We start from the raw sequence: 230,686 nt of genomic DNA on the forward strand, positions 1-230,686 counted from the left end.
TTCTCAATTTCTTCATAAATTGGATAAATGTGTACAGGCACACTTAGTGTTTTATTGTCGTTGTCTGCATTAGGAAAATCTTCATAAAGATGATCTACAACTTTTTTGTTAGTAGGATCAATCTTAATTGTATGAGTTCCGTGTTTACTTTTGACTTTCACGATACGTAATATTTTATCTTTGTCTATAACGTCTTTCCATTTTACATCACGTATTTGTTTATCATCAGGATGATTTAAAACTTCGTTGCGTACTAAATCCATTGTCGCATCTGAGGATAGAAGAGTATCAACGCTTTCATCACCCAAAGTGCTTTTTAGTTTAGAATATTTTGGAGAAGATTTATCGCTCACTTGTGCTTCAACTTGAAAAAGTTGCCCTTGGTTATTTGTCCAAATTCGTAATGTGTTACCTTCTATTGGCAACCCATTTTGCATTTGCGTGAGCATAAGATAATTATATTTTGCCAGTTTACGACTTTCTAGCATTGTAAAATCTGATACAGAAAGAGCAAAACCAGTTTTCTGATTAATTACATCAATAATATGCACAAAGTCACTATTGTTATCTTCTTTAAACGTCCAACGCACACTTTTTGGAGCGTCAGCCAATGCAAATAAACTATAAGCTAAACTAAAATAAGTTGTGGAGAACGCTAAAATCAGTTTGATTTTCATTGGTACCTGCCCTCAATAGTTGTAAAAAAAAGTTTACCGCAATGATAATTTTTTATTCTTTTTTCCACAACAAAAAAATTAATTTTTTTTTGCTTTCAAATACGAATTTGATGCAAAATTACTTTGATTTAAAAATAGGATCTTAAAATTAAGATTTAATCTTCTATTTCATCATGAAATTATTATTTATTAGAAAATTTTCAGAATAATTAGAGTGTATTTTAATAAAAATAAAACTAAATTATGTTATTTTGTTAATTTATAGTGAAAAATTTAGGACATAAAAATTAAATTTTAAAGTTTCATGAAAACATAAATGAATAAATTTTTTTTATTTTTTTAGAACTTCCTAGGAAAATTTTGTCGGTGGGAAATAATTTTCTAATTAGAAATTGCATTAGTTGAGTAGGGTTAGAGGAGTGAAGAAAGAGGGGTGGGGAATGGGAAAGAGGGTTTGGGAAGAATCAAAGTTTGTTAAAGGTAGATCAAGTGGTGAAAAATTTAAATCAGTATTTAATAAAAAAGATGACAGAAAATTTGCTAAAATAGAATCTTTCAACATCGTAGAAAATGATATTTTTTATGCAAATATTAAATGGAATGCGACTGGCGATCTGAGAATAATTGGTATATTAGGTTTATATTTATCAAGTCTTAGAAAAATAAAGAAAACAACAAGATATGTATTCATTTATTTGGCTTCTGGAACACCAGACTGGATCATAAAATTTCTGAATTCATGTAAAGTCAATACAATTGTGAATGATTATAAAGTAAAAATACATACTGTAAGATATAGTGAATTTAAAAAAAAATTTGAAAATGAAATTGAAATGGATAATATATCACCCATTTATGATAAATTTTCAGACAATTATATGAAAAGAAAAATTGAATTTATCAAAGAAAATCCGTTAGATATTTTTCATTTTCAAAGACATATGATGTTGAAAGAAGAAGGAGATATTCACATAACTAGTTTAACAAATCTTGATGAATTAGTACCTATAATACGAAATGAAATTTTTGAAGAAAGTACATTTAATAATTTAATAAAAGGTAAAACAAAAATTCTAATTATTCATACAAAAGTTAAAGCTTACTTAGGAAAGAATAATATTTGTGATGTAGAACCTGGGGAAAACTATCATGAAGAACATAAACTAAGTTTTACACTTGATTTAGCTATTGGTTTTTTTGCAAAAGAAATTTTTGGTTGGGATGTTATTTTCAATGATGATGGAAATAGGATGAAAGATAAAAAAAATGAAATAATATGTAATAAAAAAATATATGAAAAAATTAAAGGGATATATCTTAAAAATAATGTTTCAATACATGATTTTATTGAAACAAATAAAAAATATCATTCTAAATATTCTCCGAAAGATATTTATGATCAAAAAAATTTTAAAGAATTTATTTTAGATGCAAAACATACTATAAAAGGAGGTATCAGTTTATTTGAACAATATGCTTTGATTGCTGAACTTGGTACAACTAATGTTATTCATTTAGGTGGAAGAAGTGGGCATTTAGAATTCATGATCTATTTAGGACAAAAAGTTCTTTATGTTGAAGATAAGAATGCAGATGGATCAGAAAGAATAAAAGAAACTTTATGCACACTTACTTACAAAGAATTCGATGAAAAACCATTAATGTACCAGTTGGAGATAGATCCAACAACAAAAGGAGGTCGAATTGAAAGAAAAATAAATCAAGTTCTTTCTAAAAATAAAATAAATTCTGATAATTTAAAGCTCTTAAGAAAATTTAATAGTGATGATGATCGAGAAATTTATTTAAATTCATTAGAGAAATTTGTTGATAGTAATCCGAATAAATTTAAAAAATTCAAAGAAAAAAAAATTAATTATGATATTGACCAAAATAAAGTATTTGCATTTGGTAAAATAATTGAAAAATTATGTGAATTACATTTCGAATGAAATTGGAATAGTAAAAAATATTTATTAAGTTTAAATGTAAATTATATTTATAAAATCTATTTGTAATGCATTAAAAAGATATTTGTTAATTAGATATTTAGAATAATGATCCTGACACCTATTTGAACTTTTCTCTTTTAACAAAAAAAGATGACATCATCAAATGTGGGGCAGGATCAATTCAGAGAACTTTTGAATCGAAACAAATTTTAGACCTGACAGCAAAACAATATCAAATTTCAACGATTGCAATAGCATTAATTGCTTTACTTAGTGGATATTTAATTCATTATATACCCTACTATGTAGTAATATTTTCCCCTTACATTATTATATTTTTTATTCTTATTTTTCCTGAAAAAAATATTAAAAATAAAGTCATAAAAAGTAACAAAATATTTTTTTGTAAATTAAGTATATTCTCATCTATTTTTAAAACTCATGAAAATATTCATCAGACCGAGAAGAAATAAATAAAATGCAATAAAAAACGCACTAGTAAAAAGCTAGTGCGGCATTAAAAAATTAAAATAATTATTTTTTAAACAATCTAACAGATTCTTTCACTCCACCATTTTCATCAACTTTTAACAAACGGATAAATCCACTTTTTGTAATATCATGTACTATTCTATATTCAGTATTTTCTAAACTATAAACTAGAGTCGATCTTGGAGCTGGTATTGCTAGTGATGTTAATACTCCTCTTGTTGGGAAAAAAAACATTCTAGTACAAAAAGAAACATCACCTAGATCATTAAATCCACAAAGATTTCCATCAGCGGTTAATTCAATTTCATCACTTGAAACTACATTTACAGAATAAGTTCCTTTTCCAGGAGTGTAGTCACTGCTCCACTTTGAATTTTGTGGTAAATTGTGTGCGAAAACAGAAGTTGAAGCTAACATTAAAGAAGCAAGAAGTATTTTTTTCATACTATTCCCTTTATTATATTGTTTATTTATTATTGAACTTCTTTTTGTTAACTTATAATATTTAACTTGTCAATATGTGAATTTATAATTTACTTTATTTTTGAATTAGTAATAATTAATCATTCTTGTATTCAATATTTGCTTAAATATAAATATAGTACTACTTTTAAGTTTATTTATTAATTTTTGTTTATAATAAGAAATTTATTTAGTGAAATTTTATTTTGTGTTTGTAATCTTAAAGATTTATTTAAATGAAAATTTTTTGAGGAAATTACTACTTAATTATTGGGATATATAATTTGAATATTTTTTATTTTTTATAAAAATATTCAATATTACAATCTAGCTGTTTTTAATTATTTTTTAGTCATAATGAATTACTTCTTGTATAGTTTATTCTTTAATTTTTTATTCATGAGATAGTAAAATAGTATTGATTGTAATCAAAGGAATAGAAAGTATTTTGAAATTCATATTCGTGTTGATGATAAGATGCTTGTATTTTTAATTTTAAAATATAGGTAATATTTATCTTAAAAAATTTTTCAAATATATATTAAAAAGACTTAATTAAAATAAATTTAAAAATTACTCATATTACTATTAAAGTAATTAAAAAAGAGAGTTTTAACTACTCTCTTTTTATTTTCACTAGTATTTTTTTATTGAAAAGAAACTTAAACTTGTGAACTAGGAAGGAGAACGTGCGAACAGTTAGGACAAAATTCAACCGATTTACCTCTGGCAATATTGTTTAAAATTTGCGGAGATAAACCTATATGGCAATTGCCACATGCTCTTTCAATTACTCGACAAATAGGACCATTAGGATTACGGGTAATTTTGGCAACACGTATATAGTGTTGAGCAATTCTATCGTCTAAACGAGATAAATACGTGTCGCGCACTTTATTAATTTCAGTCAAGCGACCTGCAGATTTTGTTTCAGCTTCTTGTGCTTTTCTGCGTTCACCTTCTGATGCACTTGTTGATGCAGAAAGTTCAGCTTCAGCTTTTTGAAACAAAGATTTCGACATTTCTATTCTGTTTTCTGTTTCATCAGCTTTTTTCTGAGTATCACGAATTTCTCTTTCAACATGATCGAGTTCACGTTTTAAGCTTCTGTGATCATCATCATTTTTTGCTGCAAAGAGCCTAGCAGAACGTTCAGCTTTTCGTTCCTCAAGATCATCAAGCTTTTTGTACAAACGACGAAGCTCAGCTTCATTGAAAGACATATCAGTTCTGGTTTTTGAAATAATTTCTTCACTGATTTTTGATTTTTTCGCAAGCTCAGAAAGTTCTTTTTGAGCAACGCGTTGATCTTGGGTTACAAGCCCAGAATCAATGTCAAGTCTATATAATTGTTCAATAATTTCATAACTTGGATTCAAAGGTTTCTCCTTTTGAGACAAAATATGGCAACTTCTCTTTTTATCACAGTAATATATGATTTTCAATAACTTATAAGCTTCCTAGAGCCCACTGACCAAACGTGCTGAAATTAAATTTGGCAGTTTTCGCAAACCATTGATAGTAGCAGATTGTAATTCGCCATCTACACGAATCAAACTCATTGCCATACCACCTCTGCGATTTCGGGATAACTCAAATTGTGCAATATTGACATTGTTTTTTGCTAAGTAGGAACCAACATCCCCAATCACACCCGGTCTATCATGATTTTGCATGATGATAAGATCACCATCGGGTTCAATTTCAAATAAAAAGTCATTGATTGAACACAGTCTTGCAATTTTTCCATCATATAAAACAGAGCCTACAGAAATTTTCTCATTTGCTCCACTCCCAAAAACTTCTATGAGCAATTCATTTTTTAGTGAATTATTTTTCAAAGCTAGCTCAATTTTGATGCCTCTTTTTGCCAGTAAACGTTCAGCATTGACATAGGAAACAAACTCATCAGACGCATGAGCTAAAAAGCCTTTTAATGTAGAAAGTTTTAGAATTTGTAGATCTTCTTGTTTTAAAGCTCCAGTAACGGTTAAGCGCAATGTAGCAGGATGAAAATCAAAAATTTGGGCAGCAACATGTGCTGATTTTTCAGCTAAAACAGAGATTGCACGAAGATCGCCTGAGCCAAGTAAGGAAACATGTGGTAAATTTACAGGGTAATCAACAATTTCTCCACGCAAAGCTTTTAAAACTTGCACAGCTATGGTTTCACCAATGCGGAATTGAGCTTCTAAGGTGCTAGCTCCGATATGGGGCGTTACAATTATATTTGGATGTTTGATGAGATCGGCCATTGGTTTTGGTTCATTATCAAAGGTGTCTATTCCTGCACCAGCAATATAGCCCTCATTTAAGGCATTTAATAAACCTTTTTCAGTAATTATGCCTCCACGTGCAGCATTTAGAACAAAAGCGCCCTTGTGCATTTTCTTTAATTCAACCTCAGTGATCATGCCTTTGGTTTCTTTATTTAAGGGAACATGAACTGAAAGAATGTCACATTCAGCAAGAAGTTCTTCTAAAGTATTTTTACGTTCTGCCCCATTGCGGCGAAATACCTCATCTGAAATATAAGGGTCATAAGCAATAACGCGCATATCAAAACCTAAAGCAAACTTAGCAACTCTATGTCCAACATTGCCTAAGCCGACAATACCAATAGTTTTTCCGCCTAATTCAGTTCCTGTAAAATGGTGACGATTCCAACCACCTTGACTAGTACTAATATGGGCTGTTGGAATTTTGCGAATAAGTGCAAGTAGTAAACCAAATGTGAGTTCTGCTGCCGAATTGGTATTTTTTCCTGGGGTATTAACAACTAAAATTCCTAGGTCTGTTGCTAAATCACAGTTTATGTTACCATAACCGACAGCAGCGCGAGCCACTATTCTTAATTCTTTTCCGGCAGATAACAATGTTTCGTCAACATCTGTTTCTGAACGACTGATTAATACGTTTGTATCTACAATTTCTTTTAGAATGACATCCCTAGGGGCATCTGGGAGGTACACAATTTGTAATGGAGAAGAGACGGAAAGTTCAGGTGGCTGATTTTTTAGAAGATCTAAAGCAACCTCATGTAATTTTCCAGTTATTAAAATTTTAACTGCCTTTTCCATTTTAGCGTTCCTATTGAAATATTTAAGTTAAGTGCGTCTCAAGTTCATTACCTAATTTGGTAAGAATTTGTTCAGGCCTACCATAATCTAGGAGTCTGCCGTTGCCAAGCAGAACAACGTAATCCGCTGATTTCAAGGTATCTAAGCGATGTGCAATCACTATAGTTGTTTTATTTGCAAAGGCTTTTTTAATTGCTGTTTGAATTAACTTTTCTGTTTCTAAATCAACACTAGCTGTGGCTTCATCCATTAAAATAATTTTTGCTTTACTCAATATAGCTCTTGCCATACAGATTAATTGTCTTTGCCCCACAGAAAAATTTGTGCCTTTTTCCGCAACGGTATAATTTAATTTTCCAGGTAAATTAGAAATATAATCTGCGAGCTGGACATCTTTTAAGGCTTCCCAAATTTCATTTTCAGTAAATTTTTGTGTTCTATCAAGATTATATCTTAAACTTCCTGAAAATAAATGGGGTTCTTGCGGAACAATAGCAAATATTTCTCTCGATTTTTCTAATGGTAATTGTAAAATATCAATATTATCTACTAATATTTCACCACTATGGAAAAATACCATTCGATAAAAAGCTTGAAATAATGTGCTTTTTCCTGCGCCCGTTTTGCCAATAATCCCAATTTTTTTTCCTGCTGGAAAGGATACAGTTAAATTATTTAAAATAATTGGTAAATCATCTCTATAGCTTGATTTTAAATTTAATATATTCACTTCACCATGTTCTGGCCATTGCGGGGGGATAGGAATAAATTCTAAATCTGCATTTTTATGTTCTGAAGGTAAACTTTTATATTCAATGATTCTTTCTACGCTAACCATTTTGGCTTCTATCATAGATAAACTCCTAGTTAACCATTGCATGATGGAGTCTAAACCAATTGTTAAACTCATTAAAAAACCCGCTTGTCCAATTCCAATTTTTCCTTGTGTAACAAAATAAATAGCTATTAACGTTATAGTAAAAGAAAAAAACTCGGATGTTACTTTTAGTCTTATATTTAACCAACGTAAAATTCTGCTTTGTAGTAAAGATGCTTTTGCAAAATCTTGGGCTATTGCTTTTAAACGATTGATAAATTCTTCTGTTTTTCCATAGGCACGTATCGTTTGGAAACCAACAACTGATTCAGTAAATAAACTCCAAATTGGTGTTTCAAGAACCTTTGCAAGCCTTTGGATTTCTCTTGAAGCTGATTTAAATATTTTTTGAATCCGAAAATAAAATAAAGCACAAGGTAAAATTGAAAAAATAGCAAAAGGTGTTTGATATAAGACAATTATAGTAATAATTATCAACTCAACAAAAGTTCCTAAGATATCTGCAAATATATTTGGAATCTCGTCTTTAGCTTGAATATAATCGCCACTAAAACGGCGTATTAGTCGGCCAGATGGATGTTCATCCATAAATGTAACACGAACATTGGAAAAACTTTCTACCATTTGATCATGCAGAACTCTTGCTCCATTTGATAAAAAACCAATTAAAACAAGCCAATCTAAAGCTTTAATTATTATAACTATTCCGCAAAATGAAAAGAAAAATGTTGTTATTTGTTCTGCATTTGCATGTTGTAACCAATTTTTTAATTCATTAAAAAATTTAATTTCATGGTTGCATTGATTATTCGAACATTTATCAACCCAGAGAGAGACAATATAGCGAAATAAACTTTCACCTATACTGGCTGAAATAATTAAAATAAATATAACTGGTGTAAAATATTTAACCCCCTGCATTGCCATAAAGTAACGTTTAAAAAAAGCAAATCCAATACTGCCTTGTTGAACACTTTCTTTTGCAATAAATTTTTTAGTTTCTTCCATAATTTTCTATGCCTGCTAAGAATTGTGTTAATCTTGATTTTTTGTTTTTTATAAGATCTTTATATATACCTTGTTCACAAATTTCACCGTTTTCTAAAAAAATAATTAAATCAGAATATTTTAAAAATTCTAGGCGATGCGTAGCCCATAATATAGTCTTCTCTTTTCCCCATTCGCCTAAAAAAATATTTGTTACTAGTTCTTTTTCTGTTTTAACATCAACTGCACTAAGAGGATCGTCAAGAATAATTAAGCTAGAATTTTTAAATGCACTGCGGGATAAACTAATGCGTTGTTTTTGTCCACCTGATAAATTTACACCTTTTTCTCCAATTTCAGTTTCTAATCCTTGGCTAAAATTTGTTAAGTCACTTTTAAAACTAGCGGCGTATAAAGAATTTATGATGTCTTTTTCACTCGAATATAATTCATTTTCTGTTTTGTATTTTAAAGGAATATTTTCTCTAATTGTACTGTTCATAATAAAAGCTTCTTGAGGCACATAACTTTGAATAGCTCTTAATATATTAATTCCTGTAGAAGTGTGAACGAAACAATTTAGTTCAGTAATTTTGTTATTCTCATTTACAAGTAATTTAAAACGGACAGTACCTTCTGTTGGAACTAAATCACCCATTAATAATTGAAGTAAAATAGATTTTCCTGCAGCAACAGGTCCAATGATTGCAATAGTTTTATTAGCAGGTATTTCTAAATTTATATTATTTAAAACATAAGGTTCTGATTCAGAAAATTTTAAAGATACATTTTCTAAAGAAAATGATATAGAAAAAGACATTTTTTCTTTTTTTTCAATAATTTTGTTAATTAAGTTTTTTTCTTCAAGGGAAAATTTTTCTTCTAAATTTTTAGGAAATTCTTCATATTGAATTCGGGCAAGATACATTTTTTTTAGTCTTTTTGAGGCTACAAGAGCTTGCGACCAAGCATTTACAAACCAAGGTAATGGGGTAATTTGATGGCCTAAAATGCCAGAAAACCAAATTGCAGCAAAAATTGTTGAAGCATTTTTTTGTCCATCCAAGTATACAACTCCTGCAAATATAGCACTACTCACAACCATCCACCAATTATGCGTAATAGCAAAAGCGGTGCAATATTTTGCAGCAATTTTTAAATCTTGTTTATATTCAGATAAAGTTGCTTCGTTAATTTCTTGTTTAAAATGCTTTCCCCAACCAAAGTAACGAATCAGGCGCATGCCTTGAATCCATTCTGTAACAAGTTGCAATCTCTTGTCACCTCGCCGCATCATTTCATGGTGCAATCTGTTTCCTAACCAAGTAAAAAAGATTGAAATTGGGATTTGTAAACTTATTATAATAAAACCTAACCAAGCAATTTTTCCAATGGTTGAGATCATAATTATCATCACTAAAATGCAAGACACTAATAGAACGGGAAAGTCGACCATTGCGTGGGAAAGATAATCTCCTAAAAATCTTGTATCATTTTGTGCCATATTGGTGATATCGCCTGATTGAAACCTATTTCTGTCTTTTTTACTGATGGAAAGCAATTGTGTGTAAATATAAAACATCAGTTTATATGGGATTCTCCAAGCTAGGAGCATTTCCTTTTCAATTTTTTGGGCATGCAAGCTGGTTGCTAAAATATTAAGCAAAAATATAATAACAGCCAAAGACATACTAAAAAATAACTTTTCGTTTGTGGTTGGATTCTGATACAATAAATCTATTAAACGAAAATGTTCCGATGTTTGCTCTAAACTTCTTAAAACTTGGACAGCTGTTAAAGCTGCAAGTAAAGAAGCTGTTACGTCTGTGATATGAATTAAAAACATTTTTGTGAATTGGTTTTTTTCAAATACTATTAATGATTTAAATGGAGATTTTCTTAACAATGGGAGTGCTTGCAGAAATGAAGGATATGGGTCTTTTTTTTGCAAAGTTTCATTAATAAATGGAATTGAGTTTAAATCTTTTTTAGTTGCAGATCGTTTATTTAACTTTAGCATAATACTTGTTACGTCGGAAAAAGATAACTTTTCCCATAATGTAGTTTTATTTTGAGACAAGGTGGTACCTCAAATTTTAGTTAGGAGTTATAAGTGAATTTTTGCTTTAATTTGGATGAAATATCAAGTTTCATTACCAAAGCTGAACTCGGTTTTCTTACTCCAAATGAACATACTTATTTGCAAAAAATGATTGCTGCACAATCAGTAATAAATCAATTTTCAAAAAATTTCAACGAACAGGCTCTGCAATATAATAAATTAGTATCTAAATATTATAAGTGGATTTGTTATTCTTTTGAAAAGAAAAATATTAGTAAAAAAGATTTAACTGAATTACTTCTCTTAAAAAATTCTCTGGAAAAAATAAATTCGTACGAAAAAAATAAAACAAACAATACTGATAAGCCATTATCTTTTTTTTGTAAATTAAATGAATTGGCTAAAATATGGAATTTTAATTTAGAGAAAAATGAAAAATCAATAATTAATTTTCTTAAAATTTTTATGAAAGAAATGTACTATATTCCAGAGTATTTAATTGAAAGTGTTATGCAACTTGTAGTTGAAAGTTGGCGTCCAGTTTTCTTTCCTATAGGGTCAATCTTTACAAAAAAATTTTCTTTAAAAGAAATAGAGGAATACTTTTTTGGAGAAAATTCAAAACCAGACTATCAAACTCATATCATTGATAGAATTGATAGGTTTTTTTCGTTAGTAGGGGTAGGGCATACAAACCATCTATTTCTTTCAAAAAAGAATGATTTTGAATTGTATGAAGCTTCTTTAATTGTCCATGAATTACAGCATATAGTAGATGCAAAACAGCAAAAAATATTACCTGAAGGAATGCATTTAGTTGATCATTTATTTTTAGCAGAAAAAAATGCTTTAAATGCTGAAAGAATATTTTTAAATGGAAATGGAGTGTCCAAAAAAGGGAAATATAATTGGCTTGAAGCTAATTTATTTTATCCTCTTCTTTTATTGAAATGCGAGTTACATTCGTATTTAAATAATGAAATTGATATCATAAATTTTAAATCAATATGTCTATCACATGGAATGGATCCTGTTACATTATCAACTTTATTTGATTGGGGAGCACCTTTTCAAATGGGTATTTATTGTGCCGCTGTGTTAGAGTTAGAACAAAACTGGAAAAAATATATTCAATGAATATTCTAATGAGGGAAATATGGAAAATAATTCTACTAAAGATATTAAGTTACCTTCCATTCCCGATGCCGTTCGGGAATGTCTAGCCCAAATGTATAGTACGGAAGCTGATATCGGCAAATTAGCTAACCATGCTCAAAAAGATGCTGGTATTACATCAAGTATATTAAAGCTTGCAAATTCTTCTGTTTATTCAATGGGGCAATCAACAAGTGATCTAAAAGTAGGAATGACTCGAATTGGTCTTAGTTCGTTAATGCAAATTCTTATTAAATATTCTATTGAAAAGTTATTTGAGTTTGAAGCAATAGATTTTTTTAATGTAAAATCATTTACTAAACATTCTTCTTGGGTATCACAGGTTGCATTTGAAATTGCAAAATTCTTAAAAATCGATGCTTTATCTGATTTATTAGTTGCAGGTTTGCTCCATGATGTTGGTTTACTAGTTAGAGCTATTTCTGACAAAACCTTAATGAAACAAGTGACAGAAAAATGCATAAAAGAGAAAATTGATTTTAATATTGCTGAAAAATTATTAAAACTAGAAGCGCATGAACAGCTAGCTGAAGTTCTGCTGCAAAAATGGCAATTACCTCAAAGTGTAATTACCTTAATAAAGTATCATCATACAGATGAAAAGTTTCGACCTAAGACATTGTCGTCAGAGCAAAATAAATTAATTAATATAATGTGTATAGCAGATATAATTGCCCATCGTTTTGGTAACGCCTTTCAAAACTATCATCGAGATACAAGGGTAAATCAAATTGAACTAGAAAAATTAGGTTTAACTAGTCAAGATATTGGTAATATTGTGAAACATGTAACTCAACAATTACAGTTTTTTTAAAATTATGAAAAAATTTTTAATATTTTTAATTCTTTTTTTTACTCCAAGTATAATTGCAGGTTTTTTATTGTTTAAGTTTTTTCCACAAGATTCCAAGCAATTACTTGATCTTGGGAAAATTAAGTTGGCTGAAAAGGCTCCTTTTGTAAAAAATTATATTGCTCTACCTGCCAAAAAAATAGAAAAAAAACCTGAAAAAAACGATAAACCTGAGAAGAAGGAAATTGTTTTAGTCAATAATTTACAACATTTTACAAATGCGGAAGTGTTTTCTCCCATATGTGGTGAAGAAATTAAAGAAAAATTTAATGAATTTTTCACACAGTGTAATAGTTGCCCAAAATATATTAGTAATAACAATAATAACAATAATAACAATAATAACAATAATTTTATTTATTTTTATGAAACAAGAGGAAAAATATTAAACAAAAATGATGAAGAAGCTTTTGTGATTATGAAAGGATGTAATGAAAATAAAAATTTAGCAACAATTGTTTTATTAAGAAACGGTTATGGAGGTTGGCAAAGAGTTAAACACTATTCTGATATTCAAATTGATAAAGAACCACTTGAATTTTTTGATAGTCATGGCATGCTTATTTTTGTCACGAAAAAAACGATTGTAAATGAAAAAGAACTTAAACAGGAAATATATTCATTTAAAATACAATCCGATAAAATTGAACAAAAGGATTTATTTGCAATTGGGATGGAAAGAACTATGGAATGCCATAATACCTTACAAGGTAGTATTGAAGATCCTATTAAAATTAATGGAAAAACCTTTCAAACAAATCTTGAACTTATAGGTTGTAAAAAAAATGTTTTAAATGGTCCACATAAAGTTACCTTTTCTTTATCTGAAGATAATATCTTTTTTCCTAATAAAGAAACAAATTCTTTAATGACTAAAATAGAAAAATATGGAGAAAATGATGTTCCGTAAATTTTTTTTAGTATTGTTTTTTTGGTTAACAATTATTTTTCAATTAAATTCATTTGCATATGAAGAAAAAGAATCATCTTCAGTTCCTCCTAATGTTGGTTTATCTTTAAATATCTTAGGCCCCTTATTTGGATTATATTCGGCAGGAGTTTCCACTTATGTTTCACCATATGTGCAAATTGGATTATATGGCACTTATTTTGATACCCGTAATATTGATCCTCAAGTCACAGGTTGGCAAAGTCAAATTCGTCTTAATTTATATTTTACTGCTCCTAATGTAAGTGGAATATATTTAGGAATTTTTGGTGGATATGAATCTGTTACTATTAAGAAAAATGATAATAAATCTGATTCATATAATGATTTAATTGGAGGTTTTGTTCCGGGATATAAATGGGCTATGACAAAAAAATTAAATTTATTACTCGGAATAATAATTGGTTACATGTATGGAGACATTCAAGTGAGTCCAGAAATTTCATTTGTTTATTCGTTATAAAAAATATTACTAATTTACTTACTTTTTAATTACTAGGGAATAAAGGAATGAAAAAAATTTTCACAATATTTTATTTATTTTTTTCTTTCACAAGTGAGGCATTGACGCTTAAATTATTCTATCCCGATAAAGATTCTCCCCCCAATCAAATGGGAAACGATGATAAAGTAGCAAAACCTCCAGGTTTGTCCCTTGATATTATTTCTAAAGCGGCAAGTGATCTCAAAATAAATATTGAATATTTTCGAGTACCTACAAATAGGGTTTTTATTTCTTTAAAAAAAGAAGAAGCAGATGGCATTTTTGTTTTTTCTTATTTACCTGAAAGAACTGAATTTGGAGTCTTTCCTTTTAGTAATGGTAAAGCTGATAGTACAAGACGAGTGTTTTCTTTGAAGTATCATTTTTACAGGTATAAAAACTCAACGGTATCTTGGGATGGGAGTAAGCTCTTAAATTATCATTCTAATATAGGAGCATCTAGAGGGAGCTCAGTCTTAGAAACTTTAAAAAAATTAAATATTCCTTTTGAGGAAAGTAAAGGTTCTGAAGTTTTATTTAAAAAAGTGAGTACCGGTAGGCTAGATGCATTGGTGGAACACGATTTAACAATTGATATATTTAACTCAAAACTACCAGATCATCATAAAATTATTAAATTAAATCCAGCTGTCCTTGAAAAAGATTATTTCTTAGTTTTTGGAAAAAGTTTTTATGAAAAAAACAAGGATCTATGTGAAAAATTTTGGAATCAAATTGGAAAAGTAAGGGAAAACACTATAAAACAAAATATTCATAAATATAAATAATATGTGCTTGGATTTGACATACACTTTTTGGAAGAATTAAAGATTGTTATACTTCATAAAATATGATATAAAATAAAAACAAATTTAAAAATTTATTTTTGGTAGATATATGAAAAAAATAATTCTAATTTTTCTGCTTATCTTTGTAAATTCTGCTTTTGCAGAAGAGGTCGATATTGTTATATTAACACATGAATTTTCAAATCAAACAGTGGCTTTAAATGAAAATAAAATAACAGGAATAGCTGGAGATATTCTTACCAATGCTTTAAGTCAAAGTAATATCTCTTACAAAATTATTTATCTTCCTTGGAAAAGAGCTCAATTAGATACTTTATTAAACTCAAATAAAAAAACTTTTATCTTACCTCTAACTAGAAATGAAGAAAGAGAAAACAATTATATTTGGGTTTCAAAACTGTATGAATTAGAATCCATTTTTTTAACTTTGAAAAGTGAAAAAAATATCGATAACTTTAATGATGCCAAAAATAAAATAATAGGAGTACTTTTTGGGTCTTCCATGGAACAAACTTTAAAAGATACTAAGAATGGATTGTATCTAGAAAATATAGAAACATCTTTTAATCAAACAGCTATTTTAAAAAAACTTCTCGATAAAAGAATTGATACTTGGTATGATGTAAAGATTGATATTGTTGCTGAACTTAAGAATCAAAATCAGGATATTTCAAGTTTTAATTTTGGAAAAAAAATAGATATAGAAGAAAATTTTCTTGCTACTTCAAAAAATGTTCCAAAAGAATTAATTCAAAAAATTGAAAATTCCTTTGAAAAATTTAAAAAAACTCCCGAATATATTAAAATATTAAAGAATTATTTAGGGAAAATTTAAGATAAATTAAGTTTTATTAAACAAATATTTAATAAAACTTAATTGAAATAAAAATTAATTTCCGCCTTTTTTAGCAAGCAATGCTTCGGTATTTTTTTCAGATTCTGCGGCAGGCAAACAATATTTAGTTGATAGATAAAAGATAAATAAACTAAATACACCTAATACTAAAAAGTCCCAACCTAAAGGAATAACTTTTTGTCCACCATCAAAGGAGCCAAAATAAGATAGTACACAGAAAATGAGCATATAAGGAATAAGCCATACTGCTGATTTGTAGTCTAATTTATTAGCAATATGCTCTTTATCAATCGAGTTTTTTCCTAGGTGATTTGAAATAACAAATACAACTAAACCGGCAATAACGGTTACTGCTAATTTCCAGACTACATTCCAACCTGACCAGTAGATCATTAAGTTACAAACATAAAAGGCAATAAATGATAGTAATGGATAAAAAGGAAGGCTAAATGGACGTGGTCTGTTTGGTTGTTGTTTTCTTAATGCAATTAAACAGATAGGTCCAACTGCAAAGGAAAAAATAAGAGCTGAAGAAAGAAAGGAAACAATTGCTTTCCAGCCACTAAATGGAAGAAACGCTAGCATTGAAACCACTAAATTTAGAAAAATGGCGCGCATAGGAATGCCGGATTTGGCAATTTTTGCGAAAATTTTCGGAGCATTTCCAGATTGGCTCATGGTTTGGACAATACGGGCACTTGATGCAACATAAAGTACCCCTGTTCCTAATGGAGAAACTATAGCATCAATATAAAGAACAGTAACAAGCCAAAAAATTCCAATTTTTGCAGCTAGTCCAGCGAGTGGACCTGCATCACCAGCAAAAGAAAGATTTTTAAAACCATTTGCTAATGCGCTGTCAGGCATTGCTGTTATAAAAGAATATTGGAGTCCACAGTAGAGGACGATACAGATAGAAATAGATAAAATTAGAGCTAAGGGAATATCACGTTGTGGACGTTTTGATTCGCCCGCAAGAAGAGCTGCATGTTGAAATCCGCAAAATGAATATACAACACCAGCTAGTGCTACGGCAGAAAATATTCCGTTAATTCCATAAGGAGCAAATTCGTGTGGAGAAGTTGATGTTAAACCTAAATTATCCACATTATGTGATGTCATTAGGAACATAATAACAACAAGGAAGGGAACAAGAAGTTTCCAAGTACTTATGAAGTTATTTGCATTGGCCAAAAACTTTGCACCAAAGCTATTTAACAATATCAGTACAAGCATGGTTAAAAAACAGATAATATAACCAGTAGATGTAAAAACATTAATCCCATCTACTTTTTGAATTAAGGAAGGATAGCGATTTCCCATATAGAGAATGGTAGATTGAACCTCTTGAGAAATAGAAACTACATAAGTAATCCAAGTGATCCAGGTAAGAATAAAACCCACAAGTTTACCGTGAGTAAAAATTGGAAAAGCAGCAACTCCCCCAGAGATAGGAAACATTGTACTCAACTCAGCAAATGTGAGGGCAAGAAACATGATACTTACACCACCGATGAGCCAAGATATCAATGAGGCCGGTCCTGCCATTTGCGCCGCATACAAGGAACCGAAGAGCCAGCCAGATCCTACAATTCCGCCAAGGCTGGCACAAATAATGCCAAATAAACCAATACTTCGTTTAAGTTTCATGGTGTATCACCTTTCGAAGTTAAAAAAATTTTATGAATATGGAATCTTTCAGGCGCTATAAAGCTTCCCATTGAGAAATCCGAACATTTATTTACACAACTCATTTAGTTCTTTATTTCTGGTTAGTCAAATTAATTGATTCCCTTCAAGCATAATCTGTAAATGCGAAAAGTGCATTTATTGGGTTTTCTTTTTGAAATTATTTGACAAAAAAATTTTGTTGCAGTGAAAAAAAAATAAAGAGTTGAATTCTATAAAAAACTCAACTTGCTATAATTTTAAAAAAATATAGGAATATTTATTGGCATTAAGGAATATTTTCTAAAACCCTAATCATTAGAGACAAAAAAATTACCTTTTATAAAATCAGTCTGAAAATAAAAAAGGTAACTGAGAAAAGAAATAAAATTGATGACAGTTGTCATAGATGAAATATAAAAAATTTTATTTTCCATCTAGATAAAATTTATAACTATTTCCTCAGCTTTGGATAGGGCATCAGGTAATTTATCTAGATGAGTTCCACCTCCACGCGCAAAATCTGGGCGACCTCCGCCTTTACCATCTACAAGTTCAGAAAGTTGTTTGACAATTTGACCTGCTGAAAGCTTCTTATGCTCTTTTAGTAATTGAGAATTAACACCAACCATAAAGTGAATTCTTGAGTCTGCTTTTGTTGCAAGAATTGCTATTATGTTTGGCTTTTCTTTTAAACGATCACAAAGTAATTCAAGTTCTTTAAGATCAATTTCAGCAAAGGATTTGACGACAAGTTTTGCTTTGCCTTGAATATCACTTGCACTCTCTAAAATTTCAGAAATTTCGGCATTTACTAATCTGCTCTGTAAAACTTGAATTTGTTTTTCCAAATCTTTTTGCTGATCTTTTAACGAAACAATTTTTTGAGAAATATCATGCTCTGAGCATTTTAATAAATCTGTTACTGTATGAATTGCTTCTTTGGTTTTATTTAGATACTCATAAGAGTTATGCCCCGTAAGAGCTTCTATTCTTCTGACACCGCTCGTAACGCTTCCCTCTGAGATAATTTTAAACATTCCAATTTGCCCAGTAGCAGTCACATGTGTTCCGCCACATAATTCTAAAGAAAAATTTGGAACGTTAAGCATTCGCACAAATTCATCATATTTTTCATCAAACATTGCCATCGCACCCATTTCTTTTGCTTTGGCTAAAGGAACAGATTCATAAGTTTCCACAACAATATTTTTTAAAATTTGTTCATTAACTAATTTTTCTACTTGCAATATTTCTGAGTTACTCATAGCTTTGTTGTGCGAAAAATCAAAGCGAAGAATAGAGGAATTTACTAAAGATCCAGCTTGTCGAACGTTTTCACCAAGCACGATTTGCAATGCTTTATGTAACAGGTGTGTAGCTGTATGGTTACGCATAGTACTTTGTCTTAAAGAAAAATCTATCAAAGCTGTAACCTTAGATTGTTCGCCAAATAACTGTATCAACTCTGAATTAGTTAAAGATTTAGCATTTTCTGAGCTAAATTCTTCATGCTTTAAAAGATGGACAATTGCATTTACAGTTTTCCTAACATCAACGACTTCAAATTCATTTTTTCCATAAGAGTTATTTGTTATAAACCAGCCAGAATCAGAAACTTGTCCGCCTCCTTCAGGATAAAAAGGAGTGTTTGAAATAATAAGTTCAAACATTTTATTTTTAAGCTGCCGGATTTTTTTGATTTGCGGGAAAGGGATAGTTATTTCAATAATTTCTTGTTTATTTTTAACTGCGCCTTGATAAACAATATGATAGCCCGCAAATGATTTGTCTAGGAGTGGATTACTTGGATGGAACTCTATCCAAGGTGAATCATCTTGATCAAATTTGTAAAACTTTGCATCGGAGCGACTTCTTTCTTTTTGCTCCAACATATGTTTGTTAAATCCTTCAATATCAGCAGTAAAACCTTGTTCTTCGCAAAGAATTTGAGTTAAATCATATGGAAATCCAAAGCTGTCATGTAAAATGAATACATGCTCACCAGAAAGTACTTTTTTATTTTTTAATTTAGTTTCTTCAATAAATCCTTGAAACTTTGTTAAACCACTTTCAAGAGTAGTATTAAAACGTAATTCTTCAGTTTGAATTGCTTGTTCTATTTGTATTTTATTCTTTTTAATTTCAGGATAAAATTCTGACATTTCTTCAACAACAACAGAAACAATTTGTTCTAAAAATGATTTATTTTTTGGCCAATTCGGAGCTAGTTTACTAACATGTCTAACCGCTCTTCTGAGAACTCGTCTTAATACATATCCTCTTCCTTCATTAGAAAAATGTGCACCATCGCCTAAAGTAAATGTTAGAAGGCGAATATGATCTGCAATCACATTACAACTTATTTCTTGCTGTTTAGTTAGCTTTTCTAAACCAGTAATACCTGCAGTTAAAGATATTTTTTGTTTTATATTCTTAAATATGTCGATATCAAAATTAGAAGTTTTACCTTGAATTAAAGCAGTAAGGCGTTCAAGTCCACAGCCTGTATCAACGCTTTTCATTGGTAAATCTTTTAAAGTACCATCTTCCTGTCTATTATATTGCATAAAAACAAGATTCCAATATTCAAGGTAACGATCACAATCACAACCAGGACCTTTGCATTGCAAACCTTTTGCATAGCAGTCACCTACTTGTTCTCCTTGATCTAAATACAATTCGGAACATGGTCCACAAGGTCCAGTAGGCCCCATTGCCCAAAAATTATCTTTATCGCCTAAGCGAACAATTCTGTTTTCTGGGACACCAATTGATTTCCAAATGTCAAAAGCTTCTTGATCGCTATGATGCACAGTAGCCCAAAAACGGCTCATATCTAATTTTAGTTCATCCTTAGAAAATTCATACGCCCACTGGATAGCTTCTTTTTTATAGTAGTCTCCAAAGCTCCATGATCCTAACATTTCAAACATTGTACAATGGCGTCCATCCTTACCGACATCATCAAGATCGCCAATACGAATACATTTTTGTGCATTTGTTGCTCTTTTGTAAGGTCGAACTTCTTCTCCAGTTAAACAAGATTTAAATTGTGTCATTCCTGCTATTGTAAAAAGGATTGTTTGATCTCCTATGGGAATAGTGGAGGCACTTGGGACATAAGTATGTTTTTTTGTTTCAAAAAATTGAATGAATTTTCTGCGAATGTCATTAGTTTTCATATTTTCTCCAAATGCCTACCACGTTCTAATAAATTTGAATACAGATAAGGTAATATCAAAGCGTACGGAAATCCGAGCTATGATGACATATAGAATGCCATTGCGATGATGGCAACAAACAAGTTTAAGGAAAAAAGACTAAATGCAAAATGGAATTCATGAAGAAAGCAATTTGCAGAAAGATACAAAGCAATTAGGAAGAGCAAGTTTTGGTGCAATGTTAGGTGTTTTGCTTTCGAGAGCTTCTGGGGTGTTAAGAACAGCGGTTGTAAATGCAACTTTTGGATTATCACATTCACTTGATGCATTTAATACGGCTTTTAGGTTTCCGAACAGTTTAAGAGATTTATTAGCAGATGGAGCTCTATCAGCTGCTTTTGTTAAAGTTTTAGTTGATGAAAGAGCTAAAGGAAAAGAAGCTGAAAAAGAACTTATTCAAGTTATCATAGGTTTCTTTTTATTTTTAACCCTTCTCATAGCATTTTTAACCATGCTATTTTCAACACCATTCATGCGGCTAATTGGAGGAGAGCAATTTAAAAATTCAGGAAATTTAGAACTGGCTTCTCAGTTATTTAAAATTTTAGGATTTTATTTACCTCTCACCATGTTAAATGCTGTTGCAATGGGAGTTTTATCTGTTCTTGGGCAAACATTTCGTGCAATGAATAGTTCTGCTTTTCTCAATGTTGGGATCATTGGTTGCGCTTTTTGCTCTCCTTTTTTAAGCCATTTCTCAATCAATCCAATCTATGCAATTGCAGTAGGCGCCATGTTGGGTGCATTTTTTCAAATGATTTATCAATATATTCCGCTTTATCATTTAGGTTTATTAAAATTTCCCAGTTTTAATTTCTTCCATTGGTTTAGATATAAACCTTTACATACTGTACTAATTTTAATGGTTCCTAGAGGCATTGCACAAGGAGCACTTGTTATTGCTTTAATGATCAATACTTATTATGCAATTAGTATAGGTTCTGGAGTGTTAAGTTATATTATAACCGCCATTACAATTATCCAAGTACCAATAGGATTATTTGGAGTAGCGACAGGTTTTGCTGCGCACCCTATTTTAACTAAAGCAGTTAATGAAGGATTAAATAAAAAATTTTCCAGTTTACTTACTGAAAGTTTAGAAACAGTATTATGGCTTTCTAGTATTACAACTCTAAGTTTTTCTATACTCATTGTTCCATTTTACTCAGTCTTATTTGAACATGGAAAAGTAACAAATTATGATACAATTCAAAATTCTTTAGCAGTTTGCTCTTATTCAATTGGAATTACTTTTGCTGCAGGTTCAAAGGTACTTCTCAATGCATATTATGCTATCAATTCTACCAAACAAATTATATATAATGCTTTTATTTATTTACTATTAAATGCTACTTTAAGTTCAATTCTAGCACCAAAGTATGGAATTATTGGCTTAGGTATTTCATACAGTACCTCTACAGCCTTTGACTTTTTTCTAAATTATTATTTCTTAAAAAGAAATTTTCAAAAAAAATACTTCGGCGATAATCCCTACATTGCAGGCGGAAAATTCTTTAATTTCAAAATTATTATATTCGCTATACTTTCTTACTTTTTTGGAGTTCTTGGAATTTATTTGACGAATAAATTTTGGGCAAAATTAGAAACCTTAATTTTCTTGAAGAAGGGGTTTTTGCTAAATTTAAGTTCTCTTAGTATAGGTGGACTCTTTATTCTGATATTAAGTTATTTTTTAATCATAACAATGGGTCCACACAATTTAAAAAATTTAATAACCAAATTCAAAAAAAGACTGATTGGTTAATTGTCTATATCAACATAAACAGTTTTTAATTGAGTATAACTTTCAATAGCAGCTATACCGTTTTCTTTTCCAAACCCAGAAGCTTTAAATCCGCCAAAAGGAATTTCAACTGGGCATAAATTATAACTATTAATCCAACACATTCCGGCTTGAATTTGGTTTATAACTCTGTGTGCTCGATTTAAATCATTTGTTAATATCCCACATGCTAGTCCATAAGGTGTATTATTCGCTCTTTCAATAACTTCATTTTCATTTTGAAAGGAAAGAATTGACATCACAGGACCAAATATTTCATCTTTAACAATCGTCATATCATCATGGCAATCTGTAAAAATAGTAGGTAACAAAAAGTTTCCGTTTGCAAATTGGCTTTCACTTGGACTCCATTCTAGAGTTTTGCCTCCATAAATTAATCTCGCTCCTTCTGATTTTCCTTTTTCAATATAGCCCATTACTTTATTGAAATGTTCTTTTGAAATAAGGGCACCTAATTTAGTATTTTGATCAAAAGGATCACCAACTTTGAGTTTGGAGACTTTATTTAGCAAATAATCAGTGAATTTATCTTTAATTTTTTGGTGAACAAAAACTCTAGTTCCATTGGAACAAATTTCACCTTGATTATAAAAGTTTGCGTTTATTGCAATTTGTGCAGCTTTATCCATATCAAAATCATCATAAATAATAAGTGGAGACTTACCACCTAATTCAAGGCTGACTTGTTTTAAATTACTTGCAGCATTTTGCATAACTCTTTTTCCAGTTGAGTAAGAACCAGTCAAAGATATTTTTTGAATATCATGATGTAAACTTAAATATTCTCCAACTTCTCTTCCACCTTGCACAACTTGGAATACACCCTCGGGTATACCAGCTTCTAAAAATATTTCATAAAGTTTATTTGCACTCAGAGGGGTGAGTTCTGATGGTTTAAAAATCATAACATTTCCACTAGCGAGAGCTGGTGCTGCTTTCCAACAAGCAATTTGAAATGGATAATTCCAAGCACCAATTCCTGCGCAGATACCAATTGGCTCTTTTTTAGTATAAGCGAAAGATTTTCCGAGTTGAACATGCTCACCATGAATACTGGGAGCTAAGCCCGCAAAATATTCTAAAGACTCAGCTGCACTAGGGAAATCCACTTCAATTGCTTCAGTTATAGGTTTGCCTGTATCAAGGACTTCGATTTGCGCAAGTTCATGTGAGCGAGATCTGATAATACTTGCAGCTTTATTCAAAATTTTTGCCCGTTGCAGTCCTGTGAATGTTGACCAGGTTTTAAAACCTATTTTTGCTTTTTGAATAGCACTTTCTATTTCATAATTTTGAGTGATTTCTATTTCACAAATTTTCTTACCAGTGGAGGGAGAGTAGTTAGAAAAAGTCTTTTGCATTTTACTTCCTTTCATGTTAAGTGGAAGTTCTAAGTAACATATTTTAAAAGTATTGAAAAGTAAGAAATTTTAATTAAATATTTTGGTTACTTTAGTTTTTTAAAAAAATTACTTATATCATTATAATAATCTTTTATAAAAAAATTATTTTTTTCAAGCCAATTGAAATTATAATAAGTATTTGCGTATCTCTCACCTGAATCACAAAGCAAAGTTACAATAGAACCTTCTTCTTTTTTCTTTTGCATTTGCTTGATGATTTCAATGACTCCACAAAAATTTGTACCCGTTGAAGGGCCTCTTTTATAATCTAAAAAATCAGCCAAATAATGCATTGCAGCAATTGAAGCAGAATCTGGTATTTTTAGCATTTGATCAACAATTTCTTTGATGAATGATTTTTCAACTCGTGGCCTGCCAATGCCTTCAATTTTTGATGAAAAATTTGCCTCAAAATCTTCAGTAATTTTTTTATTGTAGTAATCGTAAAATACAGATTGTTCAGGATCAACAACACATACTTGTGTATCAAGAGATTTATAACGAATGTATCTTCCTATTGTTGCACTAGTGCCGCCAGTGCCTGCACCTATTACGATCCATTTTGGAATGGGAAAACGTTCTTTATTCATTTGCAAAAAAATGGCTTCTGCAATATTATTGTTACCACGCCAATCAGTTGCTTTTTCTGCATATAAAAATTGATTCATAAAATAAGAATTTTTATTTTTACCTAATTTTAATGCTTCATTAGAAACTTCTGTTGGATTTTTCACCAAGTGGCAGTAACCGCCGTAAAATTCTATTTTTGCAATTTTTTCTTTAGAAGTATTTTCTGGCATTACTGCAATAAATTTTAATCCGAGCATTTTAGCAAAATAGGCTTCAGAAACAGCAGTTGATCCAGATGAAGATTCTATAACAGTTGATTTTTCATTTAAGAAACCATTACAGAGGGCATATAAAAATAGTGATCTTGCTAAACGGTGTTTCAAGCTTCCTGTAGGGTGAGCGGATTCATCTTTAAAATAAAGATCAATATTTTTTAATTGAGGAACAGAAACCTTAAATAAATGTGTATCAGAAGATCTGTTAAAATCAGCTTCTATTTTTTTCATTGCTTCCTTCAGCCAAGATTTATTCATAGTGATACCTTTCTTGTCTAAATCTAAAAAAAATTTAACTGAAAAATAAATTTTTACAAGAAAAATTCTTTAAAAATTAATATTTAATGAATTAAAAATATTTGTAAACTCATAATTTTTTTGATTTTTTAATCCGGAACATATTTTTAAGTTGAGATTTTTACGACATCTTTTGTCTCTTTCAAGCGACCACATTCTTATTTCAGATAATTTCAACTTTTTGCTTTCTATAAGCAAATTTTTTGCATCATGAAGTGTAAAAATTTCGTTTTTTAAATCATTTCTTCCAATCATAGGAGTTACAGAAATTGTATTAAATAAAAATTCATTTTTTACTTTTTTATGTATTTTTTTTAAAAATAGAAAAGAATTTATAAGAGCCGATTGTGTATATTTAAACATATTTCCACTTAGATCTTCTGCATAATTCATGGTTAATAAATTTACTGTAAATTTAATATTCTTGTTTACTAATTCAGATAGCAATTCTTTTGTAACAGAATTAAGGCCAGAAGGCATAACAGGTATTGTTATCGAAATTTTCAAATTTTGGTAGATATTTTGTAAATCTTTAATAGCATTCATAATTTTTTTTAAGGCAACTTTATTGTCAAGAATTTTTCCTTCGAGGTCAAAATCTAATCCTACTGGCTGATATATTTTTATGATTTTTTCATAATTTTTAAGCAATTCAGCCGAATTTTTGCAATAAATTGCTAAATTATTTCCATCTTGCCCACCAAGGGATATGAAGTAAGAAACATCAGTTGATTTAATTTCATTTAAAAGTTTGATAATTTCAATTTTATCAATTTTATTGTTTTTTAAACCATCCCATGCAGGAAGACATTTATCAGCATCTTGAATAAAAGAAAGAGTAATATATTTTAGATTATTTTTCTTTATTACTTCTTTTAAAGACAAATCCCCTTTTTTTTCAAGATATTCGGTAAATTCACTATAAGGGTTAAAAATAGTCTTTGACATAGTTTGTGATAAAGCAATATCAAATAAGAAAAAGTAATTAAAAGCTAAAGTAAAAATTATTCTTAAAGCTAATCCTCCTTTGTTGTTAGTCAATAATTTTAATTTCACTTTAGTAGTTACCAACTAGAATTTTTGCCATCGTATTTATTGTTGCAGAAATTTTATTATCTTTGCTTGTTTTTGTATAGTAAAAAACATTTTTAAAGGCAGTATTAAATGAGTTTCTTATCAAAAACATAGAAGAATAAATTTGATTTCCTTCATTTGTACTAAATAAAACATCTGGGTCATCAAAAAAAAGAATATAGCTATTTAAATCAAAAGTTAGCATTCTTTTCATGTCAAAAATGACAGAAGATAATTCTTCTAAATAAGGCAATCGTGAAATTAGTGAGGGTTTTATTTGCAAAAAAACAATTTTTCCTTCCGCAAAAACTTCAACAGGAATTTCTATGTTCTTAAAAAAATGTTTGCCATCTAATAACGAAAGAATTAAAATGTTCTCTCCTTTTTTATAGTAATCTAAAATTTCTCTTTTTATTTCCATATCTTTTTCAGATGTGTTAAATCCAATGAAAACTTGACATTTCCCGTCATTGCTATTGATTCTATTATTTAAAATATTAAGTAAATTTTTCACATCATTTGAAACTTGAAGAATATCAATTGGCTTTGGCATGTACTTAGTTGCGCCAAGTTCATTTGCTCTTCTTCTGGTACTTTCTTCTTTGTCACCACTGACACAAATTATAGGAATTGAGGATAAAATTGGATGCGCGCGAAAAAAACTTAGAATTTCAAATCCATCTATATTGGGCATATTGAGATCAAGTAAAATTAAATTTGGTTCTTCTTTTTCAGCAATGACCATTGCATTTGTGCCAGAAAGTTCACTGATAACTTTAAAATGTTTTGAAAGTGCTTTGGAAATAATTTTTTGCGAAACTTCATCATCATCTATGTACAAAATTTTTTTCTTCTCAATATTTTCTTCAGGTTTTTTTTCAATTGTAAAATCAGGTTGCTGGCTATCTGTCATCAGTAAATCCTTTAATTACTGTATATTTTACTAAATTTTTAATATTTAATATCCGTGTCAAATTTATTTTACTAAGAATTATGTGCCTATTCCTATTATTTTCTATAACTCGATAAGAGTATGCGGGAATGTTTAATCAATAGGTATATAATATGGTAAGAAAAAACATTTTAAAAATGAAAGATAAAGAGCTATTTTTCATTGTTGTTATTGTCTTACTAATTTGTACATTTTGCATATTTGTTTTATTTAAAAGTTATGATTTTTCTAAATTAACAGGTGTAGAACTTGGTTTCTTTTATGCAATGCGGGTTTATTTACTTTTTCTATTTGTAAGATTACTAGGTCATTTATTTTTTAGTTTTGCCAATCATTTTTTTGCAAAAACTATTGAAAAACTAGATTACTATCCTCTAGTTACAGTGATTATTCCCTGCTTTAATGAAGAAAAAGTAATTAATAATGCTGCTAAATCAATTTTGAGTATGAATTATCCCAATATAGAAATATTAATTGTTGACGATGGTTCGTCAGATTCCACAATTGAAGTCATTTCTTTACTTGAAAAAAAAGGGCGGATTCGGGCTATTCATCAAGAAAACGCAGGGAAGGCTACAGCTCTTAATAGAGCTGTGAGTGAAGCGCATGGCGATTATGTTCTTTGTATGGATGCTGATAGTGTATTAAATACCGAAGCTATCGAGGTTGGAATTAAATATTTTGAACAAGATCCTAAAGTCGCAGCCGTAGCAGGTAGTGTTGAAATTGGCAACGTCAATAATGCGATTACCTCTTTCCAAAAACTAGAATACATTTCAGGTCTAAATTTATTCAAAGTTGCACAGTCCTTTTTGGGAAGTGTTATTGTTATTCCAGGTCCTGTAGGCCTTTTTCGAAAAGATATTTTGCTTGAAGTCGGAGGATATCATTCAAATACTTTTGCTGAAGATTGTGAATTAACTATCAGACTTTTAATGGCTGGTTACAAAACTGTTTATGATGCAAAAATGGTTGCAGTGACGGAAGCACCTGATGACTTTAATTCACTAATTTCTCAAAGATATCGTTGGAACAGAGGGATTGTACAAGCAATTAGAGAAAATATTATTTGGTTATTTTTACCACATAAAAGTTTAAAAAACTTTTTTATTATTATTTATATGATTTTAGAATCAATATTTATACCAGTGGCTAATTTTGGTTTTGGAATGTTTTCTATAGCCTATACTTTGATACATAGTTCTGAAAATTTTGTTGGTTATTTCTTTTTTCAACTTGTTATACTTGATATAATTGTTACCTTATTTTGCATTGTGACAGAAAAAAGATCATATTCTTTACTTTTCTACTCTGCCATTAATCGCATTACATATTCATTTTCCTTGGAAGTAGTGAGATTTTTTTCAATTCTAGACGAGTTTTTGCGACTTCCTATGAATTGGTCAAAATTAGAACGCAAAGGTATGGACTCATGATTATACAAAATATATTAAGTATATTTGTTCTATCATTGTGTCTTGCGACGCTCTTTATTACTTTAGTTACATATTTTTTATATCGCTTCAAGCAATTGCTGAAATTAGGTAAAGTTGATGCAACTCAAATTATTGAAGGTGTTTTTTTTAAGAAATATGCTCCATATATTAAAGCAAAAGAAAAAAAAGAAAAAAATGAGTTTGATAGTAAGTTAAGTGATAGAAAAACATTGATGAATTTTTTTGCTGTTATAGCTATTATTATTTTTATTTCTCTTATTGCAGGGTACCTTTATAGTTATTTTAGACTGGGTGAAAAAACAATAGATACTAAAAAATATGAAGGTCTATTAGCAAAAGGACTTATGAAAGAATTTCCATTAAACTCTTTACAAGAAGATCCAGCATTTATTGAGTTTATTTCAGAAGAAAAAAAGAAAATTATGCAGTCTAATTTTTCTAAAATGAATCAATATAAAATTGCAATTTATAAACCAGATAAATATAAAGAGTTTGAGAAAAATCAAGGCATAATTTTTGAGGGTTGGAAACTATTTTTTGATAAGTACAAGTTTAATTATACTATATTTTCAGACTTTAGTGAATTAGATTACGGAAAAATAAATTTGTTATTGCTACCAAATTCAATTTCGTTAAACAAGAAAGCGAAAATTGAAATTGAGAAAATACTCAATCAAAAAATTCCAGTGTTTGCCACTGGTGCAGTAGGTTATTTTGATGGGCTTGGAGATATCAATCGTGATCAATTTGCTGAAAAAATATTTGGTGTAAAACTAGAAAAAAGTAAACTAAAAAGACCATATTATCCCACACTTTTTAAAGCAAATAGCATTCCTTGGATTGATGTTCCTCCTGGATTATTACTCAATTATTTTCCCTATGATAATCAATTTCATGCGCATTTTATCGCAGGATTTCCATCTATTTTTGAAGGAAACACCCAATCAGAAATTCGTTCAGATAAATATGATTCAGAATTTGTTGTACGAGGAGTATTTAAAGAAAGTAATGCTAGAACAGTTTGGTTAGCCTTAGATCCTCCAGTAAAAGATCAAAAGGTTTTAGAATCTGAACAATATTACTTAGAACTTCTGTTTCTTAATTCTTTTCAATGGGCTTTGAATCTGCCACAAGTATTGAAACCAGCTTGGAAAGATTTAGCAAAAACTGTGTTTGTCCCTTCCTTAGAAATATATGCGCATAATAATTTCATAAAAAATTATATTGAAATTTTTAAGGATTATCGCTTTCCAATGACCATATTTCTAACTTCAGAAGTTATCCAAGAAAATCCGCAATTCATTGAGGAAGAAGGAAATCCAAGTATAGAATTTGCTTCACTTGGAGAAGATGAGAAAATTTTACAAGGAAATAGTTTGCAGTTCCAGTTCCAAGAAATTCAAAATTCAAGATTACTAGTTGAAGAAGCCTGGCAAAATAAAGTTTTTGGATTCAAAGCATCTGATGCAAAATTTGATGTTGTAACTTTAAATGCTTCTATGCAAAATGGATTGCATTATTTTTTAGGTAAACATAACTTATTTAGATTATCCCCTGTTCCCTTAGATGAAACTAATTTTGTTTATATCCCAAAAAATTATGCAAAAGAACTAAAAATGTTTAAGGCTTCAAAATTTCACAACTCATCGCTGCTTTATAATGATTTATTAAATCAATTTTTAGAAGTTGAAAAATTAAATGGAGCTGCATTTTATAATTTTCCAGCTAAATATTTTGGCTCTAAAAATTTGGAAAAAGCTTTAGATAATTTTTTAAAAGATATTTCTAAAAAAAATGTATGGAAAACTAACTATATTAACTTAGCACTTTGGTGGCTAGAAAGAGAGAATATTTCTGTTAATTTGATTACTGAAAATGGAAAAAATAAAATTTTAATTAAAAATAATAATAATTTTAAAATTGATTCTTATTCATTAATATTAGCTAATATTAAAGATAAAAAATACAATATTTTTATCAATAATAAGAGTTTAAAAATAGATTCTACGGATTCATATGACTATATTAAAATTGATGATATAAATCCAAATAGCACTGTTATTATAAATTTACAGGAAAATATATGAGAATTATAATTTTCATTATCGTGCTACTTTTTCCAATATATTGCTGGGCTGAAATGAGTCAGTTGTCAGGTATTTATTCCTATCATCAATCATCAGATGAAATGTTTATGCATTCTTCAAGCATTGCATTTCGCAGCAATCGGCGAGATTTATCTTTTCCTTATGCAAATGAAAATGAAGTTGGTTGGGATTTTGGTGGGTCTTTACTTACTACTCAAGGGTTTAATTCTGTAAATAATTATAATGGACAAAGGGGTTATTTTTTATTAGCAAGAAAGTTCAGCTCCAATTTCCAAATAGATATTACTTCCGGTGCGCACAGGGCTTATGATACAAATAATAATAATGATAAAACCATATATAGTGGTGAAATAAAATTGTTTCTTCATTCAGATGATTTATTTGATTTAATTTTATCTGCTAATCGAGATTATGCTTATATCTATACAATTCAACCAGGCGGTACCAATGATCGCTTAACTACAGATGTATTAAATTTTTCATTTACTTACAACTTTTTTCCATTTTTAATGACAAGAATGAATGAAAATTATTTTTACATTTCCGATCAAAATACAAAATCAGTTTCTAATGTTTCACTTTTATATGGCATTGCTACTGATGAACCATGGATTTGGGTAGGTATCGGTTATGAAAATACTTCTTATAAATACAATACAACGAATTATTGGTCGCCTTCTGCATTTATGGGGTTTGGCTTTCGTTCCGAAGCAAGTGTTCCAATTTATGTAATTGATAATATTTATTTAAATTTGGAGTTTAATTACAACCGTTTATGGGATAAAGATAATTGTAGTAGAGGAAATGGAGTCGCAGTTGTCTCAAAATTGCAAATTGGAAAAAGAGATGATCATAACATTTCATTTTTTTATAATCGAATTAATTCAATACAAGATGGAAATTTATGGTTTTCTAATGAAGCAGGTATGATGTTCAATTTAATGTTCTAAATTATTTACAAATTGAATTTAACCATGATTCTTCTAAATATGGAAACGGAAATTCTTTGAAAGTTAATTTTCTTGAACGGCGCATTTGTTCAAAAAATGGGATACCTAATTTCATAGGTAGTGGGAAATCTTCTTTATAGATTGGGTCTAGTATGGCAGTTTTTGCAGGAACTAATTTAACATTATTTCGTTTAAATTTTTCTAATATTTGAGGTAATGCAGCTGCATTCAGTGGGTTATAATGTAACAATAAAATATGGGGAAATTTTCTATTCTGTCCATAAATATAATGACCTAATTTATCGCTATAGGTTAATACATGAAATATATGAGTAATATATCGATCTATTAATTCATTTATTTCTTTTTCTAAATAGCCACTTTTGCAACGAATAAATGCATCATTATATGACCAATCTTCTGAATCAACAGTTACTTGTGCTATAACATAATTTCTTTTTGAAAAATAACTGCGAATATCATAACGTTTCTCAGTAGTATTTCCTTCCATTAAATATGGAAAACGAAAAATTTTTAATTCAGGAATAGTTTGGACATAATCTAATAAAATAGATTCATTTCTTTCAATATCTTGAATAAATTCTTCCGAAGTAACTTTTTTCAGATCTGAATGCGAAAAAGTATGATTGCCTAGTAAAAATCCGTTACTTTTCCATTCTTTTAATATTTTTGCCTGTAATTCATTTTGGTAAAGTAAAATACCATTCATAAATCCGTAGACTTCAGGAACTTTATTATCAGTTAATGCTTTGATTATTTTTGCGGAAACTTCTTCACGCGACATGAATTTTGCTTCAGGACCTGCGGCAGGTAAATCATCAATTGTGATTGCTAATTGTATTGGTACTGAAAAGGGTTTTATTACATATTTAAAGTTTTTATCTAGAATAATTTCTTCAGGTTTTTCTGAAGAATCATCTAGAGCAAAAATAGGATGCATGAAGGAAAAAAACATAAATATTAGAAAACATTTAAATTTCATTTCAATGAACCTTTAATTTGTAAAAGTTCATTTGCAACATTTTCATACTCTTTTTTAATTTCATTAAATATATTTTTTGCTTTTTCAACTTCATTTGTAGCTTTTAAATCTTCTAATGATTGACATTTTCCGCCTAAAATATCAGCTCCCAATGCTCGTACGCTTGATTTAATTGAGTGTGATTCTTTTGCAGCTGCTTGAAGATCATTTGCGCTTAAAAAATTTTCAATATTAACTAATTTTTGCGGAGTTGTTTTTAGCAATGTTTCAATTAAGTCGAGCAAGAAGTCAGGTTCACCGTCTTCTTGCAGCATTTTTAAACCTTCAATTGTTTGATAATTTATATGTTTTAAGCTGTCATTCATTTATTTATTCCTATAAAAATTATTAATTCTAAGGAATATTATGACACACCTGAGTCATTTTTTGAAAGAAGTAATGAAGATTATTTCGTTTGTTTTATTTTCTAAGAATAGAAGGTTCAGGCCAATTGATTTTATCGCCAAGCAATTGAGCTATTTTTTCTAAGCCTTTCTGATCAATTTCTGTAAATCTAGCAAAGACTGGGCTATCTATATCAAGAACTCCTATCAAATGTTCTAATTCCTGTTTTTTATTGGGATAAAAAATTGGGATTACAAGTTCTGAAAATGTTTCTTTATGACAAGAAATGTAGTTTTCAATTTTTCCAACATTATCAATATTCATTGTTTTTAATTCTGTAGCTGATTTTCCACAAACTCCTTTTTCCAAAGGAATTCTATTACAAGCCATTTTTCCCTGAAATGGCCCTAAAACAAGATCTTTGTCTTTTAACAGATAAACTCCTATCCAATTAACTTGGGGAAGCATTTCATTCAGAAGCGCCAATGAATTTGTAAGTTGAGCTAACCAATCTGGTTCTGAAATAATATAAGAATCAACAAGTTTAAATAAGTTTGTATAAAACTCTTCATTCTTTGAAATATCAATTGCTGGAGTGAAATTCATGCAAAACCTCATTTAATTTAATATATCTATGCATTGATTATTTTCTTTAATTCTTCAAGAGTTTCCTTTTGTTGTTCAATAGGAAACATATGTGTTCCATTATTTATTTTAATCCATTTTAATTTTGGAAAAAACAATTTTACCCAATATTTAGCATTTAAATTACAAGTATCACTATTTTCTCCGATTAAAAAATAGGGTTGTATTTTATCTCTAATTTCTTTAGGAATAATTATAAATCCACGCCAAGCTCCCATAGGATATTCTTCAAAAATTTTTCCTTCCCAATTTGGATCATGGCGCAAATGGATTTCACTATCCTGATCTTTTACATGAAAACTTCCATTAATATAATTTTCAACACTTTCAACAGGCCAGTTTTGCATTAATTTGCTTTTTTTCAGATCTTGAGCTGCTGTAGTAAAAGAAGGAAACAATTTTTTTCTTTTTTTTACTTTTTTACTAATTGGGGATAAATGTGTTTTTTTTATTAAATGTAAAAAAAACCAAGGAAAAATAACTTTTGCCGGTAGGATAGGTGGATCCATCAAAATAATTTTTGCTACATTTAATTTGCGCATAGAAAGAATGGAAAGCCATGCGCCTAAACTATGACCACATAAGATCCATTCTTTTATTTGCGGAAACTTTTTTTGAATGGCAAAAAATAATTCTTCATGATCTTGGGCTAATATATCCCAGAACCAACCTTTATTTTCATTTTTTTCCAAAGATTGTTTTTCGGTTTTTCCAAAACCTCGAATATCATAAGTTATAACATGGACATTTAATTCTTTGGCCATTTTTTCAAGTAAAGATTTATAAGTTAAAGCAGGAATTCCATTTGCATGGCCAAAAAAAACAGCTTTATTGGAGCTACTAGGAGCATCAATTTCATAAACAGCAAAATTATTTAAATTGTATTCAATCATTCTTTACCTTTCTAAGAAGGTTTGCCAAAATACTGTTTATTTAGCATACTCCAATTCGCTTTGCTAGAAGCTTTCTTTGCTTATTTTTTAAATATATTCATAGAGGACTTTATGACTTTTCAAACTTCTTTAGTTTGGCTCCGGAGAGATATTCGTTTGGAAGATAACAAAGCATTGCATGATGCATGTCAATCATCCCAAAATGTTATTCTTGTATTTGTTTTTGATACAAATATATTAAATAAAATTTCAAATAAAAAAGATAAAAGGGTTTATTTTATATATCAATCTCTGCTTGAGTTAAATGAATTTTTAGAAAAACAGGGAAAATCTTTATATGTTGTTTATGGGAATCCTATAGAAGAAATTCCTAAAATTGGAAAAACTTTTAAAATTCAATGTGTCTATGCTAATAAAGATTATGAACCTAGTGCCATTGAACGAGATGAAAAAGTAAAACTTCAATTGCAACAAATAGGTATTGAGTTTAAATTATGTAAAGATCAGGTAATATTTGAAGAAAATGAAGTATTAAAAAAAGATAATAAACCTTACACAGTATTTACGCCATATAAAAACCAATGGGTAAAGCAGTTTTCGCAAAATAATCTTATTAAATATACTTATAATATTCAAAAAATTGTAAATAAAGAGGAATTAAAAAATAATGTTTTTCCTTGGAATATTGCAGCTATTCATTTTAAACCAACTGATATCTATGTTCAGCCTGGTAGAAAAAATGCTTTAAATTACTTAGAAAAATTTGCCAAAAAAATAAATGATTATGATACAAATAGGGACTTTTTCCATCTTTCAGGAACTTCATTCCTTTCTATGCATTTAAGATTTGGTACGTTATCTATTCGTGAAGCTTTTGCATTTTCTGACAAATTTCTATCTAAAGGAGCAGAAGTCTGGCGGAACGAACTTATTTGGCGAGAATTTTATAAAATGATTCTTTACCATTTTCCGTATGCTGCACGTAGTACATTTAAAAAAGAGTACTCTAAATTACATTGGGATAGTAATGAAGAATATTTTGACCGTTGGAAAAATGGGATGACTGGTTTTCCTGTAATAGATGCAGCTATGCGCTGTTTTAAAGAAACTGGTTGGATGCATAATCGGTTAAGAATGATTGTTGCATCTTTTCTAACAAAAGATTTACTTCTTGATTATAAAAAAGGTGAACAATATTTTGCAGAAAATCTATTAGATTTTGATTTATCATCTAATAATGGGGGATGGCAGTGGAGTGCTTCCACTGGCTGTGATGCGCAACCGTATTTTCGTGTTTTTAATCCCGAATCACAATCAATAAAATTTGATCCCAGTGGGAAGTTTATTCGACAATATTGTCCAGAATTAATCAATTGTGATGATAAACAAATTCATGCTCCATTTAAGTATAGTAATAGTTTATTTGCCCTTAATTTGAAATATCCAAAACCTATTGTAGAACATGATGCCCAGCGCTTAAAAGTAATAAAGTTATTTAAATTAAATAAACATTAAAAAATATAAAATATATTTACAGCACTTTGCATACTTAATAAATCGGTCGTATTCGAAGCTCATTTATTTCAGTTTGAAATTTTTTACCTTTAAAAGGCAAATATAGAAACAAAACTTTTGTACTAGATAAAAAGAATATTCTTTTAAATCATGTTACATAAGCCAAAGTAATCGAATTTTTTTTATGGTACGTCAGCAGAAATAATTGAATTTTTTTCTGTTTTTTTCTCTTTTGTGCCAAATTCAAAAGGATTTTTATTGCTAAATTGGAAAATATATTCATCTTGTTCTATATACCCAAAATTTTCTTTAAGGTAACGAGCCTGTTTTTCTGGAGAAGTTTTTAAATTTGCAATTTTTTCTTCTAAATTTTGATTCTGAATTTGGAGTTCCATGATTGTTTGTACTAAAATTTCTTTTTCATTCAGTAATTCCATAAAATTTGAAATACCAGCCTTACCAATTGCGATTGAGGCAATGATCAACCAAAGAACAACAACCACAACCCAACGCGCTAAAGTTTGGAATCTTTTTGAAAAAACTGAGGGGTAAGTATTATTTGTATTCATTCGCATCCATCTTAAAAACAGAGTACTTCAAGAAATATAGCATAACACATTTCAGAATATTAAGACTGCTTTTTGATTGGAGAACAAAATTTGGCACTATATTATTCCCAAGCAACGGTATCAGGGGGAAACTGACTTAAAAAAGGAATGGGATACAGAGAAGAAATATTGTCCAAATCTAGTAAAATGGCAATAACTCTGTCTATACCAAGGGCATTTCCAGCGCAATTTGGTAAACCAAATAACATTGCATTTTTAAAACCAAAATCCATCAAAACATCTGGCCGCAACTTTTGGGTTGTTGCAAAACGTTCTTGAAAAATGTTTGAATCATTTAATTCAAAGTATCCATTGCAAATTTCGGTTCCAAATAAATAAGCTTCCATTCTTTCAACATATGGTTTTTTTAATATTTTACCGTCAGCCGCTTTTATTTTTTCTTGACTGGCGAGTGCGCACATTTGAATAGGATAATGACTAACGAAACAAGCTTTTTGGGTAAACAAAAAAGGTTCTATTTTTTCCATAAACAGCTTATAAAATATTGTATCCCAATCATCTTTTATAGTTATTGAGTGACTTAGATTTTTTGCTTGCTCGTAAAATTGATCTCTATCTTGTAAATGATCTAAATTTAAATTTAACTGCTTTTTGAATAAATCATCTACTCTAAAAACAGGCCATTGTTTTGGGAGATCTTTTGTTGATCCTAACAATTCAGCTAAAACATTAACAAGATTTTGCGTATCTTCCATTATGTCACTTAAATTTGCATTAGCTCGATACCATTCAAGCATAATAAATTCAGGTTCATGAAATTTGGCAACTTCCCCGTTATTTCTATAGGCTCTTGACAATTGGAATATTTTTTCTACTCCTTCTGTTAAAATTTTTTTAAGCGCAAATTCAGGGCTAGTCGGCAATTGGATTGGCCAAGGTTTGTTCCGATGATCAATATAAGACGTATTAAATGAATTTAAATAAACTTCTACACCACCACTTGGTACTAAGGTTGGTGTTTCAATATTAAAAAAACCCCTATTTTTAAAAAAAGAATAAGTTCTTTCCAAAGCTCTGTTTCTTTTATTAAGAAGTTGGAATCTTTTCTTTGTTTTGTTAGGTAAAAAATTTGAAATAAAAGGATGGGTTGAAATAACTAGTTTTTGTAATTCTTTTTCATTTGGAAGAGGAGAATCTAATTTAGAATTAATCCATTCGCTTTTGTTCTCTACAACATCAATTATTTCATTAATTTGGAAAAAATAATTTTCATCTCCAATATTAGAAAGTTCTTCAATCTTATTTATTTTGCATTTAAAAGAAATCCAATCACCAGAATTTAAAGTATAGGTTAGCAAATAATCATGTTTTCCAATCGGCCAAAGAATTCCTGTTTCATCAGTAAGTCCAAGAATATTTTCTTTATAAAAGACTCTTCCTGAAGAAACTCTTTCTTGAATAGAAGAAATTCTTTTCAACTCAAATAAATTTTGTAATGTTAGATGTCTTTTACTCTTTAAATTCATAATTATTTCTTACGTGTTACTTTCTTTTTTGGAGGAGATTTCTTTGCAGTTGTTCTTTTACTTGGAGTTTTTTTAACTTTTTCATGTAAAATTTTATATATAGTATGAAATGCTGTACCATCTTCAAATTGTGATTTCTTTTCTTCCCATTTTCCAGCGGTAAAACCAGTAAGTAATTCAAAAGCTTCTTCAACCTTTGCTACAGGCCAGATATGAAATTGTTCTTTTTCGATTGCTTCGCGTACATCTCGATTAAGCATGAGATGTTTAATATTTTGCACAGGAATAATACAACCCTGTCTTCCAGTTAATCCTTGTAATTTACAAGTTTTGAAAAATCCTTCGATTTTTTCATTAACTCCACCAATAGGTTGGATTTCCCCAAATTGATTTACTGATCCAGTTACGCCGATACCCTGATCTATTGGGATATTAGCTATCGAAGAAAGTACAAGGCACAATTCTGCTAAAGTAGCAGAATCTCCATCAACACCATTATAGTTTTGCTCAAAACAAATAGTAGCTGCAATATGTGCTGCTTGTTTTTTTGCAAAGGTTGCATTGATCCAACTTGTTAAAATACTAACACCTTTATTGTGTAATTTTCCTGATAAAGAAGCCTCTCGCTCAATATTAAGTATTCCTGGTTTACCTTTGTAAGTTCTGCAAGTAATTCTTGTGGGTACGCCAAATGATAAATCACCTAAAGAATAAACAGCTAGTCCATTTATTTCACCTACCCGTCTAGAGTTAGTAGAAATTATAATGTCTTTTCGTTCTAACATTTCAATGATGTGATCTTCAATTGCTGATGAACGTGAATAGCGTTCCTCGATAGCTTTTTCAACATCTTTTCTTGTTACTTTTTTACTTTTTTGCTCTTTTGCAATATAATCTGCTTCAATTGTAATATCTTTTATTAAACTAAATCTTGTTGTTAATTTATCTTGGTCATCAACAATTCTGCTACCGAATTCTATAATTGCTGCAATACCACTTTCATCAAAAGGTAATAAATTCTCAACTTTTGTACGGGTAGAAATAAATTCTACATAATCATGGATAGTTTTTTGTGAGCGATCCATTTGAGCATCAAAATCAGCTTTAATTTTAAAAATTTTATTAAAATCTTCATCATGTTGATAAAGCATTCTATAAATCCAATCAGATCCAATCAGAATAATTTTTACATTTAGGGGAATTGGCTCAGGTCTTAAGCCACTAGTCGCAAGAATACTATATTGTTCGCCTAAGTCTTCAATAAATAATTTTTGATTTTTCATGACTCTTTTTAAAGTGTCCCAAACATGAGGTGCACGTAAAACATCTAAGGCATTTAAAACCAAATAACCACCATTTGCTCTTGCAAGGGATCCGGCTTTAATCATTTTAAAGTCGGTGGTGTAAACTCCATACTCAATATTTTTCTCAATTTTTCCAAATAAATTATAAAAAGTTGGATTATTTTCTATAATAATTGGTGCACCTTTTATTTCTGTATTATCAACAAAAACATTGATGCGATAAGGCAAATGTGGATCGCCTTTTTTTAGGTGATAAGAAGAAGGAGCTACAGTGTCTTCTCCTTCTCCCTCACCGTCTTCATCGTCAGGTAAAAAATCATTTAAATTTTCTAGCAAATGATTTTTAACTTCATCGAGATATTCTAAAACATTTTTTTCGTGTTCATATTCTTTTAAAAATGGAATTAATGCTTGGCTAACAACATAATCTCCAAGTTCAGATTGCAATTCTTCTAATTTATTTTTGGTTTCATTTTCAATTGCTCTTACTTTTCTTGCAAAATCTAATACTTCAGGTTCTAATAAATTTCTTTCTGATTCTATTTTTTCTTTTTGTTCTTCATTTAGATCAGAATAATCTTTTTCGCTTAAAGGTTTGCCCTCAACTATTGGAACGGTAACAATTCCCATTCGAGTTGATTTCACACCAAAGTTTTTGGCTTTAGCTGCTTTTTCTAATTCACTAAATAATTTTGCTTTTTTTTCATTGCTAACATTCACTGTAGAATTCACGTTTGTTTCGTACTCTTCTGATTGAAAAGCATCAACAAGCTCAACAGTTAATTGCTCCATTAACTCATCCATTTGCTTTTTAAAGCGTTTAGCTATTCCTGTTTTGAGTTCCATAGCATGCGGTGATTCTGGATTTTTAAAGTTGTAAACATAAATCCAGTCTCCTGGAGTCGAGCATTTTTCAGCTGTTTTTTTCAAGAAAGTTCTTATAACACTTGTTTTTCCAGTTCCTTGAACCCCTGCAACATAAATATTGTATCCAGGTTTTTGTATACCTAGTCCTAAATTAATGGCTCTTACTGCCCTCACTTGTGAGATGATGTCGTAATTTGGTTCCATTTTTTTAAGTTTTTCAGTTTCAACAAGCTTTTCTTCACAAGAACGATAAACTTCATCAGTTGTGAGACGACGAAATAACAATGATGTCTTTTGGATCTTAAAATTTGCTGGGAATTCTTTTTCTCTTATTGCTAATAAATTTTGCGTAAGAGAAGTTCTTGTATCCGTGGATTTTATTTTTTTCATTCCGTCCTCTTTCTGATACATATATCGCATTGCATACAACGCCAAAGACCTTTTGAAGCTCCTTGAATTTTTCGTGAAGCAAAGAATTCAAAACTATCTGCAAGTCTACATGATGTAGCTGTGGATAGGTGTTCAAGTTCACGCAAGCTTGCATGAAAATGGCTACGTGCTGAAATATATCTAGGTATTTCTTTTTGTAAATGTACATAGCCATTTTTTAAGATTACACCATTCCTTGCATCATCCTGACTTATTTTAACAAATGTTAACATTTTTTGTTCTTGATAGTATAAAAAAACTTGTTCACAAGTTTCTTCTGAATACTCGCAAGCATCTTGAAGCATTTTATAGGATAGAACAATTTGTGCTCCTTTTATTAACATCCAGTTTGATTCTACTAAAGTTGTTACCCCATCTAAAACTTTTTTTCTTTTTGTAACTCCTTCTGGTAGGATTGTTAATATGTCTGCAAAAGTTTTTGACTGATTTAGTTTAAGAGAAAAATAATTTTCTCCTATTCTTGTATCCTCCAAAACTTGACATATGCGCATTCCCGCAAAAATACTTTCCAAGGTTTTTTCTTTATTTTCTACTTTTTTAGTTTTTACTTTGAGCAATAATTCCGATTTTGTGACAAAGAGACTTTCACCAAATTGAGAAGGCATATATTTAAGAAACTGAGAACATTGCTCTAAAAATATTGAAGGTTCTGGAAAAGAAGCTTTAAATTGATAGGATCTGCGAATGGGATCAGCACCTGTCCAGAGTAAAACGCCATGCGAAATTTCTCCACTTCTACCAGCGCGACCTAGCATTTGAAAAAACTCTTCTATGTTACTTGGGAATCCAAACACTACGACGAGTTGAATTCCGGCAATATCCACTCCCATCCCAAAAGCCGTCGTTGCACATATAACTACTTTTTTATCAGTTTCTTGAATATACTGTTCTGCATATTTTCTTTCCTGTTTTCCAAGACCAGCATGATAGGTTATCGCATTCATTTTTAATTTTTTAAATTTTCGGGTAGCCTCTTCACAGAGCTTTCTACTTTGAAAATAAACCAAAGTTTTTTTTGAAGAGCTATCGTCAATAATGCTTTCTAGACTATCCCATTGTTCATCCGTAGAAAAAACTCTTTTACTTTCTACTATAATATTTTGTCCAATGGGATTTGACGTGTATTCAAATACTTCAGTGACGCTAGGAAAAACTTTTTTAATAATGTCTTGCCTGCTATTTCTACTTGCAGTTGCAGTAAGAGCAAGGATTCTTGGAGGATTTATTTTAGTTAAAATTTTTCCAATTTCGGCATATTCTGGTCTAAATTGATGTCCCCATGAAACAACGCAATGTGCTTCATCTACAACAACCATACTTAAATTTAGTTTTACCACTGAATTTAAAAAAGAAGGCAATACAAATCTCTCAGGAGATGCGAAAATAATTTTTGCTTCTCCTGCTTTTACTTTCTTCCAAGCAAGTTTTCTTTCTTCTTCAGTTTGTTCAGAAGTAAAAATTGCTGAACAAATTTGCGCAGATTCCATTCGTCTTTCTTGGTCACGCATTAATGAAATTAAGGGACTTATAACAAGTACCGGTTGTTCTTCAAAAAATAATGCAGGAAGGGAGTATAGTAATGTTTTTCCTGCTCCAGTTGGTAAAGTTGCTAAGACAAATTTTTTATTGTGAATTAATGAAAGAACTTCTTTTTGTGCTGGTCTTAAATTAGATAACAAAAAGTTTTTCTTAGCAAATTCTTCACATTTTTTTACAAATTCAGTTTCCATAAGCCTCACTCTTCAATCCTCTTGCTATTTACGATGGTTTTTAATTTGAGTACAGTAAATGGGGACGAAGACTTGAATTTTTTTGCGAGGGTGAAATGAAGTTGATTTATAAAATAGTCATAATTTCCGTCGCAGGGATTTCTATAGGTTTTGCTTTAGTTGCTTTTTTTACAAAAGAGACTGCTAAAACTATTAATGCAGAAATAAGCATGAATAAAGTAACGAATATCGATTGGAAAGATCTCCAATCCCTAGATTTGAAATCTGGAGATATTCCTCAAGAACTAAAAAAAATAAATGGAACTACAATAAAAATTCCTGGTTTTATTATTCCACTCGAAGATAATCAAGATTTTGTTCAAGAATTTCTTTTTGTACCGACACCTATGGCTTGTATTCATGTTCCACCACCCCCACCAAATCAAATTATTCATGTAAAAATGGCAAGTGGAAAAAAAGCAAAAATGTCGTTTGGTCCTGTCTGGCTTATTGGTAAATTTATTATATCTGAAAGCGCCAACAAATTTACAAAAACTTATTTTGAAATGATTGGTTCTGCAACAGAAACCTATATGCAGCAATAAAAGCGTAACTTTTGCTTCTTTTTGTATAGTTCACTATAATTTAGCAATACTAACATTATTTGCGAGTGGATTATGTTTAAGAAAAAAGGGATTAAATATAAGATATTGCTTAATAGTTTTATTTCTATTTTAATTTTCTCAATATTTCTAGTTTGGTTGACTATTACTTACTGGAATTTACTCCTAAGTAGTAAGAAAGAAAAATTACAAAGTATAGTTGAAGTTGCATCAACAGTTGTTAAGTATTATACAGAAGAAGAAAAAAAAGGAGCATTAAGTAAACAAGAAGCCCAAAAAAGAGCAAAGGCTGATATTAATGCCATAAGATATTCAGGAAATGAATATGTTTTTATTACAAATTCTAAAGCGTATCAAGTATTAAATCCCGTGAAACCTGAACTTACCGGAAAAGATATGTCCGAGTTCAAAGATCCTACTGGTTTGAAATTATATGTAGAAATTGCAAAAGTAGCAATGGCTTCAGGTACTGGATATATTGAATATATGTTTCCAAAAGCGGGTTCTACTACTCCGACTAAAAAAATATCATATATAAATTATTTTCCAGATTGGGATTGGATTGTAGGAACTGGTTTATATATTGATGATGCTTATGCAGCTCTTTATTATTTTATTAAAGTTTTATTAATCGATTGTTTTATCTGTATTGTTTCTTTAATTATTATTGGAATATTTTTTGCTTCTTCAGTTCAAAAACCTTTAAAAGAAGTTTGTCATTCATTGCTAAAATCATCGATTGAATTACAAGAAAAAAGCATTGTATTACAGGAGTCTAGTAGTAGAGTAAAAAACTATTCAAAAGAACAAGAATCATCTATTCAAATGACTGCCGCAGCAATTTCACAAATCACAAGCATGATTGGAAAAACAACTGAGCTCACAACGCATTCAGCAAAACTTGCGAATGATATATCCCAAAAAGCAGGAGAAGGAGAAATATCAATGAAAAATATGATTTCTTCTATGCAAGCAATATATGAAGCAAGTTCCAAATTAAAAGAAATAGAAAGCATTATTAATCAAATAGAAAGTAAAGCCCAAGTAATTACTGAAATTGTGGCCAAAACTGAGCTTTTATCTTTGAATGCCTCAATTGAAGCGGCGCGTGCAGGCGAACATGGAAAAGGATTTTCAGTCGTAGCGGAAGAAGTTGGAAATTTAGCGCACACAAGTGGAAAATCTTCAGATGAAATAAGAACATTATTGCAACAAAGTCGTGAACATGTGCAAAAGATATTAAAAGAAACTTTGTCAAGAATTTCTGATGGACAAAATCGAACAGCAAAAGTATCTGAATCATTTATAAATATTGTGGAAGGAATTAAAAATATTAATCAACAAATGGGACAAATTTCTGATGCGACGAAAGAACAAGAAATTGGTGTAAAGCAAATTGCGAATGCTATGGGGCAACTAGATCAATTAGCGCTAAAAAATACCACTGAATCTGAAAAATCATTAGAAGTAACAAATGTGATTCAAAATGAAAGTAGCAATTTAAAAGTAGTTGTGGAAAAGACTGAAAATGTAGTTTTTGGTTTTAGAAAAAAAACAGCATAAATATATGATTTAAAAGAATTATATAAAATTTCTTATCTTTCTAATAAAAAAACCCGATTGTGAAATATGCCTATTTTTGAAGGGTATTTTATGCTGGGTAAAAAAGGGATTAAATTTAAAATTATCTTAAACAGTTTGCTTTCTATCATGATTTTTACTCTTTTCTTAGTTTGGATTTCCAATATCTATTGGGAATCACTCATGCATAATAAAAAAGATATCTTACAAGATATTGTTCAGGTTGGGAAAACTGTTACAGCCCACTTTATTGAACTAGAAAAAAAAGGAACAATGTCGAAAGAAGAGGCTCAAAATAGAGCAAAAGAAGTTATTAATACAATTAGATATGGCGGAAATGAATATATTTTTATTACTAATACCAAGGCATACCAAGTTTTAAATCCTGTTAAACCAGAACTTTCTGGTAAAAATATGTCTGAATTTAAAGATCCTACTGGATTTAAATTATATGTAGAGATAGCTAATTTAGCCGTGAAGTCGGGTACTGGATTTATTGAATATATGTTCCCTAAAGCAGGATCCACAGTACCAACTAAAAAGCTTTCTTACATTCATTATTTTCCTGAATGGGACTGGATAGTAGGAACAGGTTTATACATGGATGATGTTTCAACCTCGATGACAAAATTTTTAGAAGTTCTACTTTTTGCATGCGTATTTTGTATTATTACCTTTATATCAATTGGTATTTACTTTGCAAATTCAGTAGTAAAACCGCTTTCTGAAGTCTGTCTTTCATTAATAAATGCTTCAAAAGGACTCATGCAAAAAAGTGATGAATTAAAAGTCTCAAGTAGTAGTGTAAAAAAATATTCCAAAGAACAAGAAACTTCTATTCAAACAACAGCGGCAGCAATTTCAGAGATAACAAGTATGATTGGAAAGACAACTCAATTGACTGGAAATTCTGCTGATTTAGCTAATTCTATTTCAGGGAAAGCAGAACAAGGTGAAGTTTCAATGAAAGATCTTATTTCATCAATGAAGGGGATTCAAGAAGCTAGTTCTAAGTTAAAAGAAATAGAAATTATCATTAATGAAATTGAATCTAAAACAAAAGTTATCAATGAAATTGTTTCAAAAACAGAATTGCTTTCATTAAATGCTTCAATTGAAGCTGCAAGGGCAGGTGAACACGGGAAAGGATTTGCAGTTGTTGCAGAAGAAGTTGGTAACTTAGCGCATATGAGCGGAAAATCCTCAGGTGAAATTCAAACTTTACTGCAAAAAAGTAGAGAAGAAGTTCAAAGGATATTAGTTCAAACTATACAAAAAGTGGAAGAAGGACAAAAAAGGACAGCAAAGGTTGCAGAAGCTTTTTCAGATATTGTGAATGGTGTTAAAGATATAAATTTGCAAATGGGGCAAATTTCAGATGCAACTAAAGAACAGGAAATTGGTGTGAAACAAATAGCTAATGCAATGGGGCAACTTGACCAGTTAGCTTTTAAAAATACAGGTGAATCAGAAAATTCTTTAAAAGCTACAGAAGAAATTTCTAATGCAAGTCAGCATTTAACAGATATAGTTGATAAAACAGAAAATGTCATTTACGGCGAGAAAAAGAAAAAGACTGCATAAGTTTCTCAGCTGATTAATACAGCATAAAAGAATATTGCTGAAACTATATCTAAATGATTAATTATTCCAAGAAAAAAACTTCTTTCTGATAGTTCAAACATTGTTCTAAACATTACTAAACGTACTAAAGGATTTACAGCTTCTCCTTTTTGTGCACCTATATCTCTCCAAATACGAGCATTTTCAAATTTAAACATGTGTTCTCTATGATAGCTTGCTGGGTAATATTCTTTTTGTAAATTCTGTTTCGTTAGGAGAGCTTCATTCCAAATTCTTAAAAATTTATTTAAAAAAATTGAGAAAAAAATTAACGCAGCAATATGGTATCTATTAAAATTTAATTTTGGATTTATAGAGAAAAAATATAAAGCGAATATTAAAAAAACAAAAAATAAAGTTCTTTGATAAAATATTCCCAAAAATAATTTTAATGATTCTTGATATTTTTCGGTGTAAGCATCTGCTTTATGGTGTAATTTTAAATTCCATTTAAGAGCATCTAAGCAACACCACATTATTAAAACTAGAGCAATTATTTCTAATTTTGGATAAGCCCCTCCGTGCGGGAAAAAATGCAAACTAAAAAAAAGTAATGCTAGCGCAACGTAACAACGAAAATCTGTTTTAGATATATCAAACTTATTGAAGTGATTAGGTTTTGCTAAATGTGAAAGCAAAGATAATCTAAAATTTTTATCCCCAAATTCCATTTCCTTTGTTAGCGGATCATAATTAATACCTAATTCAAAACGCCAACGTTTTATTTTAGGGAGAATATTTCGCCAATCATATGTAGAAGCTAATCTTAAAACTCCAGCAATTATGGTGAATAAACCAGCCCAAAATAAAGATAAATCAAGTTTTTCAGCTAAAACAATAGAAAGAGTAATAAAAGGAATTTTATCAGCAGCTACTCTTAATACGTGAAAAAATTTATTAAAAATAAATATTGGGAAAGGAAAAAGAATGCTTTTCCAATGCAAAATATTAAAGAAAAATGCTGTAAAATAAGTTATTTTACCCGAGAAAAAAATTGCCGTAACAGAAAGTATGGCAAGAATAAAAGTGTTTTCAATTAAATAACTATCTATCAAACTTGCAGTCATAAATTATGGTTTCAGTTCCGTCAGGACTTTTCACAAGATTTTCGTCGCGAGCGATCATTACAGTGGGATGATCTTTTTCATGAAATAAGACAACCCCGCAATGAGGGCACTTAGCTGTAACCTCAGGATTTTTCGGGCTTCCTTTTTCAAATACGAGATGAAAACGCCTTTTGCAGGTAGCATTATCGATTAATCTTTTTTCGTATTTCATGTTTGATATGTTGTTATCCATAAATTCCTCCCATTAAAAAGGCTATCAGCGGCTTGTTTGTAACGCAAGATGCAAGTAGGCTCAAGGCTCGGCGAATTTGTTTTTTCGCATCATTTGACATTGGAGGAAGGAAATGATTCAAGCAAACATTCTTGCTGGAAAGCGTGGAGTAGTGTTTGGAGTAGCAAATAACAAGTCTATAGCTTGGGCTTGTGCTCAATTATGCGCTGAACAGGGCGCTCAATTAGCTTTTAATTACTTGGGAGATGCTCAAGAAAAACGGGTAAGAGAATTGGTTAAAGATCTGCCAAATGCTCTCGTAATGCCTTGCGACGTAACAAAAGACGAGCAAATATCCGATTTTTATCAACACATTCAAAAAGAATGGGATGGAATTGATTTTATCATTCATTCCGTAGCTTTTACTGAAAAAGAAAATTTAAAAGATAAATTTATGGTTGTAACTAGAGAATCTTTTGCTTCTACTCTAGATATTTCAGCTTATTCTTTGCTTGCTGTTACCCGTGCTGCTTTACCTTTGATGAAGAAAGGCGGAAGCGTTATCACTATGTCATATTACGGAGCAGAAAAAGTTGTTCCGAGATATAATGTTATGGGAGTAGCTAAAGCTGCACTAGAATCTTGTGCAAAGTATTTAGCTTATGATCTTGGTGAAGTAGGTATTAGGGTAAACGCTATTAGCGCGGGGCCTATACGCACCTTATCATCAAGTGCAATTCCAGGAATTAAGGAAATGCTTGATAACTCTCAAAAGCATTCGCCTCTTAAAAGAAATGTTACCACCGAAGATGTAGCGCGTTCAGCTTTATACTTACTGTCTGACTTTTCTTCTGGTGTTACAGGCGAAGTCCTCCATGTAGATTGTGGATATAATACTCTTGGTATGTTTTCAGCAGTAGAGTAGTAAATGATCGGATATCATAAATTAGACAGGTTGCTCGCTAATGAAATAGTGTCTCTGACGTTTGTAATTACGGCAAGCCTCAGTTCTATCATGATGATGGCTAAAATTCCGCGCTATGCTCAGGTGCTGTTTTCTGCACCTGATACTGCAACTACATTTTTAATGTTATTGCTCTATTCTTTTCCCTCTATCATTAAATTTACTGTACCAATTTCATTATTGCTCGCTTGCTCAATAGTAACTACCAGAATGGCAGCTGATAGGGAGTTAGAAGCTTGGATGGCGAGCGGTGTTAGTGTCTTAAGATTAGCTAGAATGCCTACTATTTTGGGTTTTTTAGTAATGTTAATTTCTTTATTTAGTGCTCTTTTTTTTGAACCTTATTCAAACAGACAGTTTGAAAAGTTTAAATGGGTACAATCTAGAGAACTTGTTGAAGCGATGATTAAAAATTCTATTCGAGAAAAAAGTTTTATCAACGACGCTTTTGCAAATTCAGATAATGTTAATTTAGTTATGTTTTTAAATAAAGTTAGTGATGATAAAACAGATTTTCAGGATGTTTTTATTGGACTTAAAACAAATTCTTATAATTACTACTCTATTGTGCAATCAAAAGAGGGAGAATTAAAAAAGAAATCTAACGAAGGATTTCCTGATTATATATTTTCTTTAAAAACTGGGACAGGTTATTCAGGTAAATTAGCTGAACATAATTTAGCATATTATTTAACTAAAAAAGATGAACACTTTAAATTTCCACAAAAAGAATTCAACAAGAATGATCTCATTCATTTTCCTAAAGTTACTGATTGGACTATCACGCATTTTTCTGATATGCACATTTCATTAATTAATACTTTTAAAGATAAGTTTAAAATTGAAATGAATCAAATAGAAAACTCAAATCAATTATATCCTAGGGATTATTTCAATAAATTAAGCCAAGAAATGGACTCAAATTTAGACTGGGATAAAGATATCAAAATAATAGAAAAGCTAATTTTCATATTTAAACAAATTTCAGTTCCTATTTCAACTATATTTCTTCCAATCATTGGGATTTGTTTAGGTATTCAAGATCCCAGAAGAAAACAGTTTGGTGTTTATTTAGGAGTTGGATTGGTAATATTTGCTTTATATGCTACAATTTCTGTTTGCCAACAACTATCTTTAAATTTTATTTTACCTCCTTATTTAATGCTAGTTGCTACGCCTTTTATTTTGATACTTATTATTATTTTATTGTTACGATGGCGTTTAAAGCATCCTCCATCAACAGGTTTTATTGCCTTTCTTCAAGAAGATTTCAGATTTAAAAGAAAGAGACTATAATGCGAATTTGGTGGTACATCGCTACACAATACTTAAAAAGTATTCTAAGTATATTAATCTTTTCATTATCAATTTATTTTATCTTGACTTATATGGAAGAAAGTCAGCATTATTTTGATGGACGTACTATTTCAGCAAAAGTAAAGTTTTATTATTACTTATGGCAGGTACCTACTATTACTATTCAATTGATGCCATTTGCTGTATTGATTGGGGGAATAGTTACAAATTGGTTACTAGCAAAACATGGAGAAATATCCGCACTAAGAGCTGCAGGTATGTCTATGTTAAGAATTTCTATTCCTTTAGTTTCAGTAGGTTTGTTATTTACAGCAGGCCAGTTTTTTTTAAATGAGTTTGTCCAACCAGTAAGTTCAACAAATTTTTTGCGCGTTAGAAATGTTGAAATTGAAGGCAATAAAAAAAATGACTATGTTTTTACCGAAAGTAAATGGTTGAAGTCTAAAGGAACAATTCTTTATTTTCAGCGCTATGATGAAAGCAAACAAGAATTATATGAAGTTCAATTCTTTAAGACAGATAACACAAATTTGCGGCAAATTGTTCATGCAAAGTCTGCTTATTTTGATGAAAATATTGGGAATTGGGTATTAAGATCTGTTATTATAAATAATTTTGATTCTCATTATCAATTAGCTAAAATTGAAGTCAAATCATATTACGTAACAAACATTGATTTTGCGCCACCTAAGGTATTGAAAGACACGAGTGATTCAAATCAATTAAGTTACTGGCAATTAAAGAAAGTAATTGAAGATGCGCAAGAAGCGGGCGCAAATGTTTCTGATAGAATAGTCGATTTGTATTTAAAAATAAGTTTGCCATTTGCAAATATTTTATTTGTTTTTTTGACTATTCCTTTTGCTTTAAAAAAAGAAAGGCAAGAAGAAAAATATATCGGAATTGTTATTTGTATTATTACTGCATTAGTATATTGGTTTGGTAACTTGGTTTTAAAAAGTTTTGCAATAAAGGGAAGTTTAAATCCTCTTTTAGCTGCTTGGATGATGAATATTTTAGTTTTATCTTTGAGTTTTTTACTCATTAGAAAATTAGACAAAGGACAATAAAGTATGTTTGAACTTGATTCCATCCTTAAAGCTGTGGCTAAAGGAAAAATGGATGTTGAAAAAGCTAGGCTATTGATAGAAAAAAATTATGTATTAAAGAAAACAAATAGAAATAAAGGTGATAGTGATAGTTATTCAAATAATTTTGATATTCAAAAAGAGGAATCTCAAGAGGGATTAAAAACTGCGTTTGAAAAACTTAAAAAAACTGTTAATTTAGAAGAATTACTTAAAATTTCAAGCAATTTAGTTCAACAAATATCGGAAAATATGCCGCAAATTGAAAAAATTCAAGAAAATATTTCTAGTAATTTTCAACCAATAGGATTTTCTCCGAATATTGTTGGTCTTGATGCTAAACTCTCAGTCTTTCGTGCACTTCATGTCAGTTCTGATAGCCAAGTAAAAGAAAATCAAGTTGTTGGTTCGCAGTGGTTTGGTGTTGATTTTTCGGATCATTCCGAAGTTCGGAATAATAAATTCACAGCAGTTCAATTTTCTGAGTTGGCTGTGATAAAAACGGATTTTTGTTTATCAACGTATAGTTTAGCTCGCCTAAGTAATGTTACTCTTCAAGAAGCAAGATTAGAAAACAATAAATTTTCCAGAACTACTTTTTCGGATGTAAGTATTTTTGAGTCAGATTTTACTGAAAATCAATTAATAAAATCTGATTTTTCTGAGTTAACAATTAAAACGAGTCGGCTTACTAGAATAAATTTCAATAGTGTGGATTTTTCTGATTGTGAATTTGAAGATTGTGACATTCAGGGGATAGAATTTGAAAATTGTAAGTTTAAAGAATGCTTATTTACTAAATTACACTTAGTATTATCACAACCTATTAAAATATCAGGCTGCAATTGTGTTGGTAAAAATTTTCAGGGTTGTCAAACGGCAGAAGAATTTTTAGAATTAATAAACTCCCCCCATATCGATTCTCGTCATTAATTCTTGCAGAAACTTTATTTTTTTTGGATAACAAAAAAGTCCATTTTCTTACTTCTATCTGAAAATAAGGTAAGTGGGTTTGTGGCTTTCATGAAGCCAAACATTTTAACTTGGAGGTAACTCATGACTATTAAAATAGGGATCAATGGTTTTGGTCGCATTGGCCGTTGTGTACTAAGAGCATTAAAAAATGAAAAAGATATTGAAGTCTGTTTGATTAATGATTTAACAAATGCTAAAACTCTTGCACACTTATATAAATATGATTCTGTGCATGGAAAAGCGGAACAAACTGTAGATTGTCAAGAAAATGCTTTAATAATAGATGGTAAAAATATACCAATTACTGCAATTCGTAATCCAGCAGAAATTCCATGGGGCAATCATGGTGTAGATATTGTGTTAGAGTGTACTGGACTTTTTACTGAAGGCGATAAAGCATCTGCACACTTAAAAGGTGGAGCAAAAAAAGTTATTTTAAGTGCTCCTGGAAAATCTATTGATAAAACTATTGTGATTGGTGTTAACGATTCTGAGTACGATATACAAAAACATCATATTATAAGCAATGGTTCTTGTACTACAAATTGTTTAGCGCCATTTACAAAAGTAATTCATGAAAAGTTTGGAATTAAAAAAGGTTTAATGACAACTATCCATTCCTATACAAATGATCAAAACATCTTAGATTTACCACACAAAGACTTAAGAAGAGCGCGTGCAGCTGCTGTTAGTATGATTCCAACATCAACTGGAGCAGCTAAAGCTATTTCAGAAGTAATACCATCTTTGGCTGGTAAATTAAATGGATTTGCTGTTCGTGTACCAACTCCTAATGTTTCATTGGTTGATGTTACTTTTGAATTAGAAAAATCTGTTACTGCATCTGAAATTAATACAGCTTTAAAAGCAGCTTCTGAATCATATTTAAAAGGTATTTTAGGTTATTCTGAAGAACCTTTAGTAAGTTGTGACTATAATGGGTGTCCAAACAGTTCTACAATTGATGCTGAATATACAACTGTTATTGGTGAAAATATGGTAAAAGTTCTTTCTTGGTATGATAATGAGTGGGGCTTTAGTAATCGTATGGTTCAATTGACTCGTTTAGTAGCGACTGGAAAATATTAATATTTTTCATTTATTACAATATTAACCTTTAAGTGATAAGATCATTTAAAGGTTTTTTTTATTCTTGTTTTTCCATACCATAAATTTCTACTTAATCCTCTACTTAATGCTGATTCTGCCAATATTGCTAAAAAGTCTTTGTATTGGATTCCTATTTCTTTAGCCATTAAGGGAAGGACACTATAATAATAAGAGATGCCAGGTAATGTATTTGCTTCTAAAAAGTAAGGATTTCCTTTATCATCACATCGCCAATCAAATCGAACAAGATCTTTCAAATTTAAGTATTGAAATAAAATTTCAGAACTATTTTTAATTATATTCTCATTTTTTTTGGATAATTTAGGAAAAGTAACTTTTTCACCCATATGCTCTTTAGATTTATTTGCTAAGCCATAAATTTTATCTTCAACTTCAATTTCAGCAATTGGTAAAACTTTTCCAGGTGTTCCAATTATTCCTGAAGTAAATTCCCTTCCAGAAAGAAATTTTTCTAATAAAACCCCATCTGGATATTTTTCCAAGAGTACTTTCACTTTCTCATAAGTTTCTAATTTTGAATTGGACATAGAATAGCTAGCATCAATTCCCATGCCAGAACCTTCTCCGTCTGGTTTAATAAAATGTGTTTCTTTAAAAAATTTTGTTGGAATTTTACGGAAGTCTTTAATATTTTTAATTATATAAAATGGTGAAGTTGGAATTTTTAATAAATTACATAATAATTTAAGTTGGGTTTTACTCATACAAACAGATTGAGCATAAGGATCAGATCCAATAAATGGAATTCCTGATAATTCACACAATGAAGGTATCCAACCTTCACGTGCAAGTGATCCCCAACCTTCCACTAAACTATGTATTAAAGTACATTGGGAACTAAAATCAGACCATTTTGGAAGAAAACTGGAATCTAAAGGAAAAAGAATTACAGAAAAACCTAGTTCTTTCCAAGTTTCACAAATTTTATCGATTGTATTTTTTGTCTCCCACTCAGCAGATGCGTCATCAGGAAAAATTATATTTTGTGTATTTTCTAGTTTCCTAGGTAAATCATATATAAGACCTAGTATTTGATTTTTATTTTCAGAAGTAAAAATAGAACTCATAATTTTCTTCCCCTTAAAAAAATTATTTCATGATCTTTAAAATTTTCCAAAAAAATTTCTAGAACAAAGATATCCTTGTCTATCATGATAAAATAATTTCTTAATAAAAATAAATAAAAAATGGTATTGCCTCTACCAATTTTTTTTGGCATGAGTTAAATTAAGACTGGACCGTGGTATTGTGTACGGTTAAAAATAAAAATTGAAAGGAGTCTGTTTTATGGCTGAAACAAAGCGTAAGAAAGCTGGAGCAAAAAAATCGTCTGCAAAGAAGAGTGCAAAGAAGGTTGCAAAAAAAACTTCTGTAAAGAAAAAGAAAGTTGCAAAAAAACCAGTTAAAAAAACAGCTGCAAAAAAGAAAGTAGCTAAAAAGTCAGCAAAAAAAGCTGTAAGAAAAAAAACAGCAAAAAAAGTAAGTTCTAAGAAAAAAACTTTAAAACGTGGTCGTCCAACAAAATCATCAGCAAAGAAACGTGGTCGTCCAACAAAATCATCAGCAAAGAAACGTGGTCGTCCAAAGAAGGCTGTTGTTAAAACTCCAAAGAAACGTGGTCGTCCAAGTAAATTAGATAAATTAAAACAATCCATGAGACGCGGTCGTCCAAGAAAATCTTCTGGAGATAAAGCACATTCATCTAATGAAGTGATGAATGAACAAGGAAATATATAATAAACACAAAATAACAACTGTTGATTTGTGTTTGTTTTTCAATATGAAGAATTTTTCAAAAGATTTATTAGATTGGTACAATGTTAATAAAAGACCATTTCCTTGGCGTGAAAATATTAATGTATATCACACTTGGATTTGTGAGATTATGAGTCAACAAACAATTCTTTCTGTTGTCTTGCCTCGTTATAAAGAATTTATTAAGGAACTACCAAATTTAAAATCGTTAGCCTTTTGTGAAGATGAAAGACTCAGAAAATTATGGGCTGGTTTAGGCTACTATGCTAGAGCCCGTAATTTAAGAAAAGGCGCTCAATTTATTATAGATGAATTTCAAGGTACTTTTCCGACAAATTATTCTTCATGGATTAAGGTTCCAGGCTGTGGACCTTATACTGCTTCCGTTATTGCAAGCATATGTTTTAACGAACCAGTTGCCTGTGTTGATGGAAATGTTGTCAGAGTCGTAAGCCGTTTACTAAATTTACAAGCCAATGTTTGGGATAAACAGGGACAAGATTATATTCATCGTTACGTTAATCAATTGATACCAATAGAAAGTCCTGGTGATTTCAACCAAGCAATGATGGACTTAGGTGCGACTGTTTGTAAAAAACAAAATCCTACCTGTGAAATATGTCCTGTTAAACATTATTGCCAAGCTTTTAATAAAGAAACAGTTTCATTATGTCCACCTGTAAAACCTAGGAAAAATAGTCAAGAAGAAAATATTGTTGCAGTTATTTTTAAAAAAATCTCATCTGATGAGGTTCTCCTTATAATGAGAGAGCAAGGTTTTTTAGCGAAAACTATAGGATTTCCTTTAATAAGTTCCAATGAAAACTTAAAAATACAAATTTCATTGGATGCAATTAAAAAAATGGGTTTTTCTTTTACTAAATTAACTGGAGAATTCAAACATAGTATAACCCACCATAAAATTGTTGGAACAGCTATACTTGTAAATGATTTTAATTTTAATAGTAAAACAGAAAAAATTTTCCAAAAACAGTTTAAATTTTCTGAACTGCAGTGGATACCTTTTTCACAATTAAAGCATAATTTGTCATCTTCTCTTGACCTTAAGGTATTAAAAATCTTATCCTCCATTTAAGTGCTCAACTCACTTAATGAGGATATTCAAATGGCTATACAATTAAATCTGATTCCTCCCTATATTAATGGAAATTTTCATTCAACAACTAAAACAGAACATATTTTTTCTGTAAATAATCCAGCAAATCCTTCAGACATTTTGGCAACAGCAAGTTGGAGCAAAGAACTTGTCGATCCAGTTTTGCAAGGAATGAAAACTGCGCAAAAAAAATTCCGCTTAACTTCACTTGATGAAAGACTTTCCTATTTAAAAAAAGTAATTGGCTTTTTAAAAGAAAATGCGGATGAAATTAAAAGTAACATGATGCTCGAGCTGGCACGTTCAAAGGTTGCGGTTGAAGAAGAGTGGTCCTTGTGTGAAAAATTATTTGCTGCGTTACCTGAATTTTGTAAGCAAGCTTTATCTGTAAAGAGAGATGAAGAAGGTTGGGAGTGGCAATACGCTCCTTTGGGTTTAGTTCTTGTTTCTTCTAATATAGCTTTGCCCGTTTATACGTTACTAAGCAGTGTATTACCAGCTTTAGCTGCAGGGAATGCTGTTTGTATGCGTCCTTCATCACATTGTTTGTTATCGGGTTCTTTGCTTGCAAGTGGGTTTCATCAGGCATCATTTCCCCCTGGAGTTGTGCAAATTGTATATGGTGATTTTGAAGTTTTTCGTCGACTTGTTCTTACACATCAATTTGACACTATTTTATACACTGGCGGGGAAGAAAGTTTGGAACAAATTCGAAGAGATACTTCGACTCAACAAAATGCGCGCTTGGTTTTGTGTGGAGGTGGAAAAAATGCTGCTTACGTAACAGAAACAGCAAACATTTCTGCTGCGATATCTAAAATTGTGTATGGAGCCTTTCTGGATGCGGGGCAAAGATTAGAATCGACAAATTTAGTCTTTGTCGACCAAAAGATATTTTCTGAATTTCAGGACAAATTAGTGAGTGCTGTGAAATCTATGCCAATAGGTGCGCGCGAAGATTTAACCCGTTCAGATATTCATGTAATGGAACCTTTATGTAGTTCAAACTCATGGGAAAGATTTTTAAGGTTCCAGGGCATAGCAGCTAGAGAATCAGATGATACCTTAAGGTGGGGTAAACCAATTGATAATAATGGGAATGGTTATTTTGTCTCACCAGGTGTTCATTTTATGCGTTCGGATAAAGTATTAAAAAGTATTTATGCATCGAACGCTTTTTTTGGCCCTGATATTTGTCTGATTGCAATTCAGGACAGACAAGAGATGATCAATATTTTAGATGATTTAGGGGCTACCCGTTGCTTGGGTGTACATTCTCAATTTGTAGAAGAAGTTTATGAAATTCGTCAACGTTCAAGCGTTCCTTCAATACTTTGGAACACTTCAACTATTGAATTAAATCCTTTGTTACCAAGCATTGGCCGAGGAAAAGCGGGAAATAGTTACATTACTGGAGTACGTTTTTTATTGTCCACTGTTTATCCGCAGGTACTGAATTTATCGGCACCTTTTGCCGCAGTTGAAAGTGACATTCGGAGCAGCAAGAAAAAACAAAATAACGTTTAGTTTATTTAACATTATTGATTGATTTAATTCTTCGTCGATAACTCCAGCAATATTAAAATTTGGAGTATCGTTTGCCGTTTTTAATTTTACCCCCAACAATCATGATTTCAGAGAACCCTGAGATACCAATTGCTATTAAAAAAAAGGCGATCGATTATCAAGATTCTTTATTACAACAATTAGGAATTGTTAAAACTCAAGAAAAATTTAATTTACAAAAAGGTGCTTATCGCGGTTTAAGAGTTTTTGATTGGAATCAGGAATACGATGCTTACTTGGCAACGTATTTTCTATTCAATGTTGGGAAGCAACAAAAACAAGAATATTTGCAAGGCGCTTCAGTGGTAAGGTATAAGGATTGTTTGCAGATTGGGGCAATTTGGAAATTCAGTGAAAAAATTGCTCCCATTTCATTTCCTGATTCTCTTGTTCCTTTAAGTACTGTTGTAAAACGTAGTTTTTCAAATATTGCACCAGTAAAAATAAATTCATTTTATGATTTTCGTTCAGAAGACAGAATGGAAAACTTATTAGATTTGTATTTAGGGGAAAAATTATCAGCTAAAGGTATATTAAATATAACTAATCTTTCTCGAATTGTTTGCAAAGGAAACTATCAAGAACAATTAAAAAGTCCAGAAAATGTCGATTTTCCAGGAAAAGCATTGAATTTAGTAAAAATAACTTTTAAATCTGAATATAATGAGAAAAAAAAAGATTGGCCAAAGGTAACAATCCTTTCTCAGCTAAATTCAGGTGTGTTTGCACAAAAAAACAAAGATTTGTTTAATGATGATAAGCCACAATTGTTTAATCCTGAAACAATATCTGATAATCTTGTAAATAAATTGCTTCCTGAATTGCATGATTTATCTAAAGAAGAATTTAAAGTTATTCGCCGCTATAGAGGATGGATCTATCTTGATAAAGGTAGAGGATTTGGATTACAAATTGGGATGCGATTGATAGGTCCTGAAAATGCAAAAATTCATATCATTCGCTACTTGCCGCAAGTAAACGGTGAAATTGATTCTTGTATTGCTTTTATTCGTTATGAAGATGATAAACGACCTGTTAAAGTTGGAGATATGTTAAAAATAGATCCTACAATTTTTCCAAAAAAAATGAATTCGAAGTAAGTTCAAAAGTTTGCATATCAACTATTTTGATGTTTTAATCCATATCGTATTCTAAACAAGCTATGGGAGGGAAAAATGGCTAAAGAAATTCGTAGTTTTAAACATTTATTAGGGAAATTAGAAGGTATTAGCGATCCTCAACTAGAAGCTCATTTTGGTTTGTATGAAGGTTACGTTAAGAAACTAAATGAAATTGATGAAAAATTAGAAAAAACAGACAAATCTTTAACAAATTACAGTTTTGGTGAATATGCTGAATTAAAACGCAGACATTGTGTTCCTTACAATGGTACTTACTTGCATGAAATGTATTTTGATAATTTATTATCAAATGAAAGCCCTTCACCGCAATTTGAAAATTTAGCAAAAGCTTCTTTTGGTAGTCTTGACAATTGGAAAGCTGATGTGAAAGCTACTGGTTTAGCGGTGCCAGGATGGGTTGTGACTTGTGTAGAAACAGCTACTGGGAAATTAAAAAATGTCCAAATTATGGAACATCATATAGGATTTCCATTAAATCATGTGCCGGTTCTTGTTATGGATACTTGGGAACATGCTTTTTTTCTTGATTATAAAGCAAACAGAGGCGCATACATAGACACATTCTTTAAAAATATTAATTGGTCTATAGTCAATCAAAGAGTGGCTCAAGCAATTAAATAATCTTAATTGCTTTTTAAATTTTTGCTGTATGTACGTTGAAATGCAAAGATAAGAAAACAAGATAATCCGCAGAGCCAAAGAATTGGGGTTATTGAAAAAGCATTTTGTTCTAAATAAGTAAACGATATTTTTGCCCATTGATATGTAGGTACAAGTTCTCTTAAGTACTTAAAAACTCCTTCGTTGGGTAAAGAAAATGAACCAAATAATAAAAGTAAATTTAATAAAGTAAAAATGCTTCTTGATGAATCTGGGTTGGCAATATAACCAATTGTCATGCCTAATAACGCCATTGGTATGCCACCTAATAAAGCAACAAAAGCTAATATGCCAAAGTTAGAAAAATTCAAAGGTAACCCTAAAATAAAAATAGCAACAGTAGCTAAGGTAACTAAATTGATGCTAGAAAGAGCTAATGTATGTAGTAATCGACCAAATATCATAGGTTTTAATCCAACTGGTAAACTTCGCAAATATTTCGCCCAATCTGAATTTTTTTCTTGTGATACCCCCATTCCTAACAACATGAGTGCAACAGTTTGTACAGAATAGTTAAAAAATATAACAACCGCACCTAGTGGGTTGCTATTTTCCCAATGATTTGCAAATAATAAAAGCATTAACGGAGGAAAAATAAGGGTGAAAAACAATGCAGGAACATTTCTTGTTGTGCTTGAAAATAATAATTTGAAATATAAAATAGAGAGTTTCACTATTTAATTTCCTTTGGACAGATGAATAAAGGCGGATTCTAAATTTTCTTTTTGAATTTGTAAATTTTTAAAAGGCACTTTTTGCGTGACTAAATCAGAAATGAAATTGTCTGAATTTGTTGTTTTTATAGAATAAAAATTATTATCAACTTCAAAGGAAGATATATAAGGAAATGTATCTAAATTTAATACAGAATCACAGTAAAAAGTAACAAAAGAAAGATTAAAATTAGCTCTTTTTTTTATATCTTCTATACTACCATCTGCAATTATTTTCCCATTTGCCAATAAAAGTATTCTTGTCGCTATTTGTTCTATTTCTTCAAGGTAATGGGTAGTCAAAAAAATAGATTTGCCATTGTTGGCAAAATTTTTGATTGTTTTTAACAATATTTTTCTAGACTCCACATCTAAACCTGTCGTTGGTTCGTCCAAAAAGACTAAGTTAGGATTCCCAATAAAAGCTAGAGCTAATGCAAGCCTTCTTTTTTGACCTCCTGAAAGTTTTGTTGCCTTTATTTTCAAAAAAGATTGCAATTGGAAAAGATCTATCATTTGTTCAATGGAACAAGGGGATTCATAGTGAGCTTGGACAAATTTTAAAAGTTCAACAGTGTATATGCCTTCCGGAAAGTCAACATTTTGGGGAGTTAAACCTACATGTGCTCTTGCCTGAGGATCTATAGGATTTTTTCCATACAAAAGTATTGAACCCGCGTCAGGTATCACTTGGCCTAGCATCATTTTAATGGTGGTTGTTTTTCCTGCTCCATTGACACCTAGTAAAGCTATAATTTCATTTTCATGAATTGAAAAATTAAGATTTTCAATGACATTTTTATTTTTGTACTGTTTGTATACTTGATTGATAGATAAAATAGAATTCAACGTCATAGTTCCGCATCTCCAATAAGTCACATGTATTGCTTTTTATGTAGAGACGCAAGAAGAGAAGGGTATGCATGTTTTATTAAATCTTATTTATACACTTTGGTTTTTCATTTTTTTGTCACATTTTTTCTAATTCATTTTTGCTGATAAAATCATTTCATTTTATCCTATAAAATATCAAATCTTTAGTTATAGCAAGTTTGTTATTTGGGGAAAAAATGCGTAATTTATTTATCATAATATCAAGTTCTTTACTACTGCTAAATATGATAGCATATTTCATATATCCTCCATTTTTATTTTCATTAATTATCATTATTCCAGTAATCGTAGTTGGAATTAAAGATATGGTACAAACTTCGCATACATTAAAACGTAATTTTCCAGTATTAGCTCATTTTCGCTATATGTTTGAAATGATAAGACCAGAAATTCAACAATATTTTGTTGAATCAGATACGGATGGAGTTCCCTTTAACAGAGAGCAAAGAACAGTAGTATATCAGCGAGCGAAAGCTGTTCGAGATTCAGTCCCTTTTGGGACACGAAAAAATGTGTATCAAATTGGGTATGAATGGGTAAATCATTCTTTACAGCCTACTTCTATGAGTCCTGAAAATCTTAGGATAATGATTGGAGGAAAGGACTGTTTACAGCCATATAGTGCAAATTTATTAAATATTTCTGCAATGAGCTATGGTTCTCTAAGTAAAAATGCAATTTTAGCTTTAAATGCAGGGGCGAAAGATGGTGGTTTTGCCCAAAATACAGGCGAAGGTGGAGTTACACCATATCATTTAGAAAATGGTGGAGATATCATTTGGCAAATAGGAACGGGCTATTTTGGTTGTAGAAATAAAGACGGAAGTTTTAATGAACTTGAATTTGTAAAAAAAGCTGCGCATATACCACAAATAAAAATGATAGAAATTAAACTCTCCCAAGGTGCAAAGCCGGGACATGGAGGCATTCTTCCTGCAAAAAAAGTAACCCCAGAAATTGCAGAAATTCGTGGTGTTCCTTTAGGTAGAGATGTTTTATCTCCTCCTGCCCACTCAGCTTTTACTTCACCAACTGAAATGATGTATTTCATCGGGAAGTTGCGCAAACTTTCTGGCGGAAAACCCGTTGGAATTAAATTGTGTCTAGGAAATAAATGGGAATTTGTTGCGTTGTGCAAAGCAATGTTACTGACAAACATGATGCCTGACTACATTTCAATTGATGGTGGAGAGGGAGGGACAGGAGCAGCTCCATTAGAATTTACAAATTCGGTTGGAACACCTGGAATAGATGCTCTCATTTTTGTGCATAATTGTTTAGTTGGATTTGGCTTACGCAAAAAAATAAGAATTATGTCATCTGGTAAAGTAACGACTGGATTTGAAATGATTAAATTGATTGCTTTAGGAGCAGATCTTGTTTATTCAGCTAGGGGAATGTTACTTGCGCTTGGTTGTATTCAAGCATTAAAATGTAATTCAAATGATTGTCCTACTGGCATTACTACGCAAGATCCTCAGCTTATTCAAGGACTAGTTGTAAAAGATAAACGGAAAAGAGTGGCTCACTTTCACCATGAAACTATAAAAAGTATGGTAGAAATTATAGATGCTATGGGATTAGAGGGAACACACGAGCTTCGACCCTGGCATGTGATGCGGCGGGTGAGTGAAACAGAATCAAAAAGCTATGCGGAAATTTTTGAATATATTCCTGAAGGATCTTTGCTATCCAATAATATTCCAACCTCCTTTGAAACAGCGGTGAAATTAGCCAGTCCTGAAACATTTAAACCGCTTTTTGTTTAAGATTGATAATCAAAATTTAAAAGTAGTTGAAGAGACGATAGCTGTTCCATCCACAATTATAACATCTTATTTTTTTTCTGTTTTTCAAAATAAGGCATAAAAATTAAAAGTTTAGTTTTCAATGTAGGAATTTATTATGTATATTTCGATTTCAACGACTTTTGCAAGAGGTTTTTAAATGGAATTAAAACGTGGAATTTCAACTTCAGGCATATTATTTGCTTCTGTTAGTGCGACGATTGGTTCTGGATGGCTGTTTGGATCTTTATATGCCTCGAAAATGGCAGGTCCTGCAGCAATATTATCGTGGTTAATTGGTGCGATAGCAATTATTATAATAGCTCTTTGTTTTTCAGAGCTCTCAACTATGTTTCCGGTTTCAGGTGGAATGAGTATTTTTCCTCAATTGACCCATGGTAATTTAGTTTCTTTCATGTTGGGTTGGATCTCTTGGTTAGCTTTTATTGTTATTGTTCCTATCGAAGTTTTAGCTGTTATCCAATATGCAGCAAATTTTTTTCCAGATTTAATGCTGAAAGATAAATTAACAGCTTCAGGTTATGTTTTAGCCTTTTTTTTAACCGCATTTTTATTATTAATTAATGTAACAAGTGCAAGATTTATGTCTAAAACAAGTTTTTATATCACTATTTGGAAAATTTTTATTCCTTGCTTACTAATAGTTTTATTTTTTTATAAATCTTCACATATTGAAAATTTAACAAGTCATGGTTTTGCTCCAAATGGGATGCATGGAATTTTTGCTTCCCTCTCAATTGGCGGAATTATCTTAGCATATAATGGTTTTCAACCTGGCGTAGCGCTAGCTGGAGAAACGAAAAATCCCCAAAAAAGTATTCCTATTGCAATAATTGGTTCCATGTTAATTTGTATGGTTATTTATTGTCTATTACAGCTAGCATTTATCTTGGCAATTCCGCCAGAATTATTAGGGCAAGGATGGGATAAATTAACATTTCCGGGTGAAGCTGGTCCTTTTGCTGGATTAGCTACAGTAATAGGTATTGCTTGGTTCGGAATGATTTTATATTCCGATGCCCTAATTTCCCCATTTGGAAGTGGTATTGTTTTTATGGCTTCTTCCGCCAGAGCTTCATATAGTATGAGTAAAAGTGGGCAAATGCCAAAGATGTTTCAAAAATTATCTAAAAATGGAGTCCCAGTTTCTGGACTAATAGTAAGTTTTATTGTTTCTTTACTTATATTTGCCTTTTTAGATAATTGGCAAGAAATGGCAGCTTTTTATGCCGCAGCTATTTGTTTGTGTAATGCTGTTATTCCTGTGACGTTATATGTATTGCGAAAAGATTTTCCTAATTTACCAAGACCTTTTAAAGTTTTTAACTATCGCATTGTTTCATTTCTCGCATTTTACATTAGCAGTATGCTTTTATTTTGGAGTGGCTGGAACATCATGTTAAAATTAAGTGTTATTATAGTAATTGGTTTTTTCTCTTTAATACTTATTAGAAAATTTAGCAATCAAAATTTTTCATTTGATCTGCATGGTTTTTCTTGGTTATTATTTTATATGCTATCTTTAGGAATTGTAACGTATCATGGAACATATGATGGTGGTTCTGGGATTATTAAAAACGGAGTAGATTTTATTTTAATTGCTGTAATTTGTTTTATTTCTTTAGTTCTTGCAACAAAATTTAAATTAACGAAAGAAAAATCAAATGCCGCAATAAATAAAACTATGCAAGAATTGCAAAATGAAAGAAAAAAATATAATAATCAGCAGGTTGCTTAACTACTTTGAATAATTTTGGCTGACTACTCATTCCTATAGGGGTGAGTAATTTACACTATTATTTTTTTGGCAATATTAACTAGGAAAAAGATTCATTCTTTGTCGGGAATATTAATTTCAGCAATTTAAAATCTACATAAAATAATATTAATAAGAATATTTTTTTGTAGGTAAAGTATGTTTCCATATTTAATTATTCTTCTGTTTGTCTTTACTGGTTGCAATTATTTTCAAGAAGGCACTTTATCTGTCAAAGTCGAGAGCCAAGGGCAACTTCTTGCAAATAGTTCAGTTACTTTATATCAAGTTAATGAAGTTGATAAAAAAAGAAAGAAAATTATTGAAGGAAATACTAATAGTCAAGGATTTCTTAAGTGGAAAGTAGATTTCTCTAAATTACAACAAATGAAAATATTCGTTCAAAGTAACAATCTTGATAAAATATATTTCCCTGAAATTGTATCAGTAAATGCTCCAAAATGGTGGCAAGATAGAGATCTTAATTTGTCCATTTCTTTAAAAGAAATTCCTTTAAATATCAAAGAAAAAAATGATAAAATTGATATTAAAAATTTATCAGAGAATGAAACAATCTTAGATTTTCCGCTTGAACCCTTAAATCAAACCGTAACTATAGCCCAAATAGAAGAAAACTTACCTGCAGAAACATTCCAAGACAATTTAACAATCACAACTCTATCAGAAAATGACAAACAATTTTCCAATTCTTGGACTGAAAAAACGATATTCAAAAATTCCCCTATTTTGAATACCATAACCGAAAAAAAATCTGTATTATTTGAAGATACAATAACAATAACAGTATATTCCCAGAATCGTCCCATTGAAGATGCTTATGTGTTTTTTGCTCGAAATGGGACTCAATCTGTACGTTTGATTGGCAGTACTGATTCTTCAGGTGTGATAACGACATCTGTGCTGCATTCTTTTAGACCCGATTCTATAGTAGTCAAAAAAGACAATTTTATAACAAATATTAGACCATTAGCTTCAGGAAGTGGTAAACAAGAATTAAGAATAGAGGTAACTGAAGGAAAAAGTTCTGATTTTTTAATTCAAAATTATGCTTATTTCGTTGGAAGAGGAATAGATAAAACAGAATTAAAGCTTAATTCTTTAAAATTAGACGTTTCTGGAATGCTTGGTTTCGTTTCTACTCCAAAACAGTTAGATGAAAAATCTTTTCTTTCCATTACACAAAAGAATGCAATTCCAAATAATATTGACTATAAAACCCTGAAAAAAACCTTTGAAGTTAGTAATTTAAGTAATCAATTACCAATTTTGTATGTTTCTGCCTTGCAGCCATATAGGCCTGCAGTAGGTTTAGTTGAACCTTCTATTCTTGGTGTGTTACAAAATAATTCTATTTGGAGAAGAGCAAGGAGAGAGTTTTTTTCAAGATTTATGAATGAAATGTCTCAAAGAAGTATCATTTCTGATGAAGTGAATAAAATAGCAAACTCGTTAAATCTTTCTGCAATAGAATTTGCGCAAAGAGGCTGGAAAGACACAGTATTTGCTGGAGATATAGATATTTTAATGCAAATTGCATTTGAAGAAAATGAGAATGGAAAAGATTATACTTTAATTGGAAAAGTTTTTGACAAAACTGGAAAGGTAATTTTTGAAAAAGATCAAGTTTTTTCAAGTGAGGAAGCAGAAAAAACAGCTGCAAATTTGTATTCTCTGATGCTTTTTAATCTTCCATTAGAAGGAAACATTATTAAAAAAAATAAGAAAGAAGTAACAATAAATTTAGGAAAAATTAATTACCTTTCGGGAACAGATTTATTTGCAATATTAGCACAGAAAAATCCAATGAGTCCTCCTGAAAGAGTTATAGGTTATGGGAAAGTTAAAGAAATTCTTGAAAAAGAAAGTGTTTTAGAAATACAAGTAGGGCAAGAATTAGTTGACAAAAATGAAGTATTAAGAGTGATTCGATATCCAGAAAGTGTTATCCAAAATGAAATTCAAAAACGTATCGCTGGTTATTGATCTTTTTTTTGAGTGATTTGATATTGAGGTTTAAGTTGAAAAAAAAGTTAATATTTTTAAGTGTATTTTTCTTTACTGGCTGTTATTCCTTTGAACAAGGTTATGGACAATTTTCTTTACTGCTAAAACAACAAAAAATAGAAGATGTTCTAAATGAAAATAAAGAACCCAAAGAACGAATAGAAAAATTGAAATTAGTTAGACCTATTTTAACATTTGCTGAACAAGAAATTGGTTTGACACCAGGAAATAGCTACAAAAAATATGTTGCATTAGAATCTTCTGCAGTTTCTTGGGTGGTGCAAGCCGCAGATAAAAGAAAATTAAAACTAAAAACTTGGTGGTTCCCTATCGTTGGAAGTCAGCCATACTTAGGTTTTTTTGAGAAAGAAAAAGCTTTTAAACAAAGAGATACTTTAAAAAACGAAGGATATGATACTGTCATGGGTGGTGTTTCTGCATTTTCTTTGTTGGGTTATTATCCAGATCCTATTTATTCATCTATGCTTGATCAGTCTAGTTTATCAGAATTTATAGAAGTATTAATTCATGAATCTGTCCATAGAACATTATATATTCCTGATTATTATTCTTTTAATGAAAATTTAGCAGATTTCATTGCAAAAAGAGCTACTGTGCATTTTTTAGATTTGCATCCTGAATTAAAAATAAGTTCCCAAGAATATTTTTCACAATATAAAAGAAATTTATTAGCGCAAAAGAAATTTCAAGAATATTTAGGGAAAATAAAAAATGATATTACTGAATTTTATGAATATGCAGATAAAAATTTAGAATTTAAAGATGAAACTATATTTTTAGCGGAAAGAGAAATTAAATTTAATCAAATTGCTAGTGAGTATAAAAAATTTATGAATGGATTAGAAATAGGAACAAACTATGAATTTTCTTTTCAAAAAGGAAAAATAAATAATGCTGTAATTCTTAGTTACTCCATCTATGAAGCTAAACAAGAACCATTAGAAAAAGCATATCAAAACGCAAAGCAAAATCTTAAATTAATGCTTAAAAATCTTAAGAGTTGTTTATCTGGTTCTTTGCAAGATGAGAAGGACCTTTGGAGTAAGGTTGAAAACTGCCGTTCTGAAAATGAGTTAAAACCATAAATAATGGGGTACTTGCAAGTAATACAAAGCCAATTACCAAGTATGATATTTGATTAGAAAAATAATCAGAGATGAAAAAATTTAAACTAGGACTAAGTAACATTCCAATAGAATAAATAAGATTAATGAAACCATATCCTATATGATATAAGCCTTTTAAATCAGTCATATCAATTTCATCAGCAAAAGCGGATAATACAGGACTAATTGTAAATGCACAGGCTATACCTAAACATGCCATTAAAATAAAATACATTGTTAAATTTGTAGTGCTTGAAGTCATAAAAATAAAAATAAGTCCACTTGCTAACATTCCAAAGGGAATTACTTGTAATTTTCCAAACTTTTCAGCAATTTTTGCTGCAATTGGTGAGACTAAGGCTAAAGTTAAAACTTGAGTTCCAAATAATAAGCCAATCGTTTCACTGGTTGCGTTAAAATTTCTAGATGCTAGTAATGCAATGCTAGGTTCAAGATATGATAGCATAAATGATTCTAATAAAACTATCCCTGATAGTGCAAGAAGAGTTTTGTTATGAGCTGTAAGTTTTAAAAAATTAACTAAATTATATGTTCTTTTTTCAGTAAATACTTCACTATTTTTTGAAATACATATTATGACTAGCATACTAAGAAGAGTGATTAATCCAACAGTATAAAATGGCAAAAATATTCCGCCAAATTCATACATAAAACCGGCAAATGGGGCACCGATTAAGTGACCAATGGAAACTCCAATCATTGCAGTTGCAAGGGCAGATGATCTATGTTGTGGGTGGACACTTTGGGCAACTAAACTTAAACCACAAGTCCACGTAATAGCTGCTGCAGAACCTTGAAGAAATCTTGCAAATAATAATAAAGAATAATTATTACTAAAAGGAAATATTAGACAAGAGAGAAGAAGAAGTAAGCCACCTATTAAGAGAGCGTTTTTATTACCAATGCTTTTAGCTATAAAATAAACAAAAGGAACAAATACAAAAAGCCCAATTGCATACATAGCTAAAAACAAACTAATGTGTGTATCATTTAAGTTTAGCATTTTATCAGTATATATAGGAATTAAAGGAACAATTATTCCATAACTCATAGCATCAACAAACATGGCAAAAGCTACAGCAATAACTGTTATAATTTTATTATTTAATCTATTCATAAACATCGGCATGACACAGCACCTATTTGTTGATTTATAATTCAAAAAGTTCATACATGATTTACTTTTTAATTATCAATGTTATTCAATTTATATGTGTTGAATAATTACTTTAAGCCGAAGAATATGCGCTATCCTATCCAGCATAAAGATAAAGGTAAGTGATCACGCCGGTCCAGGGCTCGTTGGTAATAAACTTGTTCCATTAAAAATAAATTTCATAAAACTCCAAAAAATTTCCTAATTAATTATAGCATAAAATTTAATAAAATACTATGCCAAAATTTTTTTCTCAAAGAATTCTAGTAAACTATTTTAATAGTAATAAGTTAATTACAAGAACTAACAATGAAAAAATTCACTTCCAATATTTTAATCGGCAGGCTACTTGTAAAACTTTTCACTTTTGGTAAGTATAAGGTATTAATTTGAAGTCATGGCAACATTTAAATAGTGTTATTTTTACATTTATAATTTTTTAAAGAAATTATCTTAAAATATTAAGGGGTTACTATGAAGCTATTTACTCAAGTAGAAACTATGGGGCATGAGCAGGTTGTCTTTTGTCATGATCCTTCCTCAAACTTAAAGGCAATTATTGCTATTCACGACACAACGTTAGGACCTGCATTAGGGGGGACTAGGCTTCTACCTTATGATAATGAAGAAGATGCGCTGATGGATGTTCTTCGATTGAGTAGGGGAATGACTTATAAGGCTGCATGTGCGGGGTTGTCACTAGGTGGTGGAAAAGCTGTTATTATCGCAGATCCAAAACAAAAAACGGAACAGATGTTTCGCTCATTTGGACGCTATGTTCAATCACTTGGGGGACGTTACATTACTGCAGAAGATATGAATACTAATGTAACAAACATGGATCACATTAGGTTAGAAACAAAATATGTGACTGGAGTATCAGCGGGCTTAGGGGGAAGTGGAGATCCCAGTTTTATGACAGCAAAGGGTACATTTTTTGGAATCCAAGCTGCAATGAAACATAGATTTGGGAAAATCGATTTTAATGGAATGAAAATTTCTATCCAAGGAGTTGGTGCTGTTGGAAAACATCTCTGTAAATTCTTACATGAAAAAGGTGCTAAATTATTTGTAACAGATATTGATGATAAAAAACTTGCTGAAATGCATGCACTTTATAATGCAACCATTATTAGTGAAAAAGAGTTATTTAATTTAGAAGCTGATATCTATGCTCCTTGTGCTCGAGGCGCTACTCTCAATTCTGTTTCAATTCCAGCTTTAAAAGTTAAAATAATAGCAGGATGCGCAAACAATCAGCTCGAGGAAGAAGATAAGCATTCAAAAATGTTAAAAGATTTAAAAATTCTCTATACACCAGATTATGTTATCAATGCAGGCGGCTTGATCAATGTTGCAAATGAAATTACTGGTTATAATTTAGAGAAAGTTGAATCTGAAGTTGCCCGAATTGCGTTAACATTAGAAACTATTTTTACTGATGCTGACAAACATGGCATTTCTACTCATGAAGCAGCTAAGCGATTCGCTGAAAAAAGAATTAAAAGTGTTTCAAATCTGAAAGTCATGTCTCAGTTTGAAAACTCAGCAATAGGAAAATTAAAAAAATAAATGTCCTTAAAAAATATTAATGAGTATCTCCCAACTAGATTTTGGTTGATGAAAACTGAGCCTAATGTTTTTTCTTTTGCAGATTTACAGCAAAAAAAAGATCAAAAAGAATTTTGGGATGGAGTGAGAAATTATTTAGCAAGAAATTTTATGCAGAAAGAAATGCACGTTGGTGATAAAGTATTATTCTATCATTCAAATGCAGAGCCAACAGGAATAGCAGGAATTGTTGAAATTGTAGAATCAGCTCGCCCAGATTTATCAGCTCTTGATCCAAAGTCAAAATATTTTGATCCTAAGTCTACAAAAGAAAATCCAAGGTGGTTTGCTGTTACTGTAGGTAAACCACAAAAATTTTCTCAATTTGTTTCTTTAATGCAATTAAAAGAATATAAAGAATTACAGAGTATGCTTTTGTTACGAAAAGGTCAGAGACTTTCAATATTACCTGTTTCTGAAGAAGAATTTCATTTTATAGTAGAATTGGGCAGTCAAAAAAAATAAAGGACTGAAGCTTATGAAAAATATATATGTGGTAGCTGCAAAGCGAACTCCTATTGGGCGTTTTCAAGGAGTGTTCAAACAAACATCAGCTCCAAAATTAGGAGCTATTGCTGTAAAAGCAGCTATTGAAGCGAGTGGTTTAAGTAACACACATGTTGAAGAAATAATAATGGGTCAAGTATTAACTAGTGGAGTTGGACAAGCACCTGCTCGCCAAGCCGCTATCTATGCAGGACTTCCTGATTCCGTGCAAGCTTTAACCGTTGGAAAAGTATGTGGTAGCGGACTGAAAGCCGTTGCATTAGGAGCTCAATCTATCATAACCCAAGATTCAAATGTTGTTGTAGTTGGGGGGCAGGAAAGCATGTCTTGTGCTCCCTATATTCTTCCGCAAGCGCGTGATGGAATGCGCATGGGGCATAAAGAAATCATCGATTCTATGATTCAAGACGGGCTTTGGGATCCATATAACAATTTACATATGGGAAATTGTGCTGAATTTTGTGCAAAAGAATATCAGTTTACAAGAGAAGCTCAGGATCAATTTGCCAAAGAAAGTTACTTAAGAGCTAGAAAAGCAATTGAAGAAGGGTTATTTAAAAATGAGTTGACTGCAGTTACAGTAACAGCAGGAAAAACAACGCAAAATATTGAGACCGATGAAGAGCCTCTTGCATCTGATTTGAATAAAATGGAACAATTAAAACCTGCATTTGAAAAAGACGGAACAATTACTGCTGCAAATGCTTCAAAAATAAATGATGGAGCAGCGGCTTTGGTATTAGTTTCAGAGGAAGCGTTAAAAAAATATAATTTAAAACCGTTGGCTAAAATAGTGAGTTGGGCAGGACACGCTCAAGAACCGAAATGGTTTACCACTGCACCTGTGACGGCTATGCAGCGTGCACTGCAAAAAGCAAATCTTACTGCAAATGAAATTGATCTTTATGAAATAAATGAAGCTTTTGCTCTAGTTACTATGGCCGCCATGAAAAAATTAGAAATACCTCACAGTAAAGTTAATATTCATGGAGGAGCTTGCGCTTTAGGACATCCAATAGGTGCTAGTGGGGCACGAATTCTCACAACATTAATTCATTCTCTTCAACACTATAAGAAAAGATATGGCTTAGCTACTCTTTGTATAGGTGGGGGGGAAGGTTTTGCAATGATTATAGAACGGGTTTAATTTTAGGAAACTTTATACTTTCAAATATTGAATAAAAGTGCTTTTACCAAACTGAAAAAGCGGGGTTAATTGTAAAAAAACAATTAAACTTGCTTTTTTTTACTACACAACCACATGAAATCACTTGCTATTTATAATTCAATAAAATTAAATAGTTAGTTAATTTATATTTTTTATGTAATAGTTATTAGTATTTATCTGAAAATTTTATTTTTAATCAAACGGTAAGATACCCAAAAATTGGTAGTTATTTGTCATTCTCCCAAATATTGATTAATTCATAGCATCCTACATTTTTGGTAGGCTATTTTTTAAAAATAAGGAGAATTTATGAAACGTAATGCGTTAATTTCTTTAGCAGGTTCTTTAGTAGTTGCTAATTTTGCATTTGCTCAAGAAAATTCTAAAATTGGTCTCGATGTTTTAGCTGGTGCGGGTTATTCTCATTATAATGGGTTTAAATCCGGAGATAAATCAGATGACATTAAATTTAATGGATTTAATGTTAATGCAACTGCTTTGTATTCTATTATGAAAACAGAAATGGGTTCACCAGTAGTAGGTCTTGGACTAAATTACAATCAAATGAAATCTTCTACAACTTCTGATGATGTACTAGATTTTTCTGGTAATGATCTAAACGTTAGCAATTATTTTAATGCTAAAACGTTAGCAATTATGACTAATTTAGGATATAAATTTACACCCACTTCTAAGTTAGCAATATTTGCTTTAGCCAACTTAGGTTACGGATTTTATAACAAATTAGATGCTAATGTTACAATTAAAGATGTTAATGGAAAAAATGTAACTGATAATTATCCTAAAACTGAATTTGAATTGAAAGATCATTTTATCTATGGTGTTAGCGTTGTTGGAACTTATGAAATTGTTGATAATTTCAGTTTAGGTTTAGGCGCTACATATAACAGACACCAAGCTAAAATTGAAACAAAACGAAATGGTGCAACTGCATCTAATAACGGTAGCTTCAACGAGTTCTCAACGAACCTAATAGCTTCTTACAGCTTCTAATTCAAAAGGGTTATGCAAATAACCCTTTTTTTTTGCGAAAGATAAAAGAATTATCTTTTTTTTGAAAAGGATGTCCCTTGCTCAAAGTATTCATCGTATTTTCATGCGCAATGATCTGTCCTGTATTCGCTAGTTCACAACTTATTCAAGATGAACAAGATACTACAAATCATCATTTTTCAATTCAACCTGGATTTTCTTATTTCAGCCCTTTTTTAAAAGATTTAGATAATTTTCCATTAAAAAATCCTTTTCTTGGGTTTCATCTTCGGGCAAATTATTTTTATTCTCTTTTATCAAATAACATGTTTTCCCCAGTTATTGGTTTGGGAGCTGAATATCAAAATTTGGCTAGTAGAAGTATAGCTAGTAATAATCAATTTAAATATAAATTAAAGGCATCTTATGAAGCCTTTTTATTTTATCCAACGATAGGAATAAAAGCTAAATTTGGTGACATTTATTCCTTATTACTTAAGACGAGATATTCATTCTTTAATATTTCTTCTTTAAATATTACTGGTTCTGCTAGTAATTCTAATCAACAGGCACAAATTACTTCTGCTATAAAATTTGAAAGACAAAATGTTTTTGGAATTGATTTAGAAAATTCTTTTCAAATTTATAAAAATTTTGGAATGTCTTTCGTTGTTACTTACCAAAATCATCAAACGGCATACTCTGGTGAAATAGAAACGGAATTGAATAATGCCGTATTTAAAAACGTACTAGCTGAGAAAAAAATAAATTTTCATGAATTTTCTTCGAGTTTATCTTTTTCTTATCAGATTTAAAATAATTTATCTTAAATTTTCAATTAAAAAATATTTGCTTAAATATTATAAATTTAGAAAATCAATTCTTTGTTCTGGAAATTATTGTTTTTTCTTTGTATATTTCAAAAATGGCAAATGCGAAATTGGCAGTCCCATCCTTGGAAGGATTTTTTGGAGGAAGTTTTGAAGAAGAAATCAAGTCATGAAAACAGAAACGGTGATAAAACCTTAAAAGATAAAAACTCAAGAAATCCAAAATTTCATAGTCATTCTAAAGGAGGAAGGGAAAATCCTTCTGCCCAAAAAAAGGATAAATTTCGCAATAAATGGAACGGTGAAAAAAAAGGTAATTTTTTTCGAGGGAAAGACAAAGAGCGTTTTCCAAATATAGATTTTGATGATTACTTAGAAAGTAGGTTTGGAGCAGAATTATTACAAAATTTAGCAAACTCAACCCATACAAAAATTAAACAATTGCTATCAGGTCAGGCCACTGTTGAAGATTTAGGAATTCTTTCTACAACTCAACATGGAGAAAGTAACGAAAAAAAGAAAAGTATAATTTCCCAAGAAAAAGGATTTTCTAAATTACAACCTACAAAGTCTTATTTAAAAACAAAAAAAGAAACCTTTGTGCCAGAAAATGTTAAAGAAACAAATGTTCAAAAACAAGAAGATATTCCCAAACCTACCAGAGGTTTTGCTTTAGCTAAGTATAAAAAAGAAATGGAATTTAAAGAAGAAATTCCTTCTCCAAAAAGTAACAGTAATAGCAATTTAAAATTAGACGAGAAAAGTTTAAAAACACCTAGTGGTATGACACTTGATGATTGGCAATATCAAGCACTTCAGGCGTTATTAGCCGGTAAAAATGTAATTGTAGATGCCCCAACTTCTGCTGGTAAAACGCGAGTCATTGAAGCTCTATTAGAATATCGTTTACCAGAAGGAATAAAATTAATTTATACAAGTCCAGTAAAAAGTCTGAGCAATGATAAATACAGAGAGTTTTCAGAAAAATATGGTCGTGACAAAGTAGGAATAAATACCGGGGACTTTAAAGAAAATCTAGCTGCTCCAATCATGTTAGCAACACTTGAAACTTATCGAAATAGTTTATTAGGAATAGAGCCTAATATGAATAGGCGAGTGGTTGTATATGATGAATATCATTTTTTACAAGACGAAAGTAGGGGTAGTGCTTGGGAAGAATCTTTAATCTTAACTCCAAAAGATAGTCAGTTGGTTTTGCTGTCCGCAAGCGTCCCAAATAGTGAAGATTTTGCTGCTTGGATTCAATTTTTAACAGGAAAAGAATCCGTGGTAATTAAAGTTACAAAAAGACCTGTTCCTTTAGTTCATCTAGTTTATACCAAATTCGGTTGGATTTTTGGTGAAGAGTTACCTTTATCAAAAGAAGATGAGTTTACTATTTTGAAGTTAAATAAAATGAAAAGGCGAGACAATAAGCGTTTTCGAGGCAGGGAAGTTTATCAAACGTTATGTGCTCCCATAGCGCATGCTTTGGAACAAAAAATGGGTCCTATTGTAGTTTACGCAGGGAGAAGAGGTGATGTTGAAGGAATAGCCTTAAGTTTATCAAAACAATTTAAAAAAGAGTCTTTCGGAGATGATATTGATAAACTGAGAGAAAGAATTAAAACGCTTTCTGGTTTTGAATATGTTCCTGCTGAATTGCAAAAACTAGTTACAAAGTATGGAATAGCATATCACCATAGTGGAATGATTCCTCCAGGTCGGGTTGCAATAGAAACTTTGTTGAAGGAAGGTTTATTACGCGTTTGTTCAGGTACAATGGGAATAAGTTTAGGTGTTAATTTTGCAGTTAGAAGTGCATTTATTTCAGATGAATCTCGTCCTAGTGAAGGCGGAGAAACAATTTATTCAAATACAGAAATAATGCAAATGCTTGGAAGAGCAGGGCGTCGTGGACATGATTCACAGGGCTTTTCATTATGGCTAAATGTAGGAAGGTATATCGCCCAAAAACCTAAAGAGCGGGAAAAATGCAAAAGTTCTTTAAAATTTGATCCTACAACTGTCATAGGAATATTAGGACAACATCAAAGTATTGCTTATTTGTCGATGTTTTATCAAAAATCTTTTTTTATGCGCACAAAAGATTCTGCACAAGTTTTTGTTTCAGATCACGATTTAATTTCTGCAACTCTTTATCAAAAATATGAACTGGATAAAATTGAATGTGAAGATATTCCCAACACATACAAAATGTTTCAATCTGGAAAAAAACGCTCTACTATAGCATGTAATAGATGTGCAGCTAAAAAAGTGTGTCATAATTTAATGCAGTCTGCCAATCAAAGTATGTTAAATAAAATTATTCAACATTTGCAAGATGTAAATGCTTTAGAGGGATCAGTACCTACTTTAATGGGTAATTTAGCACGACATTTTCCTCAAGCTGGAGGACTCATAATTGCAAATTGGTTGGCGCAAGGATTAATTAATAAAGATACTTTCAGTGATTATTTGCAAGCAATGTCAGCCTTTGGTGCTGCGCATTTTAAAGAAATTCCAACAACTTTTGCAGATATTAATTTTTTAAATGATTTAGAAATACCAAAATTAATTAATAAATATTATCCAAATTATTTATTTCCAGAATTATATGATGAAATTAAGCCTAAAAAATGGGAAGAAAATGCAAGTCCAGAAATTACTTTCAGGGAATTTAATTTGGGAGCAGCATCGATTGTCAAACTATGGCTAAATCCTCGAACGAAATGGGAAGATTTGGTTGAAGAACATTCTTCAAAATATTTTTCAGCTGGTGATTGTATGAATGTTTTATTCAGGTTTTATACATTCCTACAGAGCTGTACCCGACTGGTAGAATTTGATCCAGCATTAGCATCCGAGGCTAAAAGGCTACAAAAAATTCTTCTACGTGAACCGCTAGATGCAAGAAATAGAATGTTAGTTGAAGAAACAGATGAATTTGAATCTTCATCTGTAGGAAATGAAGAGGCAATAACAATTTAAAATTATTTTTTGCGCAACATATACCACTATCGAGTTTAATGGACTATATTATGGGAAAAATAGAAAAGTTGAATGATTTTGAAGAAAATAACAAGCAAAAATTAACTAAACAAGAAATTAAAATTTTTATGGTTTCTGCTTTAGGAAGTGCTTTAGAATTTTATGATTTTGTTGTTTATGTATATTTTGCAGGTATTATTTCTTCTTTATTTTTTCCAAGTTCTTCTCCTGTTACAGCATTAATATTAACTTATTCTATTTTTGCGTGTGGTTATTTTGCTCGTCTTTTAGGAGGAATTCTTTTTAGTCATATAGGTGACAGGCAAGGGAGAAAAAAACCCTTTATCTTAGCTGTATTTTTAATGGCTTTACCTACTTTCTTTATTGGCTTGCTTCCAACTTATCAATCAGTTGGTTTATTCGCACCTGTTTTCTTAGTTTTATGTCGTTTTATGCAAGGATTAGCTATTGGTGGTGAAATACCTGGTTCTTTAACATATATTTATGAAAATGTGCAAAAATCTTATCGTGGATTGGCTTGTGGGAGTTTATTTTTTGGTGTTACTTTTGGAACATTCTTAGGTTCTACAGTTGGTTTTGTTTTGACTAAATATTTAAGTCAACAAGATTTATATAATTGGGGATGGAGAGTTCCTTTTTTAGCTGGTGGTGTTTTGGGTTTATTTGGGGTTTATCTTCGAAATTTTTTGAATGAAACACCGGTATTTAATAAAATTAAAAATAATATTATAAAAGTTCCTTTAAAAGAGGTAATAAGTAATTATAAATTTTTAGTTTTTAAGTCTTCGCTTGAATTAGGAGTGGTTGCAGTATCAGTTTCTTTATTTATGCTTTATTTACCAAATTATTTGAAAACATATTTTGGTTTTCAAGCAGGTGAAATATTAAAAATAAATTCATTTTTTGTATTTATTTATTCTGTTTCAAATATATTATTTGGATGGTTTTGTGATAAATATGGGCCTGAAAGAGTATTCAGATTCTCTTGCATAATATTTCTACTTTTTGTTTATCCAATTTTTTCTTACTTTTCTCCGAATAATTTCTACCCCATTTTTGCTTGTTACATTTTAATGATTGTTGGAACAGCTGCTTCAACTGCTTCAGCAATGTATTTATTAATTAAATCTTTTCCACCACTTATTAGATTTTCAGGAGCATCTCTAAGTTATAATATAGCTTTTGCATTTTTAGGCGGTTTTACTCCTTTATTAGCAACCGCATTAATTGAAAAAACACATAATCTAACTTCACCGGCTTTTTTATTAATAATTGTAAGTTTAATAGCCCTTTTGAATTCGTTTTTAAGCGCAAAAAAAATTGAAAAAGTACATAAAACAGACTTTTTGAGTTAAATTAATTAATTGTTATTATTGAATAAATTTAAAATAATTTAATAATTATTAATTATCTAGGTTTTCCTCCGATTAATCACTGATTTCATATTAATTGGGGGATTTATGCCTAATTTTTTTCAAAAATTTAAAATTAAATTAAAATATCAATTAATTATATTGATTTTTTTATTGTCATTCCTTCTTTCATGTTCAAAAGGCGGAAGTGGTTTTGGTGGAGGATATGACTCAGCAAATTCTAGCGCAAATGTAATTACGCAAAACCCAAGTGGAAATTATCAAAATTATTTACTGATAGGTGCAAAAGGGAGAAACGGAACAGGTTCTGTATTTCGCTGCTCTTTAGAAGGAGATGATTGCATAGAAATATTTGGTGGATTAGCCGGATATATTAGTGCAACAAATTTAACGCTAAAATCAAATGATTTATTTGGTTCTAGCATTGGTGTGAATGAGAATTCAATCTATATTGGAGCAATAAATAAAAGTGGATTTAATGCAGTAAATATAATGGAAATAAATAACCCCAATGGAGCTGTTTATAAATGTGATTTGTCCGGTCTAAATTGTTCTATAATTGATTCTAGTACTTTAAAATTAATTACAAATGATAATTTTGGAGCTAGTATTTTTGTCACAAATGATGCTATTTATATAGGCGCTGTTGGAAGAGATGGAGGAACTCCTGCTCAATCAAATTTATACGACATGGGCAGTTTATTCAAATGTGCTTCAGATGGAACAAAGTGCGTTGAAATAATGGGTGGAAAAGACCAGTCAAACCAAATTCGAAAAAATTTAAATGGGTTTGATAATTTTGCGTCAAGTATATATTTAACAAATTCTAATCTTTATATAGGTGCAAAGAATAAAAATGGTGGTAATGGACGGGTTTTTAAATGTAACACGGAAGGATTAAACTGTGTTCAATTTGATGTTTCAAGATTGAATTTAATTACTAATGATAATTTTGGTTACAGCATAACTGGAACAGAAAAAAATATCTATGTTGGTGCAATTGGCAGAGATAGCGGTCCTACAAATAAAAGTGATTTATACGATACTGGTGCTGTTTTTAAGTGTGATTTTGATGGAAAAAATTGTAGTGAATTTTTTGGTGGACAAAATCAAAAAAGTTTTAATGAGTTAAAATTAGGTGTGAATGATAATTTTGGTTCTTCATTGGCGATATACGGAAATTATATCTATGTTGGTGCTGTTGGAAGAAAAGATGAAACAGGGAAAAGAACAGGCTCTGTCTTTAGATGTAAACTTGAGCCAGGAAAAGACAACGATAAACAATTAACTGACTGTATAGAGCTAATAGCTGGCCGTACTCATGGAGTAAATAAAGCAAGAATTCTAGGATTAAAAGAAGGGGATTCTTTTGGTTCAAGTATTACAGTAGCAACGTTGCCTATCACTGAAACAGGTTTTATCTTACAAGATATTTATAAAGTTATTGGTAAAACTTCTGATAGTTTAATTGATGGTTTGAATACAGTAAATTTTTCTCTCCAATTGTCTGTCTTATGTGATGGAATGAGTTCTCCAAATTCTCAAATATTAAGTAAACAAAATCTTGTTATTAAGTTAGCATACAATAAAAATTGTACTGTAACAGTTGATAGTTTATCAATTAATTCTGAAATTTTTAGTGCGGTTTCTCCTGCTCCTTTGAGTTTTAAAGTAGGTAATGACAAGAAAATTTCCTCAACTGATGATCCTGCAATTTATACATCATCTTTAAATGCTAATAAATATTTTATGAATGTAGCTAGTGAAAAAAATGGATCTTTTCATTTAGGTTTAACTGATATTCAAAATAGATTTAAAGGAAACAATTTTAAATTTGTTGCATTTGATCTTACTTATGATGGAAAAGGATTGCCAATTATTTTAGATAAATCTAGTTTATTTACAACTCTCTTACCTCCTACTCAATCAGTAGGATTTGTTTTGCCAAATGCAAAATTGGATAAATTTCATACAATAACATGGGGAGGTGATTCAGGAAAAGAACAATCAACTTTTAAAGTAAAAGTTTATAATCCAAATACAGTTGATGGATATGAAGTTACTTTAGTTGGAAATAGTGTACCCCAAAATTGTCCAACCTATGCAAATTGGCCCTTAACAACAGCTGTAGGAATTAATTGCGGAACCGATGCAAAAGGTAATTATTCTAAAGGATTTACAATTAAATTCTTGCCGACCTTAAATGATAAATTACCAGAGGGAAATTATTTTGGTACTTTGTATATGCAAGCAATTAATTGGCATGATTTAAATGTATTTCAAAATATGCTAATAAATTTAAATATCACAATTCCAAAAAAATAGCTTACTAGTTATTTACTAGACTTCAATTAATGTTTTGATTGAAGTCTAATTTATTTTTTTGGCGGGTATTTTCTCAATTTTCTTTGTAAACTTTGCCTATGTAACCCAAGTCTTTTTGCAGCATTTGTAATATTTCCATCGCATTCAGCTAATATATACTCAATATATTCTCTTTCATGTTTTGCTAAACTTAACGGAGAGGAAACAAAATTAGTTTGTTGAATATTAGGATATTCTTTATAATCATCCTCAAATAAAGCTAGTTCTAATTGCTTTATATTTACAGGTTTTGTTAAATAGTTTATAGCACCTTTTTTTATTGCTTTAACTGCAGTTGCTAAACTTGGATAACCAGTAAGCATTACTATTTTACAATTAGGATTGAGCTCTTGTAGTAATTCAATAGCGTCGATTCCGTTCTCATTTTTTAATCTTAGATCTATAATAGCATAATCAATGAAATTATTAATTCTTGGAATTTTAGCTGAACTTTCAAGAGCAAATACAGTTAATCCCTTGTCTTCAAATTCAATAGCTAAAGAACTGCGAAAATCTTCATTGTCTTCAAGAATAAGAATTTTTTTATTATCCATAATTTTAAACTTTCATTCTTTCCAAATAGGGATTAAAAATTGCGCGCACGCTCCACCATTTGAATTATCTAGTAAAATAAATTTTCCATTAACAGCAGAAGCTAAAGAGAAAGCATTATATAATCCTAATCCTACTCCGTCTTCTTTTGTAGTGAGAAATGGTTTCCCTGCATATTGTTTAATTATTTTTGGCCAACCTGGACCATTATCAGCTACTGATAATTTAAGATATTGATCTTTTACTTGGAGTTTAACGGATATTTCTAATGTGTTAGAGTTATTTGCTTGAATAGCATTCTCTAAAATATCAATAAAAGCTTTTGTAAAAGCTAAAAGTGGAATTTTACACTCTAAGTTTTTTGCTTCTTTTTCAGATATAAAAATTATATTATTGTTCTTGCTTTTCCAACTAAATATTATCTTACTTATTAATTCATAAATATTTTTTTTCTCAAAAAAAGTTTTTTCGTCAGATAAAGATTTACTATGAATTTGTTTGATAGCACTTTCACATTGATTAATAGCTTTTTTTATAGTTTCCAAATCGGATTGCATTAATTCATTGCTTTTTCTTTCAATACGCTCTGTTCTTAATTTTATTGTATTTAGCGGTGTTGCAAACTCATGTGAAAATCCTGCGGAAAGAGCACCGATAGCACGCAGTTTATCAAGGCGATTATTTTCATTTAAAAGAATTTCTGAATACTTTTTTTGTTTACTTAGCAATCTTGATATCCAATGAGTTAACGAAAAAATTAGAATACAAATTGCCAATTGCCCAGATAAAAATAATGAATTTTTATTTGGATATAAGCTAAAAGCTGGTGGGGTAAAATTTGAATAATGTAAAAATAGTATGCACAGTAATGAGCTAATAAAAAAGATTATTGCTTGAACTTTATGAAGTAATATTGCGCCTAAAATTATATTTAAATAAATAATTTGTACTAGAGGATTCCAAATACCTCCAGTAATAACTAATAAAAATGTAATTGCACAGAGATCTGAAGTAAGCTGAAAAAAAACGAAATTAATGGAGATAATTTTTAATTTATGCGCTAGAAAAAATGCCCCCATATTTAAAATACTTAAATTTAACAGCGTTAGAATGTATAAAAGAATAAATTGTGGTTGTATCCATTCAAATTTTATAACAAAGTACAGAAGTATTAATAACAAAAATATTGCTATCCAGCGTAAATGAATCAGCCAAAATAATTTTGTTCTTTCTTCGTCAGGAAAACTGTAGTCAAATAAAAAACACTTAACCTTTTGTATAAATTGTTTAAAATCCATTTTTTACCTAATCTTAATTGTTAACTAGCTTTTCTGTTAGTCAGATAGTATCTTTAGCTTACCTTAAGATATTTACCAAGTTTTATTATTGAAAAAGCTTTTTTAGCGCAATGATTTGTTGCACTATGATAGAGTTTGCTCCTTTCTTTTTTTCGTTTTGAAAGTTAAAAGTTTAATGTTTTGAATAGTTTTTTTTGTTACTAGGAGTTATGAATGTCGAATTTTACTAAAATATTCTTATTATTAGGTATCATTGTTGCTGTTATTGCTTTAGTTTTATTATTTTTTAAAAAAGGTGAAACGAAACCTTTAATTGAAATTTCTATGCATTTAGCAACATATGATAAAAAATCAGGAAATGTTGAAAATTTGTCTCCTAACCATAACCAAAAAGCGTTTGGTATTCTGCAGTTTTTTTCGAAACCAAATTCAAAAAATATGAGTCAATCCATTTTGTGCGTACAAGATCATCAAATTGTTGATAAAATAGACTTGTATATGCCTGATATGGGGCATGGAAGTCAGCCTCCAACGATTGAAAAAACAGATATACCAAGTAATATAAGATCCAAAGCCTCATCTGAAATACAACTAGGCTGTTTTAAGCTTGATAATATGCAACTATTTATGACGGGAGATTGGCAAATAAGGGTGTTTTATCAAAATGGAAATCTTGGCCTTTTCGATTTAAAAATAATAGAATAGTTTTATATATTTTTTAAATAATTTAAATCTTCAAAAATGGCTAAAGCAGTTTGCAAGGGCCCAACTCCATTTCCTCTAACAACATGAGTTTTTTCACGGCCTAAATTAAACGAATATGAAACGCAATCAGATGAGCAATAAAGTGGGGAGTGCTCTTCAATTTCAAGGTATGATAAATGAATTGCACCTTCAGCTTGTGCAGAGCAAATTAGGCGTGTTGTTTTTCCTTTAGCTTTTCTGTAACGGATAAGATCTGGATCAATTTCCTTTAAATTTTGGAGAAAAATAGAAGAATCATATTTATACCCAAATATTGCATTTGCTGCTATATTAATAGAAATAAAGGCATTTTTAGCAATTAATTCGTCTTCAATAGAATATTCAAAAATTCTTTTTTCTTTCCCAAAATTTATTGCATTTTCTAAACTCTCTCCTTTTTCTATCAGCTCAATTAAAAATGTACTTACTGGATGACAATTTGCGCTAAAGGACAAACACTTGTTCCTGAGTAATTCTAAATTACTTTGCAGATATCTTCCTATTCCATTTAAGGCAGCATTGATTCCTATATTTTTTGAATATTCTGTGAGTAAAATATCAATTCCATAAAATAATGTATCTCTTGCAGAGAAAATAACTTTGTTATTTTCTCTTAATATTTTTTCGTAAAAATTGTAATTATTGTGGGAATTTAAAAGTTTTGTTTCTTGTGAGTCAATTATTATATTTGGTCTATTTGCAGTATCAAGAAAGTCATAAAAATTATTGCTAGAGATATATACATTTAGGTTTTTTTTTTCGTGTTCCTTAATATTTAGTATTTCAGAAATGTTTAAACCAGTTGGATCACTAATTGTTGATTTAGAATCAGACGCCTCTGTTACCTTAAATTCATTTTTATTTAGATTTTTTAACACAGCACAACCAACCTTACCTACACCTTTAATTTGAATGGGAATTAATTTATCTGATATACTGTTAAAAACCATAATTTTCTCCCAATAATGAAGAATAAACATAATTGAAATATAGTAATAAAAGAATAAAGCATGAATTAAAAAAACAAGGAATAAACTAGAACTTGGGACAGATAGGAAAAAATCCTAATCAAAACAAAATTTTATAATTAAAAATATTAAAAAAAATAAAATATGTCAATTCATTTCAAAAAATATCAACTTTGGATTTTTGCAATTGCTACGTACATCACTATAGAAACAGTATTGGAAAGATTTAAACTTCTTACTCCCGTATTAAACATTGGTATTGTTACAATCTCAGCATTTCCTTGCGATATTTCTTTTTGCATAACCTCTTTCGGGATTCCAAAAGTTTCAGCCCCAAAAACAAGTAAATCTCCTGGCTGAAATTGAAAATCATATGGAGATTTATTGCCACCAGTTTCGACAAAAATGATTCTTCTTTTTTTTCTTGTCGATAAAAATAAATCCCAACTTTTATGTAAGTAAACTGAAACGTGTTCCCAATAGTCAAGACCTGCACGGCGTAAAGCTTTTTCAGTGATATGAAACCCCATCGGTTCAATAAGATGGAGAGTGCAACTAAAGGCGGCGCACATGCGGGCAATTGTTCCTGTATTTGGAGGAATTTGCGGGCAATAAAGAACCACTTCAGGGTGAAATTTTAATAATTCTTCTTTCACTTCTGGATATAAATAACCTTGTTTATCAAAGGAAAGTTTAGGTTTAGACTGAATAATTATATCATCTTTATCTAATAAAGTTTCACCTAATTGATACATGAGTTTACCAGTGTACTCAGGCTCATTGTGGGATGTCATTTTCTTCATCCTCTAAATCTTTTTCTAGTGCATCAAGCATTCCTGAAATATTTTTAAATATATCATTTAAACCCAATTTTTTGTCAGAACTTGTTGTAATTACTTGGCTTGGATGCAGTGCGAGTTTTTTTGCATGAATTTCTCTTAATTGTTGCCATTTGCTTTTATGTACTTTGTCGCATTTTGTTTGAATACAAATAACTTTTAACCCTAGTTTTTGAAACCAACGAGATAAATTTTCGTCCTCTGGTTGAATATCTCTACGAATATCAATTAAAATAAAGATTGCAAAAAGTCCTGTTCTTTCTTCAAAGAAATTTTGCATTTCTTTTTCCCAATGAGCTTGGGTTGTTAGTGCTGATTCTGCATAGCCATAACCCGGAAGATCAACAAGAAAAAAAGTACCTTTTTCAGCTGAAAATAAATTAATAGTTTGAGTTCTCCCAGGAGTATTACTTACTCTAGCGAGTTGTTTTTGTCCTCCGACAAAATTTATTAAAGAACTTTTTCCAACATTACTTCTACCAACCAATGCGAATTCTGGCGCGGAAGATGGGGGTAAATCTGAGTTCTTAAGCCCCGAACAAATAAAATCAATTCGCAGGGGGGTTTTCTTTTCTGATAAAGACAATATAAAATCTTGATTTGGTAGTTTAATCTCGCGCATGGGGGACTTTTCCTTTCCCGAGGTTGCGTTTTACGATGGGCAAGACTACATACAAACAGCGGGAGATTCCAAGTGTCTTTTTAGGATATTTTTAGGATTAATATCTTTGGAGGAAAAAATTTAATGTCTACGAATTATGATTTAATTGTTATTGGAAGTGGTCCAGCTGGTTATGAAGGTGCTGTCTATGCATCACAGTTTGGCTTAAAAGTGGCAATTATAGAAAAAGATCAAACCCTTGGGGGAACTTGCTTGAATGTTGGCTGTATCCCTGCAAAATCAATGCTGCAATCAGCACTCATGTTTGATAAAGCTAAAAAATTTGCAAGCTACGGAGTTAAAATAGCTGGTGCAGATAAAGCTGAACTTGATTTCCCACAAGTGAATAAAAGACGTGATGAAATTGTTAAGAAAATGACTAGTGGTGTCAGTTACTTAATGAAAAAAAATAAAGTAGATGTCCTTCGTGGTTTTGGAACAATTACTGGGAAAGGACAAGTAGAAGTTACAGCTGATGGGAAAAAAACATCTTATACTTGCAAGAATATATTAATTGCGACTGGCAGTAGAGCTCGCCATTTATCACATATTAAAGTTGATGGAAAAAATATTGTCACCTCCGAAGAAATTTGGGCATGGGATAAAGTTCCTGAAACTATGGCAGTTCTAGGTGGTGGAGTAATTGGATGCGAATTTGCTTCAGCTTATGGCCGTTATGGAACCAAGGTAACAGTTTTAGAAATGGCAGATCAAATTTGTCCAACAGAAGATCATGAAACTGCAGCTGAATTAACTAAGGCATTAAAAAAACAAAATTGTGAAATTTTAACAAGCACTAAGACAAAATCTGTGACTGCTAAAGGTAACAAAGTTGAAGTTATGATTGAAGGAGAAAACTCTCCCCGGGTTTATGAAAAAGTCTTGTTAAGTGTTGGACGTGCACCTAATGTTGAAAATATTGGGTTAGAAAAAGTTGGTGTTAAGCTAGATGAACGTGGGTTTATTGCGGTTGATTTGAAAACTTATCAAACAAATGTTCCCGGTATTTATGCAGTAGGTGATGTCATTCCAACGCCACAATTAGCTCACACGGGCTCTGCTGAAGCATTATTTGCAGTTGATATCATTGTTGGGAAAAAACGTCATCCAATTAATTATTTAACTAATCCTGCTGCAATTTATACTTATCCAGAAATTGCAAGTATTGGATATACTGAAAATCAATTAAAAAAAGCTGGCAGAGAATACAAATCAGCTAAGTTCCCATTTTCAGCAATTGCAAAAGCACATATTGATGATGTTGCTGATGGTTTTGTAAAAATATTAACTGATTCGAAATATGGTGAAGTTTTAGGCGTTCATATTGTAAATCCAAAAGCAAGTGAAATGATCTCAGAATTTGCATTAGGTAACAATTTGGAAATGACTATTGAAGAGTTGGCTCATACCATTCATCCACATCCAACTGTGTCTGAAGTTATAAAAGAAGCTGCTCACACTGCAATGGGACATCCAATTAATATATAATATATTCATTTTTGATTTAAAAAACTGATACGAAAAGGATGTTTGTATATGGCAACTCAGAATGTGCTTATGCCTCAAATGGGTGAATCTATTCAAGAAGGAACACTAACCCGCTGGCATAAAAAGTTAGGTGAGAAAGTTCAGAGAGAAGAAATTTTATTTGAAATATCTACAGACAAGGTAGATACAGAAATTCCATCTCCTGTTACTGGCGTTCTTGTCCAAATTTTAGCAAAAGAAGGCGAAACGGTTAGTGTAAATTCTGTAGTTGCGGTCATTGATGATGCTGCAACTCCGGGTGCAGTAGCTGAAGCTCCAAAAGAAGAAAAAGTAACAAAACAACCGCAACAAACTGTTCAAGTTGCCAGCAAAGATGTTGAGACAAGTAATGATGGTACTCAAAAAGTTTATGCGAGTCCTTTAGCAAGAAAAATGGCAGAAGAACACGCTTTAGATTTATCCAAAGTACAGGGATCTGGTGAAGGTAACAAAATTGTTAAAAACGATGTCCTTGCTGCATTAGAATCTAAAACAGTTTCTCCATTAGTCGCTTCTGCGGCAGCAGCTGCTACTGCTCCTGCTGCAAAGGCGAGTTCAGATCATCTCAAATCAACAGGTGGTGGTTCTGAGGGAATTGTTGATGGTGTAAGAGTAAATCGTGTACCAATGACTGGAATGCGTAAGAAAATTGCAGAACATATGGTAATGAGTAAAAGAACAAGTCCACATGTTACTTCAGTAATTGAAATTGATCTGCAAAAAATAGTTGATGTGCGTGCAAAATTTAAAGATAAATTTGAAGCTATAAATGGCTTTAAATTAACCTTTATGCCATTTTTTATGCATGCTGCTATCGAAGCAATTAAAGCTGTTCCCATTGTAAACGCAAGTGTTGATGGTGATACTATTCTCTATAAAAAAGATATTAATTTAGGCTGTGCCGTTGCACTTGATTGGGGCTTAATTGTTCCTGTTATTAAAAATGCTAGTGAGAGAAGTTTTGTCGGATTAGGCAGAGAACTCAATAATTTAGCTGATAAAGCAAGGGGTAAGAAACTTGCTCCTGATGATGTTCGCGGGGGAACATTTTCTATTACAAATTATGGTGGTTTTGGAACTGTTATAGGTCAGCCGATTATCAATCAACCTCAAGTGGCAATCTTTGGAATTGGTGCAATGCAAAAGAAACCAGTCGTCATTAATGATGCTATAGCTATCAGAACGATGTGCTACTGTGTTTTATCATTTGATCACAGAGTTATTGATGGTTCAGATAGTGGTAAATTTTTAAGTACAGTTAAAAATGTAATTGAAAATTGGAATTTACCTGTCATCTAAGGTAGATTATGATGTAAATTTTTGTTAAACCCAAAGGGTATTCCTTTGGGTTTTTTAATTTGTATATTGAGGATGTAATGAATTCTTTTCATAAAATAATATATAAATACTTTTTATGTATGTTTTTTTTACTAAAATCAAATTTTGTGTATGCAAATTTACCAATAATTTGCATGGTATTAGATGTTGGTGGGAAAAACGATAAATCTTTTAATCAATCCGCAGTTGAAGGATTTCAACAGGCATTAGAATCTCTTGCTATTTCAAAAGAGAGTAAATTTTTAGAGACTCATTCCGATCAACAAATTCAACAATTTTTAAGAGCTTTTAGTGTAGATCCTAATTGCAAATTAATTATTTCTGTAGGAGTTAATCCTTCTACTCATGTTAAGGCTTTAGCAGAAAAATATTCAGATAAAAAATACTTAACAATTGATGCTGAAATTCATTCAAGTAAGAAAAATGTTCGTTCAGCTTTATTTCGAGAAGATCAAGGCGCTTTTTTAATGGGAGCTATTGCCGCAATGAAAAGTTCAACAAAGAAAGTTGCAATGATTGGCGGAATGGATATTCCTATGATGAAACGATTTGGCGTAGCTTATGAAGCAGGCGCTAAACATATTTCTACAAAAATCGAAGTTTTGTATACTGTAATTGGTCCAAAAACCGAGGCCTGGAATAATCCTGCGAAAGCTAAAGAAATAGCAATTTCATTATTTACACAAGGATATGATGTTATATTTCAAGTGGCAGGACCTTCAGGACAAGGAATTTTTCAAGCAACAAAAGAATTCAATATAGATCTTGAAAAAAATAAAACAGGCAATCGTGTTCATAAATTTTTCACCATTGGTGTAGATTCAAATCAAAATTCAATTATCCCAGGAGCTGTATTAACAAGTATGTTGAAACATGTAGATATTGCTGTTTATATGGCAATAAAAGATATCGTTGAAGATAGGTTCACTTCCGAGACTAAATATTTTGATTTGCGCAATGGTGGAATTGATTGGGCCTATGATAAATATAATAGAATTTTACTTAGCGGATTAGAAATAAGAAAAATTAATAAAATAAGGTCAGAAATAATTGATGGGAAAATAAAAGTCCCCGATTATTATGAATTAATGAAAAAAGCAAATAATAAAACTTTAAATTGAAAATTACTTTAAATATTTATCAAAAAATTGTTTATACTTTTTGCTTGATTTTAGGTTTTTTAATTCTATATCATAGGCTTTCATTAATGCAATAATATCTCCATATTTTTCATGGGAAAATTTAGAATTTTTTGCAAAGGTATTGTAGTAAAGTTTTTTAAATAACACTGTGTCATAATATGTTATATTTTTTAATTCCAGTTTTTTTGCGGTATAAATCCCAATATTTTTATCTTGAGGATATAGTTGTATTCTGTTTCCAGCTAATTTTTTCATGTTACTTTCTACATTTAGGGAAGGTTCAATGAGTGGATGATAAAGCTGATTCGGCTTATCTACCCAAGGAAATGCTTTCCAAAAATCAGAATTATAGGAATTTTCATGAATCACACCCACAATAAGTTTGTGTGCTTTAACATCATCATAACTTTTAATTTTATACTTTCTCTTTGTTAGATTATTCGTAAATAATACAAATACGGTTTCCCAAACAGCATTTTCTGGATAGAATAAAAACTTTTCTCTATCAGGGTTTTTTGATACCTTTATTCCGATGTCAACGACTCCAGCTTCTAAAGATAACTCGCATCTGGCCCATGGCATTTGTTCAATAAAGTATTCCACCCCTAGTTTATTAAATATATATGTAAAAACATCAATATCTATTCCTTTTACTTCTCCTGTGTCCCGATTAGCTTCTACAAACGGAGGACTTTGTTCTGTACATATCCGAACTGAGTTTCCTGCAAAAATAGAAAATTGCGAAAAAAGTAAAACAAGAAAAGTAAGATATTTGAAAAAGCAAATCATAAATCATCCTGAAAAAAATTTTAGTTGATTCTCTTAGATTAGAATAGAATATTAGAAAATAAATATATGTTAAATTGAATACAATTTTTTTGACTCTTTTTCGGTTTTATTTATTTTGAGTACTAAGAATTACAAAGAGTGAAGCTTACATTCTAGCAGGTGCAGGAATTCCAAGTAATTTTAATCCTTCTGAAATTGCTTGTTTTGAGCATTTAACTAAATGTAAACGGGAATTTTTAATATTGTCGCTGGCATTTTTAATGGGACAGTTTTCGTAAAAACGATTAAAGCTTTTTGCAAGATCATATAAGTAATTAGCTAGGATTGATGGTCTATTTTGGAAACCAGCTTGTAAAGCAAATTCATTAAATTGTGATAAGAGAAAAACCAATTCATGCTCTTGTATTTCATTTATTTCAATTGAGCTGTTAGAAGAAGGTGATCCAATTTTATCTAAGATACTTGAACAACGTGCATGCACATATTGCAAGTAAGGTCCTGTTTCGCCGTCAAGTTTAAGCCATTCCTCTAAGGAAAAATTTATTTGAGTATTATTATCAACCCGTAACATACCATATTTAAGAGCGCCAATTGTTATAATTTTAGCAGTGTCTTCAATTTCTACATCGGACCATTGCCCTTTGTATCGTTCTAAGTAATCAGCAGTTACTTTTTGCTCCATCTTATTTTTTAAATCGAATAATTGTAATCCATTTAATTGTCTTGAACTAAAGGGTTTACCATCTTCAGTATTAACTGTTTCATAAGATAAATGTACTGATTTTGCAGCTTGTGGATAGCCCATGATTTCTGCAATTTTAAATAATTGTTGGAAGTGCAGTTTTTGGCGGGAGTCCACGACAATGATAGATTTTGTTACTTCAGGGTCTGAGAATTTTTTAGTTATCAGATCAATGTCTTTTGTAAGATATAATCCATTTCCGTCGGATTTTAAGAGCATCGCAAAGCCTAATTTCCATGCGGATAAATCTAAACCTATTGCTCCGTTGTCTTTTATAAATACGCCTTCAGCATATTTCCTTTTTACTAGTTCTTTTGAAGGTGCTTCGCATTCGCTTTCAAAGTACCAGGTATCAAATTTTGTATCTAGCCAATCATAAATGTTTCTTAATTCTTCAAGGCTCCATTCACGAGTTTCTTTCCAAAGATCATAGTAATTTCCAGATTTATTATTCAGTTGATGTAATATTTCAGAAATATCTTTTTTAACTTTTGCTTCTTCTTCGGTTTTTTCTATAGCTTTAAAAGCATCGACTGCTTCAGCATATATTTGCCCAAGCCATTGAGTTTTATTTTGAGTAGGTAAATCTTTTTTTGCGGGATGTGTAAGATACCAAATTACCTTTGCGACATGTGTTCCTACATCACCGGGGTAAGTTGCCCGTACGACTTTATTTCCAATGTACTCTAGTAAATTAGCAACAGAGTCACCTAACACTAAACAACGTAAATGTCCTACATGCATAGCTTTATGCGTATTTGGTTGAGAGTATTCTAATACAATTTTTTCTTTTTCATTGTCTTGCAGTAAATTTTTATGAAAATAAGTATTGCTTGAGAAATCTAGTGCCAATTGGTTTGCGTATTGATTAAAGTTACAATGGAAATTTAAATAAGCATTAATACAAGCTACTTCTTTAATAAATTTTTTATTTTTTTTATTTAAATTTTCACTTAAAATTTGAGCTATTTTATTTGGTGCTTGACGAAACGATTTTGCAAATGGAAAACAAGGTAAAGCTGCTTGGCCAAAGGAGAATTCTGGAGGTATAGTCAACATTTTATAAATGTCTTCTTGTTTTGTTTGAAATTCTACATTTAATTCTGAGCTTATAATTATTAACTCATTATAAATGAGTTCAGCGATTTCTTGTTTAAAAGGATCATGCATTGTTGTCATTTCGCACCAAATTTTTAGTTGGAATTTAAAATACTGTTTCCAGTTAGAATTTGCATATGACAAATTCTTTCCCGAGAGCAATAAAATTTTAGGATATTTTAAATACCAAAAGTTGTCTAGATAAAATTATTGAAAAATTATTATTTTTTATTTAATTACAATAAGTTATCTATCCTTGTGAACTATTTCATTAATATGTTCTACTGGAATTACAAAAAAAGGATGTTCAGATTTTTCTATAAGTTTCAATATATGAGGCTGTTCTAATTGATAATTTTGGGACGGAATAAAAACTTTTTCAAACCCGAGCTTCTGCGCTTCTTGGATTCTCGCTAACGCATGATTTACCATTCGTATTTCTCCAGACAATCCTACTTCCCCAAAATAAGCTGATTTTGCTGGTAAAAGTTTGTTAAATAGGCTTGAAGTTACTGCGGCCGCAGTTGCTAGATCGATTGCAGTTTCATATATTTTAAAACCACCAGTAATGTTTGCATAAACATCTTGAGTGGATAAAAATAGACCAGCTCTTTTTTCAAGTACTGCAAGTAAAATTGTAAAACGATTGGTATCAAATCCAGTTGCCAATCGTCTCGGAGATGCAAAAGATGTCTTTCCAACAAGTACTTGGACTTCAAGTAAAATGGGGCGCGTGCCTTCCATTGTAATAGTGACAGCAGAACCTTCACAACCTTTCTTATTTTGATCTAAAAAGAGTGAACTAGGATTAGGGATATCAACGAGACCATGGCCTTGCATGGCAAAAACTCCTATTTCTCCTGTAGAACCAAAGCGATTTTTTTGTGCTCTTAATATGCGATAACCACTAGAATAATCACCTTCTAAATGCATTACAGTATCAACTAGATGTTCAAGTAATTTTGGACCTGCTATGTTACCTTCTTTTGTTACGTGGCCAATAACAAAGGTTGAGATATTTTGGCTTTTTGCATTTTGTAAAATTAGATTAGTACATTCACGCACTTGGCTAACATTTCCAGGACTTCCAGGCAGTTCTGGGTTATATACGGTTTGGATAGAATCTATGACTAAAACTTCTGGTTTTGTTGTTTTTGCTGCTTCTAGAATGGCCAAAATATTTGTTTCATTTGTTACAAGGATATTCATATGCAAGGAGCCAAGTCTTTCGGCTCTAAGTTTTATTTGGGTACAACTTTCTTCACCGCTGGCGTAAAGAACCCTGTATCCACGTTGGGCTAATCCATTTAAAGCTTGCAAAAGCAGAGTTGATTTGCCAATTCCTGGATCACCACTCAGTAAAATTAAACTTCCTACAACCAAACCCCCACCTAAAACTCTATCCAGCTCAGGAACACCACAAAATAAACGTCTTTCTAATTTTTCTTCAACTTTTGGAAGGGGTTTTATATCCGCCTTATTGCCATTTATATTTTGTTGATACTGATTTTTTTGGACTGTTTCTTCATGGATAGAATTCCAAGCGTCACAATCAGGACATTTACCTAACCATTTGGGATGAATTGATCCGCATGAATTGCAGACGAAAATCTGTTTTAAAGAATTTTTCATAGTTAAATCCGTAATTACTCATTTTTTTCGAAACAACCTAATACTTCGTAGTGTGTAGTATGACCGAAGGAATCAAATAATGTTAGATTGTTTAATTGAAAGCCACCTTCTAAGAGCACACGTGAGTCTCTTGCAAAACTTGCTGGATCACAAGCCAGATACAAAATAAGAGCATTTTTTGCACAGAGTTCGACTATTTTCTGCATATTAGGAATTGTACAGCCTGCACGTGGAGGATCTAAAATTAAGATATGAATTCCCTGATAATTATTTGGATCTTGAGACTTTAATTGAAATTGTTCATTTATAAAATCATCGACATTTTGTGTTTTTCCTTGCACAGGAAAATTTTTATAGTTTTGATTTAATGAATCAATTGCTTCTTTTATGCCTTCAATTCCATAGCAATTAATTTTTAAATTATATTGTTGACCAACAAAGTAAGGAATTCCTGTAAAAACTCCAGCACCAGAATATAAGTCATAAGTGATAAAATTTTGAATTTTATTTTGATTTTTTTTGAGAAAAAAATCGATACTCATTTTTATATATTTGTAGTAATGAAAAATACAATTTATGTGCGGTTGAACAAAACTTTGTTTTTTTAATTTAAATTTTTGTAAATCCGGATGTTTTATTAATATGTGTTGATCTTGATTGATTTCAAGATTTTTTTCAATAATTTTATGAATATTTCCTACTTGTAAAGATTTTTCAAAATTAAAAATATCAGCAATATTTATTACTATTTTCCCATCATCACTTTCAGTGACTTCAATTTCACATTCCCAATGTTTATTTTCTAGAAGTGAAACACATTTTAGCAGAGTTTTTTTTATGAATTCTATTTTATGATTAATCAATTCTGTAGAAATTAAACACTTTGAAATATTTATTACTTTATTTGAACTGCTTTGTTTAAAGCCAAGATTTTTTCCATCAAAATGTAACCGAATCCTTCGACGATAATATTCTTTCTTTAAGTAAACAACTTCAAGAATTTGTTCTGCTTTACTAAAATGAGAATGATTCCATTTACCAATTCGTTTTAAAGTTTCAAAAAACCATTTTAATTTAAAATTCGTTTGTAATTCAGGAGAAATATGTTGTAATTGGCAACCACCACATAATTCATAATATTGACAAGGTGGTAGCGATCTAAAGGAAGCGGTTGTTTCTAATTTTGCTAAAATTGCGAGTTTATAAGTAGATTTTTTCTTGATAATTTCTACTTTAGCTTTTTCTCCAGGTAAAAGATCTTTGACAAAAACAATAATTTGATCTTCACCTTTTGCAATAGCTTTGCCATCTGTAGCTAAATCATAAGCAGTAATTGTTTCTCTATCATTTTTTTTTGCAGTAGTATGAGAAAGTGAGGTCTTTGAAAGAGATTTTTGTTTAGATCGATTACGTTGCATTTAGAATAAATACCTATTGATTTGGTGGTGGCCAAGGTTGTGTAAATTTAATAATTATATTTGATTTCCGAATTTGAATACGTGTTCCTTCAGAAAGAGCTTCAACTTTCGAGTTTTTTGCACTTTCTTCTGATAAATATTTAACATATGTAGGTTTTTCTTTTTCACTACCAATGTTTTTAGCATTTATCGTTCCTTTATTCATGATAATTTCTGATCCCGCTATTTTGCCGGGATCTCCAAGGCATTCCAAATTACCATTCGTAATCACCTTTGAAGCTAAAATAGCTTTTTCAACTTTTACGTTACCTTCAATAATAAAACAACTTGATTGAATAAAAACAGCTTCAAGATTTCCTTGAATTTGAACAGCTTTTGTTTCATCTGTTGGATTATTTGTTTGTATTCCACTTTTTGCTTTAACATTGCCTTTAACTTGAATTTTGGAAGCAGACCAAAATTCTTCAAGAGTTAAATCACCATCAACAACCCAATCAAGAGATCCTTGTAATTCACATTTAACAACGACGCTACAAGGGAAGTGAACTTTATGAAATTGATCGGGGCGAACATCTTTTACAGTATAAAAATCAATGTAATCGATTTTTCCGTCATGTTGGATCACAGCTTGTCCGCCTTTAGCACATTTTATTTCACCATTTTTATCGAGAATAAATTCAGGATGAGTTGTAATAACTTTTTTTTCATCAACTTTTTCTCCAGTTAAAGGTAGTACGTTAGGTAATTCTTCACCATAGATTGTTTTTGCCAAACTGGCAGGAGTTGGTTGTTTAATGATTCCAAAGGGTATTCCTGGTCTTACTAAATCTTTTGGCATAGTAATAGGATTTAACCATTTAATTGTTGCTGGTTTTGCAGGCATATAAGGACTGCCTTTAATTAATATGAAATTTTTTTCAAATTGCTTTTGTTTTGAAGCAGCGCATTGAATAAGTTCTTGAAATGCCTGTTGAGAAGGTTTGGCAGAGAAACCTAATTTTACTAAGTATGCAGATAATTGTTCAAATGTTAATTTTGCGACTTCAGGACTAATATTTGATTTTGCAGGGATAAATGCTTCCATGCCATCAGGTGCAGCAACTATTTGAAAGAATTTTTTTACTGATGGAGAGGAAGCGGGCGCTGTTGGACTTTTAGGTGGTTCTGGTGAATTCATAGATTTAACTCCAAATGCGCAATTAAAATTGGTTTTATATTAGTTTAACAGAAATTTGTATTTCTACCAAGAAAAGCCAATATTTTAAGCATATGAAGAGGGATGAAAAGAAAATTAATATGCGTTAGGATGGATGAGCCCTTTCAAGGGGGTTAATAATACGATTTTCATATCTAACCAAAAATTCCAATTTTGAATATACCAAAGATCACATTCAATTCTTTTTTCTAAAGATGTATTTCCTCGCCAACCATTTATCTGTGCCCAGCCGGTTATACCTGCCTTTACTTTATGTCGCAGCAGATATCCTGGTATTTGCTCTTTAAAATCATCAACAAAGACAGGTCGTTCAGGTCTTGGTCCCACAACACTCATCTCACCTTTTAGCACATTTATAAATTGTGGAATTTCATCCAAACTTGTTTTTCTAAGCCACTTACCAACTGAAGTAGTTCGATTATCATTTGATTTTGCCCAAACTGGTCCTGATTTTGCTTCGGCATCTACAAACATTCCTCTGAATTTAAGGCAATTAAATTTTTTTCCATCTAATCCCATTCTTTCTTGCTTGAAAAAGATAGGCCCAGGGCTGCTAATGCGAACTAAAATTGCGCAAATTAAGTAGATAGGGGAGAAGCAAAGCAAAAAAAGAAGAGAAAAACAGATATCAAACATGCGTTTTAAAATTAAGCCAAAACTGTGGAGCTGGGAAGAATTTAACGAAAGAGCCGTAATTCCATCGAATTGAATTGGATTGGGGCTAAAAAAAGTTTTTTCACCTGTGTAAGGAATAAGGAAAATATCAGCTAAACTTTTATCTAAATGTTTGTAAATTTCGTTTACTTTAATAGTTTCTTTTGCATTAGGAACTATAAAAATTAAATTTACAGGAGTTTTTCTTAAATAATCATCTATAGCAGTTATTTCAGAAAAAGAATGAGTTGCAGCTAATTTTAAATTCCAATCAGAATGTGATTGAATAATTTTAGCTAAAGATGTTGAATTTGGCCCTTCACCAATAATGATAGCATTTTTTTTATTTTTACTATGCTTTAAATAGAGCCTGTTAAGTTTTCGAATTATACTTCTGCCAATTGGCAGAAAGATCAACACAAGAACAAAAAATATTACTAAAGTAAAACGACTATATCTGTGATCATAAATAAAATAAGATAATGTAACAAAAATAAAAAAAGAGATAGTGTGTTGCTTGGTTAAAAGATAGTTTTCTTCCCAAATTTTCTTCTTTATTAAATTCTTTTTATAAATGCCTGAAGATAAAAAAATAAAAAAATAACAGGTTATTAAAATTGGTAGTAATTTAAGATAATTAAATAAGGAATCGCTTCCTTTTGTAAGTGCGATTATTTCAAAATTGAAACGCAATACAAAAGCAAATATCCAAGAAAATGCTATTATAGCAAAATCTAAAATAGCTCTATAAATATTTAATTTTTCTACATGCCTACTAATAATCATTCGATAACCCTTTTAGAATTTAAACAATCTAATAAAATTTTCATCATTTTTTGGGAGAACACTTCTTCAGAAAATTTTTCCACATGCAAAGCCATATTTTTTTTATCTTCAGCAGAAATATCTTTAACAAGAGCTGCTTTAACTGCTGCTATCATCGATTCCTGAGAGTTCTCAGGAAAAGTATATCCAGTGACGTTATCAATTACTGTTTCTTTTGTACCTCCTTGATTTGGTGCTACCACCCAGAGTCCAGCAGCGGTAGCTTCTAATGGAACAATGCCAAAATCTTCAATTGCAGGGAATAATAAACAATGTGCTTGAGCATATATTCCTGGTATTTTTTCATCATGTGGATCAATGAAAAATTCTATTCTATTACCATACTTATCTTTAGCTTTTAATATTTCTTCGCCTTGACCTGCGGCAATTACAGGAATTTTGTTAGCAACAAGTAATTCTAATGTTTGTAACATTTTTTTATAAGGTGTCCATGCACCAAACAACAATACTTTTCTTTTTTGTGGAATATTGTTTTGCTGATCAATAATATTAAAATATTTTATATTCACTGGAGGATAAACAACTTCTGCGCTGCGGCCATAGTAAAGTTGGCAGCGTCTAGCAACAAATTGGCTATTAGCAATTAACTTATCTATTCTTATTGCTGAAGTAACATCCCAAATTCGTATTCTATTTAAAAAAAATCTTCTTAAAATTTCAAAAGGTCTTGTTAATTTAGGCTGGTATTTAAAGTAACGATGTTCTTGATCCCATGCATAACGCATTGGGCTATGAATATAAGAAATATGCAAAGCAAGTGGAGGTGGAATTATACCTTTAGCTACACAGCTACTACTTGAAATAATCAGGTCATAATTTTCCAAATTAAAACTTTCAATTGCGATAGGTAGCAATGGTAATAGATTTTTATATATTTTTTCAATAAATGGAATTTTACTTAAAAAAGAGGATATAAATAAATGTTTATTTTTTAAATGTAAAACTTTTCCTGGTTTTCCAAATAAATAATAAAAATCTGCTTGTGGGAACAAATTTAATATTTGTTCTAATACTCTTTCTCCACCTCTTCTGGTGAACATCCAATCATGCACAATCGCAACTTTTAAATTGGTTGTTTTAGCAATAAACTCTTTCTTCATTTCCATTATATACTGGCACCTGCAAGTAATTTTTGTAGTTCAGTTTGGTCATATTTAATTAATAGCGTATCACATCTTCTTACCAGGACTTTTCCAATTGGTAAATTTTTCTTTTTTTCTATATCAGCACGAGTTGCTAATTGGATTTCTGCACTTTGAGCTCTACTGTGTTTGGAATGATGTACAGCTAAAATAGAGGCTTCTCTTAATGCTTGAGCAGAAGGTCTTTTTCCTCCTTTAGGTTTTTCGAGCCAAACATGACTTCCTTCGCCAGTCAGTACGTGTATCCATGTATGATTTGAAGGCATCATTTTTATCATTTTATCACCATCTTCAGCTGATTTAGCGACCCGAATAAATTCACCTGTTGAAGCAAAGTAAACCCTAAACGGTAACCGTTTTTCTTTTTCTTCGATTAATTTCCGTTCAAGTTTACTTTCAGTAATAGGGATATCTAAAATTCGACATAGTTTTGATACTAAAGGTAGATCTTCTTTTTCGAGGATTAAGTCTAATATGTATTTAGAAAATTTATTTATATCTTTATTATAAACATTAAGTGTTTCTTTAGAGTAAATGTCTATAAAATAATTTAACTCTTTCGCGCAACTTACTATCAAGAGTTTGAAATCATTTTCTGCTTGAATACTCTCAGCTATTCTAGTTGTAAGTTCTTGTTTTCTTCTTTTTAAAACATCAATTTCATGATGAATTTTATTTAAAATATCACCTGGTTTTTCACCTTTTTTCAAAGTATAAAATGCTGGTAATCCAAATTCCGAAATAAATTGCGGTGGTACATACCATGTGATAGATTCTTTTGGCCATAAATATAAATTTGTTTTTAAACCTTCACTTTGTTTTAGAAGTCTAGAAATTTCCTGTTGGTCAGGTAAATCTTGTTTTTGTTTTTGAATTCTTCGAGTCAAAAATTGGAGTTTTGTTTTTGCTGCTCTTCTAATATGCGTAGGTATATTTTCTAAAGCTGTAACAAGTGAAAGTTCTTCTGGAATTTTAGGAAAGTTTAAGGGAACAGAAGTTTTAACATCCTGTTGCTTAATTTGATCTTTGTCTTCGCCAAATCCTGGCATTGGACAGTAGCCGATTAAAGGATGAAAAAAACAAGCTCTTTTTTTTGTTTTTGTATTTTCTTCACTCCATTCACACCAGCTTTCAAAAAAATAGTCTTGAATAGAAAATTGGTGTCCACATTCTTCGATGTATCTATTAGGAACTCCTAAATATTTTTTAGCTAATATCACTCTAGGTGGCTTTGCATCTAAATCCAAAATCAAACTATCTGGTCCTGCTTCTATTTCAAGATAATTTTCGAGATTTTTATTTGGTTCCCCAAATTCTAGAATTATGGTAATTGGTGCCATAGTCGCATAAGCGGAAGTTATCTTCCGTCCTTGCAAGTATTTACGTGCAATCTGAACAATAGAGTTCGGTTGTTTTAAAGGAATAGGTTTCAAGTGTGTTGTAGAAATACCGCTTTCACCTTTTTTCATACTTAATAGAACAGTGCTTTTATCATCGCCTGGTTTATAAACAGATAAGATAAGTTGTCCATGTTCTGATGCGGTTATTTTTTGCAAACTTGTATTGATCATTCTATGGAGAGGAGTGGAAAATTTTTTAGTCCAAATGGCAAGTTGTGCAATGTTTGAACGGTTATTAAGACTGATATTTTTTGATGGGTTTATCTCTTTCACAATTGTCATCCTGTTTTTATTATCGTCTATAACTTGTTGACGACATTTATCCTTACAGTATTGTTCCAAACGTGTCTATTCTCATATTATGGAGTAAAGAGTGCAAGAGTTACAGGACATATATAGATTGCAAGCTTTTGTTACAGTTGTGCAAGAAGGATCTCTTTCATCTGCTGTTAATAAATTGCATATCACGCAACCCGCTTTATCTGCGCGGTTAAAATTATTAGAAGAAAGTTTAGGTTGTGCTCTTTTAAAACGAACAGCAAGAGGCGTTCGTTTAACAACAATGGGAAAATTAGTTTACGGGATTGCAGTAGATATTTTAAAAAGAATGAATCAATTACAAACAACAGTTAGAAATCATCTTGAATTAAGAGAAGGTTTTGTTCATTTAGGAGGAGGTGCAACCGCAGTTGCAGGTGTATTTCCAGATGCTATTTCTGAATTTCGGAAAAAATATCCACAAATTCAATTTACTCTGCATGAAAAAGATTCTGCTACAGTAATAGAAGCCCTACATGATGGTTCGGTTGATGTTGGGTTAATTACAAGAAATCCTTTTATTTCTTCTAGTGAAGATCCATTAATGGGATTAAAAATTCATGGAGAAATTTTAGATACATTAGAAATTATTGCAGCACCTGATAATCCATTGGTACAAATGTCTTCATCATTAGAGAAACAAGGAAAGACTTTGTTACCTATCCATATCAATAGACAACCTATGATTTTATTTGAAAGTGGTAGTGCAATACATGATATTATTGAAATGGAGTTTAGAAAACTTGGAATTAAATATAGAACAGTAATGACTTTAAGATCAACACAAAGTATGATTAAAATGGTTGAAAAAAATATAGGTTTGAGTGTTGTAAGTTCTCATTCTTTAAAAAATGAAAAAAATATTAGTGTCTTAAAAGTACAAGGATTAAAAATGGAACGTTCAATATTAATATGTTCATCGCAAGAAAGAGAACTTGCTCCAGCAGCAGCTGAATTTATTCAGGTTTTACAAAAAATTTATCAATAAGTTGGATTATTTTATGGTATCAAATTTTCAAAATAGTATTTTTCATCATATTCTTAATGCTAAACAAAGTTCCCAAAATTCTTTAATTGCAATAATGGGTGGTATGAGTGGTTCAAGGTTTAAAGAATCAGATGCCATTGATAAATTGCCTTTTGTTGTTTTTGACTTTGAAACTACCGGATTAGATGTAAAAACTTCACGTATTATTGAAATTGGTGCTATAAAATACATAAATCAAAAAGAAATTGAAAGATTTTCGCAATTAATAAATCCTGGTATACCTATTACAGATGAAATAACAAAAGTAACAGGAATAAAGAATGAAATGTTAGTTGATCAGCCTGATTTTCAATCTATTTTACCAAAATTTCATGATTTTTTACGTGGTTGTGTGGGTTTAGCGCATAATGCTGAGTTTGATGTTGGAATGCTGTTTCATGAATCAAATAGATTGGGAATATCTTGTGATTATACTGTATTTTGTTCTTTAAAAATGGCTCGTGACTTGGTAAAGATTGAGCGTAGAAATCTTGACGCTCTAGCAAAACATTATGGATTGAGTTTTGAATCAAGACACCGTTCTATTGGCGATATCTTAGTTACAGCCGATGTATTTTGGAGTATGCTTAGAGAAAATCCTGCGATTAAGACCATAGGGGATCTTTATCCTTATCGTGAGGAAATGCCAGGATAAATTTTAGGAAAAAAGCATTTGTGAAAAGTAAATTAATCCATTTTTTCTTTGCAATTTTTTTTACTATTCATTTAAGTTTTATCTTGTATAAATTTATAAATCCTAGCCTTGTTTGGACTGCTTTTCCCATTTCTTTATTAGCACTACGCTTGCTTGATGTTTACTTATTTCAAGGACAGAAAATAATTAAAACTTTCTCAAATGAAAGAATTCAATTAAATTTATCCGCTGCGGGTTTTTCTGGAAATAACTATATTAAAAAATTTAATAGGAAAAAATTTTTTCTTTTCTTTCTTTTCATAGGGTCATTTTTCTTCACTTTTAAAGAAGAGTTTCATTTAACAGTGGATAGATTTACAGCTCTTTTTCAAAATTCTTATCCGGTTTTAAAAATAGAATATCCTTCATATTTATCAAAAAATCCATTATTTATTGAATTATCAAAAAAAGAACAATCTATAGAAATTGATAGTTCTTATTATCTAGAAATTAATGTTAATAATTTAAAAAAAAGTGATACATGGCAAGTCTTCTTGATAGATAAAAATCAAGTCTATCCTGAAAAAAATCTGTCTTATCAGATGCGTAATGGTAGTTGGTCTTCATCAGTTCAAGAAATGTATGCTTCTTTTGCAAAAGACATGTTAAATACAAATATTTTAACTAATAAAGATCCTAAAAATATCGAACTAATAGTATCAAACAAGGAAAAAATTTTTAAAATAAACTTAAAAGTTAACCTTACTTTGAAGCCCGAAGTAGTTTTTGAATCTATTTTAAAAGAAAATCTAGATTCTCCTCAACTACATGGGAAACTTAATTTTAAATTATCAGTTAATTCAAAAGTTCCATTAACTAATATTGAATTAAATGTCAGAACAAAATCAGGATATTCTTTTAAAAAAACTATTGCCGAATTTGCAAATGCCGCTGAGTTTGAATTTAATTCTGAGAGTGTTGAATTAGTTACTTTAGGGATCCCATTTTTAGCTGAAGATATTTTATATGTGAAAGCCAATGCAAAAACCGTTTTATCGGATTTAGTTGGTGAATCAAAAGAATTACAGTTTCCTATTAAAACGCCTTTACAAGTAAGGGGGGAAATAATTAAAAATTTAGAAGATGCTTTGAATCGCTTAACTCATATGAAAAAGGCGGATACAGTTTTTAAATCAGAAGTATTAACCACATTATCTAAATCTTCTCAATTATCAATAAATCTAAGTCAATCAGGGGTAGTAAGAAGAAATATTCTTGAAGCTATGAGTTCTGTTGAAAATATGTCCCTTAAAAATGATAGCTATTATGAAAAAGCAAAAGCAAAAATAATTACGACGTTAAACATTTTGAATAGACAACAAAAAGCCAATGAAACTAATAATTTTATGGCTAGGCTGTTAAATCTTAAAAATAATTTATTGCTGAATGAAAATGTTGTTAACCACAAAAATGAATTTAGGAGCGAAGCGGCAGAGCTGCAAGAATTAGCTTCAGGTATAAATTTACAAATTAAAAAAATTGTAAACGAAAGTGCTTACCCATTGTCAAATACTGAAAAAAAATCAATTATAACCTTATTAAATGCAGATAAAACTTCTGAAAAATTAAAAGCTACAGAAAAAAGTTTGTCTTCAGATAATATTTATGAATCTCAAAATCATATTCAAAAAGCTATGGATGAGGCCAACAATCATTTAGGATTTGCGATGCAGTTATTGCAACAAGCAAGATTAAAGGCAATGCAAGAAGCCAAAATACAATTAAATCATGCTGATCTATCACTAGAGAATTCAAAGTATGCTACAAATAAATCAGAGGTGCTTAAATCTTTAGAGAAAGGTAAAACAAATCTTGATAAAACTCCTCGCTTAGGAGGAGAATTTAATGAGTTTTTACAAGATGCGAAAAATCATACAAAAAAAACAATCCAAGCAGCGAATTCTGATAGCTCATTTGATAAATTAGTATATACCCAAAAAGCTCAAGAAGCAGTAGAAAGAGCTATTCTTTCACTGCAGGATGAAGAAGATAGTGATAAAGATATGCAGAAAGAGCAAGAAGCTCACTCTTATCGTTCGATGATGGATATCCTTTCTGCTCAAAGTACTTTAGATTCTACTTGGAGGAAAAAAATTCTGGATGAAATTTCAAAGCTTAAGTCTCAAGGTGAAACTTCTGATTCTCCTATGATTCGTTACTTAGAAAGTCGTTTACGTTAATTATGAAAACATTTAAAAATCGCAATTATATTCATGGAATTTCGTTTCATCATCGATCAAGTCAAAGACGAATCAAAACAAGATCATCGATAAGTGAATATTTTAATATTAGTGAACTACGTCTTGCTATTAATAAAGGTTTGCCCCAGAATTTAGCTGCAGAAAGTATTTTTTATTTACTTTGTGACCAAGGAAGAAATGAAATTAACTCACTTGTTTCAATTTGCACTGAAAATATTACAAAATGGGATGGAATAGTAAAAACATTGGATCGTTGTTTTTCTTTTTCAAACTTAGAAAGAAAAGATTATTTTTTAGGTGAACAAGAAGACATATTTATTATTGCTCGAGAAGAAATTGATGTTTACTTAGAAGCTAAAAAATTACTATCATTATGGAAACATAAATTGAAAATTTTAGAAATGATAGTTGAGGCTCAAGGAAGTTATCGTTTTCTTAATAAAGATTTCTTTTAATAAATAAAAAACAGTTTACAAAGAAATGATCCATAAAATCATCGACATTAGAATGAAATTTATTTATTTTATTGTCAAAATTATTCGCATAATTAATAGTAAATTCAGAGATAGTAAACTCTTCAGTGTTCAATATAATGTTCTTGCTTTTAGTAAATTCTACGCAGCTTGATACTAAGCCTATAGAAATTAAAGTTATTACAATTGATTGGAAGATATTCATTTTATCACCTAAATCAATAAAAAAAGAATAAAAAAGACAATTTTAAATATGTTAAGTTACTTTAAAAGTCAATATTATTTTTTATTATTAAGTATAATTTAAATGTATAATTTCATGGGGTTAAAAGCTTAAAGTAATACCACCCCAATAGGACTGATCATAATATGGATTACCATAAGGAGAATTGACTCCAGAGGGTGATATTCTATAAGTAATTTTTAAATGAAAATAGCGAGTTATTCTCATAGATAATGAAGCGCCTGCATCCCAAGTTAATGAAACTTCATCGTTACTTTCTTGCCCGTAAATATCTTTCGTTTTTTGTTTCCTATTTAATATCCCACCATAGATAGAGGGACTAAAGTAATAATTGAATAACCCTATGCTTAAATTTGTAAAAGTATCAGTTGAATCTATCTGTTGAGTAAGTTGACCTGCTGGTAAAGTTTTTGTCCCTTGACTTGCAACATAAGATCTATATGCATCGTTGTATTCGTATAAGTCACTAGTAAAGGTTTCCCCCATTTCAATTTGCATAAATCTATTTAACGGTAGTCCAATTTCTAGCCCATATGATGAACGAGTATATTTGTATGTACTAGTATAACTTGTAGAGTAATTTCCATTGAAAGTAATATCAATTGCTTTTGCCATTTTAGTCATAAATATAAAATTTAATATTATCAGAAAAAATATTTTCATAAGAATTTAAACCGATTTAAAATTGTTTGAGCTTATATCGGCTATAAATTTTTTTTACATATGGGAAATATTTTCATTTAAATGATTTGTTAGGATATTTTTAGCGAGAGTATATTTGATTTTGTAGTAAAGTTGTTTGTCTATTTGTAGAGTCTATTAACTTATTTATTTCATCTGTGAGATCAGGGCTTGGAAGCCATGATGAATTGTCTTCCATTTTACTAGCTGGACTTCCTGTGTAATATTCAACTACATTTTTTAATACAACTTCGGTTTGTCTTGGTCCTACAGGAAAAATCATCACATTAATTCTATTTCTAAAAAGTCTTCCATCGATGAAAAATTTATCCCAATCAGTTTGTAAATTAAAATTACGTCTGTCCATAGAATTTATAATATAATTTTGTGATAAAATCCGTGAAATTATTCCAAATACTAAAGCAGGGTGTGCTTGAGTCCGCCATGTATTGCCTTCTATATGAGCGAGTATAAAAGGGTTTTGGATAGGCATTGTATAATTAAAATTATTGTTTCCTAAAGGGGGTTTTTTATTTGGACTTAGTTGACCATTTTGTGATATACCACTTCTGTTGAAGTTATCTCTTCCATTTTCATTATTAGGTTCATCTTGAAAGAGGCTTTCTAAAAAACTTGGAGTTTTTCTTTGTTCCGTAGCATCCCCATTTCTTTTATAGTTGGGATTTAGGAGGGTAGAACACCCACTAATCAGAAAAATATTGATTAAGGAAAGAAATCTCATCAAATTCATAATGTTCCTCTATCGAGAATTTCTACTTTATTGGAATTATCTTATTTTTTAATGAAGAAGATATGACTAATATTTGCATATGACACAAGATAGTTAAGAAACATTTTCCTTCTAAACTGTTTGTGCAATTTTGCTTATATTTTGCTACATTTTTGAGATTTTCTTTTGGGGATTAGATTTGCTCCCTATGATTTTGTGTGATAAACGGAGCATTGCTTTTTTCGTATTTCCAATAATTAACGAAAGGTATCCAACTATGAGGAGCTCAACTAATTCTGGGCTACGGCTTGCAGCAAGAAGCACGCTAATAAAATTGTTTATTTGTGCCATCTCTACAGTAATACTTTCTAAAGGAATTGCTGCTGAAAAATCTATACTGGATACCATAAAAAAAGATGGTGTTTTACGTGTTTGTGCTGAATCAGGGTACTTACCATTGGAAATGAAAACTGCATCCGGTAAGTGGTTAGGATTCGATCCTGAAATGATGGAAGCCTATGCAAAGTCATTAAATGTAAAATTATTAATGTTAGACACTAAATGGGATGGAATTATTCCGTCATTATTGACTGCAAAATGTGACATGATAGCTTCTTCTATGGCTAAAACGAAGGAAAGAGCGAAAGCTGTTCAGTTCAGTGACCCGTACTACGATAATAAACTGCTAATTGCTACTAAAGACACCCCTGAAAATAGAAAACTCTATAAATCTTTAGATGATTTTAATAAACCTGGGTTAAAAGTTGCTGTAAAAACTGGGTCAGCTCCAGATCTTTATCTTCAAGATTCAAAAGCTTTAAATAAAGCGCAAATTATGCGATTTGATGCGGATGCTGATACTTTGAATGCAGTTATTGGTGGTAGAGCTTTAGCTTTTATTTATGATACTCCATACGTAAAGCTTGCTGCGTTGAATAATCCAGGAAAAATTTACATTGTTCCTAGCGGATTTAGTGGTGACCAATTTGCTGTTGCCATGCGTAAAAAAGATCAAGATCTGCATAGTAGCTTTAATAAGTTTTTAGCTGACTGGAAAAAGAATGGTGGTTATGCTAAGGCGGTCAAGTATTATTTTGAAGGACAAGAGTGGATGGCTCTTCTAGATAAGTAATAAAAATTATTTTGTTTTTTAGTTTTAAATCCTCAGTTTGGAAAAAAGAAACGCAATGCCAGATAAAAAAATTCCTCTTTATTACTCCCTTTTGTCTATCTTTGTAATTGCATTACTATTCTATATTTTGGTTCGGAGTTTTCTAGAACTTGATTATAGTTGGGACTTTACAAATTTACTTCCTTATATTTGGCTCCCTAGTTCAGAAGGAGGAGGACCTGGTCTTTTTCTAAAAGGATTGTGGATTACAATCAAAATGAGTTTTGAAGCTATTGTAATTGGTACCATTCTAGGAATTATTTTTGGTATTTTACTTACGACGAAAGAAAAGGTAGCAAAGTTTGCCGCATTGTTTTACGTCGACGTTTTCCGCAATACTCCTGTCCTTGTCCAATTATACGTTGCTTATTTTATTGTCGGTTCTGCATTCAATTTGTCTGGAGCTGTTGCTGGCGTTTTAACTATGAGTTTATTTTGCTCCGCTTATGTAGCAGAAATTTTTAGAGGCACAATTGTAAATTTTGAAAAAGGGCAAATCGATGCAGCGAAAGCTTTGGGGTTAAGTCCCCTTCAAATTGCCAGAAAAGTAATAGCTCCACAGGCTTTAAGAAATATGCTACCACCGCTAATTGGCCAATTTGTTTCTTTAATTAAGGATAGTTCCCTCCTCTCTGTTGTGGCAATTCCTGAACTGACAAAAGAAGCACAAAATGCTGTAACTGTTACCTTTAGAAGCTTTGAAATTTGGTTCTTTATAGCTTTACTTTATTTCGTAGTGAATACTCTAGTAAGCTCATTAGGAAGATATTTAGAAAAGAAATTGAGTGTAAGCTTAAAACATTAATTTGGAAATGATTTTATGTCACAAGATGTCGTAGTTAGTTTAAAAGATGTAAATAAAATTTTTTACACCAAAGATAAAGAGCATCATGTTCTTAAAGGTATAAATTTTGAAGTTAAGCAAGGTGAAGTTGTTGCTCTTATTGGTCCTTCTGGAAGTGGAAAAAGTACTTGTTTGAGAACAATCAATGCATTAGAGACAATCACTTCAGGAAATGTTGAAGTTTGCGGGATAAATTATCGGGATTCAAAAAAATCGTTACATTTAATTCGAAGAAATACAGGAATGATTTTCCAGCGTTTTGAATTGTTTCCTCACATGTCAGCATTAGAGAATGTTGCTCTGGGACCAAATTTAGTACTTGGAAAGTCAAAAGAAGAATCAAATCAAATAGCATCAGACCTTTTGAAGAGAGTCGGATTAGGCAATCATTTTGATAAATACCCAAGAGGCCTATCTGGTGGACAGCAACAGCGCGTTGCAATTGCTAGAGCGTTAGCTATAAATCCTAAAGTATTACTCTGTGATGAACCTACAAGCGCGTTAGATCCTGAGCTTGTGGATGAAGTTGTAGACATATTAGTAGATATTGCAAAAGGCGGAATGACTATGATTGTGGTAACCCATGAGTTGTATTTTGCCCAAAAAGTATCGAATAGAACAATGTTTTTAGAAAGTGGTCATATAGTTGAGCAAGGAAATACGAAAGAAATGTTTTTATCTCCGAAAACGGAACGTCTGCAAACTTTTCTTAAGCGGATTACTCATCAAAATTAAATATTAAAATTCATAATGTTTTATTATTACTCTTTCTGAAGAACAGAAAGGGTTTTTTTTGTTTTTTAAAATAATTATAGTTGTGAAAATAAAATAATTTTTTGTTTCTATTTATTTTAATCATTTGTTTATTTAATTAATTATAAAAAACAAAGACAAAGTAATTATTTCATAATTATTCTTGATATTTATCTAGATAATGGTACCTTAAATTAGCCCTGTCAAATTAAAAGGAAATATTTATGAATTTAAAATTAGTTACTTTATCGTTCGCTGCTTTTTCTAGTACTGCTTTTGCAGGATCTTATGACTTAAGTACAGTTGTAAATCAAGAAAATCAAAATAAAATTATTTCAGAAATGATAGATACTTTTAAAAAGGGAGTTGTAGATAAAAATACTCCTGTTACTTTATCAGGTAATTTTGAAGTTAACGATCAAAACAGATTAACAGCAATCAATGTAGACAAAGTTGGTTTTAAAGTTATTAATGTTCCACTAATTGGAACGTATCAAACTGAAGCATCAATTAAAGCATTGATAAATGATGATAGCTGTAAGAATATTACAATAACTCAAACTTCAGTCATTAAAGGTTCTCCATCATTTGTAAATCCTATATTCGCAACAGATTTGAAAAATAATGCTGCTAAAGCAATTGAAATATTTATTAAAAACTCAGATTTAAGTAAATATTGTGCAAAAGAAACTTATACAGTTATATTTAATTAATTAACAACAAAAAAGACGGGGTGCCTCCATTTATTTTAAATGGGGTTTTTTCTTGTCAAATTTCTGACTTGCCATGATTTTGACGATTACATAAGTCTACAAAAATGTTTTCATTAAAATCTATTGTAGATATAGAATTAAATTTTATTTTACCCCAACTTTATGAAAATAAGCGAAATATAATAATAATTTGACTACCAATTCATTTCAATATATTTTTTTTGCAGAAAACAATTAAAAATTGGAGACATTTTATGAAGTTGACCTTCTATGGTAAAACATGTAAAAAAATTTGCTTTTCATTTTTCTTTTTAGTTTCAAGCTATTCATATGCAAAACCTGAACCAGAATACATTAAGAATTTATTTAACTCTGAATATTATGTAGCCTGTTACTATCATGATCAACTTCAAGGCTTAGAAAATAGTAATCCAAATTTAATGTACCCTAGTCTAGATTTTTTAACTTTTGGTGCTAGAAAAAATTATGTTTGGGCAATAAAAGCAGAAAATTCAGCTGCAGTATGGACTAAACTTTCAGGGAAAATTACTGATGGATTTTTTATAGAGGAAAAATTATCTTATCAGGATTTACAAAACCAATGTAATTATGCATTAAAAAATAAATTTCCAACCCAAAAATATGATTTGTTTGAAATGAAAGCTTCGACTTCTGATCTTGCAGGCTATGAATATCCTATTCAATTTACTAATTCAGAAATATCTCAACAAAAGATTAAACAGATTGTTTTATTTGGAGATAGTCTTTCTGATGCTGGAAATTTAAAGCGTTGGACTAAAATAATGCCATTTTATCCATTTTGGTTTGGACGTTTTGCGGATGGTTTTGTTTGGAACGATTACTTAACTGAAAGAACACATTTGCCTGTACTGAATTTTGCTTACGGTGGGGCTAAAACGGATGGAACTAACGATGCATTTAATAGTAGTATACCTACTCAGTTTATAACTGCCGTAAGAAGTTTTTTTACTGGAAGTTCTAAATATTATGTCAATTCATATTTAAAATCTTACTTAACAATTGATTCATATAGAACTACTAATCAAAAAATTTCAAATCCGAATGAGACTCTTTTTATAATATGGATAGGTGCAAATGATTTTCTAGAAAAATTTGAAGGAAATTTGCCTGCACAAAATATGTTCGAAAATCCAGACGCGGTAGGTGGGGTTAATTTTATTTATAAAAGAGCTGTTGATAATATCCTTGAACAAATTAAAATGTTAAATAATGCAGGAGGCTACCATTTTCTTGTCTTAAATTTACCCGATTTAGGTAAAACGCCAATTATATTAACTGCTAATTATAATAAATATCAAGATGATGAGAAAAATAAAGCAGAATTTTCTATAAAATTATCTGAGGGAACTGCAAAGTTTAATTTCTATCTTGATAGCGCATTAAAAAATTTACAAGATAGTCAAAAAGAAAAGATAAATATTAAATTACTTGATATTAACAGTGATTTTGAAAGAATAATGAATAATAAGAATATTTTTGATGATTCCTATTTTGATTATGGTTTTACTAAATTAGATTCAAAGTATTTAATTCCAAAAACAAAGAATTATATTCAAGAATTTTGTTATAGCGGAAATTATTTTAAAACAGCATTTACAAATATCGGTAAAGAAACAATTTTAATGTCTGTAAAAGAAAATAAATGCAGTGATGAAAGTGGAAACAGAATTAAATATCCAATCTTTTTTAACTCTCCACACCCTTCAGCTTATGCACAATGTTGGGTTAATTTTGCTGTTGAAAAAATTATGATAGAAAATGGATTATTGAATAAAAAACAAGAAACTATGAATGAAATGAAAAAATATTGTCAAGCTCAAATGAATTAAGTTAACTAAAGCATTTTAGCAATATCTTCAATTAATTTTTCTGCCATAGGCATAGATAATTGAGTATCAGCATCGGAAAGGGCTTCTTTAGGATTTTTATGTACTTCCATAAAAATTCCATCTACTCCGACCGCAATAGCGGCCTTTGCTAAAGGAAGAGCCATTTCTCTCAAACCAGAAGAGCATCCATTTCCAGCTCCTGGTAGCTGAACAGCATGAGTGGCATCAAAAATAACAGCGTGTCCTTCTTTCGCCATTTCTACCAAGTTACGAAAATCTACAACTAGATTATTATATCCAAAACAAGAACCTCTTTCGACCAGAATAGTTTTTGGGTTATCGCAAGAATTTAAAAAATTTGCGATTTCTATCATTTCTTCAGGAGCAGCCCATTGTCCTTTTTTCACCTGGACTACTTTTCCAGTTTGGGCAGCAGCTACCAGAAGTTCCCTTTGTTTACATAAAAATGCCGGAATTTGGAGAATATCAACTATTTTTCCCGCTTCTAAAGCTTGTTCTACGGAATGTACATCTGTAAGTACAGGAACATCTAATTCATTTTTTATCTTTTCTAACCATTGTAAACCTTTTTCTAGGCCAGGACCACGTTTGCTAGTAGCACTAGTGCGATTTGCTTTGTCATAACTACTTTTAAAAACATAAGGAAGTTGGTATTTTGCGCATAATTTTTTCAGAAATAATCCAACTTCTAAACCTAACTCTAAGGATTCTAGCATGCATGGCCCTGCAATAATTAAGGGCCTTGTTTTTGATAAAGTGATTCTATGGCAAATTTCACCATCCCATTGACCTGCGTAAAAGTTTCTTTGATTTTGCATATTACTAGCCTTTAAATTTATGAACTAATTTGATAAAAAAGTACTAAGTACTTTTAATTGCTTTTGATTATCAATGACATAAAAGTTAACTCCAAAACCCTTCCCTGTGTCGACAAAGGCACTGATAAAATCAGTGTTATGTAGCCAGTGAGGCTTATGCGAATATGCTTGTTCTTCTGATGCGCATAATTTTGCAAGATGAATTCCAAAAGGAATTCCAAAAGAGCGTAAAATATATAAGGAGCGTGGATCTAGAGTAACATCAGAATAACCAAATGAATTTCCAGTTTCTATAATGGCTACCGATGAGTTTTTTAACTTTTCAATAACCCGTTGCAGATCACTTGGAGCAAGAAAACTACCTTTTTCAACAAAAATAGGTAAATGAGTTTGCTGGCATGCTTCTAATATATCGCTTTGTCTACACAATTCCCCAGGAACATACAAAAAGTTCACAAGTTTAGAAATAAGATGAACTTCCTGTGGGGAGCTAACAATGCAGCCAAAAGGGATATCGATGCTTTTAACGCTAGTTTCGAATTTTGCTAAATTTTCTTTCATGACATTCAGTTGTGATTTTGTAGAATTAGAGTTTAATTTCCATTCCCCAAAATTAAAAACTGGAAATACAGATTTTTCGTTCGATTTTACAAATTGATTATCAGAAACAAGTTCTAAAGCAAAGGTTTTATATTTAGTAAAAAAGGACATGGAAAAGCTCCCTATTCAGGAAGCTTCACTACTTTCTTGTTCTAGAGTTTTTGAGCTTCCTTGGCTTATTTCGTCTTCAGTTTGCTTTAACAAAGCAAGCTTTTGAATTAAGTTACCTAAGATAATGGCGTTTTCACCTCTTGGATGAACAATCACACCACCTATTCTCTTTAACTCTTTATCACACCATTTTACAACCAAATCAATTTTTAAAAATTTAATATTTGATATATTGAATTGATCTATAGGGATTTTTAAAGAAAGTATTTTCCCCGGTTTATAACTTATTCCTTCTTTGGTAATAAATTCAGCTTTAAATCCTTTCCATGAAAGGTCTAATACGACAACTTTTTTAGAAATTAAAGGGTTCCATTTATTTGGAAATATTTGAGCGACAATTGCTGTTTCATACCGCGGCTCTCGTCTTTTAGGTATTTTTGGAACCATACTCCACCTTTAGCTTATGGCTTCTGGAGTTCGTTCCTCCAGAAAACACGGGTGAATAACTGTTCAATTGTGAGCAAAAATAGAGCACAAGCTAATAGCCATGGATAAGCATCTAGTAGTGCAACTTTTTTTGACACTGCAGTTATGTCTTTGGTTAGATCGGTAGATATTTTCAATAATTCAGGAATTCCTTCAAATAAAAATGGATTTTCTAAATTTTCTTGAGATTTTGCTGTTCCGGAAAAAACTGGCCATGTTTGGAATTTAGGTTGTTCAACATTTTTGTTTTGTAGGCTTAAAGAAATATCTGAATTAATTCCGTTTGTTGCGTTTAATTTGGGTAAAATAACAGATAAAGGCGAATCTAATTTAAGCATTTCTTTTTGAAGATTGGTTAAAAGAAAGGGCGTGCTGGCAATTTCATTTTTCAAGTTTGAAGAAATAAAAATACTTTTATTAGTCTGGAGCCCCCCTCTACTTTTGATTTGCAGATATTTATCTTCAGCATAGATTCGTGGTCCTACTAGATCTGGGCCTTTGATTCCACTATCTTGCCTTCTTTGCAAAAATTCTACCATCCAATTAAAAATATTTTCACTACTTTCAGCTCCCCGCATTCTTAAAGCAATCGCAGCATGATTTTCTAACTTTTCTTGAGTATAACCATAAATCCAATCAGCTCCTAAAAACGATAAGACTATTCCTTTTTGGTAAGGCATTGCTAAAAGTACTGGGCTTTCATCATCAGTTGTTTTAGCTAATACAATGGCCTCCTTTTTAGGTTTGCAGTTTAATGCTGTGTAGTTTGTTACAAGATTTGAAAGGCTTTCTTTGAATATTTCGTCAGTAACAAAATTAGTTTCATTAGCTTTCCAATAATGTTTATTTTTAAAATCCCATGATGGTTTATTTTCACAGGGAAAAATAGAATTTATTAAATTATTATCACTTAAAAAAGATAAAGGACCAGCTTGAATAACAAGTCTTCCTCCATTTGCAACATAATTGATAAGATTACTAGATTCTTTTTCGCCGAGGTATGTATCGAATAAAAAATTTTGCGCAATAATTCCATGAAAATTTTGTAAACTGCTACCAAAAAGTTTGTCAGCAGGAAATTCTATAAGTGATAATTGAGAATTTGGAATGCTTTGATCACTCGTAGTTTCTCTTAAAATATAGTAACTTAGTAAATCTAAATTAGGCCAAAATTTTAATTTTTGTCTTAGAGTCCTTAAACTCCAATCAGGTCCTACACTAATATGCAGAAAAGTACTTTTAGAATAAACTACTTGTACATTTGTACTTACAGAGTTTAAAGGCTGTTTTGTAAAAGCAGAAGTAACATCAGCAGTAACAATTTGATTCCCAATTTTTGAAAAATTTATAGGTACATCAATTATTGTATTAATTAATCCATTACTTGGTATTTCAATTTTAAAAGATTTAGCATTTAAAAAAGAATTTCCTGAGTGTAAAATTATCTCTCCCTTTATTTCTTGATGAGATTTTATTTTTCCAATTATATGAATATTAGCTGTTGATTCTTCACCTAGAAAGCTAATTTTAGGAATAAAAATATCTGATAAAACTAAATAATTTTCAGGAATATTAATGTTGTTAAATAGTTTTTCCATTGGCATAATAAAAAGTCTATTTTCTTTATAATTTCTAGTTTCTTTTAGTTGAGAATTAAATTTTTTTGCTTCTTCTCCAAAAAAATGTGAATTAGAAACTATTACTGATGTTCCTGAGTAATTTTTAATCTGAGTAATAAGATCATCATAATCTTGTATAGGTAAATTATTTTCTTTTCCATAAGTAACATAATTTCCTTTTGTTTCTTGACCAAATTGGTCATTGATAATTTTTTGAATTTTATCTTTTTCTATATAACTAAGTTTTATTTCTTCTGGAATAAATATTTGAATTACTGAATTTGTACCTGTAGAGTTTTTTTTCTCTATAAAAGGAAATATAATTGGCAAAAAAAGGAGAAAAACTATTAAAAATCTTAGTAAAATAATGATTGTTTTTTTCATGGTTCTAACCCAAGGTTTCTAATTCTGTTTAATATTTCAGGCAATTGAATTTGATCTTCTTTATAGTCAGTGGTTAAAAACGAATAAAAAATATTTACAAAACTTCTTTTTCTATAATCATTATTTTCTTTGAAACAATCATCACCTGTGGATAAAAAATGTGTACTTATTGTAAGTCCAAATGGAGCTTGGGCATTTATTTTTTTTCTAAGTATTAAAACTTTAGCAGAGTCATTTAAACAACCATCTAGAGATTGTAATAAATAAAAGCTTCGATAGAACATACCTCTTTTTTTAGGAGACTCCCACTGTATACCAATGCTTTGATCATTTAATTCTAAAAGATATGAAGGCATTTCTTTAGTTCCTTCCAGAATAAATATTCCTCCATTAGAAATGTGTGCTGAAAGTTCTTTAATTTTTAATTCACGAAAATCATCAGTCCACCAAACATCAGCTTCACCAGGACGACATGCATCTACTTTGATTTTTAAAGGAAAAGTTATGGTACCTCGTTTCATAATCGTTGAACGAAGATCGTTGTATTTTTTTTCATGCTCAAGTGTATAATTCTTCCCACACCAAGCAATTCTAAAAGGAACATTTTCATGTTCAATTTTGTTATATTCTCTATTATTAGGGAAAAATGGAAAGGAAAAACTTTCTGACGCAAAAGAATGTTTTTCATAGAAAAAAAGACACAAAAATAATAAAATATTTATAATACTTACTTTTTGATGCCACCAAAGTCCAATTAAAGAAATTGTTCCTAAAATTGCAGCTAATATATGAAATAGTGAATTGCTAATACTTTTTTGTTTATTTTGTGCATTGGTTTCAGATACTGGATTTCTAAAATTATTACTAAAATCTTCAACAGTTATTGTCTTGTTAAATTTAAAATCATTTTTTGGAGCAATTAGTAAAAACTTGTTTTTATTTTCAAGTTTATAAAGTCCAAATGTAAAGTTATTTAGTTTATTAAATTTTAAATTCTCTAAATCAAGTATTTCAGAAAATTTGTCAGAAGAATAAACTTCAATTTCATCCAATTTTTCTCTTAGACGTGAAGCATCATCAAGAACTAATTTAATGTACGAAAGATTAGATTGTTTTAAAGTATTAGCGACCTCAAACCAAAAATGAGTCCATGTTCTTGATCTACCCAACTCGCCATTTGGAGTTGTTGTTGTTGTTCTTAAGTAAAAAAAGGGCAAAGAGGTTGCTTTCCAAGCAATACTTGTGCCATCAGCAGAATTGTAAAAAGGTTTAAATACTCCTTTATATACCCTTGTATCATCTGGAAATCTAACTCCTAATTCAGCTCCTGGTGGTGGAGGTATAATAGGAATTTGAATTGGAAAATTACCAGGATCCATTTGAATTGTTTTTAATTCTGCTTGTGTTTCTTCAATATAATCGGAATGTGGAATATTTCCAGCAGTATAAACTAAAGAATCAAAATTAGGATCGAAACCTTCTGGAATCCAAAAAGAAAGATCATCATTCATTGTTGAAATAACTTGATCATTTAATTGTACAACCCAAACTGCAGCATTTCTATATTTCCAAATATTTTTATTTGGATCAAGATTTTCATAATTTTCTTTTTCACATTGTTTTTCAATAAAGTTACTGCCAAAAAAATTGACTAATGTTCTAAGACTTGCAAAAGAATCTAATTCAATCGGGCTTGGATATTTATTAGTACATGCTATGAATAAAGGTAATGTTTTTTTGTTATCTTTTTCAGTTAAAATATTAAAACTATCTATGGAGTTATTGTAGTTATTAATAATAAATTGAGGACGTGCTTCTTGTGGAATTATTGATTTAAATTTATTGAAAATGCTAAAATCTTCTTTAATTTTATTTTTTTCATTCCATAAAGAAAATAAATTTGTCGGAATAATTTCTTTCTGTGTTTTTCCTAAATTATTTAATTCTTTAGATTTTATTAATATTCCTTGAGTAAAATATTTTTTTAGATTAAATAACCCCTGCATTGAATCGTAATTTCCGTCAGATATAGCAATTAAGACACTCTTTTTTTCAAAAAAATTTTCATTTCCATTTAAAGATTTAATAACTTCATCAATAACTATAGGTTGGGTGAAAGGAGAAACAATATTATTTTGATTAACTAAAAATTCAATAAGTTCATTTTTTGATTTTAATTCTTTTATTTTAAATTCTATTTTTATTTGACCATTTTCAAAAATAGAAGAATTCTCTAATCCAAAATTTTTATATCCAAACTCTAAAATTTTTTCGCTTTCTAATTCGGGATTAAATTTGTTTTCTAGTCTTGTTAATTTAGCTGATATCGTAGGATCTAGCCAAATTAAAGCAGATTTACTAGTAAATTCTTTATTAAAGGAATTTTTTTGTTGAAAATATGCAAAACAATAGCAAATAGTAATTATAAGAAGAAGTATAATTGGGAGAATTGGCGGCTTATTTAATTTAATTTTATTTTTAAATGGATTTTTTTTGGTTTTCCCAAAGAACCATGAGGGTATTTCTCGTGACTTGATTTTTTTTATTTGTAAAAATAAAACCAAAATTGTAAGTAAAGATACTAAACTTGAAATAATAAATAAAAACATATTTATTTTTTCCCAAATACTTCATGGATTAAAAAGTTAATAAATATTTCAATATTATCTTCTGAGGTCAGAACTTTGACTAAATGTTTATTTTGTTTGATTTCGTTTCTAAGGAACATAATTTGATTATCTATATTTTTAAAATATTCATCCCCACTAAAATGGATATTGTTTTTAAAATTAATATCTTTTTTCCAGGGTATAAGTTCTTCGATATTAATATTTATATTATTTGTTTCTAAAGGGTCTCTAGATAAAAGAAAAATTCCTTTTTTGACTTTTAAATTATTTAATAATTCAATTACATTTTTAGCTGCAGCTAAATGATTATCATAAATATAAAGAAGATCTGTGATAAAATAAACATATTCAGCATTTTGTAATTCTCTTTGATATTGTTTACAACCATTAAATAAATCAACACTATTAACAGGCAAAACTTTGATGAAATGAGATAATCCTTTATGAGATTCTTCTATTATTGCTAAAATGCCATTTGCTAGTTGGCCTTTATTAATTTTTGATTTTTCAGATGAATAAGTCATATTAATGTAATTATGAAAAATTACGATAACTTTTTGTCTTCCTGGAGAAAAATCGATCTTAGTTAATAATTCATTTGTTTTTATAAAATGTGGTTTTGAAATAGTAGCTATAGGATCTCCAATTTCAAATGGTCTTGTTGTGACACCTAAGCGAGAGGGTGAGTTTTTTTTAAATAAGTCATTTGCTGAAAAAATACCTCCAAATTTCTCTTTTATATAGGATCTTATTGCAAGAGGTAATGCTTTTGCAGGATTTAAACATGGCCAATATTTTTCTTCTTTTGGAAAAACACTTGCAATTTGTTCAAAGTTCATTTTCGTTTCGCCTTTTTTTGGAAGCCGATTGATAAATATGTTATCCCTCTTGCTAGAAATATGTTAACAGAGATTGTCAAGTTAGGACAAATTTATGAAAAAGGTTCCAAAAAAAATTTTGTTCATAACAAATTCGAAAGGTAACCACTTATGTCTCCTGAATTTTTAAAGCTGTTAAATTTGGTTGAAGCAAAAACTTTTGAAAATCCTGCTGAGCTTATGGGAGAAATAAGACAAGCATACCAAAATATCATTAGAAATTTCATGTTACCCAGTCCTCTGCGCCGTTCTCAATGGCTCAGTCAGCTTACTGGAGGTGATATTTGGTTGAAATTAGAATCTTTAAATCCAAATGGTTCTTTTAAAGTTAGAGGCGCTTTAAATGCTATAAGTAAATTGAAAGCAAGTAACAAAGTTCAAGGAAAATTAAAAGTATGTGCCGCATCTGCAGGAAATCATGCGCAAGGAATTGCATTCGCAGCAAAAAATTTAGGTTGTGAGGCGCATATTTTTTTGCCAAAAACAGCTCCCCTTGTTAAACGCGATGCAACCGAGAAATTAGGCGCTATAATTTATTTAGAAGGAATAAATTTGGAAGAAGCAACAGAAGCTGCTTTAGAGTTTTCAAAAAAAGAGCAAGCCCATTTTATTCATGCGTATAATAACTACGATATTATACTTGGACAAGCTACTTGTGCTTTGGAAGCATTAGAACAATACTCTGAATTGACCAACTCAACTTACGGCGACATAGATTACTTTGTTTGTAGCGTTGGAGGCGGTGGGTTAGCAGCAGGAGCTTCGATAGTTTTAAAGGCGGGTACAAAAGGAAATGTAGTTGGTGTTGAGCAAGAATTCTATAACTCTGCTGTAAAAAGTGTACAAAATAAAATACAAACTCCAATTGATAAACCAGCGCATGCAACTATTGCTGATGGTATTGCTGTGGGGCTAATTGGAAATTTAAACTATAATTATATGACACGCTTCGTTCAAAATTTTTCTGTCGTTTCCGATGACTATATTGTGCAAGCAATTTTAGGATTATGTGAACAAGAACGTCTTTTAGCTGAAGGAGCTGGAGCTGCGGCAATAGCAGATTTGCTTAAACGTCCTGATTTTTATGCTGGAAAAAAAGTAATTGCTTGTATAAGTGGTGGAAATATTGATCCTCAGCTTTTAACAAGAGTTCTTACAAGAGGATTAAATATAACCGACAGAGTTTTACGGGTAAGTGTTTGTGTTAGTGATCGTCCTGGAGGTTTAAAAAAATTACTGGAATGTGTTGCAGCCTTAGAAGGAAATGTGCTTGATCTTATTCACGATCGCACTTACAGCGAAGTAAGTGTAGGTGATGTTGATGTGGAATTGTCTTTGGAAACCCGAAATTCAGAACATCAATATTTATTATTAGAAAAGCTTGAAGAAGCTGGTTTTAAGCCAAGAAGGCGGCATTGAAATGGTAGTTAGTTTGATTGGTTTTGAGGAGGATGCGTTGTGAGCGGAGGTTTACTAGAGTGTTATGACACCATTATTATTGGTGGAGGTCCTGTAGGTTTGTTTGGAGCATATTATGCGGGATTGCGTGATATGACCGTCAGACTTGTGGATAGAAGGCATGAATTAGGAGGTCAGCTCACAGCTATTTATCCTGAGAAATGGGTATATGATATCACAGGAATACCTGCTATTAGAGGAAAAGATTTATACAAAAATTTATTTGCGCAGAGTGCTCCATATAATATTCCAAGCAGTTTGAATGAAGAAGTGGTTCTGATTCGTAAGAATAGAAACAATATTCTTTGCGTTGAAACTCGTAACGGAACAGTAATGCACACTAAAACTGCAATGTTATGTTTGGGAATGGGTGCACATATTCCCCGTCGTTTGGATATAAAAAATTTACGAGAATTTGAAGGCAAGGGAGTTTACTACGGAGTCCAGTCCCTAGACACGTTTAAAAATAAAAGAGTTTTAGTGGTTGGTGGCGGAGATAGTGCTCTAGATCTAGCATTAACGATAGTAAATGAATGTAAAGATTTGTATGTTTTACATCGTTCCGATCGATTTAATGCGCATGAAGAAACAACAAAAAAATTATATTCTTCAGATGCGGAGATAAGAACTTTCAGTGAATTAGTTGAAATTCATGGTGATGAAAATCACGTAAAAGCTGTTACTATGCGAAATACAAAAACTGGTGAGTCTGAAAAATTAGAAATTGATGAAATTATAATTGCGATTGGTCTTTTATTTAATTTGGATGTTATCCAGCAATGGGGAATTCAAATGGAAGGAAATTCTATTGTTGTTGATCATAATAGACAAACTTCTATACCAGGTATTTATGCTGCTGGCGATATCGTTACTTATCCTGGAAAAATGAAATTAATAGGACCTGGTACTTCAGAAGTTATGCAAGCTATAAATCATGCAAAATCATATATCCAAGAGAATTTTCCATATTTATAAAAAATCTTCAAATTCATAATATGCTTTTTCGTAAGTAGCATAGACAACTGGTAATAATTTTATAGGAAAACTTTCTTCCATTTTTCCATAACATCCCTGAATAATATCACAATATAAAAAATTTTTTCTTCCGATTTCACCATTAAAATAAAGTGAATAATAATTATCAGAGTTATTATTAGTTAGTTCTTTAAATTTAAAAATAAAGTTTTGTAAATTTTGAGTATTTTTTTGTGCAAATTGAAAAGAATTATTTTGGAATGTTAAATAATTCTTTTCTGAATTATTTGTATTTATAAATTTAATTAGGAAAGGTTCATTTTCATGAACTTCTCCTTTACAAAGATTTTGATTGATAGGTTCAAGATTGAAAAAACCTAAATTAACTTTTGAAAGATACGGTGTGATTTTTAAATATGGAGAATTAGATAAAAATGATTCGTTTCTTATAATAATCCCATTTGATTTTTGTTGGTCTGTAAAATTTGGGATTGCAAGAACATAGTCTTGACAATATTTAATTGGATATTGAAAGGTATCACGTATAATAGATTGAGCATAAATGTTATTTGAAAAGAAAAATACAGTGAGGAAAAGAATAAAATAATTCATATTTATTTCCTTTATTTAATTGTTTATTTGGATTGATTTCTAATAATGAAACATAATAAAAGAAAAAAGTCAATTAAATTTTGGAAACAATATTTTTATTTTGTTTTAAGAAATATTTAATAAAAGTAGAAATTTCTCTATGGCAGATTGAATTACACTTTCTGATATTTTACTTTCAGAAAATGTTTTATTCATGTAATCAACAAAAGCACTTCCTATAATTACTCCAGTAGCTCCAATTTCTTTAGCTTCAAGAATATGATCTCTATGAGATATTCCAAACCCTAGCCATATGTCAGAATTAAATTTTTGCTTTAATTTAGAAATTGCTTTTTCTGTTGATAAATTTAATTCATTTTTATTTCCAGTAATTCCGTGAACTCTTGTTAAGTATATCATGCTAAAATTTTCAGGTGGAACAAGATTTTCTTCGTTCAATACTATTTCAGGAGTTAAAAACCAAACTCTGGGTGTTGAAATTAGAAAAGGAATTTTTTTATTGTAATTTAAATCTGAAAACAATAAACCTGAAAATTTTGGAAATGAAGCTCTTCGTTCTTCAGTATATAATAATTGAGTAGTTGTCATTATGGAAATTTGCTGTTCACTATTGCAATAATTTTTTAGCTCACTAAGAGTATTACAAGTTTCTGACCAAGATAGCATTGAATTTAAAGCTCGTTTATGACTGTCTTGAATAATTGTACCATCTAAGAGAGGATCACTAAAAGGTAATCCAATTTCTAATAAATCTACCTTAGCATTTAATAAATGCTTCAATATTAAAAAACTATTTTTTAAACCAAAATCTCCGAGAGTATGATAAATACCAATCTTCATATGCACTCACTTTTTTTTCTAAAGTTTGAAATTGTATCTAAGTCTTTGTCACCTCTTCCACTCAAACAAATAACAATTGTTTTTCCAGGATTTTTCGCTAAATATTTTTTTGCTCCAGCTACAGCATGCGCTGATTCTAGTGCGCATAAAATACCTTCTTCTAAAGCTAGTTCCTTTACACTTTGAATACATTCTTCATCTGAAATGGCTAGGGTTTGAAGTCTATTTTCTTGTTTCAAACCGGCTAACCAAGGACCAACAGCCGGATAATCTAGACCTGCGCTGATGGAATGAGTTTCTGCAATTTGTCTTTCCTCTGTCTGTAGAATGAACGTTTCCATTCCATGCAATACTCCCATCGTTCCTTGGGTTAAACTTGCAGCACCTGCGGCTTCACAGCCAATGAGTTGTACTGATTGTTCGTTAATAAATGGAGAAAAAATACCAGCGGCATTGCTACCCCCTCCAACGCAGGCAAAAATTGCTGAAGGTAACAAAGAAGTTTTTTCAAGAATTTGTTTTTTTGTTTCGATTCCTATTATTTTTTGAAAATAACGAACTATAAAAGGATAAGGGTGAGGACCTACAATAGATCCAAGACAATAAAAATGGTCTTGATAATTTGCAACCCAGTAACGCATTGCTGCATTAACTGCTTCTTTTAATTTCTTAGAACCATCAGTAACAGGAATTAATTGTGCTCCAAATAATTTCATTCTTGTAGCATTTAATTGTTGTCTTTGAACATCTATTTCGCCTTGAAATACTTGCAAAGACAATTTTAAATTTGCGCATGCCATGGCAGTAGCAACGCCGTGTTGTCCCGCGCCTGTTTCAGCAATTACATTTTTAATTCCCATGTATTTAGCTAATGAACATTGGGCAATTGCATTATTCAACTTATGAGCGCCACCGTGTACTAAATCTTCACGTTTTAGATAAATTTTTCCATTATATAATTTGCTTAAGTTTTTAGCTTCATATAAAGCAGTCTCTCTTCCTGCAAAATCATTTAATAAAAGAGAAAGTTTTTCAACTTCAATAGGATCTGCGATAAATTGATTAAATTCATCTGTTAATTTTTTTAAGGCAATTTCTAATAATGGTGTTAGATATGTAACACTTTTTTCCATTTCTAATGCTAAATCACCCATGTTGTATTCCTTTTACTAATTTTTCCATTTCAAACATTTTTTCAATTGAAAATATACTTTTGGTATTTGTTGATTCTTCATTACAAATTGCACTTGAACAATCAATTCCAATGATTTTCCAATTTTTTTCTAAGGCTTCTTGAAATCTTTCTTTATAATTTTTTAAATTTAGTCCATTACTTACAAATGTTGGAACTTTATTATTTTTTATATTAACAAGATAATTTTCAACAATACCTTTACCAGGAGAAGATCCATCAAGTAAAAATGCTGCTGTATTTAAATATTTTGCTGTGCTTGAACTAATTAAATATTTGCTTTTATCTAATATTGGAAAAGAATAAGCATGTTCATTACAAGATAATTCATCTATAATCTTTAAACATTCTAAATCAACATCATTTCTTGTAATAAAACAAATTTTTTCTTGATTCATTTGAATAAGAGGGAGCATTTCTTTTAAATTGTTAGGACCAACAAATTTTTTTGATTCAGGTATTAAATTTATTCCTATTAATTCCGAGGAAGTTGTTAAAGCATTTTGTAAATCGAATAAAGTTTTTGCACCACAAAATTTGGTAGAGTAATTAGAATTTTTAATTTCTGAAATGAAATTTTTAATTTTAACTGGGTTATTCATGTTCATCAAGGCTGTTCCAATAATACAGCCTTTAAATATTTTTAATGTTGTTTGTGCTTCATGTATTTCATCGATATTGCTTGCAATTATTATTTTGTTGGTATCAAAATTTTCATTATTGAAATTAAGTAAAAAATTTCTAAAATGTTTGTTTTCTTCTAAAGAGAAAAGACTGCGAGAATTTAAAATATAAAAATCACCAATTTTTGGTAAAAAAAATGAACTTTCAACAAATGCGCTAACATTTAATTCGTTACAATAATTTACAAGTTCTATTAATTTACTTTCTGAAATAAAATCTTGTAGTAGTAAAATTCCATTAGCACCAGCAAGTACTAAATTTTTTATTTGATATTTTTCAGTAATAAAATCTTTCGCTAAAATAGGTTTATCTGTTAATTCTCTAATTTTTCTTAGAATTTCTAAGGAACCTGAAAAAGAGGGATGGGTGATAAAACTTATACCATCAGCCATTTTATATGCTTCTAATCTATCTTCTAAAGAAAGTTTATCGGTGATAGTTGATTTGGGATTATTTAATTTTATTTCAGCTAGAAGTAATTTTTCTTTATTCTTGAATGATTGAACCTTCTTTTCTATTATTTTCAATTTTGGTAAATCAAATGAATGATTTACTAAAATAGGACTTCTTGGATGTAGCGGTGATAAATTCTTTATTTGTTCTATTTTTTTTGTAACAAGTTTTGATAAAGAAGAAAATTTATTTTTTATCAACTTATAATTTAAAATTATTTTATTTTTTATTTGATTTTCATCAAGGTTTATTTTAGAATTTCCAAAACTAAATTCATTTAATACATGTAATATAGACAAATTATAGGACAGTAAATTTTTTGCGTAATTTGTAGAAACATTTTCAATACTACTTAGTAATTCTTCTGTTACTTTTGAGCTATTAGAAAAAATTTCTATTCTATTTGAATCACATAATTCAATTGGATCAATTTCTATTTTAGTATATTTTTTGTCCTTGCAAAAATAAATAGCAGTTTTAGCATAAGGCGAAGCTTCATCTAAATATCCAAATTGATCAAAAGACGAAACTATGAAAGCAGTTTCATTTAAAATTGAGCAAGTATCAGCTAGTTTTAAAGCAATATCGAAATTGAATGCTCCGATTAATTTTCCTTTTACATTAATTGGATTTAAAAGTGGACCAAGTAAATTAAAAACTGTTGGTCCTTTTATTTCTTTCCTGATAGGAGAACTTTTAGCAAATATGGGATAAGTATATGCAGCAGGTAAAAATAAGAAATTTGTTGCACGAAAATATTCTTCAGCATTTTCAAACATTTTTTCGAGAGGAAATTCATTTTTTTCAAGAAAATCTACCGCACCTATTTTTCCGCTTGACGAACGACCTCCATGCTTAACAATTTGAAAGCCTAAACAACTAGCAAATAATCCCGTTAGTGTTGATGTATTTAATTTGTCTCTACCTATTCCACCAGTTCCTACAACATCGAATACAGGAAAATCAGCTTGAGAAATAATTTGATTTAGTTGTTTAGGACTATTACTTATTTTTTTAAATTCGATTACAAGTTTTGCTAAACAATTACTGCTGATATTTGTACCTAATTCATTTAAAAATTCTTTAGTTATATTTTCTGATAGCAAATTACTTAATATATATTCTTCATTATTTAAATTATTTTTCATACTACTGTTACCACCCAATATTTATTAAAGTTTTAAGCGATAGATTCTATCCAATTTTTAATTATTGTTTCGCCAATATACCCAGTCAAAAAGCTTTCAGGATGAAATTGAACAGCACAAATATTGTTTTCAAGATCTGTTACTTCTAATGCCATTGGTGTATTTAATTCATCAACAGCAACAATTTTTATTTCTTCAGGAATTTTATTTCCATAAAGGGAGTGATAACGACCTACTAAAAAATTTGTTGGTAAATTTTTAAAAAGAATTTCACTGTTACTTATTAAACATTTTTTAGCTTTACCATGAACTGGATTAGGAAGTTTTTTAACTTCGCCACCAAAAGCTTCTACTATTGCTTGAAATCCTAAACATACTCCAAATATGGGTTTTTTATTTATTAAATATTTAATATGCTGGATTAAAAAACCAGCTTCTTTTGGATGAGAAGGTCCTGGAGAAAGAATAATTCCCGCATACTTAGAAAAATCTATACTTTCGACATTATTACTAATAATATCAACTTTTACGCCACATTTTTCAAATAAAGCAACTAAATTATTACTAAAACTATCAAAGTTTTCGATCATTAAGTAATGATTATTTTTTTCAATTTTATCTTGAATAATATTGTTATTATTTAAAACAATTTTAGGTTTTTCATTTAAATTAAAGCATAGATTATCTTTTTTAATTAACGAAACTAAATTTTTTAATTTTGAACCACATTCCCAAAATTCATATTGAGGGTCTGCTTCTAAAATTATAGAAGAACCTGCTTGGAAAGTGATATGTTCATTATGGATAAACGCACTTCTTATTAATATAATAGTTTTTAAACTTCTATTTGGTTGAATGTGTATTAAATTTCCACCATAAAAATTTCTTTTTTCTTCCTCAATATCAAATATAATTTCCATTGCTTTTCTTTTAGGAACGCCGACCAAAGTACCTGCATTAATGCAATTCAGTACGGCAAATATAGAATTTATATTACCATTTAAAATTCCTGTAACACTCGCTTGAGTATGAATAATATGCTCAAGAATTAAAGGTTCTCTGTATTTTGAAACTTCAACTTGAGTGCAAAATTTATTTAAATCATTTCTTGCAAGATCAATTAGCATATCTAGTTCTGATTTTTCTTTTTCAGAACTCATTAATACATTTAGTTCTATAATATCTTCTTTTGTCAATTCTTTCGAATTGGAAGTTCTCCGAGCCGAACCACTAATAGGCCGCATTGTGGCTAAATTTCCTGATATGTCTAATAAAATTTCAGGACTTGCTCCACAGATTTTTGTCTCTTGAAATTCAATGGCAAATCGGTAATTTGCTTGTTGTGTTAAAATTGGATACTTTAAGTAATTAAAAATTTCTGATTCATTCGTTTTAAATTTTAATTTTCTTGATAAAACAAATTCGTATACATCACCACTTTTTAAATGTTCAAGAACTTTATTATATCTTTCAAAATATTTGTCACTATTATTTTCTGTTAGCAAGATTTCTGGTAAATTAGAATTTTGAGAAAAATTATTTATATAATTATTTGTATCAATTTCATTGCAGTAACACAACTTAAATTCAAAAATAATAAAGTCATTTGGAATAGTAGACAGATTTTCAGGAAGGTGTGCTGCTTCAAATGTAAGAGCAGTTATACAATGCATATTATGTGTATAGCATATATCTTCTAAATCCTGTAAAAGACATAATTGTTTAAATTTCTTAATGTTTGAAAATTTTCCATCTTCAGGCTTGTTGGTATTAATGATTTCTAAAATATTGTTGAAATTATTTTTTAAACTGTTAGCGATTTCTTTAAACTTATTATCTGTAATATTTAAAATAATTTTTTCTTTATAGACGGTACCGCTTATACAGTTTTTTCTAATTTCATATGTTGTTTCTGGATAAGAAATAAATTGACTCATGGTATCTCCTAATTCAAACGGCTAAATATTTTTAAAATTTCTCGAGTTTGATCCGGATTCAATCGAGGATCGCAAGCAGATTTATAGTTTTTTGGCACATCAGAAATTGTGATGTTTGAATTTTCACTATAACATTCTGTTACAAATTGTTCACTAGTTTCTAAATGAACACCTGCTAAAATTGAGTTTTCATTTCCATGTATCTCCATATTTAATGAAATTTCTTTTTGAATATTATTCAAATTACGTGTTTTAATTTTCTCAATAGTTTGCTCAGTATTTCCATGCATAGGGTCACAAATCCAGGTAACATTAAAAAAATTCTTCTTTACTGCTTGAATTAATGGTGGTAAGTATTTTTGTACTTTATTAGATCCAAATCTAGTTATAAGTGAAATTTTTCCAGATTCATTAAGTGGATTAATTTTGTTTATTAAAGAAATTAATTCTTCAGAGTTAATATTTTCACTTATTTTAATTCCGATAGGATTGAATAAGTTTTTAGCATATTCAATATGTGCATTATTTAATTGGCGAGTTCTTTCACCAATCCAGAAAAAGTGAGTACTGCTATTATAATATTTATGAAATCCAGCATGATATTTAGTATAACAATTTTCATATTCCAAAAGAAGTGCTTCATGTGAAGTAAAAATTTCATCACATTTATTGTAATTTTGGATTAATTTATGCACTTTTTGCGCACACTTTTGAGCTGTTTTTAAATTTTTGAAGTTGTGTTGCCTAGCAATTAAGTTCTTATCTGGACGATTTACTATGTCTCCCCGATATACTGGTAAAAGTTCACTATTGAGTTTTTCTAATTCTTCGCTTCTAGGTTTTGCAAATTGTCCAGCAATTCTTCCAATAAGTAAAACTTCTTTCAAAATAACTTTTTGTAAAAATTCTTTTTGTGCTTTGTACTCAGCTAGTTTTTTAGTAACTGTTTCTTTTGTACAGTCACTAAATTGTTCAGCACAATCACCGGTTTGAAGAACAAAGCAATGACCTAGACTTGCTGCACTGAGTTTTTGTTTGATTCTTTCTAAACTATCAAACTCTATGAAATTTTTTACTTGAGCTATTTCATTTAATATTTTGTAATATTCATTTGTTTTATCGAAATTTGCTTGTTGTAAAATTGGAAACTTTTTCCATGTTTCTATATTCCAATTTTTGCAAGAATAATCTGAATTTATTGAGTTTTTAGTATTATCTTGAAAAATAGAATCAAAAAACAGCATAGAATAAGCTCCTGTTTAGAAGTAATAGCGTAATAGTGTAATAGCGCAATTTATTTTGTAACAGATACTTTTTCAGTTTGTCAACACAAAATTTTTAGACACAAAAAAAATGGTGAGCTTGACAAGTTTTTAAATTGATATTAATAATTATTATCATTAAAGATATAAACAATTTTAGGAGGTTATATGTCAAGAAAACTTAATTTTAGCGCGTTAGCTGTAAGCTTTGGTTTATTCTTTTTTTGCCAGACTTTTGCGCAGGGAAATCCTTCATGCCAGATAAATGTAAATGGAGAACTAAAAAGAGTGCATGTTTGGTATACGTTTTCAAATTTAGATGCGAAGTATGCTTGGTTCATGCAAGTAGCAAACATTTATGAAAATAATATTGGATTTGTTGATGAAAATTGTCATTTTATAGATCCAAAACAAAAAATTGAAATTCCAGTTAATGCTTTAAAGAAAATTGGTATGGTTGTGCTTGAAGAAAAATCATTTCAATCAATTTACTCATTCATTGGAGTAAGAAATGATGATGCTATTAAAATTGTTCCAAACAAAAAAACAGCTTGCTTATTTGTTGTAGCGCCTTATGGTCCTGGGCAAATGGACAGAACAGACTGGAAACTTAATAATTCAGATTGTTTTGCAACAGACTATGGGACAAAAATTTATTTTAAATAAATTTCTTTTATTTAATTTTCAATACTTAGTTCACCTTTTTGCAAAACCCAAGTCCGATTAGCTAAAAATTTAGCGCGTTGTTCATCATGCGTTATCATCATTGTTGCTATTTTTCTTTGCTTTGTGAAATTATGAACGAACTGTAGTAAGTTTTCAGTTGATACAGGATCAAGTGCGGCTGTGGGTTCATCAAGTAACAACAGATCAGGTTCGCAAAGTGTGGACATAACAATTGTAATAATCTGTCTTTGTCCGCCGGATAATTTTCCAATAGGAGTCTGTAAAAGTTCTTCTAATCTTAAGCCTAATGGTTTTAATGTTTCTTCAACAATATTTTCTGGAAAATTTTTAATAGCACTCTTAAAACCCGCAGTTTTTGATTTTAGCATAGCCATCGCTAAATTTTCGGCCACAGTCATTGTTGCTACTGAGCCCATGTGTGTATTTTGAAATACACGACTGATAAATTGTGCTCTTTTTGTTTCTGAAAGCTGTGTAATATCAGAACTATTGCGAAATATTTTACCTGAAGATGGTTTTATTCTGCCAGAAATAGTATCTAAAAGAGTTGTTTTACCTGCTCCATTATGTCCTAAAATTAAAATAAAATCTTTTTCTTGAATTGTACAATTGATGTTACTTAGAGCTTTAAACTCACCAAAATTAACATGAACATTTTCTATCCGAATCATTTAGCTTTAACTCCTTTAATGCTTTCCATTTTTTTAATGACAAGAATTAAAACAATAAGGAGGCCGGTAATTAATTTTTGCCAAGAAGGTTCAACTTGTAATTCTATAGTTATTGCAATTAGTAATTGATATATTATTGAACCCATAATTGCCATTAAGAACATATTTGCAGCAATCATTTCTGCAATCATACAGCCTGCTAAAGCAGCAATTAAAGTACCAACATTTCCAAAAGCAGAATAAAAGCCGCTATATTGTACAAATATTCCACCTGCAAAAGCACTTAATGCATTGGCTAAAACTAATGATAAAGTGATATAAAAGGGAACACTTTTACCTAATGAAGTAACAAATTGTTCATTTACACCAGTTGAACGCAGTATAAAACCATTTTCAGTTTTCATGTACCAAATAAAGATAAATGCTGTTATTAAAGAAAGAGAAGCTAACAAGACAACAGAGCCATAGGAGAAAAAATGCAGAGAAGAAAATATTGTATGCGCATTTCCTAAAGCAACATTTGCTGTACCTATATTTATGCTTATGGAAAAAAGCATTGTTGTGACAACGATACCTGCAATTAACTTATTTAATCCTAATTTCGTGTGCAGTAAACCAGTTATGCAACCAGAAAATCCGCCACTTATAACAGCAATGATCAATGCAAGCCAGGGATCAAAGTTATGGAGAATTGCCCAAGCAACTACAGCCCCACCCAAACCAAAAGTTCCTTCAATACTAAAGTCATCAAATTTCATTACTCTTGAAGCTAAGTAAATTGCCATAACTACAAATGAACCAATAAAACCACGCTCTAAAATTCCAATAACTACGGGTAAAATAGAAGAAGACATTATAAAATTCCTAAAAAAACTTTCCTATAAGGAAATTACAAAACTGAGCAGTGGCCTTATAAAACAATCAATTCATTTTTCAAAGAATTGGGTAGTACTATATTTAAACGTTTAAGTTCGTACGAGTTGATAAATACTTTGCTGCTAGGTGAAATGACTTGTAACTCCATTGGTGGTATTCCTTTGTTTAAAATGCTTTTTAGTAAATCAGCTGCTTGCACTCCAGATTGAACATAATCAACTCCAAATTGCATAAATGGGGCATCTTTTTCGCCTGTCCAAGTTGTAATTAGCGGAATTTTTGCTTTATCAGCTATTTGTTTAACTATAGGGAAAGCGGAAGCAATTGTATTATCTGTTGGAACAAGAACTGCTTGAGAGTTTAAAACAGCATTTTGTGTAGCGGCTGCAACATCTGCTTGACTATTTACTCCATTTTCCTGAAATTCAATACCTATTTTTGTTAGTTCTTCCTTCATTTTCTTTACTAAGAGCACCGAGTTGGTTTCTCCTGGATTATAAAGTAATGAAATTTTACGCAAATTAGGAATCAATTGTTTAATAATTGTTACTTGTTTTTCTACGTCTGCCATATCTGTTGCGCCCGTAATATTTGAGCCAGGAAATCGTAAATGTTGCCCATCAGGATCTGTCACTGCCGCAAAAAGAATAGGTCTGTCCTTTATAACTGCTTTTAGAGCTTGAACGGCAGGGGTAGCTATTGCATAAAATGCTTTTATGTTTTCATTTGCTTTAAAGCTAGATGCAATGGCTTGTGCTTGTACTATAGATCCTTGCGCATTTTGCTCAATTATGACTAATTTATCTCCGTATTCTTTCTTTAATTCTGATATAAATCCTTCTTTTGCTTCGTCTAAAGGAGGGAAAGATGCAAATTGTAAAATTCCAATAGAAATTTGACTAGAATCAACTTTTTTACGTTTTAATAAAACAACTCCTGCTAAAATTGCTATAAGAATCGTAAATAATAAAATAATTTTTTTACTCATTTTTCAATTTCTCCAAATAATTTATTCTAATTTAAATTATAAGATTAATATAATTAATATTCAATTTTTGAAAAGGGGAATATTTTAAAAATAAAATCGATAGGCAAAATAGAAGCTAAAAAATGTGGATGACGTTAAAAATAAAGTGTTTCGTTGTTGTCGATTTTTAAGAAGTACTTTTAATAACGTTTCCATGATACGCTCCATATTTGCAAGATCTAGGCTTAGTAGAGATATTAACTACAGACCAGACGGAGCTAGTTTAACTAATATCTCTTCTTAATGCAAGAGTTAAATATGGAAATTACAATAAAGTAACAGAGTTTTTAATATTTTCTGGTAAAATGACATTGTATTTTTTTAATTCTAGGGAGTTAATATATATTTTACTACTTGGGGAAATAAACTCTAATTCTGCTGGTTTTTTTCCTTCTAAAAGTATTGATCTTAATAAGTTAGCTGCTTGAATGCCTGATTGAGTATAGTCGACGCCAAATTGCATAAGAGGAGGGTCTTTTTCGTTTGTACCAGTTGTAATTAAAGGAATTTTAGCTTTATCAGCAATTTGTCTTACAATAGGAAAAGCTGATGAAATTGTATTGTCTGTTGGCACTAAAACAGCTTGCGCATTCTGAGTTGCATTTTGAACTGCTGCAGCAACATCTGCTTGACTATTTGCGCCGACATCAAGAGCTTTTATATTATATTTAAATAATTCTTCCTTCATTTTTTTTACTTGAATTGTAGAATTTGATTCAGCTGGATTATATAATATTGCTATTTTATTTATGTTAGGAAGTAACGACCTTAATATTTCAATTTGTTCAGCGATATCTGCCATATCTGTTGCGCCCGTGATGTTTGTTTCAGGGGAATTTAAATTTAAACCAACAGGATCGGTGACAGCAGCAAAAATAATAGGTCTGTCTTTTATTTCTGCTTTTAAAGCCATAACCGATGGTGTGGCAATAGCATAAAAAGCTTTTATATTTTGGTTTGCTTTGAAACTTGAAGCTATTGCTTGTGCTTGCACTACTGAGCCTTGTGCATTTTGTTCAATGAATTTAATATTATTACCAAGTTCTTTTTTTGTTTGTTCCATAAAACCTATTCGAGCTTCATCTAATGCAGGAAAAGATGCAAACTGTAAAATTCCAATGGTTATTTCATCGGGATTTTGTTTCATTCTATTCATTAAGACAACAGCTAATAAAATGATTATTAATGAACTAATTAATAAAATACTTTTTTTATTCATTTGTACTCCAATTTAAATTTTAAATGAAAATTTCATTCAGAATTTTAGATTAATATTAAATTTTAAGCAATGAGAAAAGTTTAAGAATCAATAGGCTAGATAATAAGAATAATAAGATTTTGGAGTAGTTTTTGCTATTTTATTTTGTTTGAGTTTATGAACAATATCTCGAAATAATTTTACTAGCATAACAAACTCCGAAAAATATCTAAACAAAGTAACTTGTTAATTTTGTTTAGAAGAAAAAATAAAAAACCCAAAAAAGTTTTTTACGAATGCAAGATGAGGATATAACTAAAAGGCTTTAAGTGCAACCCAAAATCAATATTGCGAGCGCTAAAGTTAAAAAATATTTTTTCGGTAAAGAGATCTTACTACTCCAATAATTTTGTCATCAGAATGATTACCAAAAGGAATTGGTAAATAATCAGGGTTTTCTGGAATTAGAATAGCATTAGGTAATTGCAGATCAGCTTCAAGCGAATTGATTAAAAAAGAGATATTTTTTTCATATTGAAAAGAGCCTTTTTTTGCAAATCTTTTGATTGTCGTTTCTGAATAACCTAATGCAGCAACAACAATGTCATTGTCTTTTGCTTCTGAACAAAGCTCTACTAGCACAATATCCTTTGGTAAAAGGCCGGCGTGTAGCATGCTAAGTCCTTCAATTTCAAGAGCAAATAGTTTACTAGCTTTATTTTTTGCTATGTTTGGAAAAGAAATATAATCACCAGAGGACTCAATTGCTTCATGTGGAGAACCAGCTGCTACTCGACCTATCAATGGAACCCGAACGGAATTCTCGAACCCTGGTAAAACATGATCAGTATTAGTCATGAAATTTTGCGTTTGTGAACTGGACCCGTTTTTTTTTGTCGGGACAAGGTGGCTCTGAGAATAGTATTGGTAAAAATATTCGCTAACTTCTTTTGTAGGAACAATTTGTCTGGATTTACCAGGTACATTGCTTAATAATAACCCTTTTTTTCTTAGGGCTGCAATGACATCTTGCGCACTACCAATTGATTTCCAATTAAAGTAACTTGCTATTTCTCTAATGGTAGGCGGAGTTCCAGTAGCATCCATATGGTTAAAAATAAAATCCATTACTTTAAATTGTGCACTTGTTAACTCAACCATAGGAAGCCTCAAAAGAAAAAGGTACCATACTTTTATATGGTACCTTATAACTCTATTTAAAAATATAAGTCAATAGGTATTATTACCGCTTTAGAAGTTTGTTTTCTTTAAGCCACTGTTGGATAAGTAGATTTATATTTTCAAATTCATTTTTTGAATTTAATGTCACTATGACATCTTTTTTTTCTTTTGCATTCCAGGTTAGCTGTCTTTTTGCGTATTGCCATGTAAGAGTTGAAATGCGTTCAAGCAATTCAGGCGGTGCTGAGAGTGAGTCTAATTTTTCATTGCATTTTTTTTCCTCAAGAATAAAATTAATTATTTCTTGATATCCAATTGCTTTCATTGAGTTAAAATTTAATAGTTGTTCTCCATAGTTATCTAATAAATTGGTTACTTCAGATATCCAATTTTGGGCAAAAAGAAGGGGAACTCTCGTTTTAATTTTTTCTTTTAATGCAGATTCATTAGGTTCTAAATGAATGAGAAATGATGGAAATAAAGTGCTTTGCTCTCCTAAATTACTAGTTTTACTTCTTAGAGATGACATGGGTTTGCCCAGAAGATAGTATAATTCTAAAGCACGTTCAATTCGCGTTTTGTCATTGGGATGCAGCTCACTTGCACGGATAGGATCGACCTTCGCTAGTTCAGAGTGACAATGGGGCCAGCCATAGCTTGCAGCCATCTGCCGAATTTTTGTTCTGATAGCTTCATCCCTTCCTGGGAGAGAATCTAACCCATGTAAAAATGCTCTTAAATAGAGTCCGCTTCCTCCTACGCAAAGTGGAATGACTCCTTTGTTATATAATTCTTGGCATTGAGTATGAATTAATTTTGCATATAAATTGGCATCCATTGCTGCATCGGGTGGGAGTAAATCTATGCAATAATAATTATATTTATTTTGTTCTGCGAAAGATGGTTTTGCTGTACCAGCTGTTACGTGTTTATATATTTGAAAGGCATCTAGGTTTACTATAGCAAACTTTACATGTTTTTCTTTAAAATAATCATAAATTTGATGAGCTAATGCACTTTTTCCACTTGCTGTAGGTCCAATAATGATAACAGCTTTGAAATTTATTTGTGAACTTAAGTCCTGAGAAACCACGAAGATACATCCTTACTAGTAAATTTTCGAATTACAGGTCTTCCATGTGGGCAATGTGAATAGAAGTCAACATCACTCGCCCTTTGCAAAAGTCTTTGTACTAACTCAAAATTTAGGGGATCTCCAGCTCGGATTGCACTGTGACAAGCCATCGTTGCAAATAGAAGATGAAACAAGTCTTCGTCATTCAGTTGCGAAGGTATTCTGTTAAGTTCTTCTTGAATACCTGCAGTAAATTTCGATATTTTTTCAAATATTGGATAAATTTCACCTTGAGGTAGTCCATTTACTGCAACAATTCTAGTTATAATTTCATCAAATATATCAGGAATTTTTTGTACATTTAAAAAACTGGGAAATGAATGAATTGCGATATGGCTGTTTTTCAACTTTTCTATTTCAAATCCTAATGATAAAATTTTTCCTTTATTTTCCATTATAATGTCAGATAAAATTTCTTGTGAAGGAATTATAATGGGTGCTAGTAATTCTTGTCTAGGAGTTTTGCTTGCTTTATGACTAGATAAAATTTCTTCATATAATATTCTTTCATGAAATGCATGCTGATCTAGAAACCATAATTCTTTTTCGAATTCTAATAATATATAACAATTATCAAATTGCCCCAAATATTTTGCATTAGCAAACGGATTAAATTTTTCTCTACTACTAGAAATAAAGGGAATAAATTTTTCGTCTTTACTAGAAAGATTTAGGCTTTTATCTGGTTGAGAAATATTGCTACTATTTTCAATAATTTTAGGCTTACTTTCAGAAACTGGCATTTTTAATTTTGCCACTTCACTGCCTTTAATGTGTGATTGATAATTTGGTTTTTGGAAATATTTTTCTTGATTAAATTTAGGATTTTCTTCTGATTTAGAAATTTTAAATATCGAAGAATAATCATCTGATTTAATATATTTTTCTTCTAATTTTATAGATTTTTCTAATATGTCTGGAGCTTTTTTTTCTTTGATTCCATTTTTAATTTGATCTTGCACCGCAATAGAAATGAATTCTTGTACTGCTAAAGTATCATAAAAACGAATTTCTGTTTTAGAAGGATGAACATTAACATCAATCCAACTAGGATCCACTGTAACAAAAATGATTGCAGGTGCGACGAGACCTTTTAACAATAAACCCTGATATCCTTGTAATATTCCAGAACGAATAACTTTATCTTTTACATAACGACCATTGACAAAAGTTATAAAATGGCTCGGGACGCTTTTACCAAGTTCTGGTTTTCCAACAAATCCAGTTAACTCAAAAGAACCTCTTTTAAAATCAAGTTGGATAAAATTACTTTTTTCGACCCCAATAATATCAGAAAATCTTTCTAGAAAGGTCTTTTTTTGCACAAAATTTGATACTTCTCTTCCATTATGCATAAGTTTAAATGCAATATTTGGATTGCAAAATGCCATTGCAGTAATGAAATCATGAATATGCGCAAATTCTGTCGCAGTTGATTTTAAAAATTTTAACCGCACTGGAACATTTTTGAATATTTCTTTTACTTGGACAACAGTTCCTTTCGGCATAGAAACATTTTTTATGGAATTTTTTTCTCCATAGTTTATTATTAATTCAGAGCCATAATCTTCTTCTTGAATTCTTGAACGCAGAGTGAAATTAGATACCGAAGCTATACTTGGTAGAGCTTCGCCGCGAAAACCAAAGCTAGTAAGATTTTCTAAATCTGTGAACTTATTTATTTTACTAGTGGCATGTCTTTCAACAGCAATAGATAATTGCGATGCAGGAATACCTTTCCCGTCATCTGTTATTTTAATGAGTTGTTTTCCCCCATCAAGTAACTCAATAAAAATGTTTTTAGCGCAAGCATCAATGGAATTTTCTACAAGTTCTTTCACAACATTATAAGGTCGTTCAACAACTTCGCCTGCTTTAATTTGGTTTATTAAATGCTCAGGAAGCTTTTTTATAATATCAAATTGCAATCTTTATTCCTTTTTTTAAGCTCATTTTTGGGGGATATAAAATTATTTATTTATTTATTTCTTTCATTGCTAAAACTAATTTGTTTATTATTTCAGCATCAGTTTGTTTACTTATTGAAAGATATCTTTCGCCATTAATTTCTTTTACATGAAAAGATTTTTTTACTAAATAATTTAAATTTTCTTTGACATTTTTCTTCCAAATATACTCAATATTTTCAGCACAAATTGCAAAGTCACATTTTTTTGCTATCAATCCATGAATCGCTTCGCTTTGATCAGAAAATCTAACTATATTTGGAAAGTTTTTTTCAGTTAGATATTGATCTCTAACATCATTTCTTACAACACAAATTGAATATTTTTTTGCTTCTTCCAGGGTTTTAATTTTAATTATGCTTTCCGTTTTTTGATACAAGTAAGTATTTATATGAAATAAAACCCCAACGAAATTAAAATATTTTTCTCGTTCCGCATTTTTAGCCATAGGAAAAACAAAATAATTTTTTTCTCGTTTTGCCATTTCATAGCTTCTTGCCCAAGGATAAACTTTAAGATTTTCTTTTAAATTTGCTTTTTTAAAAATTTTCCGAACTTTATCTACAATCGGACCTTTTAGTTGGTCTCCATCAAGTTCAATAAGTCCTGGGAGTTCTTCTGTAAATCCAATTAATTCTTGTCCATAAATACTGTTGAAACCAATAAAATTAAAGATTATTGCAAATAAAATAAGTTTTTTCATAAGATTCTCTCTTTTTTATTCGTAAAACCAAATAACATTAAGTTAAGATAACACAGACAAGAGGACAAAACTAATGAGTTTGATGCGAATGTTTTTTTGACATAATGTATTCACTAATTGCTAAGAATACTGTGGATGCAATGAATGTTAAATGGATAATGATTTGCCATTTAATTTTTTCAATATCTGCAACAGAAATATCAATAAATGAACGCAATAAATGTATACTTGAAATTCCTATTAATGAACTTGCAAGTTTTACTTTTATAGTTCCTGGATCTATGTGATCTAGCCAATCTGGTTTATCATCATGATTTTCAACATTTAATTTGCTAACAAATGTCGCATATCCACCAATAATAACCATTGCAAGTAAATTTGCCACCATTGTGAAATCTACCAAAGAAAGAATTCCTAGCAAGAGTTGAAGCTCTGTAGAAACAGTAGCTGAACCAATTATATGAACTAGTTCTTGAATAAATTTAATTGTATATGCAATTTGTGCAATAATTAAACCAAAATAAAGAGGGGCTTGCAACCAACGGCTTGCAAAAATGATGTATTCTAAAGTAGTTTCAATTTTTAATTTTATATTATCTTTTTTTGAAGAAGACATAGATATTCCTTTTATAAAATTCAAATATACTAAAGTATATTTTGACAAATCCATTTAGCATAATAAGTAACAATTAGATTTGCACCTGCTCGTTTCATGGCTATCATTGATTCATAGACAGCTGATTTTTCATCTACTAAATTATGCGAAGCTGCAAGTTTTAACAGAGAATATTCTCCACTTACTTGATAAATAGCGACAGGAACATCGACTTCTTGTTTTATTTTTGCTAGAATATCTAAATAAGGCAAACCAGGTTTCACCATTATAATATCTGCACCTTCTTTAACATCTAATTTTGCTTCTTTAACTGCTTCAAGACAATTTGCTGGATTTAATTGATAAGTTTTTTTATCTAAACCTCTAGCCCCAGAAGCTACTGCTTCTCTAAATGGACCGTAAAATGCAGAAGCATACTTCGCACTATATGCTAGAATATTTGTATTTATATATCCTTCTTTGTCTAAAGCCCAACGAATAGCTGCTATACGTCCATCCATCATGTCGCTTGGGCAAACAAAATCGACACCTGCTGCAGCGTAAGATAAAGCTTGTTTACATAATACTTCGACAGTTTCATCATTTAAAACATAATTATTTTGATCAATAATTCCATCATGTCCATGTATCGTAAAAGGATCTAAAGCAATATCCGCAAAAATTACTATATTTGGAAATTGTTCCTTTATTTTTCGGATAGTATTTTGCATGAGTCCATTGCTATTAAATGATTCTTTACCACTAAGATCTTTTTTACTTTTATCTATGACTGGAAATAACATAATTCCTTTTATTCCAAGCTGATTTATTTCTTCAACTTCTGAAAGAATTTCTTGAAAAGGTATTCTGTTAATTCCTGGCAAACTGGGAATTTCAAATCTTGTAGTACCAAGTTCAGACACAAAAATAGGATAAATTAAATCTTTTTTATTTAAAGTATTTTCTTCAACAAGTTCTCTTATTTGTTGATTTAATCTTAGTCTCCGAGGGCGAATGTGTGCATTTCCAATTTGTAAGTCTTTTATATTTTGATAGTTAGACATTTTTGCTCCAATTGATTGCATTTGATGTCAAAGATTGCTTCACCATTGCTGAATTCGGGGAAGCAAGCTAAGTATGTTCATTACAAGTTTATGAAGCAAGTCTTTTAGGCTTCTATGCGTAAGTTTTTTTTCTATCAACTTTGCAGTAAAAGATTCTCTAGGTTATATTTACAATTGCTTAGTGAGATTTAACATTTGATTGATCACTGAAAGTCCTTTGGAGAAGATGTATGCCACTTGTCCCTATCGTTGTTGAACAAACCAATCGTGGAGAACGCTCCTATGATGTATGGTCCCGTTTATTAAAAGACCGTATTGTTTTTTTAGGTACTCCTGTTTATGATGAAGTTGCTAATTTAATTGTAGCTCAGCTCCTTTTTTTAGAATCACAGGATCCTGAAAAGGATATCAGTTTTTATATCAATAGTCCTGGTGGCAGTGTAACTGCTGGTCTAGCGATTTATGATGCTATGCAAGTTATAAGACCTCAAGTAAGAACTTTTTGTGTAGGACAATGCGCTAGTATGGGAGCGTTGTTATTAGCTGCTGGGGCTAAAGGAAAGAGATATGCTTTACCTAATAGTAGAGTAATGATCCATCAACCACACGGCGGGGCTGGTGGTCAGGCAACAGATATTGAAATTCAAGCTAAAGAAATTATATCGTTAAAAAAACGCTTAAATCAAATTTTAGCAGCTCATACTGGAAAAAAGGTATCTGAAATTGAAGCCGATGCGGATAGAGATTTTTTTATGTCTGCCAGTGAAGCTAAGGAATATGGTTTAGTTGACGATATTTTATTGCCTAGATCTGACAGGATTGCTTTTACAGGCCTTTAATAAAGGTAGTTAATTTATATGATTAAGAATGGAATGAAATTTTCTTCAGGACGTGGCGGCTCAGGTGGAGCGCATGGGTTGCATTGTAGTTTTTGTGGCAAAAGCCAGAGAGAAGTTAAAAAACTAATAGCAGGTCCTAACGTATATATCTGTGATGAATGTATTGAACTCTGTAATGAAATCATTGCTGAAGAAATGGAAAAAGATGATGCTACACAAATCGCCGAAGGTGTACCTAGTCCGAATGAAATTAAAAAGGTTCTTGACGAGTATGTTATAGGACAGGAAAGAGCAAAAAAAGTTCTTTCAGTTGCAGTTCATAATCACTATAAAAGAATTGAACACGGAACGAGTGCAAATAAAGAAGATGTTGAACTTGCAAAGAGCAATATCTTGTTAATTGGACCCACTGGTTCTGGGAAAACATTATTAGCGCAAAGTATGGCTAGAATTTTGCAAGTCCCTTTTACTATTGCTGACGCAACCAATTTAACAGAAGCTGGATATGTTGGTGAAGATGTTGAAAATATTATATTAAATCTGCTTCAAGCAGCAGAATTTGATGTTGAGCAAGCGCAAAAAGGGATAGCATACGTAGACGAAATTGATAAAATAGCCCGCAAAGGTGAAAATACTTCCATAACTAGAGATGTTTCTGGAGAAGGCGTTCAGCAGGCATTACTTAAGTTACTTGAAGGAACAGTTGCTAACGTTCCGCCACGTGGTGGAAGAAAGCATCCGCAACAAGAATTTTTACAAGTTGATACAACTAATATTCTGTTTATTTGCGGTGGAGCTTTTGCTGGATTAGAGGAAATCATCCGCAATCGCATGGAACAAACAGCGATGGGGTTTGGTGCAGATATCAAAAACAAAGCTAAAATGACTGTTACGGATCTTTTTGCAAAGGTGCGAGTGGAGGATCTCCTAAAGTTTGGTATGATTCCCGAATTTATGGGAAGATTGCCGGTAATAGTTACTTTAGCAGAGCTAGATGAAGCCGCTCTTGTTCAGGTTTTAACACAACCTAAAAATTCAATTATTAAACAGTTTCAAAAATTGTTTAGTTATGAAAGAGTTCAGCTTGATTTTACTCCAGAAGCTTTAACTGCAGTAGCTCAAGAAGCTATCAAAAGAAAAACAGGAGCTCGTGGACTTCGAGCTATTTTAGAAGATGTTATGCTTGAAACAATGTTTGATATACCAGGGCAAAGGAATGTTAAGCAAGTAATTGTTACTCCAGAATGTATTAAAGATGGAAAAGCTCCTGATAGAGTTTTTCTTTCTGAAGAAGAAATTCAACAGCGGCAAGAACAAAGATCTCGTTCGCAGTCAACAGTTACTCAACCAGCGTCTACTACTGCAGCAAAAGCAAAATCAACTGCAAAAAAATAATTGAACATTTTTTTGCAGTACGTATTTTTTTCCCTCTGAAATTTTTTAAATTCCTGCCATTTTTGCGACTCACATAGTTTGTTTAATTCTGTAAAAATAAATAATGAGCATAAAAAATTAAAAAGGATGTTGTTGTAGAAGAGGTTCTTACTTCATGTCGCAAGGAATTGATAAAGTTGCAGACTGCCTTCCTTTGTTACCTTTAAAGGATATTGTTGTTTTTCCACAAATGATTCTTCCGGTATTTGTTTCTGAAGATATTTGTATGCGAGCAGTTGAAGCAGCTTGTGCTAAAGATAGATTTATTTTTTTGTCAGCTTTTCGTTCCGAAGTGAATCGTGAACATGAAGCTTTTATTGAACTTAAAGTTACAACTCCGCCTCCCTTTGATGTTTATGATGTCGGAACAGTCGCTACTGTCATGCGAACTAGAAAATTACCTGATGGACGAACAAAAGTTCTTATTCAAGGTGTTTCAAGGGCATACATATTAAGTTTAAAACAATCAGAACCATACCCCATTGTTAGTATGAAATTACTCTTGGATAAAGAAACTAATCAAGAAGGTGAAGCTTTATGCCGTGCTGTGAAAGAATTACTAGAAAAATTAGTACCTTTTGGGCGCTCAATTTCTCCTGATCTCTTAATGCTAATTGAAGATGTTAATGATGTCGGTCGACTAGCAAATTTAATAGCGAGTAACTTAGGCTTAAAAATTGTAGAAGCCCAAAAAGTTTTAGCGACATCAGATCCTTTTGAAAGACTTAGAAAAGTATATTCATTATTATTGAAAGAATTAGAATCTTATTCAAATAATAGCAGTAGAGGTTATTCACATAATCAAAAAGAAGAAACAGTTAAAAATCAAAGAGAACAATATTTAAGAGAACAATTAAAAGCATTAAAGCATGAATTAGGTGAATTAGATGGGAAAGAAGAAATAGAAGATTTCCGTGAAAAAATTATTAAAAGTGGGATGACTAACGATGCCCAAAATGAATGCTTAAAACAAGCACGTCGCTTAGAAAGAATGAATCAGGACTCAAGTGAAGCAACATTAACTAGAACATATCTTGAATGGATGATCGATCTTCCTTGGACAAAAATGAGCGATTCTAAAATTGAAATGTCGCATTGTAAACAAATTTTAGATGAAGATCACTATGGGCTAGAAAAAATAAAAGACAGAATTCTTGAATATATTGCGGTAAAAAAATTAAATCCTGAATTAAAAGGACCTATTTTGTGTTTTGTTGGTCCACCTGGAGTAGGTAAAACAAGTCTTGGTCGGAGTATAGCAAGAGCTTTAGGGCGAAAATTTGTCCGTATTAGTTTAGGTGGCGTTAGAGACGAGGCTGAAATAAGAGGACATAGAAGAACATATGTTGGAGCTATGCCTGGAAGGATAATTCAAACTCTTAAATCTGTCGGTACTAGAAATCCGGTAATGATGTTAGATGAAATTGACAAACTTGGTGCAGATTATAAAGGTGACCCAGCTAGTGCTTTGCTTGAAGTGCTAGATCCTGAACAAAATCATTCCTTTTCTGATCATTATATCTCAGTTCCATTTGATTTAAGTCAAATTATTTTTCTTGCAAATGCAAATAGGTTAGACACTATTCCTGCAGCTTTAAGAGATCGTTTAGAAATTATTGAAGTTAGTGGCTATAGTGAAGAAGAAAAAGCAGAAATTACTAAACAATATATTATTCCAAAGGTAATTGGACAAAATGGTTTGAATCCTGAATTAATTCAATTTCAAGATAATGCCGTTACATTAGTAATTAATTCCTATACCAGAGAATCTGGACTACGTAGTTTAGAAAAAAACATAGCAACTATAACTAGAAAGTTAGCTCGCTATATAGCTGAAAATGATGAAAAAGGGAAGGATAGAAAATCAGTAAAAGTAACTGCAAAAATGGCGAAGGAATTACTTGGTGAAGAACGTTACTTTAATGATGAGCATGATATTTATAAAAAAAGGATTGGAGTAGGTGTTGGTCTTGCTTACACACAAGCAGGTGGTGAAATTTTAGAATTAGAAGTTACATTAATGAATGGAAGTGGAAAACTAATTTTAACAGGTCAATTAGGTGATGTAATGAAAGAATCAGCACAAACAGCATTAAGCTGTGTGCGTGGTTTAGCAGAACAATTAAAAATTGAAACCGAAAAATTTACAAAATATGATATTCATTTGCATGTTCCAGCTGGCGCAATTCCAAAAGATGGACCTAGTGCTGGTATTGCTATTGCTGTTGCTTTAGTTTCTACATTGACAAATCAATTTGTTAGGCAAGATATAGCTGTGACGGGAGAAATTACGTTGCATGGTCGTGTTTTGCCAATTGGTGGTGTAAGAGAAAAACTATTAGCCGCATTAAGGTCGGGAATAAAAGTCGTTTGCTTACCCGAGAAAAATAAAGGTTCATTTTCTGAACTTCCATTAACAATTCGCAGGAAAATTGATGTTCGTTTTGTAAATAAATTAGAAGATGTCTTAAAAGAATGTTTGGAAAATTTTGGAAACTTTAAAGAAACAAATTCGTTTGAAGATAAATCGCCACAGTCTCGTGCAGATAGAAATATTTCAATAGGAGATGATTCTATTACTGAGGCGAATGGGTAGATGTTTATAAACAATTAAAGTAAATTCATTTTTAAATTATTGTTGTAATTATAAAAGTACGAAAATAATTTCAAAAAGATTACCAAAAAATAATAAAATGATTAATATTTAAGTAATTTAAATCAAAAACATAATTAAGTGAAAAATCTATAAAATATGTTTTTATGCAGAAATATCTATAAATATTTAAAAAAAATAAAAAATTAAAATTTACTTTACAATTTTATAGATTTTTATAAATAAGAAAAACAATTTTTATATTTATGATTTTCCTTTAGGCGGATGAAATATTTGATGAAAAAAAATTTTGCTATATTTAAGTTCAAAAAAAACTTTCTAATAACTTGTGCTACAAAAAGTGTTTTCTTTTCTTTGCAGGCAATAGCTCAAGATTTACCTAATACACCAGAGCAAGTGATTGATGAAGGAATCAGAAGGCAGGAAGAAAAAGCGAAAGAATATTCTGATAAAATTAAAAAAACAGATGATGTTTTAGCACCAGAAAAAGAAGTTGATTTATCAAAAGAAATTCCCATAGAAGATAATTGTTTTACTATTAATAAAATTCATTTTCTAGGCGAACATTTAGAATATTTTCCTTGGTTAGATGATGAAGTCAAATTTATATTAAACAAGTGTGTTGGATTGAATGGTCTACAAAAAGTATTAAATATTTTAAATTCGGAATTAATCAAAGAAGGATATGTAACAAGCAGAGTTTCAATATCAGAGCAAAATATAAGTTTAGGAAAAATCAAATTTTTAGTTCATGTTGGAAAAATATCAGAAATTAAAATGATTAAAAAGCATAACTTAGAAAAAATTGAAGATGAAAATTGGGGAACTTGGAAAAATGCTTTTCCTATAAAAGTAGGTGATGTTTTAAACATTAGAAATTTAGAGCAAGGTATTGAACAAATGCGTAAATTACCTAGCCAGAAAATAACTACTCAAATAGAACCAGGAAATGAAATTAATACAAGTATAGTATATATTTTAAGAGAAGAAATTACAATTCTAAGTAGAATAAGATTAGGAGTTACCTTAGATAACTCTGGTACTAAAGCTATGGGAAAATCTCAAATAGCTTCTTTTTTAGCATTTGATAATCTTTTAGGAATAAATGATATATTTAGTCTAAGTGCTATAAGTAATGCAGAAAATATTTATGAAGAAAATCATTCACAAAGTTTTACAGGCAACTATTTATTTCCATTTAAATTTAGCAATTTTTCGATAAGTAATACATATAGTAGGTATGCCCAAACTATAACTTTAACAACGGCAAAAATTTTAGCAAAAGGATATAGTAACAAAACTGATTTTAAATGGGATTATAACGTTTTAAGAGGTGCTTCCTACAAATTAGGAGTATATTTTAATGTTTCTTACAAAGTTGCTAAGAGTTATATTGGTGATGTTGAAATAATAAAACAAAGTAGAAGAATAACAAATTCAGAAGTAGGTTTTACCTATAAAAAACTAATAGGTAGAGCCAGTATAGATTATAGCTTAAGTTACAGAGAAGGGACAAGTTGGTTTAATGCACAACCAGATGAAATGCAATACAACAATGATGGGATGACAATTAGACCAAAAATTTGGTTATCATCACTAAGCTATCAGCAGCTTGTTTTACCTTGGGATTATCCAATTCAATTTTCATCTGTAACAAGGTTTCAATACACGCAAAATAAAACAGGTACAGCGGATCAATTTGCAATTGGAAATCGTTATTCAGTTAGAGGTTTTGATGGTGAAAATTCGTTAATAGCTGAAAGTGGTTATTCAATTAAAAATGATATTTATTTTCCTTTAAAATTTTTGCCAGAATTTATGTCTTCAATTGCTTATTTTGGCGCTGATTTTGGTCAAGTTTGGGGAAAAAGTGACATATATTTACCTGGAAAAATTCTTTCAGGTACTGTAATGGGTATTCAAGGAAAGATTACTAAATTTCATTATGACGTTGCACTAGCTGCACCAATATATAAACCAGAAAAATTTAAATCGTCTATTTGGAATTTATATTTAACATTATCAAGCAATTTTTAAAATAAATAATTTATAACAAAAGGAATTTGTTATGTGTAAGAAAAACTTAAAGAAATTAAAAAATTTAAATAACAATAATTTTAATAAAATTAATTTTGGTATTCAATGTAAAAAATGTCATACAAGTATTCCACTGTTCAATTTAAAGCGTATTTTTTCATCAGTTTTAGTTGCTGCTTATTATGCATGCCATTCTTCAATTGTATATGCGCAAATAGAAGCTTTTCAAAATGCTCCTTCTGGGCATAAACCAATAATGGATGCAGCGCATAATGGAGTCCCTGTTGTTCATATCGCTCCACCAAATAATGCTGGGGTTTCGCACAATCAATTTGAAAATTTTAATGTCAATGGTAACGGGGCAATTTTAAATAATAGTAATCAGGATGTTCAAACACAGCTTGCAGGTTGGATCGCAGCAAATCCTCAATTTGGGCAAAATTCAGCTAGTGTCATTGTGAATGAGGTGATGTCTACAAATCCATCATATTTAAGTGGTGCAATTGAAGTAGCTGGAAAATTTGCTGATGTTATTATTGCTAATCCAAATGGGATAACTTGTGACGGTTGTGGATTTATAAATACAGGTAGGGCGAGTTTAGTTGTAGGAAGACCCGAGTTTAGTCATGATGGGTTGGTTGATTCTTTTCAAAACTTAAATGGACAACTTATTATTGGCGGAAAAGGCCTCAATGTAACTAATATTCTTCAATTAGATTTAATAGCAAAATCTATGACAGTTAGTGGTGAAGTTTGGGCAAATAAATTAAATGCAGTTCTTAGTTCAAGTAAAGTAAATTATAAAAATTTAAATGCAAATAAGAATGAAAATAGTACTGGCAGAGCAAATGGTTTTGCACTTGATATAAAAGCAATGGGTGGTATGCACGCCAAACAATTATTTATTGTAGCGACTGATAAAGGCTTAGGAGTTAATAGTCAAGGGCGTCTATCATCTTTAGAAAGTGATTTGGTTTTAAATGCAAATGGTGATATAAAATTAAAAGATATTTTTGCCAAAAATAATTTGGAAATTAGTGGATCTGAAAACATATTTTTAACTGGTAAGGTAATTTCAGAAAATTCAGTTAAATTAAAATCTGAAAGAGATATTGAAAATTTAGGAGTTGTTTCGTCAAATGGAATATTAAATATTAATTCATTAAATTTAAATAATAAAGGTGAATTAATTCAAAATAGTAACAATAGCATTATATTAGAAATTAAAAATAAGTCTGAAAACTCTGGAATAATTTCTGGTAAAGGTGAAATAAAAATTACGGCAGAGAAAATAGAAGATAAAAATGGGAAATATGAATCTTTATCAACAATTAATTTAGCTTCCAAAGATTTTAAAACCGATGGTATGAGTTTGGTTTCACAGAATATTGAAGTAAAATCAGATTCTATAGAAATTATCAAAACTAATATAGCTACATCAGATTCTGTAAATGTAATTTCAGATAATTTGATATTAGGTAATAATTCAAAAATAATTGCAGGAAATAAAGTTAAAATAGATAGCAGTGCATTAAAAAGTGAATTAAGTGAAATTACTTCTAACAAAGAAATTAATATTAATTTAATGTCTCCGCTAGTCAATAATAATTCTAAAATCATCAGTGAAAATGTTTTAAATATAAATTCAAATGGTTTAGAAAATAATAACGGATATATTTCTGCAAATTCTGCAAGCTTAAATTTCAATGGAAATGAAGTAAATAATCAATCTGGAAAAATAATTGTTGAAAACGATATTGATTTAAATTCTAGTTACTTAAATAATTCCAATGGAATGATAGTGTCAGGAAAAAATGTTAAAATTAATACAAATAGTAATAATTTAAATAATTCTAATGGAGTTTTGAAGGCTGAAGGTTTTATAGATGTTAATGCAATAAATAGTGAAATAAATAATACAAGTGGTAAGATTATTTCAAATGAAAAAATCACTTTAAATTCACTATTTATAAATAATAATTATGCTGAAATAAATTCAGGTAATGTGGAAATAAATTCTTCTCTTAGTAATTCTTATGGGATTGTTAATTCAACAAATAGTATTGAATTAAAAGGGGATTTAGTATTAAATAATGAAGGTAAAATTCTAGCAGAAAAAAATGTCATAATTGATTCAAACCAGAAAAATATAAATAATAACTATGGAAATATTTTATCAAATGGAAAAATTTCACTGAATTCGAATAGTATTGATAATAATTCTGGGTTTATTAGTGGCTATAAAGAAATAATTGTAGCGAGTAATTATATTTCTAATAATGAAGGACGAATATTATCTGCTAGTGGTGATATAAGTATAACTAAAGGTGAGTTAAATAATAATTTTGGAATTGTAAATGCAAGAGATAGTATTAAAATAAATTCTGAAAATATAAATAATTCAAAGGGTACAATTGTCGGAAGTAATCTTGATATTTTTACGAATGATATTGATAACAGAAATGGTGAGATTTTAGGAAAGAATAAAATTGATATTACCAGTAAAAATATTGATAATAGTTATGGATCTATTAATTCAGAAAATATTTTAAAAGTAAATTCTAGTAATTATGATGTATTAAATAATTATGGAAAAATATCTGCAAAAAATGATTTACAATTATTATCTAATAATTTGCAAAATTCAAATGGAAATATTTCATCAGGAAATAAAGGAAGTATTGAAACTAATAAGATTGAAAATATAAATGGTGAAATAATATCAAAAATTAATTTAAATATAAAATCAACTGAAATTACAAATTCTGGTCAGATACAATCATTAGGAAATTTAGATGTCAATAGTGCTGACCTTAAAAATTATAATGGAAATATAATTGCTGGAAATAACCTTAATATTAAGTCAAATATTGTAGAAAATATGAAAGGTAAAATAAATTCAGGAGATAATGTTACTATAGATGCAAAATCTATGGATAATACTGATGGTCAAATTAAAGCAAGAAGTACAACTATTAACTTATTGAATAATGGAAATTTAATTAATAAAAATGGAGAAATATTTGCTGAAGAATATTTAAAAATTAAAGCGGAATTATCATCAAATGATGGTGGAAAAATTCGTTCAAATGGTAATATGGTATTGGATTTTGAAGGAACTAATTTTAATAATGCTGGCGGAACAATTGAATCTGGAAAATCGATGCAAATATTTGCAAAAGAAATTGATAATTCAAAAGGAAAATTAAAAAGTGGAACAAATATAGATTTGCAAATAACTAATTTATTAAATAAAGAAGGTGAAATTAATGCTAAAGAAAATTTAAAATTAAAAGCAAATTCTGTTTTAAATATTCTAGGTAAATTTTTTGCAAAAAATCAAGATTTAAATTTAGGTGAAAATGGCATACTAAATAATGAAAATGGAGAATTATTTTCTGAAAAAAATCTTTCAATTCAGTCTAGTGAATTAAATAATAATTCAGGGAAAATTATTGCTAATGAAAATGTTGTCATAAATTCAGGTTTAACTGTTGAAAATAAATTAGGAATAATTTCATCAAATAATGAAATTAATATTTCTTCAAATACTTTAGAAAATAATTTTGGAAATATAAGTGCTAATAATTTATTTGTAAAAACTGGCGAATTAAACAATGAAGAAGGCAAAATTCTTGCAAGCGGAAACAATTCCGTAAATGCAGGAAATATAGAAAACAAGCAAGGTAAAATTCATGGTCAAGTGGTAGCAGTTACGTTAACGCAAGGTAGTTCAATAAGTAACAGCAGTGGCGAATTGCTTGCAGAAAAAAGCTTAAGCTTGCAAGGCGGTGTCGCGGCAAATGATCAAGGCTTGATATCTGCCAAAGAAAGTTCCGTAATAAATACCCAAGGGGAAGAATTAAATAACAATAGTGGTAAAGTCCAAGCTGTTGGAACATTAACAATCAACTCCGCAGACATAAGCAACAAGCAAGGCGAAATAGTCAGTACAGACAAATTGCAGATAGAAAGCACGGCGTTCAATAACGAAACAGGAAAAGTGCTTAGCAGCAAAGAAATAGCAATTAAAAGTAAAGAATTAAATAATAAGCAAGGTGAAATTGTAGTTCAAAATACAGGAACACCTATTGCTGGGCATATTGTAATTCAAACCCAAGGGCAAAAAATAAATAATGAAGAAGGTAAAATTCTTGCAAGCGGAAACAATTCTGTAAATGCAGGAAATATAGAAAACAAGCAAGGTAAAATTCATGGTCAAGCGGTAGCAGTTACGTTAGTACAAGGTAGTTCAATAAGTAACAGCAGTGGTGAATTGCTTGCAGAAAAAAGCTTAAGCTTGCAAGGTGGTGTTGCGGCAAATGATCAAGGTTTGATATCTGCCAAAGAAAGTGCTGTTATCAATACCCAAGGGGAAATATTAAATAACAATAGTGGTAAAGTCCAAGCTGTTGGAACATTAACAATCAATTCTGCAGACATAAGCAACAAGCAAGGCGAAATAGTCAGTACAGACAAATTGCAGATAGAAAGCATGGCGTTCAATAATGAAACAGGAAAAGTGCTCAGCAGCAAAGAAATAGCAATTAAAAGTAAAGAATTATATAACAAGCAAGGCGAAATTGTAGTTCAAAATTCTGGAGCACCGCTTGCTGGACATATTGTAATTCAAACCCAAGGGCAAAAAATAAATAATGAAGAAGGTAAAATTCTTGCAAGCGGAAACAATTCTGTAAATGCAGGAAATATAGAAAACAAGCAAGGTAAAATTCATGGTCAAGAGGTAGCAGTTACGTTAGTACAAGGTAGTTCAATAAGTAACAGCAGTGGTGAATTGCTTGCAGAAAAAAGCTTAAACTTGCAAGGTGGTGTTGCGGCAAATGATCAAGGGTTGATATCTGCTAAAGAAAGTGCTGTTATCAATACCCAAGGGGAAATATTAAATAACAATAGTGGTAAAGTCCAAGCTATTGGTACGTTAACAATCAATTCTGCAGACATAAGCAACAAGCAAGGCGAAATAGTCAGTACAGACAAATTGCAAATAGAAAGCGCAGCGTTCAATAACGAAACAGGAAAAGTGCTTAGCAGCAAAGAAATAGCAATTAAAAGTAAAGAATTAAATAACAAGCAAGGTGAAATTGTAGTACAAAATACTGGAGCACCGCTTGCTGGACATATTGTAATTCAAACCCAAGGGCAAAAAATAAATAACGAAGAAGGTAAAATTCTTGCAAGCGGAAACAATTCCGTAAATGCAGGAAATATAGAAAATAAGCAAGGTAAAATTCATGGTCAGGCGGTAGCAGTCACGTTAACGCAAGGTAGTTCTATAAGTAACAGCAGTGGTGAATTGCTTGCAGAAAAAAGCATAAACTTGCAAGGTGGTGTCGCGGCAAATGATCAAGGATTGATATCTGCCAAAGAAAGTGCCGTAATAAATACCCAAGGGGAAAAATTAAATAACAATAGTGGTAAAGTCCAAGCTGTTGGTACGTTAACAATCAATTCTGCAGACATAAGCAACAAGCAAGGCGAAATAGTCAGTACAGACAAATTGCAGATTGAAAGCACAGCGTTCAATAACGAAACAGGAAAAGTCCTTAGCAGCAAAGAAATAGCAATTAAAAGTAAAGAATTAAATAACAAGCAAGGTGAAATAGTAGTACAAAATACTGGAGCACCGCTTGCTGGACATATTGTAATTCAAACCCAAGGGCAAAAAATAAATAACGAAGAAGGTAAAATTCTTGCAAGCGGGAACAATTCCGTAAATGCAGGAAATATAGAAAATAAGCAAGGAAAAATTCATGGTCAAGCGGTAGCAGTCACGTTAACGCAAGGCAGTTCTATAAGTAACAGCAGTGGCGAATTGCTTGCAGAAAAAAGCTTAAGCTTGCAAGGTGGTGTCGCGGCAAATGATCAAGGATTAATATCTGCCAAAGAAAGTGCTGTTATCAATACCCAAGGGGAAAAATTAAATAACAATAGTGGTAAAGTCCAAGCTGTTGGAACATTAACAATCAATTCCTCAGACATAAGCAACAAGCAAGGCGAAATAGTCAGTACAGACAAAATGCAGATAGAAAGCACAGCGTTCAATAACGAAACAGGAAAAGTGCTTAGTAGCAAAGAAATAGCAATTAAAAGTAAAGAATTAAATAACAAGCAAGGTGAAATTGTAGTTCAAAATACAGGAACTCCGCTTTCAGGACATATTGCCATTCAAACCCAAGGGCAAAAAATAAATAATGAAGAAGGTAAAATTCTTGCAAGCGGAAACAATTCCGTAAATGCAGGAAATATAGAAAATAAGCAAGGTAAAATTCATGGTCAAGTGGTAGCGGTCACGTTAACGCAAGGTAGTTCTATAAGTAACAGAAGTGGTGAACTGCTTGCAGAAAAAAGCTTAAATTTGCAAGGCGGTGTCGCGGCAAATGATCAAGGATTGATATCTGCCAAAGAAAGTGCTGTGATAAATACCCAAGGGGAAAAATTAAATAATAATAATGGTAAAGTCCAAGCTGTTGGTACGTTAACAATCAATTCCTCAGACATAAGCAACAAGCAAGGCGAAATAGTCAGTACAGACAAATTGCAGATAGAAAGCACAGCGTTCAATAACGAAACAGGAAAAGTGCTTAGCAGCAAAGAAATAGCAATTAAAAGTAAAGAATTAAATAACAAGCAAGGTGAAATAGTAGTTCAAAATACAGGAGCACCGCTTGCTGGGCATATTGTAATTCAAACGCAAGGACAAAAAGTAAATAACGAACAAGGTAAAATTCTTGCAAGCGGAAACAATATGCTAGAAGCAGGAAATCTAGAAAATAAGCAAGGAAAAATTCATGGTCAAGCGGTAGCAGTCACGTTGACGCAAGGTAGTTCTATAAGTAACAGCAGTGGTGAATTGCTTGCAGAAAAAAGCTTAAGCTTGCAAGGTGGTGTTGCGGCAAATGATCAAGGGTTGATATCTGCCAAAGAAAGTGCCGTAATAAATACCCAAGGGGAAAAATTAAATAACAATAGTGGGAAAGTCCAAGCTGTTGGAACATTAACAATCAATTCCTCAGACATAAGCAACAAGCAAGGCGAAATAGTCAGTACAGACAAATTGCAGATTGAAAGCACAGCGTTCAGTAACGAAACAGGAAAAGTGCTTAGCAGCAAAGAAATAGCAATTAAAAGTAAAGAATTAAATAACAAGCAAGGTGAAATTATAGTTCAAAATACAGGAGCACCGCTTGCTGGACATATTGTAATTCAAACGCAAGGACAAAAAGTAAATAACGAAGAAGGCAAAATTCTTGCAAGCGGAAACAATTCCGTAAATGCAGGAAATATAGAAAACAAGCAAGGAAAAATTCATGGTCAGGCGGTAGCAGTCACGTTAACGCAAGGCAGTTCTATAAGTAACAGCAGTGGTGAATTGCTTGCAGAAAAAAGCTTAAGCTTGCAAGGTGGTGTTGCGGCAAATGATCAAGGGTTGATATCTGCCAAAGAAAGTGCCGTAATAAATACCCAAGGGGAAAAATTAAATAATGAGAAGGGGCGTATTCAGGCTCAACAGAATCTTGCAATAAATTCAGCTCAATTGATAAACAAGCAAGGAAATATTTCTACTCAAATGAATGCTGAAATTAACTCTTTTGATATTAGTAATATTTTTGGGCATATTTTTTCTAAAGAAAACCTCAATATCAATAGTAGTAATATTGATAACACAAATGGAAAAATAAACGGGCAAGATCTAAATATGCTTCTTGCAGGTTCTTCTAGTATAAGTAATAATGATGGAAAAATAATTGCCGAGAAAAGTTTTGATCTAAAAGGTGGACTTTTAACAAATGTTAAAGGTGAAATTTTAGCAAACTATGATTTAAATTTTAATTCACATGGTCTTCTAATAAATAATGATCAAGGTTCAATTCATTCTAACCAAAATATTGATATTCAATCAGGTCTTTTGACGAATAGGCAGGGTTCAATACAAAGTGAAAGAAACTCAAAATTCAAAAGTAGTGACCTTATAAATGATAAAGGAAAAATATTTTCTCAGGAAAAAATTGATGTTGATAGTAATTTAATATCTAATAAAGAAGGTTTTATTGTTGCTAAAGAAATTGAAATAAATACAAATAACCATAAGATAGAAAATCAAAAAGGTACTATACATTCTAAAAATGATATTAACATCCAATCTAATGATTTGCATAATGAGCATGGAAGTATTCTTGCTGGAAATAGATTAAATTTAACTACTGCAAGTATTTTTAATAATTATGGTTATCTTGCGGGTCAATCAGGTATTAATAGTAACAGTCAAAAAATAGACAATACAAGCGGTTTAATTCTGACAAAAAAAATTGCAGCTAGTTTAGGAATGAATACAAATAATAAAGAAATAATAAATAAACTTGGAACAATTGTAAGTAGCAATGATTTATCTATTCAATCTGGTGACATAAAGAATGAAAATGGAAAATTATTTGGACAAAGCATTGATATTAAGTTAGTGAAAGGGACAAATTTAAGTAATGATAATGGAAGTATTATTTCTAAAAGTGATTTAAATATTACTGGTGGTTTAAATTCAAATAAATTTGGTTTAATTGCCTCACATGGTAATTCAAATATTAATTCTGATGGTCAAACGGTAAATAATTCCCAAGGTGTAATTCAAGCTAATAAACAGCTTACATTGAAAACAGAAAATTTAAATAACAATCAAGGGGTAATTGCTTCTGTAGATCAATTAAAAATTAATAGTAAAATTTTAGATAATGATAAAGGAAAATTATTTACTACCGGAAGCTCAAATATTAATATTGAAACAAATAAGCAAAAATTATCAAATAATGAAGGTAAAATTTCAGCCAGTGGAAATCTTGCTCTTAATGCGAGTGAACTTATTTCTAATAAAGGTGTCGTTAGTGCTGAAAATGTTGATGTAAACTTAAATAATGGAAAACTAGAAAATGATCACGGTAAATTGATTGCTGAAGAAAAATTAAATATTAATAGTGGTTTTATTTCAAATAAATATGGAACTCTTGGTTCTAACAACAAATTAGACATTAATACAAACAAACATAATTTAGATAATTTAAATGGTAAACTACAAGCTGAAATAGCAACCATCCAGAGCGGAAATTTTGATAATCAAAATGGCGTTATAAATGTAGGAAATAAATTAAATGTAAATAGTGAATTATTTAATAATAATAATGGAATAATTGTAGTTCATAGTATAAATAATAATAACTCTAATGAGTTTATATTAGATACAAATGGAAATGAATTTTCAAACGTAGGCGGAAAAATATTTGCAAATGTTTTAACAAAAATATTAAATACTAGTAATATTAAAAACAATAACGGTTATTTATTTGCGAAAGATCTAACTATTAAAATAGATCATCTACAAAATAATCATGGAATTGTTTTTACTAGTAATCATCTCAAAATTGACGCAAATGAATTAAGTAATCAAAATGGGCGAATTATTTCTAGTAATACTTTAACTGCAAACATAAGTAATGTTATTCAAAATCAGCAGGGGCAGATAAACGCAACTGGCAATTTAAATTTAAAAACGCAAAATTTTAATAATAGTAGTGGACAAATCGCAAGTTTAAGTAATTTAATTTTAAATGCAAACCAAATTAATAATTCTTCAGGTACTATTCATGGAAATGGTGCAAGTAAAATTGAAGCAAGCTCAACAAATAACAATAGTGGTCACATATATTCAAACGGATCATTGGTTTTAAATAGTTCAACATTACAAAATGAAAATGGAAATATTGGAACAACTCAAAATTTAGAAATAAACTCTAGTAGTAATTCTTTAGGTGGAAAAATTATTAGCCAAGGAAATATGAATTTAAATATTTCTTCTAACTATACAAATACTACAGATTTAGCAGCAGGTGGAAATTTAAATTTATCAACAGCTGGTTTGACGAATAGTAATAAAATTCAAGCTAATGGAAATTTAAAAATAAACACAAGTGGAGATGCTACTAATAATAAAGGTGCTACAATTGCTGCAAAATCAGCAGAATTAAATGTACAAGGTAAGTTTACAAATTTAGGAAAATTTGATGGTGAAAATGTAAAAATAAATGCTGCTAGTATAGAAAATAAGGCTCAAATATCAGGAAATAATTTAGACATAAAAGCCAATGAAATTCTAAATCATGAGCAAGGAAAATTTGTTGGAGCATCTGCTAATGGTTCAATTAATTTTGCAGGTGGAAATTTAACAAATGAAAAGGGTGGAGAAATTTTATCAGCTGGTAATATTTCATTTAGCTTAGATAAATTAACAAATATTTCTACCAAAATATATGCATCAGGAAACATAAATTTTAATTCAACTGATGTAACAAATAAAAAAGAAAATTATGTAACTGAAATTCGAGAAATTGTTTACAATTATTCACCACATAAAAATGAATTACAATTTGAAAAAGGTGATATATTAGGACATAAAAGAAGAGAAAAAATAACCCACCGTAAAACAACTTATGGTGAAGAAATTAAAGAAGATAGTGCTGTTGGAGAAATTAAAGCGGGTGGCAATATGCACTTTGCAGGAAATGTCTTAAATGATAAAAGTGTAATTATATCTGCCGGTACTATGATTTTTAACCAAGCTAGTACCAATAATGCTTCATATATTATTGAAAGACAATATTGGGAAAATGGGAATTTCTTTGATGTACATAGATATGAAATTTCATTTTCAGATAGTATGTTTGGAGGTTTTCAAACAAAACACGAAATTCGTACAGATGACAAAGTATTATTTAATATTACTAGATCTGATAACGCTATGGAAAAACATACTCTCACCGAAGCAATTATGGTTGGGAATAAAGCTGTTGGTACCTTGACTCAAGCGCAAAATATTAATCTTTCTGCAACACAAAATATTGTACCTTCTTTGAGCTTTTCCTCTCCAGCGCAAAATCCAGGCGTTTCTTTAGTAAAATTAAATAAGGAAAGTAATTATCAAGGCTCAATCCAAAGTTCTTTTAATCCAGACGAACAAGTTTTACAAACTGCTGCTACAAATAATCAATCATTTGTTGGAAATAAATTAAGTTTGCAAGCTGTGCAAAAAGAAAATATTCAAACTGCTCAACTTCAAACTTATGGTAAAGTATTAACGGATAATATTTCTTTTAGAAATGGAAGTATTGAAAATCCTAATATTCCTTTATTTGCAAACAGAAATACGCAATTTTCTTTCAGCGGAATGACTCAGTATAATGCAGATCAGGGTTCTTTATTAAATTATAGTAATACTAGTGAAGTTATTCCTGCAGAATTAAGTTTAACTGATAAAGAAAATTTTAATTTTGGAAATATTTCTATTGATAACAAAAATAATGAAAATATTGAAATAAATACTTTTGAAAATGCAAATAATATTTTAAATAGTCAAGAAACAGAGCCTTTTTCAGTTCCGCTTGATAACGGATTATTAAAACAAAGCAATGTTTTTCAATATTTTGATCCAGCTGCATTTAACCAAAATTATGCTTTAAATATGTTTGACTATTTTGCAGCAAATAAACAAAGTATAAAACAAAATTATCAACTAAGTTTCACTGAATTAGAAAAATATAGTTTAAGTAATTTGGAGCAAAAAGGAGTTAACTTCAGAAAAGAAACAGATTCTAAATATACTGACTATAATAATTTTTATGCAAGTGATTATTATTTTAACCAATTAAAACTTCAGCCTGACAGACAGCTTAAAAAATATGGTGACAATCAAAATGGACGCCTTGCAGATGCTGATGATAATTTGGGTTTAACAGGCCAAACTTTTCTTACTAACTATCAAGCAACAGAAAAACAATTTGTGCAAATTGTTAATGCAGGAAAACAGTTTACCCAAAGCTATCAAATTTCACCGGGTACAAATTTATCTGCGGAATCGATGAAACAATTGACAAGTATTATTATTGCAAATGTAGATGAAAAAACAAATAAAGTTGAAAAAGGATTAAGAAATTTAGCAAACCAAGATTTAAAAAAACATGGAGGTTTTATAGCTTTCGGTGAAATGGATTTGAAAATTTCAGGAGATTTTAAAAATGAAGGTACTTTTTTCAATGCGGACGGAAAACTTGAAGCTCAAAATATAATAAATGATGGTGGTAAAATTATTGGTAATAATACGCAACTAGAAGCGAAGAAAGATTTTAAAAATATTGAAGGCATGCTTTTAAGCGATAAACAAAAAGGAAATCTTTTTATTAAAGCTGGCAATAAAATATTTATGGAAACAAAAGCAGTTGATATTGATTATACAATTGATGGAGTAAAACAAAAGTTAACTGAAGTTGGAGCTGTAGCAAGCGTTTCTGGTCATAATATTTCGTTATATTCTGAGGGAAATATTGAAAAAATTGGAACTCAAATTGATGCAACTGGAAAATTGCAGCAATATGCAAAAGGAAATATCGACGCTAAAAGTACTGTACTTGAAAAAGCCATTCATTCAAACACAATGAATGGCGGATATTTAAAAGAAAAATCTACTACCCACTTTATTGGCAATGAAAAATCTGGAAGTGACAATATTTTAATTGCTGAAAAAGATATTAATTATAAAGGCGTGGATATTGAATCGAAGGGGAAACTAAGTGTTTCTGGAGAAAATGTAACATTTAAAGCCGAAGTAGAATCTAATCATGATGAATATTATAGTTCAGTAAGAAATAGTCAGATTTATAATTCAGCGACAACTGAAAAATCCGTAGGCGGAAAACTTAATGCCAATAATAACATTTTAATTATTGCCACAGGTGAAAAAACAGGAGAAAAAGATGCAAATGGAGAAGCTGTTTCCAAAAATGGTACAGGAAATGTTAATTTAACAGGTACTGAAATAAAATCTAAAAATGCAAATATCATTATTAATGCAAATAATGATGTGAATGTAATTTCTCAGGTATTGAATAATAAATTTGCCTCTTGGTCTGTTCAAACAAGTGAGGGGGCTGTAAATTCAACTACGACTTCAGCAAACTCTGGGCAAAATAGCCAGGGTATAACTCAATCAGTTTTAAGTGCAAATAATATTTTAATTAATGCTGGCGATCAAAATAAAAAGCAAGGAAATATTAATATTCAATCAGGGCAACTAGTGGCTTCTAAAGATATTCAACTAAATGCAGGCAATGAAATTAATATTATTTCACAAGAATTAAAGAGTGAAAGCCATTCCCATTCGGAAAGTTCAACAAGTGGTCTAATGGGAACTAGTGTTTCAAGCTTTACTGTTGGGCAAAAAGACGAAAAACAAAAAGGAACAAGTAAAGTTACACAAAATATTGGATCCACTGTGGCAACAAAAGATGGTAACATTAGTATAAATGCAGGTGGAAAATATTACCAAAAAGGTTCAAATTTATTGTCAGTAAATGGATCTGTAGATGTAGAAGCAGAATCTATAAAAATAGAACATACAAAAAATATTTATGTTGGAGCACAAGAGAGAGAAGTCTCTGTCAATGGTTTAAATGTTGGTGCAAGAAATGAAGCATTTTCTTTAGGACAAAACTTATACAATAATTATAATACTTCTCAAAATACAACTGATCCGCGAATGCAAGCAATTTTAGCAGCTGCTTCAGGATTGTCAGTTTATAATACCCTAAGTCCCGCTTTAGATAAAAATGATCCAAAAGAACTAGCTAAGTTGAAGGTTTCAACAGGAATTGGCGGTAGTTCGCAAAAAAACTCTATGAGTTATTATAATGAAGAAATAAATGCTTCATCAATTAATGCCGGCAATAATGTTTCTTTAAAGGCAAGAGGGGCGGGCGCAGATAGCAAAATTGAAATTTATGGTTCTGATGTTAAAGCAAATAATAAATTAACCCTAAATGCTGAAGGCGATATTATTGCAAATGCTGCTAAAGCAATGTCGAAATCAAGTTCCGATGCGCTTTCTTATAGTTGGCAAGCTGGGGTAGCCTTCAATGTTAGCACTGAAGGAGTTGGTGTTGCTGGTGAGGTAACAGGAACACTTGGGCAAAGTGGAACTAATAAGTATGAAGTTGCGCATAGAAATAGCCATTTAGAAGGTTCAAAACAAGTTGAAATTGTTTCTGGTGGAAATACCAATTTAATTGGTGGTACCATTCGAGGTGATAAAGTAACAGGGGATATTAAGGGTAATTTGTATATTGAAAGTTTGCAAGATTTAAGTAAATTTTCAAGTGATGCAAAATCAGGTTCACTTACAGGAACAGCTTGTGTTCCGCCAATTTGCGCTGGAAATTCTGGCGCAAGTTTTAGCTATACGCAGACAGATATGGACAGCTATTATCAAAGTGTTGGTGAGCAATCGGGAATATTTGCTGGGTCACAAGGGTTTCAATTAAAAGTTGGTGGAAATACGCACCTAAAAGGTGCAGTGATATCTTCAAACGACGAAGCAATAAAAAACAAGAGAAATACATTTGAAACGGGAACATTTAGTAGTGAAGATATAGTAAATAAAGCGTGGTATGAAGCAAGTCAATTTACAGTTGCTGGTTCAGTAGGAACGTTAAATAATAGCGTAGCACCGACAGTACCATTGTATTCATCAGATTCCAAATCCAACACGACATATAGTGGTGTATCGGGAGGAAGTTTTGTAATAAGAGATGATGCAAAACAAAGAGAGTTAACAGGTAAGAGTGCAGAGCGGACGATAGCCGAGACAAATCGAGACACATCAAATACGCATGAGAAATTGGCGGTGATATTTGATGAGCAAAAAATAACAACAGAGTTTCAAATAGTAACAACATTTAATAATGAATTAAATACGTTTATAAATAATCAAGCAAATAAACAGGATAATTATAAGAAAGAATTAGAAGGATTATTGGACAGTGGTGCAGATCCCAATTCATCCGAAGTAAAAGAAGCGCAATCAAATTTAGAATCAGCAGAGAAGTGGGGACCAGGAGGAAGCTACAGACAAATAGCGCAGGCGTTATCGCTAGCGATATCAGGGAATGTAGGTGGAAGTAATATTGATTTAATAAAAGGGTTTGCAGCAAATTACCTCCAAAGTTTGGGAGCAGAAAAGGTAAAAGAGTTAGCACAGCATTTAGGTGGAGAAGGAAGTCCAGCGCATGTGGCCTTACATGCGGTATTAGGTTGTGTAGCAGGAAGTATAAAAGGAACATGTGAACAAACGGCAGTAGGAGCAGCTGCAGGAGTAGTAGTAAACGAATTACTAAAAGAAGATAAAAAGTTAACAGCGGAAGAAAAAGAAAAGAAATTAAATATAACAACAGGGTTGATAGGAAGCTTAGCGAATGCGTTAGGGGAAAAGAATGTAGCAGCGGTAACAAGTGGAGCGCAGATAGAGAGTGAGAATAATAGTTTAAAGAAATTAGATCATATTAGTCTTGGTGTTTCTTTAGTAGATGCTGCTCGTTTAAAAATGATAAAAATGCAGTCAGATAATTTAAAACAAGAATTAGAGAAACATATTGGTGAATATGCAACAGTAGGCGATTACGTTTTTAATAGTCATACATTTGAATCAGAGCTTTTAATGTTGAGTGAGGGTAAGAAAACCTTTGCTGAGTTTTTAGATGCGTATGGAAAAAGTGCAGTTTTAGAAATTATATTAAACAAAAGCTTATCAAGGTTAACAGAATTAAAACCAGAATTAAAAAGTATTTTACAACCAGCCTTACTAAATGTTCAAAAGAAAGGTGAAGATTGGTTATTAAATGAAGGGTTATCGAAACAAGAGCAAATTAAATTAACAGAAAAATATGAAGATACCTATAAACTTTTGAGTGGAAAAACAAGTTTAAAAGAGTTGGAACGCACAAAAGGAATAGGATATTTATTAGAAGTAGGTAGCGAACTAAATAAAAAAGGAATTCACTTAGATAAGAAAGGTGGAACAGATTGGCAATTAGTAAGAATAGATAGTAAGACACAAAAGGAAAAAGCCCTCAATATAAATCTTGTGAATGGTGTTCAAGAGGGTTATCAAAGTACAAGTGAAAGCAAAAATTTAAAAGACATAATTGAAGGGAAAACAACTTGGGAAGAGTTGGCAAATAAAAAAGGCAAAGATTATGTAGAAAGGTTAGTCAAGAGCAAAGAAGCAGAAGGAATATGGAATAATGAATTAATAAATCCAAATACAAGTATAAACGGAGATAAAGAAAATACAATATTAAAGAAATGGGATGAAGGAAAAAATTACTTGGTAGAAAATGATCCAAAATTAAAAGACAAGCCAAGTATATTAGGTAACAAAGCGCCATATTCATCAAGAGAAATAGCAGAAGATATGAAGGATAGGCATGGTAAAGACAATGTGACTTCAACGACAGTACCTCCTTTGAATAAACCGAATGTAAAAATGGCAGGGAAAGAAAAAGTAATACAATTAGATGTTCAAAAACAAGAATGGGATGTAGATAAAAAACAATTTAAAACGGTGACAGAAAAGCAAGACGTAAAAATAGTATTTGACAAGAAAGGATATCCAATATTTGATGATGTTATGAAGGTGGAAGTGAGAATTCCTGTGAAAGAATATCGGGAAATGGAGTATAGACAACAATTGAAAGCTGCAACAAAAGAGTTAAAGAGGTTAATTCAGGAAAACATAATTCCAAAAACTTCATTCACAGCGAAACAATTAGAACAAATAAATAAGGAATTACCAAACTTTGATGGATATACATGGCATCATCACCAAGAAACTGGTAGAATGCAATCTGTTCCTCGGAATATTCATGAAAAAGTTAGTCATATAGGTTGGGAAGGAATGCAAGGAGAAACTAAAAATGAGAAATGAAATTGAATGGATAGCCTCAGAACAACCTACAAATATAGATCAGATAAAAGAATTTGAAATTAAGTCTGGTTATAAATTTCCTAAGAGTTATATAGATTTAATGATAAAATATAATGGAGCAACTATACTTAATTACATAACTAGCTTTAAAGTTTATTATAAAAGTGGTAAAATGTATCCTAATACCTTTGGAATTGGACAGTTTTTGGCTTTTGGAGAAGAAAGTATTTCTCATATTACTAATCTAATAGATTGGTGTAATGATAATAATAATCGTGATGAAAATTATCCAATACCAGAATTTATATTACCCATTATTTATGATGGCGGAGGTAATTATGTTTGTTTTGATTACCGACATGATCCAAAAACGGATAATCCTAAAGTAGTGTTTTGGTTTCATGAAGAAGCTGGATGCTTGGAAGAAGGTTTAGAAGTTTATTTTATAGCCAATAGTTTCGATGAGTTTTTAGATTGTTTGTTTGATAGTAGGACGGAGAAAGAAAAAGTGGAAGATGAAATTTCCAGAAAAGAATATTTAGAGATGTTTGGTTCAAAGTAATACTTATATATTCTTTGAAGAAATAGGTAAATAAAATTTATTTACCTATTTTAATTTGAAATAGTTTTAACTTGATCTGACAAAAGTATTGAAATGAAAAGTTAATTTTCTAACCGCTATTTAAATAACTTCCTTTAATAAAATCTTATTGTATTTCTTTTAAGAGCATATTATGAAATTAAAGTTAAAAAACTAAACTAATTAGTCTAATAAGTTAAATGAAACTCAGTTGGAATTTCTATACCTTCTTTGTTATCTACATAAAGAACAATTGTTAATAATTTTAGATGATCTGTTAATATTTTAGAAGGGTCTTCATTTTTGTTATAAGATAATGGCAAATTTCCAAGAAATTGAAGATCGTTTGCTGATATTTTAATATTAGAAGAATTTACTATTTTATTAAGACCGTTATTTATATTACTTGATGAATCAAAAATTGAATAACTTTTTATGAGATAATTATTTTCTATATTAAACTCTAATTCACCTTTGTAACTAATGATTTGGACTAAGTCTGAGGTTGATATTTTAAGTCGATTTATTGCATTAAAAAAGAAGCCTTTATTATCTATTTTCTTAACTTTATTATCTCCGAAATAGATTGTATTTTCTTTTGACTTAAATACGTCATTGACTACTACATTTTCTTGTGGATTATAAACATCTATTCTAAATTCTCTATTTTTTCCAGAGATTATTTCTGAAGAAATTTTATACTTTTTATTATGATTTTCATCTTTAAGAAAATATATATCTTTGCTTTTTGAATCTGTATCTAAATTAAATCCTTTTTCAAGTTTATAAACTTCATTTTTATTATCTTGATTGCTAAATTCCATGCTTGTAATATTAATATTACAAGCATTATTACCATTTTCATTAAAAGAAAATTTATTATATTGGCTTCCTGCTTGCCATTTTATTTCTTCATCTTCTTCACATTCTTTTGAAAAATTGCCACTGATGGCTAAGCTATAATTTTTTATAGGAATTTTATCTGAAAATTTAAATGTATATGTTGTTTCTTTAGAGCTTTTGCCACTGCTAGAGTTTGTATTATTTGATTTATTACCATCTTTACAACCTATAGTAGTTAATGCTGCTAATGCTAAAGAAACTTTAAAAGCGAACTTCATTAAACCTCCTATACTTTAATTACTTGAATGAAAAATTCCCGCTATTAGACAAAAATATTATTCTAATTTTTAATTAAAACTGGTTTTATTTTTCAAAAAGTTGCAATAAAAAGCAAGGAAATTAAAATTAAGTTCCTTGCTATAATTAGAAATTTTTAACTATTAATCTCTATTAAATTCTATGTAAGTTATTTCTGATTCAATTGAATTAGTAGAATATGAAGATGGGATATAAAGTTTTAATTTGTTATCAACTAATTTTAGCAATCCCATTTGATATTTTATTTTTTTATTTCCAACAATCATATTACAGTTTGTAGGACTTAGATGAATTCTGTCTGTCTCTTTTTCCAAAAGAAATTTACCTTCAGTACAACCTGAAATTCTTGATAATCCATTTGCTTTTTCAAAACTTAGGGAATCTCCCGCTTTAGAAATATTTACTATAATTTGTTGGTTTTTTGAAATCCAACGTGTTTCTCTTAGATCTTCAATGGCAGTGTCTTTTTCAGGAAGTGTTGAAAATGATTTCGCAGCTTTTTTATTATTACTGCTTTCATTATTCTTTCCGCAAGAAGCTAGTATTAGGCAAGAGCTCAAAGCAACTAAAAACAAATTTTTCATTAAAATATTCCTTTTCTAAATTAAATTTCAAAACAATATCATCCAGAATTTTCCGTTAGTATTCTAAACGAACTAACAAAATAGAAATTTTCATAAATATATAAAAATCTCATTTAATTTTATATATTTATAAAAAACAAAAAAATCAAATTATTATTTAAACATATTTTATAGATATATTTTAAATATTATCTATAAAATATGTGAGATAAAAACTAACTAGGATAAAAAATTTTGCAAATTCTATCTGTGTTTATTAGATAGAATATAAATGATAATTCTAATTAAATTTCTTCGAATTCAGTTTCAGTTGAAACTGAATCATAATTAATAAATTTTTGCTTAAAATTAAATCAACAAAAATTATTTTTTATTCTAGTGCAGTGAATTAATCTCACTAGCAAAAATTTCGCATAATACTATAGCTCTTGTTAAAAGGGTTATCTAAAAAAATAAAATTTGAGGTATTAAAGCTAATAAAAATTGTAGTATTTTATAATTTATAAATATAACAAGAAATAATTTTTACCAATTGTTGAAATAAATTAAAATTACGAATATATAGAGTTTTGCTTAATTACCAAAATTAAGCATTTTTACTATTTGCTTAAATAAATGGAGTTATTTAATGTTTGCTAAAAAAATGGGCTATACTTTAGCTTCTTTGGTTCTTACAACATCTGCATTTGCTGCAAAAAAATCGTCTGATGTTCAAATCAATGCCGGTTATACAAATTATAGTGGTTTTTCTGATGGTGCATTTGATAATAATTTTAATGGTGGAAATTTAGGAGTAACATACCTTTACAGTATTTATAATGATAAAATTGCTCCTGTAGTTGGTGGTGGCTTAAATACGCAATTAATGAGATATTCATATTCAAATGGTGAGACCTTAACTTTAAATTCCTATGAAGGAGTTATTAAAGCTGGTGCAAAATTTGAACTTGTTGAAAAAGTTAATATGTTTGCATTAGTAAATGCTGGTTACTCTTTTTATAACTATATTAATACATCTTTTAACAAAGGTGACTTTAAAGTGCAAAATACATATAGTTTTGGAGCTTCTCTGATAGCAACTTACGACCTATCTGAATCTTTAAATGTTGGTTTGGGTTACACATATAACCGTAGAAATTTAAAAGTACAAGACACAAATTATAATAAAGATTTTCAATACAATGAACATTCAGCAAATGTAATTGTAGGTTTCAATTTTTAATTTGTGAGATCAATCTCAATTTTGCTAGGCTATTTTCCTAAATAGCCTAGCTTTTTTTATAGAGAATTTAAAATAAAAAAATATTACTTTCCTTAGCAGCATCTTCAATGCTTACAGCCGTATATGCCAAAGAAAATCCTTCCACTTTAATGTTTCAAGGTGGCTATACTACAATTGATAATTATAAAAATTCAGATGATACTACAGATAACCCTAATTTTCCTCAATTATCAGGGTGGAATATGGGAGCTATGTATATGGCTTCTTTTATCGACAACAGTAGCATTCATCCCATTTTAGGGGGCGGACTTTCTTATAACTACACGACTGGTCATAAAAACGATGCCTTTTCTTAGTATGATTTAACCTTGTCTTCGCTGGATCTTGCTGGAGCAGCTGGTGTAAAATTTAATTTGACAGATAAGTTTGATCTTTATACTCTTGTTAATTTAAACTTTGCAGCTATTTCAAAACAAAATGAGTATAGTGGTTATTATTATAGTAATAACAATGTATATTTTGGAACAGTAAAAATTTATAGTGCAGGATCTTTTGGTATTAGTATCATTCCAACTTATAATATTGATGAAAATTATAGTATTGGCTTTGGGTATTTCTTAGGAAAAAGAGTTTTTGTCAGAAAAGCTGATCATATTAGCGATAAAACATATACGGGAACTGAACAATCTTTTAATGTTGTATTTGGTATAAATATATAAGGTAAATTAAATTATTAGTTAAAGGAAAGTTTATAGAGTTTTAACTTTTCATCTTTTCCTTTAACGCTAAATTCGCCCACAAATTCTACTTGTTTTTTTTCATCCTCATTAAAAGAATTATATGTGCTTTCAGAAATTAATAATTCTGTTTTTATTTCTTTGGTCATACTTTCAATTCTTGAAGCAGTATTTACAGAGTCTCCAATTACTGTAGCATTCAATCTTTTTTCTTCACCCACTATGCCAATGACAACTTTGCCAGTATTTAATCCAATTCCTATTTTTACTTCACCAAATATAGAATATTGATTTTCTGAATTTTGATTTTTAATTGCAGAAAGTATTTCTTGTGAAGCTTTAAATGCTTGAATAGCTTGGTTAGGAAACAAAGCCATTAATCCATCACCAATATATTTATCAATGAATCCTCCGTGTTCTTTAATAATGGGTGCGACTAATTTTAAGTAATCATTGATAAATTCAAAATTTTCTTTCGGGGTTAAACTTTCCGAAAGTTTTGTATAACCACGAATATCTGAAAATAAGATAGTCATTTCTTGTTCAAAATAATCTCCTAAGAGAATTTTTCTAATATCATCTTTATTTAAAATATCAATAAATTCTTTTGGAACAAACCTTTGGTAAGATAGATTTGTTTCTTTTAGATTTTGGATTAAGTTTTTAATTGAGTTTCGCATTGTTTCAAAGCTTTTTGCTAATTTTGCTACTTCATCCTTTCCATAAGTAACAATTGGAATGTCTAAGTTTCCTGCAGACAAAGTGGCAGCATTTTTTTCTAGTTTTTTTAAACCTTTAGTAATTCCAGCTGCGGCAAAAGAGGACAAAATAACTGAAAATAAAAATATTCCAAGGCCAAGAATTAAAATAAATATTTTTGAAGTGTTAAATACATATTCATTTTCTTTATTGGATATTGAAAGTAAAGCTGTTACATTTTCGTTTACTAAATTAGGTTTAAACTTAAAAGAATAATAATAACCATTTTTTGATGTCCACGTTCTATCATTGTCATTATTTATGGAAGTTTTTTCTTGCTTTAAATGATTAAACTCCTTGTTAATAACTTCAATTTCATTTTTGTCTTCAATTGAGCTGCTTAATAGTTGAGTTTGATTAAAAAAAGAAATATCAACCCCTGTTATTTTTGCAATTTTTTCTAAATATTTTCTATCGATATTAAAGGTAGTAGAAAGTATTCCGCAGACTTTTTTATTGTCTGAGATCACTGGTGATAAATGAATAATTTTTAAGTTATTGCTTGACATAAATTTTGAGGAGTTTTTTCCATCCAATGCTTGCCTAAAACTATCGAATAAAATTTTATTTTTATTTTCTGAAAAAAAATTTATAAAAGACTGATTTCCACTTTCTCCTAAAGAAATGGGATTCCCATCATTGTCATAACTATGAACATCTGATAACTCTAACTCTTCTTGAAATTTCTTTGCTATTTTAAGTACAGCTAAACTTTGTCTTGACTCTATTTCTTTTATAAATTGAGAAAAATTTGCAATAATTCGACTATCGCCATCTAATTTTAAAAATTGAAAATCTAGCGATGTATTTAATGTTTCTTTTGCTGAGTTTAAAATTTTGAAAGAAGAATTTTTTAATTGTAAAAATAATAACCAAGCACCAAATGCTAAACAAACTGTGGATACTAGTGCTGTTAATCCACACATTAGAAATAAAAAGCGGTTTCGGATACTAAACATTTTTTCCTAATCCCTTATGGTATCTTAATAACATTCATGTTAATTCAATGCGTTGGAATGCTGCTGGGGCTTCTTTTCCTATTTGGATGAAAAAAACCTCAACAGAGAATTTTAGTATTTTATTGAGGGGTATAATCTATGGAAATGAAGGTAAAAACTGGGGTATTGCTAGTCAATGTGGGCACCCCCGATGCCCCGGAAACAAAAGCAGTAAGACGTTATTTAAAGGAATTTCTTTCCGATCCAAGGGTTATTGATATACCGGCGGTTATTCGATTTTTTTTATTGCGTTGTATTATTCTGCCATTCCGTAGCCCGAAATCTGCGCATGCTTATAAAAGTATATGGTCGAAAGAGCATGGCTCACCCTTGTTAATGTATTCTAAGCAACTAGGAACCGAAGTTGGAAAATTATTAGGTGATGATTATCTAGTGGAAGTATCTATGCGGTATCAAAATCCATCTATTGATGAAGCTCTAGCGAAATTAAATCAGGCAGGGGTTGGTAAAATTATTGTTTTTCCTTTATTTCCGCAATATTCTTCTGCAGCAACTGGTACAGTTTTTGAAAAAGTAAGCAAATTAATTCATAAGATGTGGAATATACCACAAGTTGTTTATGTTCCTCCTTTTTATGATGATCCTTTGTTTATTGAAAGTTTTTCAGCAATAGCAAAGAATTTTTTAGCAAATTATTCTGCTGATTTTGTCTTGTTCAGTTATCATGGATTACCTGAAAGACATGTAAAAAAATCAGATTTAACAAAAGGAAAATTCTGTTTAACAAAAGATAACTGCTGTGAAAAAATAGAAAAAGAAAATCAATTTTGTTACCGAGCGCAATGTTTTGCAACCACAAGACTGTTAGCAAAAAAATTAAATCTTTCACCGCAAAATTATACTACTTCATTTCAATCAAGACTTGGAAAAGATCCTTGGATTAAACCTTATACTGATCTTTTATTGCAAGAATTAGCAGATAAAGGTTATAAAAAAATAGCGGTATTTTGCCCTGCTTTTGTCGCAGATTGTTTAGAAACTTTAGAAGAAATTCAAATGCGTGCAAGGGAACAATGGTTAGAAATTGGGGGAGAAGATTTACGTCTTATTCCTTCTTTAAATGCTGATTCCAATTGGGCCCAATCAGTGGTAAAAATGATCCAAAAATATGCTTAATTTTTTTAGGAAATAATTATGTCGGAAAAACCTTTTGAAATTTCTTGGCCTGTGACACCAACAGGCGATCAGCCGCAGGCTATAGAAAAATTAGTTTCAGGTTTATCTGCAGGACTTTCAGAACAAATATTGCTTGGTGTGACTGGTTCTGGGAAGACATTTACCATTGCTAATGTTGTCGCAAAAACCCAAAGACCCACTTTAGTCATTGCACATAATAAAACATTAGCTGCGCAATTATTTCAAGAATTTAAAGAACTTTTTCCAAATAATGCGGTTGAATATTTTATCAGTTACTATGACTACTATCAGCCAGAAGCCTACTTGCCAAGTACGGATACTTTTATCGATAAATCTGCATCTATTAACGATAATATCGACAAAATGCGGCATAGTGCGACAAAAGCCTTATTTGAACGGCGAGACGTTATTATTGTCAGTTCTGTAAGTTGTATTTATGGTTTAGGAGCTCCCGATACTTATTTAAATTCAAGAATAGTTTTAAATTTAAATGCAGAATTTTCCAGAGATGATTTTATTCGCCAACTTATTTCCATTCAATATACTCGAAATGATATATCCTTAGAAAGAGGAAAATTTCGGGTGCGTGGTGATATAATTGAAGTCGTTCCTTCATCAGAAAATGAAAGAGCAGTGCGAATTCAATTTTGGGGAGATAAAATTGAAAAATTATCTACAATTGACGCACTTAAAGGAACAGTAATAGAAAAAATTCAAAAAATAAATATCTATCCTGCCTCGCATTATGTCTTAGAGAATGAAAAAATTGACGAAGTTATTTCCCAAATTTCCCATGATTTAATTGAAAAAGTTTCTGAATTTAAAAATAATGGAAAACATATTGAAGCTCAACGAATTGAGCAAAGAACGTTACACGACTTAGAAATGATCCGTGAAATTGGATACTGTCAAGGCATAGAAAATTATTCTCGTTACTTAGATGGACGGTCTCCTGGTAAACCTCCTGCTACTTTACTTGATTATTTTCCAAAAGATTATTTATTAGTTATTGATGAAAGTCATGTCACAGTTCCACAAATTGGCGGTATGTATCGTGGCGATAGAGCAAGAAAAGAAACCTTAGTGCAATATGGATTTCGCTTACCAGCTGCATTAGATAATCGTCCGTTAAATTTTGATGAATTTAAAGATCGAATGGGTCAGACTATTTATGTTTCAGCAACTCCTGCTAAATATGAATTAGAACATGCAGGAACTGAAATTGTTGAACAGATTATTCGTCCTACTGGCTTAATCGATCCTCAAATTCTCGTTAAACCAGCAAAAGGTCAAATTGATGATCTTTTATTTGAAATCCAAAATGTTGTAGCAAAAAAAGAAAGAATTTTAATTACAACTCTGACTAAAAAAATGGCGGAAAATATAACTGCTTATTATGCCGAATTTGGCATAAAAATAAAATATTTGCATTCTGAAATTCAAAGTATAGAGCGAGTAGAAATATTACGAGATCTGCGCTTAGGTATTTTTGATGTTCTTGTTGGTATCAATTTGCTAAGAGAAGGACTCGATTTACCTGAAGTATCATTGGTAGCTATTTTAGATGCAGATAAAGAAGGTTTTTTAAGAAGTAAAACAAGCTTAATCCAAACTGTTGGTAGGGCGGCTAGAAATGCTAATGGAAGAGTTATTTTGTATGCTGATAAGGAAACAGAAAGTATTAAATTTTGTATTGAAGAAACTTCTAGAAGAAGAGAGAAACAAGAAAAATATAATACCGAAAATAATATTACACCTCAAACTGTATACAAAAAAATTCCTGATGATCTAAAGAAAATATATAATCTTGACTATGGTGATGAATTTCAAGAAAAATTAATTCAAGCTATCGCTAATTTAGATGATGAAAATATTTTAAAAGATGCTAAAAAACTGGAAAAATATGTGCAAAAAATGCAAAAAGAAATGATAAAAGCTTCGCAAAAAATGGATTTTGAATTAGCGGCTCAATTACGCGATAAAATCTTTCTATTAAAAGAACAAATTCTTTTACTAACAGGTGAATCATAGATGGAAGAAAAAGAGTATCAGAATTTTAAATTAATATTTTCTTGGAATGGTGAAAAATTTCATGGTTATCAGCAACAACCTAATGTTTTTACAGTCCAAGAAGCTATAACAAAAGCATGGTTTATTTTGACTAAAGAAACTGTAACTTTAACAGGTTGCAGTCGATTAGATGCTGGTGTACATGCAAATAGCTTTGTTTTAAATTTACAATCTCAAACTAATTATTCTTTGGAAAGAATACAAAAAGGATTAAATGGAATTTTTCATTCGCAATTGCATTTGGATATTTCTTTGTATTCGGTAGAACATGTCGCAAGTGATTTTCATGCACGGTTTTCTTCACAAGGAAAGCATTATCGATATTTAATTTGGTATGGTTTTTCAGAACATGCATTTTTAACTCGAAGATGTTGGCATGTTAGAACGAAATTAGATGTTTCTGAACTGTTTTTGCAATTGCAAAATTTTGTCGGTGAGCACGATTTTTCTGCATTTCGAGCTATAGATTGTGGAGCTAAAAATACGATAAAAAAAATCTACCAAATTCATGCGCAATTTCATCCTGTTTATTCTGAATGTATTGTTATTGATATTTGGGGTGAAGGGTTTTTGAAAAATATGATCCGCAACATGGTGGGAACCGCCGTTGATATTGCAAGCAATAAGTTATCAAAGAATACCATAACCGAAGGGTATTTGCATAAAAACAGAAATTTAACAGGAGTTTGTGCACCAGCGTGGGGTTTAACCTTAATGCAAGTATTCTACAGCAAAAAAGAACTCGAGAAAGCTTTACAGTTGCCTACATTCTTCCCAGCTCCTTGCTAAAGGCAATTTCTTTGTTAGTACTTTGTTTCCTATTCTCTCTTTTCTAACTTCGCTAAAATATATAAAAGTTTAACGAGGTTAAATTGACCCATAGAAGTATTCATAAAAAGAAAATAAAAGTTTTAATCATAGATGACTCGATCTCTATGCGAAAATTCTTTTCTACACTTCTTAGCTATGATCATCATATAGAAGTTATTGCCACAGCTCAGGATCCCTATGAGGCTTTTAAAATAATCGAACAAAAAAAACCAGATGTAATAACGTTAGATTTGCACATGCCGAAGATGGATGGTTTTACTTTTTTACAAAAAATAATGCAGTCACACCCAACTCCTACAATTATAATAAGTAGTTTTGCGAAAGAAAATTCAGAAAATGCTTTGAAAGCTCTTACCTATGGAGCCATAGATATTTTTCCTAAACAAGTTATTCAACCAGGTTCTAATGTAGAGCTCATAGCAAAAGGATTGATTCATAAAGTCAAATTAGCTGCAAGAATTGCCCTTAAACCAGTATTAAAAGTTGAAACAATTGTTGCAAAAAAAGAACATATTAATCCATTGCCAATTAATTCAGTAAATAAACAAGGAATAAAGCTTATCGCAATTGCGGCCTCAACTGGTGGAACCGATGCTCTCAGAAAAATATTGTCTCAACTCCCAGAAAATATTCCAAGTATTTTAATCGTGCAGCATATGGCGAAAGAATTTTTACAAGGTTTTGCAAATAATTTAAATAATGTTTGTCAATTTAAAGTAAAATTAGCAGAACAAAATGAAACAATTGAACCAGGAAAAGCATATTTAGCTCCTGGAGATCTCCATATGGAAATTTTACGTCAACAACACAGTTACGTTGTCCGTTTAAAAGAAGGAGCGCTTATTCAAGGTGTTAGACCATCAGCAAATCCTTTATTTTCTTCAGTTGCTCGAAATGTTGGGAAATATGCACTTGGAATTATTCTCACAGGCATGGGGGCTGACGGCTCTGATGGTTTACTCGAATTGAAAAAAGCAGGGAGTTTGACAATTGCACAAGATGAAGAAACTTCTGTTGTCTTTGGGATGCCCAAAAAAGCAATTACTAAAGGAGCTGTTGATTTAGTGTTACCTTTACATACAATTGCTGAGAGAATTATTTTAGAATGCTCTGATGTAACACAGAAATTAGTCTCTTAAATAGAAATACCAATTTGAATAACTCTGCGTATTTCATCAAGCGATCGAAGAGAATTGGGAGATGGGTTTTTCATTGTATATGAAGTTTTTTCAAAAAATGCACTTACTCTAAAAAATCCAATTTCTAAACCACCACCAACCTTAAACCCTGCTTGTTTTGCATAGGAAGACGGAAAAGCAAGCCAGTCATCATTGCTAAATAGCCATGAACCTTCTACTCTAAGACTTTGAGCAAGATAAATAACCGCAGCGGCTTCCCAATTCCATTCTTCATAGTATTGAGATAGCAAGTCTCGTTCGGTCTTTTTTAGATTTAAATACAAAGCAGAGTCTTGCTGGTTGCGTCCAAAAAATCGTAAAGATGGTCCATACGTATCAATTTTACTAATGCCTCTAGCAACTTCTTCACGATGTTCACCAAATACACCTGGTACTATGTTGGGTGCAGGGATTTTAAATATCCCTGAAATAAAATTATTAAAGTAGATACTTCCCCCATACCCAACTCCTTCCCATTGAGTTCCGTCACTAGTAAGTCCATTGTACCAAAGACCATAAATAAAAGGCTCTAAACGGGGAGAGTTCTTGCCGCTGCCATCGCTGTAAAATCTTAATAAAAAATCCGAGTATTTTAGTTTATTTTTCTCAGTAAAATAAGTACTCATTGACCAACGTTCATTATCCCGTTCATTTTGTCGCATCCAATATTTTTGCGCAAAACATCTGTTAGAAAGAAACACACTTCCAAGGAACAAACAAAACAAGCTCAAGTTGCTTTTTTGAAAGCCATATTTTTTCAAAGCAATTCTCCTTTAATATGTTTGAAACCTTCCTATTAAAAAATAGCAATTCATTGCACAAAATCAAAGCTTATGACATACTCTGAGCTTTGGGTATAAGGGTGATATTGACCATTTTATTTTATCATAACGGTGTAATCCCAATTTGTTTTTTATATTTTCATAGGTGTAACAATGTCGACATTACTTTCTGGGCTGACTCAGATATCTGATATTCATGCAGATAATATCTCTCCCGCACAAATTTCAATTGCAGGGTGGTTAAGAACTAAAAGAGGTTCTAAAAAATTTTCCTTTTTAGAAATCAATGATGGTACCTGTGCCAAGTCTTTGCAGGTTATTGTCGATGCAAATATATCTAATTATTCTGAAGTTGAAAAATTAACCACAGGGTGCTCAGTAAAAATTACTGGTAATTTGGTATTGAGTCCTGGTAAGGGGCAAAAATACGAAATGCAGGCAACGGCTGTTTCAGTATATGGAGCCGCAGATCCCGAAACTTATCCCCTCCAGAAAAAAGAAATGACATATGAATATCTCCGGGAAAATGCCCATATGCGGGTCAGAACATCTACGTATTCAAGTGTTTTTCGCATCAGAAGTAGAATCAGTTTTGCCATTCACCAATTCTTTACCCAACGAGGATTTTGTTATGTGCATACTCCTTTGTTGACCACAGCAGATGGGGAGGGTGCAGGCGAATCTTTTAAAGTAACAAATTTTGATTTGGAACAAGTGCCTAAAACTAAAGAAGGAAAAGTAGATTTTACGCAAGATTTTTTTGAAGAACCCACTATGCTTTGTGTTACAGGGCAATTAGAAGGTGAATTACTGGCTATGGGGCTGAATCGAATATATACTTTTGGACCCACTTTTCGCGCTGAAAATTCAAATACTTCAAGGCATTTAGCAGAGTTTTGGATGGTTGAGCCTGAATTTGCATTTGCTGATTTAGAAGATAATATGCAACTTGCCCAAGATATGATTCGCTTCGTTGTGGCAGATGTATTAGAAAATTGTCATGATGATCTTGATGTTTGTATTCAAAAAACACAATTGGACACAAGAGAATATTTGCGTTTAGCTTTAGAAAAACCATTTATTCGTGTTTCCTATACTGAAGCAGTAGAAATTTTGAAAAATTGTGGGAAAAATTTTGAACACCCTGTTTATTGGGGTTGTGATTTAAAAAGTGAGCATGAACGTTATTTATGTGAAGAGCATTTTAAATCTCCAACAATAGTCTTTAATTACCCTGAAGAGCTAAAAGCCTTCTATATGTATTTAAATGAAGATGGAAAAACAGTTCGGGCGATGGACGTCTTAATGCCTGGTATTGGTGAAGTCGTTGGTGGAAGTCAGCGAGAAGATAGAGAAGCTATTTTAATAGAAAGAATGAAAGCAAAAGGCATAAACACTGAACATATGGATTTTTATGTTTCATTAAGACGTTTTGGATCAGTTCCGCATGCTGGTTTTGGGTTAGGACTTGAGCGTTTAATTATGTGGGTAACAGGAATGAACAATATTCGGGATGTTATCCCATTCCCAAGAACGCCAGGTAATTGTAAATACTGATATTTTAACTATTTAAAAAAAATAGAAAATCAACTAAAAATTAACAAAACATCAACCGATAACCCCATAGATCTTTAGCGAGGATGTATGGGGAATTTTAAGTTAAAAGAAATTTTTATTTTACTAACCTGTATACTATTAAATGTAACTTGTGGTCCTTCAAATGATCTTGGTTCTAAAGATTCTACAGCCCCCTATGTCGATTCAGCAGATGTTAAAAAACTATATGCCCCTACTTATGACTTATATAGCAGCTCCAAGTCTGTATATGTTTCATTACGCACTTTAAGTAATAACGTAAATGACAATAATTACATGTTAAGTACTTGCAGATTTAGTAATAGTGAAATGAACTCAGTACAAAATATAACTGCATCGCTTACTAGTGATGGCGTTGATAAAATGGCAAAGTTAGTTAGTGATACAAATAATAACTATGTTTATACATCCAATTCTGGAATTCCAGTATTATTAAATACTATAATTTATGACTCACATATTTATAATCCTGACATTAGAATTTTAAATATGCGAAAGCAGCAAATTAGAAATGATTTAAATTATGTGAATCAAACAATTCTTGATGCCATTAATAATATTAATACAATGATTTCTAATCCAAATGGGAAGTCTATTTTTTTAGAAGGTGATAATGGACTAAGAGTGATTTATAATAAATTATCAGCAGCAATTAATAATTATAAAAACTACTAATTGCTTGTCTACTAATTGGTCAAGATTTTTTCTTACTTAACAAAGTATACATGGTAGGAACTACAAATAAAGTAAATAAGGTACCAATAGTTAAACCTGAAGCAATTACAATTCCTATATTATACCTACTAGAAGCGCCTGCTCCACTGGCGATAATCAAAGGAATAACTCCTAACACCATTGCTGCAGTTGTCATTAAAATAGGTCTTAATCTAACTGAAGCAGCTTTTTGAATAGCTGTTTCGAGATCTAACTTGTCTTTATGTTGCAATTCATTAGCAAACTCAACCATTAATATCCCATGTTTAGTAATTAATCCTATTAACGTAATTAAACCAATTTCGGTATAAATATTAATAGTTGCAAGACCAATATTTAAAGGAATCAGTGCGCCACAAATTGCCATAGGAACGCTAAACATAATTACTAATGGGTCTCTAAAACTTTCAAATTGAGCTGCAAGAACAAGAAAGATAACAATCAATGCAAAGGCAAAAGTACCTAATAATGCGTTACCTTCTTGCTGTTCTGTTCTAGAATCGCCAGAAAAATCGTAAGACATTCCCCTCGGCATAAGTTTTTCAGCTTCCGCTTTTAAATAATTAAGACCTGTTGTTGTTGTTTGAGTTGGCATCATGACAGCAGATAGCGTTGCTGAATTTAATTGCTGAAATTGATTTAATGAACTTGGTTCAGAAGTTACTTGATACGTAACAAAGTTTGATAATGGAACTAAATTTCCCGAACTATTTCGTATATAGGTTTTATTTAATTCTTCTGGATTACTCCTGTTAACATCTTTTAATTGAGGAATGACTTGATAACTTCTTCCATTCATATTGTATAAATTTGTGTAGGCACCACTTAGCATAGTAGCAAGAGAATTTCCAATTGCTTGCATGGTAATACCCATTTCTGTAGCTTTATTTTTATCAATCTTAATATTTAGTTGTGGAGATTCAAAGCTTAAATCGCTATCAACAACTATAAATAAACCACTTTTTCTTGCTTTCGCTTTTAGATCTTCCATTACAGAATAAAGAAATCTATAATCATCGGTAGTTTTTAACACAAATTGGACTGGCATACCACTTGCACCAGTAGGAAGATCTGGCATTGAAAATATGAAGGATTTTACTCCTGCAATTTGGTTGAGATCTTTTTGAATAATTTCTTGCAATTTCATAGCAGTGCGTTTTCTATCGCCCCAAGGTTTAAAAATAAGGCCAGAGAAAGCAGCATTTTCACTACCCATCCCGTTAACGTTAAAATTAGCAGCACGTTCATTGTATTTTTGCAGAATATTATCAATTTCTTTAGTATAACGCTCCAAATACCGAACATTCGCATATTGCGGTGCAGTAGAAAATATTGCTAAAAATCCTTGGTCTTCTTTTGGTGCTAGTTCTTTCGGAGTCAATAAAAATAAGAAAAAAACGCTGACTAAAACAACAGATCCAAATAGAACTACTACAGGTTTCGTTTGTAATACAGAATGCAAAAGGGATTCATATTTTTTTTGCAATTGGCTAAATTTTTTATCTATCCATTTTGCAAAACCTTTATCATTAGCTTCATGAATTAAAATTTTTGAACACATCATAGGAGATAAAGTTAAAGCCACTACTCCAGAGACCACAACTGAGGCTGCTAGAGTTAATGCAAATTCCTTAAATAAAGCTCCTGTTAATCCTCCCATTAAACCAATTGGAGCATACACAGCCCCCAAAGTGATTGTCATAGTAATTACGGGCATTGCAATTTCTCTAGCTCCAATTAGAGCAGAATCTAAAGGAGATTTTCCTTCCTCAATATGACGTTGAATATTTTCAACAACAACAATAGCATCATCAACCACAAGTCCAATCGCTAATACCATGGCAAGTAAGGTTAGTAGATTAATAGAATAACCCAAAGCCATCATAAGGGAACATACGCCGACTAACGATAAAGGTATTGTTACGATAGGTATACTAACTGAACGAAGAGATCCTAAAAATAAAAAGATAACAACTATAACTATTATAGTAGCTTCTACTAAAGTTTTTATAACATCATTAATAGAAGCAGAAATAAATTCGGTTGAGTCATAAACTATGAGTTGTTTTAATGAAGGAGGTAAGTCTTTTTCTATTTGTGGAATAACTTCACGAATATTTTTTACAACAGTAAGTGGATTGGCTGAAGGTACAGGTTGAATTCCTATGAAAACCCCTTTATTACCGTTAAAAGTAACAGAAGAAGAATAACTTTGCGATCCTAATTCTACCTCCGAAACATCGCGCATGCGAATGAGTTTTCCTTTAATTTGTTTTACTACCAAATCTTTAAATTCTTGCTCACTATGCAGATCAGTTGCCGCACTGATATTGGTAATGGTGTATTGACCCTTTAATTGTCCTGCTGCAGATAAATAACTATTTGCCCGCAATGCGGAACCAACTTCATCAGCTGTTACTCCAAGTGCTGCCATTTTTTCAGGATTTAACCAAATTCGCATGGCAAAAGGGTTGCCACCTAAGATATCTGCACTTGCAACGCCAGATACCGATTGCATTTTGGGTTGAACTACTCTTGCAAGTAAATCATAAATTTGAGGCCCTGACATTTTTTCACTAGAGTAACTTATATATAGAGCAGCTAATGTACTTCCGGTTGTCTTAGTAATAACAGGGTCATTCGCATCTTTGGGAAGTTGAGCGCGAACAGCGTTTACTTTAGCTGAAATATCACCAAAGGCAGTCGTAGAATTAAAATTCAATTTTAAATGGATTTCTATTTTACTTACACCTTGGGAACTTGAAGAATTTATATAATCAATTCCTTCCGCTGATGAAACTGAAGTTTGAATTGGTTGGGTGATAAAACCTTGCATTAATTGTGCGCTTGCACCTGGATAAGTTGTTAAAACGGTAACAACGGTATTTTCAACTTTAGGATATTGTCTAAGATCAAGATTAAATATTGATTTTAAACCAACCATGAAAATTAAAATACTAACGACCGTTGCCAACACTGGCCTTTGAATGAATATGTCGGTAAATTTCATTTTCTTCCTCAGCTCACTCAATCTGTTAAAGATTGATAGAATTGTTTATGGCTATTTTTGCTCCATCATTTAATTTTAATTGTCCACTACTGACAACAAGATCGCCTTCTTTTATTCCTTCTATAATTGTTACTAAATTGTCTCTCTTTTCTCCAGTTTTTACAAAAACTCTTTTTACTGTAGCTAATTCATCGCCTTTATCAGACTTTTGATTCAATAAAGTAACAACAAAAGCAGAATCACCGTAAAGAGTATAGGTTATAGCGGTTTGTGGTAAAATAATTGAATTAGGAACAATTGGTAAGGCTACCTTCACACTAATGAACATTCCGGGCAATAATTTATTTTCGGAATTATCAATTGTTGCTTGAACATGAATTGTTCTTGTGGCTTCATCTACTTTTGAATCTACAGCGTTTATTTTACCTTTAAAATTAAAATTTGGATATGCATCAACGTTAACTAAGACTTCTTGATTGATAAATACCTTGTTGGTATCCTGCTGTGGTAAGGTAATTTGTGCGTATAAAGCATTTGAAGTTTGTAAACTTGCGCAAGCAAAACCTGCTTGAATAAATTGCCCAATATTTACTTGTTTAATTCCAATTTTCCCGCTAAAAGGTGCTCTAATTAATTTTTTAGCAATTAATGATTTTGCATTTTCATAATTAGCAGATAATTGCTTTACTTTAGAAGAAGAATCATCGACTGCAGACAACGATGCTGCTCCTTGAGTAAACAATTGTTTTATTCTTTTATCATTAACTTGTGCAAGTTGTAATTGAGCAACTATATCTTTTAATTGGGCTTGCTCAGAAGAATCATCTAGTTGGATAAGAGGTTCTCCTTGTTTAACAAATTTCCCAGAATCAAAGTAAATTGCTTTAACTTGGCCTGCGGTTTCAGCACTTATATCCACTCCATTTATTGAACTTAAAGAGCCTACTGAATAAAGATATGGCTGCCAATTATCTAATTTTGCTTTTACCACACTAACGACTTGTGGTGGTGGTTCAAATTTAGCAAAAAAGCTTTTGATAAAATATTGCCGTAAACCGTACCAACCAAAAACACATCCAAAAACGATAACTAATGCAATTATTGTTATACTCATCCGTTTTGACATAAAATTCCTCTTTTATACTTAAAGGACTAGATTTAATTCATAACTTTATTTTTCATTTCGTTCAATAGTACATCAAGAAGGATTTTTCATTTTTTAATTTTATAAAGAAAGAAGAGATATTCTAAGAGGTTATTTTTGTATATTTTAAAATGTTTTTTTATTAAAATGAAAAGTAACAAAACAAATCGCCAATAAAGTAACTGCTATATTTCAGTAGACTCGTTACTCAATAGTGCTGCATGAATTAATTTATCTTGTTCGATAAAATGTTGTTTTTCTAAACCTACAGCGGGAGTTGCCCTTCTGCTTCTGCCAAAATACATTAATTTAGTCTGCATTCCAATTTTATCTAAAACTTTTTCCAATTCAAATCTGATATAAGTCCAAGCTCCCATATTTGCAGGCTCTTCTTGGACCCATGCAACATGTTTTACATTCTTATAATGAGAAAGAATACTTGTTACTTTTTCAATGTGGAATGGATAAAGTTGTTCTATTCTTACGACTGCAATAGACTCTGCTTTATTTTTAAACTCTTCTTTTTCTAGAGCATCAAATAAATCAAGGGAAATTTTACCAGTACAGAATAAAACTTTTTCTATTTTCTGAGCTTTAGAAATACGTGAATCATCTAAAATTTCTTCAAAAGATCCTGTAGCAAGTTCTTCTAAAGTTGTAGATGCTCTTGGACTACGCAAAAAGCTTTTAGGTGTCATAATGACTAAAGGTTTTCTGAAATTGCGATGCAATTGTCTTCTGAGGGCATGGTAAATTTGAGCAGCGTTAGTAAGGTAACAAACTTGCATATTAGCATTTGCGCTCAGCTGTAAAAACCTTTCTAACCGAGCACTGGAGTGCTCAGCTCCTTGTCCTTCCATTCCATGTGGCAGTAACAAAACTAAGCCCTGTGATTGAGCCCATTTTGTTTCACCGGCAGCAATAAATTGATCAATAATAACTTGCGCACCATTGGCAAAATCACCAAATTGTGCTTCCCATAAAACCAATCCTTTTGCTTGTCTAACAGCATAGCCGTATTCATATCCCATAGCTGCTTCTTCAGATAAAAGAGTATTTATAACTTCAACTTTTGCGTTTTGTTCAATACACTCTTTAATACTTGTATAACGAGCCCCAGTTTCAAAATCGACTAAAGTCACATGGCGATGTGAAAATGTACCTCTTTGTGCATCTTCTCCAGCAAGTCGAATGCTAAATCCTTCGTTTAACAAAGAAGCATAAGCAAGTAATTCAGCCATTCCCCAATCTAGCTTTTTATTTCCTTCAGCCATTTCTTTTCGTTCAGAAACGATGATTCTTGCGAGCTTTGGATTGGGCTTGAAGCTTTCAGGTGTTTGACAAATTTTTAAAGCTAATTCTTTTAATTTATTTAAGGATATTTGTGTTTTTGCAGGTTTTAGCATTTCTTTTTCATCAACGAGCTTTAATTCTCCTGCTTCTCTTAGAGGCGTAAATTGTAAAATTGGTAAATGTTCATTTTTTACTTTATCATAAACGTTATTCATATCTGAACGGTATTTATTATAAATTTCTTTTAATTCTTCTGAATTAAAACTATGTTTATTGACAAGATATTGAGCATATTCTTCATATGGAGCAGGTTTGTCTTTAATAATTTTATACATTAAAGGTTGGGTAAAAGAAGGTTCATCTGTTTCGTTATGTCCATGTCTTCTAAAACAAACTAAATCAATATAAAAATCCTTTTTAAATTTGAATCTGTAGTTTGCAGCAAGTACCATAACATTATGTAGAGCATCTAAATTATCGGCATTAACGTGGAATACAGGTGATCCTGTTACTTTAGCAATATCTGTACAATAAGTTGATGAGCGTGAATCTGAAGGATCTGTTGTAAATCCAACCTGATTATTTGCTACTATATGAACTGTTCCACCAATACTGTAACCTTGTAATGTCATCATTTGAATATTTTCAAAAACAATGCCTTGTCCAGAAAATGCAGCATCACCATGTAAAACTATACTTGTAACTTTGTTTGTGTCTCCATTGTGATACATTGCTTGACGAGCTCTTGTATCTCCCATAGCTATACTGCCAACATATTCTAAATGACTTGGATTAAATGGCATGGAGACTAAAAGTTTATTTCCACTTCTTGTAGTACGTTCAGATTCATATCCATAATGGTATTTTACATCACAATCACCGTGTAATTCAGGATTAGGATATCCTTCAAATTCACTGAATAATCTTTCAAGCGGTTTTCCAATCACATTCACAAGGAAATTTAAACGTCCGCGATGCGCAATAGCAATAGTGCATTCTTGTGCCCCTAGTTTACCTGCTTCATCAATAAAGCTTTCAACAGCGGGAAATTGAGAATCAGCTCCTTCGATAGAAAAACGTTTTTTCCCTATGTATTTAGTCGCTATTGTTTTTTCAAGGGAATCAGATTTTGCCAATTCATGGTAAATTGCTGTTTGTGTATCTTTTGCAACAGGTTTATAAATTAGAGCAAATTGTTCTTGTAACCAGAATCTTTCTTCTGTACTTTCTATGTGCTCTATTTCTGCTCCAACCGTTCCAGCATATCTCGCTTCTAAAACTTTCTGTAATTCTGCGAAAGTCATTTTATCTAAACCAATTAGCAAGCCAGCCATAGTTGTTTTTGATAAATCTGATTCAGAAATTCCATAATTTTCAGTTTTTAGAGATGGAACTTCAGGGCTTGTATTTTGTAGTGGGTTAACTTTTGCTTTTAAATGACCAAAGCTTTTCCAAGCTTGAACAAAAGCTGCTACTTTAAATTCAAACTGTATTGCATCTTGGCTCATGTTTAATGAATTTGAATTTTCATTTCTTTGTTGATGACTTAAATCAGTTAATAATTCATTAAAGTGTGGAACATCATTTGCTAGAGCAGTGGCTGTGCCAAAGCCTTCGTGAAATCCTTCAAAGTATGCTCGCCATTCAATTCCAACTGAATTGGGGTCGGAAGAATATCGCGAAAACATTTCCTCTACATAACCAGCATTATTTTGAAAAACAGAATTAAAATTACCACTCATATTTGCCACAAGTCCTTATCAGGAAGTAAATCGAAATGCAGACAGACGCACCACATCTAAAATTGTGTTATCACAACTTCGGATTTTGTTGCAGAGACTATCAAAATTAATCGGGTATAAACAATTTTTCTTCATCAGAATCGTAGATGATCAAGTTAGCGTAACGACACCATTTTAAAAGGGTCTGAAATTGAACATCATGATCTTCAAAAGGGAGCATCATGACAATCTGCTCGATTGCAATATCTGCTTCTAATCCTTCATCGCCACTATTTTTAACTAACTCATATATAGAATAAACTACCGGCAATTTTAAGATTGCAGTCCGCATAATTTTGCCACGAGCTTCGGCATCATGTTCCGCAGCAAATTTTCTGCCTTCATCGGTTAAAATGACGCGAATTCCTGGAGTTGTTATAAAACCTAAAGTTTCAGCTGCGGCTACAGCAGGTAGAACTTGATCGACGCTTTGTCCCATATCTTCGCACAAATCATAAAGATCGGTGGTTTCAACTTCTGTGCTTAATCTGCTGACGAGACCTTCAACCAAAGTTAGATTTGTATTAATTAAGGGTTTAACTCTCTTTGCTTTATTTAAAGAAGTATCTTTGGTTCTTATCTCTTCAGAGGTTTTATCATTTGGTAAATTAATAGATTTATTTCTTGTTATTTGATCAGAATTTCTTTGTTGTAGAATCAATTCTGGAGTTGAAGTGTCAAAATCAACATCTTCTGTTACTTTATCAAGGTGAAGTTGACCAAATGCTTTTTCAAGAAGTTCTTCTAATTCTTTATATTCAGGAGAATTCGGCATTCTAGGACGAGGTAAATTAATTTCTATTGAACGAAAAATAGTCCCTGGATTAGATGAAAGGATTAGAATTCTATCAGCAAGTTGTAATGCTTCTTCAAAGCGGTGCGTTACAAGAACGCAAGCACGAATTTTTCTTTCTGTTTGTCCCCAAATTCTTACGAGTTCAGCTCGCAAAGATTCGCTAGTTAATGGGTCTAAAGCTGAAAAAGGCTCATCCATGAACATGATCATGGGGTCAGAGACCATGGCGCGTGCCAAGCTTACTCTTTGCCGCATTCCTCCACTTAATTCGCGAGGAAAAGCATCTTCAAAACCTTTTAATCCTACTAATTGAATAATTCTATCTACACGTATATTTTGTTCCGATTTTGTTAATTTTGGCATTGAAACGGCTATATTTTCCCGAATGGTCATCCAAGGAAACAAGGCAAAATTTTGAAAAACAAAGGCACTTAATTGCATGTTTTCAGGTGATGGATTCGCATAAGTAACAGTTCCTCTATCAGGATTGATGAGACCAGCCATACAACGCAAAAGCGTTGATTTACCTGATCCTGATAAACCAACTAAAGCCAGAAATTCACCATCATAAATATCGAGATGAATTCCTTCCAAAACAGTAAACATATTTCCACTAGGACGTCTGTAATCTTTGCATAAAGATCTAACAGAGAGCACAACTTTCTTTTTAGACATAGCCTAATCCTTAACTCTTTCAGCAAATATTTGCAGAGTTCGCCATAAGGTGCGATTTAAAATGATTAAAGTTACAACAATACAAATGATTGCAGCGATCAATTTTTGATAATTACCTTGCGCCGATGCGCTAGCGAGTTCTGCTCCTATACCAAAGGAATGCATTGATCCACCAGGAAACTCAACTACTTCTGCAACCATACTGGCATTCCAAGCTCCTCCAGCTGCAGTAATCCAGCCTGTCGCTAAAGAAGGTAAAATAGCTGGAAAATATAATTTACTAAAGCGATGCCATAAAGAAAATTTATAGATTTGTGTAACAAATTTTAAATCAGCCGAAATTCGCGAAGCTCCGCCAATGACATTAAATAAAATGTACCATTGGCATCCTACACACATTAATAATGTTGCATTGATAAAGGGAGGAACATTAACAAAACTTAAACCTAAAGTTATTAATGGAAATAAAACAGGAGCGGGAAATGCTGCTAAATTTTGAATAATAGGCTGAAAAAAATTTTCTAATCTAGGATTTAAACCGAGCCATAGACCAACGGGTATTGTCCAAAATGAACTAATAATTAACACAAGAAGGACTTTTATTCCTGTAAATAAAACCGCATTCATTAAATTAAACCAATCTTTACTCGAAAGAGAGGCAAGAGTCTGGCCGAAAGAAGGTAATTTAGGTAATAAAGTAAAGACAAGACCACCAATAGCAAAGGTGATAAGTAGTGATAAAATAGATGAACGACGAATTTTATTTACATTTTCATCAGAAAACCAATTTTTTGGACTGATTACAGTTCCCCATTTATCAATATTGTCAATCAAATATTTTCTTGTTGCACCTGATTCATTGATTTTAGATTTAGGAAACAAAAACAAAATACTTTTTTTAAAAAAGTTTGAAATTATTTCAGGAATACTTGTTTGTCTTATTAAATTAAGAAACCAATTGTCATCTTGAACTCCTTTTCCATCATCGCTATCTCGATAACGAGAAACCCAGGCTATTAAAGGTTTCCAGAGAAAAATATCTGTGCTCACTATAATGATAAGTAAAGTAACTAAAGCAATAGAAAAATTGATATAGTTGCCTGTTGCAAAAGTTTCAGCAATATAACTTCCTAACCCAGGTAAACGAAAATCTTTGTTACCTAATGTAAAAGCCTCACATGTTGTTAAAAAAAACCAGCCTCCTGCCATTGACATCATTCCATTATAAATTAATGGTCGATATCCATTAGGAAAATCTACAAAGAAAAATTTTTGTAATTTTGTAAGTTGATAGATTTTTGCAACTTCTTTAAATTCTGGTTGTAAAGATCTTTGTGATTCATAATAAGCAAATGCTAGATTCCAAACTTGTCCTGTAAAAATAGTTAAAATACAAGCGAATTCTAAACCCCAACGACTTCCTTGGAAAATTGATATTAATGCTAGAACAAAACCAGGTAAAAAAGCCACAACGGGAAGACTTTGGAGAACATCAAGAATTGGGATCATTAATTTTTCAAGAGATTTATTATTTGCAGCTATAGTTCCATATATAATAGCAAAAATATAACTTAAAATTAGTGCTATCAAGCTGCGTACAAAGGACAGGAGGGAATAACTTGGTAGTGATGAGATTGATGTGTTTATATCAACTTTTTCTAAGTAGGGCGAATTTCCTGAGCTAAAAAAGTCGGCAAAGCCCATGCCCAGAACGATGACAATAAGGATAACTGCAATATCCGCTCTTAAAAAAGCACCTCGGGTTGCTTGCACTTTGGCAAATTGTGTCATGCTCACCTCTTGACTGGAATGAGATCATAATCTCATTTTTTAGTAACTCCAACTGTAAAGCATAATGAGATATAGTAATGCAAGACACTAAGTGACATTATTTAAGCAATCGATTTGCTTGTTTTGTTAAAGTATATATATGTGATGGTAAAGTTTCAATAACAATTCCTTTTTCATCGCGCATTGGATATTGCGGGAACAATATATAACCGTCTTGTGGGGCATAAAAATCTTGTCCCGGCAAAAATGCACCAAGGAGTTGTCCTTTTGTTACCTTTTCTAAATTAATAAATTCCTTTACTAATTTAGTCTGCTGAGTTTTGAACTTTTCTGAATATATTATTTGCAGAATATTTAACTCATTTTTTTTTCTAGCTAAATTATGAATGCATCTTTTTTTCAATTGTATTAAATCCATTAATTGCATACTATTAATTATTGCTAATTTACAAGTATTTGTTGCTTTTTCTGAAATTCCTTGCTGACCTAATTCTAATGTTAAGCCAGGTTTATTTAATAATCTAACATATTCATCCGAACACATTCCTTCTGCAGAATAGGGAGTATTTGATCTGCGAGTCACAAAAATATTACAACAGCCAATTGCTCTTGCCCAAGAATAACTTATACTGTGCATAGTAAAAATATAGAAAGGTTCCAAACAAGGTTTATTTGTTTGATGAAAATCAAGAAATAAATCACAAGTGTTCAATAATTTTTTTATTTCCTCAGCTCGGTTTTTTTCAGAAGATTTTTTATTATTTTCTAGAGGAGAAAAAGATCTATTTAAATCATCTTCTATAAATCTTTTATTTTCTAAGGATGCTTTTTTGTTTCCTAAGAAAAAGGAAATTTTACCACCATATTTTATTTTTTTATCGATTAAATTTTGAATTACTTGCAAAACCCCTGGTAATGAGCCCGTTTCATTTCCATGAACGATGCTACCAATCACGATATGGCCATTATGTGATTTAAAGTCTAAATGTATACAATCATTTATAATGCCTTTGGATCGTTTTTCTAATTTTTCAAATGTCTCTAGATATTGTGTTAGCATAAATAAGCTACCTTAAGTCTTTTTTTACTAATTTCATTATGTTATAAAAAAAAGAATTGTCAAAGCCAATTTTATTTGCTTCTATGGAGCAAATAAAATTAAGGTTATTAGTTTTATTAAGTTGACTTCTGCGTATTGGAAATTTTATGGCTGGCTATTTATTACGTGGTATTAGATTTATTCTGTTATTTCTTTTATTTTTTATCTTAAGTTTTCTATTATTATTTGTTTTTATCATTAGATTTAGAAACAAAAATAATAATGTCATTTTTGGAAAAATATTTTCCTATTTATCTGCAAACCTTTTGCAAATAAAAATAATTGTCAAAGAAAAATATAAAATGACTGATGAAAGTCCAAAGGTTATTATTGCGAACCACCAATCTTACTTTGATGCTATTATCTTTGGTCGTATTATTTCCAATAACACTCTGATTATTGGAAAAAAATCCTTAGTTTGGATCCCAATTTTTGGTTGGGTTTTTTATTTAGCAGGAAATTTATTTCTGAATAGAACGAATCATCAAAAAGCCATGAATACTATGAAAAATGTTGATGAAGCTTTACAAACTGGTTCTTCCTTGTGGATTTTTCCAGAAGGAACAAGGGGACATAGTTTGGGATTAAAACCTTTTAAAAAAGGAGCCTTTTATGCTGCTATTCAAAATCAGGTTCCAGTACAAATTGTTGCTGTCAGCAATTTAAAATTTTCTTTGGATTATAAAAGATGGAAAGCAGGTACTGTTCTGGCTGAAATTATGGATCCTATAGAAACTAAAGGTTATTCTATCGATGATGTGGAAATATTTATTCAAAAAGCATATCAATTAATGAAAGAAAAAATTGAACAACTTGATAATGAAATAAAAAATATTCAGTTGGAGTCAATTCCTGGAAATTTATTAAAAGAAAATTTTAAGTAGCAAAGAAAAATCAGATTCCGGAAGTTCTTCATATCCTATAGGATTGCAAACCATCTGTTTTGTTTTTTGATTTTGATATTTAGCATCGCAGATTTCTAGCCTATTATTAATATTTGAAAATACGACTGGTTTATAAGTGCAAGATTGAACTAAGATAATCAAAGCAAAGATAATTGCAAATATTTTTCCATTACTTTCCATTCAATTCTCCAAGTAATTATACTTTTTTATAAGCAATTAACGTACCAATATTTTTTTCATTGATTTTAATTATTTATAGTCTTTAGGAGTGTAAGAATGTCTAAATTTTTGGCATTCTGTTGATTATTTAGACAAAAAAAAGAGTTGAAGATTCTTCTCCAACTCTTTCATATAAATAGCTAATAATTAGCGGATAACGATTCCTTTTTTTGCACAGTATGCTTCAATTCCAATTTTATTAACTGTGCGAAGAGCACTAGTGCTTAAACGAACTTTAACAAATTTGCCTAAACTTGGGGCAAAAATACTTTTTTCTTGTAAATTAGGAAGAAGGCGAACTTTAGTTCTGTTTTTAGCGTGAGAAACGCGATTTCCAACTAGTCCACTTTTACCAGATAATTCACATACTCGTGACATAATTTTAATTCCTCCAAATCATATTCAAAAATGAACAGCAATTGCTTCAGCTTTAAAGAGTCTGCCAGTTGCCGTAAGTTTAAAGGCCATAGCAGTATTTTGCCTAAGATGCAAGAAATAAGAGTCTTTGCAATTAAGAATCTTTTAGATATTGACATATTCGATTTGCTGGCCATATTCGCAAAGAGAATGAACATAAATTCCTTTGGCCATATTTGTCGAGGGCGTTAAGAGGGTATCATGGAAGACAAAAAAAATAGCAAAATTTCTAAAACCAGTGATGTTAAAGTTGAAGAACAAAATGACTCTCTTAGTGAGGACTCAGCTCAACTCCCTGTAGTTATTAATAAAAAAATCAAAGTATTGGCAAAAAAACCAAAGGAAACTGAGGAAAAACAGGCAGACTCAAAGGAAGGCTTAAAAACCTTAAAAATTGTTCCTGTTAGAAATACTGTTCTCTTTCCACATAATGTTCTTCCTTTTACAGCTGGAAAAGAATGGACAAGCGAATCAGTTGATAGAGCTATCAGAATAGGTGGAAGAATTGGTATTCTTGCGCAAAAAAATTTAGATTCTGAATCCATAGTACCAGAAGATTTATATGAAGTTGGCACTGAAGCTAAGATATTGAAAGTAATGAAATTTCCAGATAACTCCTATGGTGCCGTTGTCCAAGGAGTAAAGCGTTTCAAAATAGTAAATTACGTTAATTCAGAAGCGGAACATTTAGCAGCAGAAATTGAATATCTCGATGTAGATCAGCCTAATACTGATGAAGAGGCAAACATAGAGGTGATAGCTCTTGGAAAAGCTATGAAACAACTTGTGCAAAAAGCTATCAGTCTTTCTCCGAATATTCCAAATGAAGCTAATTTATTTATAGAAAATGTTCAGGATGCGGCCTATCTTGCTAATTTAATTATTCCATATTTAAGTATGGATTTTAAAAGTAAACAAGAATTACTAGAAACAGAAAATTTAGAGACTCGTCTCAGACAAATTCATGCGCTTCTTATTAGAGAAATTGAAGTTTTAGAGATCTCCCAAAAAATTAATTCAGAAGTTAAATCTGAAATGGGAAAACAGCAAAGAAAGTATTTTTTAAAAGAACAAATGAAGCTGTTACAAAAAGAATTAGGTGAAATGGATGGCAAGACTGGCGGATTAAATTCTAATGATCCTGCAGATTTAGTTGAAAAAATTAACAAAAGTAAAATGCCTGATGAAACAAAAGATATTGCTCTTCGTGAAGTAGAAAGAATGAATATGATGCAGCCAGGTTCACCAGAATATATGGTAAGCCATACTTATGTATCATGGCTGTTAGATATTCCTTGGCAAACTTTTTCGGAAGATGAAATAAATATCCAAAATGCAAAACAAGTTTTAGATAAAGATCATTATGGATTAGAAAAAGTAAAAAAACGTATCTTAGAATTTCTTGCAGTTTGTGCTTTGAAAGACTCTTTAAAAGGACCAATTTTGTTATTTGTTGGGCCTCCTGGAGTGGGTAAAACAAGCTTAGGAAAATCAATTGCAAAAGCATTAAATAGAAAATTTATTAGAATTGCTTTAGGTGGCGTAAGAGATGAAGCTGAAATAAGAGGCCATCGTAGAACTTATATTGGTAGCATGCCTGGTAAAATAGCTGATGCTTTGAAAAAATCGGGAACGATGAATCCAGTTATTTTATTTGATGAAATTGATAAACTTGCAGCTGATGGAAGAGGAGATCCTTCCAGCGCATTGCTTGAGGTTCTGGATCCTGAACAAAATAATGTGTTTATGGATCACTATTTAAATGTTCCTTTAGATTTAAGTAAAGTTTTCTTTATTGCAACTGCTAATCAATTAGGTTCTATTCCAGCACCATTAAGAGACAGAATGGAAATTGTCGATTTAAGCAGCTATACTTTAGATGAAAAAGAACATATTGCTTTCGATCACTTATTGCCACAGGTTATTTCTGAGCATGGAATGAGTGATTGGTTAAAATTAAATTTTTCTTCTGAAAATATGCGCTCTTTTATTCAAGGTTATACTCGAGAAGCGGGAGTTAGGCAATTAAAGCGTGAGCTTGCAGCAATTATCAGAGGATTAGCAAAAGAATGTGTCGAAAATGGGTATAATAAAAGCAAAGAACCTTTTCAGAAAACTATAACTTCCGATTTTATTCGGAAATTAGTAGGGCCTACTCCTTTTAATGATAAAAAGAAACCGCATATTTTACCAGTTGGTGTTGCAACAGGATTAGCTTGGACGCCAAATGGGGGAGATGTGTTGTATATTGAAACAGCAACAAGTCAGCCTGGAACTGGAAAATTTGGTTTAACTGGTCAACTTGGTGATGTTATGAAAGAGTCTGTTCATACTGCATTTGCATTTATTCGCTCTAATGCAAAAATGTGTGGAATTTCAGCAAAAAATTTAACTAAACAAGATCTACATGTCCATTTTCCTGAAGGGGCAGTAAAAAAAGATGGTCCAAGTGCTGGTGTTGCAACTTTTCTTGCTATGGTTAGCTTGTTTAAAGGAAAACCAGTAGCTTCTGATTTAGCTATGACTGGAGAAATTTCACTGCGTGGAGATGTTTTGCCCGTCGGTGGAATCAAGGAAAAAGTATTAGCCGCACATCGCTATGGAATAAAAAAAGTATTAATTCCCGTTGATAATCAGCATGATCTTGAAGAAATTCCGATAAATATTTTAAACGAATTAAACATTCAAACTGTCGGTAATTTAGATGAAGTATTAAAGATTGCTTTTGACCATAAAAAAGTACAAATTAATAAAAGAAAACCTAATAATAAAAATAAGGTTACAAGTAAAAGACGGAACAAAAATAATCAAAGATAATAAAGCAAGGTTAAATTCAGTGAAGCACATTTATTTAGATCATAATGCGACAAGTCCATCATCTGATGAACACTTGTCAAGCCTATTTTTGAAATTAAAAGATTCCATTGGAAATCCATCAAGCCCACATTCTAAAGGAAGAAACGCTTCAGTTTGTCTTACTGAAGCAAGAAAAGCGATAGCTAATTCCTTAAGCGTTGATGTTGGAGAAATAATTTTTTTATCTGGGGCAACAGAAGCTAATAATATAGCTACTATTGGTGTATTAAATTATACTAAAACTCCTATGCACTCGCAGCATGTAATTACTTCCTCAATTGAACATCCAGCTATTAAAGAACCAATACTTTTTTTAAAAAACTCGCAAAATTTGCAAGTAACTGAATTAAATGTTTCGTTTGATGGATTTATTCAAATTGAAGATATTATAAAAAATATTAAACCAGAAACAACGCTTTTAACAATTATGGCAGCTAATAATGAAATTGGTACCATTCAGCCAGTTAAATTTATTGGAGATTATTTACATTATATGCGTTGGGGAATTGTAACCTCACAAACGGATAAAGAGACTTTTGATTTATTAACTACAAATTATTTAAATTCTGAAATAACTAAAGAACATCTCCAAAAAATTCATTTCCACGTTGATGCTGTTCAAGCTTATGGAAAAATTGAATTAGAAAACTGGTTTTCTTTTGGTCATGATTCAGTTTCTATTTCAGGACATAAAGTTGGAAGTCTGCAAGGAATTGGAGCACTTTTTTTACGCCGTGGAAGAAAATATTTGCCATTAATTTTAGGTGGAGCGCAAGAAAAAAATAGACGAGCAGGAACAGAAAATTTGCCCGGAATTATTAGCTTTGGTTTAATCGCAAAAGACTTATATAGTGAGCATTGGAGAAATGAAAAAAGTTATATAACAAATTTGCGGGACACTCTTTTAACAGAACTTTCAAAACTTCCTAATATTGAACTAAACACACCAATTAATAATATATTGCCTAATACAGTAAATTTTTCTGTGCAAGGGAAAAAATTAAAGGGTGAAGATTTGTTGGTTGAATTAGATCTCCAAGGAATATGTGCTAGTTCTGGATCTGCATGCAGTAGTGGAGCAAATTTACCTTCAAAAGTAATTTTAGCTTTAGGGAAAGAAACATCTCAAGCAAAAAATACAATTAGATTATCTTTAGCATATTCTAACACAAAAGAAGAAATAGAAAAAACACTTTCAATAATTAAAAATTATTTAAGTAATTGATAACTAAGTTTTTATCAATTTAATATTTGTTCCATTCTATCTAAAGCTACTTTAAATTTATTAGGATCGATACCTAACCCTAAACGAAATCCAAATCCTTTATTAATTAAAGAAAGTTTTATTTCTTTATAAAAAATATTATTTTGGAAATTAAATTTGCCAAATTCCATTGAAGATAAAGGTAGAACGAAAATTCCGTTGCTTAATAGCAATTCCATTTTGTTATTTAAAGCATTTTCATCGTCAATATTTTTTAAACCTAAGACTGTTACTAAACCTCCTTCAGGAGTTATTCCATATAAAGTTTTTGAATGCACCAGGAATTGTTTTAAAGTTTCTCTGTTTATAAGCCATTCATTTTTTATCTTTTTAAATAAATTACTGTCTTGTTGAAGCAATACTTTATAAGATAGCCATTCAGAAAAAGGATTTACTGTATGTGTAGTATAATTCTTCTCATTTTGAATTGAATCTAATGCTTGTTTATTTCCTATGCACCATCCAATACGTAAGCCAGGACATCCAAAACATTTAATAAAAGATCCTGTGATAAATATATTTTGCTTATTACAATAAAGACTATTACCAAGGATATTTTGTTCTGAAGATAAAAATCTATAATGTTCATCGCCAATTAAGTAACAATTATTTTTATTAGAGTAATGTACAATTTTTTCTAAAATTTCTTCAGAAAATACTAATCCAGTAGGGTTATGTGGGTTATTTATAATAATACAATCAGGATTTTCATTATCCAATATTGTCATCCATTCATTAATATCTAAAAATGGAACACCATCTAGATTATAGCGAATAGGTAAGGGAATAATAAGAGCTCCCATAGCAGCAGGTATTTCATATAAAAGTTGAAAAGCAGGAATTGGAATAGCCACTTTCTTAGGTTTTAAATAGCGAAACAAAAGAAACAGTGCTTCACTTGTTCCTGTTGTGATTAAAACATTTTCTGTGGAAGTGGATGAATGCATATCTGCAACCAATTTTCTTAAATCTTCTCGACCTCTATTTGGGCTGTCGAATAAAGGTAAATTCATAATTTCAGTAAAAGAACTATTTTCTGAATATCCGCTTTCCTCTAGAAGCTCTTTTACGGTTCGAGGTCTTCCTCCAGATTCTCCCATATTGAAAACGGCTTTATTTCGAAAAGACTCTAACCAGTCTTCCATAAAAAAAGGCCTTAGTGCTTTCATCTTTATTTCCTTCTAATCTTGACTTCAATGTCGTGCCAGTCGCATTATATTTAACGTATGTGTGGCCACTATTTTAATAAGGGTGTCTTTTGTGAAATTTCTTTTTTCTAGACTAAAACTTAAAAAAACAGGAACAAGTTTTTTTTACTATATTATATTTATATTTTTGTATACTGGATGTGTGCATAATCAAGCAGAAGTATTAAAACCAAGTAATATGTATGAGGATGAAAATTATCAACCTGTTTTGACAAAATGGAGTAAAAGTACAAATATTTATAAAGATTTAGAATTGAAATTTAAGATAACCGCCGTACTAATATCTCCTGAAATGGAAGAAGCTTATAAAAATAGGATAGAATATATCTATGGTCCAAAAGCAAAAATCGATGAAAAAATACTTCTAAAAAAAGATACTATCGCAGTTGTTCTTGATTTTTTTTCAAAACCAGACACTTTTTTTGAATTGAGTGATGAAGGATTATGGAAAATTTCATTAAAAATAAATGATATCATTGTTCCTTCCCATGAAATTCATCCATATCGAAGAAAAGAAGGACTCAAGCCATTTTTTCCTTTGAGTTCATATTGGAGTAAGCATTACATTGTGTTATTTAAATTACCTTCTGAAGCGTTGAAAGGTTTGGAAGTAAAAGACTTATTTCTAAATGAGAAGAAAGAAAGTAAGGAATTATCTAGTAATGAAGAAAACAAAATAACATTATCTATGCATTCTGCGGAAGCTCAAATAAAGTTTTCATGGAATAACTAGAGTGTCTTAATTTGTTTTGAAAGGTAATATTTTGGAAGCATCTCAAAAAAATGAAGTAGAAATTAATACAGATAAAAATTCGAATAAATTATGGGAAATTGCTGATATTTTTCGTGATTTAGTATGCAATGAATTAAGAAATTTGGAACCTTATGAAAGAATTTCATTGAAGGGTGATTACTTATTTAAAATTGATTCACTACCTAGATTTATAGTAATGGTTGATGAAGAGGCTTCTTGGTCAGTTAGTATTGAACTTAGCAACAGAAATACAGAATTTAAATTTGTTACTGATTTCGGTTGTCCTTGGAATGTAACTGATGAAAATTTAATGAATGTTATTGAAGGTTCTTCTCGGACCACAATTTTAACAGATTCTGTTACTTTATATAAAATATTAACAGGAAATTTAAAAGCTCATAAAGCTTTTATAACTGGTAAAGTAACTATTGCTGGAGATCTTGCTGCTTTTTTAAAAATGGTATCCTTATTAAAAAAAGGTGGAGTTAAATCTAAATATGAATCAACTTTCCAAACATAATCAGACTGTTTTAATTACAGGTGCGTCTAGTGGTATAGGACTTGATTTCGCACATATCTTTGCAAAAGAAGGATATAGCCTTATTTTGGTTGCAAGAAGTGCTGATAAGCTTGAACGTTTAGCACAAGAAATTATTAAAAATTATTCCGTTGATTGTAAAGTTATTGCTTGCGATCTTGCAAAGCCAAATGCTGCAAAAGAAGTTCTTAATAAAACTAAATCCTTAGGGAAAATTGTTGATATATTAATCAATAATGCTGGTTTTGGTGTGTTGGGTAATTTTCATGAAATCAATTCCAAAATACAAGCAGAAATGATTCAAGTGAATATTACAGCTCTAACTGAATTAACTCATTGTTATTTAAATGAAATGCTGTTAACAGGGAGTGGAAAAATTTTGAATGTTGCATCGACTGCAGCTTTTCAACCCGGACCTTTTATGTCTGTTTATTATGCAACAAAAGCTTTTGTACTATCGTTTAGTGAAGCTTTAGCAAACGAATTAAAAGATACAAATATTCAAGTTTCTGTTCTTTGCCCTGGTCCAACTTTAACAGGTTTTCAAGCAACTGCTAAAATAGATGATTCTTCAAAAATATTTAATTCTAAGTTAGCTGCTGATTCACAAAGTGTTGCACAAGCAGGTTTTAGTGGTCTGATGAATAATGAAGTTTTAATTATTCCAGGTGTTGTTAATAAAATAGGTGTTTGTTCTGTAAAATTTTTGCCTCGAAGTCTAGTCACAAATATCACTAGATGGTTGCAAGAAAAAAAGTAACATTTACTATCTTCTTAATTTTTCCTTTTCTTCTAGGCTAAGTTGAAATCTTGTACGAGGAAGCTTCACATCTTGAATAGTTGATAAAGGAATTGATTCAAAGTCTGATTTTGTTCTTTTTCCAAAATCATATACTTCAGCAGCATTTTTGGATCTTGGAAAAGGGCTTTTTTCATCAACATTTAAAGCATTTTTTTGCTGCTTGGATGAAATACTTGCAGGTTCTGTTTTGCTATTTACTTGACCAAATAATTCTTGAGTTTTTGCTCTTAGTTTTAAAGTCATTTCAAATAAATCAACTACTCTTTCAGAAATTTTTTCAATACTTTCATCTGTCAATAGTAATCCAAAACGGCCTTCTACAGCACTTTCCTGGATTATTTCTCTAATGGCCTGTGTAGTTGCAATTCTGAAAATTTGACTCATAAGTTTTCCTTTGATTATACAAGAGTTCTAAAGAGTATTATAGCGATTTTTTGAGGTAAAAGAGTTGCCAAATTTTTAATTAACTAAGAAAAATATACCTGTTAATTTTTTCAAGGAGAGAAAATGCCAGAACTTGCTGAAGTACAGAATTTTGTAAACTCAATTAATAAAAATTTTTTAGGGTTGTCCATTAGTGAGATTAAATTTCACAGGCATAACTTAAGGTATCCATTTGATATTGAAGAATTAAATAATATTTTTGCCCAGGGAGCATCCTTCCAAAAGGTATTTCGAGAAGGCAAACAACTTGTGATAGAAACAACTCAAGGTGCAGTAAATATCAGTTTGGGAATGTCGGGTGCATTTAAAGCAATAGAAAATAATCAAATTGAAAAGCATCAGCATGTCTCAATTTATTTTCGGAATGGTTCAGGTCTTGCTTATATTGATCCAAGAAGATTTGGATTTTGGAAAATCCGTGACGCAAAATTAGAGGAATCAACTACTATTTGTGATCCGCTTGATCAATTAGCATTAAACGAAGTTTTTAAGAACAAAGGTATTGTGTTAAAAAATAGAAGTATAAAAGAAATGCTAATGGATCAAAAAATAATTGGGGGTATTGGGAATATTTATGCTTTAGAAGCTCTCTTTTTAGCAAGAATATCTCCTTTTCGTGCCTGTTCGACAATAGAACCTAAAGAGTGGAAAATTCTAGCTAATCAAATACCAGTAATGCTAGAAAAAGCTATTGTACTTGGAGGATCAAGTATAGCTTCTTATCGCAGCTTTTCAGGCAATAAAGGCAGTTTCCAAGAGTTGCATCAAGTTTATGGTCGAGACGGACAAAAATGCTTAAGATTGAAGTGTAATGGGTTAATAGAAAGGCTTCCGCAGGGCGGAAGAAGCTCTTGGTTTTGCCCAATCTGCCAAAAGTAATTTGAGGGTTAGGTATGAGTACAATAATAGAAACGTTAGGCAAGAATGGGGAAACAAAAAGCTCTATTTTTTATGTTAAAGAAAATATTATCAAACCTGAAGAATTCATTTCTGAAGTAAAACTATTTTTAGCAAAGCAAAACTCATATTTAGACGAGTTTATTTTGATTTTGCAACATAACTTTTACGCCCCTTGGAGACAAGAAGAAGAAAAAATTTGTATCTATTACTTATTTGAGAGGGAAAGGGAAAATAGCAGTTATTATGTCAGTTCAATTTATCCTTCAAATGTATTTTATACATTTAATGAGGGTTCTGTTGAAAGTTCTAAAAAAGGTAAGCTACTTCAAATCTGTAAAGTTACCATAACCGAATTTGAAGAAAAAAAATTATTCAAAGAATTGAAGCAAAATATTTTCATCAAAAATAAGAATAATTGTTTCCAACCTGATAATTTATTTAAATTTATTCCTATCAATATCTTAAAACCTTGGGGACAAGAGATTTGGTTCACTGGAGTGGAAAAAAGGGGAGTTGCAAAAGTAATACCTGTAGATGGTGACATTTCAATTCCTATCCCATGGATCTTTCAAGCTCTTCCAAGTACTTTGTTAGGAAAACAATTTGAAGAAAGACAACTTATTCTTGTTAAAATATTAGAACCTATTTCAGAGAAAGTTTATGGAGATTTATATTATGAACTACATACTGAAAAAAACGAAGTTTATGTTGTTACTAAAATTAATTCTCCATCAGGGAAAATAAAATATGGAGTGAATCCAGAGAAGTTAAAAACATATACTAGTAAAAGTGTATTTAAAAAAGAATTACTTACTGTGATTAAGGAATATGAAAATATCAGGAAAAAAATTGACGCATATTTTGATAATTTTCGAATTGCAGAAGGAATTTCTTTAAATGAACCTATTTTACCTAATAAAATAAAAGAATGGCAAAAGAAAATTCCATTGGAAGATGTGAATGAAGAAGAAGAAAAAAGAAAAAAAATGGATTCTTTTGCGGGCTATCTTGATTTAGATTTAGCAGACGTAATTCAAGTACCCATTTTAGTACCGCATGCCTTACAACATGGTGTAACTGTTGTTGAGTTTCAAACTCCTACCTATGAGCGGCTCATTTTAAGTTTTGCCCAAAAAGTCTTAACGCAAGAAAACTGGGATACAGATAAAGCTGTAGATATAATGCAACTAGCTACTCCTCAAAAAACAAATTTAAAAATTCTTAGCAAAGATGAGGTTTATACTGAAGAAGTTGTTTGTCATTTTAATGAATTTCGAGCAAGTAGAATAACATTGGAAGCGAATAAAAATGTAAATTTACCTACAATAGAATTCTATAAAATATTATTTCACTTATCTGGTAAGTTGATAATTAATGTAAGTAAACTAAATGGTGAGAAAATTCGGCATGAAATAGCTCCTGGCGAATGTATTTTTATCCCAGCTAATTTAGAATTTTCTTTACAAGCCTCAAATGAAAAGTGTATTTTATTAATGTGTATTCCTAACTAACTAACAATTTTTTGATAAAATTTAAGTTCATATAGCTTGTTCCGATACTTAAACGAATATCGGAATGAAGTAAATTGTATGTTTTTTTCTTTTTTGATTCATACAATTTTGGAGATAGTATGAAGTTAGCTCCTAAAATCATTATTTTGTTATTGGTAGTTACTTTTGGAGTTATGTCTATTTATAGTTTTTTTCAAGTAAAAAAGGCAGAAAAATCATTTAATGCGGATGCAGAATCAAATCATGTTCTATTACTATCTAATTCCCTTGGTTTTTTGTCAAAATCTCTTTGGGAGCTTGATAAAGATATTGCTGCACGTGGAATGAAACCTTTATTTGAAGCTGAAACAGTAATAAATATCCAAATATTTGATGCAGAAGGGCATTTTTTTTCAGGTTATCAGTACAAAATTGGAGCAGATAATAAAAAAGAATTAATTGAAGCAGAAGACAAAGGAAATGAAAAAGATTTTAAACCTAATGATTTACAAAAAGTGAAACGTAATTATGATTCAGTACCATCTAAAATGGTTTCTCAGATGCAAAATCTAGTCGATGGTTCGCATAGATTAATAGGCTCTTTATGGTGGAAAGAAACAGATTTATCAGAGCCAAAATTTCTCGGTTACGTTGTACTAAATTTTTCTACAGAATATATACAAAAACGACTCTTTGAACAAAAAATAAGTTTTATTCTTTTTACAATTGCTTTGAGTTGTACTATTCTACTATTGACTTATGCTTTTTTAAAAAAACAGATAATAAATCCTATTCAATTACTTATGCAAGCGAGTCTAGACATAGCAAATGGGAAATTTACTAAAATTAAAAACAAATTTAGATATAATATTGGAAATGAAGAAGATGAAATTGATAAGTTAACTACTAACTTTAATTTCATGGTTGATAAAATAGAGCATAGTTTGTTAATGATAAAAGGGTTATCCGAAGCAGCTCAAGCGATAGTTAAATGTATGAATATAGAAGAGTCTGTGAAGATTTATGAAAAATATTTGAGAGAACTTATTAAGTTAAATAAAGTTGAAGTTTGGTTGAATATTGAAAATGAAGCAATGAATAATCCAAAAGGGATTATTAGAATCTCAGATAAACTACAAAAAGAAAATTTAACTCCAATTTTACAAAAAGTACTTTCTAGTAAAGATTTAATTATTGAAAGTTCTCAATTATTTATTTCTGGAGATTATATAAATAATTCAATTCTCTTATTTCCATTGTTAAATACAAAAAATATTTTAGTAGGTGTTGTTGAAATTTTCTTTCCTAAAAATATTACAGGATTATCTCAAGAAAGTCTTGGAATATTAAGTACACTTAGTACTTCACTAATTACTGCAGTGGAAAATGAGTGGCATGTTATAAGAGAAAAAAACAGAGCTAATTTAGAGAGAGATATTGAATTAGCAAGTGCGGTTCAAGATTCAATTATCTCAAAAAATTATCCTAATTCAAAAAATTTTGATTGTTCTATTTTCTTTAAAACAGCCAGCCAATGTGGTGGTGACTGGTTTGGTATTTATGAAATTGATGAAAATAGAATTTTAGTTTTATTTGGAGATGTTACTGGGCATGGAACTCCTGCGGCTTTAATTACTGCAGTAACAAGAGGATCTGCCGACATGCTATTTCAATTTATAAAAATGGGGAATAATAGAATTAATAATGACTTCCCCTCCCAAGTTTTAAAATTTATCAATGAATGTATTGTTGATACAGGAAGACAAACCTATTTAATGACCATGGTAGCAGCATTAATAGATTTCAAAGAAAATAAAATTTATGCCTCTTCCGCTGGCCATACTCCACCGGCTATTGTAGATACAAATAAGGAAAAATCTGATGTAAAATATATTTATCCTGCAATGGGCTCAAGACTCGGATTTACTAAAGGTAGTGAATATGAAACAAAGGAATTTGATTTTTTACCCGGACAAAAAATAGTATTTTATACTGATGGAATTGTCGAAGGAGAGTCACCCCAAGCAAAAGAGTATGGGCTTAAAAACTTTAAAAAATCTATGGAATCTCATGGACAGTTAGACCCAATTGAATTTATAAAGAACGTAACCAATGATGCGTTCAAATATTTTGATGGTATTCCGCAAAAAGATGATATCGCTTTATTAGCAATTCGGTTTTTAAAATCATCGGATACAAAAGTGATAGCAGAAGTCGCTTAATAAATATTTAACTTTTAAAAAATAATTTATTATTTTTTTTAAAATTTAAATTATATTTAAATTGGTAAAATAATGAATGTCATATTTTAAGACAAAAATAGGAAAGCTAAAAGTTTTATTTTTTACTATAATTCAAAGTTTAATAACAATTTGTCATTTCTCTGTTAGTTATCTTTTGATATAAAAATATGATTTTTTGTAATTTATAAAATTGTCTTAATATTAGACAAAATTTTGTAAGATTGTCGCTTATTAGTTAGCAAGTAATAATATTTGTAATTAAATGAGCTTCTTTTTCTCCTTTTATCCTACCGTTACATTTCTATTAAATAATTATTCCTTTATTTTTCAGTTAAATCCCACCTTAAAAAAAGAAGCTCAAATTTATTAGTATAAACTATATTTTATAAAACTTTTTTTTGTTTCCTAACTATTGCAAAAAAATTGCTAGAATTTAAAAATTACAGAATTGTAACATTAGGCTGGACTAATATTCACATGAGCTGATACAAATAAACAGTAAGAAGCCCATTAGTTTTGGGTTTTGACTGAAATAAGTTTTTATAAGGTACTAAAATGCGACCATTTATCTCTTTGAAATCGATTGAAGAAAGAATAAACGGAAAAGGGCTCGAGATTGATGCCGTTCCTTTAGCGCAGATCCTTGATTTAGATAAAACCCCTGTTTATGTTACAAGCTTAAATGCAGTATCTCAAAGATTAAATAAATACAAAGAAGCACTTAGCATTCATTTTAAGCAAAACGAAATATTTTATGCAATGAAAGCTAATTTTGCAGCTCCAATCCTAAATACTGTCAGTAAAGAAAATTTTGGAATCGATATTGTTTCCATCGGAGAATGGCGAAAAGCTTTAGCTTCTGGAATTCATCCAAATAAAGTTTGCTTTGCTGGAGTTGGAAAAAAAGAATCAGAATGGAAAGAGGCAATATTAGGAGGTCTTGGTAATTTAAGTGTTGAGCATTTAACGGAATTAACTGAGATACTAGACTTTCTTTCAGAAGAAAAAAAATTAAATTCTATTGCCCAAAAAAAACTTGTTGTTTCTTTACGCCTAAATCCAGCAGTTGAGGTAGATACTCATCCACACTTAAAAACTGGAGCGTTAAATTCAAAATTTGGTGTATTATTTGAGCATTTTTGTAATTGGTTAAATGCGAAAAAAATGCAATTTAAAAATGAGGAGTTGTTTCTTAACTGGATAAATCCACTAAAAGGAATTCATGTTCATATAGGCTCACAATTAACTGAGAATTCAATTTTTCCTTTAGTAGCAAGGAAAGTGTTAGATTGTGCACAATTTATGTTTGAAAATAAAATATTTGTTCAACATATAGATTTTGGAGGAGGACTAGGTGTTGGACAAAATGGCGTGCCAGAAAATGGGGAGGATATTTTCTCTCATGTCCATTTTGTATGTAATGCTTTTAAACAAGAGAGTAAAAAATATCCTAAATTGCTATCGATTTGGAACGATGATTTCTCTAATTTATTTGTTTGTATGGAACCAGGTAGAAGCATAGTTGCTAGCTCTACAATTTTTTTGACAAAAGTTCTTTATGAAAAAAGAAATTCTGTTGAAAATATATTTTGTTACGTAGATGGAGCAATGAATGATTTTCCAAGGCCAAGTATTTATGGAGCCGTTCATCATGCGGAGTTAGTAAATTACGATAATATGAATTTGAGTAAAAACGATTTGAACATTTTTTCATGGAATATTGTTGGTCCTGTATGTGAAAGTGGTGATTTTTTAGCTAAAAATGCTTTGTTACCTCAGATACATAAAGGAGATGTAATAGCATTCTTTGAAGCAGGGGCGTACTGTCGATCAATGGCAAGTCAATATAATTTACGAGAATTACCTTCAGAAATATTTGTCAGAGATGGAAATATAACTGATATATTTTAGTAATTTATATTTAGTAAAATTTAAATATGGAAGTTGCAAGGATGCATAGTACTAGTCAATCTAGATTTATTCAGAATAAAACTAATCTTCTTATAAGAGAAGAATATATTGGTAAAGAAATAATTGATCTTTTAAATTGGTTTATTATGTCTTTTAAAAGTGATAATACTCAGCAATCATATTCGAGAGATTTAGAAGAGTTTTTCTTGTTTGCGTTCAAAACGCTTAAAATTAAAATCACTTCATTGAAACAAATTACTGAAAGACTTGTTTTGTTATGGAAAGAAAGTTTAACGGAGTTTTCTATAGCTTCAATTGCAAGAAAGCTTTCCTCACTTTCTTCCTTATTAACATATGCTAGGAAAAAAGGTCTTATTGAATATAATATTTTAGAATTAATAAAAAAACCTAAGCTTGATAAAAAAGGCAAAACAAATATTTTAAAACAAGAAGAAGTCTTAAAACTTTTAGAATATTGTAAGAAGCAATATCAAATATCAAAGTGTAAAAAAAGTAGAACATATTGTGTTTGGAGACTCAGATATACAGTAATGTACACTTTATTTACAGTTGGTATGAGAGTGGAAGAATTGTGTGAATTAAAAATTAAGCATTTAGAAAAAATAGGTCAAAATTGGAAGCTCCATTTAACTACCAAAGGAGATCTTCCGCATTCACCATTTATCCATCAAAATACAGCACAAGTTTTGATAGAATACAAAAATGAGTTTCGCCAAGATGCTCACCCAGACGATTTCTTTTTTACAAGGTCCCAGTTGTCTAAAAATACAACAAAATTGAATCGGGCTTCTATTTTTGACATGGTGAAAGTTGCCGTTAAAGAATCAGGGATATTTAGAGACGTTAGTCCTCATAGTTTTAGGACTACCTTAGCTACATTGTTGCATTCAGAGGGTGTGCCTATAATCCAAATTCAAAACTTATTGAACCATAAATTAACCGCAACAACTTCAATTTATATTAAGAAATCCAATGAGTTATCAGCTGCGGCGACAAGAAAAATTGGTTTTTTTGATTAAGTAAACAAAAATCCAAAAATATTCTAATTTTTCTTGGAATAATATTTCTTCTGGTTAAAAATATAATAAAACACTGTTAAATATATATAAAATTAAAATAATTATTAAAATTTTTTGTAAATAAAAAAACAATAAATACTAGTGATAAATTATCATAAATGAATATTCTTATTAATTTTAACTTATGTCTATTTTGAAGACAAAAAAATTCCAGTTTGAATGAAAAAAGTGTTTAAAATACATTGAGGAGGAATTGTCTTTATGAGGTCTCTTCAATGGGAAGAAACAATGTTTTAAAAACTAAGAAAAAAGTATGCTTACTAAAAGCAGTTAGTTTTGTATTTTTATTCTTCCCTATTTATTCTTATGCAAGTAGCAAAGAGTTTTATTTATTTTTTTCTATAAATCATTTATTAAACGAGAAAGATAACAAGCTTGAAATTATTCCTAGCAGAATAAAGCTTGGTAGTAGTTATGATAGTATGATATTAGCTGGTCAAGATAAAGTTTGTGATGAAATTTTATCCTTTTCAAATGATTATATCAGTATCAAAGATCCTGGCCTAAAATTAACAACTTATACTGAATGTAAAGTCTCTTTAATAAACAAAAAAAATAAAATTAGTGATGAAGTTACTTTTAAATTAAATAGAACTTTTACTTCATGGTGTTTATTAAAGGAACGAACTTCTGACGATATAAAATTAACAATTGACGCAGTATTAAATACTGTCCAAGTTAAAGAATGCAATGACTTTGCTTTAAAACAAACTCTTTTTAATGCTAAAATGTTAAATTTGACTGGAAAAAAAATCGTTGATTTATCTCCATTAAGTGGGTTAATAAATTTAAGGGCATTATGGCTTGATGACAATAAAATTTCCAAAATAGATCCTATCTCTTCACTAAGAAATTTAATAGTTTTAAGTTTGTCTAATAATTCCATTGAAAATATAAATAACATTAGTAATTTAAAAGAATTGCAATGGCTGTTCTTAAGTGCAAATAAAATAAGAGGAGTAGAAGAGTTAGCGACTTTAAAGAAGATAAAGGTCTTATCTATAAAAAATAATTTTATATTAAATCCAGCGCCGTTGTATAGTTTTCAAGCAAATACAATTATTCTACCACAAGGCAATCCTTTTATTAAGGATACATGCTTGAAATATAGTACAATAGATGACAAAAATTCAGTGAAACAACTTAACTGGCTTGATAAAGTTTGTAAATTTGAGCAACTAAATAAAAATGTAAGATATTTAAATTCTTCCTCTTCTAGTAAATAAATTTTAAAGCTAAATTAATTATTCAAATCTATAGGAAGTCCTTCTTGCTGCATAATAAATAATGCGTTGGTAGTAGGGCAAGGTCCTTGTTTTAGTTTATAATCAAAAGCCAATTTATTATTTTCTATATGCTCTTTAAAGTGCATGTTAACTAAGCGTTGATCTGTTTTTTGTATTTCAGCTAAAGCTAGATCATGCGTTGATATTAAGCCAAAAGATTGCTTGTTAAACAGATTTAAAATTATATTTAAGCTTCCAATATATCTTTCCTTGTTATTTGTTCCCCTAAATATTTCATCAATTAAAAAGAAACCGGGTACCGCATTATTTTCTGCCAGTGAATCAAGTATAAATTTTAAACGTTTAACTTCTGCATAGAAATAGCTTGTCCCTTCTATTAAGGAGTCATCAATACGAATTGCACATAATATTCTCGAAGGCTTAATGCCTAATTTTTTAGCAAATACTGGAGCCCCCATATTTGATAGTAAAATATTAACACCTAAAGTACGTAAAAAAGTACTTTTTCCTGCCATGTTACTTCCAGTTAAAAGAATTAATGGCGATTGTTCGGAAATGGTAATCGTATTAGTTATTCTATTTATTTCTGGGATAAAAGGATGACCAATATCTTCTATTATGACGCTATTTTTTTCGATAGAGAGCCTTTCAGCTAAAGTAATAAATTTGCTTTCAGAGTTCTCAATTTTGAATCTTGCAAATGCACATAGTAAATCAAAAAGGTGTAATTCTTTTTCCCATTTTTCAATTTCAGCTTGCATATTTCTAATTCTTTTTTCAAGAAAAAAACATAATAAAGCATCAAAAGGTAAAAGAAGATGGATTGTAATCCAGAAGATAACGTTACCTCTTAAATCTAATAAACTTAATAGAAAATTTAAATGTTTGATTTTTTTTAATGAGATAGTAGATAAAAATGAAAATTCAAGAGTTTTAAAAAGCTGATTTTTATTTTTAAGATTTTCTGTTATAACTTCAATTTTCTTTGAAGAAATTAATATTTTATTTGCAATTTCGGTTACCGGCTGAAATAAATAAATACTTATTCCTAGGAAAAGTCCGTAAGTAAGTAATCCTTGTATTAGTGGATCAGAATTACCAGAATTTAAATATTTCATTAAAGATGGGATTAAAATTGCAGCCCACATTAGTATACTAATTATTGTAAAAATAGAATAAAATAAGGATTTATTTTTTGATATTTCTGGTATTTTTTTATTATCTAAATCTTCACTTTTTGGAATACTACTAATGCTTAATTTAATTACTTCTAATCTACGAATTAGGGTAGGATCATTTACAAGTGCAGTTGCTTTAATAGTTCTTTCATTTATTTTTTCGATGGCTTCAGGTGCTATTCCTGCTAGCATTAATAAATTAAATAAATTAGTAGAACCTTCCTTAGTAGTGCATGTATCCAGTAATTTAAATAACTGAGTATGAATATCCAAATCATGCGCATAAATGTGTCCATTTGGTACTTTTATAACCTCTTTGTGCCATGGAGAGACATAATTATCTATAACTTTAAAATTTCTTTCTTTTCTAGCCTGTGATAATAAATAACTTATTTGAATAGCATTCCATTTTTTTTGGTTGGATTGTATTTTTTTATGAATCCATGAAGTAACAATACAAAAAATTAAAAAAGAAAGTATAAGAAAAATATTAAATACAACTTTATCTTTATCAAAAATCCCAACTATAATAGCTAAAAATGCTATAGTACTGATCAAACGAAAAATAGCCACTTTATTATCTAAAGATTTCAATCTGTTGTCATAAAAAATGGCTAATTTTTTGCCACTCTCATAGTTCTGATTATATTCTTGTTTCTTTCGGCCAGACTCGACAAAACTCATTATCATTCTCACTAGTTAGGTATATTATGGAACGGACATAGAACGCTAACATACCAATGAAAGAATTGCCAAGACCATAGATTAGGTAACAAGTGTCTAAATAATTACCATATATTTTTTTATTGTTTAAATTTTTATCAGCTCAAATTTTAATCTATTTGTAACGTTATATGATTTCAAGCTGTTATGCATGGCATGACTTTTGCTCATGGTTAAATATGCTTTATTTTAAAGCGTAGGAGTATGTTTTCTTAATTACTTGAAATGACTCCAAACGTTTGTTTAGAGGTTTTAAATGAAATTATTTCTTGCATTAATCACTTTTATCTTAAGTTTAAATGTTTTAGCCGCAGAGCCTGCTAAATCACTTAAATCAAATAAAAGCCGTCAATTATCCAAAGAGCAAGTTGCTTATACTCTTGAAAAAGCAGGATTTCCAAGAGAAATAGTTCCAGTTGTTACTTGTTTAGCAGAATATGAGTCGAATTTTAAGCCAACGGCTGTAAATCGTCACAACACAAATAATACTAAAGATCACGGTTTGTTACAAATAAACGACATCTGGATGAAAGACTGTAATTTAAATGAAACTGATTTATATAATCCATTAAAAAATGCTAGATGTGCTTTGAAAATATATAAAACACAAGGTTTGACCGCATGGGTTACTTACAATAAATTCAAGAAAACCTGTTTAGCTTACCAAATTCCTAATTATAACACTAAAAATATTGCTGAAATTATAGTTAGAAACAATGAAGTGATGTAAATATATCATTGAAGAAGCAATTCTTTTCTTTGACCTACCTAAGTGACTTTCTCTGTAGTACAATACCCTATGAAAAATGTTGAACTTTTTGCATGGGGAAAATTATGAGAAAAAATGTAAGTTCTCTTCTTGCTGCTTTTTTAAGTTTTGTTTGTGTAGTTATTGGTTTAATTAAGTTACTTCCTCATTTTAATAAAAACAATGAACTTGACCATACTTGGGTTGTTTTTGTTACCTTTGCATTTCCCTTAATGGTTTTTGTTTATGCCATAGCTGGAGCCAATGAGCAGGCTAAATCAGTGGCTCCTAATGGCTACGGTTTAGTATTATCTATTCCAACAATTATTGCCGCTGCTTATTTAGGTTCTTGGATTGCAGCTGTTTGTATGTTACTTGTTACCATATTAATATTTGTCCAACTCCTTCAAGATTTAAAAGAAGAAGGTTCAAATCATCATTAAATTTTATTTTCTTCTTTCCTTTCCTAATTAGTAAAGTTTTCCTAATCAATTTCTATTAATCAAACATTTTTGCAGTATTAGAAACTAAAATATTCAGACGATTAAAATCCAACACAATAATAGTGAGTGAGATTTACTATGAAGATGTTTTTGCCAGCAGATTTTAAATTGCCTGCAATGCCACAAGTAGCTCGAGAATGTTTAGTTTACTTATATAATCCTAATGCGGATACGGGAGTACTTGCTAAATCTCTATCTAGGGATATAGCTATTTCTGCTAGCATTTTAAAACTTGCAAACTCAAGTTTATTCTTACTTGGTAGAGGTTCTCCTACTAGCGATTTAAAAACTGCTATTTCTAGAATTGGACATGATAATTTAAGGCAAATTATGGTTCTTCAAGCTTTAGAAAGTACATTTGTTTTTAAAGACTCACTTTCTTTTGAATTTAATAGTTTTATACGACATTGTTCTTTTGTAAGTTTACTTTGTTCAAATTTTGCAAAGAAAATAGCCCCCGATTTTGTCTCAGAAGTGCAGATGGCTGGATTAATGCATGATGTTGGATTAGCTTTAACAGCTAGTTTATTTAACGAAAATTTTACTCAAATGGCTAAGCATTGTCTTGAAAATCAAATAGATTTTGCCGCAACAGAAAGTCAAATGGGATTAGAGCCTCACTCTAAACTGGGTTTTAGAGCTTTAGATAGTTGGGAAATTCCAGAAAAAGTTAAAATTTTAATTTCATATCATGATACTAGAAATATGGAATTAAGAAAAGAATTGCCAGTTGAAACTAATAAATTAATAGATATTTTAATTTTGTCAGATGTCTTAGCGCACAGCTATGGTTTTGGATTTAAAGATTATAAAAGAGACACTAAAATTGAAATGTCAATGCTAAAGAGAATGGAACTAACTCCCGATACTGTCAAGGAAGTTGTAAAAAATGCACTAGAAACGGAATCAGCTATTCAGCCTTCCTAAGGGGTAAAGGAAACATCAATGCCAATTGAGAATTTTAAGCCTGAAGAAAGAGAAAAAATATATGCTATGGCTGAAAATGTTACTGGAAATTGTCAGCAAGGAAGTTATCGTAGAGAAATCATTATTTCAAATGTTCTGCGGCGTGTTCAAGTAAAAAAAGCAGAAAGTCTTGATAAATATCTACAAGAAGCAATTTCAAACGATCAAGAATTTGCTCAATTACTAAGTGCATTTACTATTCACACTACTGAGTGGTTCCGCGAAATGCCGCATTATAAAAAATTTGAAGCTTTATTAGCTGATCGTTTTAAAGGAATAAAAAAATTTCGGATGCAATCAGGTGGTTGTTCTACAGGAGAAGAAGTTTATTCTTTTTGCTTAGTATTAGAAGCTTTTCGCAATGCTCATCCAGGATTTGATTATGATTTCAAAGCTTTTGATATCGATCCTGTTTCAGTTGAAATGGCAAAAAAAGCAATATATCCAATGAAAGATTTTGTGAAAATAGCTCCAAATTATCAAAGTCATTTAAAAAAAATAGATAAAGAAGATACATTTGTTCCAGATCAAAACATCAAAGCTCGTTGTAACTTTTTTACTGATAATTTAGTAAAGTTACAAACTATGCAACCATGTTTTGAAGTGATTGTTTGTCGAAATGTTTTAATTTATTTTACACCTGATAAAGTAAAAGAAATAATTGGTAAATTAGTAATGCGAATTGTGAAAGGTGGTGTTTTAATCATTGGTCATAGTGATAGCGTTGATCCTAAAGCATTTAATTTAAAATCATTGGGTAATTCCATGTATGAAAAGCTATAAATTAGCTAAATTTTGCTAATCTTGTTTGTTTTTTAATCTGAATTGCTACGCCAATCTTGTTTAGTTATTAATCTTGCACCTCTTCCAAATGTGAGATAAGACCATATCCATTGACACAATACAAAAAATTTATTTCGAAAACCAATTAAGTATAGGATATGAACAAAAAGCCAGGCGAGCCATGCAATTTTTCCACGCATTTTTATTCCTGAATATTCTGATATAGCCCTTCCTTTTCCAATAGTTGCCATAGTTCCTTTATCAAAATAAATAAAAGGTAAGAGATCTTTTTTATTAAGCGCTCTGCAAATATTTTTTGCTGTATGGATTCCTTGCTGAATAGCAACTGGAGCTAAACCGGGCAAAGGTTTATTAAATTTATCTTTGCAATGGCTTTGATCTCCTATCACAAAAATATATGGGTATTTTTTAATATTTAAAGAGTCTTCAACAATAACTCTACCTACTGAATCTAGGGGAGTATTTAAATATTTTCCAGTTTTTGAAGGTTGAACACCGGCAGCCCAGATGACTGTTTTAGCAGGAATTAATGTTTCACCTAACCAAACGCCATCTGCAGAAATTTTATCCACTCTTTTATTTAATATGATAGTAGCCCCAATTTGTTCTAAGTCTTCTTTGGCTTTATTTGATAGTGTTTCAGAAAATGATGCTAGTATTCTTTGACCTGCTTCTATTAAAATAACTTTCGTTTTTTTAGGGTCTATTTTTTTGAATTCATTATTTAGGGTATGGTAAGCAATTTCACACAAAGATCCACTTAATTCGACACCAGTTGGTCCTCCTCCAACAACAATAAAGGTAAGATATTTCTCTTGATCCTTTTCACTATCCAATTGCTCAGCAATTTCAAATGCTGTTAATACACGACGTCTAATTTCAGTTGCTTGTTCAATAGTTTTCATACCAGGAGCAAATTGTTCCCATTCATTTCTCCCAAAATAACTATGACTGGCACCACAAGCTAGAACTAAATAATCAAATGATATTTTTTTAAATTCAGTTTCAATAAATTTTTCTTCAGGATTAATAGCAATGACTTCACCAAGATTGATTTCAATATTATCGTACTTTGCAAGAATTGATCTAATTGGTGAAGCAATTTCGGCAGGGCTCAATCCTGCCATGGCAACTTGATATAAAAGTGGTTGAAATAGATGATAATTGTTTTTATCTAAAATTGTGATCCGAATTCCTGCTAAATTTCCTAATTTTTTTGCTGTATTAATTCCTGCAAAACCAGCACCAACAATGACTATGTGAGCAGAAGTGCTTTTATTTTTCATTTTTTGTTCCTTTTTTGTGCAGAATAAGATTTAACTGGCAAGCTGTTTTACTTCAGTTTGCTTTCACTATAATTTTATATTAGTCCAGATTTGGTTTTTATATTATCTGAGGTAAAAATGACTTTGAAAAATGAAGTTGGATTTTTAGAAGTGATTTGCGGATGCATGTTTAGCGGCAAAACTGAAGAATTGCTTAGAGTTCTTAAAAGATCGCTCATCTCAAAGCAAAAAATTTTAGTTTTTAAGCATGCTTCAGATATTAGATATTCAACCCAAGAAATTTGTAGTCATAATGGACAAAAAATTTCAGCGCATCTTATTGAAAACACAAGTGAGATTTTTAAATTTGATCTGTCTGATATTGATGTTGTCGGTATTGATGAAGTTCAGTTTTTTAATGCAAATGTTATTGAAGATATTGAAAAATTATTAGCAAAAAAAATAAGAGTCGTAGTAGCTGGCTTGGATTTAGACTATCGAAAAAAACCTTTTGGTTATATGCCACAACTTTTAGCTATGGCTAATAAAATTACTAAATTAACTGCGATTTGTGCACAGTGTGGTAACGATGCTTTTTATAGTCAACGTTTAAATGATACTAAACAATTGGTGTTAGTTGGAGCGACTGATTATTATGAACCTAGATGTGCTTTGCACCATTACATCCCAGAAAATAATATTATTTAGAAAAGAACTTTAATTAGAATAAAATATTGAGCAAAATTCTTTAATAAGTTGAATGCTTTGAGCTCTATTTAGACGAGGATCACAATAAGTTTCATAATTTAAATGTAAATCTTGTTCTTGTAAGTTACATTCCCCGCCTGTGCATTCAGTTACATCTTTATAAGTTAGTTCTAAATGAATTCCTGCTAAATTAGAGTTTATCTTTTTATGTATTTCAATAGTATTTTTTAATTCATTTAATATGTTATTAAAATTTCTTGTTTTATATCCTGATTCAGATTTATACGAATTTCCATGCATTGGGTCACTAATCCAAGTAACATTTAATTGTTGTTTTTTAATAGCAAAAATAATTTCGAGTAAATTTTCTAAAGCAGGTGAATCACCAAATCTTGTTATTAAACTTATTTTCCCAGGGCAATTTCTAGGGTTCAAAATCCGAAGAAGTTCAACTACTTCAGTTGCTTTCGCATTAGGTCCAATTTTAATTCCTATATGATTTCCGATTCCTTTAAGAAATTCAACATGAGCACCATTTATTTCGCGAGTTCTTTCCCCCAACCAAAGAGTATGAGCAGAATAATTAAACCATTCGTTAGCAAAATTTGAATAGTGTGTTAGTGATGATTCATAATGTAACAAAAGGGCTTCATGGGAATAAAATATATTACACTTTTTAATTCTATTAATCCATTCAGCAGTTTGTTTCGCCTTTTCATATGCAATAATTAATCTTTTAGGATCTGGAGAACGTTCAATTTCTGAATAATGAATAGAATTTATAATATCACCACGATAGGATAATATCTTAGAATTATTTTTAAATTCAAATTGTTCAGTTCGTGGTTTGGCGTATTGTCCTGCAATTCTACCAATTAAAACTACTTTCTTTTTTAAATTTTCTTCAAGTATATTGCAAAGATATTCTAAATGAGAAATTCTATTTTTAACATCATCTAAATTACAACTTTCAAAAGTCTCTGCACAATCTCCTGCCTGCAAAATAAATATGTTACCTTTTTCTGCTTCTGAATAAAGATTTTTTAAATACATAATATCTTCATCAAAGACTATTTTTTCAGAGTTCTTTAAATAATTCATTGATTCTTTTAAAGATAATTCATTCTTGTAATAAGGAATTTGTTTTTGAAAACAAAGTTTCCAACTCTCAGGATGCCAGTTAGGAAAATAAAAATTTTCATTATTGATCGAAGTCATGAATTACCTTTTGATTAAAGAAACTTATTGTATAAAATTGAATCCAGCACCTAAGATTAAAATAAATCCCAAAATTAATCTATACCAAGCAAAAATTAGAGTAGATCTCTTTTCTAAATATTTCATAAGTCCAAAAACAGCCAAAAATGCCGCGATAGAAGCTGTAATAATGCCAACAGTGAGAACACTCCAGCCATAGGTTGAAAGTCCTGCATTGTGCATTTCATGAATTTGTTTTAATCCTGCAGCAACAATAACTGGGACTCCTAAAATAAAAGAAAAAGCAGCAGCTGTTTCTCTTTTTAGACCTAAAAATAATCCGGCCGTAATGGTTGCTCCAGAACGTGAAACTCCTGGAATCAAAGCAGCTACTTGTGCTAGTCCAACAATTATGCAGTCTTTAAATGTTAGACGTTTAAAATCTCTTTCATGTTTACAAACTTTTTCTGCTATAATAAATAAAGCTCCCATAAAAATACATGCAGCTCCAATAACATACAAAGATCTTAAAGGTGAATTAGGAGAATTTAAAATAGATTTTAAAAGCAATCCCATCACACCTACAGGAATGGTTCCTATAATAATTCCAATCCCAAGTCTAAATTCAGTAGAAGAAAAATTTCGTGTTTTAATACTTTTTAATGTCCCCGAAAAGATATTCCAAATTTCTGTTCTGAAATAAATCATAACAGCAAAAAAACTTGCTAATTGCACAGCTCCTGTAAAAGGTGTTCCTGGATCTTGCCAACCTAGAAAAGCCGGTACTATTCGCAAATGCGCTGTACTACTTATCGGTAGTAATTCTGTTATACCTTGTACTATTCCTAGAATAATTATTTTAAAATATCCCAAATCAACAAATCCACAATCTATCAGATGTCCATGCACTGGAATAGGGCATGCAAGTGCCATAATAATTCTCCTTTAGAAAAAGTTGCACAATAGAAATAGATACCATATCGTTCCTTGAAGGCCACAAAGTGGTCAGTATATTTTAATTAAGCCCGTCTTTTAATTTAAATTTGACGGGTTCTTTTTTGGAATTAATTTTTTTTATGGAGATATGTAAATGAGCGAAATTCAACGCACATTGCTTGGACAAATCCAAGAAAAGTTTGAACCTATTCGGAGGTATCTTTGACACTCCATTAAAAAGAAAACGAATTTTAGAAATTGAAGCTGAAAGTAATAGTGATCCTAATTTTTGGAATGATAGAAGAAAATCTTCTACCCTCTTAAAAGAAAAGAAAAATTTAGAAGATGCCATCACATCATGCGAAACTTTAATTAAAAAATTTGCTGATACATTGGTTGCTATTGAATTTGGAGAAGAGGGTGACGAGCAATCCATTAAAGAAGCCGATGAATCTTTGCAAGATCTTACTTCAGAAGTAAATGAGCTAGAAACAAAACGTTTATTGTCAGGCGAAACTGATCGCAATAGCGCCATTTTAACAATTAATGCTGGAGCTGGTGGAACTGAAGCGTGCGATTGGGCGCAGATGATCCTGCGGATGATGCTAAGGTTTTGTGATAGAAAAAGATTTAAAGCTGAAGTTGTTGATGAACTAGAAGGTGATGGGGCAGGAATAAAAAATGCAACTGTTACTATAGAAGGTGATTTTGCTTATGGCATTCTAAAGTCGGAAAACGGTGTGCATCGTCTGGTGCGTATTTCTCCCTTCGATTCCAATGCACGCAGGCACACATCTTTTTGTTCCGTATATGTCAGTCCCATTATTGATGATGATATTCAAATAGATATCAAAGAAAGTGATTTGAAAGTTGATACTTATCGAGCAGGTGGTGCTGGAGGTCAGCATGTCAACAGAACGGATTCTGCTGTGCGTATGACGCACTTACCCACTGGAATTGTTGTGCAAAGCCAGCAACAAAGAAGCCAAATTCAAAATCGTGAAACATGTTTAAAACTTTTAAAAGCAAAACTGTATGAAGTTGAAATATCAAAAAGACAAGCGGAATCAAAAGCTATTGAAGAAGCAAAAATGGATAATGCTTTTGGCTCACAAATTCGATCTTATGTATTACATCCTTATAAATTAGTAAAAGATGTAAGAACTCTGGCTCAAAGTAGTGATCCTAATACAGTTCTTGATGGTGATATTGAAGAGTTTTGTTTAGAGTATTTAAGGCAAAATGCTGCTGGTCAGTTTAAAGGTAAAGGTGGATCTGATGATTCAGATTCAATTTAATATTTGAGGTTTATATGTCGTTGCAACAAGAATTAGAAGAAGTCATTTTAACAGTACCTGATTTCCCAAAAAAAGGAGTCAGCTTCAAAGATATCAATCCTTTATTTAAAAATCCTGTTGTGATGAAAAAAGTTATTCAAGAAATGGCTATTTATGCAAAGGAAGTGAAAGCACAACATATCGTTGGAATTGAAAGTCGAGGGTTCTTTTTTGGTATTCCTTTGGCGCTAGAATTAAATATCCCTTTTGTTGCTGCCAGAAAAAAAGGTAAACTTCCAGGGGACGTTATTTCTCAAGAATATTTATTAGAATATGGAACTGATTGTATAGAAATTCAAAAAAATTCTATTCTCATAAATGAAAAATATCTCATTGTGGATGACGTAATTGCTACTGGGGGTACTGCAAAAGCTACAGCTGAAATAATTAAAAAAGGTGGAGCTGAAGTTTGCGGTTTTTCTTTCCTGATTGAGTTATTATTTTTAAATGGAAAAAATTTAATTTTACCAAGTAGTTCAAACATTCAAAGTTTATTAAAATATTCTTAATTAAAGTATTTCACTAATTCTTTTAAAATATCTTCCATTTCAAAAGGCTTTTCAAATATTTTTTTGATGTTTAGTTCTTTTTCTTTACTAGAATCTAATTCATTTTGACCTGAACAAATAAATAAAATGGGCTTTTCTTTTTTTAGTGTTAATAGATCTTTTGCAAGGGATATGCCATCCCCTTTGGGCATTTTTACATCGGAAATTACACAATGAATTTTTTCATTTTGGACAATTTTAAATGCGTCTTTCCCATTATCTGCTTCAAAGATTTTCGCTTTTGTTTTTAAAGTAATCAATTCGCTTAATACTTCTCTCATCAATTCATCATCGTCAACTATCAAAATATTAATGTGATTTAAATTTAACAAAGTAACTCCTTTTCATTGCTAATATACACTGGGTAATTCAATTATAAATGTCGTATTTTTGTTGGAACGGTCATAATATAGTTTTCCATTGTGCATTTCTATTATTCTTTTTGAAATACTTAAGCCTAAGCCAGTTCCCTTACCGACTTGTTTTGTAGTGAAAAAAGGGTTCATAAGTTTGTCTATTATATTTTCTGGAATACCGTTTCCACTATCTGTAAATTGAAGAATTAAAGTATTTTCTTTTTTTGTAACAGTTATATTTATCCATTTTTCTGCATAATTATTAATAGCATCTATTGAATTATTAATTAAGTTAAGAAAAACTTGGCATAATTCAGCTTCTTTGCCAAAAGTAAATAAATTCTCACTGGTTTGAATGCTTAATTGTATACCGTTGTTTGTAATTTTTTCTTGACATAAATCTAAAGAAGATTGAAGAATATTATTTAAAGAAATTTTGTCATAGTTATCTTTCTCTGAATTTCTTGTATACATTTTTAAGCTTTTTACTATGCGTGCAATTTTTTGGGTTGTTGCTTCAATTTTTGTGATATCACTTACTAATTTATCAATTTCTAAATTATTTTCAGTAAGTTTATTTTTAATTGAATAAGATTTCATGATTATAACAGATAAAGGAGTATTTATTTCGTGAGCTATATTTGCAGCCATTTCTCCTAATTGTGAAAATTTTGATGTATACAGCATCTGTTCTTTTTGCTCATTTATTATTTTTTGAATTTCAATTTCATGGGTTAAATCTTCTGCTGTAAATAAATAGCCAATTATATTTTCAAACTGGTCGTAAATTGAAGATACAAGAACTTTTACAAAGAATTTTTCTCCATCTTTTCTAACAAAAGTAGATTGAGAAATGTTTTGTTTTTTTACATTTAAAATAAAATACTCAAAAGAATTTAGTTTTTTATCTGAAACAATAGCAAGGTTTGTCTGATCATTTTTTTTATCTGAAGATAGTAGAATTTCAGAATTTTTTCCATGATATTGATTTGCTATTTTCTCTAATTCATCTTTATCATAAAAAATTAATGGAGATTCTTTTCCAATAACATCTGTTGACTTATATTGAAGAGAATTTTCAGCAGATTTATTAAAAGATAATATTTTACCTGCATTGTCAGTTGAAATAATTAAATAGTTGGAAGAGTTAATGACTCCTTTAAACCAAGATTCCTTTTGATAAAGCATTTTGTTTTTTAAAACAATTAGATTAATAAATTTATTAGTGGAATATATAATAATAATATTAATTATTATATATAAAAGAACTAAAAGATATATGTAACTCATTACTTTACTGGTATTTGCGGTGAGTATTATTTTCCAATTATAACCACCTATTTTTTTTGTTACTTGGTAACTATTTTTATATAATATGCTTTCAGATATATATTTAGAAAATCCACCAGTATAAATAAGATCTGATTTATCAAATTCAATCTGTATTTTTACATTGTTTGGTAATTTATTGTCTAATTCTTGAAGAAACTTATCCAATACAATCGTAGTAAAAGCCCATCCTTTTAAAAAATATCTTGGATTTTTCCCTTTTGGATCAAAAATTGGTAGTAAAGCGTAAAAACCTAAGCTTTTTTCATATTGTTGGGATAGATTAACTGGTCTTGTTAACGTAAACTCATTTTTTAACGCGGCTGTCAACGCAGCTTCTTTGCGAAAATTGTCATAAGAAATATCTAGCCATTTTAAATCAAGATTTGCATCAGGTGGTTCTACCAATTCTATAATCATGTGTTCATCTGTTTTTACTTTTGGATAAATTTCTGAAATTTTATTTTCTTTGATGTAACTTTGTAAGTCTTTATCATATATAAGCCTGATAAAACCTATGCCCAGTGAACCTTTAAAATTTTTTTTAAAATCTATTGTATTAGTATAAAGTTCAAAATCTTCATTACTTATATTGTTTTTAATACTATATATTCCTTGAATATTTTTTAAATTAATATTATACTTAGATAACGTCATAGTTATCGATTCAGATATATCTTTTGTTAATTCTTTAACTATTAGCTCTTCAGAACGGATATATTTTAAATAAAAATTATAAAAAATAACTGTATTAATTATTATACCAATTGATAAAGATATGGATTTAATAGGAGACATTTTTTACCTGCAAAGATTATTTTGTATTTTAGGATTAAAAACACTATTTTGTCAATTTTAGTAAAATGTATTTGTGGGAAAATTTTTCATTTTATAAAAAAATTAAAAAAATGTAACTAATTAAATTTTTGAATGAGAATAATTTTCAATATTAATGTCAAAAAACCGCCATTTATGATTATAATTTAGCAAAAAAATACAGCATTTATTCTTGTAAATGCATACCATTTTATGAAATATTTATGCTTGATTTGTGCTTTATTGTTTTTTCTTAAAATTGCACACGGAGTGATGAATGAGTTTGGAAAAGTTTCGCTATGATGATGGCATAGTAAAAAAATTCATAGCAGCAATGCTAATTTGGGGTATTGTTGGGATGTTGGTTGGAGTCATAATTGCCATCCAATTATTTTATAGACCTTTTAACTTTGATTTGCCTTGGTTAACTTTTGGACGCTTACGGCCATTGCATACCAACGCTGTTATTTTTGCATTCTGTTTAAATGGTGTCTTTGCTGGAATTTATCATTCTTCTCAACGTCTTTTAAAAACAAGAATGTTTAGTGATATTCTGTCAAATATTCATTTTTGGGGTTGGCAATTAATTATTGTTCTTGCTGCTATTACTCTTCCTTTGGGATTATCTACATCCAAGGAGTACGCTGAGTTGGAATGGCCTATTGCAATTTTGATTGCGTTAATTTGGGTCATTTTTGCAATTAATTTCTTTCTCACAATAGCGATTAGAAGAGAAAAAATTCTTTATGTTTCAATTTGGTTTTATATTGCAACAATAATTACAGTTGCTCTACTTCATATAGTAAATCATATTTCTTTACCTGTAACTTTCTTAAAAAGTTATAGTGCTTTTTCTGGAGTTAGAGATGCGTTAGTTCAGTGGTGGTATGGGCACAATGCTGTTGCGTTTGTCCTTACAACCCCATTTTTGGGGCTAGGTTATTACTATGTACCCAAATTAGTAAATAGACCTATATATTCTTATCGTTTATCTATTATTCATTTTTGGTCGCTTATTTTTATCTATATGTGGGCAGGCCCACACCACTTACAGTACACTGCACTTCCTGAATGGATTCAATCCCTTGGAGTAGTTTTTTCTGTAATGTTAATAGCTCCTTCTTGGGGTGGCGCAATTAATTTTATTTTAACAATAAAATCTGCGTGGAAAGAAATTAAATCACATCCATCCACTAAATTTTTATTGGCTGGCGCTATTTTTTATCTATGTGCAACTTTAGAAGGACCTATACTTTCATTTAAATCTGTAAACAGAGTTATGCACTATACGGATTGGATTATAGGACATGTGCATGTGGGTGCTTTAGGATGGAATGGTTATATTCTATTTGCTATGCTTTACTGGCTAGTTCCATCTATTTATAAAACTGAATTGCAATATAAAAAATTGGCGAACGCTCACTTTTGGATCTCTTTTATAGGAATTCTTATTTATTGTATTCCTATGTATATCGCTGGGGCAATGCTTGGTTTTATGCGGGAAAGTGTTACCGATAATGTGTTAACTTATCCAAATTTCATGGAAATGGTAAACAAAATTCTACCATATTATCAAATAAGAGCCATTGGTGGAACTCTGTATTTAGTTGGAATTATAATTGGTACATATGTAATTTATAAAACAATAAGAAAAGCTGGAAAAGTTCCAGATACTTTAGCAGAAGCGCATAGTTTCTCAACGATTGAACATAAAAAAACTGTATATGGAACGGTGCAAAAAGCAGCCGAAAATTTAGGGCTTGTCATGGGAATGCTTACTCTTATTGCTGTTTCCATTGGTGGTATTGTGCAAATTCTTCCCTTACTAATTAATCATTCTACAGAAGAAAAAATTGTAACTTTAAAACCATATACTCCTTTAGAAATTGAAGGCCGTGATATTTATATTCGAGAAGGATGTAATAATTGTCATTCACAAATGATCAGAACTTTTAAAGAAGAAGAAATGCGCTATGGACCATATTCCCGTGCAGGTGAATTTGAGTATGACTTTCCACATCTTTGGGGATCAAAGACAACTGGACCAGATCTACAAAAGTTAGGAAAAAAATACGGAGATATTTGGCACTATAAACATATGGATGATCCAACTAGTATGACTCCAAATAGTACTATGCCAAAATATGATTGGCTACTAAAAGATCGTTTAGATACATCATACACGATTGATAAATTAAAAGTTATGGCAAAATTGGGAGTACCATATACTCAAGAAGATATTAATAATGCTGAATCAAACTTAAAGAAGCAAGCTGAAAAAATAGCTACTGGTCTTCAAGAGCAAGGAATCAACGCTAATAAAAATGCTGAAATAATTGCCTTAATTGCTTACTTGCAAAGATTAGGAATTGATGGACGCGAAGCATTAGAACCTTCGACTAAAAAAACTGAGGGGAAATAATGCTGAGTGAATTAGCTTCAGATCATGGTGAAATTATTGTTACGATTGGAGTCTTTTTTGTAACCTTTATATTATTTATTTTTTGGTTAATTTGGTCAAATGTAGTTAGTAAAAGTTATATTAAGCATTGTGAGGATATGACAAAAAATGACGAATGATAATAATAAAAACGAAAATGAGAAAAATAATAAGCTTTTAGATCATGATTTTGATGGGATTAAAGAATATGACAATCCAACGCCAATTTGGTTTCAAATATTATTTTATGGAACGATCATATTTTCAGCAATTTATTTATTTTACTATCACATTTATAAAAACGGACATCCGTTAAAAGATGAATATCTTGCTTCTGTTGGGCAAAATAATACCAATGCAAACAATGGAAGTGGAGATTTTAATTATGCCCAAAATATAACAAATAAAGAAATGATAGAGCTTGGAAAACAAGCTTATGCTACAAATTGTGCATCATGTCATGGTTTAAAAGGTGAAGGTGGAGTTGGTCCTAACTTAACAGACAATTATTGGATAGTAGATAATACATATTCAGCAGTTGAGAAAGTCATAGATATTGGAGTTCCTGAAAAGGGAATGCCAGGTTGGAAAACAATACTTGGTGATAAAAAAGTTAAAGCTTTAGTGATCTACATAGCAAGTATTCAAGGAACTAATCCCCCAAATCCAAAAAAACCTGAAGGAAAAGAAGGTAAGTTACATTAATGGCATTCCACTTCTGTTCCATTAGTGTTCTGAATTTTATTTTCACTTGAGTGGAAGTATCCTCCTCTTAATAATGCAATGAAAGCAATGATGCATAAAATAAATACAGTAAAATATTTGTAAAAATTTGGATTTCTTTTTGAAAATAAAAGAATTAATCCTTTGCTTCCAATTAAAATGGGTGAAGTTGCGCAGGCAAAAGCCAGCATCCCAGCAGCACTTAACCATGGATTTGCAAAAGTAGCGCTCATCAATATGGCGCTATATAAAAATCCACAAGGGAGTAAAGCTGTTATAATACCTAAAGTAGCAGCTTGGGACAGTGGAGAATATCTGTTTATGAAAATTACAATTTTTTGTGCTTTATTTGTAAAAATATTTATAGGTTTAAGAAGAAAAAAAATTTGGATAAAGCAAATGGTTACAACAATAAGAGCAATTTTTTTTGCAGAAAGATTAAAAAAATCTTTCAATAAAAAAGTTCCTAAATATCCAGAAATAAGTCCAATTATGGTATAACTTATTCCTCTGCTGACAAAGTATTGCCAAGTTTTTTTTTGGCATGATGCAACTAATGGAGAACACATGCCTAAACAATGAAGAGATCCTGAAAAACCAAAAGCTGCAATTGATATCATAGGGACAAAAATGTTTACAAAATTATTCATAAAAAAAGACTCCAGTAATAACGAGAACAAGAATATTGTAACACAAAATTTATCTGCAAAGGAAGTCTTATGTTTGAATGAGTTTGAAGATAAATGTATGCACTGTAAAAAAAAATTCATAAAAATAAAATTAAATCAAATATTTTGTTGCAAAGGTTGTGCAGGAGTTTATCAATTTTTAATTTCAAATGATTTGCAAAAATATTATGAAATAATGAAAAAAGTTGGAGAAAGTCCATCTTCCGCTGAAGAGTATTCATTATCTCACTACAATATTTATGAAGACGAAAATATAAATACGATATTTAAATTTGATAAAAATACTTGGGGATTTTTTGTACCAGAAATAAAGTGCGCTGCATGCATTTGGTTAATAGAAAAATCACTTGGAAAGATTGAAGAAATAGAAAATATTAATATTAATTTGCTTGAAAAAACAGTTACTTTTGTAAATATAAAGAATTCAGCAAGTAATCTTAAAAATGCGGCAATGTTATTGACTAAAATTGGCTATAATCCTCTCCCTCTTCCTTTTTTATCTTCAAAACAATTTAGATCAAAATATGAAAAGGAAAGATTAAAAGATATAGGAATTTCTGGATTTGCATTTGGAAATGTAATGATTTTTGCAGCAAGTTCTTATTTTGGAAAATTTTTTGGTATTGATGAGAAAATTAATACGGTATTTATATTAATTAGTATGATTATCTCTTTACCTGCAACTTTTTACGCAGGAAGAAGTTTTTTTCTAAATTCCTTTCAGGCATTAAAAAATAAAAAAATACATATAGACACAACAATTTCATTTGCATTAATTATAACTTTAGGAATTAGTGTCTATGAAACTTTTTTAAATACAACTAGAGTGTATTTTGATACTATAACTGGCTTAGTTTTTCTCCTTTTAGTAGGTAGATATTTTCATGAAAAAGCAATCCATAAAGCCAAAGAGCTTGGTGAATCAATGAAAAATATATTACCAATTGAAGCATTCTCTATAAATAAAGGGGATCAAGTTTTAATTCCTAAAGGATCAATATTTTTAGCAGATGGCATTATATTAGAAGGAGAAACTGAAGTTAATCAATCTTCATTAACAGGTGAAGAAATGCCAGTGGTTAAAAAGGAAAATGATTTTGTAATAGCTGGTTCACAAAATATTCTAAATCCTGTTAAAATATTGGCGCAAAAAACAGGTAATGAAACATGGATTTCAAGTTTAGAAACATTAATTTGTCAAGCAAAAAATAATAAATCAAATGTCGAAACATTAATAGAAAAAATATTACCTATTTTTACTTTATCAATTATCTTTATTTCTGTACTATCTTTTTTGTATTGGATATTTATTTCTTTTGAAAAAGCTTTAGATGTATTGGTTGCTATACTAGTAATTTCTTGTCCTTGTGCATTAGCTCTGGCAACCCCATTGCTAATGTCTTCAACTCTAAAAGTATTTTGGAAAATTGGGGCAATTGTTAAGACGCAAAATGCAATTGAAACTTTGCCAGAAATAGATACCGTTATCTTTGATAAGACTGGAACTTTAACAAGTGGCGAATTAAAAGTTCTTGAAATAGAATTTTTAAATTTAAAGGTTAGTGATGAAATAAGAACTGAAGTTCTTTCAGCATTTTATTCACTAGCAAAGCAATCTGTCCATTTAGTATCAAAAGCAATAGTTAATTATTTCCAAATGGAAAAATTCCTGTCTGTTGACTTAAAAAATGTAAATGAACTAGCTGGGCGAGGAATAGTTGGGAATTTAAACAATGGAATTGAAATTAAGATTGGAAATTTAAAATTTGTAAAACCAGAAGTGCAAGATACAGAAAAAAGATTTTGTGTTTATGGTAAATATGAAAATGTTTATGTGAAATTTTTAATTTCAGAGCAAATTAAAAATGGCGCTAAAGAATTAATAGATTATTTGTTTTTGAATAAAATATCTTGTTACATCTTATCAGGTGATAAAGCCTCATCAGTACAAAAAATTGCAGATGGATTAGGAATTAATCACTCACATTGTTATTCAGAGCAATTGCCAGACGAAAAATTAAAAATTTTAGAAGGTTTTCAGTATTCTGGAAAAAAAGTTTTAGCTCTTGGGGATGGGGTCAATGATGCTGCAATGTTAGCAAAAGCGCATGTTGGAATTGCTTCGCATGGTGGAACAGATGTTGCATTGCACTGTGCAGATATTTTTCTTCGTAAACCGAATTTGTTTTTAGTAAAAAATATATTTGAAATAAGCAAAAGCACAAAAAGGACGTTAAAAATTTTAATTTTGGTTAGCTTAGTTTATAATTTTGTTGCAATATTGTTTGCAGTTTTTGGCTTTGTTGATCCTCTTTTTGCGGCTTTATTCATGCCTATATCATCACTTTCTGTGTTTTTAATTGTTTATTTTAGAAAGGCCCATATAGCATGAGCGTTGTCATTTATTTAGCAATTTTTATGATATTTGTTGGTGCATTTTTTCTGGTTATTTTTTTATTTGCCGTAAAAAATGGTCAATTTGATGATTTAGAGTCTCCTGCACATAAAATTTTACTTGATGATGATATCGAAGAAGCGGATAAAAAACAGGTCATCCAAAAATCAGATAAAAAACATGAGTAATTATAGTAAGTTAATAACTAGTTGAAAATATCTTGTTTTTCTTTTTTAACTATGCGAGAAGTCATTAATGCAAATAAATTGCATTAATGACTTCTCGGAGCATCTTATGGAAAATACTATTAAAAAAATTCCTGTGACACTTTTGTCTGGCTTTTTAGGTTCAGGAAAAACAACCTTACTAAAGCAAATTCTTACAAATAAAAATAATTTAAAAGTTGCAGTAATTGTAAATGATATGGCTGAATCGAACATTGATGCCATGCTGATTCATACTGGTGAAACAAAATTGCTTAGAAAAGAAGAAACTTTAGTTGAAATGAGCAACGGTTGTATCTGCTGCACTTTGCGTGAAGACTTGCTTATTGAAATCATGAAACTGGCTAAAGAAGATAAATATGATCAAATTATTATTGAGTCTACTGGAATATCAGAACCTTTGCCTGTGGCAGAAACATTTACATTTAAAGATGAAAATGGAGTATCATTATCTGATTTTGCATATTTAGATGCCTGTATTACAGTTGTAGATGCAAAAAATTTTCTAGAAGAATATTGCCGCTCACAAAGCCTTTTTTCTAGACAATTAACTGAAGTTGAAGATGAAAGAAATATTTCAAATTTATTAGCAGATCAAGTAGAGTTTTCCAATATAATTTTAGTTAATAAGGTAGATTTGGTGTCTGATGATGAAGAAAAAGAACTGATCTCAATCTTAAAGCAAATGAATACTAAAGCAAAGTTATATTCTACAACTAATTGTGAAATATCATTAGATAAAATATTGCAAACAAATTTATTTAATATTTCTGAAGCAGAAGAAAATGAAAATTGGTTGTTAGAAGATAGAGGTAGCCATAATCCTGAAACTTTAGAATATGGAATTTCAAGTTTTGTTTATAAAAATGCTAAACCTTTTGCAAAAGAAAAATTTTGGCAATTTATTGAAAAAGAAACTGATTCAATTTTACGTTCAAAAGGATTTGTTTGGTTTAATGATACACATGAATCGATCCATTTTTGGTCTCAAGCTGGAGCTTCATGTTCTATTGAAGAATATCCTGCTGATGAGCTAGAAAGGTACCAAGAAATTGTATTTATAGGACAAAATTTAGATCATAAAGAAATGATACAAAAATTAGATGCTTGTATTGCGTTATAGTTGCTAACTATAATTCATTTGTAATAAAAAAAATTTTATAATAAGATGAATTTGTTTTGTAATTTTTTGATGGACTAAAAAATGTACGAACTTTTAAAGGTTTATTATAATATGCAATTTAATAAAATTCATCTCGAATTATTTTGGGCATTCGCAATTAATGTTTTTTTCTCAGTAATTTCTATTGTAGTTATTTATTTTTTAACAAAATGGTTCATTTATTTTGTTAAAAAAACAAACGAA

At 30.6% G+C, this 230,686-nt stretch carries 180 protein-coding genes (2 of these 180 only partly in view); 95 read left to right on the forward strand and 85 right to left on the reverse strand.

Features of this window, described 5'->3' with window-relative positions; all coding sequences use genetic code 11:
- A protein-coding gene (locus QEJ31_RS13310; RefSeq protein ID WP_280590825.1) for a hypothetical protein crosses the window boundary here: on the reverse strand, positions 1-677 show its beginning. Its footprint begins 1,642 nt before the window's first position; 677 of the gene's 2,319 nt are visible here — the first part of the coding sequence; it begins with the start codon at positions 675-677; its stop codon lies off the left edge, out of view.
- A 440-nt stretch (positions 678-1,117) separates the two neighbouring features.
- On the opposite strand from QEJ31_RS13310, the gene QEJ31_RS13315 reads away from it, so the two are divergent.
- A complete protein-coding gene (locus QEJ31_RS13315) occupies positions 1,118-2,629 on the forward strand; it encodes a hypothetical protein (protein ID WP_280590827.1) in 1,512 nt (503 codons plus the stop codon).
- A 122-nt stretch (positions 2,630-2,751) separates the two neighbouring features.
- On the forward strand, positions 2,752-3,102 hold the full coding sequence (locus tag QEJ31_RS13320) for a hypothetical protein (RefSeq protein ID WP_280590829.1): 351 nt from the start codon (positions 2,752-2,754) through the stop codon (positions 3,100-3,102).
- 61 nt (positions 3,103-3,163) lie between these two features.
- On the opposite strand, the gene QEJ31_RS13325 is transcribed toward QEJ31_RS13320, so the two are convergent.
- From QEJ31_RS13325 to QEJ31_RS13345, 5 genes are all read right to left on the reverse strand, one after another.
- Entirely contained in the window at positions 3,164-3,565 is a 402-nt protein-coding gene (locus QEJ31_RS13325) for a hypothetical protein (protein ID WP_280590831.1), read from the reverse strand.
- Between the two features lie 680 nt (positions 3,566-4,245).
- Positions 4,246-4,962 (reverse strand): C4-type zinc ribbon domain-containing protein, encoded by a 717-nt coding sequence (locus QEJ31_RS13330; protein ID WP_280590833.1) that lies wholly within the window; start codon positions 4,960-4,962, stop codon positions 4,246-4,248.
- A gap of 81 nt (positions 4,963-5,043) precedes the next feature.
- Positions 5,044-6,663 (reverse strand): phosphoglycerate dehydrogenase, encoded by a 1,620-nt coding sequence (gene serA / locus QEJ31_RS13335; protein ID WP_280590834.1) that lies wholly within the window; start codon positions 6,661-6,663, stop codon positions 5,044-5,046.
- Positions 6,664-6,685: 22 nt separating this feature from the next.
- Positions 6,686-8,509 (reverse strand): ABC transporter transmembrane domain-containing protein, encoded by a 1,824-nt coding sequence (locus QEJ31_RS13340; RefSeq protein ID WP_280590836.1) that lies wholly within the window; start codon positions 8,507-8,509, stop codon positions 6,686-6,688.
- Entirely contained in the window at positions 8,496-10,568 is a 2,073-nt protein-coding gene (locus tag QEJ31_RS13345; RefSeq protein WP_280590837.1) for an ABC transporter ATP-binding protein, read from the reverse strand. Before QEJ31_RS13345 ends, QEJ31_RS13340 begins: the two co-directional genes overlap by 14 nt.
- A gap of 33 nt (positions 10,569-10,601) precedes the next feature.
- Between QEJ31_RS13345 and QEJ31_RS13350 the strand changes: the two genes are divergently transcribed.
- The 6 genes from QEJ31_RS13350 (at position 10,602) to QEJ31_RS13375 (ending at position 15,656) form a co-directional block, all read left to right on the forward strand.
- A complete protein-coding gene (locus QEJ31_RS13350; RefSeq protein ID WP_280590838.1) occupies positions 10,602-11,687 on the forward strand; it encodes a hypothetical protein in 1,086 nt (361 codons plus the stop codon).
- A gap of 19 nt (positions 11,688-11,706) precedes the next feature.
- Positions 11,707-12,540: an HDOD domain-containing protein gene (locus QEJ31_RS13355; RefSeq protein ID WP_280590840.1), complete on the forward strand. Its 834-nt coding sequence runs from the start codon at positions 11,707-11,709 to the stop codon at positions 12,538-12,540.
- 67 nt (positions 12,541-12,607) lie between these two features.
- The gene (locus tag QEJ31_RS13360) at positions 12,608-13,489 is read left to right on the forward strand and encodes a hypothetical protein (RefSeq protein ID WP_280590841.1); all 882 of its coding nucleotides are present in this window, start codon (positions 12,608-12,610) and stop codon (positions 13,487-13,489) included.
- A complete protein-coding gene (locus QEJ31_RS13365) occupies positions 13,479-13,991 on the forward strand; it encodes a DUF3575 domain-containing protein (protein ID WP_280590843.1) in 513 nt (170 codons plus the stop codon). The genes QEJ31_RS13360 and QEJ31_RS13365 overlap by 11 nt, the downstream gene beginning before the upstream one ends.
- Before the next feature lie 47 nt (positions 13,992-14,038).
- Positions 14,039-14,800 (forward strand): transporter substrate-binding domain-containing protein, encoded by a 762-nt coding sequence (locus QEJ31_RS13370; RefSeq protein WP_280590847.1) that lies wholly within the window; start codon positions 14,039-14,041, stop codon positions 14,798-14,800.
- Positions 14,801-14,909: 109 nt separating this feature from the next.
- Positions 14,910-15,656, forward strand: a complete 747-nt coding sequence (locus QEJ31_RS13375; protein ID WP_280590848.1) for an ABC transporter substrate-binding protein — start codon at positions 14,910-14,912, stop codon at positions 15,654-15,656.
- Between the two features lie 54 nt (positions 15,657-15,710).
- Here QEJ31_RS13375 and QEJ31_RS13380 read toward each other — a convergent pair whose 3' ends face one another.
- Positions 15,711-17,327, reverse strand: coding sequence for an APC family permease (locus QEJ31_RS13380; RefSeq protein ID WP_280590849.1), 1,617 nt, complete (start codon positions 17,325-17,327; stop codon positions 15,711-15,713).
- 455 nt (positions 17,328-17,782) lie between these two features.
- Positions 17,783-20,530 (reverse strand): alanine--tRNA ligase, encoded by a 2,748-nt coding sequence (gene alaS, locus QEJ31_RS13385; protein ID WP_280590850.1) that lies wholly within the window; start codon positions 20,528-20,530, stop codon positions 17,783-17,785.
- Positions 20,531-20,672: 142 nt separating this feature from the next.
- Here alaS and QEJ31_RS13390 point away from each other — a divergent pair, with 142 nt between their 5' ends.
- Positions 20,673-22,334, forward strand: a complete 1,662-nt coding sequence (locus QEJ31_RS13390) for a lipid II flippase MurJ (RefSeq protein ID WP_280590853.1) — start codon at positions 20,673-20,675, stop codon at positions 22,332-22,334.
- On the opposite strand, the gene betB is transcribed toward QEJ31_RS13390, so the two are convergent.
- The 4 genes from betB to QEJ31_RS13410 all read right to left on the reverse strand — a co-directional run bounded on the left by betB (position 22,331) and on the right by QEJ31_RS13410 (position 26,905).
- Positions 22,331-23,734 (reverse strand): betaine-aldehyde dehydrogenase, encoded by a 1,404-nt coding sequence (betB, locus tag QEJ31_RS13395; RefSeq protein WP_280590855.1) that lies wholly within the window; start codon positions 23,732-23,734, stop codon positions 22,331-22,333. The genes QEJ31_RS13390 and betB overlap by 4 nt on opposite strands.
- Before the next feature lie 86 nt (positions 23,735-23,820).
- The gene (locus QEJ31_RS13400) at positions 23,821-24,879 is read right to left on the reverse strand and encodes a PLP-dependent cysteine synthase family protein (protein WP_280590857.1); all 1,059 of its coding nucleotides are present in this window, start codon (positions 24,877-24,879) and stop codon (positions 23,821-23,823) included.
- 69 nt (positions 24,880-24,948) lie between these two features.
- The gene (locus tag QEJ31_RS13405) at positions 24,949-25,974 is read right to left on the reverse strand and encodes a glycosyl hydrolase family 18 protein (protein ID WP_280590859.1); all 1,026 of its coding nucleotides are present in this window, start codon (positions 25,972-25,974) and stop codon (positions 24,949-24,951) included.
- Between the two features lies 1 nt (position 25,975).
- Complete coding sequence (locus QEJ31_RS13410) at positions 25,976-26,905, reverse strand: response regulator (RefSeq protein WP_280590861.1); 930 nt, start codon at positions 26,903-26,905, stop codon at positions 25,976-25,978.
- Positions 26,906-27,057: 152 nt separating this feature from the next.
- On the opposite strand from QEJ31_RS13410, the gene QEJ31_RS13415 reads away from it, so the two are divergent.
- Genes QEJ31_RS13415 through QEJ31_RS13425 form a run of 3 tightly spaced genes read left to right on the forward strand, consistent with a single transcriptional unit; the run spans position 27,058 to position 31,459 of the window.
- The gene (locus tag QEJ31_RS13415) at positions 27,058-28,380 is read left to right on the forward strand and encodes a glycosyltransferase (RefSeq protein ID WP_280590863.1); all 1,323 of its coding nucleotides are present in this window, start codon (positions 27,058-27,060) and stop codon (positions 28,378-28,380) included.
- The gene (locus tag QEJ31_RS13420; protein ID WP_280590864.1) at positions 28,377-30,488 is read left to right on the forward strand and encodes a hypothetical protein; all 2,112 of its coding nucleotides are present in this window, start codon (positions 28,377-28,379) and stop codon (positions 30,486-30,488) included. Before QEJ31_RS13415 ends, QEJ31_RS13420 begins: the two co-directional genes overlap by 4 nt.
- Positions 30,485-31,459, forward strand: coding sequence for a hypothetical protein (locus QEJ31_RS13425; RefSeq protein ID WP_280590866.1), 975 nt, complete (start codon positions 30,485-30,487; stop codon positions 31,457-31,459). Before QEJ31_RS13420 ends, QEJ31_RS13425 begins: the two co-directional genes overlap by 4 nt.
- A gap of 1 nt (position 31,460) precedes the next feature.
- On the opposite strand, the gene QEJ31_RS13430 is transcribed toward QEJ31_RS13425, so the two are convergent.
- The 4 genes from QEJ31_RS13430 to QEJ31_RS13445 all read right to left on the reverse strand — a co-directional run bounded on the left by QEJ31_RS13430 (position 31,461) and on the right by QEJ31_RS13445 (position 34,384).
- On the reverse strand, positions 31,461-32,462 hold the full coding sequence (locus QEJ31_RS13430) for a polysaccharide deacetylase family protein (protein WP_280590868.1): 1,002 nt from the start codon (positions 32,460-32,462) through the stop codon (positions 31,461-31,463).
- On the reverse strand, positions 32,459-32,827 hold the full coding sequence (locus tag QEJ31_RS13435; RefSeq protein WP_280590871.1) for an Hpt domain-containing protein: 369 nt from the start codon (positions 32,825-32,827) through the stop codon (positions 32,459-32,461). The genes QEJ31_RS13430 and QEJ31_RS13435 overlap by 4 nt, the downstream gene beginning before the upstream one ends.
- Before the next feature lie 94 nt (positions 32,828-32,921).
- Positions 32,922-33,452, reverse strand: coding sequence for a GAF domain-containing protein (locus tag QEJ31_RS13440; protein ID WP_280590873.1), 531 nt, complete (start codon positions 33,450-33,452; stop codon positions 32,922-32,924).
- A 26-nt stretch (positions 33,453-33,478) separates the two neighbouring features.
- On the reverse strand, positions 33,479-34,384 hold the full coding sequence (locus QEJ31_RS13445; protein ID WP_280590875.1) for an alpha/beta hydrolase: 906 nt from the start codon (positions 34,382-34,384) through the stop codon (positions 33,479-33,481).
- Between the two features lie 111 nt (positions 34,385-34,495).
- Here QEJ31_RS13445 and QEJ31_RS13450 point away from each other — a divergent pair, with 111 nt between their 5' ends.
- A complete protein-coding gene (locus tag QEJ31_RS13450) occupies positions 34,496-35,899 on the forward strand; it encodes a deoxyribodipyrimidine photo-lyase (RefSeq protein WP_280590876.1) in 1,404 nt (467 codons plus the stop codon).
- Positions 35,900-36,081: 182 nt separating this feature from the next.
- Here QEJ31_RS13450 and QEJ31_RS13455 read toward each other — a convergent pair whose 3' ends face one another.
- The 4 genes from QEJ31_RS13455 to QEJ31_RS13470 all read right to left on the reverse strand — a co-directional run bounded on the left by QEJ31_RS13455 (position 36,082) and on the right by QEJ31_RS13470 (position 42,345).
- Entirely contained in the window at positions 36,082-36,468 is a 387-nt protein-coding gene (locus tag QEJ31_RS13455; RefSeq protein ID WP_280590878.1) for a septum formation initiator family protein, read from the reverse strand.
- A 101-nt stretch (positions 36,469-36,569) separates the two neighbouring features.
- Positions 36,570-37,994 (reverse strand): amino acid--tRNA ligase-related protein, encoded by a 1,425-nt coding sequence (locus tag QEJ31_RS13460; protein ID WP_280590879.1) that lies wholly within the window; start codon positions 37,992-37,994, stop codon positions 36,570-36,572.
- Positions 37,995-37,996: 2 nt separating this feature from the next.
- Positions 37,997-40,555 (reverse strand): AAA family ATPase, encoded by a 2,559-nt coding sequence (locus tag QEJ31_RS13465; protein ID WP_280590880.1) that lies wholly within the window; start codon positions 40,553-40,555, stop codon positions 37,997-37,999.
- On the reverse strand, positions 40,552-42,345 hold the full coding sequence (locus QEJ31_RS13470; RefSeq protein ID WP_280590881.1) for a RecQ family ATP-dependent DNA helicase: 1,794 nt from the start codon (positions 42,343-42,345) through the stop codon (positions 40,552-40,554). Before QEJ31_RS13470 ends, QEJ31_RS13465 begins: the two co-directional genes overlap by 4 nt.
- Before the next feature lie 95 nt (positions 42,346-42,440).
- On the opposite strand from QEJ31_RS13470, the gene QEJ31_RS13475 reads away from it, so the two are divergent.
- The 3 genes from QEJ31_RS13475 (at position 42,441) to QEJ31_RS13485 (ending at position 46,112) form a co-directional block, all read left to right on the forward strand.
- On the forward strand, positions 42,441-42,929 hold the full coding sequence (locus QEJ31_RS13475; protein WP_280590882.1) for a DUF3299 domain-containing protein: 489 nt from the start codon (positions 42,441-42,443) through the stop codon (positions 42,927-42,929).
- A 72-nt stretch (positions 42,930-43,001) separates the two neighbouring features.
- Positions 43,002-44,510 (forward strand): cache domain-containing protein, encoded by a 1,509-nt coding sequence (locus QEJ31_RS13480; RefSeq protein ID WP_280590885.1) that lies wholly within the window; start codon positions 43,002-43,004, stop codon positions 44,508-44,510.
- A gap of 201 nt (positions 44,511-44,711) precedes the next feature.
- Positions 44,712-46,112, forward strand: a complete 1,401-nt coding sequence (locus QEJ31_RS13485) for a cache domain-containing protein (RefSeq protein ID WP_280590887.1) — start codon at positions 44,712-44,714, stop codon at positions 46,110-46,112.
- A gap of 5 nt (positions 46,113-46,117) precedes the next feature.
- Here the strand turns inward: QEJ31_RS13485 and QEJ31_RS13490 are convergent, their stop codons facing one another.
- Complete coding sequence (locus QEJ31_RS13490; RefSeq protein WP_280590888.1) at positions 46,118-47,218, reverse strand: hypothetical protein; 1,101 nt, start codon at positions 47,216-47,218, stop codon at positions 46,118-46,120.
- Positions 47,196-47,450, reverse strand: coding sequence for a hypothetical protein (locus QEJ31_RS13495; RefSeq protein WP_280590890.1), 255 nt, complete (start codon positions 47,448-47,450; stop codon positions 47,196-47,198). The genes QEJ31_RS13490 and QEJ31_RS13495 overlap by 23 nt, the downstream gene beginning before the upstream one ends.
- A 112-nt stretch (positions 47,451-47,562) precedes the next feature.
- Between QEJ31_RS13495 and QEJ31_RS13500 the strand changes: the two genes are divergently transcribed.
- From QEJ31_RS13500 to gap, 5 genes are all read left to right on the forward strand, one after another.
- Positions 47,563-48,354 carry an enoyl-ACP reductase gene (locus tag QEJ31_RS13500; RefSeq protein WP_280590892.1) on the forward strand — a complete coding sequence of 264 codons (792 nt, stop codon included), beginning with the start codon at positions 47,563-47,565 and terminating at the stop codon, positions 48,352-48,354.
- 3 nt (positions 48,355-48,357) lie between these two features.
- On the forward strand, positions 48,358-49,689 hold the full coding sequence (locus QEJ31_RS13505; protein WP_280590894.1) for an LptF/LptG family permease: 1,332 nt from the start codon (positions 48,358-48,360) through the stop codon (positions 49,687-49,689).
- On the forward strand, positions 49,689-50,780 hold the full coding sequence (locus QEJ31_RS13510; protein ID WP_280590896.1) for an LptF/LptG family permease: 1,092 nt from the start codon (positions 49,689-49,691) through the stop codon (positions 50,778-50,780). Before QEJ31_RS13505 ends, QEJ31_RS13510 begins: the two co-directional genes overlap by 1 nt.
- Positions 50,781-50,783: 3 nt before the next feature.
- Positions 50,784-51,731 (forward strand): pentapeptide repeat-containing protein, encoded by a 948-nt coding sequence (locus QEJ31_RS13515; protein WP_280590898.1) that lies wholly within the window; start codon positions 50,784-50,786, stop codon positions 51,729-51,731.
- Between the two features lie 123 nt (positions 51,732-51,854).
- Positions 51,855-52,862, forward strand: a complete 1,008-nt coding sequence (gene gap, locus QEJ31_RS13520; protein ID WP_280590902.1) for a type I glyceraldehyde-3-phosphate dehydrogenase — start codon at positions 51,855-51,857, stop codon at positions 52,860-52,862.
- A 41-nt stretch (positions 52,863-52,903) separates the two neighbouring features.
- On the opposite strand, the gene QEJ31_RS13525 is transcribed toward gap, so the two are convergent.
- Positions 52,904-53,971 (reverse strand): hypothetical protein, encoded by a 1,068-nt coding sequence (locus QEJ31_RS13525; protein ID WP_280590904.1) that lies wholly within the window; start codon positions 53,969-53,971, stop codon positions 52,904-52,906.
- Positions 53,972-54,191: 220 nt separating this feature from the next.
- Between QEJ31_RS13525 and QEJ31_RS13530 the strand changes: the two genes are divergently transcribed.
- The 5 genes from QEJ31_RS13530 (at position 54,192) to QEJ31_RS13550 (ending at position 59,105) form a co-directional block, all read left to right on the forward strand.
- The gene (locus tag QEJ31_RS13530) at positions 54,192-54,641 is read left to right on the forward strand and encodes a histidine biosynthesis protein HisIE (protein WP_158997489.1); all 450 of its coding nucleotides are present in this window, start codon (positions 54,192-54,194) and stop codon (positions 54,639-54,641) included.
- Complete coding sequence (locus tag QEJ31_RS13535) at positions 54,622-55,755, forward strand: A/G-specific adenine glycosylase (RefSeq protein ID WP_280590908.1); 1,134 nt, start codon at positions 54,622-54,624, stop codon at positions 55,753-55,755. The genes QEJ31_RS13530 and QEJ31_RS13535 overlap by 20 nt, the downstream gene beginning before the upstream one ends.
- Positions 55,756-55,785: 30 nt before the next feature.
- Positions 55,786-57,303 carry an aldehyde dehydrogenase gene (locus QEJ31_RS13540; RefSeq protein ID WP_280590909.1) on the forward strand — a complete coding sequence of 506 codons (1,518 nt, stop codon included), beginning with the start codon at positions 55,786-55,788 and terminating at the stop codon, positions 57,301-57,303.
- Positions 57,304-57,374: 71 nt separating this feature from the next.
- On the forward strand, positions 57,375-58,442 hold the full coding sequence (locus QEJ31_RS13545) for a hypothetical protein (RefSeq protein WP_280590912.1): 1,068 nt from the start codon (positions 57,375-57,377) through the stop codon (positions 58,440-58,442).
- A gap of 75 nt (positions 58,443-58,517) precedes the next feature.
- The gene (locus tag QEJ31_RS13550) at positions 58,518-59,105 is read left to right on the forward strand and encodes a Fe-Mn family superoxide dismutase (protein WP_280590913.1); all 588 of its coding nucleotides are present in this window, start codon (positions 58,518-58,520) and stop codon (positions 59,103-59,105) included.
- A 2-nt stretch (positions 59,106-59,107) separates the two neighbouring features.
- On the opposite strand, the gene QEJ31_RS13555 is transcribed toward QEJ31_RS13550, so the two are convergent.
- Positions 59,108-59,818, reverse strand: a complete 711-nt coding sequence (locus QEJ31_RS13555; RefSeq protein WP_280590915.1) for an ABC transporter permease — start codon at positions 59,816-59,818, stop codon at positions 59,108-59,110.
- 3 nt (positions 59,819-59,821) lie between these two features.
- The gene (locus QEJ31_RS13560; RefSeq protein WP_280590916.1) at positions 59,822-60,712 is read right to left on the reverse strand and encodes an ABC transporter ATP-binding protein; all 891 of its coding nucleotides are present in this window, start codon (positions 60,710-60,712) and stop codon (positions 59,822-59,824) included.
- Between the two features lie 215 nt (positions 60,713-60,927).
- On the opposite strand from QEJ31_RS13560, the gene QEJ31_RS13565 reads away from it, so the two are divergent.
- The 4 genes from QEJ31_RS13565 to QEJ31_RS13580 all read left to right on the forward strand — a co-directional run bounded on the left by QEJ31_RS13565 (position 60,928) and on the right by QEJ31_RS13580 (position 67,446).
- Positions 60,928-62,520 (forward strand): FMN-binding glutamate synthase family protein, encoded by a 1,593-nt coding sequence (locus QEJ31_RS13565; protein WP_280590917.1) that lies wholly within the window; start codon positions 60,928-60,930, stop codon positions 62,518-62,520.
- A gap of 178 nt (positions 62,521-62,698) precedes the next feature.
- A complete protein-coding gene (locus QEJ31_RS13570; protein ID WP_280590919.1) occupies positions 62,699-64,297 on the forward strand; it encodes an APC family permease in 1,599 nt (532 codons plus the stop codon).
- A gap of 177 nt (positions 64,298-64,474) precedes the next feature.
- Complete coding sequence (locus QEJ31_RS13575) at positions 64,475-66,319, forward strand: hypothetical protein (protein WP_280590922.1); 1,845 nt, start codon at positions 64,475-64,477, stop codon at positions 66,317-66,319.
- Between the two features lie 35 nt (positions 66,320-66,354).
- Complete coding sequence (locus QEJ31_RS13580) at positions 66,355-67,446, forward strand: aminopeptidase (protein WP_280590923.1); 1,092 nt, start codon at positions 66,355-66,357, stop codon at positions 67,444-67,446.
- Here the strand turns inward: QEJ31_RS13580 and QEJ31_RS13585 are convergent.
- On the reverse strand, positions 67,355-68,617 hold the full coding sequence (locus QEJ31_RS13585) for an MFS transporter (protein WP_280590925.1): 1,263 nt from the start codon (positions 68,615-68,617) through the stop codon (positions 67,355-67,357). The genes QEJ31_RS13580 and QEJ31_RS13585 overlap by 92 nt on opposite strands.
- Positions 68,618-69,118: 501 nt before the next feature.
- Between QEJ31_RS13585 and QEJ31_RS13590 the strand changes: the two genes are divergently transcribed.
- From QEJ31_RS13590 to QEJ31_RS13625, 8 genes are all read left to right on the forward strand, one after another.
- Positions 69,119-70,216, forward strand: coding sequence for a Glu/Leu/Phe/Val dehydrogenase dimerization domain-containing protein (locus QEJ31_RS13590; RefSeq protein WP_280590926.1), 1,098 nt, complete (start codon positions 69,119-69,121; stop codon positions 70,214-70,216).
- Positions 70,217-70,720: an EVE domain-containing protein gene (locus tag QEJ31_RS13595; protein ID WP_280590927.1), complete on the forward strand. Its 504-nt coding sequence runs from the start codon at positions 70,217-70,219 to the stop codon at positions 70,718-70,720.
- A 13-nt stretch (positions 70,721-70,733) separates the two neighbouring features.
- The gene (locus QEJ31_RS13600; RefSeq protein ID WP_280590929.1) at positions 70,734-71,909 is read left to right on the forward strand and encodes a thiolase family protein; all 1,176 of its coding nucleotides are present in this window, start codon (positions 70,734-70,736) and stop codon (positions 71,907-71,909) included.
- A gap of 330 nt (positions 71,910-72,239) precedes the next feature.
- Complete coding sequence (locus tag QEJ31_RS13605; protein ID WP_280590930.1) at positions 72,240-72,944, forward strand: outer membrane beta-barrel protein; 705 nt, start codon at positions 72,240-72,242, stop codon at positions 72,942-72,944.
- 77 nt (positions 72,945-73,021) lie between these two features.
- Entirely contained in the window at positions 73,022-73,738 is a 717-nt protein-coding gene (locus QEJ31_RS13610) for a hypothetical protein (RefSeq protein WP_280590931.1), read from the forward strand.
- 165 nt (positions 73,739-73,903) lie between these two features.
- The gene (locus tag QEJ31_RS13615) at positions 73,904-76,744 is read left to right on the forward strand and encodes a DEAD/DEAH box helicase (RefSeq protein ID WP_280590933.1); all 2,841 of its coding nucleotides are present in this window, start codon (positions 73,904-73,906) and stop codon (positions 76,742-76,744) included.
- A gap of 50 nt (positions 76,745-76,794) precedes the next feature.
- Complete coding sequence (locus tag QEJ31_RS13620) at positions 76,795-78,120, forward strand: MFS transporter (protein ID WP_280590935.1); 1,326 nt, start codon at positions 76,795-76,797, stop codon at positions 78,118-78,120.
- A gap of 105 nt (positions 78,121-78,225) precedes the next feature.
- Entirely contained in the window at positions 78,226-80,463 is a 2,238-nt protein-coding gene (locus QEJ31_RS13625; RefSeq protein ID WP_280590938.1) for an FG-GAP repeat protein, read from the forward strand.
- Positions 80,464-80,513: 50 nt separating this feature from the next.
- Here the strand turns inward: QEJ31_RS13625 and QEJ31_RS13630 are convergent, their stop codons facing one another.
- A complete protein-coding gene (locus tag QEJ31_RS13630; RefSeq protein ID WP_280590939.1) occupies positions 80,514-81,056 on the reverse strand; it encodes a response regulator in 543 nt (180 codons plus the stop codon).
- A gap of 12 nt (positions 81,057-81,068) precedes the next feature.
- On the reverse strand, positions 81,069-82,352 hold the full coding sequence (locus QEJ31_RS13635) for a HAMP domain-containing sensor histidine kinase (RefSeq protein WP_280590940.1): 1,284 nt from the start codon (positions 82,350-82,352) through the stop codon (positions 81,069-81,071).
- Positions 82,353-82,565: 213 nt separating this feature from the next.
- Between QEJ31_RS13635 and QEJ31_RS13640 the strand changes: the two genes are divergently transcribed.
- Positions 82,566-83,057 (forward strand): hypothetical protein, encoded by a 492-nt coding sequence (locus QEJ31_RS13640; RefSeq protein ID WP_280590941.1) that lies wholly within the window; start codon positions 82,566-82,568, stop codon positions 83,055-83,057.
- A gap of 2 nt (positions 83,058-83,059) precedes the next feature.
- Here the strand turns inward: QEJ31_RS13640 and QEJ31_RS13645 are convergent, their stop codons facing one another.
- The 3 genes from QEJ31_RS13645 to yihA all read right to left on the reverse strand — a co-directional run bounded on the left by QEJ31_RS13645 (position 83,060) and on the right by yihA (position 85,525).
- A complete protein-coding gene (locus QEJ31_RS13645) occupies positions 83,060-84,046 on the reverse strand; it encodes a hypothetical protein (protein ID WP_280590943.1) in 987 nt (328 codons plus the stop codon).
- A gap of 185 nt (positions 84,047-84,231) precedes the next feature.
- Positions 84,232-84,858 (reverse strand): tRNA (cytidine(34)-2'-O)-methyltransferase, encoded by a 627-nt coding sequence (locus QEJ31_RS13650; RefSeq protein WP_280590944.1) that lies wholly within the window; start codon positions 84,856-84,858, stop codon positions 84,232-84,234.
- Positions 84,842-85,525, reverse strand: coding sequence for a ribosome biogenesis GTP-binding protein YihA/YsxC (gene yihA / locus QEJ31_RS13655; protein ID WP_280590947.1), 684 nt, complete (start codon positions 85,523-85,525; stop codon positions 84,842-84,844). Before yihA ends, QEJ31_RS13650 begins: the two co-directional genes overlap by 17 nt.
- A gap of 123 nt (positions 85,526-85,648) precedes the next feature.
- Here yihA and lpdA point away from each other — a divergent pair, with 123 nt between their 5' ends.
- The 3 genes from lpdA (at position 85,649) to QEJ31_RS13670 (ending at position 89,550) form a co-directional block, all read left to right on the forward strand.
- Positions 85,649-87,052, forward strand: coding sequence for a dihydrolipoyl dehydrogenase (gene lpdA / locus QEJ31_RS13660; protein ID WP_280590949.1), 1,404 nt, complete (start codon positions 85,649-85,651; stop codon positions 87,050-87,052).
- A 48-nt stretch (positions 87,053-87,100) separates the two neighbouring features.
- Entirely contained in the window at positions 87,101-88,390 is a 1,290-nt protein-coding gene (locus QEJ31_RS13665) for a dihydrolipoamide acetyltransferase family protein (RefSeq protein ID WP_280590951.1), read from the forward strand.
- A 77-nt stretch (positions 88,391-88,467) separates the two neighbouring features.
- Positions 88,468-89,550, forward strand: a complete 1,083-nt coding sequence (locus QEJ31_RS13670) for a BMP family ABC transporter substrate-binding protein (protein WP_280590952.1) — start codon at positions 88,468-88,470, stop codon at positions 89,548-89,550.
- Positions 89,551-89,553: 3 nt separating this feature from the next.
- Here QEJ31_RS13670 and QEJ31_RS13675 read toward each other — a convergent pair whose 3' ends face one another.
- The 8 genes from QEJ31_RS13675 to QEJ31_RS13710 form a co-directional block, all read right to left on the reverse strand.
- Entirely contained in the window at positions 89,554-90,360 is an 807-nt protein-coding gene (locus tag QEJ31_RS13675) for a transporter substrate-binding domain-containing protein (RefSeq protein ID WP_280590953.1), read from the reverse strand.
- Positions 90,361-90,505: 145 nt separating this feature from the next.
- Complete coding sequence (argS, locus tag QEJ31_RS13680; RefSeq protein ID WP_280590954.1) at positions 90,506-92,281, reverse strand: arginine--tRNA ligase; 1,776 nt, start codon at positions 92,279-92,281, stop codon at positions 90,506-90,508.
- Positions 92,282-92,446: 165 nt separating this feature from the next.
- Positions 92,447-93,832, reverse strand: a complete 1,386-nt coding sequence (gene radA / locus QEJ31_RS13685) for a DNA repair protein RadA (protein WP_280590956.1) — start codon at positions 93,830-93,832, stop codon at positions 92,447-92,449.
- A gap of 14 nt (positions 93,833-93,846) precedes the next feature.
- Complete coding sequence (locus tag QEJ31_RS13690; protein ID WP_280590958.1) at positions 93,847-95,250, reverse strand: TRAM domain-containing protein; 1,404 nt, start codon at positions 95,248-95,250, stop codon at positions 93,847-93,849.
- A gap of 13 nt (positions 95,251-95,263) precedes the next feature.
- Positions 95,264-96,427, reverse strand: a complete 1,164-nt coding sequence (locus QEJ31_RS13695; RefSeq protein WP_280590959.1) for a FapA family protein — start codon at positions 96,425-96,427, stop codon at positions 95,264-95,266.
- Positions 96,428-96,541: 114 nt separating this feature from the next.
- Entirely contained in the window at positions 96,542-97,906 is a 1,365-nt protein-coding gene (locus QEJ31_RS13700) for an undecaprenyl-phosphate glucose phosphotransferase (protein WP_280590960.1), read from the reverse strand.
- Positions 97,903-99,072, reverse strand: a complete 1,170-nt coding sequence (locus QEJ31_RS13705; RefSeq protein ID WP_280590961.1) for a glycosyltransferase — start codon at positions 99,070-99,072, stop codon at positions 97,903-97,905. Before QEJ31_RS13705 ends, QEJ31_RS13700 begins: the two co-directional genes overlap by 4 nt.
- Positions 99,072-100,781, reverse strand: a complete 1,710-nt coding sequence (locus QEJ31_RS13710; protein ID WP_280590963.1) for an NFACT RNA binding domain-containing protein — start codon at positions 100,779-100,781, stop codon at positions 99,072-99,074. Before QEJ31_RS13710 ends, QEJ31_RS13705 begins: the two co-directional genes overlap by 1 nt.
- A gap of 100 nt (positions 100,782-100,881) precedes the next feature.
- Here QEJ31_RS13710 and QEJ31_RS13715 point away from each other — a divergent pair, with 100 nt between their 5' ends.
- Genes QEJ31_RS13715 through QEJ31_RS13730 form a run of 4 tightly spaced genes read left to right on the forward strand, consistent with a single transcriptional unit; the run spans position 100,882 to position 105,203 of the window.
- Positions 100,882-101,814 carry a LysR family transcriptional regulator gene (locus QEJ31_RS13715; RefSeq protein WP_280590964.1) on the forward strand — a complete coding sequence of 311 codons (933 nt, stop codon included), beginning with the start codon at positions 100,882-100,884 and terminating at the stop codon, positions 101,812-101,814.
- A gap of 13 nt (positions 101,815-101,827) precedes the next feature.
- A complete protein-coding gene (locus QEJ31_RS13720) occupies positions 101,828-102,508 on the forward strand; it encodes a 3'-5' exonuclease (protein WP_280590965.1) in 681 nt (226 codons plus the stop codon).
- Between the two features lie 20 nt (positions 102,509-102,528).
- Positions 102,529-104,727, forward strand: a complete 2,199-nt coding sequence (locus QEJ31_RS13725; protein WP_280590966.1) for a hypothetical protein — start codon at positions 102,529-102,531, stop codon at positions 104,725-104,727.
- Between the two features lie 2 nt (positions 104,728-104,729).
- Entirely contained in the window at positions 104,730-105,203 is a 474-nt protein-coding gene (locus QEJ31_RS13730) for a hypothetical protein (RefSeq protein WP_280590968.1), read from the forward strand.
- Here QEJ31_RS13730 and QEJ31_RS13735 read toward each other — a convergent pair.
- The 3 genes from QEJ31_RS13735 to QEJ31_RS13745 form a co-directional block, all read right to left on the reverse strand.
- Complete coding sequence (locus QEJ31_RS13735; RefSeq protein WP_280590971.1) at positions 105,184-105,426, reverse strand: hypothetical protein; 243 nt, start codon at positions 105,424-105,426, stop codon at positions 105,184-105,186. The genes QEJ31_RS13730 and QEJ31_RS13735 overlap by 20 nt on opposite strands.
- Before the next feature lie 120 nt (positions 105,427-105,546).
- The gene (locus QEJ31_RS13740; RefSeq protein WP_280590973.1) at positions 105,547-106,128 is read right to left on the reverse strand and encodes a hypothetical protein; all 582 of its coding nucleotides are present in this window, start codon (positions 106,126-106,128) and stop codon (positions 105,547-105,549) included.
- Positions 106,129-106,228: 100 nt separating this feature from the next.
- Positions 106,229-106,897, reverse strand: a complete 669-nt coding sequence (locus QEJ31_RS13745; protein WP_280590974.1) for a hypothetical protein — start codon at positions 106,895-106,897, stop codon at positions 106,229-106,231.
- A gap of 256 nt (positions 106,898-107,153) precedes the next feature.
- On the opposite strand from QEJ31_RS13745, the gene QEJ31_RS13750 reads away from it, so the two are divergent.
- The 5 genes from QEJ31_RS13750 to QEJ31_RS13770 all read left to right on the forward strand — a co-directional run bounded on the left by QEJ31_RS13750 (position 107,154) and on the right by QEJ31_RS13770 (position 112,228).
- The gene (locus tag QEJ31_RS13750; RefSeq protein ID WP_280590976.1) at positions 107,154-108,008 is read left to right on the forward strand and encodes a transporter substrate-binding domain-containing protein; all 855 of its coding nucleotides are present in this window, start codon (positions 107,154-107,156) and stop codon (positions 108,006-108,008) included.
- 55 nt (positions 108,009-108,063) lie between these two features.
- The gene (locus QEJ31_RS13755; protein ID WP_280590978.1) at positions 108,064-108,852 is read left to right on the forward strand and encodes an amino acid ABC transporter permease; all 789 of its coding nucleotides are present in this window, start codon (positions 108,064-108,066) and stop codon (positions 108,850-108,852) included.
- 15 nt (positions 108,853-108,867) lie between these two features.
- Entirely contained in the window at positions 108,868-109,626 is a 759-nt protein-coding gene (locus QEJ31_RS13760) for an amino acid ABC transporter ATP-binding protein (RefSeq protein ID WP_280590980.1), read from the forward strand.
- A gap of 242 nt (positions 109,627-109,868) precedes the next feature.
- Positions 109,869-110,357, forward strand: coding sequence for a hypothetical protein (locus QEJ31_RS13765; protein ID WP_280590982.1), 489 nt, complete (start codon positions 109,869-109,871; stop codon positions 110,355-110,357).
- Between the two features lie 254 nt (positions 110,358-110,611).
- Positions 110,612-112,228 carry an SGNH/GDSL hydrolase family protein gene (locus tag QEJ31_RS13770; RefSeq protein WP_280590983.1) on the forward strand — a complete coding sequence of 539 codons (1,617 nt, stop codon included), beginning with the start codon at positions 110,612-110,614 and terminating at the stop codon, positions 112,226-112,228.
- A gap of 5 nt (positions 112,229-112,233) precedes the next feature.
- Here the strand turns inward: QEJ31_RS13770 and kdsA are convergent, their stop codons facing one another.
- The 6 genes from kdsA to QEJ31_RS13800 are packed head-to-tail and all read right to left on the reverse strand — an operon-like array spanning position 112,234 to position 119,736.
- On the reverse strand, positions 112,234-113,067 hold the full coding sequence (gene kdsA / locus QEJ31_RS13775) for a 3-deoxy-8-phosphooctulonate synthase (protein WP_280590985.1): 834 nt from the start codon (positions 113,065-113,067) through the stop codon (positions 112,234-112,236).
- A 24-nt stretch (positions 113,068-113,091) separates the two neighbouring features.
- Positions 113,092-113,778 (reverse strand): hypothetical protein, encoded by a 687-nt coding sequence (locus QEJ31_RS13780; RefSeq protein ID WP_280590987.1) that lies wholly within the window; start codon positions 113,776-113,778, stop codon positions 113,092-113,094.
- Between the two features lie 15 nt (positions 113,779-113,793).
- On the reverse strand, positions 113,794-114,225 hold the full coding sequence (locus QEJ31_RS13785) for a hypothetical protein (RefSeq protein WP_280590989.1): 432 nt from the start codon (positions 114,223-114,225) through the stop codon (positions 113,794-113,796).
- 14 nt (positions 114,226-114,239) lie between these two features.
- Positions 114,240-116,267, reverse strand: coding sequence for a hypothetical protein (locus QEJ31_RS13790; protein ID WP_280590990.1), 2,028 nt, complete (start codon positions 116,265-116,267; stop codon positions 114,240-114,242).
- On the reverse strand, positions 116,264-118,876 hold the full coding sequence (locus QEJ31_RS13795; protein ID WP_280590992.1) for a hypothetical protein: 2,613 nt from the start codon (positions 118,874-118,876) through the stop codon (positions 116,264-116,266). Before QEJ31_RS13795 ends, QEJ31_RS13790 begins: the two co-directional genes overlap by 4 nt.
- Positions 118,877-118,878: 2 nt before the next feature.
- Positions 118,879-119,736, reverse strand: a complete 858-nt coding sequence (locus QEJ31_RS13800; protein WP_280590994.1) for a hypothetical protein — start codon at positions 119,734-119,736, stop codon at positions 118,879-118,881.
- A 150-nt stretch (positions 119,737-119,886) separates the two neighbouring features.
- Between QEJ31_RS13800 and QEJ31_RS13805 the strand changes: the two genes are divergently transcribed.
- On the forward strand, positions 119,887-121,194 hold the full coding sequence (locus QEJ31_RS13805; RefSeq protein WP_280590995.1) for a pyridoxal-phosphate dependent enzyme: 1,308 nt from the start codon (positions 119,887-119,889) through the stop codon (positions 121,192-121,194).
- Between the two features lie 39 nt (positions 121,195-121,233).
- A complete protein-coding gene (locus tag QEJ31_RS13810; RefSeq protein ID WP_280590996.1) occupies positions 121,234-122,208 on the forward strand; it encodes an NAD(P)/FAD-dependent oxidoreductase in 975 nt (324 codons plus the stop codon).
- On the opposite strand, the gene QEJ31_RS13815 is transcribed toward QEJ31_RS13810, so the two are convergent.
- From QEJ31_RS13815 to QEJ31_RS13840, 6 genes are all read right to left on the reverse strand, one after another.
- The gene (locus tag QEJ31_RS13815; protein ID WP_280590998.1) at positions 122,203-122,820 is read right to left on the reverse strand and encodes a hypothetical protein; all 618 of its coding nucleotides are present in this window, start codon (positions 122,818-122,820) and stop codon (positions 122,203-122,205) included. The two genes, QEJ31_RS13810 and QEJ31_RS13815, sit on opposite strands and share 6 nt — an antisense overlap.
- 105 nt (positions 122,821-122,925) lie before the next feature.
- A complete protein-coding gene (gene trpA, locus QEJ31_RS13820) occupies positions 122,926-123,660 on the reverse strand; it encodes a tryptophan synthase subunit alpha (protein ID WP_280591000.1) in 735 nt (244 codons plus the stop codon).
- Positions 123,657-124,814 (reverse strand): tryptophan synthase subunit beta, encoded by a 1,158-nt coding sequence (gene trpB / locus QEJ31_RS13825; protein ID WP_280591001.1) that lies wholly within the window; start codon positions 124,812-124,814, stop codon positions 123,657-123,659. The genes trpA and trpB overlap by 4 nt, the downstream gene beginning before the upstream one ends.
- Positions 124,807-127,137, reverse strand: a complete 2,331-nt coding sequence (locus tag QEJ31_RS13830) for a hypothetical protein (protein WP_280591002.1) — start codon at positions 127,135-127,137, stop codon at positions 124,807-124,809. Before QEJ31_RS13830 ends, trpB begins: the two co-directional genes overlap by 8 nt.
- Positions 127,138-127,169: 32 nt before the next feature.
- Positions 127,170-129,074 carry a chorismate-binding protein gene (locus tag QEJ31_RS13835; RefSeq protein ID WP_280591003.1) on the reverse strand — a complete coding sequence of 635 codons (1,905 nt, stop codon included), beginning with the start codon at positions 129,072-129,074 and terminating at the stop codon, positions 127,170-127,172.
- A gap of 8 nt (positions 129,075-129,082) precedes the next feature.
- The gene (locus QEJ31_RS13840; protein ID WP_280591004.1) at positions 129,083-130,318 is read right to left on the reverse strand and encodes a 3-deoxy-7-phosphoheptulonate synthase; all 1,236 of its coding nucleotides are present in this window, start codon (positions 130,316-130,318) and stop codon (positions 129,083-129,085) included.
- A gap of 186 nt (positions 130,319-130,504) precedes the next feature.
- On the opposite strand from QEJ31_RS13840, the gene QEJ31_RS13845 reads away from it, so the two are divergent.
- Positions 130,505-131,002 carry a hypothetical protein gene (locus tag QEJ31_RS13845; protein WP_280591006.1) on the forward strand — a complete coding sequence of 166 codons (498 nt, stop codon included), beginning with the start codon at positions 130,505-130,507 and terminating at the stop codon, positions 131,000-131,002.
- An 11-nt stretch (positions 131,003-131,013) separates the two neighbouring features.
- Here the strand turns inward: QEJ31_RS13845 and QEJ31_RS13850 are convergent, their stop codons facing one another.
- From QEJ31_RS13850 to hemB, 10 genes are all read right to left on the reverse strand, one after another.
- Positions 131,014-131,694, reverse strand: coding sequence for an ATP-binding cassette domain-containing protein (locus tag QEJ31_RS13850; RefSeq protein ID WP_280591008.1), 681 nt, complete (start codon positions 131,692-131,694; stop codon positions 131,014-131,016).
- Entirely contained in the window at positions 131,691-132,548 is an 858-nt protein-coding gene (locus QEJ31_RS13855) for a hypothetical protein (protein WP_280591009.1), read from the reverse strand. Before QEJ31_RS13855 ends, QEJ31_RS13850 begins: the two co-directional genes overlap by 4 nt.
- 56 nt (positions 132,549-132,604) lie before the next feature.
- Positions 132,605-133,558 carry an ABC transporter substrate-binding protein gene (locus QEJ31_RS13860; RefSeq protein WP_280591010.1) on the reverse strand — a complete coding sequence of 318 codons (954 nt, stop codon included), beginning with the start codon at positions 133,556-133,558 and terminating at the stop codon, positions 132,605-132,607.
- A 304-nt stretch (positions 133,559-133,862) separates the two neighbouring features.
- Complete coding sequence (locus tag QEJ31_RS13865; protein WP_280591011.1) at positions 133,863-134,816, reverse strand: ABC transporter substrate-binding protein; 954 nt, start codon at positions 134,814-134,816, stop codon at positions 133,863-133,865.
- 342 nt (positions 134,817-135,158) lie between these two features.
- Positions 135,159-135,956, reverse strand: coding sequence for a transcriptional repressor LexA (lexA, locus tag QEJ31_RS13870; RefSeq protein WP_280591012.1), 798 nt, complete (start codon positions 135,954-135,956; stop codon positions 135,159-135,161).
- A gap of 82 nt (positions 135,957-136,038) precedes the next feature.
- Entirely contained in the window at positions 136,039-137,070 is a 1,032-nt protein-coding gene (miaA, locus tag QEJ31_RS13875) for a tRNA (adenosine(37)-N6)-dimethylallyltransferase MiaA (RefSeq protein ID WP_280591013.1), read from the reverse strand.
- Entirely contained in the window at positions 137,052-139,040 is a 1,989-nt protein-coding gene (gene mutL / locus QEJ31_RS13880; RefSeq protein WP_280591014.1) for a DNA mismatch repair endonuclease MutL, read from the reverse strand. The genes miaA and mutL overlap by 19 nt, the downstream gene beginning before the upstream one ends.
- A 46-nt stretch (positions 139,041-139,086) precedes the next feature.
- On the reverse strand, positions 139,087-139,782 hold the full coding sequence (locus QEJ31_RS13885; protein WP_280591015.1) for a transporter substrate-binding domain-containing protein: 696 nt from the start codon (positions 139,780-139,782) through the stop codon (positions 139,087-139,089).
- Positions 139,783-139,852: 70 nt separating this feature from the next.
- On the reverse strand, positions 139,853-140,398 hold the full coding sequence (locus tag QEJ31_RS13890; protein WP_280591016.1) for a TIGR00645 family protein: 546 nt from the start codon (positions 140,396-140,398) through the stop codon (positions 139,853-139,855).
- Between the two features lie 29 nt (positions 140,399-140,427).
- Positions 140,428-141,441, reverse strand: coding sequence for a porphobilinogen synthase (gene hemB / locus QEJ31_RS13895; protein ID WP_280591017.1), 1,014 nt, complete (start codon positions 141,439-141,441; stop codon positions 140,428-140,430).
- Between the two features lie 230 nt (positions 141,442-141,671).
- Between hemB and clpP the strand changes: the two genes are divergently transcribed.
- The 6 genes from clpP to QEJ31_RS13925 all read left to right on the forward strand — a co-directional run bounded on the left by clpP (position 141,672) and on the right by QEJ31_RS13925 (position 165,740).
- A complete protein-coding gene (clpP, locus tag QEJ31_RS13900; protein WP_158997622.1) occupies positions 141,672-142,280 on the forward strand; it encodes an ATP-dependent Clp endopeptidase proteolytic subunit ClpP in 609 nt (202 codons plus the stop codon).
- Between the two features lie 18 nt (positions 142,281-142,298).
- Entirely contained in the window at positions 142,299-143,675 is a 1,377-nt protein-coding gene (clpX, locus tag QEJ31_RS13905) for an ATP-dependent Clp protease ATP-binding subunit ClpX (protein ID WP_280591022.1), read from the forward strand.
- A 154-nt stretch (positions 143,676-143,829) separates the two neighbouring features.
- Positions 143,830-146,310: an endopeptidase La gene (gene lon / locus QEJ31_RS13910; RefSeq protein WP_280591024.1), complete on the forward strand. Its 2,481-nt coding sequence runs from the start codon at positions 143,830-143,832 to the stop codon at positions 146,308-146,310.
- Positions 146,311-146,604: 294 nt separating this feature from the next.
- Positions 146,605-148,365 (forward strand): ShlB/FhaC/HecB family hemolysin secretion/activation protein, encoded by a 1,761-nt coding sequence (locus QEJ31_RS13915; protein WP_280591025.1) that lies wholly within the window; start codon positions 146,605-146,607, stop codon positions 148,363-148,365.
- Positions 148,366-148,396: 31 nt separating this feature from the next.
- On the forward strand, positions 148,397-165,178 hold the full coding sequence (locus QEJ31_RS13920; protein WP_280591027.1) for a hemagglutinin repeat-containing protein: 16,782 nt from the start codon (positions 148,397-148,399) through the stop codon (positions 165,176-165,178).
- The gene (locus QEJ31_RS13925; protein ID WP_280591029.1) at positions 165,168-165,740 is read left to right on the forward strand and encodes an SMI1/KNR4 family protein; all 573 of its coding nucleotides are present in this window, start codon (positions 165,168-165,170) and stop codon (positions 165,738-165,740) included. The genes QEJ31_RS13920 and QEJ31_RS13925 overlap by 11 nt, the downstream gene beginning before the upstream one ends.
- A gap of 206 nt (positions 165,741-165,946) precedes the next feature.
- Here the strand turns inward: QEJ31_RS13925 and QEJ31_RS13930 are convergent, their stop codons facing one another.
- Together QEJ31_RS13930 and QEJ31_RS13935 are read right to left on the reverse strand one after the other, a co-directional pair.
- Positions 165,947-166,879 carry a hypothetical protein gene (locus tag QEJ31_RS13930; RefSeq protein WP_280591031.1) on the reverse strand — a complete coding sequence of 311 codons (933 nt, stop codon included), beginning with the start codon at positions 166,877-166,879 and terminating at the stop codon, positions 165,947-165,949.
- Between the two features lie 162 nt (positions 166,880-167,041).
- Positions 167,042-167,503, reverse strand: coding sequence for a hypothetical protein (locus tag QEJ31_RS13935; protein WP_280591033.1), 462 nt, complete (start codon positions 167,501-167,503; stop codon positions 167,042-167,044).
- Positions 167,504-168,131: 628 nt separating this feature from the next.
- On the opposite strand from QEJ31_RS13935, the gene QEJ31_RS13940 reads away from it, so the two are divergent.
- The 3 genes from QEJ31_RS13940 to QEJ31_RS13950 all read left to right on the forward strand — a co-directional run bounded on the left by QEJ31_RS13940 (position 168,132) and on the right by QEJ31_RS13950 (position 169,444).
- Entirely contained in the window at positions 168,132-168,725 is a 594-nt protein-coding gene (locus QEJ31_RS13940; protein ID WP_280591035.1) for an outer membrane beta-barrel protein, read from the forward strand.
- Positions 168,726-168,832: 107 nt separating this feature from the next.
- The gene (locus tag QEJ31_RS13945; protein ID WP_280591037.1) at positions 168,833-169,081 is read left to right on the forward strand and encodes a hypothetical protein; all 249 of its coding nucleotides are present in this window, start codon (positions 168,833-168,835) and stop codon (positions 169,079-169,081) included.
- 12 nt (positions 169,082-169,093) lie between these two features.
- A complete protein-coding gene (locus tag QEJ31_RS13950; protein ID WP_280591039.1) occupies positions 169,094-169,444 on the forward strand; it encodes a hypothetical protein in 351 nt (116 codons plus the stop codon).
- A gap of 14 nt (positions 169,445-169,458) precedes the next feature.
- Here the strand turns inward: QEJ31_RS13950 and QEJ31_RS13955 are convergent, their stop codons facing one another.
- Complete coding sequence (locus QEJ31_RS13955) at positions 169,459-171,180, reverse strand: adenylate/guanylate cyclase domain-containing protein (protein ID WP_280591040.1); 1,722 nt, start codon at positions 171,178-171,180, stop codon at positions 169,459-169,461.
- A gap of 138 nt (positions 171,181-171,318) precedes the next feature.
- Between QEJ31_RS13955 and hemH the strand changes: the two genes are divergently transcribed.
- The 4 genes from hemH to QEJ31_RS13975 all read left to right on the forward strand — a co-directional run bounded on the left by hemH (position 171,319) and on the right by QEJ31_RS13975 (position 176,417).
- Positions 171,319-172,356 carry a ferrochelatase gene (hemH, locus tag QEJ31_RS13960; RefSeq protein WP_280591041.1) on the forward strand — a complete coding sequence of 346 codons (1,038 nt, stop codon included), beginning with the start codon at positions 171,319-171,321 and terminating at the stop codon, positions 172,354-172,356.
- Positions 172,357-172,374: 18 nt separating this feature from the next.
- On the forward strand, positions 172,375-174,408 hold the full coding sequence (gene uvrB, locus QEJ31_RS13965; RefSeq protein WP_280591042.1) for an excinuclease ABC subunit UvrB: 2,034 nt from the start codon (positions 172,375-172,377) through the stop codon (positions 174,406-174,408).
- Positions 174,409-175,236, forward strand: a complete 828-nt coding sequence (truA, locus tag QEJ31_RS13970; RefSeq protein ID WP_280591043.1) for a tRNA pseudouridine(38-40) synthase TruA — start codon at positions 174,409-174,411, stop codon at positions 175,234-175,236.
- A gap of 83 nt (positions 175,237-175,319) precedes the next feature.
- Positions 175,320-176,417, forward strand: coding sequence for a chemotaxis response regulator protein-glutamate methylesterase (locus tag QEJ31_RS13975; protein WP_280591046.1), 1,098 nt, complete (start codon positions 175,320-175,322; stop codon positions 176,415-176,417).
- Here QEJ31_RS13975 and QEJ31_RS13980 read toward each other — a convergent pair.
- On the reverse strand, positions 176,414-177,217 hold the full coding sequence (locus QEJ31_RS13980) for a hypothetical protein (RefSeq protein ID WP_280591047.1): 804 nt from the start codon (positions 177,215-177,217) through the stop codon (positions 176,414-176,416). The genes QEJ31_RS13975 and QEJ31_RS13980 overlap by 4 nt on opposite strands.
- 174 nt (positions 177,218-177,391) lie before the next feature.
- Between QEJ31_RS13980 and asnS the strand changes: the two genes are divergently transcribed.
- Both asnS and QEJ31_RS13990 read left to right on the forward strand, forming a co-directional pair.
- Positions 177,392-178,795, forward strand: a complete 1,404-nt coding sequence (gene asnS / locus QEJ31_RS13985; protein WP_280591048.1) for an asparagine--tRNA ligase — start codon at positions 177,392-177,394, stop codon at positions 178,793-178,795.
- An 87-nt stretch (positions 178,796-178,882) separates the two neighbouring features.
- Entirely contained in the window at positions 178,883-179,509 is a 627-nt protein-coding gene (locus tag QEJ31_RS13990; RefSeq protein ID WP_280591050.1) for a hypothetical protein, read from the forward strand.
- A 19-nt stretch (positions 179,510-179,528) separates the two neighbouring features.
- Here the strand turns inward: QEJ31_RS13990 and QEJ31_RS13995 are convergent, their stop codons facing one another.
- The 6 genes from QEJ31_RS13995 to QEJ31_RS14020 form a co-directional block, all read right to left on the reverse strand.
- Positions 179,529-182,558: an efflux RND transporter permease subunit gene (locus QEJ31_RS13995; protein WP_280591051.1), complete on the reverse strand. Its 3,030-nt coding sequence runs from the start codon at positions 182,556-182,558 to the stop codon at positions 179,529-179,531.
- 25 nt (positions 182,559-182,583) lie between these two features.
- Positions 182,584-183,684 (reverse strand): efflux RND transporter periplasmic adaptor subunit, encoded by a 1,101-nt coding sequence (locus QEJ31_RS14000; RefSeq protein ID WP_280591053.1) that lies wholly within the window; start codon positions 183,682-183,684, stop codon positions 182,584-182,586.
- A gap of 203 nt (positions 183,685-183,887) precedes the next feature.
- Positions 183,888-186,737, reverse strand: coding sequence for a 2-oxoglutarate dehydrogenase E1 component (locus tag QEJ31_RS14005; protein WP_280591054.1), 2,850 nt, complete (start codon positions 186,735-186,737; stop codon positions 183,888-183,890).
- Positions 186,738-186,843: 106 nt separating this feature from the next.
- Positions 186,844-188,247 (reverse strand): nitrate/sulfonate/bicarbonate ABC transporter ATP-binding protein, encoded by a 1,404-nt coding sequence (locus QEJ31_RS14010; protein WP_280591056.1) that lies wholly within the window; start codon positions 188,245-188,247, stop codon positions 186,844-186,846.
- A 3-nt stretch (positions 188,248-188,250) separates the two neighbouring features.
- Positions 188,251-190,038: an ABC transporter permease subunit gene (locus QEJ31_RS14015; RefSeq protein ID WP_280591057.1), complete on the reverse strand. Its 1,788-nt coding sequence runs from the start codon at positions 190,036-190,038 to the stop codon at positions 188,251-188,253.
- 97 nt (positions 190,039-190,135) lie between these two features.
- A complete protein-coding gene (locus QEJ31_RS14020; RefSeq protein WP_280591058.1) occupies positions 190,136-191,098 on the reverse strand; it encodes a succinylglutamate desuccinylase/aspartoacylase family protein in 963 nt (320 codons plus the stop codon).
- 146 nt (positions 191,099-191,244) lie between these two features.
- Here QEJ31_RS14020 and QEJ31_RS14025 point away from each other — a divergent pair, with 146 nt between their 5' ends.
- Entirely contained in the window at positions 191,245-192,021 is a 777-nt protein-coding gene (locus QEJ31_RS14025; protein WP_280591061.1) for a lysophospholipid acyltransferase family protein, read from the forward strand.
- Here QEJ31_RS14025 and QEJ31_RS14030 read toward each other — a convergent pair.
- Both QEJ31_RS14030 and rpmB read right to left on the reverse strand, forming a co-directional pair.
- On the reverse strand, positions 192,001-192,222 hold the full coding sequence (locus QEJ31_RS14030) for a hypothetical protein (RefSeq protein WP_280591063.1): 222 nt from the start codon (positions 192,220-192,222) through the stop codon (positions 192,001-192,003). The genes QEJ31_RS14025 and QEJ31_RS14030 overlap by 21 nt on opposite strands.
- 186 nt (positions 192,223-192,408) lie before the next feature.
- Complete coding sequence (gene rpmB / locus QEJ31_RS14035) at positions 192,409-192,639, reverse strand: 50S ribosomal protein L28 (RefSeq protein ID WP_280591064.1); 231 nt, start codon at positions 192,637-192,639, stop codon at positions 192,409-192,411.
- A gap of 240 nt (positions 192,640-192,879) precedes the next feature.
- Here rpmB and lon (QEJ31_RS14040) point away from each other — a divergent pair, with 240 nt between their 5' ends.
- Both lon (QEJ31_RS14040) and QEJ31_RS14045 read left to right on the forward strand, forming a co-directional pair.
- Positions 192,880-195,495 (forward strand): endopeptidase La, encoded by a 2,616-nt coding sequence (gene lon, locus QEJ31_RS14040; protein WP_280591065.1) that lies wholly within the window; start codon positions 192,880-192,882, stop codon positions 195,493-195,495.
- Positions 195,496-195,514: 19 nt separating this feature from the next.
- On the forward strand, positions 195,515-196,759 hold the full coding sequence (locus QEJ31_RS14045; protein ID WP_280591066.1) for a cysteine desulfurase family protein: 1,245 nt from the start codon (positions 195,515-195,517) through the stop codon (positions 196,757-196,759).
- 14 nt (positions 196,760-196,773) lie between these two features.
- Here QEJ31_RS14045 and QEJ31_RS14050 read toward each other — a convergent pair whose 3' ends face one another.
- On the reverse strand, positions 196,774-197,967 hold the full coding sequence (locus QEJ31_RS14050) for a pyridoxal phosphate-dependent aminotransferase (protein WP_280591067.1): 1,194 nt from the start codon (positions 197,965-197,967) through the stop codon (positions 196,774-196,776).
- 91 nt (positions 197,968-198,058) lie between these two features.
- Here QEJ31_RS14050 and QEJ31_RS14055 point away from each other — a divergent pair, with 91 nt between their 5' ends.
- Genes QEJ31_RS14055 through QEJ31_RS14065 form a run of 3 tightly spaced genes read left to right on the forward strand, consistent with a single transcriptional unit; the run spans position 198,059 to position 200,058 of the window.
- Positions 198,059-198,739, forward strand: a complete 681-nt coding sequence (locus tag QEJ31_RS14055; protein WP_280591068.1) for a hypothetical protein — start codon at positions 198,059-198,061, stop codon at positions 198,737-198,739.
- Positions 198,740-198,770: 31 nt separating this feature from the next.
- Complete coding sequence (locus QEJ31_RS14060) at positions 198,771-199,280, forward strand: SCP2 sterol-binding domain-containing protein (RefSeq protein ID WP_280591069.1); 510 nt, start codon at positions 198,771-198,773, stop codon at positions 199,278-199,280.
- Complete coding sequence (locus QEJ31_RS14065; protein WP_280591070.1) at positions 199,258-200,058, forward strand: SDR family oxidoreductase; 801 nt, start codon at positions 199,258-199,260, stop codon at positions 200,056-200,058. The genes QEJ31_RS14060 and QEJ31_RS14065 overlap by 23 nt, the downstream gene beginning before the upstream one ends.
- A 6-nt stretch (positions 200,059-200,064) precedes the next feature.
- Here QEJ31_RS14065 and QEJ31_RS14070 read toward each other — a convergent pair whose 3' ends face one another.
- Positions 200,065-200,484, reverse strand: a complete 420-nt coding sequence (locus tag QEJ31_RS14070; RefSeq protein ID WP_280591071.1) for a hypothetical protein — start codon at positions 200,482-200,484, stop codon at positions 200,065-200,067.
- 123 nt (positions 200,485-200,607) lie between these two features.
- On the opposite strand from QEJ31_RS14070, the gene mutM reads away from it, so the two are divergent.
- From mutM to QEJ31_RS14100, 6 genes are all read left to right on the forward strand, one after another.
- Positions 200,608-201,423 carry a bifunctional DNA-formamidopyrimidine glycosylase/DNA-(apurinic or apyrimidinic site) lyase gene (gene mutM / locus QEJ31_RS14075; protein ID WP_280591073.1) on the forward strand — a complete coding sequence of 272 codons (816 nt, stop codon included), beginning with the start codon at positions 200,608-200,610 and terminating at the stop codon, positions 201,421-201,423.
- A gap of 14 nt (positions 201,424-201,437) precedes the next feature.
- The gene (locus QEJ31_RS14080; RefSeq protein WP_280591075.1) at positions 201,438-202,955 is read left to right on the forward strand and encodes a hypothetical protein; all 1,518 of its coding nucleotides are present in this window, start codon (positions 201,438-201,440) and stop codon (positions 202,953-202,955) included.
- Positions 202,956-203,074: 119 nt separating this feature from the next.
- Positions 203,075-205,156, forward strand: a complete 2,082-nt coding sequence (locus tag QEJ31_RS14085; RefSeq protein ID WP_280591076.1) for a SpoIIE family protein phosphatase — start codon at positions 203,075-203,077, stop codon at positions 205,154-205,156.
- A gap of 576 nt (positions 205,157-205,732) precedes the next feature.
- Positions 205,733-207,088 carry a diaminopimelate decarboxylase gene (gene lysA, locus QEJ31_RS14090; RefSeq protein WP_280591078.1) on the forward strand — a complete coding sequence of 452 codons (1,356 nt, stop codon included), beginning with the start codon at positions 205,733-205,735 and terminating at the stop codon, positions 207,086-207,088.
- Between the two features lie 41 nt (positions 207,089-207,129).
- On the forward strand, positions 207,130-208,128 hold the full coding sequence (locus QEJ31_RS14095) for a site-specific integrase (protein WP_280591080.1): 999 nt from the start codon (positions 207,130-207,132) through the stop codon (positions 208,126-208,128).
- A gap of 275 nt (positions 208,129-208,403) precedes the next feature.
- The gene (locus QEJ31_RS14100) at positions 208,404-209,414 is read left to right on the forward strand and encodes a hypothetical protein (protein WP_280591082.1); all 1,011 of its coding nucleotides are present in this window, start codon (positions 208,404-208,406) and stop codon (positions 209,412-209,414) included.
- 14 nt (positions 209,415-209,428) lie between these two features.
- Here the strand turns inward: QEJ31_RS14100 and QEJ31_RS14105 are convergent, their stop codons facing one another.
- Positions 209,429-211,297: a hypothetical protein gene (locus QEJ31_RS14105; protein WP_280591084.1), complete on the reverse strand. Its 1,869-nt coding sequence runs from the start codon at positions 211,295-211,297 to the stop codon at positions 209,429-209,431.
- Positions 211,298-211,592: 295 nt separating this feature from the next.
- Here QEJ31_RS14105 and QEJ31_RS14110 point away from each other — a divergent pair, with 295 nt between their 5' ends.
- The 4 genes from QEJ31_RS14110 to QEJ31_RS14125 all read left to right on the forward strand — a co-directional run bounded on the left by QEJ31_RS14110 (position 211,593) and on the right by QEJ31_RS14125 (position 214,336).
- On the forward strand, positions 211,593-212,066 hold the full coding sequence (locus QEJ31_RS14110; RefSeq protein ID WP_280591086.1) for a transglycosylase SLT domain-containing protein: 474 nt from the start codon (positions 211,593-211,595) through the stop codon (positions 212,064-212,066).
- 104 nt (positions 212,067-212,170) lie between these two features.
- Positions 212,171-212,527: a hypothetical protein gene (locus tag QEJ31_RS14115; RefSeq protein ID WP_280591087.1), complete on the forward strand. Its 357-nt coding sequence runs from the start codon at positions 212,171-212,173 to the stop codon at positions 212,525-212,527.
- A 138-nt stretch (positions 212,528-212,665) separates the two neighbouring features.
- Positions 212,666-213,514: an HDOD domain-containing protein gene (locus QEJ31_RS14120; RefSeq protein WP_280591089.1), complete on the forward strand. Its 849-nt coding sequence runs from the start codon at positions 212,666-212,668 to the stop codon at positions 213,512-213,514.
- An 18-nt stretch (positions 213,515-213,532) separates the two neighbouring features.
- The gene (locus QEJ31_RS14125; RefSeq protein ID WP_280591090.1) at positions 213,533-214,336 is read left to right on the forward strand and encodes a CheR family methyltransferase; all 804 of its coding nucleotides are present in this window, start codon (positions 213,533-213,535) and stop codon (positions 214,334-214,336) included.
- A gap of 32 nt (positions 214,337-214,368) precedes the next feature.
- Here QEJ31_RS14125 and QEJ31_RS14130 read toward each other — a convergent pair whose 3' ends face one another.
- A complete protein-coding gene (locus QEJ31_RS14130) occupies positions 214,369-215,643 on the reverse strand; it encodes an NAD(P)/FAD-dependent oxidoreductase (RefSeq protein WP_280591091.1) in 1,275 nt (424 codons plus the stop codon).
- A 117-nt stretch (positions 215,644-215,760) separates the two neighbouring features.
- Between QEJ31_RS14130 and QEJ31_RS14135 the strand changes: the two genes are divergently transcribed.
- On the forward strand, positions 215,761-216,330 hold the full coding sequence (locus tag QEJ31_RS14135; protein WP_280591093.1) for a thymidine kinase: 570 nt from the start codon (positions 215,761-215,763) through the stop codon (positions 216,328-216,330).
- 9 nt (positions 216,331-216,339) lie between these two features.
- Here the strand turns inward: QEJ31_RS14135 and QEJ31_RS14140 are convergent, their stop codons facing one another.
- A complete protein-coding gene (locus QEJ31_RS14140) occupies positions 216,340-217,548 on the reverse strand; it encodes a 3-deoxy-7-phosphoheptulonate synthase (RefSeq protein WP_280591095.1) in 1,209 nt (402 codons plus the stop codon).
- Between the two features lie 24 nt (positions 217,549-217,572).
- Positions 217,573-218,460 carry an undecaprenyl-diphosphate phosphatase gene (locus tag QEJ31_RS14145; protein ID WP_280591096.1) on the reverse strand — a complete coding sequence of 296 codons (888 nt, stop codon included), beginning with the start codon at positions 218,458-218,460 and terminating at the stop codon, positions 217,573-217,575.
- A gap of 157 nt (positions 218,461-218,617) precedes the next feature.
- Between QEJ31_RS14145 and prfB the strand changes: the two genes are divergently transcribed.
- Both prfB and QEJ31_RS14155 read left to right on the forward strand, forming a co-directional pair.
- A protein-coding gene (prfB, locus tag QEJ31_RS14150; RefSeq protein WP_280591097.1) for a peptide chain release factor 2 occupies positions 218,618-219,761 on the forward strand; the annotation gives its coding sequence in 2 pieces (ribosomal slippage) (positions 218,618-218,677 and positions 218,679-219,761; 1,143 coding nt in all).
- A gap of 14 nt (positions 219,762-219,775) precedes the next feature.
- The gene (locus QEJ31_RS14155) at positions 219,776-220,309 is read left to right on the forward strand and encodes an adenine phosphoribosyltransferase (RefSeq protein ID WP_280591098.1); all 534 of its coding nucleotides are present in this window, start codon (positions 219,776-219,778) and stop codon (positions 220,307-220,309) included.
- On the opposite strand, the gene QEJ31_RS14160 is transcribed toward QEJ31_RS14155, so the two are convergent.
- Positions 220,306-220,680, reverse strand: coding sequence for a response regulator (locus QEJ31_RS14160; RefSeq protein WP_280591100.1), 375 nt, complete (start codon positions 220,678-220,680; stop codon positions 220,306-220,308). The genes QEJ31_RS14155 and QEJ31_RS14160 overlap by 4 nt on opposite strands.
- Before the next feature lie 18 nt (positions 220,681-220,698).
- The gene (locus QEJ31_RS14165; RefSeq protein WP_280591102.1) at positions 220,699-222,831 is read right to left on the reverse strand and encodes an ATP-binding protein; all 2,133 of its coding nucleotides are present in this window, start codon (positions 222,829-222,831) and stop codon (positions 220,699-220,701) included.
- Between the two features lie 295 nt (positions 222,832-223,126).
- On the opposite strand from QEJ31_RS14165, the gene ccoN reads away from it, so the two are divergent.
- The 3 genes from ccoN to QEJ31_RS14180 are packed head-to-tail and all read left to right on the forward strand — an operon-like array spanning position 223,127 to position 225,994.
- The gene (ccoN, locus tag QEJ31_RS14170) at positions 223,127-225,271 is read left to right on the forward strand and encodes a cytochrome-c oxidase, cbb3-type subunit I (RefSeq protein ID WP_280591104.1); all 2,145 of its coding nucleotides are present in this window, start codon (positions 223,127-223,129) and stop codon (positions 225,269-225,271) included.
- The gene (locus QEJ31_RS14175; protein ID WP_280591105.1) at positions 225,271-225,429 is read left to right on the forward strand and encodes a hypothetical protein; all 159 of its coding nucleotides are present in this window, start codon (positions 225,271-225,273) and stop codon (positions 225,427-225,429) included. The genes ccoN and QEJ31_RS14175 overlap by 1 nt, the downstream gene beginning before the upstream one ends.
- Positions 225,419-225,994, forward strand: a complete 576-nt coding sequence (locus QEJ31_RS14180) for a cbb3-type cytochrome c oxidase N-terminal domain-containing protein (RefSeq protein WP_280591106.1) — start codon at positions 225,419-225,421, stop codon at positions 225,992-225,994. Before QEJ31_RS14175 ends, QEJ31_RS14180 begins: the two co-directional genes overlap by 11 nt.
- On the opposite strand, the gene QEJ31_RS14185 is transcribed toward QEJ31_RS14180, so the two are convergent.
- Entirely contained in the window at positions 225,991-226,662 is a 672-nt protein-coding gene (locus QEJ31_RS14185) for a sulfite exporter TauE/SafE family protein (protein WP_280591108.1), read from the reverse strand. The genes QEJ31_RS14180 and QEJ31_RS14185 overlap by 4 nt on opposite strands.
- Between QEJ31_RS14185 and QEJ31_RS14190 the strand changes: the two genes are divergently transcribed.
- From QEJ31_RS14190 to QEJ31_RS14205, 4 genes are all read left to right on the forward strand, one after another.
- On the forward strand, positions 226,643-229,093 hold the full coding sequence (locus QEJ31_RS14190) for a heavy metal translocating P-type ATPase (protein WP_280591114.1): 2,451 nt from the start codon (positions 226,643-226,645) through the stop codon (positions 229,091-229,093). The genes QEJ31_RS14185 and QEJ31_RS14190 overlap by 20 nt on opposite strands.
- Positions 229,090-229,284: a cbb3-type cytochrome oxidase assembly protein CcoS gene (gene ccoS, locus QEJ31_RS14195; RefSeq protein ID WP_280591116.1), complete on the forward strand. Its 195-nt coding sequence runs from the start codon at positions 229,090-229,092 to the stop codon at positions 229,282-229,284. The genes QEJ31_RS14190 and ccoS overlap by 4 nt, the downstream gene beginning before the upstream one ends.
- A 106-nt stretch (positions 229,285-229,390) precedes the next feature.
- Complete coding sequence (locus QEJ31_RS14200) at positions 229,391-230,443, forward strand: GTP-binding protein (RefSeq protein WP_280591117.1); 1,053 nt, start codon at positions 229,391-229,393, stop codon at positions 230,441-230,443.
- A gap of 111 nt (positions 230,444-230,554) precedes the next feature.
- Positions 230,555-230,686 carry the 5' end (the start) of a mechanosensitive ion channel family protein gene (locus tag QEJ31_RS14205; protein WP_280591118.1) on the forward strand. 720 nt of this gene lie beyond the right edge of the window, so 132 of the gene's 852 nt are visible here — the first part of the coding sequence; its start codon is at positions 230,555-230,557; its stop codon lies off the right edge, out of view.

This window comes from Pigmentibacter sp. JX0631, from assembly GCF_029873255.1.
Classification (GTDB): domain Bacteria; phylum Bdellovibrionota_B; class Oligoflexia; order Silvanigrellales; family Silvanigrellaceae; genus Silvanigrella.

Coding starts and splice junctions, on each gene's coding strand:
- QEJ31_RS13785 (WP_280590989.1), bottom strand. CDS start 114,225: ATGGTTCCAAAAATACCTAAAAGACGAGAGCCGCGGTATGAAACAGCA.
- QEJ31_RS14085 (WP_280591076.1), top strand. CDS start 203,075: ATGAAGTTAGCTCCTAAAATCATTATTTTGTTATTGGTAGTTACTTTT.
- QEJ31_RS13795 (WP_280590992.1), bottom strand. CDS start 118,876: ATGTTTTTATTTATTATTTCAAGTTTAGTATCTTTACTTACAATTTTG.
- QEJ31_RS14050 (WP_280591067.1), bottom strand. CDS start 197,967: ATGAAAGCACTAAGGCCTTTTTTTATGGAAGACTGGTTAGAGTCTTTT.
- QEJ31_RS13455 (WP_280590878.1), bottom strand. CDS start 36,468: ATGAATACAAATAATACTTACCCCTCAGTTTTTTCAAAAAGATTCCAA.
- QEJ31_RS14080 (WP_280591075.1), top strand. CDS start 201,438: ATGAGTACAATAATAGAAACGTTAGGCAAGAATGGGGAAACAAAAAGC.
- QEJ31_RS13800 (WP_280590994.1), bottom strand. CDS start 119,736: ATGAACTTTGAACAAATTGCAAGTGTTTTTCCAAAAGAAGAAAAATAT.
- QEJ31_RS13940 (WP_280591035.1), top strand. CDS start 168,132: ATGTTTGCTAAAAAAATGGGCTATACTTTAGCTTCTTTGGTTCTTACA.
- QEJ31_RS13840 (WP_280591004.1), bottom strand. CDS start 130,318: ATGCTGTTTTTTGATTCTATTTTTCAAGATAATACTAAAAACTCAATA.
- QEJ31_RS13640 (WP_280590941.1), top strand. CDS start 82,566: ATGTCGAATTTTACTAAAATATTCTTATTATTAGGTATCATTGTTGCT.
- QEJ31_RS13700 (WP_280590960.1), bottom strand. CDS start 97,906: ATGATTATTAGTAGGCATGTAGAAAAATTAAATATTTATAGAGCTATT.
- lon (WP_280591065.1), top strand. CDS start 192,880: ATGGAAGACAAAAAAAATAGCAAAATTTCTAAAACCAGTGATGTTAAA.
- QEJ31_RS14020 (WP_280591058.1), bottom strand. CDS start 191,098: ATGCTAACACAATATCTAGAGACATTTGAAAAATTAGAAAAACGATCC.
- serA (WP_280590834.1), bottom strand. CDS start 6,663: ATGGAAAAGGCAGTTAAAATTTTAATAACTGGAAAATTACATGAGGTT.
- truA (WP_280591043.1), top strand. CDS start 174,409: ATGGAAGAAAAAGAGTATCAGAATTTTAAATTAATATTTTCTTGGAAT.
- QEJ31_RS13575 (WP_280590922.1), top strand. CDS start 64,475: ATGTTTCCATATTTAATTATTCTTCTGTTTGTCTTTACTGGTTGCAAT.
- QEJ31_RS13510 (WP_280590896.1), top strand. CDS start 49,689: ATGCGAATTTGGTGGTACATCGCTACACAATACTTAAAAAGTATTCTA.
- QEJ31_RS13325 (WP_280590831.1), bottom strand. CDS start 3,565: ATGAAAAAAATACTTCTTGCTTCTTTAATGTTAGCTTCAACTTCTGTT.
- QEJ31_RS13750 (WP_280590976.1), top strand. CDS start 107,154: ATGAGGAGCTCAACTAATTCTGGGCTACGGCTTGCAGCAAGAAGCACG.
- QEJ31_RS14025 (WP_280591061.1), top strand. CDS start 191,245: ATGGCTGGCTATTTATTACGTGGTATTAGATTTATTCTGTTATTTCTT.
- QEJ31_RS13400 (WP_280590857.1), bottom strand. CDS start 24,879: ATGAATAAATCTTGGCTGAAGGAAGCAATGAAAAAAATAGAAGCTGAT.
- QEJ31_RS13620 (WP_280590935.1), top strand. CDS start 76,795: ATGGGAAAAATAGAAAAGTTGAATGATTTTGAAGAAAATAACAAGCAA.
- QEJ31_RS13460 (WP_280590879.1), bottom strand. CDS start 37,994: ATGAATTTAAAGAGTAAAAGACATCTAACATTACAAAATTTATTTGAG.
- QEJ31_RS13760 (WP_280590980.1), top strand. CDS start 108,868: ATGTCACAAGATGTCGTAGTTAGTTTAAAAGATGTAAATAAAATTTTT.
- QEJ31_RS13605 (WP_280590930.1), top strand. CDS start 72,240: ATGAAACGTAATGCGTTAATTTCTTTAGCAGGTTCTTTAGTAGTTGCT.
- QEJ31_RS13690 (WP_280590958.1), bottom strand. CDS start 95,250: ATGCAACGTAATCGATCTAAACAAAAATCTCTTTCAAAGACCTCACTT.
- QEJ31_RS13355 (WP_280590840.1), top strand. CDS start 11,707: ATGGAAAATAATTCTACTAAAGATATTAAGTTACCTTCCATTCCCGAT.
- lpdA (WP_280590949.1), top strand. CDS start 85,649: ATGTCTACGAATTATGATTTAATTGTTATTGGAAGTGGTCCAGCTGGT.
- QEJ31_RS14095 (WP_280591080.1), top strand. CDS start 207,130: ATGCATAGTACTAGTCAATCTAGATTTATTCAGAATAAAACTAATCTT.
- clpP (WP_158997622.1), top strand. CDS start 141,672: ATGCCACTTGTCCCTATCGTTGTTGAACAAACCAATCGTGGAGAACGC.
- asnS (WP_280591048.1), top strand. CDS start 177,392: ATGTCGACATTACTTTCTGGGCTGACTCAGATATCTGATATTCATGCA.
- QEJ31_RS13590 (WP_280590926.1), top strand. CDS start 69,119: ATGAAGCTATTTACTCAAGTAGAAACTATGGGGCATGAGCAGGTTGTC.
- QEJ31_RS13935 (WP_280591033.1), bottom strand. CDS start 167,503: ATGAAAAATTTGTTTTTAGTTGCTTTGAGCTCTTGCCTAATACTAGCT.
- QEJ31_RS13955 (WP_280591040.1), bottom strand. CDS start 171,180: ATGTTTAGTATCCGAAACCGCTTTTTATTTCTAATGTGTGGATTAACA.
- QEJ31_RS14005 (WP_280591054.1), bottom strand. CDS start 186,737: ATGAGTGGTAATTTTAATTCTGTTTTTCAAAATAATGCTGGTTATGTA.
- QEJ31_RS13830 (WP_280591002.1), bottom strand. CDS start 127,137: ATGAAAAATAATTTAAATAATGAAGAATATATATTAAGTAATTTGCTA.
- QEJ31_RS13805 (WP_280590995.1), top strand. CDS start 119,887: ATGTCTCCTGAATTTTTAAAGCTGTTAAATTTGGTTGAAGCAAAAACT.
- QEJ31_RS13925 (WP_280591029.1), top strand. CDS start 165,168: ATGAGAAATGAAATTGAATGGATAGCCTCAGAACAACCTACAAATATA.
- QEJ31_RS14065 (WP_280591070.1), top strand. CDS start 199,258: ATGAATCAACTTTCCAAACATAATCAGACTGTTTTAATTACAGGTGCG.
- QEJ31_RS13865 (WP_280591011.1), bottom strand. CDS start 134,816: ATGAATAAAAAAAGTATTTTATTAATTAGTTCATTAATAATCATTTTA.
- QEJ31_RS13885 (WP_280591015.1), bottom strand. CDS start 139,782: ATGAAAAAACTTATTTTATTTGCAATAATCTTTAATTTTATTGGTTTC.
- QEJ31_RS13375 (WP_280590848.1), top strand. CDS start 14,910: ATGAAAAAAATAATTCTAATTTTTCTGCTTATCTTTGTAAATTCTGCT.
- QEJ31_RS13505 (WP_280590894.1), top strand. CDS start 48,358: ATGATCGGATATCATAAATTAGACAGGTTGCTCGCTAATGAAATAGTG.
- QEJ31_RS13695 (WP_280590959.1), bottom strand. CDS start 96,427: ATGAATTCACCAGAACCACCTAAAAGTCCAACAGCGCCCGCTTCCTCT.
- QEJ31_RS13720 (WP_280590965.1), top strand. CDS start 101,828: ATGGTATCAAATTTTCAAAATAGTATTTTTCATCATATTCTTAATGCT.
- QEJ31_RS13845 (WP_280591006.1), top strand. CDS start 130,505: ATGTCAAGAAAACTTAATTTTAGCGCGTTAGCTGTAAGCTTTGGTTTA.
- QEJ31_RS13415 (WP_280590863.1), top strand. CDS start 27,058: ATGGTAAGAAAAAACATTTTAAAAATGAAAGATAAAGAGCTATTTTTC.
- ccoS (WP_280591116.1), top strand. CDS start 229,090: ATGAGCGTTGTCATTTATTTAGCAATTTTTATGATATTTGTTGGTGCA.
- QEJ31_RS13630 (WP_280590939.1), bottom strand. CDS start 81,056: ATGGATAATAAAAAAATTCTTATTCTTGAAGACAATGAAGATTTTCGC.
- QEJ31_RS13380 (WP_280590849.1), bottom strand. CDS start 17,327: ATGAAACTTAAACGAAGTATTGGTTTATTTGGCATTATTTGTGCCAGC.
- QEJ31_RS13565 (WP_280590917.1), top strand. CDS start 60,928: ATGCGTAATTTATTTATCATAATATCAAGTTCTTTACTACTGCTAAAT.
- QEJ31_RS13665 (WP_280590951.1), top strand. CDS start 87,101: ATGGCAACTCAGAATGTGCTTATGCCTCAAATGGGTGAATCTATTCAA.
- QEJ31_RS13670 (WP_280590952.1), top strand. CDS start 88,468: ATGAATTCTTTTCATAAAATAATATATAAATACTTTTTATGTATGTTT.
- QEJ31_RS13495 (WP_280590890.1), bottom strand. CDS start 47,450: ATGGATAACAACATATCAAACATGAAATACGAAAAAAGATTAATCGAT.
- QEJ31_RS13530 (WP_158997489.1), top strand. CDS start 54,192: ATGGCTGAAACAAAGCGTAAGAAAGCTGGAGCAAAAAAATCGTCTGCA.
- QEJ31_RS13765 (WP_280590982.1), top strand. CDS start 109,869: ATGAATTTAAAATTAGTTACTTTATCGTTCGCTGCTTTTTCTAGTACT.
- QEJ31_RS13945 (WP_280591037.1), top strand. CDS start 168,833: ATGCTTACAGCCGTATATGCCAAAGAAAATCCTTCCACTTTAATGTTT.
- QEJ31_RS13525 (WP_280590904.1), bottom strand. CDS start 53,971: ATGAGTTCTATTTTTACTTCTGAAAATAAAAATCAAATACTAGGTCTT.
- QEJ31_RS13475 (WP_280590882.1), top strand. CDS start 42,441: ATGAAGTTGATTTATAAAATAGTCATAATTTCCGTCGCAGGGATTTCT.
- QEJ31_RS13550 (WP_280590913.1), top strand. CDS start 58,518: ATGGCTAAAGAAATTCGTAGTTTTAAACATTTATTAGGGAAATTAGAA.
- QEJ31_RS13540 (WP_280590909.1), top strand. CDS start 55,786: ATGGCTATACAATTAAATCTGATTCCTCCCTATATTAATGGAAATTTT.
- QEJ31_RS13745 (WP_280590974.1), bottom strand. CDS start 106,897: ATGAATTTGATGAGATTTCTTTCCTTAATCAATATTTTTCTGATTAGT.
- QEJ31_RS13835 (WP_280591003.1), bottom strand. CDS start 129,074: ATGAGTCAATTTATTTCTTATCCAGAAACAACATATGAAATTAGAAAA.
- lexA (WP_280591012.1), bottom strand. CDS start 135,956: ATGGTTGAGTTAACAAGTGCACAATTTAAAGTAATGGATTTTATTTTT.
- QEJ31_RS14115 (WP_280591087.1), top strand. CDS start 212,171: ATGAGAAAAAATGTAAGTTCTCTTCTTGCTGCTTTTTTAAGTTTTGTT.
- QEJ31_RS13490 (WP_280590888.1), bottom strand. CDS start 47,218: ATGACTGCAAGTTTGATAGATAGTTATTTAATTGAAAACACTTTTATT.
- uvrB (WP_280591042.1), top strand. CDS start 172,375: ATGTCGGAAAAACCTTTTGAAATTTCTTGGCCTGTGACACCAACAGGC.
- QEJ31_RS13930 (WP_280591031.1), bottom strand. CDS start 166,879: ATGAAGTTCGCTTTTAAAGTTTCTTTAGCATTAGCAGCATTAACTACT.
- betB (WP_280590855.1), bottom strand. CDS start 23,734: ATGCAAAAGACTTTTTCTAACTACTCTCCCTCCACTGGTAAGAAAATT.
- QEJ31_RS13755 (WP_280590978.1), top strand. CDS start 108,064: ATGCCAGATAAAAAAATTCCTCTTTATTACTCCCTTTTGTCTATCTTT.
- alaS (WP_280590850.1), bottom strand. CDS start 20,530: ATGAAAACTAATGACATTCGCAGAAAATTCATTCAATTTTTTGAAACA.
- QEJ31_RS14070 (WP_280591071.1), bottom strand. CDS start 200,484: ATGAGTCAAATTTTCAGAATTGCAACTACACAGGCCATTAGAGAAATA.
- QEJ31_RS13515 (WP_280590898.1), top strand. CDS start 50,784: ATGTTTGAACTTGATTCCATCCTTAAAGCTGTGGCTAAAGGAAAAATG.
- QEJ31_RS14175 (WP_280591105.1), top strand. CDS start 225,271: ATGCTGAGTGAATTAGCTTCAGATCATGGTGAAATTATTGTTACGATT.
- ccoN (WP_280591104.1), top strand. CDS start 223,127: ATGAGTTTGGAAAAGTTTCGCTATGATGATGGCATAGTAAAAAAATTC.
- QEJ31_RS13815 (WP_280590998.1), bottom strand. CDS start 122,820: ATGAATTATTTTATTCTTTTCCTCACTGTATTTTTCTTTTCAAATAAC.
- hemH (WP_280591041.1), top strand. CDS start 171,319: ATGGAAATGAAGGTAAAAACTGGGGTATTGCTAGTCAATGTGGGCACC.
- QEJ31_RS14180 (WP_280591106.1), top strand. CDS start 225,419: ATGACGAATGATAATAATAAAAACGAAAATGAGAAAAATAATAAGCTT.
- QEJ31_RS14145 (WP_280591096.1), bottom strand. CDS start 218,460: ATGGCACTTGCATGCCCTATTCCAGTGCATGGACATCTGATAGATTGT.
- QEJ31_RS13445 (WP_280590875.1), bottom strand. CDS start 34,384: ATGATTGAATACAATTTAAATAATTTTGCTGTTTATGAAATTGATGCT.
- QEJ31_RS14015 (WP_280591057.1), bottom strand. CDS start 190,038: ATGACACAATTTGCCAAAGTGCAAGCAACCCGAGGTGCTTTTTTAAGA.
- QEJ31_RS14130 (WP_280591091.1), bottom strand. CDS start 215,643: ATGAAAAATAAAAGCACTTCTGCTCACATAGTCATTGTTGGTGCTGGT.
- QEJ31_RS13425 (WP_280590866.1), top strand. CDS start 30,485: ATGAGAATTATAATTTTCATTATCGTGCTACTTTTTCCAATATATTGC.
- QEJ31_RS14110 (WP_280591086.1), top strand. CDS start 211,593: ATGAAATTATTTCTTGCATTAATCACTTTTATCTTAAGTTTAAATGTT.
- QEJ31_RS13585 (WP_280590925.1), bottom strand. CDS start 68,617: ATGCCGATGTTTATGAATAGATTAAATAATAAAATTATAACAGTTATT.
- QEJ31_RS13995 (WP_280591051.1), bottom strand. CDS start 182,558: ATGAAATTTACCGACATATTCATTCAAAGGCCAGTGTTGGCAACGGTC.
- trpA (WP_280591000.1), bottom strand. CDS start 123,660: ATGAAGATTGGTATTTATCATACTCTCGGAGATTTTGGTTTAAAAAAT.
- QEJ31_RS14185 (WP_280591108.1), bottom strand. CDS start 226,662: ATGAATAATTTTGTAAACATTTTTGTCCCTATGATATCAATTGCAGCT.
- QEJ31_RS13315 (WP_280590827.1), top strand. CDS start 1,118: ATGGGAAAGAGGGTTTGGGAAGAATCAAAGTTTGTTAAAGGTAGATCA.
- QEJ31_RS14200 (WP_280591117.1), top strand. CDS start 229,391: ATGGAAAATACTATTAAAAAAATTCCTGTGACACTTTTGTCTGGCTTT.
- QEJ31_RS13390 (WP_280590853.1), top strand. CDS start 20,673: ATGCAAAATGGAATTCATGAAGAAAGCAATTTGCAGAAAGATACAAAG.
- QEJ31_RS13595 (WP_280590927.1), top strand. CDS start 70,217: ATGTCCTTAAAAAATATTAATGAGTATCTCCCAACTAGATTTTGGTTG.
- QEJ31_RS13420 (WP_280590864.1), top strand. CDS start 28,377: ATGATTATACAAAATATATTAAGTATATTTGTTCTATCATTGTGTCTT.
- QEJ31_RS13480 (WP_280590885.1), top strand. CDS start 43,002: ATGTTTAAGAAAAAAGGGATTAAATATAAGATATTGCTTAATAGTTTT.
- QEJ31_RS13560 (WP_280590916.1), bottom strand. CDS start 60,712: ATGACGTTGAATTCTATTTTATCTATCAATCAAGTATACAAACAGTAC.
- QEJ31_RS13410 (WP_280590861.1), bottom strand. CDS start 26,905: ATGACAGATAGCCAGCAACCTGATTTTACAATTGAAAAAAAACCTGAA.
- QEJ31_RS13430 (WP_280590868.1), bottom strand. CDS start 32,462: ATGAAATTTAAATGTTTTCTAATATTTATGTTTTTTTCCTTCATGCAT.
- yihA (WP_280590947.1), bottom strand. CDS start 85,525: ATGCGCGAGATTAAACTACCAAATCAAGATTTTATATTGTCTTTATCA.
- QEJ31_RS13450 (WP_280590876.1), top strand. CDS start 34,496: ATGACTTTTCAAACTTCTTTAGTTTGGCTCCGGAGAGATATTCGTTTG.
- QEJ31_RS13855 (WP_280591009.1), bottom strand. CDS start 132,548: ATGTCTTCTTCTATTTTACCCGTAGTTATTGGAATTTTAGAGCGTGGT.
- QEJ31_RS13440 (WP_280590873.1), bottom strand. CDS start 33,452: ATGAATTTCACTCCAGCAATTGATATTTCAAAGAATGAAGAGTTTTAT.
- QEJ31_RS13770 (WP_280590983.1), top strand. CDS start 110,612: ATGAAGTTGACCTTCTATGGTAAAACATGTAAAAAAATTTGCTTTTCA.
- QEJ31_RS14000 (WP_280591053.1), bottom strand. CDS start 183,684: ATGTCAAAACGGATGAGTATAACAATAATTGCATTAGTTATCGTTTTT.
- QEJ31_RS13915 (WP_280591025.1), top strand. CDS start 146,605: ATGAAAAAAAATTTTGCTATATTTAAGTTCAAAAAAAACTTTCTAATA.
- radA (WP_280590956.1), bottom strand. CDS start 93,832: ATGAAAAATTCTTTAAAACAGATTTTCGTCTGCAATTCATGCGGATCA.
- QEJ31_RS13990 (WP_280591050.1), top strand. CDS start 178,883: ATGGGGAATTTTAAGTTAAAAGAAATTTTTATTTTACTAACCTGTATA.
- QEJ31_RS14190 (WP_280591114.1), top strand. CDS start 226,643: ATGTTTACAAAATTATTCATAAAAAAAGACTCCAGTAATAACGAGAAC.
- QEJ31_RS14010 (WP_280591056.1), bottom strand. CDS start 188,247: ATGTCTAAAAAGAAAGTTGTGCTCTCTGTTAGATCTTTATGCAAAGAT.
- QEJ31_RS13340 (WP_280590836.1), bottom strand. CDS start 8,509: ATGGAAGAAACTAAAAAATTTATTGCAAAAGAAAGTGTTCAACAAGGC.
- QEJ31_RS13370 (WP_280590847.1), top strand. CDS start 14,039: ATGAAAAAAATTTTCACAATATTTTATTTATTTTTTTCTTTCACAAGT.
- gap (WP_280590902.1), top strand. CDS start 51,855: ATGACTATTAAAATAGGGATCAATGGTTTTGGTCGCATTGGCCGTTGT.
- QEJ31_RS13625 (WP_280590938.1), top strand. CDS start 78,226: ATGCCTAATTTTTTTCAAAAATTTAAAATTAAATTAAAATATCAATTA.
- QEJ31_RS13365 (WP_280590843.1), top strand. CDS start 13,479: ATGTTCCGTAAATTTTTTTTAGTATTGTTTTTTTGGTTAACAATTATT.
- QEJ31_RS14105 (WP_280591084.1), bottom strand. CDS start 211,297: ATGAGTTTTGTCGAGTCTGGCCGAAAGAAACAAGAATATAATCAGAAC.
- QEJ31_RS13635 (WP_280590940.1), bottom strand. CDS start 82,352: ATGGATTTTAAACAATTTATACAAAAGGTTAAGTGTTTTTTATTTGAC.
- mutM (WP_280591073.1), top strand. CDS start 200,608: ATGCCAGAACTTGCTGAAGTACAGAATTTTGTAAACTCAATTAATAAA.
- QEJ31_RS14155 (WP_280591098.1), top strand. CDS start 219,776: ATGTCGTTGCAACAAGAATTAGAAGAAGTCATTTTAACAGTACCTGAT.
- QEJ31_RS13740 (WP_280590973.1), bottom strand. CDS start 106,128: ATGAAAATATTTTTTCTGATAATATTAAATTTTATATTTATGACTAAA.
- QEJ31_RS14100 (WP_280591082.1), top strand. CDS start 208,404: ATGGGAAGAAACAATGTTTTAAAAACTAAGAAAAAAGTATGCTTACTA.
- kdsA (WP_280590985.1), bottom strand. CDS start 113,067: ATGCAAAATCAAAGAAACTTTTACGCAGGTCAATGGGATGGTGAAATT.
- trpB (WP_280591001.1), bottom strand. CDS start 124,814: ATGGGTGATTTAGCATTAGAAATGGAAAAAAGTGTTACATATCTAACA.
- argS (WP_280590954.1), bottom strand. CDS start 92,281: ATGACAACAATGCATGATCCTTTTAAACAAGAAATCGCTGAACTCATT.
- QEJ31_RS13500 (WP_280590892.1), top strand. CDS start 47,563: ATGATTCAAGCAAACATTCTTGCTGGAAAGCGTGGAGTAGTGTTTGGA.
- QEJ31_RS14030 (WP_280591063.1), bottom strand. CDS start 192,222: ATGGAAAGTAATGGAAAAATATTTGCAATTATCTTTGCTTTGATTATC.
- hemB (WP_280591017.1), bottom strand. CDS start 141,441: ATGTCTAACTATCAAAATATAAAAGACTTACAAATTGGAAATGCACAC.
- lysA (WP_280591078.1), top strand. CDS start 205,733: ATGCGACCATTTATCTCTTTGAAATCGATTGAAGAAAGAATAAACGGA.
- QEJ31_RS13535 (WP_280590908.1), top strand. CDS start 54,622: ATGAACAAGGAAATATATAATAAACACAAAATAACAACTGTTGATTTG.
- QEJ31_RS13645 (WP_280590943.1), bottom strand. CDS start 84,046: ATGGTTTTTAACAGTATATCAGATAAATTAATTCCCATTCAAATTAAA.
- QEJ31_RS13790 (WP_280590990.1), bottom strand. CDS start 116,267: ATGAAAAAAACAATCATTATTTTACTAAGATTTTTAATAGTTTTTCTC.
- QEJ31_RS13570 (WP_280590919.1), top strand. CDS start 62,699: ATGGAATTAAAACGTGGAATTTCAACTTCAGGCATATTATTTGCTTCT.
- QEJ31_RS13465 (WP_280590880.1), bottom strand. CDS start 40,555: ATGAAAAAAATAAAATCCACGGATACAAGAACTTCTCTTACGCAAAAT.
- QEJ31_RS13735 (WP_280590971.1), bottom strand. CDS start 105,426: ATGAATATCTTCCAATCAATTGTAATAACTTTAATTTCTATAGGCTTA.
- clpX (WP_280591022.1), top strand. CDS start 142,299: ATGATTAAGAATGGAATGAAATTTTCTTCAGGACGTGGCGGCTCAGGT.
- QEJ31_RS14165 (WP_280591102.1), bottom strand. CDS start 222,831: ATGTCTCCTATTAAATCCATATCTTTATCAATTGGTATAATAATTAAT.
- QEJ31_RS13860 (WP_280591010.1), bottom strand. CDS start 133,558: ATGAGTAAAAAAATTATTTTATTATTTACGATTCTTATAGCAATTTTA.
- QEJ31_RS13780 (WP_280590987.1), bottom strand. CDS start 113,778: ATGTCCTTTTTTACTAAATATAAAACCTTTGCTTTAGAACTTGTTTCT.
- QEJ31_RS13920 (WP_280591027.1), top strand. CDS start 148,397: ATGTGTAAGAAAAACTTAAAGAAATTAAAAAATTTAAATAACAATAAT.
- lon (WP_280591024.1), top strand. CDS start 143,830: ATGTCGCAAGGAATTGATAAAGTTGCAGACTGCCTTCCTTTGTTACCT.
- QEJ31_RS13435 (WP_280590871.1), bottom strand. CDS start 32,827: ATGAATGACAGCTTAAAACATATAAATTATCAAACAATTGAAGGTTTA.
- QEJ31_RS13600 (WP_280590929.1), top strand. CDS start 70,734: ATGAAAAATATATATGTGGTAGCTGCAAAGCGAACTCCTATTGGGCGT.
- QEJ31_RS14120 (WP_280591089.1), top strand. CDS start 212,666: ATGAAGATGTTTTTGCCAGCAGATTTTAAATTGCCTGCAATGCCACAA.
- QEJ31_RS13675 (WP_280590953.1), bottom strand. CDS start 90,360: ATGATTTGCTTTTTCAAATATCTTACTTTTCTTGTTTTACTTTTTTCG.
- QEJ31_RS13470 (WP_280590881.1), bottom strand. CDS start 42,345: ATGGAAACTGAATTTGTAAAAAAATGTGAAGAATTTGCTAAGAAAAAC.
- QEJ31_RS14125 (WP_280591090.1), top strand. CDS start 213,533: ATGCCAATTGAGAATTTTAAGCCTGAAGAAAGAGAAAAAATATATGCT.
- QEJ31_RS13850 (WP_280591008.1), bottom strand. CDS start 131,694: ATGATTCGGATAGAAAATGTTCATGTTAATTTTGGTGAGTTTAAAGCT.
- QEJ31_RS13705 (WP_280590961.1), bottom strand. CDS start 99,072: ATGGAAATGAAGAAAGAGTTTATTGCTAAAACAACCAATTTAAAAGTT.
- rpmB (WP_280591064.1), bottom strand. CDS start 192,639: ATGTCACGAGTATGTGAATTATCTGGTAAAAGTGGACTAGTTGGAAAT.
- QEJ31_RS13890 (WP_280591016.1), bottom strand. CDS start 140,398: ATGTCTTCTTCAAAAAAAGATAATATAAAATTAAAAATTGAAACTACT.
- QEJ31_RS13650 (WP_280590944.1), bottom strand. CDS start 84,858: ATGACATCCCACAATGAGCCTGAGTACACTGGTAAACTCATGTATCAA.
- QEJ31_RS13485 (WP_280590887.1), top strand. CDS start 44,712: ATGCATAATAAAAAAGATATCTTACAAGATATTGTTCAGGTTGGGAAA.
- QEJ31_RS13730 (WP_280590968.1), top strand. CDS start 104,730: ATGAAAACATTTAAAAATCGCAATTATATTCATGGAATTTCGTTTCAT.
- QEJ31_RS14140 (WP_280591095.1), bottom strand. CDS start 217,548: ATGACTTCGATCAATAATGAAAATTTTTATTTTCCTAACTGGCATCCT.
- QEJ31_RS14135 (WP_280591093.1), top strand. CDS start 215,761: ATGACTTTGAAAAATGAAGTTGGATTTTTAGAAGTGATTTGCGGATGC.